This is a genomic window from Pseudomonas sp. SJZ131 (assembly GCF_007828705.1).
GTDB lineage: Bacteria > Pseudomonadota > Gammaproteobacteria > Pseudomonadales > Pseudomonadaceae > Aquipseudomonas > Aquipseudomonas prosekii.
Genome location: NZ_VIVC01000002.1, coordinates 1298763 through 1529448 on the forward strand (window position 1 = coordinate 1298763; position 230686 = coordinate 1529448).

Here is a 230686-nt window from a genome sequence, read left to right on the forward strand (position 1 = left end):
TTGACCTTCGGCGGCCCAGATGCCGAACAGGCCATCGCAAGCAGCGGGCAGCGATTTGCCGGTCAGCCAGAGTTTTTCGGCGTTGGCATAACCAGCGGTTTTCTGGTTATGGCCAATCTGATACTGCGCGTTCAGGCAGTCGAGCTCGGTGAAGTTGAGCTTGGGATCGTAATACTTGACGAAGGTCGCCCAGTCGCCGCGGTCGGCCAGCCAGCGCAACCAGCGCAGCTTCATCCAGTTGGCCTGGGGCAGGTCACCGTGCTCGGCGAGGAATTTCTCGATTTCGGCGTTGCTCGCCGATTTCAGGCGCGCCGTCAGTTCGTCATAGGCCAGATATGGCTCCAGCGGATAATCGCTGAGCGCCTGGCTGTAACGGAAATACGGGCCGTTGTCGCCTTTGGCCAAGGCGCGTTTGGCCTCATCGTAATACTGGCGTTGGGTGGATAAATCCACGGCCTGGACTGATTGGGCGGCAGTGGCGGAAAGAAGCAAACATGAAAAAAGACTGAAAAGGCGACTGCGCATGAGACATCCGGGCAGAAAAATCATGACAAGTGCCGACATCATCAGCACTGAATAATCTGTAGCTTAGCCTTTTGCCAGCAACGGGCGAAAGCTTTGCCGGCCAGTCAGCGCAAGATCGCAACATTTGTTATGCAGAGTGCTTCGAAGGTGAAATTGCCGGCCTTCTGAAGCCTCAAGTCAGGTAGAATGCGCGCCCGGTTTTTGGAGAAGCTCATGACCCTGCTCAAATTCAGCGATGTGTCCCTTGCTTTCGGCTCTACGCCGTTGTTGGACAAGGTGTCCTGGCAGATCGCCCGTGGAGAGCGGGTGTGCATCATCGGCCGTAACGGCACTGGCAAGTCCAGCATGATGAAGCTCGTCAAGGGCGACCAGAAGCCCGATGACGGCTCCGTTTGGCGCGCACCCGGCCTCAAGATTGGCGAATTGCCGCAAGAATTGCCGGTAGCCGACGAGCGGACCGTGTTCGACGTAGTGGCTGAAGGCCTGGACGGTGTTGGCGAACTGCTCGCGCAGTATCACCACCTGAGCCAGAACATCGTCACCGACGCCGACCTGGACAAATTGATGCACGTCCAGCACGACCTCGAAGCCCGTGACGGCTGGCGTTTGCAGCAATTGGTCGACAGCACTTTGAGTCGTCTGCAATTGCCTGCCGACAAGACCCTCGCCGAATTGTCCGGTGGCTGGCGTCGTCGCGTCCTGCTGGCGCAGGCGCTGGTTTCCGAACCTGACCTGCTGCTGCTCGACGAACCGACCAACCATCTCGATATCGGCGCAATCGCCTGGCTCGAAGAAGCGTTGAAGGATTTCCAGGGCGCCGTGCTGTTCATCACGCACGACCGTTCCTTCTTGCAGAACCTCGCCACGCGCATCCTCGAACTGGATCGCGGCGGCCTGATCGACTGGAACGGCGACTACGCCAGTTTCCTCGTGCACAAAGAAGCCTCGCTGGTCGCTGAAGAGACCGCCAACGCGCTCTTCGACAAAAAACTGGCCCAGGAAGAAGTCTGGATCCGCCAAGGCATCAAGGCGCGCCGCACCCGTAACGAGGGCCGCGTCCGCGCCCTGAAAGCATTGCGCAATGAGCGCAGCGAACGCCGCGAGCGTACCGGCAAAGCCAATATTCAGCTGGACACTGCCGACAAGTCCGGCAAGCAGGTGATGGTCCTCGAGAACGTCAGTTTCGCTCACCCGGGCGGCCCGTTCCTGATCAAGGATTTCTCGATGGTCCTGCAGCGCGGCGACCGTATCGGTCTGCTCGGCGCCAACGGCACCGGCAAGACCACCTTGCTGAAACTGATGCTCAACGGTCTGCAACCGACCAGCGGCACGGTGGAAGAGGGCACGCGCATCGACGTCGCTTACTTCGACCAGTTGCGTCATCAGCTCGATCTGGAAAAAACCGTGATCGACAACGTGGCTGAAGGTCGCGACTTCATCGATATCGATGGTCAGAGCCGTCACGTGTTGAGCTACCTCGGCGACTTCCTGTTCAGCCCGCAGCGTGCCCGCACGCCAGTGAAAGCCCTGTCCGGTGGTGAGCGCGCGCGTCTGTTGCTGGCCAAATTGTTCAGCAAACCGGCAAACCTGCTGGTCCTCGACGAACCGACCAACGACCTCGACGTGGAAACCCTCGAACTGCTGGAAGAGGTCTTGCTGACCTTCAACGGCACTGTGCTGATGGTGAGCCACGACCGGGCATTCCTCGACAACGTGGTTACCAGCACTCTGGTCTTCGAGGGTGAAGGCAAGGTTCGCGAGTACGTCGGTGGTTATCAGGACTGGTTGCGTCAGGGCGGCTCGCCGCGTCTGTTGGGTGTCACCGAGAGCAAATCCGGCAAGGCTGACTTGACCTCCGCAGTGGTCACGGCCGAAGCGGCGCCGGTGGCTGCAGCGGAAGCGCCAGTGGCGAAGAAGAAGCTCAGTTACAAACATCAGCGTGAGCTGGAAATGTTGCCGGCGCAGATCGAGGCGATGGAGCAGCAGATTGCGGCGGTTGAAGCGCAGATGGCTGATCCTGCTTTTTATCAGCGCCCGGCTGCCGAAACGGCGGCCGTGATTGCTCAGCTTGAGCAATTGCAGGCGGAGCTCGAAGTGATGGTCGAGCGTTGGGCCGAGCTGGATGCCTGATTGATCCCGCAATAAAAAAGCCCGGCGTTCAGAGATGAACGCCGGGCTTTTGCTATGCAATGTGATCTACAGGAAGAACATAGATCAAATGTAGGAGTGAGCCTGCTCGCGATGAGGTCTGACAGTCAAAATCGTGTTGACTTTCAAGACGCCATCGCGAGCAGGCTCACTCCTACAGGTTCAGTGTTATCAGCTTTTGACCAGGCGCACTGCGAGCACATCGCATGGCGCACCGTGCAGCACGTCGTTGGCGGTAGAGCCGAGCAGCAAGGCCAGGCCGTGTCGACCATGGCTGCCGACCACGATCAGGTCGCAGGTCTGTTCCTTGGCCAAGTGATGGATTTCCTGGCGCGGCTGGCCGTAAGTCAGGTGGCTGTATTCTTTGGACAGTTCCGGGTATTTCACGATCAACCGGTCAAGGCGTTCCTTGGCCTGATCGAACTGTTGCTGTTGCAGTTGTGACAGGTCCATCGGTACGTCGCCGCCGAAGGCCATCGCCATGGGCTCGACAATGTGCACCAGGGACAATTTTGCGCCGTTGCTCACCGAGAGCTCGCGCGCGCGGTGGATTACAGGATCGCACTCTTCGGTTAGATCTACGGCGACCAGAATATGGTGGTAGGGCATGAGGTGCTCCTCCTGAGGATGGCAATGTTGGTAAGTATGGCTGGTTTCAAGCGCAATGGTTCCAAAGTGACACATCGCGCTCATCAAGAATCGGGAGTACAGATATGACGGTCTGGATAGTGGTGTCAATCCTGCTGGTGGTACTGAGTCCGCTGGCATGGTTGCGGCCGTCCCGCCATCAGAGCGGTCGCATGGCGTTGCGCATGGAAGCGCGGCGCATCGGGCTGGCCATGCAACCGGCGCCGCAGGAGTGGCCGCACTGGCTCAGCCACGAGCCGCCGAGCCCGTGCGCGCAGTACCATCGGCCGCGTCGGGGCAACCATCCGAAGTGCTGGAGTTATTGGCAGAAAGCGCCGGGCGTGTGGGTCAATCAATGGCAGGAAGCCTGTGAAGATCCGCTGCTGCTCAATCATTTCGAAAAATTGCCGGACAACGTCTACAAGGTTGAAGCCGACAAGCAAATGATCACGCTGTACTGGGGCGAGAAGGGCGAAGCCGAGGTGTTGCAGCACATTGATGCCACGCTGAAAGCCCTCGCCTGACAAGGTCGCAATCTGTAGCAGCTGCCGAGCCTGCGAGGCTGCGTTCGGCTGCGCAGCAGTCGTCATCGTGTCCCGAGTTTACGACGACTTCGTCGCCCAACGCAGCCTCGCGGGCTCGGCAGCTGCTACAAGTTTTTGTGCATTTCGTGGGCAATAAAAAGCCCGACATCATCATCGGGCTGGGGTTGGCCAGGCAGGCCGGAAACCTTTTTGTGGCGCTGATCTTGCGCCAGGCATTCGCCATTCGCGCGCAGTTTTTGCTGAACGTTCCGCCAGCGTAGCTGCTCCCTCACCGCTTGCCGTGAATTAGGGCGACTTTTCTAACTATTGATTTTATGAATGGCTTGGCATGCGACAGCCTGTCGCAGACGCTGTGGTTGTGGAAATGACCGGAAAGTCGCGTTTCAACCCGCATTTTGGGCGATTGACAATTGCGGGAAATTCCGTGAAGGTGGCGTACCCAAATCAAACGGGCGTATGAATTGAGCGTTTGTCTTACAGGACGCTCCTACAGAATCCCGACTATCGCGTTGGCGGGTGTGCCGGGTGGATTGGCGTTAGCATCGACGAAAAGCGTCCTGCCAAGCCATTCGCCTGCGTCCGACGTGTACTGTTCAGCTTCCATATCGTGGAGATCAGTTGATGATTTACGAAGGTAAAGCCATCACGGTTAAGGCTCTTGAAAGTGGCATCGTCGAACTGAAGTTCGATCTCAAGGGTGAGTCCGTCAACAAGTTCAACCGTCTAACCCTGAATGAATTGCGTCAGGCCGTAGACACCATCAAGGCAGATGCTTCGATCAAGGGTGTGATCGTCAGCAGTGGCAAGGACGTGTTCATCGTCGGCGCCGACATCACCGAATTTGTCGAGAACTTCAAGCTGCCTGATGCAGAGCTTGTCGCTGGCAACCTCGAAGCCAACAAGATTTTCAGCGATTTCGAAGACCTCAACGTCCCGACGGTCGCCGCGATCAACGGCATCGCCCTCGGTGGCGGTCTGGAAATGTGCCTGGCGGCGGACTACCGCGTCATGTCCACCAAGGCCAAAATCGGTCTGCCGGAAGTCAAACTGGGCATCTACCCAGGCTTCGGCGGCACTGTGCGCCTGCCGCGCCTGATCGGTGCCGACAACGCCATCGAGTGGATCGCCGCCGGTAAGGAAAACCGTCCTGAAGACGCGCTGAAAGTTGGCGCCGTCGATGCCGTGGTTGCTCCTGAGAAACTGCAGGAAGCCGCTTTGGAGCTGATCAAACGCGCCATCTCCGGCGAGTTCGATTACAAAGCAAAGCGTCAGCCGAAACTTGAAAAACTCAAGTTGAACGCCATTGAGCAGATGATGGCCTTCGAAACCGCCAAAGGTTTTGTGGCGGGTCAGGCTGGCCCGAACTACCCGGCGCCGGTTGAAGCGATCAAGACGATCCAGAAAGCTGCTAACTTCGGTCGCGACAAGGCGCTGGAAGTTGAAGCCAACGGTTTTGTGAAGCTGGCCAAGACCTCTGCCGCGCAGAGCTTGATCGGCCTGTTCCTGAACGATCAGGAGCTGAAGAAGAAAGCCAAGGTCTACGACGAAATCGCCAAAGACGTGAAGCAGGCTGCCGTATTGGGCGCCGGCATCATGGGTGGCGGTATCGCTTATCAGTCGGCCTCCAAAGGTACGCCGATCCTGATGAAGGACATCAACGAGCACGGCATCGAGCAGGGTCTGGCAGAAGCCGCGAAACTGCTGGTGGGCCGCGTTGATAAAGGTCGCATGACAGCGGCGAAAATGGCCGAAGTGCTCAACGGCATTCGTCCGACCCTGTCCTACGGAGATTTCGGTCACGTGGATCTGGTTGTCGAAGCTGTCGTCGAGAACCCTAAGGTCAAGCAGGCCGTACTGGCCGAAGTTGAAGACAAGGTCAAAGAGGACACCATCCTCGCGTCCAACACCTCGACTATTTCCATCACCTTGCTGGCCAAAGCCCTCAAGCGTCCGGAAAACTTCGTCGGCATGCACTTCTTCAACCCGGTGCACATGATGCCGCTGGTTGAAGTGATTCGTGGCGAGAAGTCCAGCGAGCTGGCCGTTGCCACCACCGTTGCCTACGCGAAGAAAATGGGCAAGAACCCGATCGTCGTCAACGACTGCCCGGGCTTCCTGGTCAACCGCGTGCTGTTCCCGTACTTCGGCGGTTTCGCCAAACTGGTCAGCGCCGGTGTCGACTTCGTACGCATCGACAAGATCATGGAAAAATTCGGCTGGCCAATGGGCCCGGCCTACCTGATGGACGTGGTCGGCATCGACACCGGTCACCACGGTCGTGACGTGATGGCTGAAGGTTTCCCGGATCGCATGAAAGACGATCGCCGCTCGGCCATCGACGTGCTTTACGAAGCCAAGCGCCTGGGCCAGAAGAATGGCAAGGGTTTCTACGCTTACGAGACCGACAAGAAGGGCAAGCAGAAGAAAGTCGCCGATCCGTCGGTGCTGGAAGTGCTCAAGCCGATCATTTACGAGCAGCGCGAAGTCACTGACGAAGACATCATCAACTGGATGATGATCCCGCTGTGCCTGGAAACCGTGCGTTGCCTGGAAGACGGCATTGTCGAAACCGCCGCCGAAGCCGACATGGGTCTGGTCTACGGTATTGGTTTCCCTCCATTCCGTGGCGGCGCGCTGCGCTACATCGATTCGATCGGTGTTGCCGAGTTCGTTGCCCTGGCTGACCAGTACGCTGATTTGGGCGCGCTGTACCACCCGACCGCGAAGCTGCGTGAAATGGCCAAGACTGGCCAACGGTTCTTCGGTTAAGCGTCCCAACTTTTGAGCGAGAGTGAAATTTTATGAGCTTGAATCCAAGAGACGTCGTGATTGTCGACTTCGGTCGTACTCCGATGGGCCGCTCCAAGGGCGGCATGCACCGCAACACCCGCGCCGAAGACATGTCGGCGCACCTGATCAGCAAACTGCTGGAACGCAACGTCAAGGTTGACCCGAACGAAGTCGAAGACGTGATCTGGGGCTGCGTCAACCAGACCCTGGAGCAGGGCTGGAACATCGCGCGCATGGCGTCGTTGATGACACAGATCCCGCACACCGCTGCCGGCCAGACCGTCAGCCGCTTGTGTGGCTCCTCGATGAGCGCTTTGCACACTGCTGCGCAAGCGATCATGACCGGCAACGGTGACGTGTTCGTGGTGGGTGGCGTCGAGCATATGGGTCACGTGAGCATGATGCACGGTGTCGATCCGAACCCGCACATGTCGCTGTACGCGGCAAAAGCCTCGGGCATGATGGGCCTGACCGCAGAAATGCTTGGCAAAATGCACGGCATCACTCGCGAACAACAGGACGCTTTCGGCGTGCGCTCGCACCAGCTCGCTCACAAGGCGACCCTGGAAGGCAAGTTCAAAGACGAAATCATCCCGATGCAGGGCTATGACGAGAACGGTTTCCTGAAACTGTTCGACTACGACGAAACCATTCGTCCGGAAACCACCCTGGAAAGCCTGGCGGCTCTCAAGCCTGCTTTTAACCCTAAGGGCGGCACCGTGACAGCCGGTACTTCGTCGCAGATCACCGATGGTGCTTCGTGCATGATCGTGATGTCGGCACAGCGTGCACAAGACCTCGGCATCCAGCCGATGGCGGTGATTCGCTCGATGGCAGTGGCGGGCGTGGACCCGGCAATCATGGGTTACGGCCCAGTGCCAGCGACGCAAAAAGCGTTGAAACGTGCGGGCCTGGGGATCAACGATATCGACTTCTTCGAGCTCAATGAAGCTTTCGCCGCACAGGCTCTGCCAGTGCTGAAAGATTTGAAAGTGCTCGACAAGATGAACGAGAAGGTTAACCTGCACGGCGGCGCGATCGCCTTGGGTCACCCGTTCGGTTGCTCCGGTGCACGTATCTCCGGCACGTTGCTGAACGTGATGAAGCAGAATGGCGGCACCTTCGGGGTAGCTACCATGTGCATTGGTCTCGGCCAAGGCATCTCTACCGTCTTCGAACGCGTTTAAGCGTCTCGTTGATGGAAGCCGGGGCCAAGTGCCCCGGTTTTTGTTTTTCTGAAATTATTTTTTATTTTTATTTGAAAAGATTTGAGCGAGGGCCGAAGCATGCCGATACAACCTGGGCTCTACCAACATTACAAAGGTCCGCAATACCGTGTATTTAATGTCGCGCGGCATTCCGAGACCGAAGAAGAAGTGGTGTTTTACCAAGCCCTGTATGGCGATTACGGCTTTTGGGTGCGTCCCTTGAGCATGTTCCTGGAGTCGGTCGAGGTTGACGGCGAACAGGTCCCACGCTTTGCTTTGGTGCAAGCTGAACCGAGCCTTTTTTCCAAGCCATAAGCTGAGTGCGCGCGATACCCTGCGCTTGACCTCACCTTGTAGCCACTATATATAGCGGTGCCGCGTCAGGCGCCAACCGCCTTTCACTTCTAGAATTCAGGAATTTTCTGATCCATGGGCAAATCGCTGGTCATTGTGGAATCCCCGGCTAAGGCCAAGACCATCAACAAGTATCTGGGTAACCAATACGTGGTGAAGTCGAGTATCGGCCATATCCGAGACCTGCCCACCAGCGGTTCGGCTAGCGCCAGCAAAGAGCCAGCCGCCAAGCGCGGCAAGGCTGCCGCGGGTGAAGGTCCGGTGCTCACGCCGAAAGAGAAAGCGCGCAAGCAGCTGGTCTCGCGCATGGGCGTCGATCCCGATCAAGGCTGGAAAGCCAAGTACGAGATCCTTCCGGGCAAAGAGAAAGTCATCGAAGAGCTGCGCCGGCTCGCCAAAGATGCTGACACCATCTATCTCGCAACCGACTTGGATCGCGAGGGGGAAGCCATTGCCTGGCACCTGCGCGAAGCCATCGGTGGTGACGACAGCCGCTACAAGCGTGTGGTGTTCAACGAAATCACCAAGAAGGCGATTCAGGAAGCCTTCTCCAAACCGGGTGAGCTCGATATCGACCGTGTAAATGCCCAGCAGGCGCGTCGTTTCCTCGACCGCGTGGTGGGTTACATGGTTTCGCCACTGCTGTGGGCCAAAGTCGCTCGCGGCTTGTCGGCAGGTCGTGTGCAATCGGTTGCGGTGAAACTGGTGGTTGAGCGTGAGCGCGAAATCCGCGCGTTCAATCCGGAAGAGTACTGGGAAGTTCACGCTGATCTCGGCACCGCGAAAGGCGCCACCGTGCGCTTCGACGTGGCCCGCGAGAAGGGCGAGGCGTTCAAGCCGCTCAACGAAACCCAGGCCATGGCCGCGCTGGAGAAGCTCAAGTCTTCCAGCTACAGCATCGTCAAACGTGAAGACAAACCGACCAGCAGCAAGCCGTCGGCGCCGTTCATCACGTCCACCCTGCAACAGGCCGCGAGTAACCGCCTGGGCTTCGGGGTGAAGAAAACCATGATGATGGCTCAGCGTTTGTACGAAGCGGGCTATATCACTTACATGCGTACCGACTCCACCAACCTCTCGGTTGATGCCGTGGCTATGGCGCGTACATATATTGAAGGCGAGTTCGGCAAGAAGTACCTGCCGGAGAACCCGAACGTCTACAGCAGCAAGGAAGGCGCACAAGAGGCTCACGAAGCGATTCGTCCTTCCGACGCCAATACCGAGCCAAGCAAGCTGTCGGGCATGGAGCGTGACGCCGAGCGGCTCTACGAGTTGATCTGGCGCCAGTTCCTCGCTTGCCAGATGCTGCCAGCGCAGTACCTGTCGACCACGGTGACCGTGGGTGCCGGTGATTTCGAGCTGCGCGCCAAGGGCCGCATCCTCAAGTTCGACGGTTACACCCGCGTGATGCCGCAAATCGCCAAGCCGGGTGATGACGACGTGCTGCCAGACATGGCCCAGGGCGACGCGATGAAGCTGATCAAGCTTGATCCGACCCAGCACTTCACCAAGCCGCCGGCGCGGTACTCGGAAGCGAGCCTGGTTAAAGAAATGGAAAAACGTGGCATCGGTCGTCCTTCGACTTATGCGGCAATCATTTCGACCATCCAGGACCGCGGCTATGTCGCGCTGCACAACCGTCGTTTCTATTCGGAAAAGATGGGCGACATCGTCACGGAGCGTCTGGCCGAAAGCTTCTCCAATCTCATGGACTACGGCTTCACCGCCGGCATGGAAGAGAACCTCGATGACGTGGCCCAGGGCGAACGCGACTGGAAAAACGTGCTCGACGAGTTCTACGGCGATTTCAAAAAGAAACTCGAAGTAGCCGAAAGTGCTGAAGGCGGGATGCGCGCCAACCAGCCGGTCATGACTGATATTCCGTGCGTGGTGTGCGGCCGCCCGATGCAGATTCGTACCGCATCGACTGGCGTGTTCCTCGGCTGCTCCGGCTACAGCCTGCCGCCGAAAGAACGCTGCAAGGCCACCGTCAACCTGGTGCCGGGCGATGAAATCGCTGCGGACGATGAAGGCGAATCGGAATCGCTGGTCCTGCGCGGCAAGCACCGTTGCCCGATCTGCAGCACGGCGATGGACGCTTACTTGCTGGATGAGAAGCGCAAGCTGCACATCTGCGGTAACAACCCGGATTGCGACGGTTACGAGATCGAAGAAGGCAACTACCGGATCAAGGGCTACGAAGGTCCGAGCCTGGAATGTGACAAGTGCGGCAGCGAGATGCAGCTCAAGACTGGCCGTTTCGGCAAGTTCTTCGGTTGCACCAACCCGACGTGCAAGAACACCCGCAAACTGCTGAAGAGCGGTGACGCGGCGCCGCCGAAGATGGACCCGGTGAAGATGCCTGAGCTGAAATGCGAAAAGGTCAACGACACCTACATCCTGCGCGACGGCGCTTCCGGCCTGTTCCTGGCGGCGAGCCAGTTCCCGAAAAACCGCGAGACGCGTGCTCCGCTGGTGATCGAAATTGTGCCGCACAAGGATGAGATCGATCCGAAGTACCACTTCCTCTGCGAAGCACCGAAGAAAGATCCGGACGGCCGTCCAGCGGTTATCCGCTACAGCCGCAAGACCAAAGAGCAATACGTGCAGACCGAAGTCGACGGCAAGCCTACTGGCTGGAAAGCGTTCTACGACGGCGGCAAGTGGACTGTTGAAGACAAGCGGACCCCCGCGAAGGCGTAAACAGCCGCTGCACTGAAAAGGCCGCATGACAACCCTCGGGTTTTCATGCGGCCTTTTTGTTTTGGGCTTGCGGTCGGCAGAGCTGATCCACGACACTGTCCGACCTGCGTGAAGCAATTATTTCGTTGTGGAGGCTGCCGTCATGGCCCACGAACTCTATACCCGTACCAACCAGAAGATTTATTTCGCCGGCCTGTCGCTTGAAGCGCTGGCCAGGGCCGAAGAGGGGCGGGCGATGAACTCGCTGGCGCTGATCCAGGCTGGGCGCGAATCCGCGCTGTTTCACCTGTACGGTGCGTTGCTCGGGTTGTGCCATGAGATCGCCGGTTTCTATCGTTTACCTCAAGCCAGCGCGCCCCGGGCCGAGATGCTTTTGACCCGAGAAGTGCTGGACGCCATCGCCATTCCGGAAATGGCCGAGATGATCGAGTTGGTGGGTAATCCGGAAACCTGGCTGGCCAAATTGCTCGCAGCTCACGCTGCTCTTTTCCAGCCGCCACGGGTGCCACACAAACCCAAAGGTGATGTGACGCAGCCGCTGATCATGGCAGTCAATCTGGACGAAGAAGAGGCACCGCAAGAGCTGAGTCGCGAGGAGTTGGAGAGCTGGCGTCAGAACCTTAAAGGTCTGGCAATTCGCTTCCGTGAAGGTTTGAACGAGTGCTAAGGCACTGACGATGTAATGGAGCAGCCGTTCGGCTCTCCATTCAGGGATGAGTGCAGCAGATATTTCTTCGCAATGACTGCTGGTCAAGATACCGAGCGAAGCCTGGCCGATGCCTATATAATCCCCGCCTTTCGTGGAGAACAGACCTTTATGCCAACGTCCTTTCTAGAAATTGTCGAGTTACCAGACGGCCGAATCGAGCTGCGCAGGGCCGAGGACGAGGGTTCTCTGGTTACTTTGGATTTCTCCGAGGATGCCAAGGCGTTCCTGCAAGGTAATCATGTGGAAGTCGCCAAGGCGATGCTGAGTGTCGGCGTGCAGATGGCCGGTCGCATGGTTGATGGTGAATTCAACAAAGATGAAGAGCCGCGGATCCTGCACTGATCCCGCTCGTCGGTTACCGCAGATTCCGTCTCAAGTCGGCTTCTCTATCCCTGGAGAAGCCCGGCGCCGTTCCAGGCGCGCATGCTGGTCAATCAACCCAAGCGAATATTCAGGCTCTGAGCGTCCCCAATGCGGGCGGCGCTGATCAACTGTTGCCGTGTCGCGGTGTTCAGCGGGTTGAGCCAGCTGACTACCGTGTGGCTTCGGCCTAGTCGCAACGCTTCGCACGTCAGCTGTTGCGCGCTCTGAGCACCACGCGGTTGCAGCAGCAGAATGCGTTCGCGGTTCAGCCCGGCGTCCCGCAGCCAGGCCTGGGTCAGGCTGGCGGGCGGGGCGATCAGCGTCAGCCATCGTGCGTCCTGGTCCTGGCTCAATTCCCGGAGAATCGGCGCCAGAAGGTTCAGGCAGCTCCCTGCTGCACCACGCAGCGACAGTTCGCTGAAAACATCGGGCTCGGCGCTCCAGGGCGACTCGACCACGTCTTTCAGGATCGGCGCCAGCGGTTGGGCCATGAACGCCTCGAACAACGGCAATTGGGCTTGCTGTGGTGTATGTGGGAACTGCATAAAGCCTCCTTTAGCGGCGAATCACGCCGACACTCAAGCCTTCGATCACCAGTTCCTGATCTTTCAGGTTGACTTCAATTGGGGCGAACTCAGGGTTTTCGGCAATCAGCCAGACCTTGCTGCCATCACGCTTGAAGCGCTTGACGGTAACTTCATCGCCAATCCGCGCGACCACGATCTGGCCATTGCGGGCTTCACGAGTGGTGTGCACGGCCAACAGATCGCCGTCGAAAATGCCAACGTCTTTCATGCTCATGCCGTGGACTCGCAACAGGTAGTCGGCACGCGGATGGAAGAAGGTCGGATTGATGTTGCAGGACTCTTCGATGTGTTGCTGCGCGAGGATCGGCGCGCCGGCAGCGACACGGCCAATGATCGGCAGGGTCGATTCGTCAGCCTTGGCTTCGAAACCGGGGATACGAATACCGCGAGAGGCGCCAGGCGTCATCTCGATCGCGCCCTTGCGAGCCAGGGCCTTGAGGTGTTCTTCGGCGGCATTGGGCGACTTGAAACCCAGTTCCTGGGCGATTTCCGCACGAGTAGGCGGGTAGCCGTTATCGTCGAGGCAGCGTTTGATGAAGGCCAGAATCTCTGCTTGGCGTGGCGTCAGCTTTAGCATATTGATCGCTCTGTCTTTTTATACAGTGACTGGGATTATATACAGTGAATTGCTCTTGGCAATGCCCGTTTTTTTGCGCGCCGCTGGACGGTCATTCAGCCGGCTCGTTGAAGCGTTGCGGTTGTATGGTTAAATAGCTGACCGACCATTCCCAAAACGAACCCGCAGGCTTGACAATGCCTGGGCTGAAACGTATGTTTCAAACAAGTGTTTGTCAGGCGGAGTAGCCATGGCCCAGTCGGAAACCGTTGAACGCATTCTCGATGCTGCCGAGCAGTTGTTCGCGGAAAAAGGTTTCGCTGAAACCTCGTTGCGTTTGATTACCAGCAAGGCCGGGGTCAATCTGGCGGCGGTGAATTATCATTTCGGTTCCAAGAAGGCGCTGATCCAGGCGGTTTTCTCGCGCTTCCTTGGACCTTTCTGCCTCAGTCTCGACAAAGAGCTGGAGCGCCGGCAGGCCAAACCGGAAAACAAACCGACGCTCGAAGAGCTGCTGGAAATCCTCGTCGAGCAAGCCCTCGTCGTGCAGCCTCGCAGTGGCAATGACCTCTCTATCTTCATGCGTTTGCTCGGTCTGGCGTTCAGTCAGAGCCAGGGTCACTTGCGGCGTTATCTGGAAGACATGTACGGCAAGGTCTTCCGTCGCTACATGATGCTGGTCAACGAAGCCGCGCCACGTATTCCGCCGATCGAACTGTTCTGGCGCGTGCACTTCATGCTCGGCGCCGCTGCGTTCAGCATGTCCGGGATCAAGGCCTTGCGCGCGATTGCCGAGACTGATTTCGGCGTCAATACCTCCATCGAACAAGTGATGCGCCTGATGGTGCCGTTCCTCGCGGCTGGCATGCGCGCCGAAACCGGCGTGACCGACACGGCCATGGCCACCGCGCAGCTTCGTCCGCGAAGCAAATCGGCGCCGCTTGCCGCCAAGGTTTAACCGCACACGGGTGGGCGCGGCAGCTGACATCCGCTAAGCTAGCCGCCCATGCCGACTCTCGTTCTGAACCCGCTTTCCATTGCTGTCGCCGACCTGCCGGGCATCGCCCAAGTTGGCGCTTGCGTGCGAACCGGGTTTTTCGTTTTCAAGGAATCTCTATGACTGCTGGCCTGCAAGGCTCGTTGATGGTGGACGTCGCCGGTACCTGGCTGACGGCCGAAGATCGCCAATTGTTGCGTCAGCCCGAAGTGGGCGGCCTGATCATTTTCGCGCGCAACATCGAGCATCCACGCCAGGTCCGCGAGTTGAGTGCGGCGATCCGCGCCATTCGTCCTGACCTGTTACTCGCGGTGGACCAGGAGGGCGGTCGGGTTCAGCGCCTGCGTCAAGGCTTCGTGCGTTTGCCGGCGATGCGCGCGATTGCCGACAACCCCAATGCCGAGTACCTCGCCGAACAGTGCGGCTGGATCATGGCCACTGAGGTTCTCGCCGTCGGCCTCGACCTCAGCTTCGCGCCGGTGCTGGACCTCGATTATCAACGCAGCGCCGTGGTCGGCACTCGTTCGTTTGAAGGTGATCCCGAGCGCGCAGCGCTGCTCGCTGGAGCCTTTATTCGCGGGATGAACAGTGCCGGCATGGCCGCCACCGGCAAGCATTTTCCGGGGCACGGTTGGGCGGAAGCGGATTCCCACGTCGCCATTCCGAACGACGAACGCAGCCTCGAAGAAATCCGCGCCAACGATCTCGTGCCATTCGCGCGCCTGAGCAAACAACTGGCTGCCGTCATGCCGGCCCACGTCATTTATCCACAAGTCGACGCTCAACCGGCCGGTTTCTCCCGGCGCTGGTTGCAGGACATCCTGCGCGGCGAATTGCAGTTCGATGGCGTCATCTTTAGTGACGATCTTTCCATGGCCGGCGCCCACGTGGTCGGCGATGCTGCGAGCCGCATCGAAGCCGCGTTGAGTGCCGGTTGCGACATGGGCCTGGTGTGCAACGACCGCGCCGCCGCAGAACTGGCGTTGAGCGCGGCGCAACGGATGAAGGTCAAGCCATCGCCGCGCATCGCACGGATGCGCGGGCAATCGTTTGCCGGCACTGAATACCGCCAGGACCCGCGCTGGCTCACTGCTGTCGGTGCGCTGAAAGAAGCTCAACTGATTGAATAAGGACCGCACGCTATGACGGTTTACGCGATTATCGGTGGCACCGGCCTGACCCAGCTCGAAGGCTTGAGCATTCGTCAGTCACTGGCGGTGGACACTCCTTACGGTGCGCCTTCAGCCGAGGTGCATATCGGCGAATACGCCGGCAAGGAAGTGCTGTTTCTCGCCCGTCACGGCCACCCGCATCGTGTGCCGCCGCATCAGGTCAACTATCGCGCCAACCTCTGGGCGCTGAAGCAGGCCGGCGCCGAAGCGATTCTCGCGGTCAACGCCGTTGGCGGCATCCATGCAGCAATGGGCACCGGGCATTTCTGCGTGCCGCATCAACTGATCGACTACACCAGCGGGCGCGAACACACGTTCTTCGCCGGCGACCTCGATAACGTCACCCACATCGATTTCAGCTATCCGTACAACGAGCCACTGCGCCAGCAACTGATTGCCGCGCTGGCCGCCGAAGGCCTTGGCTACAGCAGTTTTGGCGTGTACGCCTGCACCCAGGGTCCGCGCCTGGAAACCGTGGCGGAAATCGCCCGACTGGAACGCGACGGGTGCGACATCGTCGGCATGACCGGCATGCCGGAAGCGGCATTGGCGCGTGAGCTGGACCTGGCTTACGCCTGCCTGGCGCTGGTGGTCAACCCGGCGGCGGGCAAGTCCACGGCAGTGATCACCATGGCCGAAATAGAGCAGGCATTGCACGATGGCATGGGCAAGGTCAAATCGACACTCGCTCGCGTTCTGGCAGGTTGAGTCTGCAACGGCCGGGCAATCCTCGGCCGCTCCATTTCCAGCGGCGTTGATCCCATGAGCACGTTAGTAGAGCATCTGCAATCAAGTTCCTGGACGAGGGCGTTCAGCCACAGCGCGCTGGAAAAGGCCCGCCGATACGTCGCCGAGGGGCGGGTATCCATCGATCAGGCGATTGATCGTCGGGTGTTTGCCTCCTGCGAAGGCTCGGAAACCCTGCCGTATGACCAGTGCATCCAGCTTGATTGCGATGACAATGGTACCCACCAGCTCTTGTGCGGTTGCACCTGTCCCGTTGGCAGCCATTGCAAACACTGCGCCGCCGTCATTTATTTCCTCACCGGCGATAACCTTGAGGCATCAGACGGCGGCGCTCAGGTCCAATTGAACCGTGAATTGCAGCGCTGGCTCGACGATCTTCCAGACGCCAGCAAAACCACTGATGAACCCTCGCAAAACACTGGCACGCGCCTGGTGTACAAGCTCAGGCCGACAAAAGTCGCCGGCAAATTCACCCTCCAGGTGTTCCGGGTTCGTCAGCTCAAAAGCGGTGTGATGCAAGACATCACCGCGTTGTATTCGCTATCCGATCTGTTGCTGCGTCAGCCCGGCTACTTGACCGAACTCGACCTGCGAATCGCCCGATTGGTAGTCGCCGTTCACTCCCATCACGCCCATTACGATGGTTACCCGTTGCAGGGCAGCAGTGGTGCCGAGCTGCTGGAGCTGTGCCTGCGGACCTCGCGGCTGTTCCTCGATTTCGAACAACAGCAGGTCTTGTCTTCGGGGCAGTCGCGCACTGGCCAGTTCGCCTGGGCGGAACAATCCGACGGCAGCTTCCGTGCGCAGTGGAGCAGCGAAGAAGCTCCGGCGGAAACCATTCTGGCGCTGGAGCCTTTGTATTATCTGGATCGCGAGCAGCTGCAAGTCGGGCCTCTGCGCAACGAAATGGACGAAAAACTCGCGTGCCACTTGTCGCTCGTCCCGGACATCCCGGCGCAGCAGGCGATGCAATTCAGCCACCGACTGAACGCTGTGTCGCCATTTGTTGCACCTCCGCACGCGCTCACCGAGCGCGTTATCGATGACGTATTTCCTCAGCCGCACCTGATCCTCGCCAGCGGCAAACGCTACGTGCGCTGGCAGCATGAGCCCGAACACCGCGCCGCGTTGGCGTTCACCTACAACGGCCACCCGGCGGTGGACCGGAACCCGGAAGTGCTGGTGCTCGAGGGTACGGAAACCCAGCGCATCCAGCGCAAACCTGCTGTGGAGAAAGTGCTGCGCAGCGCCTTGCAGAAATACGGTTTCAAGAAGGCTACGCGCAAAAGCAACCTGGACCGTCCCGGCGAGATGTTTGCGTTACCGGACGATTCAGCATGGCTGGCTTTCGTCCAGGACGGTTTGCCGAGGTTGCGCGCGAAGAACTGGCTGATCGATATCGAAGAGGGCTTCGACTTCAATCTGCAAGCGGTGGACGATTGGTACGCCGAGGTTGAGGAAGAGGCCGGGCATCAGTGGTTTGATCTGCAACTGGGCATCGTCGTCAACGGCGAGCGGCACAGCCTGCTACCGATTTTGCTGCAACTGATTCGTCGTCAGCCGCAGCTGCTTGACCCCGCGAGCCTGGCCAAGCGCAGCGATGACGAACAGCTATTGATTGAGCTGGGCGGTGTCGGCTTCGGCGCCAAATCGCTGAGCAAAGTAGCGTTGCCTTACGGCCGAATCAAACCGCTGATGGCCACGCTCGGCGAGTTGTATCTGGGTTCGCACCAAGGTGATTCGCTGCGTCTGGGGGCGCCGGACGCGGCGCGCCTCAGCGGGCTCGAAGGCTTGCCGCTGGTGTGGCAGGGCGGCGAGCGTTTGCGCAGTTTTGCGCAAAAACTGCGTGAGTCGGCCCATGCTCACGTGCCGGCACCCGCCGGGCTCAACGCGACGTTGCGTCCGTATCAGCTCGAAGGGCTGAACTGGATGCAAACCCTGCGTGAGCTCGAAGTCGGCGGCATTCTGGGCGACGACATGGGGCTGGGCAAAACCCTGCAAACCCTCGCGCACCTGCTCACGGAAAAGCATGCCGGTCGCCTGGATCGCCCGGCGCTGGCGGTGATGCCGACCAGCCTGATCCCTAACTGGCTCGATGAGGCGCAGCGTTTTACCCCACAGTTGAAAGTCTTGGCGCTGCACGGGGCGGCGCGGCAAAAAGACTTCGACAATCTCGCCGAATACGATCTGGTATTGACCACCTACGCGCTATTGCCGCGTGATCTGCAGATTTTGCAGGCGCAGGTCTGGAGTGTGCTGATCCTCGATGAAGCGCAGAACATCAAGAACCCGCTGAGCAAAGCTGCGCAGGCTGCCCGTGATCTGCAGGCGAGCCAGCGTTTGTGTCTGTCCGGCACGCCGCTGGAAAATCACCTCGGTGAGTTGTGGTCACAGTTCCACTTCTTGCTGCCCGGTTGGCTGGGCGACAGTAAAACCTTCACTCGCGACTACCGCACGCCGATCGAGAAACACGGCAACAGCCAGCGGATGCAGCATCTGACGGCGCGGATCAAGCCGTTTCTGTTGCGCCGCAAGAAAGACCAGGTCGCCACCGAATTGCCGCCGAAAACCGAGATTGTGCATTGGGTCGATCTCAGCGACGGCCAGCGGGATGTTTATGAAACCGTGCGCGTGGCGATGGATAAAAAGGTTCGCGACGAAATTGCCCGCAGCGGCGTCGCGCGCAGCCAGATCATCATCCTTGATGCGCTGCTGAAGTTACGTCAGGTCTGCTGTGATCTGCGTTTGATCAAGGCGCCGCTGAGCGCCAAAGCCCTGCGTTCGGGCAGCGGAAAACTCGTCAGTTTGATGGAAATGCTCGAAGAGCTGCTCAGCGAGGGTCGCAAGATTCTGCTGTTTTCGCAGTTCACTTCGATGCTCGCGTTGATTGAGGAAGAGCTGCAGCAACGTTCTATCGCATATTCAATGCTGACCGGCGATACCACGGATCGGCGCACGCCGGTCAAGGATTTCCAGAGCGGCAATGTGCCGCTTTTTCTGATCAGTCTGAAGGCGGGCGGTACCGGTTTGAACCTGACGGCGGCGGACACGGTGATCCATTTCGACCCGTGGTGGAATCCGGCGGTGGAGAATCAGGCCACCGACCGCGCCTATCGGATCGGCCAGAACAAACCAGTGTTCGTTTACAAGCTGATCGCGCGCGGCACCGTCGAAGAGAAAATTCAGGCACTGCAGCAGGAGAAAGCTGCGCTGGCCGGCGCGGTGCTCGAGGGCGGGACGACGGGTGGCTGGAAGTTGGAGCAGGGTGATATAGAGGCGTTGTTTGCGCCGTTGCCGGTTGCCAAGGGTTGATTAGGTTTCTTTAGTGATGGCCTCTTCGCGGGCAAGCCTCGCTCCTACAGGGTGTGCGCCAAATCTCCGCCGCGCCGCAAATCTCAGCGCTTCTCCAACTTGTCCGGCAACGGCGCAAACAGCGCTTCAATATCATCGCTCTGCAGTTTCCAGTCGCCCGCCGAACGGCCATCCAGCACGCCCGCCGCGAGGTCGGACTTTTCCTTTTGCAGGTGCTGAATCTTCTCTTCGACGGTGCCGCGCGCGATCAGCTTGTAAACAAACACCGGTTTTTCCTGGCCAATGCGATACGCGCGGTCAGTCGCCTGATTCTCTGTCGCCGGGTTCCACCACGGATCGTAATGAATCACCGTGTCCGCTTCGGTCAGGTTCAGCCCAACGCCACCCGCCTTCAAACTGATCAGAAAAATCTGCCGCTTGCCGCTCTGGAAGTCCTTGACCGGCGCGCGGCGGTCACGGGTTTGGCCGGTCAGAATCGCGTATTCGACACCCCGCTTTTTCAGCTCTTCTTCGATCAACGCGAGCATCGAAGTGAACTGCGAGAACAGCAGAATCCGCCGTCCTTCTGCGAACAGTTCTTCGAGCATTTCCATCAAACTGTCGAGCTTGCCTGATGTGCCACCGCGCACCGGCAGCACGGCGTCGTTGACCAGACGCAAATCGCAACACACTTGGCGCAGCTTCAGCAGCGCTTCAAGAATGATGATCTGGCTGCGCGCCACGCCTTTGCGGGTGATCTCGTCGCGGACTTTCTTGTCCATCGCCAGGCGCATGGTTTCGTACACGTCGCGCTGGGCTTCGTTGAGGTCGACCCAGTGGATGATCTCGGTTTTCGGCGGCAATTCCGTCGCGACTTGTTCTTTGGTCCTGCGCAGCAGAAACGGTTTGATCCGACCGTTGAGGTGCTGCAGCCGCACTTCGCTGCCGCGCTTTTCGATCGGCACGCGGTAATCGCGGTTGAAGCTTTTTACATCGCCGAGCCAGCCGGGCAGCAGGAAGTGGAACAGCGACCACAACTCACCCAAGTGGTTTTCCAGCGGTGTGCCGCTCAGGCACAAACGCTGCCGCGCATTCAACTCGCGAGCAGCCTGGGCAGCCTTGCTGTTGGGATTCTTGATGTACTGCGCTTCATCCAGCACCAACACGTGCAGCGGCACGGCGGCGAGGGTTTCGACGTCCTTGGGCAGCAGCGCATAGGTCGTGAGGATCAGGTCGTAATCGGCCAGATTGTCGAAATGCTTTTTGCGCGTGGCGCCGTACAACGCCAGCACTTTGAGCTGCTGCGTAAAGTGCGCCGCTTCGTCGAGCCAGTTAGGGATCAGGCTGGTCGGCATTACCACCATGCTCGGCCGATCGAGCCGTCCGGCGATTTTTTCGCTGAGAATATGCGCCAGGGTTTGTAGGGTTTTTCCCAAGCCCATGTCGTCCGCAAGAATCCCGCCGACTTCCAGTTGCCGCAGCGATTGCATCCAGCTCAAACCTTCGAGCTGATAGGGCCGCAACGTTGCGTTCAAGCCTTGCGGAGCGGTCGAGGTGAAGTCCTTGATATCGCGCAGACGCTGGGCAAAGGTGCGAATCTGTTCGCCACCTTCCCACAACAGCGGCATGCCTTCGAGCGGGTTCAGGCGTATCGCGTCGGCCTTGCTCAGGCGCAGCGTGGTTTCGCCCGGGCCTTGCAGATAGAACTCGCCGAGCGTCGCCAGCACTGGTTTCAAGCGACCGAAGGGCAGGGCGACTTGCAGCGGGCCGTACTCGGAATTCGGCCGATTGGGGATGTTCACCAAAATCAGCTCGTCGTCGCGACGCCGGGCAAGACGTTCCGGATTGAGGATTTCGGTGTGCGAGCGCATCAGGTTCAACAGGATCGGCAGCAGGCTCAGGCGCTCGCCGTTGACGATGATGCCCAGTTCCAGATCAAACCAGTCGCGCTCCGGCGCTTGTTCGACGGTGGCGTACCAGTCGTCCACCGCCGTCAGGTCGAAACCGAAGTCCTCGTCGATCTGCAGTTCCCAACCTTGGCTGCGCAGCTTCGGCAAGTCATTGAGGGTGAAGGTCAGCCAGGCACTGTCGTTGACCATCTCGAACAATTCGCCAGCGCTTTCCGGCAACGCTTTGCTTTGCCGGGTGGCGATCTTGAAGCCGAGAATGCGCAGCTGTTCCCGGTAGGCCTGTTCGACTTCCGGCTGGCGTTTTATCCGTAAGGTCTGGGTTTCCTGGCGAATCAGCACGTCGGCGTTCTTCTGCCCCGACACGTATTCATCCAGATAGCTGAACGACAGCGCCGCGCGATGCTGGATGTAACGCTGCATCTTGCCGTTGCGCGGCTCGAACGCGCTGAACTCGATGCTCGCCAGCCACAGGCGCGGCAGCGGTTGCACGTTTTCCACCAGCACTTGCGGCGGCGCTTTCGGGCTGCGGTTTTCCAGAACCGTCTGGAGTTTTTCCAGCAATTCGGCGTCTTGCGCAGCGGCGGGGTAGGCGAGGGTTTCCTGCACTTTGAGCAGCACCGCCGCGCAGTGTTTGCAGTTAGTGCGCACCGGACACGAGCACGTCGCATCGACCATCAGCAATGTGGCTTTGGCTGACTCGCGCAAGCGAATGGTCTGACGATAGACGTTGCCGCCCGAGCCCTCACACGCGGCGACGATGGTCGCGTCGCCAACCTCGACGATCCTGACGCGATTTTCCAAAGCGTAGCGGCGGCCACGCTCCAGGCTTTGCTCCTTGAATCGGCTGACCCAGGAAGGTGCCAGGGGTTTGCTCAGGGTCGGGGCCATAAAGACGTCAATCAGTCCGGAATTTCATCGGGGACTGGCCGAGGTGCCGGGGCGGTCAACGAGGTGATCTTGATCAGCAGGCCGAGGTGGCCGTTATCGAGGAAATTCAGCTGGCCGTTCTTGGTGTGGCTTTCCTGTTTCAGGCGTTCGCTGGCGGTGACCAGGCCGTTGGCGTCGATCTGATTGACCCAGAAATCGGCATCGACGTCGGTGAAGCGCCCGAGTTTCAGGCTCAGCGTGCCCTCGATCGGGAACTGCCCGAACTGTTCCGCGCCGTCGCTGAGCGCAATCTTGCTCGGCTGTTCGCCAAGCGTCTGTTGCCAGGCCTTGTGCAGCAACACCGTGTAATCACTGCTCGCGGTGAGTTTTTCCACTTCGCCGTTCAGGCTCGGCGTGCGCAAGTTGTCCGGGCTCAATCGAGGTGCGCCGCCGGACCAATCTTCCGGGGCGGCACGGCTGACAATCGCCGGCACGGCGTTTTGCCGGACCAGAATCATTTCGACTTGATACAAGTCGTCGGCAAACGCCGTGGATGTGGTGACCAGGGCAACCAACAAGGTCAGTGAGCGAAACAGGCGCATGCGGCGTCCTTCAAGCAGTTTTCGGGAGAAGGCGCTCGAACAGCGCCTCAACAGTATTAAAGCGCTCTTCCGGGCGCTCCATCGGCACCATGAACTTGAACATCGTGGCACCCTCGAACTTGTAGCGTTTCGGTTGGCTCTGGATCAGTTTGATCAGGGTCAACGGGTCGACCGGCGTCTGCGCAGCGAACTCGATCCGCCCGCCCTGCGGGCCGCCATCGACTTTCTTGATGCCCAACTGTTCAGCCTGCAGTTTCAGCAAAGTGATGCGCACCAGATTTTTGGTCGGCTCCGGCAGCAGGCCAAAGCGGTCGATCATTTCGACCTGCAAGTCCTTCAGGCCTTCCTCATCGGTGGCCGAGGCAATGCGTTTGTAGAGAATCAGTCGGGCGTGAACGTCCGGCAGATAATCCTCGGGAATCAGCGCCGGCACCCGCAAGTTGACTTCCGGACCACCGCCCAGCGGTTGATCGAGGTTGGGCTGCTCACCTTTGCGGATCGATTTCACCGCGCGTTCGAGCATCTCCATATAGAGAGTGAAACCGACCGCCTGAATCTGCCCACTTTGCCCGTCGCCGAGCAGCTCGCCAGCACCACGGATTTCCAGGTCGTTGGTCGCGAGGACAAAACCGGCGCCGAGGTCTTGGGTGTTGGCGATCGCTTCCAGACGTTTCTCGGCATCGGAAGTGATTTGCTGGCGCGGCGGCGTCAGCAGGTACGCGTAAGCCTGGTGGTGACTGCGCCCGACGCGGCCACGCAATTGGTGCAGCTGCGCGAGGCCGAATTTGTCGGCGCGTTCGATGATGATGGTATTGGCGCTCGGCACGTCGATGCCGGTCTCGATGATGGTCGAGGCGATCAGCACGTTGAAGCGCTTGTGGTAGAAGTCGCTCATCACCTGTTCGAGTTCGCGTTCGCGCATCTGTCCATGGCCGATGCCGATCCGCGCTTCCGGCACCAGTTCGGCGAGGTCGGCGGCGCATTTTTCGATGGTTTTCACATCGTTGTGCAGGTAATAAACCTGACCGCCGCGCAGCAATTCACGCAGCAGGGCCTCTTTGACCGTGCTTTTGTTTTGCTCCATGACGAAGGTGCGCACCGACAAACGCCGCGCCGGTGGCGTGGCGATAATCGACAGATCGCGCATGCCCGACACCGCCATGTTCAGCGTGCGCGGAATCGGCGTGGCGGTCAGCGTAAGAATGTCGACCTCGCTGCGCAGGGCCTTGAGCTGTTCCTTTTGACGCACACCAAATCGGTGTTCTTCGTCGATGATCACCAACCCGAGGTTCTTGATTTTTACATCGTCGGACAGCAGCTTGTGCGTGCCGATGACGATGTCGATCTTGCCTTCCGCGAGGTCGGCGATTGCCGCATTCACTTCTTTGGCCGACTTGAAACGGCTCATCACTTCCACGCTCACCGGCCAGTCGGCAAAGCGGTCGCGGAAGCTGTTGTAGTGTTGCTGGGCGAGCAGGGTGGTCGGCACCAGAATCGCCACTTGGCGACCGCCATGGACGGCGATGAACGCGGCGCGCATGGCCACTTCGGTCTTGCCGAAACCGACGTCGCCGCACACCAGCCGGTCCATCGGTTTTGGCGCGAGCATGTCGCTGCGCACGGCGTCGATGGTGGTCTGCTGGTCCGGGGTTTCCTCGAACGGGAACCCGGCGCTGAACGTCGCGTAATCGGCTTTCGGGTCGGCGAACGCATGACCTTCGCGGGCCGCGCGGCGTGCATAAATGTCGAGCAATTCGGCGGCGACGTCGCGCACCTGTTCGGCGGCTTTGCGTTTGGCTTTCTGCCAGGTCTCGGAGCCGAGCCGGTGCAGCGGCGCCAAGGCATCGTCGCTGCCGGTGTAACGCGCGATCAAATGCAGGTTGGCCACGGGCACGTAAAGTTTGGCGCCCTCGGCGTATTGCAGCATCAGGAACTCGGCGGCCTGATCGTCGATTTCCAGCGTCGCCAAGCCGAGGTAACGGCCGACACCGTGGTCGATGTGCACCACCGGTGCGCCTTCGCGCAGCTCGGTGAGGTTTTTGATCACCGCGTCATTGTTGCCGTCAGCGCGTTTTTCGCGACGCCGACGCTGCATCACCCGTTGCCCGAACAACGGGCTTTCGGCGATCAATGCCAGCGCCGGGTCGTCCAGCATCAGGCCTTCATCCAGCGGCGCAATAGTGATCGCCAGGCGATCCTTGCTGGCGACAAAGTCCGGCCAGCTGTCGACGGTTTTTGGTCGCAGCTTCAGGCGTTCGAGCAGTTCCAGCAGCACTTCGCGACGGCCCGCCGATTCGGCGGTAAACAGCACGCGACCGGGAAACTCGCTGAGGAAACCGGCCAGCGCCGCCAACGGCTGAGTTGCCTTGGCTTCGATGGCCAGGTCCGGCAACGCATGCGCCGGGAAGCGCTCGCGGCCGACGCCGGTTTCGACGTCCTGTTGACTGGCGACCACGCGCGGCCAGTTCTTCAGGCGCGCGAAGCAGTCTTCCACCGGCAGGAACAATTCCGCTGGCGGCAATAAAGGACGCGATGGATCGACGCGGCGCTCTTCGTAGCGATTGCGCACGTCATTCCAGAAGTTCTCGGCGGCTTGCTCGATGCCCGGCAGCGAAAACACTTGGGTGTCTTGCGGCAGGTAATCGAACAGCGTTGAGGTTTCATCGAAAAACAGCGGCAGGTAATACTCGATCCCGGCCGGGGTAATCCCGCTGCTCAGGTCCTGAAAGATCGGGCAGCGGCGGAAATCGACGTCAAACCGTTCGCGGAAACGTGCCTTGAAGCGGGTGACCGCGTCCTTTTGCAGCGGGAATTCCCGCGCCGGCAACAGTCGCACCGTGTCGACTTTGTCGATGGAACGCTGGTTGTCCGGGTCGAAGGTGCGCAGGGTTTCGATTTCGTCGTCGAACAGGTCGATGCGGAACGGCAGTTTGCTGCCCATCGGGAACAAATCGATCAGCGAGCCGCGCACGGTGAATTCGCCGTGCTCGTACACCGTGTCGACGTAGCGATAGCCACTGGCCTCAAGCCGCGTGCGCATCTGCTCGACATCGAGCTTCTGCCCAACGTCCAGCACCAGGCTGCTGCCGAGCAGGAACTTGGTCGGCGCCAGCCGATGCAGGGCGGTGGTGATCGGCACCACCAGCACGCCATGCGTCAGTTCGGGCAGCCGATACAGGCTGGCGATGCGCTGGGAGATGATGTCCTGGTGCGGCGAGAACAGGTCGTAGGGCAGGGTTTCCCAATCCGGGAAATGCAATACAGGCAAATCCGGGGCGAAGAAACTCAGCTCCTGTTCCAGCCGTTCGGCACTTTGGCTGTCGGCAGTCAGCAGCAGGGTAAAGCGCTTGGCAGCGCTGGCAGCCTCGGCGATGGCCAGGCTCAGGGCGGCACCGGGCAGGTTGCCCCAGTGCTGTTTACCTGCCGCAGCAGGGAGTAGCGGTAGACGCAGAACGGGCACGGAAGGTTGAGCTCCAAGCGTTGCGACAAAGTCGGTAATTGTAGCGGCCTCGGGTGCCGGCTGTCAGTTGCAGATCTGTCTATATCGCGGGTTGGACGAAATGTAGTGGTAAAGACAAAATCGAGCGCTTTTTCGTTCAAAAATGCTGATTATGTAGTGGCTAAAACAACACGTGTTACGGAAGGTTACGGACAAGGCAGCGCTGTCCCCAAAAAATTGACGACGCTGGAGGCCGCGGTTTTACTGGGCTTCAGGGCAGCGTAATTTTTTTGAAGGGGATTTTGTTACTGCTTGCGCGACAGGCGCGCATTGCTACGAGAGGCAGTCGGCGGCATAATGTAGCCCCTTTTTTCTGCCCCTACATAGTGGAAGGTTCCCGTGACTCAGAAGCCCGACCAGTGTCTTGGTGAATGGATCGACCGTGAAGCACTCGCAGAAGCGATGATTCCGCTTATCGGTCAGCTCTACCGCAATAACAACGTGGTGAGCTCGATCTATGGCCGCAGCCTGATCAACCAGTCTGTCATCGCGATTCTCAAAGCTCACCGCTTTGCGCGCCATCGCTCTACCGACGACAGCGAACTCTCCGTCCACGAAACATTCCCTCTGCTGAAAGCCATGAGCGAGCTCAAGCTCGGCGCGGCTTCGGTCGATTTGGGCAAGTTGGCGTTCAAATTCCGCAACGAAGGCAATGGCCGCAGCGCCGAGCAGTTCGTTCGTGAAGAAATGGCTGACGTTGTTGGTCAGCAAAACGCTACCGCGCGCAAAGGCACCGACGTTGTCCTGTACGGCTTCGGTCGTATCGGCCGTCTGCTGGCGCGCATCCTGATCGAGAAAACCGGTGGCGGCGACGGCCTGCGTCTGCGCGCCATCGTGGTCCGCAAGGGCGCCGAAAATGACCTGGTCAAGCGTGCCAGCCTGCTGCGTCGCGATTCGGTTCATGGTTCCTTCAACGGCACCATCACCATCGATGAAGAAAACAACACCATCACCGCCAACGGCAACCTGATCCAGGTTATCTACGCGAAAAACCCGACTGAAGTGGATTACACCCAGTACGGCATCAAAGACGCGCTGCTGGTGGATAACACCGGTGTGTGGCGTGACGCCGAGGGCCTGGGCCAACACTTGGCTTGCCCGGGGATCGACCGCGTTGTGTTGACCGCGCCTGGCAAAGGCAAGCTGAAGAACATCGTTCACGGCATCAACCACGGCGAAATCACTGCTGACGACAAGATCGTGTCTGCCGCTTCCTGCACCACCAACGCAATCGTGCCGGTGCTCAAAGCAGTCAACGACAAATTCGGCATCGTCAATGGTCACGTTGAAACGGTTCACTCGTACACCAACGACCAGAACCTGATCGACAACTTCCACAAGGGCGATCGCCGTGGCCGTAGCGCCGCGCTGAACATGGTTATCACTGAAACCGGTGCTGCCACCGCTGCTGCCAAGGCCTTGCCTGAGCTGGCCGGCAAGCTGACCGGTAACGCGATTCGTGTTCCAACGCCTAACGTGTCGATGGCCATTCTCAACCTGAACCTTGAGAAAGCCGCGACCCGCGAAGAGATGAACGATTACCTGCGTTACATGGCGTTGCATTCCGATCTGCACAAGCAAATCGACTACGTCAACTCGCAGGAAGTGGTTTCCACCGACTTCGTTGGCTCGCGCCACGCAGGCGTGGTGGACGCGGAAGCGACCATCACCCAAGACAACCGCGTTGTTCTGTACGTTTGGTACGACAACGAATTCGGTTACAGCTGCCAGGTGGTTCGCGTGATGGAAGACATGGCCGGCGTCAACCCGCCAGCCTTCCCGCGCTAAGCCTCAGCCGCACATGAAAACGCCCCGATTAGTCGGGGCGTTTTTGTTTGTGGCGTTTGTCTGGCCAGGGTGTGTCGCCTCGGCGGGCCTCTTCGCGGGCAAGCCTCGCTCCTATAGGTTATGCGCGAATATTGATGTTGCACGCAACCTGTAGGAGCGAGGCTTGCCCGCGAATACGATCTACCTGGCGCCACCAACCACCGCCGCTTGCGCAGTCCGCAATTCATGCCGATTGCCTTTAAACAGCACCAGCGTCGCAATCAAGCCCAACACCGCCGCGCCACTCAGCCAGATTCCCGGCGCAGCCTTGTTGTCCAGCACATGAATCAGATAAGTACACGCCGCCGGGGTGAAACCACCGAACGTTGCGGTCGCCAGGCTGTAGGCCAAAGAGAAACCGGTGGTACGCACTTCTACCGGCATGATCTCGGTCAGCGCCACGACCATCGCGCCGTTGTACGAGCCGTACAGGAACGATAACCACAACTCGACGATCAGCAAATGACTGAAGCTCGGGTTCGCCACCAGCCACGACAGCGCCGGATAAGCCGTGAGGATCGCCAGAATGGTCGCCGCGAGCAGTAAGGGTTTACGCCCGATCTTGTCGGACACCGCCCCCATCACCGGCAACCAGAAAAAGTTCGAAAGACCAATGCACACCGTCACCAGCAGCGCATCGAGGTCCGACAGGTGCAGCTCGGCTTTGCCGAAGGTCGGCGTGTAAGCCGTGATCAGGTAGAACGACACTGTTGTCATCACTACCAGCGCCATGCCGGCGATGACGATGCCAAAGTTCTGACCGATCGAGCGGATGATTTCCTGCAGGGTAGGGCGATGTTTGCGCGCCTCGAACTCAGGTGTTTCTTCCAGCGAGCGACGAATCACGAAGATCACCGGCACGATCATGCAGCCGATCAGGAATGGCACGCGCCAGCCCCATTCGCCCATTTGGTCGGGGCTGAGCCAGTGGTTCAAACCAACGCCAATCAAACCGGCAAACACCACCGCCGCTTGTTGGCTGGCGGACTGCCAACTGACGAAGAAACCTTTGCGCCCCGGCGTGGAAATCTCCGCCAGGTACACCGAGACACCGCCCAGTTCGACGCCCGCCGAGAAGCCTTGCAGCAAACGCCCGAACAGTACGAGCAGCGGCGCGGCCACGCCCAACGTCGCGTAACCGGGCACGCAGGCAATCAGTACGGTGCCGGCGGCCATCATCGCGAGGGTGATGATCAAACCTTTGCGGCGGCCGTGACGGTCGATGTAGGCACCGAGGAAAATCGCGCCCAGCGGACGCATCAGGAACCCGGCACCGAAGGTCGCCAGGGACAGCATCAAGGATGCAAATGCGCTGTCGGCAGGGAAGAAGGTCTTGGCAATGGCCGTGGCGTAAAAGCCGTAGACCATAAAGTCGAACATCTCAAGAAAGTTACCGCTGACAACGCGAAAGATCGCTTTGCCTTTGCCCGTTTCGCTGGACATTTGAACGCTCTCACTTTGGCTGTCTTATTGGAAATCCCTGGTCTTGACGCCTCCTGACTGCCGGGGCCAGGCACGCAGGCGCCTACCGAACAGTTTTGTAACGATATGTGTATGAAGATAGATAGGCAACCACTAGTTAGCTTGCTGCTTAAACGTTATAGCCATTACGCCACATGAATTTAGCAGTTGAGCGAATTAGCCCCTGTAGGAGCGAGGCTCGCCTGCGAAGGCGGTGTGTCAGATTGATCGCCTTCGCGGGCAAGCCTCGCTCCTACAGGACGGGCATAATGGCCGGCCTTGGCGTTGTGTCCGGGTAATGAGGGGAAGTGAGCGTGTTGAAGCGGAAGGGTCTTTTCATGGTGCTGTGCGTTGCCCTGTCCGGCTGCGGCAATGGCGATCCCATGGAAAGCCTCAGCGGCCCGACCATGGGCAGCTCCTATTCGATCAAGTACGTACGAAAAAGCGACTCGCCGACGCCGAAACAAGTCCAAGCCGAAGTGGAAAAAATCCTCGCCGAGGTTGACCGGCAGATGTCCACCTACCGCGGCGACTCGGACATCGAACGCTTCAACGCTCTGCCCGCCAACAGCTGTCAGACAATGCCCGAGCCAGTGCTCGAATTGGTCCGCGTCGCCGAACAGCTGTCACGCCAAAGCGAAGGTTCCTACGACCTGACCGTTGAACCATTGCTCAACCTCTGGGGTTTCGGCCCGCAGGCGCGTGACGAAAAAGTCCCGACCGCCGAAGCGCTCGCTGAGGTGATGCAGCGCATCGGCTACTCGCACCTGCGCATCAGCGGCGATCAGCTGTGCAAGGACGCCGCCGTAGAAGTCGATTTCAACAGCATCGCCGCCGGCTACGCGGTCGATACGATCGCGGCGAAACTGCAAAGCCTTGGCATCCACAATTACCTCGCCGAAGTCACCGGCGAGCTTAAAGCGGCCGGGAAAAAGCTCGATGGTTCAGCGTGGAAGATTGCCCTGGAAGAGCCTCGCGACGATCAGCAAGTGGCGCAACGCATCATCAATATCGACGGCTACGGCGTTTCGACTTCCGGCGATTACCGCAATTATTTCGAGCAGAACGGCCGGCGTTATTCCCACACGTTCGACGCCCGCAGCGGCGCACCGATTACGCACAGTCTGGCGTCGGTCACGGTAATAAATCCTTCAACGTTGATGGCCGACGGCCTATCGACGCTGTTGCTGATTCTCGGCCCTGAACGGGGTTGGGACTACGCGCAAAAACATCAGATTGGTGCATTCTTTGTGATTCGTGCCGATACAGGTTTTGTCACCCGGACCACCCCGGCGTTCGAACACCTCAGTGGCGGTAAAAGCGAATGATCACGGTGATTTGCGCATTGAAGACTGGCGTTGTAGCGCCGGCAAAAGTAGCCTGTGACGCGACCAAGGGTTAATGTGCGCGGCGTTGACGCTTCTATAGACTGTGTCCCGGGTTCTGCACTGGCCCAAAATTGTTCCTTCACGCCGCAGATCGGCGTGATTTAGCCGCAGGTGCCGATGGCGCCGCGGCCTGTTCTGAGGAGTACGCATGGCTGTCTACAACTACGACGTGGTGGTGCTGGGTTCCGGCCCGGCAGGAGAAGGCGCGGCAATGAACGCCGCCAAAGCAGGGCGCAAAGTGGCGATGGTCGACAGCCGTCGCCAGGTCGGCGGCAACTGCACCCACCTCGGCACCATCCCGTCCAAGGCATTGCGTCACTCGGTCCGGCAGATCATGCAGTTCAACACCAACCCGATGTTTCGGGCGATTGGTGAGCCGCGTTGGTTCTCGTTTCCGGACGTGCTGAAAAGCGCTGAAAAAGTCATTTCCAAACAAGTCGCATCGCGTACCGGCTACTACGCCCGTAACCGCGTCGACGTGTTCTTCGGCACCGGCAGTTTCGCTGATGAGCAAACCATCGAAGTGGTTTGCGCCAATGGTGTCGTTGAAAAGCTTGTCGCCAAGCACATCATCATCGCCACCGGCTCGCGCCCGTATCGCCCGGCGGACATCGATTTCCATCACCCGCGTATCTACGATAGCGACACCATCCTCAGCCTCGGTCACACCCCGCGCAAACTCATCGTTTACGGCGCTGGCGTAATCGGTTGCGAGTACGCCTCGATCTTCAGTGGTCTGGGTGTGTTGATTGAGTTGGTGGATAACCGTGGGCAGTTGCTGAGCTTCCTCGACTCGGAAATCTCCCAGGCATTGAGCTATCACTTCAGCAACAACAACATCACGGTTCGCCACAACGAAGATTACGAGCGTGTCGAAGGCGTGGACAACGGCGTAATCCTGCACCTCAAGTCCGGCAAGAAAATCAAGGCCGACGCCTTGCTCTGGTGCAACGGCCGTACCGGCAACACCGACGCGCTGGGTCTGGAAAACATTGGCGTGAAGGTCAATGGCCGTGGCCAGATCGAAGTCGATGAAGCCTATCGCACCTGCGTGCCGAACATTTACGGCGCCGGTGACGTGATCGGCTGGCCAAGCCTGGCGAGTGCCGCGCACGACCAGGGTCGTTCGGCAGCGGGCAGCATCGTTGATAACAACAGCTGGCGCTTTGTGAATGACGTGCCAACCGGGATTTACACGATTCCCGAGATCAGCTCGATCGGCAAGAGCGAGCAAGAGCTGACCCAGGCCAAAGTGCCGTACGAAGTGGGCAAGGCGTTCTTCAAAAGCATGGCGCGCGCGCAGATTGCCGGCGAGCCTCAAGGCATGCTGAAAATTCTGTTCCACCGCGAAACGCTGGAAGTGTTAGGCGTGCACTGCTTCGGTTATCAGGCGTCGGAGATTGTTCACATCGGTCAGGCGATCATGAGCCAGCCGGGCGAACTGAATACGCTGAAGTATTTTGTGAACACCACGTTCAACTACCCAACCATGGCCGAAGCCTATCGGGTAGCGGCGTACGATGGCCTCAACCGGCTTTTTTGAGCGGCTCCGGCCGGTGGCCTGAGCCGGCCGGGGAGACCGATTTCAGCAATTCTCGAGCGTGGCAGTGGCCAAACCGGGAAAGTCTGTAATCAGGCTGTCAACGCCGAAGTCGGCGAGTCTGCGCATCAGCGCGGGCTCGTTGACTGTCCACACCGACACATGCAGGCCTTGGCGCTGCGCCTTCTGCAGGCGTTCCGGCGTACACAGCGTCCAGTTCAGCGCAAGAAATTCACAGCCATAACTTTGCGCGACCTTCAACGGGTCGAGCCAGGCGTATTCGGCGACCAGACCGCGCGACACATCCGGCACCAGATCCAGCGCCGCTTTCAACACTTCGCGTGAACTGGAGGTGATGGTGACCTTGTCGAGCAAGCCATGCCGCACGGCCATTTCGCGAATTGCCAACACTGTGGTCGCGGCGCGGGTGCGTGAAGCGCTTTTTACTTCGAGCTGCCAATGCTCGAAAGCGCATTTCTCGAACAGTTCTTCCAGCGTCGGAATCGGGCACGGCTTGATCCAGCCCGGGCCGCCCTTGCGCGCGTCGTAAGTCACTAGATCCTTGGCCGAATGCTCGACCACTTTGCCGCGACGGTCAGTGGTGCGCTTGAGTGTCGGGTCGTGAATGACCATCAACTCGCCGTCCATGGACAGGTGCAGATCCAGTTCGCAACGGCGCACGCCGTGCTTGAGACATTCCTGAAAACTGGTCAGGGTGTTTTCCGGTGCTTCGCCTTTGGCGCCGCGATGGCCGTAGATGAGGGTCACGGTTCTTCCTTAATTAAATGCCGGATTCGTTTTGTTCACGGGCCAGGCGTCGTTCCTGGGCCTGCTTCTGCAAGATGTAGCGCGCGAGTAATTGGCGTTGGGCATCGGTCGGGTACTCGAATTCAGTGCCGACGTCGTAACCATCGCCCTTGCGGTCGCAATGCGTGACGCGCGCGCGCAGCAGCAAACCAAGCGCTTGTGGCATCAGCACCATTTTCACTGACAGATGCGCGCCGACCGCAATGGGCGTCGGGTGCTGAAAGTCGATGCCGCCCTCGGAGATGATCACCGGTTGCGGTTCGCCGATCTGCCCGAGCACGGTCAGGGCGACCACTTGGCTGAGCAGGTCGATGCGTTTGTTCTGGGATTTCAAGAATGCCGCAATGGCGCGGTCGCGCTCACTGATCTGGCGCAACAGGTGCTGCGACTCGAATTCACTCAGGTGTAATTCGCTGAGCAAGTTGAAGAGCGGGGACGCATCCTGCAACACTTCCTGGCCAGCGGCTTCGGGAGCGGACAGGGACCGAATTTCCAGTGCGATCGCATCTTCGATACGGTAGTATTCGCGGCGATCTTCTTCATCTAATGTCGACATGGCGAACCCATGGTAGCGGCGGTGGTCTGAGTGTAAAGCTGGTTACCGACCCCCGCCACAAGGACGTTCCTTTTCCCTCCGAACAAGCCCCGACATGTTCAGACCTCTCTTCGTATTTATTGGCACGCGTTATACCCGTGCAAAGCGTCGCAATCATTTTGTGTCGTTCATTTCCCTGACTTCAATGATCGGGCTCGCCCTCGGCGTGGTCGTGATGATTGTCGTGCTGTCGGTGATGAACGGCTTCGATCATGAGATGCGCACCCGCGTGCTGGGCATGGTGCCCCACGCGACCATCGAGTCCGGTGAACCGATCAACGACTGGCAGGCCCTGGCCACCAAGGTCAAACAGAACCCGCAGGTGACGGCCGTTGCGCCATTCACCCAGATGCAGGGGCTGCTGACCAACAACGGCAAGGTCTCCAAAGTGTTGCTCAATGCCATCGACCCGGCGCTGGAGCGTCAGGTTTCGATCATTGATAACTTCATGAAGCAGGGCAAGCTCGACGACCTCACGCCTGGCAGCTTCGGCATCGTCATCGGTGACAAAGCGGCGGCCAAGCTCGGCGCGGCCATCGGCGACAAGCTGACGTTCGTTGCGCCGGAAGTCACCGTGACCCCGGCCGGGATGTTCCCAAGGATGAAACGCTTTACCGTGGTCGGCATTTTCCATGTCGGCGCTGGCGAGCTGGACGGTTACCTCGGCGTCACCAATCTGCAGGATCTGGCCCGGCTGCATCGCTGGAAACCGGATCAGGTTCAGGGCATTCGTCTGAAGTTCGACGACCTGTTCCAGGCGCCGCGTACAGCGTGGAACATCGCCCAGCAACTCGGCGAAGACCATTACTACGCGCGTGACTGGACCCGCACCCACGGCAATCTGTATCAGGCGATCCGCATGGAAAAAGCCATGATCGGCCTGCTGTTGTTGCTGATCGTTGCGGTCGCCGCGTTCAACATCATTTCCACGCTGGTAATGGTGGTGAATGACAAGAAAAGCGACATCGCGATTCTGCGCACGCTTGGCGCCACACCCGGTTCGATCATGGCGATTTTCATGGTCCAGGGCACGGTGATCGGGGTGGTCGGAACGCTGATCGGCGCGGTGGTCGGGATCTTCGCGGCGCTGAACGTCAGCGCGGCGATCTCGGCGCTGGAAGGCTTGATCGGGCATAAATTCCTGAATGCCGACGTGTACTTTATTGATTACCTGCCGTCGCAAGTGCAGAGCCAGGACGTGTTGATGGTCTGCGCCGCCGCGTTGGTTCTGAGTTTCCTCGCCACCCTGTATCCAGCCTGGCGTGCCGCGCGCACCCAGCCTGCGGAGGCGCTACGTTATGAGTGAGTCGGGCATGAGTGAAAAAGCAATCTTGAGCTGCCGCAACCTGGGCAAATCCTACGAGGAAGGCCCGGAGTCGGTAGAAGTGTTGGCCGGTCTGCAACTGGAATTGCACCCGGGTGAGCGCGTCGCCATCGTCGGCACCTCGGGCTCGGGCAAAAGTACCTTGCTCAACCTGTTGGGCGGCCTCGATACGCCGACCAAGGGCAGCGTCTGGCTGGACGGCGAAGAGCTTTCGGCGCTGAGCGAGAAAAACCGTGGCCTGCTGCGTAACCGTTCCCTCGGGTTCGTCTACCAGTTCCACCACTTGCTGCCGGAATTCACCGCGCTGGAAAACGTCTGCATGCCGCTGCTGATCGGCAAGACCGCCATCCCGGAAGCGCGTCAACGCGCAACGGCGCTGCTGGAGCGGGTAGGGCTGGGTCATCGCTTGCAACACAAACCGTCCGAATTGTCCGGCGGCGAACGTCAGCGTGTGGCCATTGCCCGTGCCTTGGTGAACAAGCCAGGGCTGGTGATGCTCGATGAGCCGACCGGCAACCTCGACTCGCACACCGCGCAGGGCATTCAGGATTTGATGCTGGAACTCAGCACCTCGATGCGCACCGCGTTCCTGGTGGTGACTCACGACATGAACCTGGCCCGCCAGATGGATCGCGTCCTGCATTTGCAGGAAGGTTGCCTGACGCCCATCTGATTGACCGAAACCCGGCGCAGCTGAAAAGCTCGTCGGGTCTTTTATTTTTCTACGGTGCCCCAGCGAATGTTCAGACCGTTATCGATCTTCATCGGCGCGCGCTATACCCGCGCCAAGCGCCGCAATCGCTTTGTTTCCTTCATCTCGATGACCTCGATGATCGGCCTCGCCCTCGGTGTGTTGGCGATGATCGTGGTGCTCTCGGTGATGAACGGTTTCCAGCGCGAAATGAGCTCGCGGATCCTCGGCATGGTGCCGCACGCGACCATCGTCGGCGTCAACCCGATCGACGACTGGCGACCGGTTGCAGCTGCCGCGATGAAAAATCCGGAAGTCACCGCTGCCGTACCGTTCACCGAAATGGAAGGCATGCTTTCCTATAAAGGCTCGATGCAGCCGATCCAGATCAGCGGCATCGATCCGGCGCAGGAAGGCAAGGTTTCCATCGTTACGCAACATATCGTCCAAGGCCGTCTCGACGATTTGAAACCGGGCGAATTCGGCGTGGTGGTCGGTGAAATCACCGCGCGGCGTTTTCGCTTGAATGTCGGCGACAAACTGACGTTGATCGTCCCGGAAATCAGCAGCGCACCGGGCGGCATCACGCCGCGCATGCAGCGTCTGAACGTGGTTGGAGTGTTCAAGGTCGGCGCTGAACTAGATGGTTCGATGGCGCTGATCCACATGGCCGACGCAGCGCAGATGCAGCATTGGCAGCCGAATCAAGTGCAGAGCGTGCGCCTGGCGGTGAAGGACCTGTACGCTGCGCCGCAAGTGTCACACGACATTGCCACCGGCCTCGGTGCCGCTTACAAGGCTGACGACTGGACCCACACCCAGGGCAGCCTGTTCAGTGCGATGAAAATGGAAAAAACCATGATCGGCCTGTTGCTGCTGATGATCGTCGCGGTAGCGGCGTTCAACATCATCGCGACGTTGATCATGGTGGTGAACGACAAGGGCGCGGACATCGCGATCCTGCGCACCATCGGCGCGACACCACGCCAAATCATGGCGATCTTCATGGTGCAGGGCACGGTGATCGGGATTGTCGGCACGCTGATTGGCGGCGTGCTGGGCGTGATTGCGGCGCTGAATGTCAGTGAACTGGTGGGTTGGCTGGAGCGCGTGAGCGGGCAGCATATCTTCAGTTCGGACGTGTATTTCGTCAGCAATCTGCCGTCGGAATTGCAGGGCGGCGATGTGTTGTTGATCTGCTCGGCGGGGTTCATCTTGAGCTTTCTGGCGACGGTGTACCCGGCGTGGCGAGCGGCGAAAATCGAACCGGCTCACGCGTTGCGGTATTCGTAAGCCTCAACAGCGCTTTCGCGAGCAAGCTCGCTTCCACAGGTGATCGAGTAGGGCCGCAGATTCATCGCCAAGTCCTAATACTGTGGGAGCGAGCTTGCTCGCGATGAGGCCGGCCCCGCTGGCCTCAATCCTTCCTTGGCAACTCAATTACAAACCGCGTCCAGCCATTCGCCGATTCGCAACGAATCAACCCACCGTGAGCGCGAATGATCGACTGAGTAATCGCCAAACCCAACCCCGCATGCTCGCTACTGCCTTCCTGTCGCGCTGGATCCGCCCGGTAAAACCGGTCAAACAGACGCGGCAACAATGCCGGGTCAATCCCGCTTCCAGTGTTTTCGACCAGCAACGTCAAGCCTTCGGATTGCTCGACGATCCTCACTCGAACCTCGCCGCCAACCGGAGTAAACCGCAGCGCATTGTCCAGCAGATTGGACAGCGCCCGGCGCAACATGCTGCGATCCCCGAGCATTCGCGCCGAGCCTTCGCGACTCAGCCGCACCTGCGCGTCCTCGGCCAGCGGCGCAAAAAACTCCAGCAACACATCGGTTTCTTCGCCCAATTCCAATGGTTCGCGTTTGGGCATCAACAAACCGTGGTCAGCCTTGGCCAGGTACAACATATCGTTGACCAGTTGCGCCATCCATTGCAGTTCTTCGAGGTTGCTGTGCAGCGCTTCGCGGTAATCCTCGAGAGGTCGCGGGCGGGTGAGGGTGACTTGCGTGTGGGTCAGCAGGTTCGACAGCGGCGTGCGCAGTTCATGGGCGATGTCGGCCGAGAACGCCGAGAGCCGCTGAAAAGAGTCGTCGAGACGTCCGAGCATGGCGTTGAAGTTGTGGGCCATTTCCGCGAGTTCCGGTGGCATGTTCTCTTCGGGCAACCGGGCGTTTAGCGATTGCGCGGAAACCCCACTGGCAACCACGCTCATACGCCGCAACGGGCGCAAACCGCTGCGAGCCGCCCAGGCCCCAAGCAGCGCCGTGGCCAACGCCGACAGGCCGACCGTCAACCAGATCAGATTCTGCATGCGCTGCAGGAAGTGCTGGTGATGCGTGATGTCGAGCAGCAGGGTCAATCGCGGCGAATCGGCTTGGTCCGCAAACAGCGGCGCGTTAAGCACGCGGTAGTCGGTGCCGGCATCGTTGACCGTGGACAAACCAAGCTTTTGCGGGAGTTTTTGCGGCAGTTTCGACGAGCTGTCGTACCAGCGCTGGCCATCGCTGCCGGTAATGCGCAGCGACAAATCAGCCTGGCGGCTCAGCTCATCCTGCAATTTGACTTCGCTTTCGCTGGACTGGATATCGTGCAAGGCGCGGCGTAAACCAATCAATTTGCCATCGAGCAATTGCTGATCGAGTTCGACAAAATGTGCCTCGCTGGCGCGGCTGAACAGCACCCCGGCGAACAACGAAACCACCGCTGTGCACGCCGCGAACAGCAGCGCCAGACGATTGCTCAAGGACAGTCGGCGCATCAGGCGTCACGCTCTTCGAGGACGTAACCCATGCCGCGTACGGTGTGGATCAGTTTGTTCGGAAAGTCGTCGTCGATCTTCAAACGCAGGCGACGGATCGCGACTTCGATGACGTTGGTGTCGCTGTCGAAATTCATGTCCCACACTTGCGAAGCGATCAGTGACTTGGGCAGCACTTCGCCCTGGCGGCGCAGGAGCATTTCCAGCAGGGCGAATTCCTTGGCGGTCAGGTCGATGCGCTGGCCATTGCGTTCGACGCGGCGGCGGATCAGGTCGAGGCGCAAATCGGCCAGTTGCAACGAGGTTTCCTGCGGCGCGGCGCTGCCCCGGCGCAACAGACTGCGGACTCGCGCGAGTAACTCGGAGAAGGCAAACGGCTTGACCAGATAGTCGTCGGCGCCGAGCTCGAGGCCGTGGACCCTGTCCTCCACCGCGTCGCGCGCCGTCAGAAAAAGTACCGGCGTCTCCAGGCCAGCGCCGCGCACCGCTTGCAGAATCTGCCAGCCATCGCGACCGGGCAGCATTACATCGAGGATCAACAAGGCGTATTCACCGCTCAGCGCCAGTTGTTGGCCGCTGTTGCCGTCGGCCACCAGCTCGGTGGTAAAACCGGCCTCGGTCAGGCCTTGGCGCAAGTAATGGCCGGTTTTCGCTTGGTCTTCGACGATCAGCAGTTTCATTGATAGCTCTGGTTAAGTAGAACGAGCGCTTTATACCGTGGCTGGCCGAGATGCTGGCCAACCTGACAAAGTTGTAATCTGGCCGTCAGGTTGTGGGCAGGCGTGTCAGTTTAGAGTTTTCCACAGGCTGAACCTTATCTTGTTGGAGTACGACTATGTTTTTGCGCAATCCTCTGGCGTTGGGCGCGTGCTTGCTGGCGCTGAGCTTCGGGATCGAAGCGTCACCCGCGCAGACTTACGACTTCGGTCAACCGTCGCCAGCGGCCAAAGCCCAGCGCAGTGTCGAAGTGGTAATGGGCGATATGTCGTTCGATCCGAAGGCCATTGATATCAAGGCCGGTGAGACGATTCGCTTTGTTCTGGTGAATAAGGGTCAATTGCTGCACGAATTCAACCTCGGAGACGCGACGATGCATGCCGCGCACCAGCAGGAAATGTTGAAGATGCAGCAAAGCGGCATGCTGACGCCTACCGCCATGAAGGAAATGGACCACAGCGCGATGGCGGGCATGGACCACGCATCGCCAGCGCACGGCATGCAGCACGACGACCCGAACAGCGTGTTGGTGGCGCCAGGTAAGACGGCCGAGTTGACCTGGACGTTTACCAAGGCCATCAGCCTCGAATTTGCCTGCAACATCCCGGGACACTATCAGGCGGGCATGGTCGGCAAATTGACTGTCAGTCAGTAAGCACTCAAAGGCGCGCGCAAAGGCTGCTAGAATCCGCTGATTCTTCAGTCAGGTTTCCGCCATGCATCCCGCAGCCGAACACTCGCCGCTGGGCAAATCCAGCGAATACATTGCCACGTACACGCCTTCCTTGCTGTTCCCGATTCCGCGCACTGCGAAATGGGCGGAGTTGGGGCTGACCGCAGAAACCCTGCCGTATAAAGGTGTGGATTTCTGGAACTGCTTCGAACTGTCGTGGCTGCTGCCGTCGGGCAAACCGGTGGTGGCCATTGGTGAATTCACGATCCCGGCGGATTCACCAAACATCATCGAATCCAAGTCCTTCAAGCTGTACCTCAACTCGCTGAATCAGACGCCGTTTGCCGATACTGCGAACCTCGAAGCGACGCTGGTCAAAGACCTGTCGGCCGCTGCCGGCAAGCCGGTTGGCGTGCGTATTCGCAGCTTGCGCGAGGTTGAAGCGGAAGGCGTCGTGGCGTTGTCAGGCGTGTGCATCGATGACTTGGATATCAGCGTCAGCAACTACGAACAGCCGCGCCCGGAACTGCTGCGTTGCGATGCTTCGCGGATCGTCGAGGAGAGCGTGCACAGCCATTTGCTCAAATCCAATTGCCCGGTCACCAGCCAGCCAGACTGGGGCAGCGTGGCGGTGGAATACCGTGGCGCGGCGCTGGATCATGCGAGTCTGCTCGAATACATCGTCAGCTTCCGCAGGCATTCGGACTTCCATGAGCAGTGTGTGGAGCGGATTTTCCTCGATTTGCAGCGTTTGTTGAAACCGCAGAAATTGACTGTGTATGCGCGATATGTGCGTCGCGGTGGGTTGGATATCAACCCGTATCGCAGCACTGAAGACGTGCAATTGCCGAACCATCGTCTGGCCCGGCAATAACTCGCGGTAGCGCTGGGTCAGTCGGCGTCTTTGCTGACTGGACGAACGCTATCGCGAGCAGGCTCACTCCGACAAGGACTGCGTTGCGCGTTCCGCATATGAAAAAGCCCCGCTATTGCTAGCGGGGCTTTTGTTTATCTGGCGGGTTCAGATCCCGATGTTGCCCAGCGTTTGCACGATGTTGCGCAAGGTGCCGGCAAGGGTAGGGTGGTCTATTTCGAAGCGCTCTACGGCCAGGTTTACGTTGTCCGAGAGGCTTGAATTCTGCACCTGGGTTTCCAGTTCGATCTGAGCTTCAATCTGCGCCATCAATTCGTGCAGATTCTTGCGCTCATCTTCGTTGAGCGGCGGATTTTGTTCCAATTGCTCGCGCAGAGTATTGAGCTGTTCTTGCAGTTCGCGGGCAGGCATGGCGTTCTTCCTTTTATCGATAGGCACTGGCATAGACCGCAGCAGCGCGCCAAAGGTCTATGGCTGGGCCCTAGATTAATCCAGTCGCCGGCAAGCTGCATGCTTTCATCGGTATAAGCCTGAAGTCAGGGCTTTTCACCTTTGAGCCGGCGCAGGCTGATGTCCGCCAGACAGGTGTCGAGCTCGCCGAGGTGATCGATGACCGAGTGCACCCCGAGGCTGAATAATTGCACGGTCGCTTTGCCGCGCCGTTGTTCGCGATCCTTTTGGCTCAGCGCTTGCCATTCGTTCGGCGCCAGCCCGCACAGCGAACCGCAGGACGCCAGGCCAATGGTCCACAATCCGGCATTCAACCCCGCTTGGAGCAATCGCGGCTCGCCGCTGACCAGCACGCAGCCGTCCAGACGATCCACGTTCAATGCCATCAACGCTTGCCAGCAGGCATTCGGCGCGGGCCACGGATTGATTGTTGCTGGATGTTGCGACGCCTTGATCCACGGCGGCAATTGAGCCGCCAAGGAGTGGCTGAGGGCAGGGGAGAGTTCATCAAGCCAGGCACACGGAATTTGTTGGCGCTGCAAGCTGTGCAGGCTCTCCAGCGCACCAGGCGTGACCTCGGCAAACTCTTCGCCAGGCAAACCGGACTGCTGCGTGCGGGCGCCGAAATCCACCAGGCAACCACTGAGGCCAAACAGCACGGCGGTCAAGTTTGGCGCGGTGATTGGCAAAGCTTCGGCTTGCGGCATATCAGCGTCCCTGAAATAGCGACAAGCCTAGGGACGGACGGTGACAGTTGAGTGACAGTGCTCTGGATTGCAGGCCCGTCGGCGGCGACTTCTGCACGTCGACTCGCGCGGTGCTGCCTAAACCGACTTTTCCGTCTTATACTAGCCGCCTTAACGCTTGGGCCGCGCGCCCGCGCTCGTACAAATCCAAGGAGTTTTCTATGCGCTGGAGCAATCAATTCGCTCAGCTATGTGTGTGTGCCAGCGTGTTGCTGGTTCCGTTTGCTGCCCAGGCGGCTACGGAAGAGGATCCTTGGGAAAGCGTCAACCGCCCGATTTTCCAGTTCAACGATTTCGTCGATACCTACGCGCTGAAGCCTCTGGCTCAGGGTTATCAGTTCGTCACGCCGCAGTTTCTGGAAGATGGCATTCACAACATGTTCCGCAACGTCGGCGACGTGACCAACCTCGCCAACAACGTTTTGCAGGCCAAACCGGCTGCCGCTGGCGTTGACACTGCGCGTCTGATCTTCAACACCACCTTCGGCCTGCTGGGCTTCTTCGATGTCGGCACCCAGATGGGCTTGCAGCGCAGCGACGAAGATTTCGGCCAGACCCTCGGCTACTGGGGCGTCGGCAGCGGTCCTTACGTGATGCTGCCATTGATGGGCCCAAGCACGCTGCGTGATGCGCCGTCCAAGTACGTCGACAGCTACACCAGCCCGTACCGCTACATCAATGACGTGCCAGTGCGTAACTCGATTTTCGGCCTGAATATCGTTGATACCCGCGCCAGCCTGCTGTCGGCCGAGAAGCTGATGAATGGCGACAAGTACATCTTCATCCGCAATGCGTACTTGCAGAACCGCGAATTCAAAGTCAAAGACGGCCAGGTCGAAGACGATTTTTGATTCTGTGCGGTAAAACAAGGAAGGCGGCCAATTGGCCGCCTTCTTCGTTTGTGCTTCGGGCTTATTTCATCTTCAAGATTGTAAGGCCGAGTTTCTGACTGCCGCCGTCCTGCGCCTTGACCCACACCACTTCGGTGTCGGCTTCAAGGCCGGTCAGCGCCGCGTGATCAGAATCGATTCGCACGCTCAGGCGGTCGCCGACCTTGAACAGGCGCGGCGCCTCCACCTGCATACCACTGCTGGAAAGGTCGATGCAGACGGCCGGCACCTCATCGCCCTCGTGAATCAGCGACACATCGGCATCGACCCGCATGCGGATGAAATCGCGCTTTTCGCTGTAGTCCCGATCGGTTTGACTCATGAGCTCGATCCTTCCATTGGGTTACGGTTTAGCCTGTTCTTATAACTCCCGGTGATTTGAGAAGTAAAGACGTCAAGCGACCATCGGCGTGAGCTTGAAACGCCCCGCGGATGGGAGTACCGTCTGCGCCTTAGAAGGGCACCTCTGGTGGACTTGTCTGTAGGGCGAACGCTCGAAAACAGTGCGACAGAGAGGCTAGAAAGCGAATCCAGTAGTGAGAGCCGGGTCAAAACCCCTGCCTGCTACGCCAACCTAATTCTGGCGCCGTTTGCCCACATGCCAAAAACCAGTGCCACGCTGCTGATAATCGATGATGACGAAGTAGTGCGCGCGAGCCTCGCCGCCTATTTGGACGACAGTGGTTTCAGTGTCCTGCAGGCCAGCAATGGCCAACAGGGTCTTCAGGTATTCGAGCAAGACAAGCCCGACTTGGTCATCTGCGATCTGCGCATGCCGCAGATGGGCGGACTCGAACTCATTCGCCAGGTCACCGAGCTGTCGCCGCAGACGCCGGTCATCGTGGTGTCGGGTGCCGGCGTGATGAACGACGCGGTCGAGGCTCTGCGCCTGGGCGCGGCGGACTACCTGATCAAGCCTCTCGAAGATCTGGCAGTGCTGGAGCATTCTGTACGTCGAGCCCTGGATCGCGCGCGCCTGATGCTGGAAAACCAGCGCTATCGCGACAAGCTTGAACGAGCCAACCGCGAACTCGAAGCCAGCCTGAACCTGCTCCAGGAAGACCAGAACGCCGGTCGCCAGGTGCAGATGAACATGCTGCCGGTCAGTCCCTGGACCATCGACGAGTTCCAGTTTGCGCACCAGATCATTCCGTCGCTTTACCTGTCGGGTGATTTCGTCGATTACTTCCGCGTCGATGAGCGCCGAGTGGCGTTTTACCTGGCGGACGTTTCCGGTCACGGCGCCTCTTCAGCCTTCGTTACCGTGCTATTGAAGTTCATGACCACGCGCTTGCTGTTCGAATCCAAGCGCAACGGCACGTTGCCTGAGTTCAAGCCTTCAGAGGTACTTGGTCATATCAACCGAGGCCTGATCAGTTGTAAGCTGGGTAAACACGTCACAATGGTCGGTGGTGTCATCGACGAGGAGACAGGTTTGTTGACCTATAGCATCGGCGGTCATTTGCCGTTGCCTGTGTTGTACACGCCAGACAGTGTTCGTTATCTGGAAGGGCGGGGTCTGCCGGTCGGCCTCTTCAATGAAGCCACCTACGAAGATCACGTAATGGAGTTGCCGCCGACGTTCAGCCTGACGCTGATGTCCGACGGTATTCTGGACCTCTTGCCAGAACCTACGCTCAAAGAGAAAGAAGCGGCGTTGCCCCAACGGGTCAAGGCTGCGGGCGGCACCCTGGATGGGTTGCGGCAGGTTTTTGGATTGGCCACGCTAGGGGAGATGCCGGATGATATCGCCCTGTTGGTGTTGAGCAGGAATCTTTAATGAGTACCGGTAGAATCCAGTTCGCCGAGCAGGACGGCACCTTCGTCCTGAAGTTCGTCGGTGAAGTTCGCCTGACCCTGTGTTCGGCATTGGATGCGACTATTGAGCGGATCTTCACGGCGTTGAACTTCAACGCGATCGTGATCGACCTGACCGAAACCCGCAGCATCGACAGCACCACGCTGGGCCTGCTGGCCAAACTGTCGATCCTGTCGCGGCAAAAGGTCGGCTTGCTGCCGACCGTCGTCACCACCCACGAAGACATCACCCGTTTGCTGCAGTCCATGGGCTTCGAGCAAGTGTTCAACATCGTTGACCACCCTGTGCCGTGCCCTGAGTGCCTGGACGATTTGCCGGATCAGGATCAGTCCGAAGAAATCGTGCGGATCAAAGTGCTGGAAGCGCACAAGATTCTGATGGGGTTGAACGACTCCAATCGTGAGGCGTTTCATGATCTGGTGAATGCTTTAGAGCGTCACTGATTCTGAAATCGATGAGTCGTCGACCCTTTACGGTGATCGATCCAGACCTGTAGCAGCCGAGCTTGCTCGCGAAGGCGTCCTCAAGACTTCCAACCACACCGCGAACAGACAAAAAAGGGCGAACCCGTAAGGATTCGCCCTTTTTGCATTGCGCTGAACTAGATCACAGCTTGGCTTGCAGCAACGCCTCAAGCTTTTCCTGATCGCGAGCAAACTGACGAATGCCCTCGGCCAGTTTCTCGGTAGCCATCGCATCTTCGTTGGACAACCAACGGAACTGCGCTTCATTCAGGCTCAGACGCGCTTCGCCGGCATGGCCTGGCGCCAATTTACGCTCAAGCTTACCGTTGTCCGCTGCCAGTTTCTCCAGCAGGTCCGGGCTGATGGTCAAACGGTCGCAACCGGCCAACTGCTCGATCTGATTGAGGTTACGGAAGCTGGCGCCCATCACGACGGTTTTGTAGTCGTTGGCCTTGTAGTAGTTGTAGATGCGCGTCACCGACTGCACGCCCGGATCATCTGCGCCGGTGTAGTCGTTGCCGTTGGCCTTCTTGTACCAGTCGTAGATGCGACCCACGAACGGCGAAATCAGGAATACCCCGGCGTCAGCGCAAGCGGCTGCCTGAGCGAAGGAGAACAGCAGAGTAAGGTTGGTCTGGATGCCTTCCTTTTCCAGGATCTCGGCGGCGCGGATGCCTTCCCAGGTCGAAGCGATCTTGATCAGTACGCGGTCACGACCAACGCCGGCCTTGTCGTACAGTTCGATCAGCCGGTGCGCGCGCTTCAATACGGCGTCAGTGTCGAACGAAAGACGCGCGTCCACTTCGGTGGAGATGCGCCCCGGGACCACGTTGAGGATTTCTTTGCCGACAGCGACACCAAAGCGGTCGCTGGCCAGGCCGACGTCACCCTTGCAGTCGTGAACGCAAGCGTTCAGCAACTCGGCATAACCGGTGATGGCCGCAGCTTTCAACAGCAGGGAAGGGTTGGTGGTAGCGTCCACGGGTTTAACGCGAGCGATTGCTTCGAAGTCGCCAGTGTCGGCAACGACGGTAGTCATTTGTTTAAGTTGTTCCAGCTTGGAAGTCATGGGCGTGCTCTGTCCTATGGGTCTGATGACATTACCCGAGCGCTGACAGCCACTCAAGGGCGTACGTGCGTATCGAAGGGCCCAGCGGCAACAACCGGGAAACGGCTGTTTGAATGGCGAGGCGCGGTATCGGTAAATACGATGCCAAATCGGCGCACAGGTTCAAGTCAACTGACCGTTAACGCCCCTCAAGCAATTCCGCCGCTTGATCCAGCAACGCCAAAGGCTCCTTGGCCTTGTGAATATCCACCGACAACAACTGGCGAAACTTGCGCGCCCCCGGGAACCCGGTGCCCAGGCCCAACACATGACGAGTGATGTGGTGCATCGAACCGCCGGCCTCAATGTGCGCGGCAATATAAGGACGCAATTGCGCCAGCGCCTCTGCGCGCGTGATGACCGGCGCGATGCTGCCGAACAACTGCTGATCCACTTCAGCCATCACGTAAGGGTTGTGATAAGCCTCGCGGCCGAGCATCACGCCGTCGAACGTCTGCAAGTGCTCGTGACAGGCTTCCAGCGTCTTGATTCCGCCGTTGAGAATAATCTCCAGCTCCGGGAAATCCTTTTTCAACTGCGCCGCAACGTCGTAGCGCAAGGGCGGAATGTCGCGATTTTCCTTCGGGGACAGGCCTTCCAGAATCGCAATTCGCGCATGCACGGTAAAACTGCTGCAGCCAGCATCGCGAACCGTGCCAACAAAATCACACAACTGCGCGTAGCTGTCCCGGCCGTTGATGCCGATGCGGTGCTTCACCGTCACCGGAATCGACACCGCATCACGCATTGCCTTCACACAATCAGCGACCAACTGCGGATGCCCCATCAACACCGCGCCGATCATATTGTTCTGCACCCGATCACTCGGGCAGCCGACGTTCAGATTGACCTCGTCGTAGCCGTGATCCTGAGCCATGCGCGCGCAAGCGGCCAAGTCGAGCGGCACGCTGCCGCCCAGTTGCAACGCAAGTGGGTGTTCGGCTTCGTTGTGTCGCAGGAAGCGCTCGTGATCGCCGTTGAGGAGCGCGCCAGTGGTGACCATTTCGGTGTAGAGCAAGGCGTTCTTCGACAGCAGCCGTAGGAAAAAACGGCAATGCCTATCGGTCCAATCCATCATCGGCGCAACAGAAAAACGTCGAGACAGCGGGGCGGGCGTGGCGGTGATTGGGGGCATTGGGATCTGGAATTGGGGTATGGCTGAGAGGCGCGCAGTTTATCAGGATTGAGTCGCTGAAGCGGGGGCTCTGTTCAGCGACATCCTCGACACGCTTAACGAGTCGTCGATGGCCCGGACGCGTCGGCTACCGTCGAACTGCCGCAATTAACGAAGGAAGAAGTCTTCAACCAACGCTGATCCGGATAATACGAAAACAGCAATTGCCCGCCCTTCATCGAGTCAATCAACCGATGAGCAATCGCCGGTCGTACTGCCGGGCAACCCAAGCTTCGGCCGATTCGACCATTGGCGCGGGCCAGCACTGGGCTGACGTACGGGGCGCCGTGAATCACGATTGCGCGGTCGAACGCGTTGTCATTGAAGCCAGGCTCCAGGCCTTCCATGCGCAACGAGTAGCCGTTTTGTCCGACGTAACTCGATTGGGTGCGGTATAAGCCAAGGCTGGTGGCGAAACTTTCGTTCTGGTTGGAGAACTTGACTGCCATGTTTTCGCCGCTATTGCGGCCATGGGCGACGAGTTCATGAAAGAGCAACTTGCGCTTCTTTAAATCGAACACCCAGAGGCGTTGTTCGGTCGAAGGCAATGAATAGTCGATGACGGCGAGTCGCTGGACTGGCGCGGCGCCTCGGGCGATGCTGCATTGGGAGGCGCGTACGGCCAGGCCAATGACTTTTGCGTTAGCGCCAGGGGCCGCTTTGGCGAGGGCGGCGGCGAGAGAATCGGCGTAGGCTGCTGGAATTGACGTTGCCGCCAACAGCAGGACCGAGCATAGAAAGCCAAAGCGGTTTAGCGCCATAGAGATGTCTCATCAAGTTATTTCGAGTTTAGCAGTGCAAACGCCATGTGCTGAGCGCAGGAGATTAAGGATTATCCATGGGGCAACTATCAAGGTTATTCGTCATAAGCCATGCCTTTTTTATGGTCTTTCTGATCGGCGGCACTGCGCACGCGGAAACTTCGTCGATTGAGGGGCAAAATCCGCCGATCAGCCTGATCGAGGCGATACCGGACGATAACGTCGCTCAAGAAATACGCGCAACGCTGGAGCCGCTGATTTCCGCGTTCCCGCCGTTGCAAACACGGCCGAAGCATCAGCGCATCGACGTTAACCGTGTAGTGCTGGATTTCTATACGCACCGCCAGTTTCGCGCGGCGTGGACTAATGCTGACGATGTAGCGCAGTTGTTGAAGAGTCTTGAAGAAACGCAAATCGACGGTCTCGAGCCTGCAGACTTTCGAGGTAATGATCTGATCATGGCCCAGGCGTCAATGCAGAACACGGCGCCAATACCTGCGCAACAAGCCGCTTTCGATCTTGCGGCGACTCGCACTTACCTCACGGCGTTACTGCAATTACGTCGCGGCAAAGTTGACCCGGCGCGGTTGGACATGCACTGGAATTTCGACATTGCCGGTGCCGATCCTCGGGACGACGTGAATAACTTTTTCAACGCGCTGGACACTCACGATGTCGCCCGAGCGTTTGCCGAGGCGCCGCCGCAGGAAGCGGTTTATGTAGGGCTGCGTCAGGCATTGGCACAGTTGCGGCAGATTCGTGACCGCGGTGGTTGGCCGAAAGTTACTGACGGGCAATCGCTCAAACCAGGCATGGATGGCGCAGCAGTTGCGCAACTTCGAGCGCGTCTGGCAGCGGGCGGTTATCTGGACACCAGGACCAGCAAGAACAACACGTACGACGATGCAGTTATCGCCGCAGTGAAGAAGTATCAAACGGAACAATATCTGGGCGCAGATGGTGTTGCCGGGGCAGCCACTCTCGCGGCGTTGAACGTGCCGGTACAAGCGCGTATCGATCAAGTAAGAGTCAACATGGAGCGCGCGCGTTGGCTGCTGTACAAGCTGCAGGGCACTTTTGTAATCGTTGATATTGCCGGGTACAAAGTGGCGCTGTATCGCGATGGTCAACCCATCTGGCGTTCACGTGTTCAGGTAGGCAAGCCGTATCGAAGTACGCCGATCTTCCAGGCTGAAATCACTTACGTCACGTTCAACCCGACCTGGACCGTTCCGCCGACGATTCTGAAAGAAGACGTGTTGCCGAAAATTCTGAACAACCCGAACTACCTCAGTGCCAATCGGATTCGGCCGCTGGATCGGGAAGGTAACTTGCTGGACCCATCGACCATCGATTGGAGCAACCCGCGCGGCATTACTTTGCGTCAGGACGCCGGGCCGGAAAACTCGTTAGGCCAAGTGGTTATCCGCTTCCCCAATGACTACGCGATCTACTTGCACGACACCCCGCACAGGGAGCTGTTTGCGAAGAATGTTCGCGCCACCAGTTCGGGCTGCATCCGGGTGGAGAACCCTTTGCAGTTAGTCGAGTTGTTGTTCAATGACCCAGTGCGCTGGAGCAGCGCCGGTATTCAAAAGCAATTGGCCAATGGCCGGACGGAGAATATTCGGCTACCTGTGAAAGTGCCAGTGTTGTTGGCTTATTGGACGGTGGACATGGGCAGCAATGGCCGCGTCGCATTCAAACCGGATGTGTATGGCTATGACAATCCAGTGCTGAAGGCGCTGAACTTGCCAGCGAAGTTACCGCCTCTGGACTTGCAAGCAGCGGTAGGGCAGAACACCTACTGAATCTAATGGGAGCGAGCACGCTCGCTCCTGCATTGAAAAGCGTTCGGGCTTAGAGCTCCAAGCCTTCTTGCACTACTGAAAGCAAGTTCACCTCCGTCAGCGCAATCGCATCGGTTTGTTGCCCGGTTTGTTCGATCGATTGCAGCCACCAATGCGACCCGCCGTGTTCGTCAACGGTTCGCAGCAGAGGGATTTCCTTGTCCTTCAAATGAATTTCGACACGACCCTGACCGTCGGCGGTGAACCGCACAATCGGCACGAAGGTAATGTTGTGGTGATTGCCTTCAATCACCAGTTGGTCGATTGAATAAGCATAAGTTGCGCCGTTGAGATGACGTTCAAACACGTGCGTAGGATTGCGCCGCATGCTCAGGCCGGCTTCAAGCAGAGGCTTCAGCCAGGCTTCGATCTGGTGATACATTTCGTACACTTGGCCGGGCCAACTGTCGATCGCCTGATCGGTAGCGGTGGTCGCGTCCGCGTCGGTGTGCCGGGTTTCTTTCAGTTTTGCGGCGAGTTCGTCTGCCTTGCTCATGTCGATTCCCTGTCGTGATCCAAGTGTGATCATAGCGTTACCAAGGTAATCCACGTTTTGCCTTGCGTCATGCGATTGAAACACCGACATGGCAAAAACCCCTGTGGTCGATCGTCGGCCAAGGATCAAAACCATCATTATTCCCAAGGAGTGGGTCTATGAAAAAGCTGTATGCAGTTGTCGCCATGTTGGCAATCACGTTCGGGCAGATTGGCCTGAGCCAGGCGCGGACGTCGCAACATGGCAAACCTCAGGCTGAGTCGGTGGCGGGGGTGTTTGATTACTATTTGCTGACGCTGTCCTGGTCGCCAACTTTCTGCCTGACCCACAAAGACGATTCGCAGTGTTCCGGTAAAGGCTACGGTTTTGTGCTTCACGGGTTGTGGCCGCAATACGCGAATGGCGGCTGGCCCGAGTCGTGCCCGCCAAAAGTTGCATTGTCACCTGCGGAGCAAAAGCGTGGCTTGACGTTATTTCCGACACCAAAGTTGCTTGAACACGAGTGGGCCAAGCACGGAACATGCAGCGGTCTTGGAGCCACGGGTTATCTGGACGCAGCAGACAAGGCGGTTGGCGCAGTGAAAGTCCCGGAAAAACTGCAGCCGTTCAGTGGCACGGTTTACTTGCCGGCGCAGAAAATCGCCGAGCTGTTTCGCGAAAGTAATCCGGGCATTCCAGCGGACGGTATCGCGGTTATTTGCAGCGGCCCGGAGTTGTCGGAAGTGCGCGTGTGCATGGGCAAGGACCTGCAATTCGGCGCGTGTGGCAAAGGTGTGAAAACTCAATGTCGCGCGGGCGATATCCGCGTTCCGCCATCGCGGTAATCGGTTGTTCGGATGGATTGATGGGCGTTATCGGACGCCCATTTTTTGCATTCAGGTTTGAACATCTTCGCGGCATCCCTCATCCTTGCGCGCTTGTTCAATGGATTGTCAGAAAAGCCTGCAAGGAGCTTGTTCATGAGCGGAAAACCCGCCGCCCGCCTCACCGATCCCACCGCGTGTCCACTGCCGGGTCACGGCACCAATCCCATCGCCAGCGGTTCTCCCGACGTCAATTTCGACGGCCTCGCGGCTGCGCGCCTGACGGACAAATCGGCATGCGGCAGCCCGATCACCGGCGGCGTATCGGCGACGGTATTCATCAACGGCCTGAACGCCGCAACACTCGACAGCACCGGCGGCCACGGCAATGTGGTGATCGGCGGCTCGGGCACGGTAATCATTGGCGATACGGTGGTCACGGCGCCGTTTACCGGCCTGGTGCCGATGCCGGTCAATTTCACCGACAAGTTGAAACTGGTGAACGCGGTCACCGGCGCCCCGATGCCTGATCACCCGTACATGATCCTGCGCGCCGATGGGCGCCAGGAGCACGGGGTTTCCGACGCAGCCGGCTTCACCCACGCCATCAGCTCGCACCTGCCTGAAAGCGTCAAACTGTTTTTGGAGGAGTGAGGTATGTGTGCTGAAACAGTGACCTGCGCGAAGGGCAAAACTTACAAGCTGCAGGGTGAACATACGCTGACGGACAAGAAAGATGTCAGTGAGAAGACGGTGCCGATTGAGAGTACCAAGGCGATTGTTTTCTTTGTTGGCGGGGCAGGAGATAAAGAGCGTTATTATTTTTCCGGTCCCTACGAGAATATAAAATTTGCCTGGCAGGATTTTGATGTGCGTGCCCAACCGTTAGTAGCTGAAGGAAAATATACCTCTCAATGGTTGGGCTACAACGAAATAAGAGGCAAGCAGGATATTCAAAGGCATGTGTTGAGTCTTATTCCATATAAGAGCTGCCCGGTCTTTATAGTGGGGCACAGTCTAGGCGGGTGGAATAGCGGACATCTGACCAGAATAATGACTGAATGGGGATACAAGGTAAAACTGTTGATTACACTGGATCCGGTTGGCGAAGGCGCTTTGGTTTGGCTGGGTTCGGATATTTATCTGGATCGGCCGGAGCCAGTTTCTGAAGACTGGATCAACGTCAGAGCCACTCCTTCCAGACCTGATGCCTCCGATGGTGTAGCGGACTTTGGAGAAAAATGGGTGATCACCTGCGGGCCGTCGATCAATGCGAACGTTGATACTAACCATGCAAACGCTCCTGACTTATTTAGCGCCAAAATCTCTGGTGGAAAATCTGCGAGTGATCTGCTGTTCGATTCGATTATGAAAGAGTTTTCTTGATATGAAGAAGTCGATTGCGTTACTGCTCATGGTTGTTTGTTCGGGATGCGCGCGGGAGCATGTCAAACCTGAGGCTGATTTGAGTTACATGTCTATAGAGAGAGACAATCGATATCCGATTTATGATGTCAGTTATAGTTCTAATATTAATCTTCTGGATTTATTTGATCGAGGCAAGGGTGTTGGTTACGCTGCGGCTTTTCTGGTTTGCGCATTGGGAAATGATCAAGATTTTTCGATAGGTCATCATATGCAGTTTGCCGTGCTCGGCTCCATCAAGGGCGACGGGCAGAGTCAGGAAAAAGGAACATTTAACTATGTAACAAGTGCTCTGTTGAGTGAAGTCAGTAACAGTGGCGGATCGAGACGAAACCTTGCTTCAAATGAGTTAAATGAAATTCTGGCTGACAAGAGCAGCATTCCTTGCAGGGTCCGTATCACCGCATACGGCTACGAAACCTACTACTCCAACGCAATGTACATCCCGACCGCGGACCTCCTGCGAGAAATAAACAAACCCATACTCAAATAGAGAGAGTCGTCCTGCTGGTGAATAAAGACCCGCTGAAACAATTTTCCCAAGAGTTTTTTGTAAGGTTTCTACGCTCGCGGCGGATAACTGGAGGGCGAGGCCAAACTGTTTGCCCGTTGGCCTCGCTCAACACCGTAGACTACGCTTACAAAAAAAAACAAGGGCTTTGGGCCGTCGCCCATGCCGTGCCCTCCAGGAAACACTTTTGCCTATCCCCATTCACGAATCGCACCACGCACCCGGCGCACTGAAACGTTTGCCCTTGCTCAAGGCTGCGGCGTTATTTATTGCGGCGGTTTGCCTATGCCTGTGCGGCTTGCTGTACTTGCAACTGGAGCAGTCGCGGCGTCACGATCTGGCGTTGGCCGAAGTTGCTTCATCAAACCTCACCCGGGCGATGGCGCAGCAGGCCGAAGACACGTTCATGAAAGCCGATCTGGTGCTGACCAGTCTGGCCGACTGGATTCAGGCCGACGGTTACGACCGGATGCAATTATCGCGGCTGCAGAAGACCTTCTCTCGGCGCGTGCAATCGCTGCAGCAGTTGCGCGGGATTTTCCTGTTCGACCGGCAGGGCCAGTGGGTTATCACTTCGTTTGACGATTTGCCTCACGGTTCCGGTGTGGCTGATCGCGAATATTTCCAGTTTCATCAACAAAACGTCTCGTCGCTGGCACACATCGGCCCAGCCATCCGCAGTCGCGAAAACGGCGAGTGGATTATTCCTGTTTCCAAACGCGTCAATGATGATCACGGCAACTTTACCGGTGTGCTGCTGGCCGGGATCAAAATGGCCTACTTCGACGAGTTCTTCAAAAGCTTCAGCATCGATGAAAACGGCGCAATGTTCCTCGCGCGCACCGACGGCACGCTGCTGGCTCGACGGCCATTCATGGAGTCGCAAATCGGAACGTCGGTGGCCCAAGGCGCGATTTTTCAGAAGCACTTGCCGCTGGCGAACGCGGGCAACGCGATGATCAATTCGGTGGTCGATGACACGGTGCGTTTGTACGGTTATCGACAGTTGGAAGCGTATCCGCTGGTGGTGTCGGCAGCATCGTCCAGAGACGCGATTCTCAAGGACTGGTACGCCAATGCGTTTCAGGCCAGCGTCATCGTTGCGCTGGTGATTTTGGGGATCGGTTTGTTTGGCTGGGTATTCATTCATCAGGTCCGCGATGGCGGGCGGATCGAAGCCGATTTGCGCACCGCCCAGGAAGCGCTGGAGCTGATCGCCACCCACGACAGCCTCACCGGCCTGGCCAATCGGCGCCTTTTCGAGCGCGCGCTCGACATCGAGTTCGGACGCGGCGCGCGGCAGGGCAGCGCGCTGAGCCTGATCATGCTCGATATCGATTTCTTCAAAAGTTACAACGACAACTACGGCCACGTCGCCGGGGATCACTGTCTGGCAGAAGTGGCGCGTGCGCTAAAGAGTTGTTGCCAGCGCAACGCTGATCTGGCAGTGCGTTACGGCGGGGAAGAGTTTGCAGCTTTACTGCCGGATACCGACATTCACGGCGCGATGGTGATTGCCGAGCAAATTCGCCGTAGCGTCATCGACAAAAACATCTCGCACAGCGGTTCGCCGACCGGGCACGTGACCGTCAGCCTGGGATGTTATTCGTTTGTACCGAGTGGCCGCGACAGCGTGGAAGTGTTCATCCAGCGCGCGGACGCCGCCCTCTATCAAGCCAAACACTCCGGACGTAATCGCACGGCGGTGCTGTCGATGGAGGGCGGCGTCGAGGCGCTGATGCGTTCGGATCGATAGAAGGGCGAAAGGGCAGGCCTGATTTCAAATAACCAAATCAGAAACTGCCTTTTCGCGTTCAGCTACCCGTCCCGCCGCCAGCGCCACCCGTTCCACCGCCCGGCGCACCTGTGCCGCCGCCCGCGCCGGAACCGCTGCTGCCACCGTTACCGCCCGCGCCACTGTTGACGCCAGTTCCCGAACTCGATGAGCCAGAACCGCCGCCAGTGGTGCCGGAACCGTTGCCCGAACTGTTGCCGCCAGAAGGTGCGCCGGGTGTGCTGTTAGGTGGCAACGTCGAACCGCTGACCCCGCCGGATTTAGTCCCGGTGGCATCCGGCGCATCGTTGGCCGCATAAACTGCCGATGCGCTGCAAAGCAAACCTGCGAGCAGCAGCGAAGTAATTTTTTTGGTGATCATGGTACGTCTCCAGAAATGAGTCGTTACCTGATATTGGTGTTTGAGGCTGCGCGGTTGGTGCCGGTCAGGTGACGAATGGTTCACGACTACCTTGGTAAGCGTGCTTTCGCATCCACGTCCGACATATCAGGTTTCGCCTACAGTTCCGCTCCCAATCAGCTCCGCCCGCAACGCCGACGCAACCACCGCAATGGCCCGATGTCACACCCTAGACACCTCGCTGCCGGGAGCATTGGTTGATGAAAAACTTGCGAATTGCCACGTTCAACGTTAATGGACTGCGGGCGCGTTTGCCTAATTTGTTGGCGTGGCTTGAGCGGGAGAAACCGGACGTTGTTTGCCTGCAAGAGCTCAAGTCGGTCGACAGTGCATTCCCTGCTGCCGAGCTGGAGGCTGCCGGTTATGGGGCGATCTGGCAGGGCCAGTCTTCGTGGAATGGCGTGGCGATTCTGGCGCGGGATGCGCAGCCGCTGGAGAGTCGGCGCGGTTTGCCCGGTGATGAGGCGGACACGCAAAGCCGTTATATCGAAGCCGCGGTGCACGGCGTGTTGGTCGGTTGCCTGTACTTGCCCAATGGCAACCCGCAGCCGGGCCCGAAGTTCGATTACAAATTGGCGTGGTTCGAACGGCTGATCGGCTATGCGCAAGCGCTGCAAGCCAGTGATCACTCGGTGGTGCTGGCCGGCGACTACAACGTGGTGCCGACCGACATGGACATCTACAACACGCGCTCCTGGCTCAAGGATGCGTTGCTGCAACCCGAGAGTCGCGAGTGTTACCAGCGATTACTTGATCAGGGTTGGACCGATTCCCTGCGTCATCTCTATCCGGAAGATCGGCTGTACACGTTCTGGGATTATTTCCGCCAGCATTGGCAGAAAAACTCCGGTTTGCGCATTGATCACTTACTGCTTAATCCGGCCCTAAGCCCTTATCTGCATGAGGCCGGCGTCGATGCCTGGGTGCGCAACGAGCCGCATGCCAGCGACCATGCGCCAACCTGGATTCGCCTGAGTTCTCGCAAGCGGCGTTGATTGTTTGCGGGCGCCGATTGGCGAAATCAATTGTCGGCCCAAGCACTTTGTCCCTTATAAATGGCGACCATCAGCGGAGCGATCCGCGGCCCCGCGCATAAGGACTGAGCCATGAGCGAGCCACGCCTGAGCAATCTCGATCTGTATCTGCAGCGCCTGGGTTTCAGTACGCCTCCAGCGCCGACCCTGGAAACCCTGCGACAACTGCAACTGCGCCACACCGGCGCTTTCGCGTTCGAGAATATCGCGACCGTGTTGGGCGAGCCGGTGCTGATCGACTTGCCTTCCATCGAGCAAAAAATCTTCCAGCACAATCGCGGTGGTTACTGCTATGAGCTTAACGGGGTGTTCCTGGTGTTGCTGCAGACGCTGGGGTTCGACGCTCGCGGCATCACCGGCCGCGTGGTGATGGGCCAGCCTGAAGGTACGTGGACCGCGCGCACTCATCGTCTGAGTCTGGTGACCATCAACGGCGTGCGCTACATCAGCGACGTCGGCTTCGGCGGCATGGTGCCCACTGCGCCGCTGCTCCTCGATACCGAGGCCGAACAAACGACACCGCACGAGCCCTATCGTATCGAGCAACACGTCGATGGTTACACCTTGCGCGCCAAGGTCGGAGAAGAATGGCGGGCGATGTATATCTTCGATCTGCAGCGTCAGGAGGACATCGATTACACCGTCGGCAACTGGTATGTCTCGACTCATCCAGAGTCGACTTTCCGTAAACAATTGATGGCGGCTCGTACCGGCGACGGCTGGCGGCGCACGCTGAACAACGGCAGCTTTGCGATCCACCGGATCGGCGAGGAGAGCCAGCGCCGCCAAGTAGCAGACGCCGATGAATTGATCGCGCTACTGCGAGACGAGTTCGGTATTCGGCTGTCGGTGGATGCTCGGATGAAGCAGGTATTCGAGCCGTTGATCGGGCCGTAACAACCGAACTGACTAGCGCCGCCGCGTCCGGGTTTAAGGCCTGACATCCAACTCCATCACCCGCCGAATTTCGCTCAGCGCGTCGGCGAGTTTTCGCTCGAGATTGTTCAGGTCCATCGCCGTGACGCCTTTTTTCAGATGCCCAAAAGTGGTGCCGCCGTTTGCGTCAGCGCCGCTCGTGTGCCCTCTATCGGTGAGCAATGCCTGGCGCAAAGTGTTGTTGATCACCGTCTGATAACCGAACCCTTCGTTTTCTGCGACGGCACGGGCCGCTTCGATCACGGCGTCGTCGAGCATGATGGTGATGCGGGTTTTGCCCTTGCTGGAGGCTACTGGCCCACGCTTGGCGTTACTGAAGTCGTACTCATCTTTCATGGTCATGCCTCCCTGTATTGCCGACGCTCGTCTTTACTGGCGACGCGTGCGGAAATGATTCGAACGAAATTCGGGTCGCGCCACGTGTAGGCAACCACCAGTAAACGACCTTTGGCGTCCTGACCCATGGTGATCCAGCGCTGCTCATCGTGATCGCGGTCTTGCAGGGTCAGGGCTCGCTCGTCATCGAACACTGGCTCGGTTTCTGCAAGGCTGATCCCTCGATGCTTGAGTTTGTTAGCCGCGTTCTTGGCTTTGTCGAACTGTATTTCGAATGGCTTCATTATGCATACTTTATATGTATAAGAAAGGGGGCATCCGTGCCGGCGGTCGCCATGAAGACAAAAGGTTAGCGGTAGAAGGGGAATGTGCCGGAATGGATGTATTGCAAGGTTTTAGGGGCTGGGGCGGACCGCCCGTTGGCGAAAATGGCCAGATGTCCATAATCTGACCGGTCAGTTGTATACAACTCTATAGACATTTGTCCTGAGTCTTGCATACAGTGTGCGCATAACAAAAACCAGGGACTCCCCCAACCATGAAAACGCCCCATGTTTCACACCAACGGCCCGAGGACGAAAATCTTGGGATCGGCGCGAATATGGCTTACGGCCTGCAACACGTTCTGACCATGTATGGCGGCATCGTCGCGGTGCCTTTGATCATCGGTCAGGCTGCCGGGCTGTCGCCGGCGGACATCGGTTTGTTGATTGCTGCTTCATTGTTCGCGGGGGGCTTGGCAACGCTCCTGCAAACGCTGGGTTTACCGTTTTTTGGCTGTCAGTTGCCGCTGGTTCAGGGCGTGTCGTTCTCTGGCGTCGCAACCATGGTGGCGATTGTCAGCAGCGGCGGGGAGGGCGGGTTTCAGTCGATCCTCGGCGCGGTAATTGCCGCTTCATTGATCGGTTTGCTGATTACTCCGGTGTTCTCGCGGATCACCAAATTCTTCCCGCCGCTGGTAACGGGCATCGTGATTACCACGATCGGCCTGACGCTGATGCCGGTGGCGGCGCGCTGGGCCATGGGCGGCAATAGCCATTCCCCGGAGTTCGGCAGCATGTCGAACATTGGTCTGGCGGCGTTGACCCTGGTGCTGGTGTTGCTGCTGAGCAAAATCGGCAGCGCGACTATCTCGCGTCTGTCGATCCTGCTGGCCATGGTCATCGGTACGGTGGTCGCGGTCGTTCTCGGCATGGCGGACTTTTCCTCCGTCACTCAAGGCCCGATGTTCGGCTTCCCGACACCGTTCCACTTCGGCATGCCGACCTTCCACTTCGCTGCGATCCTGTCGATGTGCATCGTGGTGATGGTGACGTTGGTGGAAACCTCGGCGGACATCCTCGCCGTCGGTGAAATCATCGACACCAAGGTCGATTCCAAGCGTCTGGGCAACGGCCTGCGCGCCGACATGCTGTCGAGCATGATTGCGCCGATCTTCGGTTCCTTCACCCAAAGCGCCTTCGCCCAGAACGTCGGACTGGTCGCGGTGACGGGCATCAAGAGCCGATTTGTCGTGGCCACCGGCGGCGTGTTCCTGGTGATCCTAGGACTGTTGCCGTTCATGGGCCGGGTGATTGCCGCCGTGCCGACCTCGGTCCTCGGCGGCGCCGGCATCGTGCTGTTCGGCACCGTCGCGGCCAGCGGCATTCGCACGCTGTCCAAGGTTGATTACCGCAATAACGTCAACCTGATCATCGTCGCCACCTCGATCGGCTTCGGCATGATCCCGATCGCTGCGCCGAACTTCTACGATCACTTCCCGAGCTGGTTCGCGACCATCTTCCACTCCGGCATCAGTTCCTCGGCGATCATGGCCATCGGGCTCAACCTGGCGTTTAACCACTTCACTACCGGCAACTCGGACCAGCAGTCGGTGTTCGCGGCGGGCACCGAACGCGTGCTGCGCTACCAGGATCTGGCAGCGCTGCGTGAAGGCGATTATTTCAGCGAAGGCAAACTGCACGACTGCGACGGCAATGAAATTCCCGTGGTGGAAGTGGAGCACGGACATGCGGAACCGCGAGTGGTGCATTCGAAAAGTGGGGAGCATGTTTGATCACAATCAACGACCGATCGAGTGATTCGATTGTCAGTCAGGTTGACACTCGCTCGGTCGATGACTGAGAATCGGCGCCGAGGTCTGCAATTGCGCATCTTTGGGCTCGGCCTCCAGCATTGGCCCCCCATACTATTGGCAGCAGAGAAGCTGGCTCCCTCTGAAGTAGTGACGACTGGCATGCTGGTCGGACTCTGAACCCAAGGCCATTTGTGGCCGGAAGCTAAAGAATCGCTGCGACTACTCCTCGAAATATTCAAAAGGCGTCCTCAGGGACGCCTTTTTTATTGTCAGGATATTTGTTTGACGATGGTGCCTACCAAAGTGCCTTCTGCGCGACGTTTGGGGTACCACGTTACGACGTAGTAACCGAAGCCGCGCCGTTCATCTCGGGGTTCGAGAATGAGCGAGCCCGAAGGGCTCTTGAGTACGGCGATTCTATGATTTGAGCGTATCTCTTTAAACTCGCAATAAATCGGCGCGCCGTGCACGACCATTTTGGATACATGGAGCGCGACATCGTCTATCACGTAGCAGCCATATTTTGCCAAATCGGTTTCGTGAGCTTCCCAGATATGCCTGACTCCAAATCCTTTGTTGATTCCTTTGTGTACGCCGACCCTTAAATAAATCTCACCTCCCCGTAAATTGAATCTGGGCATGTCCGGGATGGTGCCGAAGCTTAAAGAGCCGGAAGGATGGGGGACAAGTACGTTCTCCTTCAGCTTGAGTAATTCTGACACGCGAACAATCCGGCAGGCGAAAGTCGCTATTCATAACGCACAAGTTTGCTACCTGACAGGCTGCACCTAGCCACCATTCACACTACTGCATGCTTGGAAGGCAATGTTTGCTGGGGATGGCGCGGGGTGGGAAAAAGCGGCTACGGAAACTTGGGACAGTTCCTACATAAATTAAGATGCGGCGTTGAAGCGGTGCCCATCCAATTGCCCACAAAAAAGCCCCTGAACCTTTCGATTCAGGGGCTTTTCGTTACTACAGTCTGGCTCCACGACCTGGACTCGAACCAGGGACCCAGTGATTAACAGTCACTTGCTCTACCAACTGAGCTATCGCGGAATGGCGTGTATGTTACTGATTCAAAAAGAGAAGTCAAGCATCTGTTGATGATTGGGCGGATTCGATGGTGTCAGCGGCAGTTTATCGGTGATTGGCGGTTACCAGAATCGTGCCGGAGGTCTACCATAGTCGCCCGGAAGTGGTTACACGCGCTGCCGGCCATTCGCCGAAAAGGTACGCGCCATGAATCATTCAGCACTTACATCGCACCATTACGGGGTGTTCGCATGAGCATTGCCCAGATCAGCTTGCCGAAAGGCGTCGGTCCTCACGCCGAGAAATTGCTCGACGCTATTACCCAGGCCGGCACCGCCGACGAATTGAACCGCGCTGGCGGCAAGGCTGAAGGTTTTGTCCTTGGCCTGGAAAGCGCCAAGGCGATCAAAAGCCAGATTGCCGAATCGCTTTACGTGGCTTACGACGACGCCGCCAGCCAGCGCGCCGCCGAACTGGCTTAACCGCCGAAGGTGAAGGTGCCGAGCATCAGCTTGGCATACAGCGCTGTCGCCGCCAGTTGCACGATCCACAACGCGAGGCCGCCGAGGAACACGCCGGTGGCTACTTGCATCACTAGATTGTTACCGCGTTTGGCCGGCGGGGTGCGGGGCACGAAATCGTCCAGTTCATCCCGGTCAGCGCGTAGGTCATCAATTTTCATGTGGGCTCTCGTAGAAATCCTGGAGTGTACATAAGACCCGCAGGAGTGAAGCTTGCGCGCGAAGGCGTCATTACTGACGGTGAAAGCTTCGCGGGCGAGCCTCGCTCCTGCAAGTGCATTGAGCAGTGCATCGCTGCGTGGAGTTTAGAGGGCAGGCACTGCGCTTTGACACATATCTGAGACAAATAAAAAACGGGAAGCGCATTGGCTTCCCGTTTTTTGTAGCAATTGCAGACTCAGATCACCGCAACGATGGCCTTGGTCACTGCATCAATGTTGCTCTGATTCAACGCGGCAACGCAGATGCGCCCGGTGTCCAGCGCGTAGATGCCGAACTCGCTGCGCAGGCGCGTCACTTGTTCAACGGTCAGGCCGGAGTAGGAGAACATGCCGCGCTGACGACCGACAAAACTGAAATCCCGATGCGGGGCTTCTTTCGCCAGTTGCTCAACCATCTGCACGCGCATGCCGCGAATGCGCAAACGCATTTCCGCCAGTTCTTCTTCCCACTGCGCGCGCAGTGTCGGGCTGTTCAGCACAGCGGCGACGATGCTTGCACCGTGGGTCGGCGGGTTGGAATAGTTGGTGCGGATCACGCGTTTGACTTGCGAGAGCACGCGCGCGCTTTCTTCTTTCGATTCGCTGACGATCGACAGGGCGCCGACGCGCTCGCCGTACAGCGAAAACGATTTGGAGAACGAGCTGGAAACGAAGAAGGTCAGGCCCGATTCGGCGAACAGACGTACCGCTGCGGCGTCTTCGTCGATGCCATCGCCAAAACCCTGGTAGGCCATGTCGAGGAATGGCACGTGGCCCTTGGCTTTCACCACTTCCAGCACGTTGTTCCAGTCCGTCGGGCTCAGGTCGACGCCGGTCGGGTTGTGGCAGCAGGCGTGCAGCACGACGATCGAACCAGACGGCAGTGCGTTGAGGTCTTCGAGCAGGCCGGCGCGGTTGACGTCGTGGGTCGCGGCGTCGTAGTAGCGATAGTTTTGTACCGGGAAACCAGCGGTTTCGAACAGCGCGCGGTGGTTTTCCCAGCTCGGGTCACTGATCGCGACGACGGCATTGGGCAGCAGTTGCTTGAGGAAGTCGGCGCCGATTTTCAGTGCGCCGGTGCCGCCAACGGCTTGGGTGGTGAGGACGCGGCCGGAAGCGATCAGCGGCGAATCATTGCCGAACAACAGTTTTTGCACAGCCTGGTCGTAGGCGGCGATACCGTCGATTGGCAAGTAGCCACGGGAAGCGTGTTGAGCGACGCGAATCGTCTCGGCTTCGACAACGGCGCGCAGGAGTGGAATTCGCCCCTCCTCGTTGCAGTAAACACCGACGCCCAGGTTGACCTTGTTGGTACGGGTATCGGCGTTGAATGCTTCGTTGAGGCCCAGGATTGGATCGCGTGGTGCCATTTCGACAGCGGAGAACAGGCTCATTTTTGCGGCGGCTCTGAATGGAGTGTGGAGGGACGTGTCGCGCTCCAGCCGAATGCACTAGAGCGGTGCACAAACGGGGAGCTAGTATAGAGGCCATCTGCGATCGAAGGCGACAGCCGATTCGGTTTTTCCCGCAAGTTTTTCCGATTATTTTTCGACCGTTAGTCGAATGCTGTCGTCAAAGACTTCAAGGGATGTAGGACGTTTGCCTTGAAAGCGACGGCAATCGACTCCACATTGAACGCAATCCAGTTTTTTCCTCGGGCGGCTTCAGCCGTTTGCGGTCTTTCTCGTTGCTGTGCGTTTCACCGTGCAGGCGCGACCCAGAGGTTTTTTCATGTCTGAATTCCAGCTAGTTACCCGCTTCGAGCCCGCCGGCGATCAGCCGGAAGCCATCCGCCTGATGGTCGAAGGCATCGAAGCCGGGCTGGCGCACCAGACGTTGCTCGGTGTGACCGGCTCGGGCAAGACCTTCAGCATCGCCAACGTGATCGCCCAAGTGCAGCGGCCGACGTTGGTGCTGGCGCCGAACAAAACCCTGGCCGCGCAGCTCTATGGCGAGTTCAAGGCGTTCTTCCCGAACAACGCCGTCGAATATTTCGTTTCGTATTACGACTACTACCAGCCCGAAGCGTATGTGCCGTCGTCGGACACTTTCATCGAGAAAGATGCCTCGATCAACGACCACATCGAGCAGATGCGCTTGTCCGCGACCAAAGCGTTGCTCGAGCGCAAGGACGCGATCATCGTCACCACGGTGTCGTGCATCTACGGTTTGGGCAGCCCGGAAACCTACCTGAAAATGGTTTTGCACGTGGATCGCGGCGACAAGCTCGATCAGCGCGCATTGCTCCGTCGTCTGGCGGACCTGCAATACACCCGCAACGACATGGAATTCGCCCGTGCGACGTTCCGCGTGCGCGGCGATGTGATTGACATTCACCCGGCAGAATCGGATTTCGAAGCGATCCGCATCGAGCTGTTCGACGATGAAGTCGAGAAGATTTCCGCGTTCGATCCGTTGACCGGCGAAGTCACCCGGCAGTTGCCGCGTTTCACGTTCTACCCGAAAAGTCACTACGTGACGCCACGCGAAACCCTGCTCGGCGCCATCGAAGGGATCAAGGTCGAGCTGCAGGAGCGCCTCGATTACCTGCGCACCAACAACAAACTGGTGGAAGCGCAGCGACTCGAGCAGCGCACCCGGTTTGACCTCGAGATGATTCTCGAACTGGGTTACTGCAACGGCATCGAAAACTACTCGCGCTACCTCTCCGGCCGCGATTCTGGCCAGGCGCCGCCGACCTTGTTCGACTATCTGCCGGCCGACGCCTTGCTGGTGATCGACGAATCCCACGTCAGCGTGCCGCAGGTCGGCGCCATGTATAAGGGTGACCGTTCGCGCAAGGAAACGCTGGTGGAATACGGTTTCCGCCTGCCGTCGGCGCTGGATAACCGGCCGATGCGTTTCGATGAATTTGAAGCGATCAGCCCGCAGACGATTTTTGTTTCGGCGACGCCGGGCAATTACGAAGCCGAACATGCTGGCCGTGTGGTCGAGCAACTGGTGCGTCCGACCGGTCTGGTCGACCCGCAAATCGAGATTCGTCCGGCGCTCACTCAAGTCGACGATCTGCTCTCGGAAATCGGCAAACGCGTGGCGCTGGAGGAGCGGGTGCTGGTCACCACGCTGACCAAACGCATGTCCGAAGATTTGACCGATTACCTGGCTGACCACGGCGTGCGCGTGCGTTATCTGCACTCGGACATCGATACCGTGGAGCGCGTCGAGATCATCCGCGATTTGCGCCTCGGCACGTTCGACGTGTTGGTGGGCATCAACTTGCTGCGCGAAGGCCTGGACATGCCGGAAGTGTCGCTCGTGGCGATTCTCGATGCGGACAAGGAAGGCTTCCTGCGTTCCGAGCGCTCGCTGATCCAGACCATCGGTCGGGCAGCGCGTAACCTCAATGGCCGGGCGATTTTGTATGCCGATCGGATGACCGGTTCGATGGAACGGGCGATCGGCGAAACCGAGCGGCGTCGTGACAAGCAGATTGCGTTCAACCTGGCCAACAACATCACGCCCAAAGGTGTGTTCAAGGATGTCGCCGACATCATGGAAGGCGCGACGGTGCCGGGCTCGCGCAGCAAGAAGCGCAAAGGCATGGCCAAGGCTGCCGAGGAAAGTGCCAAGTACGAAGCCGAATTGCGCTCGCCGGGCGAGATCGCCAAGCGCATCAAAGGGCTTGAAGAGAAGATGTACGCCTTGGCGCGCGATCTTGAATTCGAGGCGGCGGCGCAGATGCGTGACGAGATCGGCAAATTGCGCGAGCGCCTGATCGAGGTTTGATGCTCAAGGCTTGAGAGTCGCGGTGTCTGGGCGGGCCTCTTCGCGAGCAGGCTCGCTCCTGCAGTTGACCGAGGTGTAAAGACCGTCACGGTCCAATTGTAGGAGCGAGCCTGCTCGCGATGGCGCCCGCCAAAGCGCCGCAAAAATGGCTGCTGCCACACCGGAATAACCTCAATCCCCGTTAAATCCCCCACTCACTGGAGCCGGGCGGGCATGCCCTGTTACCATTCGCCCCTTGTCTGATCTTCGCTTTCCATTCTTTGTTGAGACTTTCCATGACCACCGTCCGCACGCGCATCGCGCCATCGCCTACCGGGGACCCCCACGTAGGTACCGCTTACATCGCATTGTTCAACTACTGCTTTGCCAAGCAGCACGGCGGTGAGTTCATCCTGCGCATCGAAGACACCGATCAATTGCGTTCGACCCGCGAGTCCGAACAGCAGATTTTCGACGCCTTGCGCTGGTTGGGCATCGACTGGAGCGAAGGCCCGGACGTCGGCGGCCCGCACGGTCCGTACCGTCAGAGCGAGCGCGGCGAGATCTATCAGAAGTACTGCCAGCAACTGGTCGAAATGGGCCACGCCTTCCCGTGCTTCTGCACCGCCGAAGAGCTGGACCAGATGCGCGCCGAGCAAATGGCCCGTGGCGAAACCCCACGTTACGACGGCCGTGCGCTGTTGCTGTCGGCGGAAGAAGTGGCCCGTCGTCTGGCCGCTGGCGAACCGCACGTGATCCGCATGAAAGTGCCGAGCGAAGGCGTTTGCGTGGTCCCGGACATGTTGCGTGGCGACGTCGAGATCCCGTGGGATCGCATGGACATGCAAGTGTTGATGAAGACCGACGGGCTGCCGACGTACTTCCTCGCCAACGTCGTCGATGACCATTTGATGGGCATTACCCACGTGTTGCGCGGCGAAGAATGGCTGCCATCGGCGCCAAAACTGATCCTGCTTTACGAATATTTCGGCTGGGAACAACCAGAGCTGTGCTACATGCCGCTGCTGCGTAACCCGGACAAGAGCAAGCTGTCGAAGCGCAAAAACCCGACCTCGGTGACGTTCTACGAGCGCATGGGTTTCATGCCCGAAGCAATGCTCAACTACCTGGGCCGCATGGGTTGGTCGATGCCGGACGAGCGCGAGAAGTTCTCGCTGCAGGAAATGGTCGATAACTTTGACCTGAAACGCGTATCCCTTGGTGGGCCGATTTTCGACATCGAGAAGCTGTCGTGGCTCAACGGCCAATGGCTGCGTGATCTGCCGGTCGAAGAGTTCGCTTCGCGCCTGCAGACTTGGGCGCTGAACCCTGACTACATGATGAAAATCGCGCCGCACGTGCAGGGCCGGGTCGAGACGTTCAGCCAGGTTGCGCCGCTGGCCGGGTTCTTCTTCGCGGGGGGAGTCAACCCGGACGCGAAGCTGTTTGAATCGAAGAAGCTCTCGGGTGATCAGGTTCGGCAGTTGATGCAATTGATCCTGTGGAAGCTCGAAAGCCTGCGTCAGTGGGAAAAGGACAGCATCACCGCGACCATTCAAGCGGTGGTTGAGTCGCTGGAGCTGAAATTGCGTGACGCGATGCCGCTGATGTTTGCCGCGATTACCGGGCAGGCGAGTTCGGTGTCGGTGCTGGATGCGATGGAAATCCTCGGCCCGGACCTGACGCGTTTCCGCCTGCGCCAGGCCATCGACTTGCTCGGTGGCGTGTCGAAGAAAGAAAACAAGGAATGGGAAAAACTGCTGGCCAATATCGCCTGACCCCGACTGTCCTCCTGTAGCAGCTGCCGAAGGCTGTGTTGGGCTGCGCAGCAGCCCTGTAAGGTCGCCACGCAATCCGCCTGAAAGGGCGAGGGCGAGCGCTTCGCACTCGAACGCAGCCTGCGGCAGCTGCTACAGGGATGGGACGGACCTCGGATTTACGGGGTTTGGCGGTAAGTGATTGTTATGTCGGCAAAAAACTTTGAAATATTTTAAAAATAAGTTTGACAGCCTTTCGATGCGCCATTAAGATTCGCCCCGTCCTCAGCGATGAGGGGCTATAGCTCAGCTGGGAGAGCGCCTGCATGGCATGCAGGAGGTCAACGGTTCGATCCCGTTTAGCTCCACCAATTTACATCTTCAAGGTCTGGCCACACCGGCCTTGAAGCGATCAACACTCAGCGTTGATCAGTTGTATAGAAGGGTTTGCGTCCCCTTCGTCTAGTGGCCTAGGACACCGCCCTTTCACGGCGGTAACAGGGGTTCGAGTCCCCTAGGGGACGCCAGTTTTACCGTAGCAATGTTTTACAGAAGCAGCGTCGCAAGATGCTGCTCCGCCGCCAGGCGATAAATCGGGGCTATAGCTCAGCTGGGAGAGCGCCTGCATGGCATGCAGGAGGTCAACGGTTCGATCCCGTTTAGCTCCACCAATTTTACATTTCAAGGTCTGGCCACACCGGCCTTGATTCGATCAGCTCTAAGCGCTGATCAGTGTATAGAAGGGTTTGTGTCCCCTTCGTCTAGTGGCCTAGGACACCGCCCTTTCACGGCGGTAACAGGGGTTCGAGTCCCCTAGGGGACGCCACGATTACCCGCTCTGCGGGATTTTATAAGGGTCATTCAATTATTGAATGGCCCTTTTGTTTGTCTGGCGTTTGGCCAATTCCTCTCTTTCTCCAAAACTGTTCTTCAGACCAGCGGTCACAGCCATGACTTGCGCAAATTTATTATGTGAATAATATTCTAGTCGTAATATTCGGAGGCAACGATGAACGATAAAAAAGCTCAAACCCGCGAACGCATACTCAAGGCTGCCAGCGCTGCGCTGATCCAGCGTGGCCCGGCTGAACCGAGCGTGGGCGAAGTGATGGGCGCGGCCGGCCTGACGGTGGGCGGCTTCTACGCACACTTCGAAAGCAAGGACGCGATGATGCTGGAAGCGTTCAAGCAGCTGCTCAGCCATCGCCGTGGCTTGATTGCCGACATGGACGCCGAGTTGACCGGCGAAGAACGTCGCGCGCTGGTGGCTGCGTTTTATCTGTCACGCAAACACCGTGACTCATCTGATTCAGCCTGCCCGATCCCGGCTTCGGTCGGTGAGTTGGGCCGTTTGCCCGATGAATTCCGGGTTGCGTTGAATGAGCATGTGGAGCTGATGGTCGCGCAGTTGGCGGCCAGCCCCGAAGACACCGATAAAGCCCTGGCCGACATGGCGTTGATGATCGGTGGTCTGGCCCTGGCGCGCGCGCTGGGCCCTGGCGAGTTGTCCGATCGAATGCTGCGCGCCGCCAAGTCGGCAGTCCTGTGAATTGAGCGTTATCAATTGAGCGTTATTAACTGAGTGTTATGTCCTGAAGGCAGCGGCCCGAGGAGTGAAGCGATGAGCACGTTGAAGTGGGTTCGTGGCGTTAATGGCACCTTGGGTTGGTTTGCGCCGAAACTGATCGCGAGCAAAATGCGTCTGGCCTTCATGACGCCGCGCGAGTTTGCCCCGCGTGACTGGGAATTGCCGCTGCTGGCGAAATCCGAGCGCATCACCTTGCGTTTCGGCCTCTCGGCGTTGCGCTGGGGCCAAGGCCCGACAGTGCTGTTGATGCACGGTTGGGAAGGTCGGCCAACGCAATTCGCCAGCCTGATCACTGCGCTGGTGGAGGCCGGTTACACCGTGGTGGCGCTCGATGGCCCGGCCCACGGTCGTTCGCCGGGCCGTGAAGCCAACGTGGTGTTGTTCGCCCGCGCCATGCTCGAAGCCGCCGCTGAACTGCCGCCCTTGCAAGCGGTGATCGGCCATTCCATGGGCGGCGCCAGTGCGATGCTCGCGGTGCAACTGGGTTTGCGCACCGAGACCTTGGTGTCGATTGCCGCGCCGGCGCGGATTCTTGGGGTGCTGCGAGGGTTCGCGCGCATGGTCAAGTTGCCGCCCAAAGCGCGTTCGGCGTTCATCCGCCAGGTCGAGCAAGACGTCGGCATGCGCGCCGCAACCCTTGATGTTGCGCACTATCAGCTCGACATGCCCGGTTTGATCGTGCATGCCGAGGACGATAAGTTTGTCTCGGTCAAAGAGTCGCAGATCATTCACGAAGCCTGGTTCGACAGCCGTTTGCTGCGGCTGGAGGAGGGCGGCCATCAGCGCGTGCTCGCCGACCCTCGGGTGATTGATGGGGTGTTATCACTGCTGTCCGGTCGCAGCCTGCAAGCGCGGCAATCGGCCTGAGCATCCGTTACACTGCCGCGGTCGAATTTATCTGACCGGGAGTGGGGCATGGGCTGGGATCGGGCAACGCCATTTATCATTGATCTGGAAGTCGGCGCCGAGGACATCGATGGCCTCGGCCACGCCAACAACGCGGTGTACGTGACCTGGCTGGAACGCTGCGCCTGGCGCCACTCGCAACGCCTGGGGCTGGATCTGGTGGAATATCGGCGGCTGGATCGGGCGATGGCCGTGGTGCGCCACGAGATCGATTACCTCGCCGCCGCCTATGAAGGCGACGCGCTGCAATTGGCGACTTGGATCGTCGATTGGGACCAGCGCCTGAAAATGACCCGCCACTTCCAGCTCAAACGCCCCAGCGACAACACCACGCTGCTACGCGCGCAAACCACGTTTGTGTGCATCGAGTTGTCGACCGGAAAGCCTAAGCGCATGCCGGCTGAATTTATTGAAGGCTACGGCCCGGCGTTGGCAATTCCTGTTTAGGTATCTGCGCGGCCTCTTCGCGGGCAAGCCTCGCTCCCGCATATTTGTGCCGTGCGCCTGATTTGCATACGCCGCAAAACTCGTAGGAGCGAGGCTTGCCCGCGAAGGCGTCAGCACAATCGCCACCGCCCCGTCTGACGAAATACCTTCTGCGCGCCGAAACCTATAAACTGCCGCACGTTTTTCGTTGAGTGTGTTTTCCATGCAAATTGCTTTGGCGCCCATGGAGGGGTTGGTCGACAACATCCTGCGGGACGTGCTGACCCGCGTCGGCGGTATCGATTGGTGCGTGACCGAGTTCATTCGGATCAACGATCAACTGCTCACGCCTGCCTACTACCACAAGTTCGGTCCGGAACTGCTGAACGGCGCGCGCACCGCGTCCGGCGTGCCGTTGCGCGTGCAATTGCTCGGCTCCGACCCGGTGTGCCTGGCGGAAAACGCCGCGCTCGCCTGTGAACTCGGCTCCGAAGTCATCGACCTCAACTTCGGCTGCCCGGCCAAAACCGTCAACAAGTCCCGTGGCGGCGCGGTCCTGCTTAAAGAACCCGAGCTGCTCAACGAAATCGTCGAAACCGTGCGCCGCGCCGTGCCTGCGCACATTCCGGTTACAGCGAAAATGCGCCTCGGCTTCGACAGCCCGGACGGCGCGCTGGTCTGCGCCACGGCGTTGGCCGAGGGCGGCGCGGCGCACATCGTGGTGCATGCGCGGACCAAAACCGACGGCTACAAACCGCCGGCGCATTGGGAATGGATTCCGCGTGTGCAAGAGGTGGTCAAAGTCCCGGTGTTCGCCAATGGCGACATCTGGAGCGTCGAAGACTGGCGCCGTTGCCGCGAAATCAGCGGCGTCGAAGACATCATGCTCGGGCGCGGCCTCGTGTCCCGACCAGACCTGGCGAGGCAGATCGCTGCCGCGCGCGCTGGCGAAGAAGTCGTCGAGATGACCTGGGCCGAGCTGCTGCCGCTGCTCCAGGACTTCTGGCTGCAGGCCAAGGCACAAATGACCCCGCGCCAATCGCCGGGTCGCTTGAAGCAATGGCTGGCGATGCTCACGCGCAATTATCCGGAGGCGGTCGAGCTGTTTACCGTCCTGCGCCGCGAGACCGAACTTGACCATGTCTCGCGTTTACTGGGTCTGAAGGTCGCCGAAGCGGCCTGAAAAAAATCTGCAAATAATCTCTTGAAATGCAATCAGCGGTCCCTATCTAAGGGTTACGCGATGCCGAATTCGGGTCGCGGAGACAAAAAAACTTGCTGATTGTTTTCAGGAGATTTGAACCATGAGTACTGCATTTTCCCTCGCACCACTGTTCCGTTCCTCGGTTGGCTTCGACCGTTTTAATGACCTGTTCGAAACCGCCCTGCGCAACGAGCCTGGCAGCAGCTACCCACCGTACAACGTCGAAAAGCACGGTGATGACCAATACCGCATCGTCGTCGCGGCGGCCGGCTTCCAGGAGGACGACCTGGACCTGCAAGTCGAGAAGGGCGTGCTGACCATCAGTGGTGGCAAACGCGACGCCAATGACAGCGTGACCTATCTGCACCAGGGCATCGCCCAGCGTGCATTCAAACTGTCGTTCCGGTTGGCCGATCACATCGAGATCAAAGCCGCCGACCTCAGCAACGGTCTGCTGAGCATTGACCTGCTGCGCATTGTTCCGGAAGAGGCGAAAGCCAAACGCATCCCGATTGGCGGGACGCAAAAGCCGGCGTTGCAACACTGATTCATTCGAAGACACACATTCGTCTGAACAGGCTATAACCCGCTGAATGAAGGCCCCGACCTGTCGGGGCCTTTTTGTATCCGGGCGAAAAAACGGCCTCGCAGGCTTTGCCGCCTGGTGACGGTTTCTCTACAATCCGCGACAGTTTTGCCGACTCCCATCCTGCCTGGTCGGCCCGGAGCTTTTTTTCATGGAAGAGATACAACAGCGTTGGCTGTGCGGTCTTTCCGCGCCAATGGTGGCCCTCAATCCTCGTGCCGAATACGACGAGCCCGCTTTCTATTCCGATCCGGAATTTATCGACCTGCAATGCAGCTGGGGCATCAATGACCGGTCGCAGTTGTTGGGCATGCTCGAAAGAATGACCGATAACGGTCACGCCACCCACCTCAAACAGGCGTATCACTCATGGCAACGCTGTTTGCCCGGCGAGTGGAGGGCATTGCTCGAGATCCTGGAACCCCGTGAGCGCATCTTGCATGAGTTTGCCAGCCGTACCTTCGAGGGCTGCGGTTCGGGCGGTATTCTGGCCTGGGATCTGGGGCGCATGGGGTTTCTGTTGCGGTGTGGCGTGCGCAACGAGTGGATAGATCTTCGCGAAAGTTTCTGGCTGCATTGGCGCCTGGCCGTCAGGGCGCAATATCACTACGACGACTGGTTTTCCTATTTCAACGGATTTCTCACCGGCCGCGCATTCTGGGGCTGCCAGAACAGCAGCGACGAAACGCTTGCTTACGAACTGGACCGGCAAGGGGAGTGTTCGAGCAGTCTGCGCATCGCTCGCGGGCTGAGCCGTAACCTACCGACATTCCTGGCCGGCATGCCTTGGCACCTTAAGCTTGATCCGCCGCAACGCCCGGCATCCTTAGGGGAGTTCGACTGGTCATGAGTTGCTGGATACGTCTGGGCATAGAGCCCACCAAAGACCAGGCACTGATTCGGGACGCCTACCGCGCGCGCCTGCCGCAGCATCATCCGGAAAGTGATCCCGAAGGCTTCCAGGCACTGCGTGAAGCCTATGAAAGCGCCAACCGTTTCGCCCGGCAGGAAGAGGACGAAGTCGACGAAGAGGATGCGGGCGTCCCGGAGATGCCGCAGACCCTGGTGGATTTCTACGCGCTGCTCGAAGACCCGGCGCGGCGTTTCAATCCGCAGGCCTGGCAAGTCTTTGTCAAAGCGCTGGACCAATTACCGCTGGACGCCCTCGATGACCTCAGTTGGGGGCTGTTCCACCCATTGGCCAACGCTGGTCCGTTGTCGTACCGCTGCGCGAATCTGCTGGCGCAACGGCTGGCCTGGGAACAGCAGTTGCTGGACCTGCAGTTCGACCAGGCGAAAGAAGTCGAAGCGTTCCTGCAACGCATCAAGGGGCCCGACCCGTTCGACACCACGCTGATGGGCGATTGGCCCGGTCCTGCGCAGATGGAAACCCTCTGGTATGCCCGCAGCCTCGACTACGTCTTCCAACATCGTCCTCTGCATGAGTTCGAAGACTTTGCCAGCCAGCACACCTGTTTGCCGCTGCCGGCGGACGACGTATTTATCCAGCGTCTGCTGGTGCAGTTCACTCAGGCGGGTATGGGTGGTCCGGGGTTGCGGCAAGTGTGCGTCGAACAACAGGCGCAAGCCCCCGACGATGTCGACTGGCTGTATTTGCTGGCGTGCCAAAACAGCTTGCTGGGCTTGGAGGATCAGGCGTTGCCTTGCTGGATCCGGCTGTGGCAGGAACATCGCCATCCGAAGGCCGAAAGCCGTTTGCTGGAACTTTGCGCAAAGCGTCAGCCGGAATTCTTGGCGCTGCTGATCCAGGCATTTGACCGTCAGGAGAATTTCCACGATTGGTCCGCCGACCTTGCCGATGTCAGCCAAACCTGTGGCAGCCCTTCACAACGTCCCGAGACGCTGGTGCGCTGGCTTGGGGCCGGGCAATTCAACCTGCAAGGCCTGGCGGCTGCGTTTGTCGATTGGCGGATGACCGGGCATGAACTGCCGCTGCTGGCCTTGCTGCTTGGGCAATCTGCGGATTGCCGTTTGCAGCAACTGTACCGGCATGCCTGGGCCTTGCACCGTGGCGATGTCGGATTGCTGCAACACATACTTGAAGAGCCGCAGCCGGTCGATGCCCTCGAAGGCCTGGTGCTGAGCGGGTTCAAGTATCAGGCTGCGCAGCAACTCCGCTGGCTGAATCAGGCGCCGATCCCCCTGGCGCTGAAGGCTTTCCTCAGCAGTCGTTCGGTGCAGCCGCAACTTGCCGAGGAGCTGAAAAAGAACGAACCACACACCATTTGCCGTCTCTGGTTGCGCAGGCTGCGGCCTTACGATCAGGCCGCGCTGGTGCGGATCGATCAGGCATTTGATCTGCAAGACACGCAAGCGGACGTGGACTTGCGCGCTGTGAGCCTGTTGGTCCAGTTGGAACAGCGCAGTGTGCTGTTGCCAGCCATGGACCAGGGCGGGACGCCGTGGCAATGGCACGCTCAAACGATGTTCCTGCTGGCATTGCTCGATCAGCCGGAACGTTGGCTATCCTTGATCGATTCGCCCTGCCTGGATCGGCTGGAGGTCAACCCGGCTCATCCGCTGAGTCGGCTTTAACCCTTGCTCCAGCGTTTGCAGCGCGAGCAAGGCAGTTGCGCCGGTTTACTGGGCTGGTTGCAAGCCAGCGATCCGGTGCATGGCTTGCTCGTGCAAAAGCTGTTCAATGTGCAGCAGGCCCTCGACAGCGCGGCGCTGCCGGGCAATGCGCAACTCTATACCTGCATTGAAAGCGATCCCGACGCCTGCGGCGAAGATGTGTTGGGGCTGATGCTGCTCTGGGGTGTGCTGTATCACGATCCGACCCTGAATGCCGAACAGCACCGCGCGCTCTTACAATCCATCGCCGCCGTCAGTTGCGAAGATGACTGGTTCGAAGCGTTTCGCAATGGCTTGATCAAAGGCGATCCGGTGTGGCCGCCCGAGAAAGTGTTGAAGGATTTCGGTGTCGAGAAACTGGTGGTTTATTCACTCCTCGATACGCTGAAAAGCCTGCTCCGTCATGGCGCGGCCGGGGTGCCGCGGAACAAGGCGCTGAGCATCTTGCAGTACGGCAAAGATAACCCCGAGAACAGCGTGGGCCTGCGTCTGGCGCTAACGGCGCTGTTGTCGTGGAACGAACGCCTGCTGCTGGCCAACGGCGACAAACGTCCTGTGCCGGCCATGGCGTTCTGGCGCTTGGGTTCCCGACTTGGGCGCAAGGCGTTTATCGGGCAAGTGCTGGGGTGTGTGCTACTCACCCCGTATCTGGCGTTGATGAGCGGCACTGCGCTCTCGGGCATTGGCGTGCTGTTGCTGGGCACCTTGTTGTTGCTCGGCGCGATCCTGCGTCGACTGCATGACATGGGCCGCGGGATTCCCATGTTTCTGATTTTTGGCTGCCTGTCGCTGGTGCTGCCGTTCATGCCTTTGCTGTTGTTCGGCTTTCCCGGCGACAAACTGCCCAACCGTTACGGCGTGCCGCCGGACAGTGGCGGTGAAGACACCTTGTCCGGCGGTTTGCAAACGGCCTTGCGGCGGCTTAACGGCTAAAAGCGCAGTTCATCCAGGGCTTTATTGAGCTGTGACCGATGGCTGGCAATCTCCACCGATTGCTGGCCACCGAGCACGGCGGTAAAGGTATCCAGCCAATCGGCAATCTGCTCGCGCTCATCATCCAGGCTTTGTGTCCAGGCCCGTTCCAGGCGCGCCAGCAAGGTGCGATTGGGCAGGGTGTCGCGGGGGTGAATCTTCAGGGCGCTGAGCCGTTCATGGCTGTTTTGCCGCGATTGCGGGTCGAGCCCGGTGGGGCTGCGATCGATGCTGTGGCTGTGGCGTTCACCGCTGGCCAGCAGGGTGACGTCGACTTCGAGCAAACCGTTGATGTCGTAGCTGAAGCGCACATCCAGCGCCTGGGTCTGCTCGCTGGGTGTCAGCGCGACGTCGAAGGCATCAATGTAAATGTTGTCGCGCACCCATGGCCGCTCGCCCTGATAAACCTCAATGCGGATCAACGTTTGCTGGGGATGACTGGTGAAAAAGCGCTTCACCCTGGACGTCGGGATCACCGTATTACGCTCGATGATCGGCGCGAAAGCACCGCTGACATCTTCACCGCGATTGGTCGAGATGCCCAGGGTGTAGGGGCAGACGTCGGTCAGGATCAGTTCTTCGATGGCGCTCTCCCGGGCCTTGCAGGCCGCTTGGGTGGCGGCGCCCAGCGCGACAATCGTATCCGGATCGAGGTGGCGATAGGGCAGGCGCCCGAACAGCGTCGCGACCATTTGCTGCACGGCCGGCATTCGCGTGGCGCCGCCGACCATCACTAGGCTGTCGAGGTCCCGGGGCTTGAGTCGCGCATCGCGCAGGGCTTGCTCGATGGGGGCGCGTAACCGCCCGAGCAACGGTTCCCAGATTTTCAACGCCCCGGCTTCATCCAGCGACCATTCACGCAACGTGCCGGCCCCGTTCCAGCTCAGGTGTTGGGTGCCTTCGCTGAGTTTGCATTTGAGTTGTTCCAGGGCATCGCCGAGGCTGGCCAGACCCTGGCCATCGATCATCTGCGAAGTGAGTTGCCAGTCTTTCAGGCAGGCTTGCAGCAGCGCGGCGGTGAAGTCTTCGCCACCGAGGAAGTTGTCGCCGGTGGAGGCATGCACTTCGATCAGTGGCAGGGCGTATTCCAGCACCGTGACGTCAAACGTGCCGCCGCCCAGGTCGAAAATCAGTGTGCGCTCGAACTTCTGTTCATGCAGCCCGTACGCCATGGCGGCGGCTGTCGGTTCGTTGATCAGCCGCGACACGCTCAGGCCAGCCAGCTCGGCGGCAAACAGTGTGCGTTTGCGTTGTTCGTCACTGAAATAGGCCGGAACCGAGATCACCGCCTCGTGCACCGGGTGGCCGAGAAAGGCTTCGGCGTCCTGTTTGAGCGAACCGATCACCAGCGCCGAAAGTTCTTCCGGGCTGAACTGGCGTCCACCCAGTTCAAATTGCTTGTCGCTGCCCATAAAGCGCTTGAACGCCGCCACCGTGCGTTGCGGGTGAGTGGTCAGGCGCGCGCGGGCGGCCTTGCCCACCAGAATGCTGTCGTCTTCATCGAGGCTGACCACGGACGGGGTGAGGACATCGCCGAGAGCGTTGGGAATCAACTGTGCCTGACCGTCCTGCCAGACGGCGATCAGGCTATTGGTGGTCCCGAGGTCGATACCCAGCAAGGCCGGGCGGGGGAAGGTTGCATCCTGCATGGTTGATCTCTTTGAGGCGGCGCAAAAAACGCGACCCTACAGGCTGAGAGAAAAACTGGCAATTACCGTAAACCTGTAGCAGCTGCCGAGCCCCAGCGAGGCTGCGTTCGGCGGCGAAGCCGTCGTAAACCCAGCGCACGCGGTTTGCCTGATCCACCGCGTCGTCTGATTTCACGACGACTTCGTCGCCGAACGCAGCCTCGCTAGGGCTCGACAGCTGCTACGGGGGGCGGTGATTTATTTGAGCAATGTCTGGAAGTCCTCCAACGGCAACGGCCGGCTGTGCAGATAACCCTGATACAAATGGCAATCCAGGCCCTGTAAAAACTCCAGTTGCTCCGGCGTCTCAACCCCTTCGGCAATCACTTCCAGCGCCAGGCTGCGGGCCATGGCGACGATGGCGCGGATGATTTCGGCGTCGTTGGGGTCGGTGGTGGCGTCGCGGATGAATGATTGGTCGATTTTCAGCGTGTCCACCGGCAGGCGCTTGAGGTAGGTCAGTGAGGAATAACCGGTGCCGAAATCGTCCATGGCGAAGCTGACGCCGAGTTTTTTCAATCGGCGCATTTTGCTGATGGTGTCCTCGAGGTTCTGGATGACGATGCCTTCGGTGATTTCCAGTTTCAGCAGCGAACAGGGCAAACCGTGGTGGCTGAGGCTGCGTTCGATGCGCTCGACGAAGTCGTTCTGGCGAAACTGCCGTGGGCTGATGTTGACGCAGAGGCTGAACATCAGCGGGTCGATCAAGCCCTTGGCGATCAGCTGTTTGAAGGCATCGCAGGCTTCATCGAGGATCCACGTGCCGACCTCCAGAATCAGCCCGCTGTCCTCCAGCACCTTGATGAACTCGGTCGGCGATTGCGCGCCGAGTTCCGGGTGGTGCCAGCGCACCAAGGCTTCAGCGCCGACAATGCAGTTGTTGCGGGCATCGACTTGCGGCTGGTAATGCACGCTGAATTCGTTGCGCGAGAGCGCCAGACGCAGGTCGGTTTCCATGCGCAAGCGTTCGCTGGCGGCCTTCTGCATGGTGTTGTGGTACATCTGCGTGGTGTTGCGCCCGGAATCCTTGGCCCGGTAAAGGGCAATGTCGGCGCGCTTGAGCAGGTCGGTCGGGGTCGAACCGTGATCCGGAATCAACGCGATGCCGATGCTCGGCGTGACTTGCAGGCGCTGGCCGTCGAGGAACATCGGTTCCGAGAGCAGCTCGCGCAAGGTGTCGGCCAACTCCCGTACCTGCTCGGTGACTTCACCGCGCGAGCCTTCCAGACCGCTGAGCAACACCACGAACTCGTCGCCACCGAGCCGCGCCACGGTGTCTTCCATGCGCACGCTGGCTTCGAGCCGCGCGGTGATGATCTTCAGCACCGTGTCGCCGACCGGGTGACCGAGCGAATCGTTGATGTGCTTGAAGTGGTCGAGGTCGAGAAACATCAGCGCGCCGCGCAAGTTATGGCGCTTGAGAAGGGCGATCTGCTGGCTCAGGCGATCCATCAGCAGCGCGCGGTTCGGCAGGTTGGTCAGCGGGTCGTGGTAGGCCAAGTGGCGAATCTGCGCCTCGGCGTTTTTCAACAGGCTGACGTCGCGCGCGGTCAGCAGCAGGCAGGCGGTTTCGTTGAGGGTGATGGGCTCGACCGAGACCTCGACGGTGAGCAAATCCCCGCGTTTGTTGCGCCCGAGCATTTCCTGATGATGCACGCGGCCCTTGATCTGCAACTCGGCGAGCAGTGCCGAGCGCTGTTTCTCTTCAGCCCAGATGCCCACCTGATACACGGTTTTGCCGACCACTTCGTCGGCGCGGAAACCGGTCAGGCGACAGAAACCATCATTGACCTCCAGATAACGTCCGGTGTCGCGTTCGGTGATGGTGATCGCGTCAGGGCTTGAGTGAAACGCCTTGGCGAATTTCTCTTCGCTGGCCTTCAGCGCCGCTTCCGAGCGCTGCTGCTGGGTGATGTCGCGCAGGGTGGTGACGATGCACGGCTGGTCGCCGACGCTGATCTGCCGACTGGAGATCACGCACGTCAAGGATTGGCCGTTCTTGTGCTGGACGATGATCGCGACGTTGTTCAAGCCTTGTTCGCGGATCACCTGTTCAATGCGTTGCAGGCTTTTCGCCGAGGCGTCCCACAAGCCGATCTGGTCGGCGCTGCGGCCAATCACGTCGGCGGCGCTCCAGCCGAAAATCTGCGTGAAACTGGAATTGATCTCGATGAACTGGCCGCTGTCCTGACGAGTGACGCAGATCGGGTCAGGGCTGACCTGAAACAGCGTGGCGAATTTCTCTTCGGAGGCGACCAAACGCTGCTCGCGCTCGACCTGATCGGTGATGTCGAGCAACGTCCCGGCCATGCGCAGCGGCAGGCCGTTGTCGTCGCGGTAGAGGCGGGCGCGGCTTTCGAGGTAACGCGAACTCCCGTCGGGCAATTGCACGCGATAGGTCAGTTGATAGTTGCCTGCCGGGCCTTCGCGCAGACTGCGGTAGGCGTTGCGCATGCTGTCGCGTTCTTCGCCAGGCACGCCTTCGAAGAACTCGTCGAACGCTTCATGGAAGGGTTTCGGTTCCAGGCCATGCAGCTGCGCGGCGCGCGCCGAGCCGTAAAGCATGCCGCTGGGAATGTGCCAGTCCCAGGTTCCGAGTTGCGCTGAATCGAGCGCCAGATCCAGACGTTCCTGACTGTCCTTGAGCGCGTGTTCGGCGGCTTTGCGCTCGGTGGTGTCGAGGAATGTGCTCAATAAATACGGCTGGCCTTCGAGCTCGACCTTCTGCGCACTGAGAATGCCGTCATGGACCTGGCCGTTGCTCGCACGAAACTGCACCTCCATGCTGATCAATTCGCCCTTGGCTTTGGTCGCCCTGACCAGCACCGCGCGTTGCTCGGGATGCACCCACAGGCCCAGTTCCAGCGTGGTCCGGCCAATTGCGCTTTGCACCGGCCAGCCGAACAGGCTTTCGAAATATTGATTGGCTTCGCTGATCAAACCGTCTTCCTGGCGGGTCAGCAACACCATGTTCGGGCACAGGTGAAACAGCGTGGCGAAACGTTTCTCCGAGCTGCTCAGCGCTTGTTCACGCTGACGCTGGTGGGTGATTTCGCGGATGACGCCGATCATCCGTGGCCGGCCGTTCTTGTCCGGCAACAGACTGCCGTTGATTTCCAGCCAATGCAGGCTGCCGTCGGGCCAGCGAATGCGGTGATGCATTGCCTGCGCCAGTGGCGCCCCGGCGATCACCTGATGGAACGCGCGAACGGTTTTCGCGCGGTCTTCGGGCGGCAGCAGGTCAAGGTATTCGAGGTCTTTGGGCAGCGGCTGACGCGGATCGAAACCGAACAATGCCTGCGTGCCCCGCGACCAACTGATCTGCCCGAGTTCTATGTCCCAATACCACGCCCCGAGACGCGCGCCGTTGAGTGCGGCGAGCAATTGCGGCGCACTTTCCCAGCTCTGCTCGGACCGCTGCGGGTCAATCGCCTGAATTCGCGGCATCGGCGGAGTACGGTCAACAGATTTGGGCATTGGCGACAGGCCTTTGGCTGAATGGGGGCGTTAGGCACAGGGGTTTGCAGCTCTATAGATGTAGCACAACTCAGCCGTGGGTCCCTGGCAGATCAATTTGTGCATCCAGCAAGGCCATAAAGGCGCGTGCCGCATTCGATAGCGTCCTTTCCGTGTGCAAGATATAGCCTAGCTGGCGAGTGAGCTGTATGCCCGGCAAAGGTATGCGCGCCACTTGTTCATCGAGCATGGTGCGCGGCAAAACGCTCCAGGCCAGGCCGATCGAGACCATCATCTTGATCGTTTCCAGATAATTCGTGCTCATCGCAATGTTCGGCGTCAGGCCCTGAGCCTCGAACAGGCGCTGAACAATGTGATGGGTAAAGGTGTTGCCGCCGGGGAAGACTGCCGGGTGCAGGGCAATGTCGGCGAGGCTGACCGGGCCGTTGCTGATCAGCGAGTGTTCGGGCGCCACCACGAAATCCAGCGGGTCGTCCCACACCGGCGTGGCTTTGACCAGCGCGTGCGGCTCCGGCGCCAGGGTGATCACCGCCAGTTCGGCGTGGCCATGGAGGATTTCCTCGTAGGCCACTTCCGAATCGAGGAACTGAATATCCAGCGCCACTTGTGGGTAACGGCGGGTGAATTCCCGCAACAGCGGCGGCAAGCGGTGCAGGCCGATGTGATGACTGGTGGCCAGCGTCAGACGGCCGGTCACTTCGCCGGTCAGGTTGGTCAGCGCGCGGCGGGTGTCGTCCAGCACATTGAGAATCTGATAAGCGCGCGGCAGCAGCGCGCGTCCGGCCTCGGTCAGGCCGACTTCACGGCCCAGGCGGTCGAACAGCCGCACCTTCAATTGCTGCTCCAGCCCGGCGATGCGTTTGCTGATGGCTGGTTGTGTCAGGTGCAAACGTTCGCCGGCGCCGGAGAAACTTCCGGTCTCGGCAATCGCGATAAAAGCGTTGAGGTTGGCCAGGTCCATGGTGGTATTCCAGTTGGTTATCCAAAGCATGAAAAATATGAATTTGAGTTATTTAATGTAACCCCCTAGGATCAGCCTCACAAGCCAAGGGGTTATTGAACCGCTGCACGACCCAAGGCATAGAAAATAGAAGCAAGCTGATGAGGACCGTCTGATGGCCGGCAAAACGCTTTACGACAAGCTCTGGGATTCGCATGAAGTGAAACGGCGCGACGATGGTTCGTCGCTGATCTATATCGACCGCCACATCATCCATGAAGTGACTTCGCCCCAAGCTTTCGAAGGCCTGCGTCTGGCCGGGCGCAAGCCTTGGCGCGTCGATTCGATCATCGCCACCCCGGACCACAACGTGCCGACCACCCCGGATCGCAAGGGCGGCATCGAAGCGATCACCGATCAGGTCTCGCGTTTGCAGGTGCAAACCCTCGATGACTATTGCGACGAATACGGCATCACCGAATTCAAGATGAACGACGTGCGTCAGGGCATCGTTCACGTGATCGGCCCGGAGCAGGGTGCGACGTTGCCGGGCATGACCGTGGTGTGCGGCGACTCGCACACCTCGACCCACGGCGCGTTCGGTGCCTTGGCCCACGGCATCGGCACCTCAGAGGTCGAGCACGTGTTCGCCACGCAGTGCCTGGTCGCGAAGAAAATGAAAAACATGCTGGTCTCGGTCGAAGGCACCTTGCCGTTCGGCGTCACCGCCAAGGACATCGTCCTCGCGGTGATCGGCAAGATCGGCACCGCCGGCGGTAACGGCCACGCCATCGAGTTCGCCGGCAGCGCGATTCGCGACTTGTCGATCGAAGGCCGCATGACCATTTGCAACATGTCGATCGAGGCCGGCGCTCGCGTAGGTCTGGTGGCCGCAGACGAAAAAACCGTCGAGTACGTCAAGGGTCGTCCATTCGCCCCGAAAGGCGCGGAATGGGACATGGCAGTCGAAGCCTGGAAAGACTTGGTGTCCGACGCGGACGCGGTGTTCGACACTGTGGTCAAGCTCGACGCGGCGCAGATCAAGCCGCAAGTCAGCTGGGGCACCTCGCCCGAGATGGTCCTGGCCGTGGATCAGAACGTGCCGGACCCGGCGAAGGAAATGGACCTGGTCAAACGCGGTTCCATCGAACGTGCCTTGAAATACATGGGTTTGAGCGCCAATCAGGCGATCACCGACATTCAGCTCGACCGCGTGTTTATCGGCTCCTGCACCAACTCGCGGATCGAAGATTTGCGTGCTGCGGCGGTGATCGCCAAGGGCCGCAAAGTCGCTTCGACGATCAAGCAAGCCATCGTCGTTCCGGGCTCGGGCCTGGTGAAGGCGCAAGCCGAGGCTGAAGGCCTGGACAAGATTTTCCTCGAAGCCGGTTTCGAGTGGCGTGAACCGGGTTGCTCGATGTGCCTGGCGATGAACCCGGACCGTTTGGAGTCGGGCGAGCATTGCGCTTCGACCTCCAACCGTAACTTCGAAGGGCGTCAGGGCGCCGGTGGCCGTACCCACCTGGTCAGCCCGGCGATGGCCGCTGCGGCTGCCGTCAACGGTCGTTTCATCGACGTTCGCGAACTGATCTGAGGAACCGCACATGAGAGCTTTTACCCAACACACCGGTTTGGTCGCGCCATTGGATCGGGCCAACGTCGACACTGACCAGATCATTCCGAAGCAGTTTTTGAAGTCGATCAAACGCACCGGTTTTGGCCCGAACCTGTTTGACGAGTGGCGTTATCTGGACGTCGGGTATGCCTATCAGGACAACTCCAAGCGTCCGTTGAACAAGGATTTCGTGCTCAACGCCGAGCGTTATCAAGGCGCCAGCGTATTGCTGGCCCGCGAGAACTTCGGTTGCGGCTCCAGCCGTGAGCACGCGCCGTGGGCGCTGGAAGAATACGGTTTCCGCAGCATCATCGCGCCGAGCTACGCCGACATCTTCTACAACAACAGCTTCAAGAACGGCTTGCTGCCGATCATCCTCACCGACGCTGAAGTGGATGAGTTGTTTGAGCAGGTTGAAGCGAATCCGGGTTATCAATTGACCGTCGATCTGCAGGCGCAGACCGTGACCCGTCCGGATGGCAAGACTTACAGCTTTGAACTGGACGAGTTTCGCAAGCATTGCCTGGTGAATGGTCTGGACGATATTGGTCTGACCTTGATGGATCACGAGGCGATTGCGTCGTTTGAAGCCAAACACCGTGCGAGCCAGCCTTGGTTGTTTCGCGACGTTTGATTTTGCATAAGGCGACATGACGCCATCGCGAGCAAGCTCGGCTCCCACAGTGGATTTGCGTCGTTCACAAAACCCCTGTAGGAGCGAGGCTTGCCCGCGAAGAGGCCCGCCAAGACACCACAAGGCTAAACCCCAAAAAGGATGTCCCATGAACAGCACCGCCCAGCACTCCCAAGTCGTGCAGAAACAATTCGGTGAGCAGGCCTCGGCCTATCTCAGCAGCGCGGTCCACGCGCAAGGCACCGAATTTGCCCTGCTACAGGCCGAACTGGCTGGGCGCGGCGCTGCGCGGGTGCTGGACCTGGGTTGCGGCGCCGGTCATGTGAGTTTTCACGTGGCGTCGCTGGTCAAGGAAGTGGTCGCCTACGACCTGTCGCAGCAAATGCTCGATGTGGTTGCCGCAGCGGCGAGCGAGCGCGGTTTCAACAACGTCACCACGGTCAACGGTGCTGCCGAGCGCTTGCCGTTTGCCGATGGCGAGTTCGACTTCGTGTTCAGTCGTTATTCGGCGCACCACTGGAGCGACCTCGGCGTCGCCCTGCGCGAAGTGCGCCGGGTGCTGAAGCCGGGCGGCGTGGCGGCGTTTGTCGATGTGTTGTCGCCGGGCAGCCCGTTGTTCGACACCTACCTGCAAAGCGTCGAAGTGCTGCGCGACACCAGTCACGTGCGCGATTACGATGCCGGGGAGTGGATGCGTCAGGTCAGCGAGGCGGGGTTGCATGTACGCAACTCCAGCCGCCAGCGCCTGCGCCTGGAATACCGCAGTTGGGTCGAGCGCATGCGCACCCCCGAAGTAATGCGCGCCGCGATCCGCCAGTTGCAGCAATCGATGGGCAACGAAGTGCGCGAATATTTTGAAATTGAGGCCGATGGTTCGTTCAGTACAGATGTGCTGGTGCTGTTTGCAGAACGCTAAGCACTGAGCGATAGCCGCCGAACGATAGAATTTTTCCGGGCGTGCCCACGGGCACGCCGACTGATGACATGAGGAAAGCATGAGCAAGCAGATTCTGATTCTCCCAGGTGACGGTATTGGCCCGGAAATCATGGCCGAAGCGGTCAAGGTATTGGAGCTGGCCAACGACAAGTACAGCTTGGGCTTCGAACTGAGCCACGATGTCATCGGCGGCGCCGCCATCGACAAGCACGGCGTGCCCCTGGCCGACGAAACCCTCGATCGCGCCCGCGCTGCCGATGCAGTGTTGCTGGGCGCCGTCGGCGGTCCGAAATGGGACACCATCGAGCGTGACATCCGCCCTGAGCGTGGTCTGCTGAAGATTCGTGCGCAACTGGGCCTGTTCGGCAACCTGCGCCCGGCGATTCTTTATCCGCAACTTGCCGAAGCTTCGAGCCTGAAACCGGAAATCGTCGCCGGCCTCGACATCCTGATCGTCCGTGAGCTGACCGGCGGCATCTACTTCGGTGCGCCGCGCGGCACCCGAACCCTGGAAAACGGCGAGCGTCAGGCGTACGACACGCTGCCGTACAGCGAAAGCGAAATCCGCCGCATCGCCCGTGTCGGTTTCGACATGGCCATGGTTCGTAACAAAAAGCTCTGCTCGGTGGACAAGGCCAACGTGCTGGCGTCCAGCCAACTGTGGCGTGAAATCGTCGAGCAAGTAGCCAAGGATTACCCGCAAGTCGAACTCAGCCACATGTACGTCGACAACGCCGCCATGCAGCTGGTACGCGCACCGAAGCAATTCGATGTGATCGTCACCGACAACCTGTTCGGCGACATCCTGTCCGATCAGGCGTCGATGCTCACCGGTTCCATCGGCATGCTGCCGTCGGCCTCGCTCGACACCAATAACAAGGGCATGTACGAGCCATGCCACGGTTCGGCGCCGGACATCGCCGGCAAGGGCATTGCCAACCCGTTGGCGACTATCCTGTCGGTGTCGATGATGCTGCGTTACAGCTTCAACCAGCAGGCTGCGGCCGATGCCATCGAGCAAGCGGTGAGTCTGGTCCTCGACCAGGGCCTGCGCACCGGCGACATCTGGTCGAACGGTTGCACCAAAGTCGGTACGCAGGAAATGGGCGACGCAGTAGTCGCCGCGCTGCGGAATCTGTAATCTCTCGGGCCCGCTGCCACTTTCACCCATGAAAGCAGCGGCCCACTTTTTCAAGAAGGTGTAGTTGCGATGAAACGTGTAGGTCTGATCGGTTGGCGCGGTATGGTCGGTTCCGTGCTCATGCAGCGGATGCTGGAAGAGCAGGATTTCGATCTTATCGAGCCGGTGTTTTTCACCACTTCCAATGTCGGTGGCCAAGGCCCGTCCGTGGGCAAGGACATTGCTCCGCTCAAGGACGCTTACAGCATTGAAGAGCTGAAAACCCTCGACGTGATTCTGACTTGCCAGGGCGGCGACTACACCAGCGAAGTGTTCCCCAAACTGCGTGAAGCCGGCTGGCAGGGTTACTGGATCGACGCCGCTTCCAGCCTGCGCATGCAGGACGACGCGGTAATCGTGCTGGACCCGGTGAACCGCAAGGTGATCGACCAGCAGCTCGACGCGGGCACCAAGAACTACATCGGCGGCAACTGCACCGTCAGCCTGATGCTGATGGGCCTGGGCGGCTTGTTCGAGGCCGGTCTGGTCGAGTGGATGAGCGCCATGACCTATCAGGCGGCCTCCGGTGCCGGCGCGCAGAACATGCGTGAACTGATCAAGCAAATGGGCGCGACCCACGCCGCTGTCGCCGATCAACTGGCAGACCCGGCCAGCGCGATCCTCGACATCGACCGCCGTGTCGCCGAGGCCATGCGCAGCGACGCGTACCCGACCGAAAACTTCGGCGTGCCGTTGGCCGGCAGCCTGATCCCGTGGATCGACAAGGAACTGCCGAACGGCCAGAGCCGCGAAGAGTGGAAAGCCCAGGCTGAGACCAACAAGATCCTCGGTCGCTTCAAGAGCCCGATCCCGGTTGACGGCATCTGTGTGCGCATCGGCGCCATGCGTTGCCACAGCCAGGCGCTGACCATCAAGCTGAACAAAGACGTGCCGATCGCTGACATCGAAGGGCTGATCAGCCAGCACAACCCTTGGGTCAAACTGGTGCCAAACCACCGTGACGCGAGCATTCAGGAACTGAGCCCGACGAAAGTCACCGGCACCCTGAACGTACCGGTTGGGCGTCTGCGCAAGCTGAACATGGGCACGCAGTACGTCGGCGCGTTCACCGTTGGCGACCAGTTGCTGTGGGGCGCGGCCGAACCGCTGCGCCGCATGCTGCGGATCCTGCTTGAGCGTTGATCGATTGAAGTTGTGAAAGAACCCGTGCCTTGAAAGAGGTGCGGGTTTTTTTATGGGTAATGTGTCGCCGGTGAGGTCCTCTTCGCGGGCAAGCCTCGCTCCTACGTGGGATCGCGCTGCACTTGTAGGAGCGAGGCTTGCCCGCGAAGAGGCCTGCACAACCACCACAAATCCCCGACCGAATTGCCTGCACGCCAGCCACCCGGTAAAGTGCCGCTCCCCCCGTTTCGCCAGAGGTAGAACCATGAGCCAGTCCTTTGATATCGCCGTGATCGGCGCCACCGGAACTGTCGGCGAAACGCTCGTGCAGATTCTCGAAGAACGCGATTTCCCGGTCGGCAACCTGCACTTGCTGGCCAGCAGCGAATCGGCCGGGCATTCGGTGCCGTTTCGCGGCAAAAACGTGCGCGTGCGTGAAGTCGACGAGTTCGATTTCAGCAAGGTGCAATTGGTGTTCTTCGCCGCCGGTCCTGCCGTCACCCTGAGTTTCGCCTCGCGCGCCACGGCCGCCGGCTGCTCGGTGATCGACCTGTCCGGCGCCTTGTCCGCCGAACAAGCGCCGCACGTGGTGCCCGAAGCCAATGCCCACGTGCTCGCCGGTCTGAAAAAACCGTTCATGGTCAGCAGCCCGAGCCCATCGGCAACCACCTTGGCCGTGGTGCTGGCGCCGTTGCTGGCAGTGATCGACTTGCAGCGCGTCAACGTCACCGCCAGCCTCGCCGTGTCCGCCCAGGGCCGTGAAGCTGTGACCGAACTGGCCCGACAGACCGCCGAACTGCTCAACGTGCGGCCGCTGGAGCCGACTTTTTTCGATCGGCAAATGGCTTTCAACCTGCTCGCCCAGGTCGGTAAACCTGACGATCAGGGCCATACCCTGCTGGAAAAACGCCTGGTGCGCGAGCTGCGTCAGGTCATTGAGCTACCTTTATTAAAGATTTCCGCGACTTGCATTCAAGCCCCGGTGTTTTTCGGCGATAGCTTTAGCGTGACCCTGCAGTCATCCGGCGCCGTCGATCTGGCCAAAGTGAATGCTGCGCTCGAAGACGCGCCGGGCATCGAGCTGGTGGAAGCGGGTGATTATCCGACGCCAGTAGGTGACGCGGTGGGGCAGGATGTGGTCTACGTGGGGCGTGTGCGCTGCGGAGTCGACGACCTGTCGGAACTTAATCTGTGGCTGACGTCAGATAACGTGCGCAAAGGCGCGGCGCTCAACGCTGTGCAGGTGGCCGAATTGTTGATAAAAGACCTGCTGTAAAAGATACTTGGCAACAATTTGTCGAATGATTCTAGTCGAGCGCTATGCTTGGCGCAGCAGCACCGAAACGATCGCGCGCGACGACCCTTCGCCGCCGCGCGCAATGCCTTACGGCAGCGACTCTCAACACCTTCTCGCTGGCCGAGGAATGTTCAAACAAAGGATGAGGCTATGGTTCAAGTTCGCAAACTGGTGTTAGCAATAGCGGCCGCCTCGGCGCTGTCCTCCGGTATGGCGCATGCCCTCGGGCTCGGGGAGCTGACCCTGAAGTCGACGGTGAACCAGCCGCTGGTAGCCGAAATCGAGCTGCTCGACGTCAAGGACCTCACCGCTGCCGAAGTGGTGCCGAGCCTGGCCTCGCCGGACGATTTCGCCAAGGCCGGGGTTGATCGCCAGGCGTTTCTCAACGACCTGACCTTCACTCCGGTGCTCAACCCCAGCGGCAAAAGCATCCTGCGCGTGACGTCGAGCCAGCCGCTCTCCGAACCTATGGTGAAATTCCTGGTTCAGGTGATGTGGCCCAACGGTCGCCTGTTGCGCGATTACAGCGTGCTGCTTGATCCTTCGAAATTCTCCCCAGAAACCGCCGAAGCCGCTGCGCAACCTGCGCCGGCGCAAACTGTGATCGCGCCATCCACCGGCGCCACGCAATCGCAGACTTACACCACGACACCGCGCGACACCCTTTGGGAAATCGCCGCGAAGGCGCGCAACGGCGGTTCGGTCCAGCAAACCATGCTGGCCATTCAGGCGCTGAACCCGCAGGCGTTTATCAACGGCAACATCAACTTGCTGAAAACCGGCCAGGTCCTGCGCATGCCGGATCCGGTGCAGAGCACTAGCCTGCCGCAGCCTAAAGCCATCGCCGAAGTCGCTGCGCAAAACGCCGCGTGGCGCGAAGGTCGCCGCTACGTGGCCAAGCCTGGCACTGGCCAGCAGCAACTTGATGCGACCAATCGCGGTCGCGGCGATGCGCCTTCGACCCAGGAAGCAAAAGACAACCTGAGCCTGGTCTCGGCCGATGCGGCGAAGAAGGGCGCCAAGGGCGCTCCTGGCGACGCGAAGAATCTCAGCAATAAACTCGCGGTCACTCAGGAAAGCCTCGACACGACCCGTCGTGACAACGCCGAACTGAAAAGCCGCATGACCGATCTGCAAAGTCAGCTGGACAAGCTGCAACGCCTGATCGAGCTGAAAAACAATCAACTGGCGAAGTTGCAGGCTGAAGGTGCGGCGGGTGGCGTAGCTGCTGCGGGTGCGGCAGGTGCGGCAGGTGCGGCAGGTGCGGCAGGTGCGGCAGGTGCGCCGATTGATCCGGCGATCCCGGTCACGCCGGAAGTGGCGACCGCTCCGGCGATTTCCGCTGAGCTGACGCCGGCGCCCGGCAGTGCCCCTGCTGACGCCTCGACGACTGAAACGCTGCCGACTGAAGCGGCACCGGGAACGCCGGCGCCGGTAGTGACCGCGCCTGAAGCAGCGCCGGAAGCTTCACCGGTGGCGGCCACTGGCGAGACGCCGGTCGTGCCGACGCCTGCGGTGGACGATGAGCGCACATTCAACGACCTGCTGACCAACCCGATTCTGCTGGGGCTGCTCGGCGGCGGCGCGATTGTGCTGCTGTTGTTGCTGTTGCTTCTGGCCCGTCGCCGCAAAGCCCAGCAAGAAGCTGAAAAGCATGTGCGCATGGCCCGCGCGCTGGCGGAAGAGCAGGAATTTTCCCCTGAGCAAGACCTGCCGGAAAGCAGCTTCGAAGGCTTGGAAGTTCCGCCGCCAGCGGTGAAGCTGGCCAAGGCGCCATCGCCGATTCCAGCGCCAATTACCCAACCTGTGCCGGCACCGGCGCCCGTCATCGCCCCGGTCATCGTTACGCCACCGATCGCTGCGCCGCTGGTCGCGCCTGCCGGTGAACGCAATGACGACGTGCTGGCCCACGCGCAATCGCACATCAATGCCGGTCGCTTCAATCAGGCCGCCGCGTTGCTCGAAGACGGTATCAAGCAAGAACCACAACGCAGCGACCTGCGCCTGAAACTGATGGAGGTTTATGGTCAGCAGGGTGATCGCGATGCGTTTGTCGCGCAGGAGCGTCAACTGGTGGCCACGGGCGATAACTTTGCTCAGGTCGAGCAGTTGAAAAGCCGTTTCCCGGCCATGGCCCTTGCTGCCGCCGGTGGCATCGCGGCCGCCGCCATCGCCGCCGAACTGGACGCCCAGTACGTCAAGGAACTGCTGCTGGATGAGCCAGAAGCGCCGGCCCCGGCTGAGGATGATCTGGACAGCGCGTTCGATCTGAGCCTGGATGATCTGGAAAACGCTTCGCCAGCCGTGGTTGCGCCGATCCCGGAACCGACGCCTGCGGCTGAGCTGGACGAATTCCCGCTGGACGACGATTTAAGCTTTGAGTCGGTGCTGCAACAGCAGACTGAAATCAAGGACAACCTCGACGACCTGTCGGACTTCGATCTGGATCTGGACCTCGGCGCCGAAGCGTCGCCAGCCACTTTGGCCGAAGATGACTTCCTGCTCGACCTCGACGACGGCTTGAAAGACTTGCCGCCCGTCGAAACACCAACGCCGAACGAAGCGGCCCTCGACGATCTGGAATTGCCAGCGGATTTCGACTTGTCGCTGGCCGATGAAATGGACGTCGCTGAGCCGAAAGACGCGTTTACTACTGAGCTGGATGACGTCAACGCCGAGCTGGATCGTCTGTCCCAGAGCATCGGCGAACCGAGCTTCACCGAAGCCGACGCCGCCGCGTCGATGGATGACGAGCCGGAGTTCGACTTCCTCTCCGGCACCGACGAAGTCGCCACCAAACTTGACCTGGCCCAAGCCTACATCGACATGGGCGACAGCGACGGCGCCCGCGACATCCTCAACGAAGTCGTCACCGAGGGCGACGCCGGGCAAAAGACAGAAGCGCAGGAAATGCTCTCGCGCCTGATCTGATGCAGCGGTGAGGTGGAAAAAAACGGCAGCCCATAGAGGCTGCCGTTTTTGTTTGCTGCGCAGGTCGCCACCACAAATCCCCTGTAGGAGTGAGCCTGCTCGCGATGGCGGTCTACCAGCCACTAAATTCGCTGAATGTGCCGGCCCCATCGCGAGCAAGCTCAGCTCCCACAGCTCGGCTCCCACAATTCATCTCCCACAGGTTTTGCTTTGCCTCGACAATCGCCATCAACACCAGCGCAATCCCACTCGCCTCTGGCGTCGCGAACCGGCGGCCTTATAATGCCCGCCTTTGCGTTTATCAGCAGGCTGTCACCCCTTGGCAAATATAGATAATCCGGCTGCCGAAATGGCGGCTGACGGTTTTTACCGCATCGCGTTGGGCGTCGAGTACAAAGGCTCGCGTTATCGCGGCTGGCAGCGGCAGGCGTCCGGCGTGCTGACCGTACAGGAAACCCTGGAAAACGCCTTGTCCAAAGTCGCCGATTCGCCGGTGTCGTTGCATTGCGCCGGGCGGACCGATGCGGGCGTGCACGCCTGCGGGCAGGTGGTGCATTTCGACACCCAGGTCGAGCGCTCGCTGAAAGCCTGGGTCATGGGCGCCAACATCAATTTGCCGCACGACGTCAGCGTCAGTTGGGCCAAGGTCATGCCGGCGCATTTCCACGCGCGGTTCAAAGCCATCGCCCGGCGCTATCGCTACGTGATCTACAACGATCAGATCCGCCCGGCGCACCTCAACGAAGAAATCACTTGGAATCACCGTCCGCTCGATGTCGAGCGCATGGCCGAAGCTGCGCAATATCTGGTCGGCACCCACGACTTCAGCGCCTTCCGCGCCGGGCAATGCCAGGCCAAATCGCCAATCAAGGAATTGCACCACTTGCGCGTGAGTCGTCACGGCAAAATGATCGTGCTCGACATCCGCGCCAGCGCGTTCCTGCATCATATGGTGCGCAACATTGCCGGCGTGCTGATGACCATCGGGTCCGGCGAGCGCCCGGTGGAGTGGATGAAAGAAGTATTGGAGAGCCGCATTCGGCGCTCCGGCGGCGTCACCGCTCACCCGTACGGCCTGTATCTGGTGCAGGTCGAATACCGTGACGAGTTCCCGTTGCCCGAGCGCTACATCGGCCCGCACTTCCTGACGGGCTTCAGCGAACTTGACGGCTGACGCCCTCGAACGCATTTGTTACCATCCGGGACTTTCTCGGATTTGCCCTGAGGTTTTATCGACATGTCAGCCGTTCGCAGCAAGATTTGCGGGATTACCCGCATCGAAGACGCGTTGGCGGCAGTCGAGGCCGGGGCCGATGCCATCGGATTTGTGTTCTACGCCAAGAGCCCACGAGCAGTGACGTTCCGGCAGGCGAGGGCGATCATCAAAGCCTTGCCGCCATTCGTCACCACCGTGGGTTTGTTCGTCAATGCCAGCCGCTGCGAGTTGGGTGAAATCCTCGACGCCGTGCCGCTGGACCTGTTGCAGTTTCACGGGGACGAACCGGCCGAGGACTGCGAAGGCTGGAACCGCCCGTACATCAAGGCGTTGCGGGTCAAGGCTGGAGACGACATTCGCGCGGCGTGCGAGGCCTTTCCGGGCGCCAGCGGCATTCTGCTCGACGCCTATGTAGAAGGCGTGCCGGGCGGAACCGGCGAAGCGTTCGACTGGGCTTTGATACCGCAAGGTCTGAGCAAACCGCTCATCCTCGCCGGCGGCCTCAACCCCGACAACGTCGCCGCCGCCATTGTCCGTGTGCGGCCGTATGCCGTCGACGTCAGCGGCGGGGTAGAGGCGAGCAAGGGCATCAAGGATCATGCAAAGATTCAGGCATTTATCAAAGCAGTACGTGATGTGACGGCTGGCTAACTGCCGCCGTCCCAAAATGCACTGCGCTGCACAAAGCAGGCACGGCTGAGGGTTTTTGAGCGGTACGCAGGTCAGTCTCGCTGACCCGGCAACTCAACGATCATCGCCACACACATGAATTTAGCTCAAGGGCATACGCGGGGCTGCGAACCAAAGCGTTCGGGCCGCCGGTACTGGAGAAAGAAAGCATGAGCAACTGGTTAGTAGACAAACTGATCCCTTCGATCATGCGTTCCGAGGTCAAGAAGAGCTCGGTGCCTGAAGGTCTGTGGCACAAATGCCCGTCGTGCGAGGCGGTGCTGTATCGTCCGGAGCTGGAAAAGACCCTGGACGTCTGCCCCAAGTGCAACCACCACATGCGTATCGGCGCGCGTGCGCGTATCGACATTTTCCTCGACGCTGAAGGCCGTGCCGAACTGGGCGCGGACCTGGAGCCGGTTGACCGTCTGAAATTCCGCGACGGCAAGAAGTACAAGGATCGCCTGACCGCCGCGCAGAAGGCCACCGGCGAGAAAGACGCGCTGATCTCCATGAGCGGCACCCTGCTGGGCATGCCAGTGGTGGTTTCAGCGTTCGAATTCTCCTTCATGGGCGGCTCGATGGGCGCCATCGTCGGTGAGCGTTTTGTTCGCGCCGCCAACTACGCGCTGGAAAACAAATGCCCGATGATCTGCTTCGCCGCCTCCGGTGGTGCGCGGATGCAGGAAGCGCTGATCTCGTTGATGCAAATGGCCAAGACCTCGGCGGTACTGGCGCGTCTGCGCGAAGAAGGCATTCCATTCATCTCGGTCCTGACCGACCCGGTCTACGGCGGCGTTTCCGCCAGCCTGGCGATGCTCGGCGACGTTATCGTTGGTGAGCCGAAAGCCCTGATCGGCTTCGCCGGTCCACGCGTGATCGAGCAAACCGTGCGCGAAAAACTGCCGGAAGGCTTCCAGCGCAGCGAATTCCTCCTCGAACACGGCGCGATCGACATGATCGTGCACCGTCAGGAACTGCGCCCACGCCTGGGCAACCTGCTGGCACAAATGATGGGCCTGCCGACGCCGAAGTTCGTCGCCGCGCCGATCGAGCCGATCGAGATTCCACCGGTACCTGCCAACATATGACCCAACGTACCCTTGGCGAATGGCTCGCCTACCTTGAGCAATTGCACCCTTCGGCCATCGACATGGGCCTGGCGCGCTCGCAAGAGGTAGCGTCCCGCATGGGACTGGGCAAACCGGCGCCTCGGGTAATCACGGTCACGGGCACCAACGGCAAGGGTTCCACGTGCGCATTCGTCGCTGCATTGCTGCGTGCGCAAGGCCTCAACGTCGGTGTCTACAGTTCGCCGCACCTGCTGCGTTACAACGAGCGGGTGCAGGTCAACGGCGTCGAAGCCACTGACGCCGAACTGTGCGAAGCGTTTGCGGCAGTCGAAGCCGGTCGTGGCGCAACGACTCTGACCTACTTTGAAATGGGCACGCTCGCGGCGTTCTGGCTGTTTCAGCAGGCCAACCTCGATGCCGTGGTGCTGGAAGTCGGCCTCGGCGGACGTCTGGATACGGTCAACGTAGTGGATGCCGACATCGCGCTGGTCACCAGCATTGGCGTCGATCACGTCGATTATCTGGGCGATACCCGCGAGTCCGTCGCCTATGAGAAGGCCGGCATTTTCCGCCAAGGCGCGCCGGCGCTGTGTGGCGATCTCAATCCCCCGCAACCTCTGCTGGACAAGGCGCGCGAGCTGGCTTGCCCGTTGTTTCTGCGTGGCCGCGATTTCGACCTCGGCATCACCGATTACCACTGGCAATGGCGCGGCGTTGACGCTCAGGGCCAAGTGGTCGAGTTGCGTGATCTGCCGTTGCTCGATTTGCCGATGGAAAACGCGGCGCTGGCGTTGCAGGCCTATTTGTTGCTCGGTTTGCCGTGGCAGCACGCGCAGATTGTTCAAGCGCTGCAAGCGACGCGCATCGTCGGCCGACTCGATCGCCGGCAGTTCAACTGGCACGGCAAGTCGCTGAATGTGTTGCTGGATGTTGGGCACAACCCGCACGCAGCGGAGTACCTGGCGCGGCGTCTGGCCAGTCGTCCGCCGAAGGGTAAACGCCTGGCGGTGTTCGGTTTGCTTGCCGACAAAGACCTTGAGGGTGTTGTCAGCGAACTGAATGCCAGTGTCCAATCGTGGGCCGTGGCGCCGCTGGATTCCCCGCGCGCGCGACCGGTCGAGGATTTACACGCGGCGTTGCAGAACCTTGGCGCGTCGGTAACGTCCTATGGCAGTGTGGCGGCCGCCCTGGAAGGGCAGTGCGCACTGGCGACGAGCGACGACGAGATTCTGTTGTTCGGATCATTTTATTGTGTTGCCGAGGCCCTTGAATGGCTGGCCCGGCGCTCCACGGAGGAAGCGGCAAATGGCTTTGCTGGATAAGTCGTACAAACAGCGCATGGTCGGAGCCCTGGTTCTGGTGGCGCTGGCAGTGATTTTCTTGCCGATGCTGTTCACGCGTCAGGATGAACAGCGTCAGGTCACGGTCGAGGCGCCATCCGCGCCGCAGGCCCCGGCGATGCCGCAAGTGCAGGTCGAACCGGTCGTTGTTCCCGAGCCGCAAGCCTTGCCGCAAGAACCAGTGCCGAGCGACGACGAGATTGCCGATCAGCAAGCCCCGTCGATGCCGATCACGCCTGCGGCACCTGCCGCACCTGCTGCACCCGTGGCTGCGGCCCCGGCACCAGCGGCCAAACCGGTGACGCCACCACCGGCACCTGTTGCCAAACCGGCGCCAGCCCAGCCGATTGCTGCAGCTCCGGCAAAACCCGACACCACGCAAAGCCGCGTCGATGCCAATGGCCTGTCGGTCAGCTGGTCGGTGCAACTGGCCAGCCTGACCAGTCGTGCCAGCGCCGAAAGTCTGCAGAAATCCCTGCGCAGTCAGGGTTACAACGCCTACATCCGCACGGCTGATGGCAAGAATCGGGTGTTTGTCGGTCCGCTGATCGAGCGTGCCGAGGCTGATCGCCTGCGTGATCTGCTCGGCCGCCAGCAAAACCTCAAGGGTTTTGTGGTGCGCTTCCAGCCCGAACGCGGCTAAACCCCGCCCCAAAAGGTTGTGGCTATCACGCCGATTTGAAATGCACTGACAATCGCAGCTTACCGATAAGCATGGGCTCTGCTAAAATGCGCCGCCTTATCCGTCTGTAGGCTGCACTGTGCCATTTACCTGGGTTGACTGGGCGATCGTTGCAATCGTCGCCATCTCCGCATTGATCAGTCTGAGCCGCGGCTTCGTCAAAGAAGCATTATCGCTGGTGACCTGGATCATCGCAGGAGTGGTTGCCTGGATGTTCGGTGGTTCATTGTCCGAGTACCTCGCCGGATACATCGAAACGCCTTCGGCCCGTGTGATCACGGGCTGCGCCATCATGTTTGTCGCCACGCTGATCGTAGGCGCAATGATCAATTATCTTATCGGCGAATTGGTTCGCGTCACCGGGCTCTCCGGGACTGATCGATTTCTCGGCATGGCCTTCGGCGCCGCGCGTGGCGTGTTGCTGGTGGTCGTGGCGGTCGGGCTGTTGAGCCTGGGGCCGGTACAGCAGGACAGCTGGTGGAAAGAATCACAGCTAGTGCCAAAATTTTTATTGGTCGCAGATTGGTCCAAAAACCTGATTCTGGGGTGGAGCAGTCAGTGGCTTGCCAGCGGTATCAGCGTACCCGCTGAGATACCGTTCAAGGAGCAACTCTTGCCGTCGGCGAAAACGCCACAGTGAGTGTTGTTCAGTTCAGATCCATTAAGTAGGGGTTGCGTCGCATGTGTGGCATCGTCGGTATCGTCGGTAAGTCGAACGTCAATCAGGCGCTGTATGACGCGCTAACCGTGCTCCAGCACCGCGGCCAGGACGCTGCCGGTATCGTCACAAGCCATGATGGCCGCTTATTCCTGCGCAAGGACAACGGTCTGGTGCGTGACGTGTTCCATCAGCGTCACATGCAGCGCCTCGTCGGCCACATGGGCATTGGCCATGTGCGCTATCCGACCGCAGGCAGCTCGACGTCGGCCGAAGCTCAGCCGTTTTACGTCAACTCGCCTTACGGCATCACCCTGGCGCACAACGGTAACCTGACCAACGTTGAACAGTTGGCTAAGGAGATTTACGAATCTGACCTGCGCCACGTCAACACCAACTCCGACTCCGAAGTGTTGCTCAACGTGTTCGCGCACGAACTGGCCCAGCGCGGCAAGTTGCAGCCGACTGAAGAAGACGTGTTCGCCGCCGTGACTGACGTGCACAACCGTTGTGTTGGTGGTTACGCCGTCGTCGCGATGATCACCGGTTACGGCATCGTCGGTTTCCGCGACCCGCACGGTATCCGCCCGATCGTGTTCGGCCAGCGTCACACCGACGAAGGCGTCGAGTACATGATCGCTTCCGAAAGCGTCTCGCTGGACGTGCTCGGTTTCACCCTGATCCGCGACCTGGCACCGGGCGAGGCGGTCTACATCACTGAAGACGGCAAGCTGCACACCCGTCAGTGTGCGAACAATCCTTCGCTGACCCCGTGCATTTTCGAACACGTCTACCTGGCGCGTCCGGACTCGATCATCGACGGAGTGTCGGTCTACAAGGCTCGTCTGCGCATGGGCGAAAAACTCGCCGAGAAGATCCTGCGCGAGCGTCCTGAGCACGACATCGACGTGGTCATCCCGATTCCGGACACCAGCCGCACCGCGGCACTGGAATTGGCCAACCACTTGGGCGTGAAGTTCCGCGAAGGCTTCGTGAAGAACCGTTACATCGGCCGCACGTTCATCATGCCGGGCCAGGCTGCACGGAAAAAATCCGTACGCCAGAAGCTCAACGCCATCGAACTGGAATTCCGCGGCAAGAACGTGATGCTGGTGGACGACTCGATCGTGCGCGGCACCACTTGCAAGCAGATCATCCAGATGGCCCGTGAAGCCGGCGCGAAAAACGTCTACTTCTGCTCCGCGGCCCCGGCGGTTCGTTACCCGAACGTCTACGGCATCGACATGCCGAGCGCCCACGAGCTGATCGCCCACAACCGTTCGACCCAGGACGTGGCTGACTTGATCGGCGCCGATTGGCTGATCTATCAGGACTTGCCTGACTTGATCGAAGCGGTCGGCGGCGGCAAGATCAAAATCGAAAACTTCGATTGCGCGGTGTTCGACGGCAAGTACGTCACCGGCGACGTCGACGAGGCCTACCTGAACAAGATCGAGCAGGCTCGCAACGACGCCTCCAAGGTCAAGACCCAGGCAGTCAGCGCGATCATTGATCTGTATAACAACTGAGTAACCACCGGCCTGTAACTGTGGGAGCGAGGCTTGCCCGCGAAGGCGGTGTCACAGGCAACAGTGATGTTGAATGTGGCGACCCCTTCGCGGGCAAGCCTCGCTCCTACAATAACGGGTGTTCCCTCCAGGCCGGTTTTGTATCTATCAAGAGCAAGGCAAGGAGTGACAGCATGAGTCAGGATTGGGATGCCGGTCGGCTGGACAGCGACCTCGATGGCGTAGCGTTCGATACCCTGGCCGTACGCGCCGGTCAGCACCGCACGCCGGAAGGCGAACACGGTGATCCGATGTTCTTCACTTCCAGCTACGTATTCCGCACCGCCGCTGATGCGGCGGCGCGCTTCTCCGGTGAAGTGCCGGGCAACGTCTACTCGCGTTACACCAACCCGACCGTGCGTGCGTTCGAGGAGCGCATCGCCGCGCTGGAAAGCGCCGAGCAAGCGGTCGCGACGGCCACTGGCATGGCCGCGATCATGGCAGTGGTGATGAGCCTGTGCAGCGCCGGCGACCACGTGCTGGTGTCGCGCAGTGTGTTCGGTTCGACCATCAGCCTGTTCGAAAAGTACTTCAAACGCTTCGGCGTCGAAGTCGATTACGTGCCGTTGGCCGACCTGTCCGGCTGGGATGCGGCGATCAAATCCAACACCAAATTGCTCTTCGTCGAATCGCCGTCGAACCCGCTCGCCGAACTGGTCGATATCGCCGAACTGTCGAAAATCGCTCACGCCAAAGGCGCGATGCTGGTGGTCGACAACTGCTTCTGCACCCCGGCGTTGCAGCAACCGCTGAAGCTCGGCGCAGACATCGTTGTGCACTCGGCGACCAAGTTCATCGACGGCCAGGGCCGTTGCATGGGCGGGGTTGTGGCCGGTCGCAGTGAGCAGATGAAAGAAATCGTCGGTTTCCTGCGCACTGCCGGGCCGACCCTCAGCCCGTTCAACGCGTGGATCTTCCTCAAAGGTCTGGAAACCCTGAACCTGCGGATGAAGGCGCATTGCGCCAACGCCCAGCAACTGGCCGAGTGGCTGGAGCAGCAGGACGGCATCGAGAAAGTCCATTACGCCGGCCTCAAGAGCCATCCGCAGCACGAACTGGCGCAGCGCCAGCAGAAGGGCTTCGGCGCGGTGGTGAGCTTCGAGGTCAAGGGTGGCAAGGAGGGCGCGTGGCGCTTTATCGATGCGACGCGGCTGATTTCGATCACTGCCAACCTGGGCGACACCAAAACCACCATCACGCACCCGAGCACCACCTCCCACGGCCGTCTGGCGCCGCAGGAACGTGAAGCGGCGGGCATTCGTGACAGCCTGATCCGCATCGCGGTCGGTCTCGAAGACGCAGCCGACCTGCAAGCCGATCTGGCACGCGGCTTGGCTGCCTTGTGATCGAGTTGGCCACGCCAAGCACCGGCAGCCATGGCCGCGTCGCGCTGGTTACCGGGGCTGCGCGCGGCATCGGGCTGGGCATCGCGGCATGGCTGATCAGCGAAGGCTGGCAAGTGGTGCTGACAGATCTGGACCGCACGCGCGGCTCGAAAGTGGCGAAGGTGCTAGGCGACAACGCCTGGTTTATCGCCATGGACGTGTCCAGCGAAAGTCAGGTGGCGCTGGGCGTCGCCGAGGTTTTGGGGCAGTTCGGGCGTCTGGATGCGCTGGTGTGCAACGCGGCAATTGCCGATCCGCACAACATCACGCTGGAAAGTCTGGATCTGGCGTATTGGAATCGCGTGTTGGCGGTCAACCTCAGCGGCCCGATGTTGCTGGCCAAGCACTGCGCGCCGTACCTGCGCGCGCACAACGGTTCGATCGTCAATCTGGCCTCGACCCGCGCCGGGCAGTCGGAGCCGGACACTGAGGCTTATGCGGCGAGCAAGGGCGGCTTGTTGGCGCTGACGCACGCGCTGGCGATCAGCCTGGGCCCGGAGATTCGCGTCAACGCGGTCAGCCCCGGCTGGATCGATGCGCGCGACCCGAGCGAGCGACGTGCCGAGCCACTGACCGAAGCGGATCACGCGCAGCACCCGGCGGGCAGGGTAGGGACGGTCGAAGATGTGGCGGCGATGGTGGCGTGGTTGCTGTCGAGGAATGCCGGGTTTGTCACCGGCCAAGAGTTCGTAGTCGACGGCGGCATGACCAAAAAAATGATTTACACCGAGTGATTCGCATAGGCGCATACATGTATTGAATGCGCCACCGCCTTCGCGAGCAAGCTCGCTCCCACATTGAAACGCAATCCACTGTGGGAGCGAGCTTGCTCGCGAAGGCGGTCCCACTGTTGCTGATGCTGTTGCGAATGACACGATTTTGTCTTTTTCAGAAAAACTTCAATCCTGCTATTGACTTAGGTTCGCTACCTGCGTAAATTTCGCGGCCTCGGAGATGCAAACGGGTGATTAGCTCAGCTGGGAGAGCGTCTGCCTTACAAGCAGAATGTCGGCGGTTCGATCCCGTCATCACCCACCACTTCCGAGAGTCTTGCGCAAGCAAGATGGAAGCCTTTAAAAGCCTCCACCGACGCGCAGCGGTAGTTCAGTCGGTTAGAATACCGGCCTGTCACGCCGGGGGTCGCGGGTTCGAGTCCCGTCCGCTGCGCCATATTTTCCGAGTCAGAGTTTTTTCTGGTTCGAGATTGAAAGCCTCGAAGCTTCCAGTCAGACGAGTTACTTGGACGCAAGTCCAAAGCGATACGCAGCGGTAGTTCAGTCGGTTAGAATACCGGCCTGTCACGCCGGGGGTCGCGGGTTCGAGTCCCGTCCGCTGCGCCATATCTGCCTCAAGGCCCACTGAACGCCTTGGAGCTACGAAAAAAAGCAGTTGCTAATACCAGCGCTTGATTCGCGTCGATAGCAAAGACCCTGGTCGAAAGACCGGGGTTTTTTGTGTCTGCGATTTGGCTTTTCCCTCCTTCAATTTCCCTCTGCTCAATCTTTCTGCCCCACCAACGCATAAAGCGCTTCCTTCGCTGCGTCGACATTAATTAGAATCACTCTCATTTGCGCTAACTCCTTGGCACAGGGCTTCTTGAAATGAGTGATGCAGCGATGCCGACGGGACACACTTTCCACGACCTGTACCGCGACCATCGTGGCTGGCTCGAAAGCTGGTTGAGACGCCGCATGGGCAATGGCCATGACGCGGCGGACTTGAGCCAGGACACTTTCCTGCGCCTGCTCGCCAGCTCGCAAAGCATTGCCGACCTGCAAGAACCCCGCGCCTATCTGGCCACCGTCGGCAAGCGCTTGCTGAGCAACTTCTACAAACGCCGCAGCCTCGAACAAGCCTATCTGAATGCCCTGGCGCTGCTGCCCGAAGACTGCGTGCCGTCCCCGGAACAGCGCTGGATGCTGCTGGAAACCCTGCAAGCGCTCGACGAATTGCTCGACGGTCTGCCCCGCCCGGTCCGCCGTGCATTTCTCTGGAGCCAACTCGAAGGCCTCGGGTATCAGGAAATCGCCGAACGCCTGCAAGTCTCCGAACGCACGATCAAACGCTACATGGCCCAAGCCTACGAACATTGCTTGCTGGTGGAATTGTGATTGGTTCTGCACCCTCGGCCGAAACCCGCCAAATCATGCGGGCGGCTGCACGCTGGTTGGCGCTGATCGAATCCGGTTCCGCGAGTGATCAGGATCGCGCCGAGTTGCAGCGCTGGCGCGACAGCCACAGCACCCACGAACAGGCTTGGCAGAAAGCGCAAATGCTCCGCCAGCGCTTCGCCGACCTGCCGTCAGCCCTCGCCTTGGCCAGCCTCGACCGACCGCAGCCAAGTCGACGCACGGTGATCAAACGCGCGGTCGGTGCGGTGGCGCTGGTGCCGGCAGCGTGGCTGATCAGCCGCCAGTTGCCGCTGGATGTCTGGAGCGCCGACCTGCGCACGGCGACCGGGGAGGGCAAAAAAGTCCAATTGACCGATGGCAGTTCGCTGCAACTGAACACCGCGAGCGCCGTAGATATCGATCTAAGCAAACGTCTGCTGAAACTCGTCGAGGGCGAAATCGCGCTGAATGTGCCGGGGACTAAGCCGCTGACGATCCAGACGCACTTCGGGCAGATTGTCGTCAGCCAAAGCGAAGTGTGCGTGCGCCAGGTGGCAAGCGGTTGCAAGGTTTCGGTGCTCAAGGGTGCGGTGCAATTGCAGCCTCTGCGCGGTCCGGTGTTCTCGCTGCGCGGTGGCCAGCAGGTCAGCCTGCGGGCGGCCGGTGCCGGCAACGTCGAGCCGTTTGATGCGCTGGCTCCCGGCTGGCGCGACGGTGTGCTGATGGCGCAGAACCAGCCGTTGGGCGATTTTCTGCGCGAACTCAGCAGCTATCGACCGGGCGTGCTGCGCTGGGAGCCGGAGCTGGAATCGCTGCGGGTCACTGGCAGTTTTCGTCTCGACGACACCGACCGCATCCTCGCGCTGCTGGCGGCGAGCCTGCCGATCGAGGTGCACTCGCGCACGCGTTATTGGGTAACGCTGCTGCCGCGCAAAAATAGTGTTTAAGGCGTGTCCCTTTTTTTCGCGTCGCTGGTCATTCAAGGCAAGTGAAACGAAATCAGAGAGACTTTCAATGCCCGCAGTGATGCCCTGCAGTACACGTTCGGCTCTATTCCGCCTGCGCCCGTTGGTGCACTTGAGTCTGTTGCTGAGCCTGAGTGCCAGTCCATTCTTCATCACCACCGCGTGGGCCGACGACGGTTCCAAACGCAGTTATCAAGTTCCGGCGGGTAGCCTCAGCGCGGCGTTGACGCGGTTTGCCGGGTTGGCCGGGGTCAACTTGTCGGTGGACCCGGCGCTGGTTGGCAGCCGCACCAGTGCGGGACTGTCCGGTGATTTCGCGGTTGAAGAGGGTTTCGCCCGATTGTTGCAGGGCTCGGGCCTGCAATTGCAGGCAGTCGGCGATCAGGCTTACATCCTCACCCCGGCGCCCGAGGGCAGCAGCCTGCAATTGGCGCCGACCTCGATTCTCGGCGCGACTGGCGGCGTCGAGGGCGAGCCTTACGCCGGCGGCCAGGTGGCGCGGCGCGGTTCGCAGGGTTTACTCGGCTCGAAAGATTTCATGGAAACCCCGTTCAGCATCACCACTTACACCGCTGAGGCGGTGAAGAATCTGCAGGCTCGGACCTTGGGCGATCTGGTGGCCAGCGATCCGTCAGTTCGGGCGACCAACCCGGCGGGCGGGCGCTATGAACAGTTCACCATTCGCGGGCTCAGCCTGTTCAATAGCGATGTTTCCTACAACGGTCTGTACGGCGTCCTGCCGACTTATACCATCGACATGGAAATGGCTGACCGCGTCGACATCCTCAAAGGCCCGAGCCAGTTGATCAACGGCATCTCGCCGCGTGGCAGCGTCGGTGGCGGCATCAACGTGGTGCCGAAACGCGCGACCGATGCGCCGATCACCTCGTTTACCGGCAGCTATGCGTCGAACAATCAGCTCGGCGGCGCCGTGGATATCGGCCGGCGCTTTGGCGAGGATGACAAGTTCGGCATTCGTTTCAACGGCGTCAAACAGTCCGGCGACACCGAGTGGGATCACCAGAGCGTCGACCGCGACATGGCTGTGTTGGGCCTGGATTTTCGCGGTGAACGGCTGCGCCTCTCGACGGATGTCGGGCACACCGAACGCGACACCGACGCCCCGCAGGAGCGGGTGATTGTCGGCGCCAACGCCCAGGTGCCGCACGCCAGCGACGTGCGCCGCAACTATGCGCAGGCCTGGAGCCAGGCGCGGACCAAGGACACGTTCGGCACGGTCAACGGTGAGTTCGACGTCAGCGATTCGGTGATGCTCTACGGCGGCGTCGGCGCACGCAAAAGTAACCACGATTTTCTTCGGCATGCGGTTTCGATCACCAATGATCGCGGCGATTTCAGCGTGCAGCCGCGTGATTTCACCCGTGACGAAAACGTGCGCACCGCCAACGCCGGCGTGCGCAACTGGTTTCACACCGGCCCGGTCAGCCATGAGGTGAATCTGGCGGCCAGTTATTTTTATATGGATTTCGAGAATGGCGGCGCCCGTTACGCCGCATCTCCGAGCAATCTCTACAACCCGGTGGCCACGCCGACGCCGAACAATCCGACGCGTCAGGACGCGAAGGTCTACACCGAAAACCGCTTCAGCGGCGTGGCGTTGTCCGACACTCTCGGCTTTTTTGATGACCGCGTGTTGCTGACCCTCGGCGCGCGCTGGCAGCGGGTGAAGGTCGACGACTGGTCGGACAACATCAAGGGCGACACCGCTTATGACGAGGAAAAGGTCTCGCCATCGGGCGGCATTCTGTTCAAGGCCACCGATAAGCTGTCGCTGTACGCCAACTACATGGAAGGTTTGAGCCAGGGCAAAATCGCGCCATCGACTTCGGTGAACGAGGACGAAATCTTTCCGCCATTTATCAGTCGTCAGGTCGAAGTCGGCGCCAAGTATGACGCCGGGCCGTTCGCGGTGACCGCGGCGGTGTTCCGCATCAAGCAACCGGCTTACGAGACCAACGCCAACACCCGCGTATTCGGCCCGAACGGCAAACGCGAAAACACCGGCGCGGAAATCAGCATGTTTGGCGAACCGCTCAAAGGTGTGCGCCTGCTCGGCGGCGTGATGTACATCGACAGCGAACTGAAGCAGACCACCAACGGCACCTTCGACGGCAACCGCGCGCCGGCCACGCCGAAATACAACGTCAACCTGGGGGCCGAATACGATATTCCGAACGTGGAGGGCCTGACGCTGACCAGTCGCGCGATTTATTCGAGTTCGCAATATCTGGACCAATCCAACGTCAAGGAAATCGACGCCTGGACACGCCTGGATGTCGGCGCGCGGTATGCGTTCAAGGTCGACGATAAACGCATCACCTTGCGCGGCAATATCGAGAACGTGGCGAACAAGCGCTATTGGAGTTCTGCGGGCGCGTCGGATGACAGCGAGCCAGGGTTGACGCTGTCGACACCGCGCACGTATTTGCTGTCGGCGACTGTCGATTTCTGAGTTGTTTGATTTTTTTGGGGGAGGTTTAGCTGGCGGAAGTGGCGGGTCAGGTAGCAGCTCACACGCAATCTCTGTGGGAGCCGAGCTTGCTCGCGATGAGGCCGTCAGCCCTTACATCGTAATCACCTGACACACCGCCTTCGCGAGCAAGCTCAGCTCCTACAGTTTCAGCGGCGCTTCTCAGGCAGCACGCAGTCCCTGTGGGAGCAGAGCTTGCTCGCGATGAGGCCGTCAGCCGCTAAATCTTCATCACCTGACACACCGCTTTCGCGAGCAAGCTCAGCGCCTACAGTTTCAGCGGCGCTTCTCAGGCAGCACGCAATCCCTGTGGGAGCCGAGCTTGCTCGCGATGACGCCATCTGCCGCTACCCCGTAATCACCTGACACGCCGCCTTCGCGTGCAAGCTCAGCTCCCACAGGATCCAAGGTGTTCACCCGATTGGCGCAACGCCGCAACCCCTGTAGGAGTGAGCCTGCTCGCGATGGTTTCACCTCGGTTTTCTGATTCTTTGGTCAGATATTTGTAACGAGTTGTTTTCTAAAACGGCGCAAACCTTTAAAGTTAACCTTTCGGTCAGCTTTGCACTGTCAATTCAGCCCTTTGCTTCGTCAAGAAGGGCTTCTGCAAGACTCGAGATCCCCAGAAAATAACCAGAAGGGCGGACCTATAACCGTCCAGAGGATGATCCATGTCCAACCGTGATATCTCCCGGCGCTCGTTCCTTCAGGGCGGGTTGGTGGCAGGTGTGAGCGTGACGCTTGCGCCGCTCAGCTCCCAGGCGCTAGGTGCCTTGATGGAAAACAGCGTGACCGTGCCGTCCGAGCAATGGCTCGGCAACAACGGCAAGGCGCGCCAGCGCAACGATGCCTTGTCCAAAGTCTGCGGCAGCAAAGTGTTTGCCCGCGACATCCGCGCCAAGGACATGCCGGGCTGGCCGCAGCAGCAGGGCCACGCCATGTTGCTGAAAATCACCAAGGCTGACCGCATCTACGCCGGCTACGACCTGAGCTGGCTCGGCGCCGATTTGCAGCCCGACCGCATCGTCACCGCCGCTGACCTGGACAACGACGGCATCGTCTTTCCGGAAGAGCACGCGCCTGATCCGCTGCTGCCCGAAGGCAAAGTGCCGATGTTCATCGGTCACCCGGTGGCGATCCTGATCTGGAACGATTTCGAGCGATTCCGCCAGGCCAAGGCCAAACTCAAATTCAATGACAAAGCCATCCGCTACGGCGCCCAAGTGCCGTTTTACGAGGGCGATCCCTACGGCAGTTTCCGCTACGTGCGCGTCGGCGGCGCGACCTCGGCGGACGAAGACGAGTTCGCCAGCCTCAAGGATTCGATCCTCTTTCCGATGCTGAAAAACCGGCGCCCGGTGTGGAACTCCCAACCCGACCTGCACGGCAACCTGACCGAGCGCGGATTGTTCTACGCCGACCGCATGAAGCAGCAAATCGACACGCCGCCGGACAACTGGCTGGTGTTCGACGAGCGCTACAAAACGCCGTCGATCGAACCCGCCGCAATGGAACCGGACAACGGCAACGGCTGGTACGACCCGGCCACCAAAACCCTGCACTTTGTCGTCGCCACCCAATGCCCGCTGGAAACCGCAACCGACACCGCGAAGATGATCGCGCCGTCGCGTTTCGGCCTCGCCAACCTCAACCTGCACCCGGGCTACACCGTGGGTTACGGCTCCAAGGACCACAACATTTTCGTCTACTACGCTGCGTTGGCCGCGTTGTACGGCGCGGGTGTGCCGGTGCGTCTGGCGAATGATCGCTACGAGCAATTCCAGAGCGGCATCAAGCGTCACCCGTTCGACATCCGCTACCAATTGGCCGTGGACAAGACCGATCACAGCTTCAAGATTTTCCGCGCCGAAATGAGCGTCGACGGCGGCGGGCGGATCAACTACAGCCCTTCGGTTGCAGCGGTTGGCGCCACAGCGGCGCAGTCGATCTACTACATGCCGCAGAACGATTTGCAGGTCACGGCCTACCATTCGCGCGCCGTGGAAGCGGGCTCGATGCGCGGTTACGGCACCCTGCAAAGCATGGCGTCGACGGAAATGATGGTCGATGAAATCGCCGGTCGCCTCGGCATCGACGCGATTGATCTGCGCAAGAAAAACGCCATGCTCTCGGGCATGAAAAACACCCAGGGCGCGATCCCTGCCGGTGCTTTGCGGCTGCACGAAATTCTCGACAAGGCTGCGGTCCACGAAGTCTGGAAAAACCGCGACGCGATCAAAAAGCAACGTGAGGCGGCTGACCCGGATCACTGGTATGGCGTCGGTTTCGCGATCTGCCAGAAAGACTTCGGCACCGGTTCCGAAGCACCGATGGCGAGCATCGAATACACCGCTGACGGGCACGTGACGCTGCGCCATATCGGCATCGAAATCGGCACCGGCATGTCCACCTCGCAAGCCTTGGTGGTGGCTGATTTCATCGGCATCCCGGCGACCGAAGTGAAGACCGGCGAAACCGAGTGGAAAGAGTTGCAGCTGTTCACCGGCGGCAACCCGTACACCATGAGCCAGGCTGAACAGGATGGTTACCTGCGCAACCCGCGCTGGGTCGGCAAACTGGCGTCGGCCTCGTCGGCAACCAACTCGGCTTACTACTTCAGCCACGCCACCCGTGAAGCGGCGCGCGTGCTGTTCAACCACGGCTTGTGGCCGGCAGCGTTGCAGATCTGGGGTCAAGGCCCTTACGGCGGCCAGGCCAACCCGTACGTGGTGCGCCGCGAAGACGCGCATTGGGTCGACGGCAAACTCACCGCCAACGGCATGCAACCGCTGAGCTTCGAACAACTGGCCAAACACGCGCACGAAAAAGGTTTGGTGACCGGCGCGACCGTGCACGGTTTCAACCGCTGGAGCTGGGCCGAGGCCGAGTTCAGCATCGACGGTGTGCGCGAGCGCTTGCCGCTCGATGGACTCGCCGTGAAGTACGGCGACGGCGCGCCGAACGCGAAAAAAGCACAGATGACCAGCGCTGGTTTCCATCTGCTCGATCGCCAGAACGCGCATTACCCGGACATCCAGTTGAACAACGCGGCGGTGACTTACTACAGCCCGGTCGCGACGCTGGTGGAATTGAAAGTCAACAAAGGTTCGGCCGAAGTGCAGGTGCTCAACCATCACTCGTGGGTCGAGTGCGGTCGGGTGCTGGTGGAAGAATTGGTCAGGGGCCAGCTCGAAGGCGGGATCGCCATGGGCATCGGCCATGCGCTGCTCGAAGAAATGCCGCTGTACGAAGGCGGGCCGGGGGAGGGTGACTGGAACTTCAACCGTTACCGTTTGCCGATGGCGCGGCACGTGGCGGTGTGGACGCAAACGGCGGAAATTCTGCCGCCGCTGTCGCCAAGCGACCCGTCCAAGGGCATTGCCGAAGTGGTGATGATCCCGGTGGTCGGCGCCATCGGTAACGCCGTGGCCCACGCCATCGGCAAACGCGTTCGCGACCTGCCTATCACTTCTGCGCGCATCAAGGAGGCCCTCAATGGCTAACCGTCCGCTTCAACTGACCCTCAATGGTCAATCCGTCGGCCCGGTGGACATCCCTGATGATCTGCCGATGATCGACTACCTGCACGAATACAAAAACCTCACCGGCTCACGCCTCGGCTGCGGTCAGGGCATTTGCCATGCCTGCGTGGTGATCGTCGACAACCCCGACGGCACCAGCGAAGAAGTGCGCACCTGCATCACCGGCGCGCACTATTTCGAAGGCAAGAAAGTGCGGACTATCGAAGGTCACGCGACCCGCGATGAGCAGGGCAAAGTCACCGAACTGAACCCGATCCAACAGCGCTTCGTCGATGAATTCGCCTTCCAGTGCAGCTACTGCGCGCCAGGTTTCGTCAACGCCGCGACCGTGCTCGTCGAGAAGCTGCAACGTCAGCCAATCGTCAAAAGTCAGCTGGAAAAAGTCATCGAGGATAGCCTCGGTCACCACATTTGCCGCTGCACCGGCTACGTGCGTTATTACAGCGCGACGCGCAACGTGCTGACCGATCTCGGCCTGGTCAAGGAGGGTTAAAAATGAAGCATTTACTCTCCCGCCTGACCTTGGCGGTCGGCTTGGCTGCGCCGGTGTTGCTGGCGCACGCGGATGATCAGGTCAAGCGTGGCGAATACCTCGCCCGCGCCGCCGATTGCGTGGCGTGCCACACCGCACCGGGCGGCGCGCCGTACGCGGGCGGTCTGCCGATCGTTTCGCCGTTCGGCACGATCTACGGCACCAACATCACCCCGAGCAAAGAACACGGCATCGGTTTGTACAGCGACGAAGAATTCTTCGCCGCGCTGACCGAAGGCAAGCGCCGCGATGGCGCAAATTTGTACCCGGCGATGCCTTACACCTCGTATCACTTGATGCCGCGCGCCGATTCCGACGCGATTCACGCGTACCTGAAAACCGTCGAACCGATCGAGCGTGCAGCGCCGGTGACCAGCCTGAGCTTTCCGTTCAACGTGCGTTTGGGTCTGATGGGCTGGAACATGCTCTACGGCAAAGACCTGAAACTGGCGCCGACCGACGGCAAAAGCGACGAGTTCAAGCGCGGCGAATACATGGTCGAAGTGCTCGGCCATTGCGGCGAATGCCATACCCCGCGCGGTTTGCCGGGCGCCATGCAGCAAGACAAACGCTTGACCGGCGGCGTGCTCAACGGCTATCTGGCGCCGAGCCTGTTGGCCACGGACCTGGCCGCGCGCGGCTGGAATCATCAGGACTTGAGCACCTTCCTCAAGCACGGCATGAGCGCGCAAGGGACGATGTTCAACGAGATGTTCCCGGTGTTCCACAACAGCACCCAACGCCTCAGCGACCCGGACCTGGCGGCGATGGCCACGTATCTGCTCGGCGATCCGGCGCCCGCCGCGAAAGTGTTGACCGAAGTGCCGCTGGCGCAGATGAGCCCGAGCGCCCAGCGCGGTCGTCAGGCTTACCTCAACGTCTGTGCCGGTTGTCACGCGCCGGACGGCGAGGGCAAACCGCACATCGCCGTGGCCATGCGCGGCAACACCACGCTGCGCCTGGAAGACCCGCGCAACCTGTTGCGAGTGATCGAGGACGGCATCGGCGAACAGCAATTCGCCGGGTTCGAACGCATGCAACCGATGCCCGGTTTTGCCGACAAACTCAGCCACGAGCAACTGACCGATCTGCTGAATTATCTGCGTCAGGGTTGGGGTGGTCAGCCGGGTGAACTGGCGGTCGGCGATGTGCAGAAGCTGCAGGCTGACGCGCCGCCGGCCGAGCACAAGGCTCACTGACATGCAGCATCTCGATCTGCAAGTGGTGCGCCGCGCGCTCGAATGGTCGTGCGCCGGTCAGCGCGTTTGGTTGTGCACGGTGCTCGCGACTTACGGCTCGGCGCCGCGTGCGCCGGGTTCGTTGCTCGCGGTGAACGTTGACGGGCAATGGATCGGCTCGCTGTCCGGCGGTTGCGTCGAGGAGGATTTTCTCGAACGCGTTGCCGAAGGTGGGTTCGATCAAGCCGTCAGCGTCGTGCGATACGGCGAGGGCGACGATCCGCGTTCGCGGGTCAGCCTGCCGTGTGGCGGCGTGCTTGATGTGCTGGTGGAGAAGCTTGAGGCGGATTGCGAGGTTCAGGCGCACCTGCGCGAATTGCAATCGGCGTTGCTCGGCCAGCGTCGATTGATCCGCGAGGTCGATCTGGCCAGCGGTGCGCGCGGCGTGTTTGCCGACAGCGAGCAGGGCGCGCGCATCGAACGTGAGATCGATCGAGTGCGCGTGCGCATCGGCGCGGCTCAGCGTTTGCTGCTGGCCGGTTATTCCAGCGTCGCCCAGGCGTGCGCGGAGTTTGCCGTGGGGCTGGGGTTCGAGGTGGTTTTGTGTGATCCGCGCGACGAAGTGCTGGAAGGCGTGGAGTTGCCGGGCGTCGAGATTCGGCGGCAACTGCCATCGGTGTTCATCGCCGACGGCGGCTGCCACAGCGACACCGCCGTGGTGGCGCTGACGCACGACCCACGGATTGACGACCTGGCGATGATGGAAGCGGTGCGCACCGACGCGTTCTACATCGGCGTAATGGGCTCTATGCAAACCTCGCAGAAACGCTTTGAGCGGTTGCGCCGGATTGGTGGATTGAGTGATGCCGAACTGGCGCGGATACACGCGCCAATCGGCCTGAACCTGGGCAGCAAAACCCCGGCGGAAATCGCCCTCGCAGTCCTGGCCGACATCCTGCGAATCCGCAGCGGCATCCCCCGCGATCGCCTCTGATCCTTGTAGGAGCGAGGCTTGCCCGCGAAGAGGCCATCAGCCGCGACATCTCCATCACCCGACAGACCGCCATCGCGAGCAAGCTCGGCTCCCACAGGACAGCGGCGCATCTGACGCAACACCCAACCCCTGTAGGAGTGAGCCTGCTCGCGATGAGGCCATCAGTCGCTAAATCTCCATCACCAGACACACCGCCATCGCGAGCAAGCTCAGCTCCCACAGGACAGCGGCGCATCTGACGCAACACCCAACCCCTGTAGGAGTGAGCCTGCTCGCGATGAGGCCATCAGCGTCTACATTTCCATCACCAGACACACCGCTTTCGCGAGCAAGCTCAGCCCCTACAGGGCCAAACCCACCATCAACACCACCAGCCTCAATACCCCAACCTGTCCCGCAACCCGTAATACCAAGCCCCCAACGCCGCAAACGGCGTGCGCAACAACTGCCCGCCCGGGAAGGGGTAGTGCGGCAAATCCGCAAATGCATCAAAACGCTCAGCCTGCCCGCGCAACGCTTCGGCCAGCACCTTGCCCGCCAAATGCGTATACGTCACGCCATGGCCGCTACAGCCCTGCGAATAATAAATGTTGTCCCCCAGCCGTCCGACCTGCGGAAGACGCGATAACGTCAGCAGGAAATTTCCGGTCCAGGCGTAATCAATCTTCACGTCCTTCAACTGCGGAAACGCCTTGAGCATCTTCGGCCGAATAATCGCCTCAATGTTCGCCGGATCCCGCGCGCCATACACCACGCCACCGCCGAACACCAAACGCTTGTCGCCAGTCAGTCGGTAATAGTCGAGCAAATAATTGCAGTCCTCGACGCAGTAATCTTGCGGCAACAAACTCTTCGCCAGCGCCTCGCTCAGCGGCTCAGTCGTAATCACCTGAGTGCCGCACGGCATCGACTTCGCCGCCAACTCCGGCACCAGATTGCCCAGATAAGCATTGCCCGCCACGATGATGAACTTGGCCCGGACCTTACCCTGCGGCGTATGCACCACCGGATTCGCGCCGCGCTCGATGCGCACCGCTGGCGACTGCTCATAAATAGTGCCGCCCAACGATTCCACGGCCGCCGCTTCACCGAGCGCCAGGTTCAGCGGATGAATGTGCCCGCCGCTCATGTCGAGCAAGCCGCCGACATAATGCTCGCACGCCACCACTTCACGAATGCGCGTCTGATCCAGCAACTCAAGTTGCGTATGCCCGAAGCGCTCCCACAAGCGCTTCTGCGATTCCAGATGCCCAAGCTGCTTGGCCGTAATCGCAGCGAACACGCCGCCGTCCTTCAAGTCGCACTGGATATTATATTTGGCGACCCGCTCACGAATAATCCGCCCGCCCTCGAACGCCATCTGCCCGAGCAACTGCGCCTGCCTGGGCCCGACACTGCGCTCGATCACATCAATGTCGCGGCTATAACTGTTAACGATCTGCCCGCCATTACGCCCCGACGCGCCGAACCCGACCTTCGCCGCCTCCAGCACCGTGACCTTGAAGCCGTTCTCCAGCAGAAACAGGGCAGAGGACAGCCCGGTGTAACCGGCGCCGATCACGCAGACATCAGTCTCCACGTCATCCTGCAACGCCGGGCGCGGCGGCACCGCATTGGCCGATGCGGCGTAATAGGACTCTGGGTAAGGGGTGTTCGCCATCCTGCTGCCTCTGTTTAATATATTTTACGAGTGCCCCGATCCTACCCGACTTGAAAAACCGCCGCCAGCCACCGGAAAATCCTGGTCGCGGCAGCAAAATTAAATATTTTGCATATTCATAGGGTTAGCTCGAAAAAAGGTGTTGACACCCCTCCGGAATTCCGTAGAATGCCGCCACACAGCAGGCACGTAGCTCAGTTGGTTAGAGCACCACCTTGACATGGTGGGGGTCGTTGGTTCGAGTCCAATCGCGCCTACCAAACAAAATCCGCTCTGCTGGGCGGTCTAGAAGGGCCCGCCGAAAGGTGGGCCCTTTTTTGTTGTCTGCGATTTGGGAAATAAAGGGAACGGTTCTATTTGCTTTTTGGCGGAATTGGCAAACCTTGACGCACTCCCTCGTGGTCCCCGCTCATTCCGTGCGTTGAAAAGGGACTGAATGAGCAGTTCGGATAACGCGAGATCAACGCCACGTTTGCCGCGATCAGCTAGCAAAACCAATGGAAGCCTTTCTGCGCGTTTAACCATTGCCAGATCCGCGTTTAACGACACCACCTGTTACGTCCCAATGCCTACAAAACCTTGTGCCTTTGCCTACGGGTAAGACAGAATCCGCCGGCTTGTTCGCTGAAGGCCCCACCGGTAACTTTGTCCCATCACTGCACATCAGTGATCGGGTTTAGTAGCTCGGCAGTCATCTTCGGTTGTACAAGTCTCCTTCGGTCAGGTTTGCCTGTGCTTGATGGTGGTTGTGTACAGGGCGCCCTCGGGCGCGCCGGGGTTTTAGGTGACTTTGCCGGTCTACTAACCTGTGCACAGCCGCCACCCTCTCGTTTAGTAGCGAGTCGGTTGCAGCTCAACCGGAGAAAGTCCCTATGTTCAAAGTAACCCCGAATCCGCCGCACACCGATCCAGTACCGTACGACGCCTCTTTCGATCTCGACCCCGAAAAGATCAAAGCAGCCGCCGACCGCGCGCTCAAAATCTACTTGAACCCCGGGGCGACGAAAGCGCAGATAGCGCCCCGCAAACCCAGCAGCATCTTCGCCATCGACCCGTCGGCGGATGACGAGACCTTACTCGTCGATGCGTGCGATGCGTTTGCGTCCGCAAGCATCATCGTCAACAACCTGGTCGGCCTGACGGAGAATCCGCGACGCCAAACGCTGCTGGTGCTGCAACGAGTGATCACGATGGGCGAGTTAGCGGTCAATCGCGTACTGGATAATCACAAGCCCGGCTAGTCACCAGGCGATTAACGAGGGGATTGCCCCCTCGTTATTTCGATCAATCAACTATCCCTCCGATACCCGCGCCGGAAAAAACAACTCAAAACACGTCACCCCATCCGCGCTGGTCACGCCATACCTTCCGCTGTGCAATTGCATGATCGTCGCCACAATCGACAAGCCCAATCCGTTCGATTGCGCCGATCGTTCCCGCGACTCGTCCACCCGATAAAACCGGTCAAACAATTTCGGCAGATGCTCCGGTGCAATGGTCGCGCCGCGGTTGCTCACGCGCAGAAAGATGCCGTCGGAGGAGGGCGTCGCGCTGACGACCAATTGCGAATCCGGCGCGCCGTACTTAATGGCGTTCGAACACAGGTTTGCCAACGCCCGGCGCAGCAACATCGGCTCGGCCCAGATCATGCCGCTGCCACGCGCGCTGATACTGATGCCGACGTCCGCCGCCAAGCCTTCAAAATAATCCGCCATGCGTTCCATTTCGTCGGCCGCGTCCAGTTCCTGGCGTTGGCGCAGGGCGCTGGCGGGGTCGGTGCGGGCGAGGAACAGCATGTTGTCGAGCATGCGCGCCAGGCGTTCGAGTTCTTCGACGTTGGAGGCGAGCAGTTGTTGGTAGGCTTCGACGCTGCGGTTTTGCTGGAGGGCGACTTGGGTTTCGCCGAGCAAATTGTTGATCGGCGTGCGCAGTTCGTGGGCCATGTCGGTGGAGACCTGGCCAAGTTGCACGAAGCCGGTGGCGAGGCGGTCGAGCACGCCGTTGAAGGCATCGATCATCGGCACGATTTCCAGCGGTGCGCCTTCGTTGCCAAGGCGTTCGCCGAGGTTGCCGACGCCGATGCCTTGCGCGTGCACGGCGAGCCGTCGCAGTGGGCGCAGTCCGTGATAAAGCAGCCAGTAACCGCAGAGCGCGAGCAGCAACGCGGCGACGCTGGCGAGGATGTACACGCGCAATCGGTAGTTGGCGAGCACGCTGGTGCGCTCGGTCATCAGCCGCCCGGTCAGTATTTGCAGGCTGCCGACGTCGCCGGAATCGATGATCGCCGACACTGCGGCAAACGGCACGCCATCGACGCTGGGGAAATGCTGCACATCGCTCAGCGCCAGCGGACGGTCCATCGCCACCGGCGACAACGTCGGTATCTGCAGGTTGCCGGGGTTAACCACCAGCAGCGGCTTTTGCCCTGGCTCGCCAATGGTCAGCACCGATTCGCGGTTGCCGAGCATGTTCTGGAACAGCGCCGGTTTGGTCTTGATCAGGTCCAGCGTATTGCTGTCATTGAGCAGCGTGCGCATCTGATCGACGCGAGTGATCAGCGCCGCATCATCGCGGCGCACCAACTCGCGTTCGAGTTCGCGGTACAACGCCACGCCCAATGTCGCCAACGAGGCGAAGGCAAGCAGGGCAAATAACAGCGCCAGACGCAGCGTCAGGGAGTGCGCTCGGCGGGTCATGGCTGTGTATCAAAGCGGTAGCCGATACCGCGCACGCTGTGGATCAGTTTCAGTTGAAACGGGTCATCGACTTTCATGCGCAAACGCCGCACCGCGACATCGACGACATTGGTGTCGCTGTCGAAATTCATGTCCCACACCCGCGAGGCAATCAGCGAGCGCGACAGCACCTGGCCCTGATGCGTGGCAAACAAATGCAGCAAGGCGAATTCTTTATTGGTCAGGGTAATGCGCACGCCCGCGCGGGTGATGCGGCGCTTTAGCACGTCAATCTGCAGGTCGGCAACTTGCAGTTGTTCCTCTTCGCGCGACGGGCCGCGACGGGTCAACGTGCGCAGGCGTGCCACCAGTTCGGCAAAGGAAAACGGTTTGATCAGGTAGTCGTCGGCGCCCAGTTCGAGGCCTTTTATGCGGTCGGCAATGTCATCGCGAGCGCTGAGAAACAACACTGGCGTGTCGGCCTCTTTACGCAAGCGCCGCAACACTTCCCAGCCGTCCATTTTCGGCATCATCACGTCGAGCACGATGACGTCGAACGAGGTTTCCAGTGCCAGGTGCAAGCCGTCGACGCCATTGCGCGCCAGGCTCACCGAGTAACCGAGTTCCTGCAGGCCGTTGAGCAAGTAATTGCCTGCCTTCGGCTCGTCTTCAACGACAAGGATGTTCATGATCGATTTCCGTAAAAAGTCATTGCGCCGTGGCGCGCGTGAGCCAGTGTAGCCCGATCATCTGCGCGTGACGCGGGCCGCACATCGTAGCCCGCCCACTCAATTGTCATTGATGCAACCAGCGCCTTCGACTTGGTAATCGAGCACATGCTCCAAGCCTTTGTGGTCCAGGTAGTCGAGCCGCGCAGGAATAACCCCGCACGCTTGTGAGATGTCGGTGCTGGACAGCACTTTGTCGACATCCAGATGAACGAAGAAACCGGGTTTGTCATGAATCACCGAACGCTGTGATTGGTCGTCGGCAAACGCCGAACCGGTGGCGAGGAGGGCGGCGAAACCGAGAATTAACATTTTCATGATGAGTCTCTCTTTAAGATTTCTGCGGGCAACTGCGCGGCAGTGAATTCAGGTTACCGAGGCGGTGCGGACAGCCGACCAACAGTTGAATGACAAAGTTGTAATGCAATCGAACGCGGCGTTACGGCTGGCGGCCGGAGGCTTCGAGGATCAGGTCGGCGATTTCCTTCGAATGGGAAACCAGTGACAAATGGCTCGATGGCAACTCGATAGTGGTCGCGCCCATGCGTTTAGCGAGGAAGCGCTCCAGGTCCGGATTGATCGTCTGGTCGAGGCTCGACACCGCGTACCACGACGGTTTGCTGCGCCAGGCTGCGGCAGTGGTGCGTTCGCCGAACAGGGTTTTGGCGATCGGTTGCTGCACGGCGAACAGCGTCATGGCTTTGTCGCGCGGCACGTCACCGGCGAAATATTTGAGGAACGCGTCCTGCTTCAACGTGACGTAACCGTCGTGTTCTTCGGTGCCGGCGCGCACTGGCATGGTTGGATACTTGGCGGACAGTGCGACGAAATCTTCACCAGCGTCCGGTGCGCGCGCGGCGACGTAGACCAACGAGCTGACCTTCGGATCGACCCCGGCTTCGCTGACCACGGTGCCAGCGTAGGAATGACCGACCAACACCGTCGGGCCGTCCTGTTGATTGAGTACGCGTTGGGTGGCGGCGACATCGTCGGCCACTGAGGTCAACGGGTTTTGCACCGCGGTCACGTGGAAACCGGCAGCCTGCAACCGAGTGATCACCTCGGACCAACTCGAGCCGTCGGCCCACGAGCCGTGCACCAGCACGACGTTATTGGCTTTCACTGGCCCGATCACCGGCGCTACTTCGGCGGCCATCGCGGCTCCGGTGCCGAGCATCAACAGGCTGGCGGCAATCAGGCAAAGCTTGTTCAGTGGTTTCATGCTGGCGACCCTTATCTTCATCAGTGGGAGGTGAGTTGCCCAGGCTTGGGTAACTGACGAATCCACTCTACAAATCGAGGGCGCGAACTACGCTGACATCTCCATGACAAAGTTGTAATCCGTTACGGCGGCAGCGAGTCGTCGAATTTTGAACTACTACTGACGGGCCATTTTCCATTTTTCTGTCAGGAGATCCCTATGTTGTCTCACTGGTTTCTTGCGGCGATCCATTTGCTGGCGTTTGCCTTGGGGGTGTGGGGCGTCCTCGTCCGGGGCTCCGCGTTCAGTCGTTTGGCCGCGGGTACGGCGCAGGTGCGCAATGTGCTGGTGGCGGATAACGTCTGGGGGATTTCGGCGATTGTTCTGCTGATCACGGGGCTGATGCGCGCTTTCGGTGGGTTCGAGAAGGGCACTGACTACTATCTGCAGCAGCCGCTGTTCCATCTGAAAATGACCCTGTTCGTGATTATTCTGCTGCTGGAGCTGATGCCGATGATTACGTTGATCAAGTGGCGGATCGCATTGGGGCGGGGTGCTTCGATTGATCTGGGACGGGCAAAGCTGTTCGCGCGGATCAGTCATATGGAAGCGCTGCTGATGATGCTGATGGTGATTGCGGCCACCGGAATGGCGCGCGGCGTGACCTTCGGGTCGTGACGGACGATTCCTCGGGATTAAAGCGAATGGTCTGACAGCCAAGGCGTCGCCGAAGCCGTTAGTATCGGCTTCAGGTCACGAGGGGGGAAACGCGATGAAGCAGGGAGAGCGAAGCGGGGTGTTTGAATCTTTAGCCAGCCATTGCGCTGAGGCGAACGGGCTGGCTACTGACTGCAGCAGGATTCAGGGGGTTTGTGGCTTGTCTGGAGCGGTCAGGCCAGCCTGAATGCGCTGATAGATTTCTTCACGGTGTACGGCAACGTTTTTCGGAGCATTGATGCCGATGCGTACTTGTTGGCCGCTAACGCCCAGGATGGTGATAGTGATGTCATCACCGATGTTTATGCTTTCACCGACTTTGCGGGTGAGTATCAGCATGGTCTTCTCCTTGATTGCTTGTAGGGCACCTGATTCAGACAGTGCAGAGGTCGGTGTAGTTATAGATTAGTGCGAAGTCTCACGATTTGGGTGCCTCTTTCTGACGCGCAGATGCTGCATTAATTCCCAAGGCGTAACTATACAGAGGCGGCAACCATGATTCTCGTTGTTTTAAGCCCATTTTGCGGCACTCGGGAAGTATTCATGAATGTTAAAATCCGCGCTTTCAGCCTTCAGAGGGAAACGTTGTGCGCAAATTGGCCTTGGTAATCGCAGTATTGGCGTTGGCGGGATGTGGTGAGGGCCGAGATGCAGGTGCTCAAAAGACGTCGTCCGCGAACGTTTCCGCCCCAGTCGTTGCAGCAGGTCCGCAATGGGAAATTGAGGTCCGTGGTGAGACAACCCAGGCAGTCAGCGACTTGAGCGGCTGGTTGATCGAGCACAGTTTTGTTTCCAATGTCGTCCGGGAAAACGGCAAGGACCGGATCCTGCTCGGGCCGTTCGCCTCCAAAGCCGAGGCCGAGGCGCGGCAGGCGCAGGTGAGCGCTGCGCTGGTTAAAGCGAAAAAGCAGAACATTGAAACGCTGATCATCGAGCGTCCGGCCGCTCAGTAATCGCGCATCGTTTCAGGCACCGTTTAGCAGGGAAGCTAAAGGGCATCCACGGCGGCTCGTATTCATACGTAGTCACTGTCGATTCCCGCAAGGAGCCCCCCGATGGCCAACGCCAATCCTTACAAAATGTTCGACGCCGTGTTGCAGCGTAAACAAACCCTGAGCCCGCACATGATGCGGGTCACTCTGGCCGGGCCGATGGTTAGCGAAATGGCCACATGGGCGCCGGATCAGCGGGTGAAACTGTTTTTCCCGGCGGCCGACGGCTCGCCTGCCAAGCTGGCCCATAGTGACGATTGGCTCGCCCGATATCGTTCAATGCCAGTCGCTGAACGTCCGGCAATGCGCACTTACACCATTCGGCATCTGCGCGCCGAGCAGGGTGAAGTGGATATCGACTTTGTGTTGCACGGCGAAACTGGTCCAGCCTCTCGATGGGCTATTAATGCGATGCCGGGCGAGTCAATTCAGATTCGCGCGCCGGATCGACGCTTCTCGGCGCAGGACGCAGGCGGTTTCGAATGGAAGCCGCCACAGGCGCTCAAGCAATTGCTGCTGGTCGCTGATGGAACGGCGTTACCCGCAGCATTGGGGATTCTTGATGAGTTGGCGACCATGGCCCAGCCACCGGTCACCCAGGCATTTTTTGAAATCGACAGTCGCGAAGACGCATTGCCAGTGCCTGACTGGCCCGGGCTTTCGGTTGAATGGTTGATTCGCGATCACGGTGATGCAGGATTATTGATGGTCGAAGCTATCCAGCGGGCCGACCTGCCGACGTCGGCGTCAAAGTCTTGCGAAGTGCTGGAGCTGGAGGAGGTCAATGTTGACGAGGAAATCCTCTGGGAAACCTCCGAATCGGCCAATGACGGCTTCTACGGCTGGATCGCCGGCGAGACAGTGGCCGTCATGAGCTTGCGCAAATACCTGATCCAGGAGCGCGGCATTCCCCGCGAGTCGCTGAACCTGATGGGTTATTGGCGCTACAACAAGGTCGGCGGCTGATGCAAAAAGGCCTCGGGTTTTAAATGCCCGAGGCCTTTCTGCGTTAAGCATTTGCTCAGCCGCAGGCTTTCATGTCCACCGGGCCGACAAACTCGTTGCCGCGCCCCATTACACACGCCACGCTCTGATTGCGCTGGCGTTCCCAGGTTTGCACGGGATAGGTCTTGTTCCAGGCTTCGTACAATTGGCGATCCTGTTTCGACAGACGCAAGCCGTACTGCTTGCTCATGTAGAAATAAGTCCGGGCGATCATCCCGCGAATCGAAGGGCGGGGCATAACCTTCTTCGCTTTGAAGTCGACTTGAGTCAGACACGAACCGTATTGGCCTGTTTGCACCGGCAGCCAGCCAAAACTGAAATTGCTCCGATCGCCATTCACCTCACCAATGCTCGGCACCAGGTTGTGCAAGTCAGCCTCGGCTTTCTTGTAAACCGGATCGTAGCGCGTGCAGTTCTTGCGCCCGCCCGACTGCCAGCATTGACGCTGATGGCCAATCTGCCACGCCGGAACAATGTGTTCCCACTCGATGCGCGCGGCACGCTTGGCATTTTTACGCGGCACGTAGCCGCAGGCTGCTAGGTCGACCCTGTTACCGGTGTATTTGCAGCCGCAGTAAAACTCTGTGGATTGTGGTGCGTAGAGCTTCCAGGCGACTTTCTTCGCTTCACTGAAAGTACGCGGCGCAGCAGCCTGGGCGCCCAGGGCGATGAACATAAACAGAAACGCAAAACAACGGACACTCATTGACTCAATCTTCCTTCGGCACAACCCAGAAAATCTGTACGCCGCCATCGTCGCGGTAGGCGAGGGTAACGTTATCGTTCTCGTCGATTTCTTCGAGCAGGCGTTCCCACTCGTCCACCGGTTCGTCCGGCAAACGGAAGATCAGCGCGGCTTTGGATTTTTGCGCGGTGGGGGAATTGATAATTTTCTGAACGCGCAAACCCATGCGTTCAAAGGAGTCAGGAGAGGCGGAAGGGGTGGCCACGGAATTATCCTTATTAAGCTGTACGTGCATACAGTATTTAACTGTAAGCATTTTCGCAACCGCTTAAATTTCAAGAAAATCCTCTGACAGCCGTTTTCCCCGTTTGGTGTAGGACGGCTCGAATTTATTTGTAGGGAGGCGCCGCTTGCCAGAGTAGGCAAACGGCGTAAGCAGTGCCCGACCGGATCCGGTCGGGCGAGGGTCGATCAGTATTCCCAGAACATCCGTTGCAGCTCTTTGCTATCCTTGGTCTTGGTCAGCGCGACCATGGCCAGAATGCGTGCCTTCTGCGGGTTCAGGTCATGTGCCACAACCCAGTCGTTTTTGTCGTCAGGCTGTTCAGCGTTACGCAGAACAAAACCGCCAGCATTGACGTGGGACGAACGAATGATTTGCACGCCGTCCTTGCGCAGGGCTTGCAGGGTCGGGACCACGCGGGAAGAAACCGAGCCGTTGCCGGTACCGGCGTGGATGATCGCTTTGGCACCCGATTGCGCCAACGCTTTGTAGGCCGTGTCGCTAACGTTGCCGTAGGAATAAGCGATTTCTACGTCAGGCAGGCTCTTGATGGTTTTGATGTCGAATTCCGAATCCATGGTGTGACGCTTGGCTGGCAAACGGAACCAGTAGGATTTGCCTTCAACGACCATGCCCAGTGGGCCCCAGGCACTTTTAAACGCCTCGGTCTTGATGTTGATCATTTTGCTGACGTCACGACCGGACTGGATTTCGTCGTTCATGGTCACCAGTACGCCTTTGCCGCGCGCTTCTTTGCTGCTGGCCACGGCCACGGCGTTGTACAGGTTGAGCATGCCGTCGGCGGACATCGCGGTGCCCGGACGCATGGAGCCGACCACGACGATCGGCTTGTCGGTTTTTTCCACCAGGTTCAGGAAGTAAGCGGTTTCTTCCAGGGTGTCAGTGCCGTGAGTGATGACGATGCCGTCAACGTCTGCGCTGTCAGCCAGTTCCGCAACGCGGCGGCCGAGCTGCAGCAGGTTGTCGTTGGTGATGCTTTCAGAGGCGATCTGCATGACCTGTTCGCCACGCACGTTGGCCAATTGGCTGAGTTCAGGCACGCCGGCGATCAATTGTTCGATACCGACCTTGGCCGCCTGGTAGGTCGCACTGTTCGCCGCGCTGGCGCCAGCACCGGCGATGGTGCCGCCGGTGGCCAGGACCACGACGTTTGCCAGTTTCTGTTGGGTTTGAGCTTCTTTCGCCTGAACGGCGGTCGGCAGGAGCAGCAGGAGGGCCAAAGCGCCCGGAATAAAAGTGTTGAAAGCAGATTTCATTATTTTCTCTCTAGTAGTGACGGTGCTGATGCAGTTCATCTAGATACGCCCGGCAGATCTGAACGCCTGGGTATGCGAAATGGAGCAGGATCTGTACCAGCCTGACTTTGAACGAGAAAAACTTTTAACCTGATGATTTATATCAATATTAATTTAGAGAGCAGGATTGTTTAAACGCCCCGTTGTCCGGGTTTCCGAACATGTTGAGCGTTTTTGTTCGGCTCACCGAAAAGCCCTACGGATTCGGTCGAATCAGTCCGCTTGCCGGATTGCAAAGCTGTGCTAAAGAAACTCGCGCGCAGGTCGATGACCCTTCAAAGGATCTTTCTCTCTGGAGCTCGCATGTCGTTATCAGTAGGTCTTCCCAACGCCGCAGGCGTCACCATTGGTGGCAAATCAGCCGCGACGATCCGCGCGTTGAATGACGCCACGACCGAAGCCGCGGCCGCTGCGCTGGGCACCAAGGAAGACGATGGCAAACAGGTCAAGACCGGCGCTTTGGGCCTGGATAAAAGTGCCGGCGCCGAAGCTGGGACCGAGGCCAAAAGCAATCAAAGTGCGGCAGTGAAGATTCTGCTCAAGCGCCTGCAAGAGTTGCAGCAGCAGTTGCGCGAACAGCAGCAACAATTGGCTGCCGCCCAGGCAGCGCCGTATCCGACACCAGAGGCCAAAGCCACGGCAGTCATGGCGATTCAAGGTCAGATTGCCGAAACCAACGGCGCAATGCTCGAAGTGGCGGGCGCGCTGGTCAAGGAAATTGCCAAAGGCGCGAGCACAGGGTCAGTGGTCGACACCACGGCGTAAGTGACCAACCCGGCTTTGCTCACGGGTTACATAATGGCCGTTTCTGGTCGTTGACAAATCTCTGCAGGGTTCGCATAGTTCGATCTCGCAAACGTTTGCGCGGCATCCACAGTGGCTCGATCCATTGCCGGACGCGAAGTAGCCTACGCTAGCGCAAGCGTTGCTCACAAATAATCATAAGATCGGAGTGAATCCATGAAGCTGCCATTCGCTGGACGTCTTCTCGCTGTCGCTATGCTGGCTGCCGCCTCTGCCGCTTTACCCCTCTCTTCGGCGTTCGCCGACACTGAAAAACCTAAAGTCGCGCTGGTCATGAAATCCCTGGCCAACGAATTCTTCCTGACCATGGAAGACGGCGCCAAGGCCTATCAGAAAGACCATTCCGACGATTTCGACCTGATCTCCAACGGCATCAAGGATGAAACCGACACCGCAGGCCAAACTCGCATCGTCGAGCAAATGATTCTGGCCAAGGTCAACGCGCTGGTGATTGCGCCGGCCGATTCCAAAGCCATGGTTCCGGTGATCAAGAAAGCGGTCGATGCCGGCATTACCGTGATCAACATCGACAACCAACTCGACCCGACTGTCGTCAAAAGCAAGAAAATCACCGTACCGTTTGTTGGCCCGGACAACCGCAAAGGCGCGCGTCTGGTCGGTGAATACCTGGCCAAGCAACTGAAGGCCGGTGACGAAGTCGGCATCATCGAAGGCGTGTCCACCACCACCAACGCCCAGCAGCGCACCGCCGGTTTCAAGGATGCGATGGAAGCGGCGCAGATCAAGGTTGTTTCCTTGCAATCCGGTGATTGGGAAATCGACAAAGGCAACAAGGTTGCCGCGTCGATCCTCAGCGAATACCCGGACGTCAAAGCGTTGCTGGCCGGTAACGACAGCATGGCCGTCGGCGCCGTTTCCGCCGTTCGCGCAGCAGGCAAGGCTGGCAAGGTGCAAGTCGTCGGTTACGACAACATCAATGCCATCAAGCCGATGCTCAAGGATGGTCGTGTGCTGGCCACTGCTGACCAGTTTGCAGCCAAGCAAGCCGTGTTCGGTATCGAGACTGCGCTGAAAATCATCAAAGGCGAGAAAGTCGACAGCGGCACCAACGGCGTGATCGAAACTCCCGTGGAGCTGGTTACCAAGTAATCCTTCTGGCGACACAATGGCACTCGCCCGTCCGGGCGGGTGCATGGAGAGTTTTCTATGTCAGTTTCCGCCCCGAACGCTGTCCTCTCGGTCAGCGGCATCGGTAAGACCTACGCGCAACCTGTCCTGACCGGCATCGACCTGACGCTGATGCGCGGTGAAGTGCTGGCGCTGACCGGTGAGAATGGCGCCGGCAAAAGTACCTTGTCGAAAATCATCGGCGGCCTGGTCACACCGACTACTGGCCAGATGCAATTCCAGGGTCAGGACTACCGCCCCGGCAGCCGCACCCAGGCTGAAGACCTGGGCATCCGCATGGTCATGCAAGAACTCAATCTGCTGCCGACATTGTCAGTGGCGGAGAACCTGTTTCTCGATAACTTGCCGAGCAACGGTGGCTGGATCAGCCGCAAGCAGTTGCGCAAAGCGGCGATCGAGGCGATGGCGCAAGTCGGCCTCGACGCGATTGACCCGGACACACTGGTCGGCGAGTTGGGCATCGGTCACCAGCAAATGGTCGAGATTGCCCGCAACCTGATCGGCGACTGTCATGTGCTGATCCTCGACGAGCCGACCGCGATGCTCACGGCGCGCGAAGTCGAGATGCTTTTCGAGCAGATCACGCGCCTGCAAGCGCGTGGCGTGTCGATCATCTACATCTCCCATCGCCTCGAAGAACTCGCCCGAGTGGCGCAGCGCATTGCGGTGCTGCGCGACGGCAATCTGGTGTGCGTCGAGCCGATGGCCAATTACAACAGCGAGCAGCTGGTGACCTTGATGGTCGGTCGCGAGTTGGGCGAACACATGGACATGGGCGAGCGCAAGATCGGCGCGCCAGCCTTGACGGTCAAAGGGCTGACCCGTTCCGACAAGGTTCGCGACGTTTCCTTTGAAGTGCGTGCAGGCGAGATCTTCGGTATTTCCGGATTGATCGGGGCAGGGCGCACTGAACTGCTGCGGCTGATCTTCGGCGCTGATACGCCCGACAGCGGCACCGTCGCGCTGGGTTCGCCGGCCAAGGTCGTGAGCATTCGTTCACCCGCCGATGCGGTCGGCCACCGCATCGCGCTGATCACCGAGGACCGCAAGGGCGAAGGCCTGCTGCTGACTCAATCGATCAGCGCCAACATTGCTCTGGGCAATATGCCGGTGATTTCCAATGCGGGCGTGGTCAATAACGGCGACGAGATCGCGCTGGCTCAGCGGCAGATCAGCGCCATGCGCATCCGCAGCTCCAGCCCGACGCAACTAGTGTCGGAGCTGTCCGGCGGCAACCAGCAGAAAGTCGTGATCGGCCGCTGGCTGGAGCGCGATTGTTCGGTGATGTTGTTCGACGAGCCGACACGCGGCATCGACGTTGGCGCCAAGTTCGACATCTATGCCTTGCTCGGCGAATTGACGCGCCAGGGCAAAGCGCTGGTGGTGGTGTCCAGTGACCTGCGTGAACTGATGCTGATTTGCGACCGCATCGGCGTTTTGTCGGCAGGGCGTCTGATCGACACATTCGAGCGCGACAGCTGGACCCAGGATGATTTGCTTGCCGCCGCATTTGCCGGCTACCAAAAACGTGATGCGTTGCTCAACGAAGCAGCGCCTAGGGATCTCCCATGAAAACTGCAACGTCCGCCGGTAAACGTGGTGGCAATTTCTACGGCCTCGGTACATACCTGGGGCTGGCCGGCGCCTTGCTGGCGATGATCGCGCTGTTCTCGGTCCTGAGCAGCCATTTCCTCTCGTATGACACCTTCAGTACCTTGGCCAACCAGATCCCGGATTTGATGGTGCTGGCGGTCGGCATGACCTTCGTGCTGATCATCGGTGGCATCGATTTGTCGGTCGGTTCGGTGCTCGCACTCGCGGCGTCGGCGGTCAGCGTGGCAATTCTCGGCTGGGGCTGGAGCGTTTTGCCCGCCGCTTTGCTCGGCATGGGCGTCGCCGCATTGGCCGGCACGGTGACCGGTTCGATCACTGTGGCGTGGCGGATTCCGTCGTTCATCGTCTCGCTCGGCGTGCTGGAAATGGCCCGAGGCCTGGCGTATCAGATGACCGGTTCGCGCACGGCTTACATCGGTGATTCCTTTGCCTGGCTTTCGAACCCGATCGCTTTCGGCATTTCGCCGTCGTTCATCATTGCGTTTGTGATTATCATCGTCGCTCAGGCCGTGCTGACCCGCACCGTGTTCGGTCGCTACTTGATCGGCATCGGCACTAACGAAGAAGCCGTGCGTCTGGCGGGGATCAATCCGAAACCTTACAAGATTCTGGTGTTCAGCCTGATGGGCCTGCTGGCCGGGATTGCCGCACTGTTTCAGATTTCGCGTCTGGAAGCGGCCGATCCCAACGCCGGTTCGGGTCTGGAGCTGCAAGTGATCGCGGCTGTGGTCATCGGCGGCACCAGCCTGATGGGCGGCCGTGGCTCGGTGATCAGTACGTTTTTCGGGGTGTTGATCATCTCGGTACTGGCCGCTGGCCTGGCGCAGATCGGCGCGACCGAACCGACCAAACGTATCATCACCGGCGCCGTAATTGTGGTCGCGGTGGTGCTCGATACTTATCGCAGTCAGCGCGCAAGCCGGCGGACCTGATTCATGGCAACGATCAAGGATGTGGCGGCGCTTGCGGGCATTTCCTACACCACCGTGTCTCATGTGGTGAACAAGACGCGGCCGGTCAGCGAAGAAGTGCGAGTCAAAGTCGAAGCCGCGATCAAGACGCTCGACTACGTGCCCAGCGCCGTCGCGCGGTCGTTGAAAGCCAAAACCACGGCGACTATCGGTTTGCTGGTGCCCAACAGCCTCAACCCGTACTTCGCCGAATTGGCCCGTGGCATCGAGGATTACTGCGAGCGTAACGGCTATTGCGTGATCCTCTGCAACTCCGACGATAACCCGGACAAGCAGCGCAGCTATTTAAGGGTGTTGCTGGAAAAACGCATCGACGGCTTGATCGTCGCCTCGGCCGGTGGCGACGCCGGACTCGCCGAGGGCCTCGCGGCGGTGCGCACGCCGATGGTGATCGTCGACCGTGGGTTGCAAGGAGTGAATGCCGATCTGGTGCGGATTGACCACGAATACGGCGCCTATCTGGCGACCCGGCATCTGCTCGAATTGGGCCATCGTGACATCGCCACCATCGGCGGGCCGGCGGATACCAGCGTGGCGCAAATGCGTCTGGCGGGTTATTGCCGGGCGCTGAAAGAGGCGGGCGTCGATGTGCCGCGCGAGCGCATGCTGGAAAGTGATTTCACCAGCACCGGTGGTTACAACGCCGCTGCGACTCTGCTGGAGAACAACCCACCGAGCGCAATTTTTGCCGGTAACGACATGATTGGTATCGGCGTGTTGCGCGCGGCCGCCGAGCGCAATATTCGCGTACCCAGCGAGCTGTCGGTGATCGGCTTCGACGACATTCAAATGAGTCGTTATGTGTACCCGGCACTGACCACCGTCGGCCAGTCGATCCTGCAACTCGGCGAAATGGCCGCCGAAGTCTTGTTGCGAAGGATTGCCACGCCGTCCCTGGCCACCGATCAACGGATCGTGACCCCGAGTATTGTTTTGCGAGAATCGACTGCGCCGCTGGCCGGCGTGTTCGCCCAGCTTCGCTAATAAGCAGCGCTGAAACCGAATTGATGAGTAGTGACGTATGCCCGCAAAAGTAGTGGTAATAGGCAGCTTGAACATGGACCTGGTCACCCGCGCGCCGCGCCTGCCGCGTGGCGGTGAAACGCTGATCGGCCAGTCGTTTTCAACCGTCTCCGGCGGCAAAGGCGCGAATCAGGCTGTAGCGGCGGCTCGACTGGGCGCCGAGGTTTCGATGGTTGGCTGCATCGGCTCCGACGCCTACGGGCAGCAGTTGCGCAACGCGTTGTTGGCCGAGCAGATTGATTGTGACGCCATCAGCATCGTCGACGGCGCCAGCGGTGTCGCGTTGATCGTTGTGGATGACAACAGCCAGAACGCGATCGTGATTGTCGCAGGCGCCAATGGTGCGTTGACGCCGGGCGTAATCGATCGTTTTGACTCAGTGTTGCAAGCGGCGGACGTGATCATCTGCCAACTGGAAGTGCCAGACGCCACCGTCGGTCATGCGTTGAAGCGCGGGCGTGAACTGGGCAAAACCGTGATCCTCAATCCCGCACCGGCCAGCCGCCCATTGCCTGCGGATTGGTACGCCGCCATCGACTACCTGATCCCTAACGAAAGCGAAGCGGCGGCGCTGAGCGGTTTGCCGGTGGACTCCCTGGAAACCGCCGAGACGGCCGCGACGCGATTGATCGGCATGGGCGCCGGTAAAGTCATCATCACCCTTGGCGCCCAAGGCTCGCTGTTTGCCGACGGACTAGGGTTCCAGCATTTCCCCGCGCCACAAGTGCACGCGGTCGACACCACGGCGGCTGGCGATACATTTGTAGGCGGTTTTGCTGCGGCGTTGGCGTCCGGTCAATCCGAAGCCGAAGCGATCCGTTTCGGCCAGGTCGCGGCGGCGTTGTCGGTGACCCGAGCCGGTGCGCAACCTTCTATTCCTACCTTGTCCGACGTACAGGCATTTAAAGCACCATGAAAAAGACCCCTCTGCTCAACGTCGCGCTGTCGCGGCTGATCGCGTCTCTGGGCCATGGCGACATAGTCGTGATCGGCGATGCCGGCCTGCCGGTGCCGCCAGGCGTCGAACTGATTGATCTGGCGCTGACCCACGGCATTCCGGATTTCGTCAGCACTTTGAAAGTTGTGCTCAGCGAAATGCAGGTCGAAAGCCACGTCCTCGCCCAAGAGATTCTTGATAAAAAGCCAACGGCTTTGGCGACTCTGGATCAGCTGAATGCCGACGGTGAACTGGGCCGGCGCGAGCTGCTCAGCCACGACCAATTCAAAGTCCTTAGCCGACAAGCACGGGCGATTATTCGTACAGGCGAATGTCAGCCGTACTGCAACATCGTGTTGGTGTCCGGGGTAACGTTCTAACTCGCTGTTTCCTTCTATGCTTTCCCACGCACAAGGAGTGCGCTATGCACCGCTATGCTCAGAAACTGCATCATCTGCTTCGGAGTCTGCTGCTCTTGTCTTTCATCACCGCAACAAGCGCCCAAGCGGCGGAAAAGATCGACCTGATCATCGACACCGACCCGGGTGCCGACGACGTCGTTGCCTTGCTGTTTGCCCTGGCTTCGCCGGAAGAACTGAACATCCGCGCACTGACCACCGTCGCCGGCAACGTACGTCTCGACAAGACTTCGCGTAATGCGCGTCTGGCCCGCGAGTGGGCAGGGCGCGAAGACGTGCCGGTCTACGCTGGCGCGCCGAAACCGCTGATGCGCACGCCGATCTACGCCGAGAATATCCATGGCAAGGAAGGCCTGTCGGGTGTCACGGTTCACGAACCGAAGAAGGGTTTGGCTGAAGGCAACGCGGTCAATTACCTGATCGATACCTTGAAAAACGCCAAGCCGCACAGCATCACCATTGCCATGCTCGGTCCACAGACCAACCTGGCCCTGGCGCTGATCCAGGAACCCGAGATCGTGCAGGGCATCAAGGAAGTGGTGATCATGGGGGGCGCGCACTTCAACGGCGGCAACATTACCCCAGTGGCCGAATTCAACCTGTTCGCTGATCCGCAGGCTGCGGAAGTGGTGCTCAAAAGTGGCGTGAAGTTGACTTATCTGCCGCTGGACGTGACCCACAAGATCCTCACCAGCGACGCGCGCCTGAAGCAGATCGCCGCGCTGAACAACAATGCGGGCAAGATCGTCGGCGATATTCTCAACGAATACGTCAAGGGCGACATGGAGCACTACGGTATTCCGGGCGGCCCGGTGCATGACGCGACCGTCGTTGCTTACCTGCTGAAGCCGGAGCTGTTCACCGGGCGTGCGGTGAATGTCGTTGTTGATAGCCGCGAAGGTCCGACCTTTGGCCAAACCATCGTCGATTGGTACGACGGCCTGAAAGCGCCGAAAAACGCCTTCTGGGTCGAGAATGGCGATGCTCAAGGCTTCTTCGACCTGCTGACCCAACGTTTGGCTCGTCTGAAGTAAGCTGCATGCCCGCAGGTGCCAGCCTGCGGGTTTTACTCCCTGCCTGAACCCACCAAGCCAAGATAATTGGCCGGGTATTTCTCGAATACCTGGGCGATGAACGACTGCGCGGCTTGCGTTCCCAACTCCTTGACCAGCAGGTCGATGCCAATGATTGCCAATTCTTCCGGGCTGCCGGGGCTATAAGAACTGTGACCCTGAGGCCACTTGGCTTTGATGTCGGCGTCGATGCTTACGGTGGTCATGATGGCGCTCGTGAAGTCGGGAATGTCTGAGTGTCGAGTTAACCATTTTTGTCTGGCGTTTGGCACTCCGACTTAGGCATGAGAGGAGGGCTATGCGACACTTGGTTCTTTGATGGATTTTCAAGGACCGCGCTGTGCAGATCGATTTGAATAAACCTGACGCCTTGACCCTTGAAGCCGTGCGCCAATTGCTGGCCTCCGCCAGCGATGACGAGCACACCCAATTGCGTGTGACCAAAGAAGGCATCGCTTACATTTCGTCAGGCGTAGTGGGCGGCACCGACATTGGTGGGTTGCTGTTTCGTCTGGAGACGTGGGCCAAAGGCTCGGGTTACGTAGGATTGGTCGCGGCCAGCGATGAAGTCTGGGTCATGCAGATTTTCAACGCCTTGAAAGAAAACTGGCCTAACCCGCCATTCGACTACATCGACGTCTATTGAGCGCCGTTCATATTCAGTCACGATTGAGTGCTGAACGGCTCGGCGCTGCTCAGGCAAACTCGCTGATTGTCCAGTCCTGCGGCGCTCTGATAGCGCTGTCCCGTGAAACCAAACGCAGGATCGGCGGTCGCACGAACTCAGCTTATCTATTGAATAAAGGAGGCTTCATGCCTTGGAAGCTCGCGTCATTGGGTACTTTGTTGGCCGTCGCCATGCTGGCCGGTTGCAGCACACCCTCCACCGAGTCGACAGCAACTGATGCTGTAACGACCGAAACCGGTCATAGCCGCTGTGATTCGAATGCTGCGCAATTCACCATCGGCAAAAAAGCTTCGCCAGAATTGCTGGAGCAGGCGCGTACTCGGGCGGGCGCGCAGAATGCGCGGATCCTCAAGCCTAGCGACATGGTGACCCTGGAGTACCGCTCCGATCGCCTGAATCTGAATACCGACGACAACCTGGTGATCACGCGCATCAACTGCGGCTGATCTTTTCAGGTTTTTGTTACGTGCATAAAAAACCCCGTCACATGGACGGGGTTTTTTTAGTGCGCCAGAAACTTACTCTGGGCGGACTTGTGCAGCTTGCATACCCTTTTGGCCTTTCTCAGCCACGAAGGAAACGGTTTGGCCTTCTTTCAGGCTTTTGAAACCGTCGCTTTCGATAGCTTTGAAGTGTACGAACAGGTCGTCACCGCCACCTTGAGGAGTGATGAAGCCGAAGCCTTTTTCATCGTTGAACCATTTAACGGTGCCGGTTTGGCGATTAGACATGGTGTATCTCCAAGAAACATATATTTTCAGTAGTACTGTGCTGCTCAGGCCAACTGGGCACACGGGACTATCATAGTCGAAATGTACGATTTGGGAGCCCCCCGCGGGTGCTGTTTACCCCATAACCGCACATTCTTTGTTGCTCGATCTGGCTGAGAGCCCCGATTTAAAAGGCTTTCAGCCGAAAGTAAAGACGATAAAAAAACCTGTAAAACCTGCAAAATTTGTCGGAAAAGACGCTTTTTGCATGCATTTCATCGTCTGTCAGAGCCCTCAAAGCGCATTTTGGCGCTTACTTTTTTGGCGCGGTATCGGCTTTGCACGCGGCAATTTGGCCCAATGCCTTCTGTTGCAGGTCAAGCGGTGCCTTGTTGTCCATCAATGCCTGGATGTCCTTGGCCGGATACGACTTGATTGCGTCGGCGCCACAGGCGCAGTGCGCCTTGGCGGCTGCGGCGCCAATCTGTGGAGTGGCGGCCTGAGTGCACTGAGCCATGTATTTGGCGCGCTCACCTTTTGGCCAGTCTGCGTGGGCAGCCAGTGGCAGCAACAGGGCAATGGGTGCGACGACTGCGAACAAACGATTCAGACGCATGCTGGGATGCTCCTTGTGGGTCAATGTCTTGTTATATGAGGGGTAAAGCGCCGTTCTAGTTCAGCACTCTGGCATAAAACGGCTGATTTGCCGTAGTGCAAAAGCTCGTTGCCGCGATGACCGTTCATCTGTGCTAGCATGCCCCGCTCGGGCTTTTGCAGGCTCCGGCTGACTTTTCGTCCCGGCAGCGGCAACGACCGAATAACCCTGATTTGAATCCCAGTCACTCTGGTTCGGTTTTCCGGTTGGCCGCAAGGCTCCTGCCGCTGTAAGGCAGGCGTTCGTCATTGAATGGCCTGGATCGGATCTTGTACTGGCTCATCCCAACCCACGTGACCTTTGGTAGGGGTCACCACTAGGAGAGGAGGCGCCATGCCAACTATTACTCTTCCCGACGGCAGTCAACGTTCATTCGATCACCCGGTTTCCGTAGCCGAGGTCGCCGCATCCATTGGTGCAGGCTTGGCCAAAGCCACCGTGGCCGGCAAGGTCAATGGCAAGCTGGTTGACGCCAGCGACATCATCGACAGCGATTCCACGCTGCAAATCATTACGCCAAAGGATGAAGAGGGGCTGGAGATCATTCGCCACTCTTGCGCCCACCTGGTTGGCCATGCGGTCAAGCAGTTGTACCCGACCGCCAAGATGGTCATCGGTCCGGTCATCGACGAAGGCTTCTATTACGACATCGCCTTCGAGCGTCCTTTCACTCCGGACGACTTGGCCGCGATCGAACAGCGCATGCAGCAGCTGATCGAAAAAGATTACGACGTGATCAAGAAAGTCACTCCGCGCGCCGAAGTGATCGAAGTGTTCAAGGCCCGTGGCGAAGATTACAAGTTGCGCCTGGTCGAGGACATGCCGAACGAGCAGGCCATGGGCCTGTACTATCACGAAGAATACGTCGACATGTGCCGCGGCCCGCACGTGCCGAACACGCGTTTCCTGAAATCCTTCAAGCTGACCAAGTTGTCCGGCGCCTACTGGCGCGGCGATGCCAAAAACGAGCAATTGCAGCGCGTTTACGGCACTGCCTGGGCTGACAAGAAGCAGCTGGCGGCTTACATCCAGCGCATAGAAGAAGCTGAAAAGCGCGATCACCGCAAGATCGGCAAGCGTCTGGGCCTGTTTCACACCCAGGAAGAAGCGCCGGGCATGGTTTTCTGGCACCCGAACGGCTGGACTTTGTACCAAGTGCTCGAGCAGTACATGCGCAAGGTTCAGCGCGACAACGGCTATCTGGAGATCAAGACTCCGCAAGTCGTTGACCGCAGCCTGTGGGAGAAATCCGGGCACTGGGCCAACTACGCCGACAACATGTTCACCACGCAGTCGGAAAACCGCGACTACGCGATCAAGCCAATGAACTGCCCTTGCCACGTGCAGGTGTTCAACCAAGGCTTGAAGAGCTACCGCGAACTGCCGATGCGTCTGGCCGAATTCGGTGCCTGCCACCGGAACGAGCCGTCGGGTGCGCTGCACGGCATCATGCGTGTACGTGCTTTCACTCAGGACGACGCGCACATCTTCTGTACTGAAGAGCAGATGCAGGCCGAATCCGCTGCATTCATCAAGCTGACCATGGACGTTTACGCCGACTTCGGCTTTAAAGACGTCGAAATGAAACTTTCCACTCGTCCGGAAAAACGCGTAGGTTCCGACGAGCTGTGGGATCGCGCTGAAGCGGCATTGGCTGCAGCCCTTGATAGCGCTGGTCTGCCGTACGATCTGCAGCCGGGGGAGGGCGCGTTCTACGGTCCGAAGATCGAATTTTCGCTGAAAGATTGCCTTGGCCGTGTCTGGCAGTGTGGTACCCTTCAGCTCGATTTTAATCTGCCTGTCCGTCTGGGAGCCGAATACGTCTCCGAAGACAACAGTCGCAAGCACCCGGTAATGTTGCACCGGGCGATCCTTGGATCCTTCGAACGTTTTGTCGGAATCCTGATCGAGCACTACGAGGGCGCGTTCCCTGCGTGGCTTGCTCCGACCCAGGCAGTGATCATGAACATCACTGACAAACAGGCCGATTTCGCCGCCGAGGTTGAAAAAACTCTCAACGAAAGCGGATTTCGTGCCAAGTCTGACTTGAGAAATGAAAAGATCGGCTTTAAAATCCGCGAGCATACTTTGCTCAAGGTTCCCTATCTCTTGGTTATCGGAGATCGGGAAGTCGAGATGCAGACTGTCGCTGTGCGTACTCGTGAAGGTGCTGACCTGGGCTCGATGCCCGTCGCCCAGTTCGCTGAGTTTCTCGCGCAAGCGGTTTCCCGGCGTGGTCGCCCAGATTCGGAGTAATTACTATTAAGCGTGAAATGAGACAAGATAAACGAGCTGCACCGAAAGCCCCGATCAACGAGAATATCTCGGCACGCGAGGTTCGGTTAATTGGGGCTGAGGGCGAGCAGCTTGGGATTGTGTCAATTGAAGACGCGCTTCTTAAGGCTGAAGAAGCCAAGCTCGATTTGGTGGAAATTTCCGCCGATGCTGTACCTCCTGTCTGCAAGCTGATGGACTACGGCAAATCGATCTTCGAAAAGAAGAAGCAGGTTGCCGCAGCCAAGAAGAACCAGAAGCAGATTCAGGTTAAAGAAATCAAGTTTCGTCCAGGGACGGAGGAAGGGGATTACCAGGTAAAACTGCGCAACCTGGTACGTTTCCTGAGTGATGGGGACAGGGCCAAGGTATCCTTGCGATTCCGCGGCCGTGAGATGGCCCACCAGGAGCTGGGGATGGAACTCCTCAAGCGAGTTGAAGGTGACTTGCTCGAGTACGGTTCGGTCGAACAGCATCCTAAGATGGAAGGACGCCAGCTGATCATGGTCATCGCCCCGAAAAAGAAGAAGTAATCATTTGGGCACGGCAGGCCTACTGATTATGTTTATCAACTGAATGCGGAGTATCCGAACATGCCAAAAATGAAAACTAAAAGTGGTGCTGCTAAGCGGTTTCTGAAAACTGCTAACGGTATCAAGCACAAGCACGCTTTCAAGAGCCACATCCTGACTAAAATGTCGACCAAGCGTAAGCGTCAACTGCGCGGTAGCAGCTTGCTGGCACCGTGTGACGTGGCAAAAGTCGAGCGCATGCTGCGCCTTCGTTAATTTAGTCAAGAATAGAGGAAGTAACTCATGGCTCGTGTAAAGCGTGGCGTCATTGCCCGTAAACGTCACAAAAAAATTCTGAAACTTGCTAAAGGCTACTACGGCGCTCGCTCGCGCGTATTCCGTGTTGCCAAGCAAGCGGTAATCAAGGCAGGCCAATACGCCTACCGTGACCGTCGTCAGAAAAAACGTCAGTTCCGCGCTCTGTGGATCGCTCGTATCAACGCTGGTGCACGTATCAACGGTCTGTCCTACAGCCGTTTCATCGCCGGCCTGAAAAAAGCGTCCATCGAGATCGACCGTAAGGTTCTGGCTGATCTGGCAGTGAACGAAAAAGCGGCGTTTGCTGCGATTGTCGAGAAAGCTAAAGCCACCTTGGCTTAAGTACCCCCGACAGTCACCCGGCCTCATCTTTGTGGGGCCAGGTGTTAAACGTCATAAATAGGGGAAGAGCCTTCAAGCTCTTCCCCTATTTTGTATCTGGAGTCTGTACATGGAAAACCTGGATGCGCTGGTCTCTCAAGCACTAGAGGCTGTGCAAAGCGCTGAAGATATCAATGCCCTGGAGCAAATCCGGGTTCACTACCTTGGCAAAAAGGGTGAATTGACTCAGGTGATGAAGACCCTGGGGAATTTGCCGGCAGAAGAGCGTCCGCAAGTCGGCGCCCTGATCAACGTTGCCAAGGAGCGCGTCACAGAGGTTCTCAATGCGCGCAAAGCACTGTTTGAAGAGGCCGATCTGGCTGCCAAACTGTCCGCCGAGTCGATTGACGTGACCCTGCCTGGCCGCGGCCAGACCTCGGGTGGTCTGCATCCGGTTACCCGCACTCTGGAACGTATCGAACAGTTCTTCACCCACATTGGCTACGGCATTGCCGAAGGCCCTGAGGTCGAAGACGACTATCACAACTTTGAAGCGCTCAACATCCCAGGCCATCACCCGGCCCGGTCGATGCATGACACCTTCTATTTCAATGCCAACATGTTGCTGCGCACCCATACCTCGCCGGTACAGGTCCGCACCATGGAATCGAAACAGCCGCCGATCCGCATCGTCTGCCCAGGCCGTGTGTATCGTAGCGACTCGGATATCACCCACTCCCCGATGTTCCACCAGGTCGAAGGCCTGCTGGTCGACCGCGATATCAACTTCGCCGACCTGAAAGGCACCATCGAGGAATTCCTGCGCGTGTTCTTCGAAAAAGAACTGGCCGTGCGTTTCCGTCCTTCGTATTTCCCGTTCACCGAGCCATCCGCCGAAGTCGACATGGAATGCGTGATGTGCAGCGGTAAAGGCTGCCGTGTCTGCAAACAGACTGGCTGGCTGGAAGTCATGGGTTGCGGCATGGTTCACCCGAACGTGCTGCGCATGTCCGGGATCGACCCGGAAGAGTTCTCGGGCTTTGCCTTCGGCATGGGCGTTGAGCGTCTGGCCATGCTGCGTTACGGCGTGAACGACTTGCGTCTGTTCTTCGACAACGACTTGCGGTTCCTCGCGCAATTTCGCTAGTCGTAACGAATTCTTAGGAGAGCAGGATGAAATTCAGTGAACAATGGCTGCGCGGCTGGGTAAGCCCGCAGGTTAGTCGTGACGAGCTGGTTGCTCGTCTGTCGATGGCCGGTCTTGAGGTCGATAGCGTTACGCCGGCCGCCGGCGAATTCACCGGTGTGGTGGTGGGCGAGGTGCTGAGCACCGAGCAGCATCCGGACGCCGACAAGTTGCGCGTGTGCCAGGTCAGCAATGGCTCGGAGACTTTCCAGGTCGTTTGCGGAGCGCCGAACGTGCGTCCGGGCCTGAAGATTCCATTCGCCATGATCGGTGCCGAACTGCCGGGCGACTTCAAAATCAAGAAAGCCAAGCTGCGTGGCGTTGAGTCCAACGGCATGCTGTGCTCGCAAGCCGAGCTGCAAGTTGGCGAAGGCAACGATGGCCTGATGGAATTGCCGGTCGATGCACCGGTTGGTCAGGACATTCGTGAATATTTGGGCCTGGACGATGCCAGCATCGAGGTCGATCTGACCCCGAACCGCGGCGATTGCCTGTCCCTGGCCGGTCTGGCCCGTGAAGTCGGCGCGCTGTACAACGCCGAAGTCACCCGTCCGGTAGTTGCTGTCGTGCCGGCCGTGCACGACGAAGTGCGTTCGGTCGAAGTGCTGGCGCCCGCCGCTTGCCCGCGTTATCTGGGTCGGGTAATCCGTAACGTCGATCTGTCCAAGCCAACACCGCTGTGGATGGTCGAGCGTTTGCGTCGTGGCGACGTGCGCAGCATCGACGCCGCCGTCGACATCACCAACTATGTGATGCTCGAATTGGGTCAACCGCTGCACGCGTTCGATCTCGCCGAAATCAATGGCGGCATTCGCGTGCGCATGGCCGAAGAAGGCGAGAAGCTGGTTTTGCTTGACGGTCAGGAAGTCAGCCTGCGCAGCGATACGCTGGTAATTGCCGACCACACCCGCGCCTTGGCAATCGCCGGCGTCATGGGTGGCGAGCACAGCGGCGTCAACACTGCGACCACGCGTGATGTATTCCTCGAAAGCGCATTTTTCGACCAGATTGCTGTCGCTGGCAAGGCCCGTTCCTACGGCCTGCACACCGACGCTTCGCATCGTTATGAGCGTGGCGTGGACTGGCAATTGGCCCGCGAAGCCATGGAGCGCGCCACTGGCCTGCTGCTGGAAATCACTGGCGGCGAAGCTGGCCCGATCATCGAAACCGTCAGCGAACAGCATCTGCCGTCGATCGCCCCGGTCACGTTGCGAGCGCAGCGCATCACGCAGATGCTGGGCATGGAGATGGACCCGGTCGAAGTCGAGCGTCTGCTTAATGGTCTGGGCCTGAAGGTTAGCGCCGATGGAGCAGGGCAGTGGCGCGTAGAAGTGCCAAGCCATCGCTTCGATATCAGCCTGGAAGTTGATCTGATCGAAGAGCTGGCCCGTCTGTACGGCTACAACCGTCTGCCGGTTCGTTATCCGCAAGCCCGCCTCGCGCCGCAAGCCAAGGCTGAAGCCCGCAGCGACTTGCCTGAACTGCGTCGCCTGCTGGTGGCGCGTGGTTATCAGGAAGCGATCACTTACAGCTTCATCGATCCGAAACAGTTCGAACTGTTTAATCCGGGTGTTGAACCACTGCTGTTGGCCAATCCGATTTCCAATGACATGGCAGCCATGCGTTCGTCGCTGTGGCCAGGCTTGGTCAAATCGCTGCAGCACAACCTGAATCGTCAGCAGGATCGGGTTCGCTTGTTCGAAAGCGGGCTGCGTTTTGTCGGTCAACTGGATGGTCTGAAGCAAGAGCCGATGCTCGCCGGTGTTGTTTGTGGCAGCCGTCTGCCGGAAGGCTGGGCGCAAGGGCGTGATGTCATCGACTTCTTCGACATCAAGGCTGATGTTGAAGCGGTGTTGGGCTTTGCCGGTGCACTGAATTCGTTCACGTTTGTACCGGGCAAGCACCCGGCGCTGCACCCGGGTCAAACCGCGCGCATCGAGCGTGAAGGGCGCCTTGTAGGTTTTGTCGGCGCAATTCATCCTGAGCTGTCGAAAAACCTCGGTCTCGACCGTCCGGTGTTTGTTTTCGAGCTGGTTCTGGCTGAAGTGGCTTTGGGTAAAATGCCTAAATTCCAGGAGTTGTCGCGTTTTCCTGAAGTGCGACGTGACCTTGCGCTGATTGCTGAAAAAGACGTCGCCGCCAGCGCCGTGCTGGACGTAATCCGTGAAAATGCAGGGGAATGGCTGACGGACCTCAGGCTATTTGACGTATATCAGGGTAAAGGCATTGATCCTGATAGAAAAAGCCTAGCAGTCGGCTTGACCTGGCAGCATCCATCGCGCACTCTTAACGACGATGAGGTGAATACTACGACGCAAAATATCCTCACCTCGCTCGAACAAAGGTTGAACGCCACGTTAAGGAAGTGACGTATGGGGGCTCTGACGAAAGCTGAGATGGCGGAACGTCTGTATGAGGAGCTGGGCCTGAATAAACGGGAGGCCAAGGAATTGGTCGAACTGTTTTTTGAAGAAATCAGGCACGCTCTGGAAGACAACGAACAAGTCAAGTTGTCCGGTTTCGGCAATTTCGACCTTCGGGACAAACGCCAGCGGCCTGGCCGCAATCCGAAAACGGGTGAAGAAATCCCGATCACGGCTCGCCGTGTGGTCACCTTTCGTCCAGGGCAGAAGTTGAAGGCCCGAGTTGAGGCTTATGCTGGAACCAAGTCATAACGACGAGCTACCCGTCATCCCAGGCAAACGCTACTTCACCATTGGTGAAGTCAGCGAGCTGTGTGCGGTAAAACCGCACGTGCTGCGCTATTGGGAGCAGGAGTTTCCTCAACTCAACCCCGTCAAACGCCGCGGAAACCGCCGGTATTATCAGCGCCAGGACGTGCTGATGATCCGGCAGATCCGCGCGCTTCTTTACGATCAAGGGTTCACCATCGGCGGCGCGCGTTTGCGGTTGTCCGGCGATGAAGCCAAAGACGACACCACTCAGTACAAGCAGATGATCCGGCAGATGATTGCCGAATTGGAAGACGTGCTGGTTGTGCTCAAGAAGTAAAATCCAGCGTTTGAATACTTCCAGTTTTCAAAAGCTTGCGATATATTCTTGAGCGTTCTTCGAGGAGAAGAACAGGTTAAACGCCTAGTCGGGGCGTAGCGCAGTCCGGTAGCGCACTTGCATGGGGTGCAAGGGGTCGAGTGTTCGAATCACTCCGTCCCGACCATATTTTTCAGTGACTTAGCCCAACTTTCGCGAGTTGGGCTTTTTCATGTCTGTGACTTTTGCGGACGGCTCGATTTTTCACGTCTGCCTCCTTCGCCCTTCCTGACCCGATTACCCACCTTGACGCTCAGCCTACTAGAAGGTAGCGTCCGGCCATGACTAATCACTCGAACACTTTTAACGAAATCCTCAACTGCGCACGCTCGCTCATCATCGCCGGCGGGTACAACGGTTTCAGCTATGCGGATATCGCGGAATTCGTAGGCATTCGCAAGGCCAGTATCCACCACCACTTTCCTACCAAGCTCGATCTCGTCGTCACGCTGGTCAGACGGTACCGGGAGGAAGCGGAAGTTGGAATTGGCGAAATAGAGCGCCATTGTCCGTCGCCGGAAGATCAACTCCGCGCCTATATGGGTTACTGGCAATCGTGCATTGCCGACGCTGCAAAGGGCTACTGCGTCTGTGCATTACTGGCGACGCAGATTCCGGTATTACCGCAGGACGTGGTGGTAGAGGTGCGCACGCACTTTCTGGCACTGTCCACTTGGCTCACTTCTGTTCTGCAGCGCGGATCGGAGCAGGGTAATTTCATCTTGACCGGTGAGGCACGGGCCGAGGCGGAGGCTTTCATGGCGACCGTTCATGGCGCCATGCTCTCGGCTCGTGCCTATGGCGATCCGGCGATGTTTGGCGTAATTACCCTCCCGCTTATCGACAAGTTGGTTAACAAGTAATAACGCTGACGTTGATGTCAGATGCGCATGGACGTAACACTAACGTCTCGCCGAAGTACTTAAACATCCTCTGTCGAATCGTCAGCCGCGGGTAAATGGCCAGTCGAAAATCTGCGCGCTGCGATGAGAACCGGAAGAAGCTGGCGGCCTGTTTCTGATAGTTGATATTCGACTCGCAGAGGCTTTTCACCTAAGTCGACTCGCTCGATCAAACCATCTCTGGCCATCTCCCGAAGGTGGGCCGTCAGCATCTTCTGGGAAACGCCGGGCAGATCTCGCTTCAACTGCAATGTGCGGATCGATGGGTCGGCGTAGAGCCTGAATGTAATCGGCACGCAAATGGCACGTACCGGACCGGCTTCGCAGTTGCCCTGAGTATCCCTACGGTTTAGGCTGCGCCGGAGCTCAGGGAACCCGCGCACATGGTCATTGAAAAAAAGATAAATTCAGCATCAGTCAGCATGAAGTCGCTGCATCCACTCGATCATGCGCTTGAGTTGCTGCATTTCGGCTTTCGCGGGCTGACCGTCAAGGCCGATCAGTTTCTGGCGACGCTCGACCTGTCGCGCGTGCATCACCGCGTTCTCTACATCATCGCCCGGGCGGATGAGATCAATGTCGGTGATCTGGCGATGACGTTAGGCATCAGCAAACAAGCGTTACACCGACCTCTCAAGCATTTGATCGATCAGGATCTGGTGTGTTTCAGCCGCGCCCCGGAGCGCCATCGTTTCAAGCTGCTGGCGCTCACGGAAGCGGGCAGGGTGGTGGAACAGACCGCTACTGAATCGGAGCGGCAGACGCTGGATCAAGCGTTTCGCAGTGCTGGTGTCGAAGGGCAAGCGGCCTGGACCTCGATCATGGCGTCACTGGCCGACAATCTGAACTGAACTCAGGTGATGCGCTCGCGCACCATGATGCACTTGGCTAGCGGGTCGAGCAGCGCTTCGGTTGCCTCGTCGGGCGAGACCACAGTCGGGCTTACCATCAGCGGATCACAGCGTCCGCTGCTGACTAGGTCGAACACCTTGGGGATGTGGGGGCGCACATTGCACAGCCCTACCGAAAGGGTGACGTCGCGCAAATACATGCCAAACAGAGGGATCTTCGGATCGTCGAAGATGATGCCGATGCATGAGCAATGTCCGCCCGGCGCCAGTGCCAGCAACCCGCGGTGCAGTGACTGGTGATCGCGGGTCGCGGACACGACAACGTCGTAACGCTCGTCGAGTATCGTCGGCAGATCGACGTTGCCACCGCTGCGCACCGCGAGGTCGCGACGATAGTCATTGTCGTCCAGGTAATCGACGCTCCCTGCGCCTGCGGCCACGGCCATCTGAACCGCGAGCACGCCGAGACTTTCTGTGCCTCCCACCACTAGAACGCGGGCGTTCTCCCGCGTGCTGATCGGGCGGCTGGTGGCGACCCACGCGTCCGTGAGGTTGTCACTGGCACTTGCCACCGCCAGCGGATTGAGCCCCGGTGGCAACGGCACCAGCATCGCGTCGGCAAATGGCACATCGACGACTTCCGAAAACAGCCCGCCCCAATGGCCGCCTGCGGGGACACCGTAAGCGGCGTGACGCGGCACCGTTGTGCACGCGGTGGCTCGCCCGGCAAGGCACTGAGGGCAGTTTCCACAGGCGATCTTCCACGGCACCGAAACCAGGTCGCCGCGTCGGACGGTCAGCACTGCCTCACCGACTTGCAACACTTCCGCCACACATTCGTGGCCTAGTGCAAAGGGCGGTTTAAAGGGTGTAGTGCCGGCAATCAGGCGCCGGTCGAGGTCACAGGAAGCGCTGGCTATCGGGCGGACCAGCGCACCGTGGGCGCTGGAAAGCGGCGGTGATGGCGCTTCGATCCAGGCCAATCGCCCGGCACTCTGGACGTTCAATACTTTCATTGGCTCAGGCTCCCGCGACGGCAAACGTGGTGGTCGCCTTGGCGAAAAGCTTGCCCGCGTCATCGACCACGTGCGCATCGCAAATCGCCAGGCTACGCGTACGCTCCACCAGCCATCCTTCGACACGATAGATCTGGCCGACGCGCAGCGGTCGCACGAATTTGACGTTGAGGTCGATCGTTGAATGCGGCGTCGACGTTTCCAATGTAGAAAACAACGCCAACGCCGCAGCGCCATCCAGGCAAGTCGCGGCGAAACCACCGTGTACGGCACCTGCCGGGTTCAGATGTCGATCATCGGGCCGAGCCTCCAAGGTAATTCTCCCTGGGCTGACCATGACGGCAGTCAGGCCCATCGTCTGACCGATGGAAGAGGCGGGGATCTCCCCGCGAATCAACGCACGCAGCGCTTGCAACCCGGATATCTCGTTTTCGCTCATGTGATTTCCCGTGTGGCCCGGCCCGGTAGCGTGGTCGCGGTGCGCAGTGGAGAGCGCACATCAGCGGCCAACCTAAACGCTGCGAGGACCTTATGTCAACAATGTTGATGTGAGGTTGTAGCTCGCTTGACAGGTCAGCCTACCTACTAGTAGATTCAACTCCGTTCGAGGTCACATGCAAACAGAGCCGGCGGATGAGCGGGAGCATGTTCAGGGAGTTTTATTCAGGCACAGGGTCGTCGGCATCGATCAGTTCAACGCGGCATCGGAAGCTCTCGATGCCTGACTCCTCATCGCCGCAACAGTGGCGCCGAGCTTAATTTCCCTGAGAGATTCCCATGCCCCATCCACTGTCGTTTGTCGGAATAGTCCATACAGTCATCAGCCTGGTTCCCGTCTTCGCGGGGCTCTACAGCTTCGCCCGCTACAGCAAGATCGACACCACCACACGCTCCGGCAAAACGTATTTGCTGGGGTTGGTGCTAGCGGTCATCACCTCATTTGGAGTTTCAAGTACTGGCGGTTTAAACGCAGGGCATGTGTTTGGCATTGTCGTTCTGCTGGCAGCCTTCGGCGGTGTGTTGGTGCCGCGATTGACCTTTTTCGGCAAGCTTCGCCCTTATCTGTCGGTCTTCGGGCTGTCGTTCAGTTTCTTCTTGTCACTGGTGCCCGCGATCAACGAAACACTCACTCGACTGCCAGCCGACCAGCCGTTGGCCGCCGGTCCTGGCGCGGGCGCGGTGAAGATCACCTTATTGGTAGTGTTTTGTTTGTTTGTCGTGGGATTTGCCGTGCAATGCCGGCTGGTGCGTGGACAGCAGCGTGGACTGGTCCGAACCTGAAACCGGTCTGCGCATGAGACCGGCTTGATGGCCGCCATTGCGGCGGCCACTGCTTCGAAGCCTACGTTCCGATCATTTCACCCGCCAGATCCGCGAGGGCCCGCAGCCGGTCCATATGTCGCATGTCGTGGTGATAGCCCATCCAGATATCGCGGCCGGGCGGTGCACTGCCAACGTCTATCCGCTTCAGACCGGTCAACTGGTCGCCTAACGCGCGGGGCAAAACCGCTGCACCCAAACCGCGTGCGCACATCTGCGCCTGCACGGTGCGGCTGCTGCTGGTGAAAACCGTTTTGGCGTGGGGAAACAGCTCTTTCAGCCAAAGCACATCGGGGTAATGAGCCTGCGCCGTGCTCATCAGGATCAGCCCGAAAGTCTGCTCATTTTGCTCAAGTGGGAAAGGCAAATCCGCCGCGAAGTAAAGTCCGTAAGGCAAAGTCGTCAGTCGACGTTGAACGATATCCGGCTCGGTAAACGGCACGATTCGAAACGCGATATCTGCATCACGCCGTGCCAGATCGAACAGGCGATGCCCCGCGATCACCTCTGGAACAATTAACGGGTAGCGTCGCGACATTTCGCTGAAGACCGGCGCCAGCACATAACTGGCAAACCAGTCAGCCGAAGAGATCCGCAACAGTCCCTCAGGTTGATCACTGTCGCCCGCCAAATGCCGTTCGATGGAAAGGGCGCTGCGCTCCATTTCCTCGGCCAGGCGCAGAATTTTTTCTCCACTGTCCGTCAACACCAGACCTTGCCCGGTGCGGCGGAAAAACACCTGGCCGCTGTGCTGTTCCAGAACGTGAAGACGACGGCCGACGGTGGGATGGCTGACGCCCAGTTGCTTCGCGGCGGCGCCCAGCGAGCCGGTCCGGACGATCGCCAGAAAGACGCGCAAGTCATTCCAGTCCATGGCCCACCCCCTAACAAAAATGAACGGCGAAGATGCAGCAATGGCAGTCCCCTTGCAACCCTGTGCGCTACACAATTGCTTCATCGACGTTTACTCGGCAAGCAAGCAAGAGGGCTCCAGATGAATATCGGTTTTGTGGGTGTCGGGAGCATGGGACGAGCGATCATTCCTTTGCTCATTCAAGCAGGCCATCGCGTCAGTGCGTGGAATCGCACTGCCGATGCGCTGGCTGGGCTGAATAATATCGACGTGCTCGCGTCTGCGGCGCTGGCGTTTGAGCAGCCGGTGGTCATCAGCCTGCTCGCTGACGACGCAGCGGTGAACGAGGTATTGCTGGACTCGGCGGCGTTGAAAACCGCCTGTGACGCCTGCATTCATATCGTCATGTCGACACTGTCGCCGGCGTTGATGGCGCAATTGCAGGAAGCACACGACGAGGCGGGCGTGCTGCTCATCGCTGCGCCGGTTTTCGGTATTCCTGCTGTCGCCGCCAAGGGTGAACTGAACATTCTGGCGGCCGGACCTGACGCCGCGATAGTTCGCGTTCAGCCACTGTTTGATGTTCTCGGCAAAAAGACCTGGAGGCTGGGCGAGCAACCGGTGCAGGCCTGCATCGCCAAAGTCGCCGGCAACCTGATGATCGCCCAAGCCATCCAATCACTGGCCGAAGCGAGCGTGCTTACCGAGCAATATGGCTTGAGCGCGTCGGCGTTCATCGACCTCATTACCCAGACCCTGTTCGCGTGCCCCAGCTATCAGCGCTACGGGCAAAACATCGTCAACGAGCATTTCGAACCCGGTTTCAAACTGTCGCTGGGTTTGAAGGACGTCAATCTTGCCCTACGGGCTGCGCAGGGCCGTGGGCTCGATCTACCCGCCGCGCGCGTGGTGCGTTCGAGAATGGACGCGGCCGTGACGAACGGACTCGGTCACAAGGATTGGTCGGCGTTTTCGCTCATGGCCAAGGGTGAACAGGCGACTGCACAGACGCCAGCGGATCTTGCGCGCAGGGCACAGTCATGAATATCAAAGCACTCGCCGCACGCCTCGACCATCTGGAGAGCCGTTCGGCGATTGAAGCGCTTATCTCCGCTTATGCAAACGCGTTCGACCGTTTGGATGCCGACCTCTTGCAGCAGATCTGGCATCAGGACTCGACGCTCGACCTGCCCGGATTCGGCAGCGCGCAGAGCCGGGACGAAATCCTCAGCATGGCCGAGCAGAGCTGGCAGCAGATGCCGCACATGCATCACTGGATGGCCAACGCGCTGATTCAAATCGACGGCGACAGCGCGGCTGGCACCGTTGCCGCCAATTGCCTGTTTCACGACATCGAGCAAGGTCCGGTACAAGTCAGCGGCCTCTACCACGACCGGTTTGAGCGCCGTGACGGCGAGTGGCGGTTCGTCTCCCGGCGTTTCGAGTTGCACTTCCTGACGCCGCTCAAAGACTGGGCGCCCGTCGCAGGAAGCGAGCTTTTCAAGTCGGCTTCCATCCCTGATTAAAGCGGCTGCATACCTGTCGCCAGCTATGTTTTCTGGAGTTGCTCAATGACATTCAAACTGGATTGCGAGGCGCGCCGCTGGTGGGCTTTCGCTGTTCTTCTGGTCGGCGCTTTTCTGCCACCGCTGGACTTTTTCATCGTCAATGTCGCCTTGCCGTCAATCCGTGGCGGTCTGGCGATCACACCTGCGCAGGTGCAATGGGTGATCTCCGGTTACGCGGCCAGCTACGCGGTTTTACTGATTACCGGCGGGCGGCTGGGAGACCTGTTTGGCCGCCGTCGGGTGTTCATGGCGGGCATGGCCGGTTTCGGCGTTGCTTCATTGATCTGCGGCTTGGCCAACTCGCCGGCAATGTTGATCGGCGGACGGGTGTTGCAAGGGTTGAGCGCTGCGGCAATGGCCCCGCAATGTCTGGCGTCGATCCATAGCTTGTTTGCGCAGCATCAGCGTTCGCGGGCGTTGGCGGTGTATGGCGCAACGATTGGCTTCGCCGCAGTGGTCGCGCAGGCATTGGGCGGCTGGCTGATATCGATGAACCTCTGGGGTCTGCAATGGCGTGCAGTGTTCCTGATCAACCTGCCGATCGTCATCGTTGTGCTGATTGGCGGGACGCGCTTGCTTGCCGACACCCGGAGCCAGACGCCGGCGCCGCTGGATCGCATTGGCGTGCTGCTGTGTGCACTGACGGTCGGGTTGCTGGTAATCCCGTTGGTTGAGGGCCGGGAAGCCGGTTGGCCATGGTGGCTTTGTCTGCTGCTGTTGGGCTCGCCGCTCGCCGCTGTGACCTTTTGGCGCCACGAAATCGCGTTCGAGCGCAGGGGCGGAACACCCTTGGTCAGTGCGCAACTCAGTCGCGCGCCGGGCCTCGTCGCCGGGCTGACGGGCGTGCTGTTTTTCTACGTGATATCGGCCTTCTTCCTGACGTTTTCGATTTATCTGCAGGACGCTTTGGGGGCGACACCGTTGGCCTCGGGGATGATGTTCGTGCCGTTTGGCCTCGGTTTTCTGATCGGCCCGCTGACCACACCTTTCGCCATTCGCTGGTTCGGCCGTTTTGTCCCGGCCATAGGCATGCTGCTTGAGGTGCTGGGATGTTTGATCCTCAGCGCGGCGGTTGCAACCGCACCGACAGGGCAGAGCCCGCCAATCACCCTGGTGATTCTGGCCGTGGCGTTGCTCGGTTTTGGCCAGGGGTGGGCGCTGCCGACGCTGATTCGCACGGTGATTGATCGTGCGCCGCCAAGTGGCTCGGGAATGCTCTCCGGGGTGGTCAATTCGGCGTTGCAAATCAGCGCCGCGCTGGGTGTCGCGGTGCTCGGTGGGGTGTTTTACGCGCTGGCCGCTCCTGCGCAAAACGCTTCCTCAATTGCCAGCGGATTCATCGCCACGCTGCTCGGCATTGCTGCTTGCCTGGTCGTTTCAGCGCTGCTGTCGGTTTACGCCTCGATGCCCCGTAAAGCACAAGTGGCTGCCTCTTTCCCTTCACCCTAAATGCGTTACTCAGGAGTCAAAAAATGTCTGGCAAATTTATCAATCAAGTAGCCGTCGTTACGGGCGGTTCCACTGGCATCGGCTTCGCGATTGCCCAAGGTCTGTTGGCCGAGGGCGCCAAGCGCGTTTACATCACCGGACGCTCGGCGGCGACCTTGGACGCTGCGGTTACCGCACTGGGCGAAAATGCCGTGGCGGTGGTCTCTGATGTGTCTCGGCAGGCCGATCTCGACGCACTCAAAACGTTGGTTGAAATACAGGATGGTCAGCTCGACGCGGTGTTTGCCAATGCCGGCATATGCGAAAAAAACCCGCTGGGCGAAACAACCGAAGCCGCTTACTACTCCATGTTCGACATCAACGTGAAGGGCGTATTTTTCACCGTGCAGACGCTGTTACCGTTGCTGAAGGATGGCGCGTCAATCGTTCTGACCGCCTCCATTTGTTCCAGCAACGGGATGGAAGGCTTGAGCTTGTACAACGCCTCGAAAGCCGCAGTGCGATCATTTGCCCGGACCTGGGCCAATGAGTTGAAGGGCCGGAAAATCCGCGCGAACGTGCTCAGCCCGGGCTTTACCAGAACTCCGTTGATGGACAACGGACTGAAGATGGACGAGAGCCAGATCGACGCACTCAGAAGTCACGTCAGCCAGATCGTGCCGCTGGGCTACATGGCCCAACCGCAACAGATCGCCGCGTCCGCGCTGTTTCTTGCCAGCGCTGACGCCAGTTACGTCAACGGCGTGGAACTGATGGTCGACGGTGGCCTCTCGCAAATCTGAGCCTGCCTGTCTGGGCCATAAATGGTCGTCAAATCAGCCATGACTGTTGTCGGCATTCGCGTCTGACGGCTGCGGCGCAGGACCTTCTGTTGAAGGAGGCTTGCGCCGGCGCCAGATCTTAATGCGCGGCGATTGCAATGGTGCTCGAGCGATCTCGAACGGGAGCCAGATGACGATGCTTCCGGACAGCGCCACGGCAATTGCCGCGGCGTTGAGTCCGCCCTCGCAAGAAGCGCCGGCGCTGAAATCGCCGCCACAGGATTCCTCGCCCCACCAGCGCTGATCTTCCACAAGCTCCGGGCACACGCCTGCAAACGTCGTTCGCCCGATCTTGTTGGGTGAATGGGGTGTGATCTTGCGACACGCCAACATTTGCAGCATCGCTTCCACGTCCAGTCGGCGCGGCTCATCTGCGTTGGCCCCCAACAAAACTTGCGTGCTCGCCGGCGCGGGCGGCACCACAGCGGACCGCGCCTGAGCCTTCAGTTGCGCCTGAAAATCTGCGCCATTAGCCATCGCTCGGGTATTTCTTCCCGCCCCCGCAGCATTCGAAAACAGTGCAGGGCTGGGCGGCAGGGCGGAGATGCGGGTCATAAGAACCCCTCAAGATGTGCCGGGAATTGGGCGTGGGTCTGCAGGACAGGCTTGACCGATTTCACACCTGACGCAACCCCACTGTGGCGAGCGAGCTTGCTCGCGCTGGGCTGCGCAGCGGCCGCAAGATCCTGTGAGCGCTGCGCACTCAAACGCGAGCAAGCTCGCTCGCCGCAGGTTCGGTGTTTGGCGGAAAGGTGGTTATGCAGGAGCGGTTCCATCGTTCTCTCCCGTGCGGGGAGGGCACGTGTGAAAGATCCGAAGATAGTCGTTAGATGGGAGGTTGTCTACCAACTGGTAGGTTTGTTTCGGCGGATGTTCCCTCCCCAATCATCCAAATTCTTTGAATTTTTTCGAACACCAGATATCTGACAGCCACAAGCTCCATTCTCCTTTGCGTTAGAATTCCCGCCCACATGCTTTTCCCCCCGTTCGCCCATGGCCGTGATGAGGCCCGACCGCTAGAGCTTATACATGCAATCAAATGACCGCAGCGTCGGTGTTTCCTTACTCCTGCAGGACCTGCGAGCGGGTACCGCGCAGTTGCACGTTGCTTTAGAGAAACGCCTGCCGTTCTTTTCCCCCGCGCTGGATCACGCTCATTACCAGCGTCTTGTTCAGGCCTATTACGGTTTTTACCAGCCATTGGAACAGCGCCTGAGAGACAGTGGCCAGACCCCCGACGACTTTGATTTGGCCGTGCGCCTGAAGACGCCCACGCTGCACAGCGACTTGCTGGCGCTGGGGCTGAGTGATCAGGCTATCGACCAATTGCCGCTTTGCGACACATTGCCCGCGATCCATTCTGCACCGGCCTGTCTCGGCGTTTTGTACGTGCTCGAAGGCGCGACCCTCGGTGGGCAAATCCTGCGTCGCGAAATCGCCGCGCGACTGAATCTGGATGCCGCGAATGGCGGCGCTTTTCTGGATATCTACGGTGCCGCCACCGGTCGCCGCTGGCGCGATTTCACTGATTACCTGGCCACCCGCCCATTTGACGCGTCCAGTCGGCAAGCTGTCGTCGACGCCGCCCAGCAAACATTTGCCTGCTTTGAACGCTGGCTCGATCGTACAGAGGTGCTTCTATGAATCCGTTGGACAAAGACGCTTTTGAAGAATTGCTCAACAATTGTGGCGACGAGCCGATTCGCACGCCCGGCGCGATCCAGCCACACGGCGTGCTGCTGACCTTGTCCGAGCCGGATTTGCGCATCGTGCAGATCAGCGCCAACGTCCAGGAGTTGTTGGGCTGCGCAGCGCAAGACATGGTCGGCGAGCCATTGCAGCGGCTGGTCGGCGCTGACTATGCGCAAGCGATCGAACAAGCGGCGCAGCAAGACAATTCGCTGGATGGCGCCGAGCTGTTTTTTACCCTCAACGGCGCCACGTTCGAAGGTTTTGTGCACCGCCATCAAGGTGTTCTGGTGCTGGAACTGGAGGTCAAGGATCCGGCGTTTCAGCCGCGCATGGTCGATGGCAAACCGAATAACCTCGGCCGGATGTTGCAGCGTCTGCAGCGCGCGAAAACGCTGCAGGCGCTGTATGAGGTCAGCGTCCAGGAGATTCAGCAGATCACCGGTTACGACCGGGTGCTGATCTATCGTTTTGAAGAAGAAGGTCACGGTCAGGTAATCGCCGAAGCGACGTCGCCGGATATGGAAGTGTTCCAGGGGCTGTTTTTCCCAGCCTCGGACATTCCCGAACAGGCGCGCGAGTTGTACCGCACCAATTGGTTGCGGATTATCCCCAACGCCGATTATCAACCGGTGCCGCTGGTGCCCAAGCTGCGCCCCGACACCGGGCAGCCGCTGGATTTGAGCTTCGCCAGCCTGCGCAGTGTTTCGCCGATTCACTGCCAGTACATGAAGAACATGGGCGTGCTGTCCTCCATGAGCATTTCGCTGCTCAAGGGCGACAAGCTCTGGGGCCTGATCAGCTGTGGCAATCGTCAGCCGTTGCACGTACCGCACGAATTGCGCAGCGCCTGCCAGACCATCGGCCAAGTGTTGTCGCTGCAGATCAGCGCGATGGAAGCGCTGGAAGTCAGCCGTCAGCGCGACGAAAAAATCGAGACCTTGGCGTTGCTCAATCAAGCGATGATCGACTCGACGGAAAACGTTTTCGACGGCCTCGCGCAGCAGCCCCAGTTGTTAATGGCGCTGGCCAACGCCGGGGGTGTGGCGATCATCGAAGACAAGCAATTGCATCGCTACGGCAACTGCCCCGAACCCGAAGAAATTCGTGCGCTGCACAAGTGGTTGCAGACTTCCTCGCAGAAGGTTTTTTCCAGTCATCAACTGTCGCTGGTGTATCCGCCGGCCGCCGCGTTCACCCAAGTCGCCAGCGGCGTGCTCGCCATGAGCCTGCCGAAACCGGTGGACAACGGCGTGTTGTGGTTTCGCCCCGAAGTGAAGGAAAACATCAATTGGAGTGGCGACCCGAACAAGCCGCTCAACCTCGAAGATTCCGACGGCGGTCTGCGTTTGCGTCCACGCACTTCGTTCGAGATCTGGAAAGTCGAGATGGCCGGGATTTCCACCAAATGGAGCCACGGCGATTTGTTCGCCGCCAACGATCTGCGGCGTTCGGCACTGGAAAGTGACCTGGCGCGGCAAGTGCTGCGCGAGCAGCGTGCAGTGCAGGCGCGCGATGATTTGGTGGCCGTGGTATCGCACGATTTGCGCAATCCGATGACGGTCATTTCGATGCTCTGCGGGATGATGCAGAAGGCTTTCAGCTCCGACGGCCAGCACACCTCGCGGCGCATCGCCACGGCCATCGACACCATGCAGCAAGCGACCAGCCGGATGAACACGCTGCTGGAAGATTTGCTCGACACTTCGAAGATCGATGCCGGGCGCTACACCATCACCCCGCAGCCGCTGGCGGTGGCGGAAATGTTCGAAGAAGCGAATGCCTTGCTGTCGCCGCTGGCGCTGGACAAGGACATAGAAATTTCCTTCCACGCCGAGCCGCAATTGAAGATCAACGCCGACCCGGAAAGGCTGTTCCAGGTGCTGTCGAATCTGGTCGGCAATGCGATCAAGTTCACCCCGCGCAGTGGCAAGATCGGCGTGGTGGCGATGGCCTCGGGCGATGAAATTGTCTTCAGCGTGCGTGATACCGGCGAGGGGATCCCGCCAGAGCAACTGCCGTATGTGTTTGATCGGTACTGGACGGTCAAGGAGGGCAATCCTTCCGGAACGGGCCTGGGACTTTACATCACCCAAGGCATCGTCGAGGCCCACGGTGGGCGCATCGAAGCGCAGAGTGAAGTGGGTCGCGGCACCGAGTTTCGGTTTACCGTGCCGAAGGTTTGAGTCCTCAGGAAAGAGCCGATTGATCGCCGGCACGCGGCCGGCGATTGACCTTGGCAAGTGCGGATAACCCGAGGTTCTCCGTCACCTGAAAGCATGCTGAAAGCTTGCCAGTGCACTCTCTGGCGAATTGCTCTGCTATTGTTTTGAAGACCTCTTTTCATCCATTCGGATGATCTACCGTAAGCAGCTTTACGGCACCGTCATTACGGGCAGGTTCGCGAGTTCACGAGAAACGCATCATGCCCACACCGCCAATAGATCGTCCGCCAGCCGAGCCCCAGTCCCGGGCCGAAAAAATCGTCGAATTTCGTCGGCAGAAAACCCTGCTCAAGACCGGCGCGTTGCAGGACGCGATCTTCAACAGCGCCTACTTTTCCAGCATCGCCACTGACGAAAAAGGCGTGATCCAGATCTTCAATGTCGGCGCCGAGCGCATGCTCGGTTACAAGTCCGAGGACGTGGTCGACAAGATCACCCCGGCGGACATCTCCGATCCTAATGAGCTGATCACCCGCGCCGCCGCCCTCAGCCTGGAACTCAATACGCCGATCACGCCGGGGTTCGAAGCGCTGGTGTTCAAGGCGTCCCGGGGCATCGAAGACATTTATGAACTGACCTACATCCGCAAGGACGGCAGCCGTCTCTCGGCCATGGTCTCGGTGACGTCGCTGCGTGACAGCGCCGAAACCATCATCGGTTATCTGCTGATCGGCACCGATAACACCGCGCGCAAACAGGAAGAGGCGACCCAGGCGTTGCTTGACCAGCGTTTGCGCGATCAGCAGTTTTATACCCGCTCGCTGATCGAATCGAACATCGATGCGCTGATGATGACTGACCCGCAAGGCATCATTTCCGACGTCAACATGCAGATGATGGCGTTGACCGGGCGCACCCGCGATGAGCTGATCGGCGCGCCGTGCAAGAACTTTTTCACTGACCCGGCGCGCGCCGAAGCGGCGATCAAGCGTGTGCTCAGCGAACACAAGGTCAGCGACTACGAACTCACCGTGCGCGCCTACAACGGCACTGAAACCGTGGTTTCGTACAACGCGGCGACCTTTCATGACCGCGACCGCAAGTTGCAAGGCGTGTTCGCCGCTGCCCGCGATGTCACCGAACGCAAACGCTTCGAACGCACGCTGGAAGAGAAGAACATCGAGCTCGAACATGCCAGCCACATGAAGTCCGAATTCCTCGCCACCATGTCCCACGAACTGCGCACGCCGCTGAACGCGATTATCGGTTTTTCCGAAGCGCTCAAGGACGGCATGGTCGGCGACATGAGCGAAACCCAGCGCGAGTACATCGGCGACATTTTCAACAGTGGCCAACATTTGCTGTCACTGATCAATGACATCCTCGACCTGTCCAAGGTCGAAGCCGGGATGATGGAGCTGGAGCTCGAACCGGTCGAACTGCAAAGCCTGTTGAGCAACAGTTTGCTGATCGTGCGCGAGAAAGCCGCACTGCAACGCATCCAGCTGAAACTGCAGTCGGACCGCGACATCGGCACCTTCGAACTCGACCTGCGCAAGACCAAACAGATCGTCTACAACCTGCTGGCCAACGCGGTGAAGTTCAGCGCGCCGGGCGGTCTCGTCACGTTGGCGGTGCGCCGGGTCGGGCGTGAGAAAGTGGGCACGCTTGAAGGTGACTGGCCGGTGCACGGCTTTCAGATTCCCGACAGCGATTACCCAGAGTTTCTCGAGTTGAGTGTCAGCGACACCGGCATTGGCATCGCGCGAGGCAACATGAACAAATTGTTCAAGGCGTTCAGCCAGATCGACAGTAGCCTGGCGCGCAAATTCGAGGGCACCGGCCTGGGCCTGGCGATGGTCAAGCAATTGACCGAGCTGCACGGCGGCAGCGTCGCCGTCGCCAGCCTCGAAGGGGCGGGCGCGCGATTCGTGGCGTGGCTGCCGATCCGACATTCAACCACTGTGGAGGCGCCATGGCCGAGATCCTGATCGTCGAAGACAACGCCGCCAACATGCGCCTCGCCCGGTTGCTGCTGACCAGCGCCGGCCACAGCGTGGTGTGCGCCGCGGATGCGGAGACGGGCTTGAAGCTGGCCCGCGAGCGTCAACCCGCGCTGATCCTGATGGACATCCAGTTGCCGGGAATGGATGGCCTCAAAGCCACTTCACTGCTCAAGCAAGACGCGCTGACTGCCGCGATCCCGGTGATCGCGCTCACCGCCATGGCCATGAAAGAAGACGAGGAGAAAACCCGTCTGGCCGGTTGCAACGCCTACATCATCAAACCCCTGCGCTACAAGGAGCTCTACCGGGTCATCGACCGTTTGCTGCAAGACACTTTGCCTCAACAGCCCTCTATCTGAGCTCTCTACATGCCCGACACTGCCGCTACCCTGTTGATCGTCGACGACGAAACCCACGTGCGCAAACTGCTGCAAATCCTCTTGCAGAATCAGGGTTATCAAACCTTGACCGCCAGCTCCGGCGAGGAAGCCCTCGCGCTGGTCGCGCAGCAACCGCCCGACTTGATCCTGCTCGACATCATGATGCCGGGCATGGACGGCTACGAAGTGGCGCGTGAGCTCAAGTCCGACAAGGTCACGGCCAACATCCCGATCATCATGCTTTCCGCCCTCGGCGAACACAGCGCGCGGATTTCCGGGCTGGAGGCGGGCGCCGAAGACTTCCTCAGCAAACCGGTGGAAAGCGCCGAGTTGTGGCTGCGCGTGCGTAATCTGCTGCGGCTCAAGGCGTTCGGCGATTACCTGAAAAGCCACAGCCTGATGCTGGAAGAACAATTGCAACAGCGCACCATCGACCTCGAGCGGTTTCGTTCGGCGATGGACGCTTCGGGCGATGCGATTTTCCTCGTCAACCGCAGCTCCATGCGCCTGATCGAATTCAATCGGCGCGCCTGCCAGGTCTTGGGCTACAGCCCCGAAGAACTGCTGCAGAAAACCCCCGCCGACCTCAGCGATGACTCGCTCGAACAGCTCGAGCGCCTGTATGACCAGATCATCGCCGGCAATGGCCCCAGCGAACCCACCGAAGCGCACATCCACTGCAAGGACGGCCGACAGATCCCGGTGGAAATCCATCGCCAGGCCTACAAGACCGGCGACGACTGGATCATTGTCGGGATTGCCCGCGACATCACCGAACGCAAGGAAGCCGATCAGCGCATGCTGAAAATGGCTAATTACGACACGTTGACCGGCTTGCCCAACCGCAACCTGTTTTTCACCACGTTGCAGATGGGCCTTACCCAAGCGGCGCTCAGTGGCTGGCAACTGGCAGTGGTTACCGTCGACCTCGATGACTTCAGAAGCGTCAACGAAACCTGGGGCCATCTGCTGGGTGATCAGATGCTCACCGAGCTCAGTCAGCGCCTGACCCGTTGCCTCAATGTCAGTGACACCTTAGGGCGCATGGACGGTGACGAATTCGCGCTGATCCTGATGATTCGCGAGGGCCAGGCCGATCCGCTGCACACCGTCGAACGCATCCGCGAGTCGTTGCGCGTACCGTTTCAGCTGGCTGAGCACGCCACCGCGATGACCGCCAGCATCGGCATCGCGCTGTACCCCGATGACGGCGATGAAGCCCACCGATTGATCAAACACGCCAACACCGCCATGAACCGCGCGAAGAAAATCGGCCGGGACACTTACCGTTTTTACACCGCGCAAATGAACGTCGACGCGTCGGCGCGGCAAGAGCTGGAAACGGCCTTGCGCGAGGCGGTAGAACAGCAGGCATTCGAGCTGTTCTATCAGCCCAAGATCAGTCTGGCGGATGGCTGCGTTTGCGGGTTGGAAGCTCTGTTGCGCTGGTCGCGCCCGGGTCTGGGGCCTGTTTCGCCGGCGGTGTTTGTGCCGATTCTGGAAACCCTCGGGCTGATTTCCGAGGTGGGCAGATGGGTGATCCGCCGCGTCTGTCAGCAAATGGCCGAATGGCAAACTGCCGGGTTGGGACCTTTCCAGGTGGCGGTCAACGTCTCGGGCCAGCAGATCATCGAGGGCGACTTGATCGACAGCATCCGCCAAGCGTTGATCGATCATCGGATTGATCCGCAGTGGCTGGAAATCGAGCTGACAGAAAGCTCGTTGATGGAAAACACCTCGCACACCATCGCCAGTTTGCAGACGCTGCAGGCGCTGGGGATCAAGGTGTCGATCGACGATTTCGGCACGGGTTATTCCAGCCTCGCGTATTTGCGACGGTTCCCGATCGACAAGCTGAAAATCGATATCGCCTTCATCCGCGAAGTCACCAGCAACCCGCAGGACGCGGCGATTGCCCGGACGATTATCGAACTTGCGCACAGCCTGCATTTGCAAGTGATCGCCGAAGGGGTCGAGACCGCCGAGCAACTGGCATTTCTGACTGCAAACGGCTGCGATCAGGTGCAGGGCTACTTGTTCAGCCGACCGCTGCCGATTGGCGAACTGGAAGTGTTTTTGCGCGGTCGGCGGGGTTTCGAGGTCTAGCTGCCCCAGCCCTCACTGACCGCCCGGCGTATCCCTTCGAGCAACATCGCAAACGCCGGGTTGTCATTGTTTTCGCGCCAGATCAGGTGCAGTTCGCTTTGCACCCCTTCGCCCAGATCGATATCGCGAAACTGCACATTCCTGAACACCACACTGGTCGCGCAACGCGGCACCAGCGCCAGGCCCATTCCGGCGTTGACCAGCGCCAGAATGGTCAGCGACGAACCCAGCCATTGCACGTATTCCGGCGCCACCCGGGCCGAGCGCAGCATGCCGGTCAGCAGTTCGTTGAACGGTGGGTAAGCGGCGTGGGAGTACATCAGGAACGGCTGGGCGTCGAGGTCTTGCACGGACACACTTTCAGCGCTGGCCAGTCGATGGTTGCTCGGCACCGCGAGCACAAACGGCTCACGCACCGGGCATTCGGTGGCGTAACCCGGTTCCAGCAGCGGCGCGCGGACGATGCCGAGGTCGATCCGTCGCGCGCGCAGGGCTTCGTGCTGCTGGTAGGTGTTCATCTCGGTCAGGTCGATTTTCACGTGCGGCTGTTTCAGCCGTGCTTCGGCGATGACTTTGGGCAGGAATTCATACACCGCGCTGCCGACGAAGCTGATATTGACCGAGCCGATATCCCCTTCGGCGAACCGTCGCGCGGTGACGGCGGCTTGTTGCGCGCGTTCGAGCAAGTTCTGCGCTTCGATGAAAAACGCCCGGCCGGCGGCGGTCAACGCGACGCTGCGGGTGGTGCGGGTGAACAGCTCGACGCCGAGGTGGTGCTCAAGCAATTGAATCTGCCGACTCAGCGGCGGCTGGGTCATGTTCAGGCGTTCGGCGGCGCGACGAAAGTTGAGTTCGGTGGCGACCGTGGTAAAGCAGCGCAGTTGGGTAAGCTCGAACATTGATCTAATCCAGGTATCAATCGAATGCCAAGTTAGATTAGACGGGATCAATTGTCGCGTCCATGATCGGCTCGTCCCTACAAAAACAAGATTGGGAGTTGCCTCTTGAAAACCCTGCAGAGTTCACCGCAGCCCACGGTACTCGCCCGTGCCGCGTCCAAAGTGAAACGCCATGTGCTGCCGTTGTTCGTGGTGATGTTTATCGTCAACTACATCGACCGGGTCAATATCGGTTTCGTGCGCAGCCATCTGGAAACCGACCTCGGCATCGGCGCGGCGGCGTATGGCTTGGGCGCCGGGCTGTTTTTCGTCGGTTACGCGCTGTTTGAAGTGCCGTCCAACATGCTGCTGCAGCGCTACGGCGCGCGCGTCTGGCTGACCCGCATCATGTTCACCTGGGGCGCCGCCGCGATGGCGATGGCCTTCGTTCAGGGCGAAACCAGTTTCTACGTGCTGCGCTTTATCCTCGGCGCCGCCGAAGCCGGATTTTTTCCCGGCATCATTTATTACTTCACCCAGTGGCTGCCGGCGTCTGAACGCGGCAAGACCATGGCGGTATTCCTCAGCGGCTCGGCGATTGCCTCTGTGATCTCCGGCCCGGTCTCCGGTGCGCTGCTGAACATCAACGGTTTGAGCCTGCATGGCTGGCAGTGGATGTTCCTGATCGAGGGCTTCGCGTCCATCGTCTTGTGCGGGTTTGTCTGGTTCTGGCTGCAATCGCATCCGCGTGAGGCGAAATGGCTGAGCGACGAGGAGCGGGGCGCGTTGATCGCGGCGATTGCCGAAGAACAGCAGGCGCGCGAAGCGGTAAAAGGCGTCAAGCCGTCGATGTTCAAACTGTTGGCCGACCGGCAGATTGCGCTGTTCTGCTTCATCTACTTTTCCATTGCCCTGACCATTTATGGCGCGACGTTCTGGCTGCCGAGCATGATCAAGAAGATGGGCAATCTGGGCGACTTCCAGGTTGGCTTGTTCAACTCGGTGCCGTGGATCATCTCGATCGTGGCGATGTACGGCTTCGCGGCGCTGGCCGGCAAATGGAAATTCCAGCAGGCGTGGGTCGCGCTTACATTGGTGATCGCCGCGTTCGGCATGTTCATGTCCACCACCGGCGGGCCGGTCTTCGCATTTGTCGCGATCTGTTTTGCCGCGATCGGTTTCAAAGCTGCCTCGGCGCTGTTCTGGCCGATTCCGCAAGCCTATCTGGACGCACGGATCGCGGCGGCGGTGATTGCGCTGGTCAATTCCATCGGCAACCTCGGCGGCTTCGTCGCCCCGACCGCGTTCGGCTTTCTTGAGCAAACCACCGGCTCGATCGAGGGCGGCATGTACGGCCTCGCGGCGACATCGCTGGTGGCTGCCGTGGTGATCTTTTTCGCCCGCACCACGCCAAAAGCCACCTCGCCAACGCCGCGCAAACGCAACGGCAATTCGCCCGACGTCGTGGTGCCGAGCCACGCCGCATCGCATTAAGCCCTGGATATTGATCAATCGGAGCCTGACCTTTGAAAATCAAACGAGTGACCGTGACCCCCATCGCTTTCCGCGATCCGCCACTGCTTAACGCCAGCGGCATTCACGAACCTTTTGCTTTGCGTTCGATCATCGAAATCGAAAGCGACAACGGCTACATCGGCCTCGGCGAGAGCTACGGCGATGCCCCGGCGCTGGCGATTCAGCAACAATTGCAAACGCAACTGATTGGCCTCGACCCGTTCAACCTTAATCATTTGCGCGCGATCGTCCAGGCCACCGTGGCGGCGAACAAATCCACGAGCGTTGCCGGCGCTGAACTGGCGCCCGGTTCGCATGCGAGCAAAGCGGTGAGCAATGCGTATTCGGCATTTGAAGTGGCGTTTCTCGACCTGCAGGCGCACGCGCTGAACGTGCCGCTGGTGGATCTGTTGGGCGGGGCGATCCGTGACGAAATCCCGTTCAGCGCCTACCTGTTTTTCAAGTACGCGCAGCACATCGATTCGCCGTATAAACCCGACAGTTGGGGCGAAGCGCTGAACGAAGAGCAGATCGTCGCCCAGGCACGCCGGATGATCGAAACCTATGGTTTCAAGAGCATCAAGCTCAAGGCCGGCGCCCTCGAGCCGGAGCATGAAGTGGCGTGCATCAAGGCGTTGAAAAAGGCTTTTCCGGGGTATCCGCTGCGCATTGATCCGAACGCCAATTGGTCGCTGGAGACTTCGATTCGCATGGCTGAATTGCTCGGCGACGACCTGCAATATTACGAAGACCCGACGCCGGGCCTCGAAGGCATGTCCGAGTTGCACAAACGTACCGGGCTGCCGCTGGCGACCAACATGGTGGTCACCGATTTTGATGAGTTTCGCCGCAGCGTCGCGTTGAACAGCGTGCAGATTGTGCTCGCCGATCACCATTATTGGGGCGGCCTGCGCGACACTCAGGCGCTGGCGAAAATGTGCCAGACGTTCGGCGTCGGTGTGTCGATGCATTCCAATTCGCACCTGGGCATCAGCCTGATGGCGATGGCGCACGTGGCGGCGTCGGTGCCGAATCTGGATTACGCCTGTGACACGCATTACCCGTGGCAGGAACCGGACGAGGAAGTGATCAAGGGCGGTAAACTGCCGATTGTCGACGGCTGCGTGAAGATCACCCGCGCACCTGGATTGGGCCTGGAACTGGACCACGATCAGCTCGGCAAACTGCACGATCAATACCTGACCTGCGGGATTCGCCAACGCAATGATGTGAAGCAGATGCAGCGTTATAAACCGGAGTGGAAAACCCTGAAGCCCCGGTTCTGAATCACCGACGATCCTGTAGCAGCTGCCGAGGTACGAGGCTGCGTTTGATGTGTAGCAGCTGCCGAGGTACGAGGCTGCGTTCGGCTGCGCAGCAGTCGTGAATTCAGTTGACGCGGTGTTTCAGGAAAACCGCATACACAGGTTTCACGACTGCTGCGCAGCCGAACGCAGCCTCGTCCCTCGGCAGCTGCTACAAAGGCGAGCGCAGCAGCTTCCCGGTTCGGCGCAGTTGCTCAGTTGATATCCGAATCACAGCCATCCGGGTCAGGCTCTCGCGCCTTCACGGCACGCTGCAACCGCGCTGCGATCAAAGTGTTCTTCAGCAAATAAGCAATCGTCATCGGCCCGACGCCGCCCGGCACTGGCGTGATTGCGCTGGCGACGGTGCGGGCGCTGGCGTAATCGACATCGCCGACCAGACGGCTACCGGATTCGTCAGTAATTCGGTTGATCCCGACATCAATTACCACCGCCCCAGGCTTGAGCCAACTGGCATCGATCAACCCCGGACGCCCGACTGCCGCCACCACGATGTCGGCCAATCGGCACAGTGCCGGCGCATCGACGCTGCGCGAATGCACGACGCTGACCGAGCAGTGAGCTTGCAGCAACAAGGTCGCCATCGGTTTGCCGACAATGTTCGAACGGCCGATCACTACCGCGTGCAAACCGCTGATGTCACCACAGGTTTCCTGCAACAGGCGCATGCAGCCGCTCGGCGTGCACGGGGTCAGCACGTCCATGCCTTGCACCAGACCACCGACGTTTTCACGATGAAAACCGTCGACGTCCTTGATTGGATCGATGGCGTGAATTACCGCCGCTTCATCGATATGCGCCGGCAACGGCAGTTGCACCAGAATGCCGTTCACCGTGACATCGGCGTTCAATTGCGCGATCAGCTCCAGCACCTGCGCCTGGCTGGCTATGTCCGGCAGGCGATGTTCAAGCGAGCGGATCCCGACTTCCTTGGCGCGCAGCAATTTGTTGCGCACGTAAACGTGGCTGGCCGGGTCATCACCGACCAGCACCACCGCCAGTGCCGGGAAAGTCTGCTGCTCGGCGAGGCCCGCGACCTCTGCGCGAACTTCTTCCAGCACCAGGGCGGCAATGGCTTTGCCGTCGATATTGCGGGCCAGCGTGGGGGTACTGCTGATCAACTGCGTCACCGTCATCATTAAAAGAGCAGGCCGCAGATTACCAGCCGAGGGTCGCGGTGTACTACCGGCAGCAGATGGACAGGATGTCGCGGGGGACTGTGGCGAGGGGGCTTGCCCCCGTTGGGCTGCGCAGCGGCCCCAGAATCTTGTGAGCGCTGCGCACTCAAACGCGAGCAAGCTCGCTCGCCACAGGTTATTCGGTGTGCTTGGGATTTGGGTGAGGGCTGCTCTTGCTTATTGAACATCTGATCAACAGTGCGCAACACCACCAACCCTGTGGCGAGCGAGCTTGCTCGCGCTGGGCTGCGTAGCGGCCCTAAAATCTTGTGAGCGCTGCGCACTCAAACGCGGGCAAGCCCGCTCGCCACAGGTTATTCGGTGTGCTTGGGATTTAGGTTTGGGCTGCTCTTGCTTGTTGGACATCTGATCAACAGTGCGCAACACCACCAACCCTGTGGCGAGCGAGCTTGCTCGCGCTGGGCTGCGCAGCGGCCCCAAAATCTTGTGAGCGCTGCGCACTCAAACGCGAGCAAGCTCGCTCGCTCGCCACAGGGGATCGGGTGTTTTGTAGGATCACTGTTCCTTTTCGCAGTTGACCATCCACGAGACCCCGAAGCGGTCCACGAGCATGCCGAATCGTGCCGCCCAGAAGGTTTGCTCCAGCGGCATTTGCACGCGGCCGCCGTCCGCCAGTGCGCCGAAGACGCGTTCGGCTTCGGCGATGCTGTCGACGTTGAGCGAGATCGAGCAGCCGGCCATGTCGTCGGTCGGGCGGTCGGGGGTGGTGTCCGAGCCCATGATCGACTGGTCGCCAACCGACAGGCTGGTATGGATGATCAGGTTGTAATAGTCCGCCTGCACATGTTCGCGCGCCGGGCTTTCGCCGAAGGTCATCATCATGTCGATCTGGCCGGGCAGGGCCTGGGCGTAGAAAGTGAACGCGGCTTTGCAGTCGCCGTTGAATATCAGATAGGGATTGATTTTCATGGTGTGCTCCCGGTGTCCGAGTGAGCTGAAGGCCAGGGCGGCCTTCAACTTCAATGGGGTTCGACCTCAATTAGCAAAGCCTTAGAGGTCAGATCCTGCCGGGTTTATTCAGACGTTTTTTCTATAGCAGCGCGGCGGCTTATTGCCCGCGCGATCAGTCGACGATCACGCGTTCGTTGTCATCATCGCCCAGACAAACCGTCAGTTGCTGACCCTCTTTGCTGAACGCGCAATGGGGCATTGTTTGCTTCTTGTAAATCGACATCGGCACGCCAATAAAAAAACCGGCCAGCAGCAGTGCGGCGATGAATTGCACGGGCATGTGCTCGGGGTCCGGGGCGCGGGGTTTGCGGCGTGCGCGAACGTACAATCCGCTCGCCAGCAATAAAACGCCGATCAACATGAAGCTGCCGATCTCGTGCTGACTGACGCTGTAGATCACCTGTTCAGCGTTGTCCGGATAATTCACTTGCCACCAGACTCCGAATCCCAAAGGCACAACACCGGCGCCGATCCAGCCCCACATCGCGCCCGGTAAACGCAATAACACCGCAACGATGATGCCCAGCGTGGCGACGATCCAGCCGAACAAATACAGCTGAATCGCCATGCCGCCGCCCATGAACGTGCCGCCGACGTCGATGGGTTCCATCAACAACCAGTCGTAAAAGGCGTGGTGCAAGATCAGCACGAGAACGACGAGCCAGCTCATCGCGTAATACAGGCATGTCCAGAGGGTATTGAGGCGCGATAACACACGAAATCCTTTTGGTGTTTTGAGGGGCCGCCATTATGCCCTCGGGCTCAACCCTTTGCAGGCTTCAAACCACTGCTCAATGGCGCGACGGCCGCAGCAATCGCCGCCGTCGCCGTCAGCTGAAGTACCATGGCGCCTTCGCCCAGATCGCCGCCGTCCTCGCAGAGCCCGCCGCCCTATGCCAACCCTCACACGCTTCACCTCGTTGCTCGACCAGTCCAAACGCGCTTTGCTCCTGGTGTGGGGCACTTCGCGCGGACTGTTTCTCGGGCTGGTCCTCGCGACGTTGATCGCCGGTGTACTGCCCGCGCTGGCGGCGTGGCTCGGCCAGCGGATTGTCGATGCGGTGGTGGCGGCGATGCAGTTGCATGCGCAGCAGGGCAGTGCGCCGTTGTGGCCGGTGGTGCGTTTTGTGTTGATGGAGGCGGGTGTGCTCGCTTTGTTGAGCGCGACGCAGCGGGCGTTGTCGGTGCAGCAGTCGTTGTTGCGGGTGCAGTTGGGGCAGAAGGTCAACACGATGATTCTGGAGAAGGCCCAGACGTTGTCGCTGGTGCAATTCGAGAATTCGGAGTTTTACGACAAATTGGTGCGGGTGCGGCGCGAGGCGTCGACCCGGCCGCTGGCGCTGGTGATGAAGTCGCTGGGGCTGATCCAGAACCTGATTGTGCTGATCAGCTTCGGCGTATTGCTGGTGCATTTTTCGCCGTGGGCGCTGGTGCTGCTGGTGGTCGGTGCGTTGCCGGTGTTCTTTGCCGAGGCGCATTTTTCCGGGGATGCGTTTCGCCTGTTTACCCGTCGTGCGCCGGAGAGTCGGCAGCAGAGTTACATCGAGACGTTGCTGTCCCACGAAGGCTTCATCAAGGAGGTCAAGCTGTTCGGCTTCGCGCCGTTGTTGTTGAAGCGTTATCGCGACACTTTCGCGCGGCTGTACGCCGAGGATCGCCGACTGACCCTGCGCCGCGATGGCTGGGGATTTCTCCTCGGTTTGCTCGGCACCGGGGCGTTCTACCTCGCGTACGCGTGGGTGGTAGTCGACACCGTGCACGGCCAGATCAGCCTTGGGCAGATGACCATGTACCTGGTGCTGTTCAAACAGGGACAAACCGCCGTCAGCAGCAGCCTCAGCGCGATCAGCGGTCTGTACGAGGATGGGCTTTACCTGTCGAGCCTTTACGAATACCTCGCCGAACCGGTGGTCAGCGACACCGGCCACCTCACCGTCGGCGCGCTGCCGGGTGACGGGCTGCGTTTCGAGAATGTCGGTTTTCGTTATCCGGGGGCGAGTCGGGCGGCGCTCGAAGGCATCGACTTGCATCTGGTGCCGGGTCGCAGCATGGCGCTAGTCGGAGAGAACGGTTCGGGCAAAACCACGCTGATCAAACTGCTCACGCGGCTGTATCGCCCGGATCAGGGCCGCATCCTGCTCGACGGCAGCGATCTGCAAACCTGGGAAGAGGACGCGCTGCGGCGGCGTATCGGCGTGATTTTTCAGGACTACATTCGGTATCAGTTCACCGTCGGCGAGAACATCGGGGTCGGCGACACCCTGGCATTCGACGATGAGCAACGCTGGAAACAAGCCGCCGCCGAGGGCATGGCCGCGCCGTTTATCGAAGGCCTTGATCGCGGTTATGCGACGCAACTGGGTCGCTGGTTCGCCGGTGGTCAGGAGTTGTCGGGCGGGCAATGGCAGAAGATTGCCTTGTCCCGCGCCTACATGCGCCGCGACGCCGACATCCTGATCCTCGACGAACCGACCTCAGCCCTCGACCCGGCTGCGGAAGCGGCGGTGTTCGAACATTTCAGCCAGCACACTCAGGGCCGCATGACGTTGCTGATTTCCCACCGTTTCTCCAGCGTGCGCAACGCCGATCACATCATCGTGCTTGATCAAGGCGCGATTCTGGAGCGCGGCGACCACGACACTCTGGTCGCGGCGGGCGGGCGTTATGCGCAGCTGTTTGATTTGCAGGCGCGCGGGTATCGCTAGTGTTCAGGTTTCAGGCGAGCTGCGATGCACCGCAGCAACCTGCGCCGGTTTGGCTTTCATCAGGTTTTCGATGGCTTGACGATACTGGCTGCCGCCCAGGCTCATGCTGTTGTTGTGCGTGCCGCCGGGCACCAGCAGCAGGCGTTTGGGCTCGTTGGCGGCGTTGAACAATTGCTCGCTGAAGCGCGACGGCATGAACGCATCCGCCAAGCCGTGAACCACCAGCAGCGGCATGTCGATGTCGGCGATCTTGTCGATGGAATCGAATTTCTGCGACAGCAACCAGCGCACCGGCAGCGATTTGACCGGCAGATTGTTGTCGGCGACTTGCGCGACCGCGTCGCCCAACGTGGTGAAGGTCGATTCGATGACCAAGCCGCGCACCGGCACCGCGACGTGATCCTTTTTCGCTTGCTCGGAGAGGTCCGCCGCAAGGTCAATTGCCACCGCGCCGCCCAGCGAATGGCCGTAGATCAGGCGTTTTTTCGCATCTGGCTGCATCTCTTTGAAGCGATCCCACGCCACTCGGGCGTCTTCGTAAACACTGGCCTCCGACGGCAGATCGCCCTTGCTTTGGCCGAAGCCACGGTAATCGATGGCCAGCACCGAATAGCCCATCGCGCGTAACTGCTCGATGCGGAACGCCTGGCCGGTGAGGTTCCAGCGCACGCCGTGCAGATACAGGATCGACGGCGCGTCGCGACGGGCGGCGGGCCACCACCAGGCGTGCAGGTTCTGGCCGCCCTTGAAACTGGCCGGTTTGATGTCGAATTCCTGCACATCTTTCGGCAAGCCGCGATACCAGCCCGCCGTGCCCGGCTCGATGCGAAACAGCAATTCGCGCTCTTTGTACTTGAGCACCCCGCAACCCGCCGGCAGGCCGACGATCAGCAGCGCCATGCACAACGTCGCAAACCAGCGTTTGCGCAAGCGGCTCATGAGGGAAGAAAACATGCAGCGGTCCAGTCGAAAGGGGGAAACACGGGTTTTAACAGATGCGTACCGAGGTCGGGAATTATTTCGACAACCGTGTGTGTTGCAGGGTCTTGCGCAAAGCCGCTGGTCTTTGCGTGCTAGGCGGCCTTAGAAAAAGATTGAATTATCACAATAAATGTTATTTAAATAACAAAACAACAACGCCAGACATCAGTCCGGCAAGCCGTAACAAGGTGGGATAGCAATGAGCAAGATCGCAGTCATCGGCAGCAATATGGTGGATCTGATCACCTACATCGACCGCATGCCGGCACAGGGCGAAACGCTCGAAGCGCCGGGATTTGCCCTCGGTTGCGGCGGCAAAGGCGCGAATCAAGCGGTGGCAGCGGCCAAGCTCGGCGCGGATGTGCTGATGCTGACCAAGGTTGGCGACGACATGTTTGCCGACAACACTCTGGCCAATTTCCAGCGCTTCGGCATCGACACGCGTTACGTGCAGCGCGTACCGGGCGTGTCCAGCGGCGTCGCGCCGATCTTCGTCCAGGCCGATTCGCACAACAGCATCCTCATCGTCAAAGGTGCCAACGCGCATCTTTCACCAGCAGACATCGACGCCGCCGCCGCTGCTTTGCGCGAGTGCGCGCTGATCGTCTTGCAGCTCGAAATCAACGTCGAAACCGTCTATCACGCCATCGCTTTCGGCCGCGAATACAACATCCCGGTGTTACTGAACCCGGCGCCTGCCTTGGCCGGCCTCAGCCGTGAACACCTCGCGCAGCTGGACTTCCTGGTGCCCAACGAGTCCGAGCTGGCGCTGATCAGCGGCCAGACCGTCAACTCGCCCGAGTCCGCGCTCAACGCCGCGCGAGCGTTGGTCGCCAGCGGCATCCGCCACGTCATCGTCACCCTCGGCCAGCAAGGCGCGTTGTACGTCGGCGCTGAGGGCGAGTTTCAGGTCCCTGGCCTGCGCGTGGATGCCCGCGACACCACCGGCGCCGGTGATGCGTTTATCGGTTGCTTCATCCAGCACTGGACCCGCTCGCGCGACATTCGCGCGGCAATGGTGCAGGCGGTTGCCTATTCCGCGTGCTCGGTTACCGGCCTCGGCACCCAGACTTCCTACCCGAACGCCGACGCCTTCGCTGAATTCCAGCGCGCGTTCGACGCCTGAATTTGCGCCGCTTCACCCCGACAACTCACCGGAGAACAACAATGACAAAGCCTCCGCTCCAACAGACGCCCGACGGTTTTTACCTGAACCGCACGCCATGGTTCGCCTTCATTCTGCTGTGCAGCATTTTTGCCCTGTGGGCGGCAGCGGCGAGCATGAACGACGTACTGATCGCGCACTTCAAGAAAGCCTTCCTGCTCAGCGATTTCCAGACCGCGTTCGTGCAATCGGCGTTTTACCTCGGCTATTTTTTCGTGGCGATTCCGGCAGCGCTGGTGGTTCGGCGTTTCAGCTACAAGACCACCATCCTCATCGGTTTGATGCTCTACATGTTCGGTTGCCTGTTGTTCTTCCCGGCGGCATCCACGGCCAAATACGGCATGTTCTTGCTGGCACTGTTTGTGATTGCGTCAGGGCTGGCGTTCCTCGAAACCGCGTGCAACACCTATTCGACGCTGATGGGCCCACGCGAAACCGGCACTCGGCGACTGAACATTTCGCAGACCTTCCACCCGTTCGGCGCGATGGCCGGCGTCTACGTCGGCAGCTTCGTGATGTTCAAGGACACCGACGCGACCCACGAACAACTCACGCAAATGAGCGCTTCGGACGCGGCGGTGCAGCAACTGCAAATGATCCAGTCCACGTTGCTCCCCTACAAATGGATGATCGCGGTGCTGGTGCTGATGTTCATCCTGATCGCCATCACGCGTTTTCCTTCGTGCAAAGGCGTGCAAACCGCAACCAGGAAAACCTCCAGCCTCGGCCAGAGTCTGTCGCGGCTGTGGGCCAATGAACGCTTCGCTTTTGGTGTGCTTGCGCAGTTCCTTTACGTGGGCGCGCAGGTCGGCGTCTGGAGTTTCACCATTCGTCTGGCCATGCAATTGGGCGGGATGAATGAGCGCAGCGCGTCGTGGTTTTTGCTGACGACATTTGCTGCGTATTTCGTCGGCAAACTGATCGCCAACGTGCTGATGCGCAAACTGCACCCGGCCAAGGTCCTGGCGATCTACGGCGTGCTGTGCATCGTGCTGCTCGCCTACACGATTCTGGTGCCGAACATCACTGCGGTGTATGCGGCCGTCGGCGTCAGCGTGTTCCTCGGTCCGTGCTGGCCGACCATTTATGGCCTGACCATCGATGGCCTCGGTGAAGACACCGGCGTCGGCGGTTCGCTGCTGGTGATGAGCATTGTCGGCGGCGGCGTGATTCCGATCTTCCAGGGCCTGCTGTCGGATTACAGCGGCGGCAACATGCAACTGGCCTACAGCGTGCCGTTGCTGTGCTTCATCGTGATCGTCGCTTACGCGGTGCGCTGCCTGCGCAACTCGGCCAGTGAACGTGCGCCCGTCGGCGCGGCGGTGACCTCATGAGCACCCGGATCAATCTCTATCCGGCACTGTTTGGCGAGGCGCCAAAAACCTTGCTTGAATCGGCGGATTTCACGGTCAGCGCCAGTCTGTTTCCCAGCGGTGTGCTGGCGCTGGAAATGCGCAACAGCCGTGGTCATTTGCTGGTTCTGCCGTATCAGGGCCAGATGATCTGGGACGCGGTGTTCGACGGTTGCGACTTGACCATGAGCAACCTGTTCAGTCAGCCAAAACCGAGCCCGACGGTGATCGGCACCTACGGCTGTTTCATGTTTCACAGCGGCCTGCTGCGCAACGGCTGTCCGACGCCCGATGACGACCATCCGCTGCACGGCGAAATGCCCTGCGCAGCGATGGATCGCGCCTGGCTGGAGGTCGGTGAAGACAGCGCCGGGGCGTACCTGCGCCTCGGCGGCGAGTACGAATACGCGCAAGGTTTCGGCGACCGCTATCTGGCCAGTCCGAGCGTGACCTTGCGCGCCGATTCCGGCCTGTTCGATATCGCGATGAACGTGACCAACCGCGCCGGCAAACCGATGGACCTGATGTACATGGTCCACATGAATTACGCCTACGTCGAGGGCGCGCGGTTTGTCGAACCGTTGGGATTTGACCGCGTGCGGTTGCGCAGCAGCGTGCCGGCGCACGTCAAACCGACGCCGGCCTGGAGCCGTTACATGGAGCAGTTGGCCGCAGAACCGCAACAGTTTCGCTGCCTCGACCAACCGGAGCTTTATGACCCGGAGATTGTGTTTTTCTTCGACGGCGTGCGCGCCGATGCCCATGGCGACGCGCATTTTCTGCTGAGCCATCCCGACGGCGCAGCGTTCTACACGCGCTATCGCCCGGAGCAATTCGAACACGCGGCGCGCTGGATCCTGCACAACGCCGATCAGCAAGTCGCGGCGTTCATTTTGCCCGCGACGTGCGAGCCGGAAGGCTATCGGGCCGAGTTCGCCAAGGGCAATGTGCGTTCATTGGCAGCGGGGGAGACCGCTGCGTTCAAGCTCACCACCGGTTACCTGAACAAGGACGAGCAACAAGCCTTGATCAGATGATCAACTGCGCACCGCTGGCGGTAATCGCGTCGCGGTAAGCCTTGGGGATTTTCTTGTCACTGACCACGTAGTGGAAATCCTCAAGCGCCGCGAAATGCGCGGTGCGCACGGTGTCGAACTTGCTGTGATCGGCCAACAACAAACGTTGCTGCGCCTGGCGCAAGACCTTCTGCTTGACCTCCACTTCATTGAAATTGAAGCAGGTCACGCCGAAGTCCTGGCTGACCCCAGCCGCTGAAACGAACGCCCAGGTCAGGCGCACGTGGTCGAGAATGCCGCTTTCGCTGGTGTTTTCGAACACCTGATTCTTGCGGTGGAACGTGCCGCCGCAGATGACGATGTGGCAATTGGGTTTTTGCGAGAGTTTCAGCAGCACGTTGAGGGAGTTGCACACTGCGGTGAATTCGAGCTCGTCGGGGATGAAATCGATAACAAACGGCGTGGTGGTGCCGCAGTCGAAAAACACGGTGTCGCCGGGCTGGATAAACCGCGCAGCGAGTTTGCCGATGCGGCGCTTTTCTTCGACGTGGCGGGTGTCCTGTTCGGCCACCCGGTAATCGCCGGGCTCGTTGCCGTCGTGGATTCGCGTGATGTAACCGCCCAGCAGACGCAGGTGCTCGGTGTACTTGCTCAAGTCGCGGCGCAGGGTCATTTCCGAGACGTCGAGCAATGCCGCCATTTCGCGCAGGTGAATGGCGCTCTGGTCTTGCAGGGCTTGTTGAATCAGCTTGAGACGCTCGGCTTTTTTACTGTCCACAGGCATTCCGGGGTTGATTGTTGATGTTGTTTAAGTAACATTAATTGTGAGTTTTGTAACGTTTTTGCGCAAATGATCCTCGATTGTGGCGCAGGGGCATTTGAATACACAAACAGGAGTTATTGCGATGGCCCATCTCCCACCTCAGGCACTGGCGCAGTTTATCGATCACACGTTGCTGGCGCCGGACGCCAGCCGCGAACAAATCGCCACCCTGTGCCGCGAAGCTGCGCAGCATGGCTTCTATTCAGTCTGCGTGAACTCCGCGCAAGTGCCGTATGCCGCGCAGCGCTTGGCACAGCATCAAACACAACATCAGGCGGCGCACAGCGTAAAAGTCTGCGCGGTGGTCGGTTTCCCGTTGGGCGCCGGTTTGAGCGAGAGCAAAGCCTTCGAAGCCGAGCGCGCGATTGCTGCGGGCGCAGGCGAGATCGACATGGTGTTGAACATCGGTTGGCTGAAGGACGGTTTGCTCGCCGAGGTGCAGGACGACATCGCTCAGGTGAAAAAAGCCTGCGGCGAAGTGCCGTTGAAAGTCATCCTCGAAACCTGCCTGCTCAGCGACGCGCAAAAAGTCCAGGCCTGTGAAATCTGCCGTGAGCTCAACGTCGCGTTCGTCAAGACCTCCACCGGTTTCAGCCGCAGCGGGGCCACCGTCGAAGACGTCGCGCTGATGCGCCGCACCGTCGGCCCGGACATCGGCGTCAAGGCGTCGGGCGGCGTGCGCGATTACCCGACTGCACTGGCGATGATCGAGGCCGGCGCGACCCGTTTGGGCAGCAGTTCCGGAATCGCCATCGTCGGCGGCGCCGAGACGGCGGGCGAGGGTTACTGAGTCAACTGGCGACCAATTGCCGTGGCGGCAAATGGTCGTGTAATTGCGCAAGTGCGCCGGGTAGCGCCGGCCGCGAGAGGAAATAACCCTGCGCTTCGTGGCAACCGTATTGGGTCACCAGCGCCAGGCATTGATAGTCTTCGATGCCCTCGGCGACAGTGCGGTAACCCAAGTCGCGAGCCAATTGCAGGATCGAGCGGGCGATGATCTGGTTGCGCGGGCTGCCGGGCAAATCGGTGACGATCGAGCGATCCAGCTTGATCACATTCGCCGGGATTTCGTGCAGGTAGGCGAAATTGCTGTAGCCGCTGCCGAAGTCGTCGATTGCCACGTCCATGCCGAGCTCGCGCAAACCCTTGAGCTGACGGATCACTTGCGGGTTGGCGCGGATCCATTCGCCCTCAGTGATTTCGATTTCCAGCCGATGCGGCGCAATGTCGAACCGCTGACAGGCGAGCCGTAGAATTTCACCGATGTCCTGATCGTCGAAGTCCTTCGGCGACAGGTTCAGCGACACCCGGCAATCAAGATCCTGCCATTGCGCCATGGTGCTCATGACTTGATCGATCACCCAATGCGTCACGCGCTGAATCAAGCCGTTGCGTTCCATTACCGGAATGAACTCGGCGGGCGATACCGCGCCAAGTTCCGGGTGATTCCAGCGCAGCAGCGCTTCGGCGCTGACGCGACGGCCATCGAGCAAACTGAAACGCGGCTGAAACACCAGATACATCTGGTCGCTGGCGAGTGCGCGGTCGACATCCCGGGCCAGGGTAAACGCACGGCGCCAGGCGCAGTCGCGGGCAATGTCGTACAGCGCCCAGTGCGTGTTGGCCTGGTGCGCCGATTCCACCGCGTGCATCGCTTTGCGCAACAGGTCGGCGTGGGACAGTGGATCGTGCTGGAAAATCACCATGCCGGCGCGCGGCGACGGGCTGGTCAGGGCGCTGTCGGAACGGGTCATCGCGCGTAGCCGGTCGATCAAGCGATGCACGAAAAGTTCGTAGTCGGGCATGCTCGTCTGCAACATGAAGCAGAACTGCCGGTCGTTGACGTGATAGGCGCAACTGATGCCGCTGAGGCTCTGTTTCAGGTGTTGGGCAATCTCGAGGATGATCGATTGCGTGGCGCCGGTGCCCACCGCCAGGGTCATTTCATGGCCACGGTGCGAGTCGAGCGCGTCGATCAGCACCAGCACCCGATGTTCGGCCTGCGGTTGCAGACCGAGGTCGTTGAGGTCGGCGAAAAACTGCCGCTGATTCGGCAGGCCGCTGACCGGGTCATGGCAATCGCTGAGCTGACGTTGCTCGATCTGCGCCATGACCATTTCCGCCAGATCCTGCAGCACCAGGCGCTCGGCGTCGTTCAGTTGCTTGGGTTCCTTGTCGATGATGCACAGGCTGCCGATGGCGTGCCCCGAACGCGTGCGCAGCGGTGCGCCGGCGTAAAACCGAATGCCGTTGCGCGCGGTCACCAGCGGGTTGAAACGAAAACGCCGATCTCGCGACGCATCTTCGACCTGCAGCACGCCGTTCTCGCGAATGGTGTAGGCGCAGAACGACTGATCGATGGGCGTTTGATCGCGGTCGAAACCAATGCGCGCCTTGAACCATTGCCGATCCTTCTCGACCAGCGAAATGAGCACGGTGGGCACGTTGAAGTACGCGGCGGCGAGGCGACAGATGCGGTCGAAGTTTTCTGATTCTGCTGTTTTCAGCCACTCCAGGGCTCGTACCGCGTCCAGGCGATATGTTTCTGAATGATGATCGTGCATGGTGACTCCTGGAACGGACGCTGACCGATTCTGAATTCGATGGTGGCCTGATGATGTCATTGTAGTGTCACGCATTATGACTTTTCTTGTACACGAAAAGTTTTACGTATAAGAAAATAAAATCTCGGCGGGTGCGCTTTTCGGTGTTGAGAGCCACTAGCGCTGTCAGCGCCAGGCACAAAAAAGCCCGGCTCTGCAGGTCAGCAGCCGGGCAGGGGGTTGTGCTTGAAGGTCAGTCCATGTGCAAGACGATTTTGCCGATGTGGTCGCCTGCTTCCATCCGCGCGTGGGCCTGCGCGGCATCGGTGAATGGGTAAACCTTGTCGATGATCGGCAAGCAACGCCCAGCGGACAGCACTGGCCAGACATATTCGTACAAGCCTTGGGCAATTGCGGCTTTCTCTTCTCTGGTGCGTGAACGCAACAGTGATCCGGTGATCGACGCGCGTTTGCTCATGATCGCCAGCAAGTCGACGTCATTGGCGCGGGCGCCGCCGAGGAAGCCCAGCATCACCAGCCGACCTTCCATGCCGAGCGCGCTGACGTTGCTGTTGAAATACGAGCCACCCATGATGTCGAGGATCACGTTGACGCCTTTACCAGCGGTTTTCTCCTCGATGACTTTGGCGAAATCCTGTTCTCGGTAGTTGATCGGTTTGCCGCCGAGCTTGCGAATCGCCTCGCATTTTTCCTCGCTACCGGCGGTGGCATACGCCTCGACGCCGAACTCGCGGCAGAGCATCAGCGCGGTGGTGCCGATGCCGCTGGTGCCGCCATGGATCAACGCGCGCTGGCCTTTGCTGGCGCCGCCGATATCAAACAGATTGGCCCACACGGTGAAGAAGGTTTCCGGAATCGCCGCGGCTTTGATCCAGTCCAGGTCATCGGGGATCGGCAAGGTCTGGCTGGCCGGCGCGATGCAATATTGCGCGTAACCGCCGCCATTGGTCAGCGCACACACCCGGTCGCCCACCGTGAACTCACTGACGCCTTTGCCGATCGCGACCACTTCGCCGGCCACTTCGAGGCCGGGGATCGGGCTCATGCCGGGTTTCATCGGGTATTTGCCGGAGCGCTGGATCACATCCGGACGATTGACCCCGGCGGCGTGCACACGAATCAGCACCTCGCCGGCAGCCACCGTCGGCATCGGCACGTCACGCGGCTGCAACACCTCAGGGCCGCCGGGTTCAGTGATTTCGATCAGGGTCATGGTTTGGGGCAGGGTCATTTTGAATTCCTGTGGTGGAAGGGGATATGTAGATGGGATAGCCGGTACGGCCAAAAAATTCAGTCCACCCCCGCAGATCCCTGTGGGAGCTGAGCTTGCTCGCGAAAGCGGTCTGTCAGTCGATGCAGGTGTTCGCTGTTACGACGCCTTCGCGAGCAAGCTTTGCTCCTACGGATTTGTGGTGGATGCGATGTTGTGCCCGGCACTGATGTAGGAGCTGAGCTTGCTCGCGAAAGCGCTGGGTCAGTTGATGCAGGTGTTGGCTGTTACGACGCCATCGCGAGCAAGCTTTGCTCCTACGGATTTGTGGTGGATGTGGATGTTGTGCCCGGCACTGATGCCCTGTGGGAGCTGAGCTTGCTCGCGAAAGCGCTGGGTCAGTTGATGCAGGTATTGGCTGTTACGACGCCTTCGCGAGCAAGCTTTGTTCCTACGGATTTGCGGTGGATGGATGTTGTGACCGGCACTGATCCCCTGTAGGAGCTGAGCTTGCTCGCGAAAGCGTTGGGTCAGTCGCTGCAGGTATTGGCTGTTACGACGCCTTCGCGAGCAAGCTTTGCTCCTACGGATTTGCGGTGGATGTGGGTTTTGTGCCCGGCACTGATCTCCTGTAGGAGCTGAGCTTGCTCGCGAAAGCGCTGGGTCAGTCGATGCAGGTGTGGGCTGTTACGACGCCTTCGCGAGCAGGGTTTTGGTTTTGCTTGAGCAAGCGCATGGCCAGTTCCAGCAGCAGGGCCACGAGGATTGCGCCGCAGGCAATCATGAACAACAGCGCATGCTGGCCGCCGCTGGCGTTGAAGATCGCCGAATAGGCAAAACCGGTGAGTGCCTGGAACGTGGCAAACGAGACGGTCGCGCGGCTCCAGGCGATTTGTTGCTGGTGATGATTGGGCACCAGCTCATGCACGCGGGCCAGGGCGAGCGGAACGATGCCGGGCGGGAACGAGCCGAGGATCACCGCCAGCAGCGCCAATGCGAGGAACGAGCTGGAAACCGCCAGCAAACCCAAGGTAATCGCCTGCACCGCCAGCACAATGCGAATGCTCAACCGCGCGCCAAACTTGTCGGCGAGGAAACCATAACTCACTGGCCCGATGATCGCGCCCAAACCATACATGACCCAGATCAGCGCGCCGACATGCGCCCCGGCGCCGAGGCCGCGAGCGACGAAGTCGACCAGAAATACCATCGCCGGCACTAATCCCGCTGCCATGAATGCATACTGCGCAAACAACAGATACAGGCCCGCTGGCGTCGGCGAATTTGAAGTGTCGCCGCTCACCGGCGCAGCATGTTGCGCGGTCGCGGTCGGCCAGCCAAACCAGCTCGCGGCGGTCAACACCAGCGCGATCAAACCCAAACCAAACCAGGTGTTCTGCAAACCCAGGCTCAGCAGCGGCGGAACAATCGTCCCCGAACCGGCAATGCCCAAACCTATGCCGAGGAAAATCGCGCCGCTGGCCAGGCCTCGGCGCGACACCGGCACGTGCGGCAACACCGTCGCGGCGACCAACACCATGATCGCGCCACCGGCCACGCCCGACAGCAACCGCCAGCCGAAAAACCAGCTCACCGACAACGGAAAACCACAGGCAAAAAACGCCAGCGTCACCGCCAGCATCATCAGCCGCAACGCCGTGCTGTTGCCGACGCTGCGAGCCAGTGGATGACCGATCAGCGCGCCGATCAGGTAACCGACCAGATTGGCCGCGCCGAGGTACACCACGTCGTTGGCGGAAAACCATTGCGCCTGGATCAGCGATGGAATCAGCGGCGTATAGGCGAATCGCGCCAAACCGATGCTGACCAGGCTGGCGCAGAGGCCGGCGAAGATCGGCAGCCAGATCGCGCTGCGCGGGTGGGTAGATGAGCTGTGCATGAGGAATTGTCCTGTGGGGGGTGAACTCATGCGCCCAGCTTATCCAGATAAATTGATGCATTCGCGCAGCGAATTCACGCTAGAGTGATGCGAATTTGCATCATCGATTGCAACCTGTGAGTAATGCCAAATGAACTGGGACGATGCTCGTGTGTTTCTCGCGGTTTGCCGCGAATCGACCTTGCGTGGCGCCGCGCGGGTGCTTGGTGTCGATCAGGCGACCGTTGGCCGGCGTGTCACGGCGCTGGAGAAGTCCTTGAGCGCAACGCTGTTTTTGCGCACCTCCGAAGGTTATGCGCTGACGGCGCTGGGTGAGGCGGCGCTGCACGCGGTGGAGAAAATGGAGCTGTCAGCGCTAGAGCTTGAGCGGAAAATTCAGGGCCTCGATGATCGGCTGACCGGCATCGTCCGGGTCAGCACCACCGACTCGCTGGCGATCGATTTCCTGATCCCGGTGATTGCCCGATTGCACGGCAAACACCCGGATGTGCGCGTGCAACTCGATGCGTCCACGCTAATGATCAGCCTGGCTAAGCGCGAGGCCGACATCGCCGTGCGCAACGCGCGGCCGGACAACCCGGACCTGATCGCCCGACGCATCGCGCGCTGGCCGGTGGGGCTGTTTGCTTCGCAGGAATACCTCGATGCCCACGGCGTGCCGGCGCCGGGTTCGGCGTTTGAGGGGCATGATCTAGTGGTGTATCAACCGTATCTGGCGGGCAACAAGGAACTGACGCTGGTCTCGGAACCGCTGACGCGCGGGCGGATTGTGTCGAGTCTGGGGTCGGGGCTGTTGGTCCGTCGCGCGATTGCGGCGGGGATCGGCATCGGCGAAATCCCGGTGTACATGGGCGAGCGCGATGGCTTGGTGCGGCTGTGGCCGGAACGCACGCGCCCGGTGCCTTACGACGTGTGGCTGGTAACCCACGCCGACCTGCGACACACCGCGCGGGTGCGAGTGGTGATCGATGAAATCGTCGCCGGATTCAACGGCACCGGCGAATAGCACTGCCCAAGTACCATTCCCGACGCACGACAACCGATGACCACAAACTATGTAGCAGCTGTCGAGCCCGCGAGGCTGCGTTCGGCGGCGAAGCCGTCATAAAACCATCCACCTCGGTGTATCAGATAAACCGCAGTGGATGAATTGGCGACGGCTGCGCCGCCGAACGCAGCCTCGCAGGCTCGGCAGCTGCTACATAGGCTGCGTTGGCAGCGGGATTTATGGCATTTCCGGCAGTTCTTGCGGCCGCAGGTCAAACACCAGCACTTCGGCATCGACACCGTTGTTCAGCGTCAACACTTGCTCCTGGCGCACCCGCACGCCGTCACCTTCCTGCAACTGCACGCCGTTGAGTTCAACACTGCCGCGAGCCACATGCACGTAAGCGTAGCGGTCGGCGGCGAGTTCCAGCGTGGCGCTCTCCTTGCCGTCGAACAGCCCGGCATACACCCGCGCATCCTGGCGCACCGACAGCGAACCATTGGCGCCGTCCGGGGAAATGATCAACTGCAAGCGACCGCGTTTTTTCTGCGTGCTGAAGTGCTCTTGCTGATAACGCGGTTTGGCGCCGCTGACGTCCGGCACGATCCAGATTTGCAGGAAGTGCACACCCCGCGTCGCCGAGTGGTTGTACTCGCTGTGCGCGACGCCACTGCCGGCGCTCATCAATTGCACGTCGCCGGGGCGGATCACCGAACCGGTGCCCAGCGTGTCCTTGTGTTCCAGTGCGCCTTCGAGCACATAGGAGAAAATCTCCATGTCCCGGTGCGGGTGCTGGCCAAAACCTTTGCCGGCCGCCACGCGGTCATCGTTGATCACCAACAGATCGGAAAAACCCTGCTCTTTCGGGTTGCGATAGTTGGCGAAGGAAAAGGTGTGGAACGACTTCAACCAACCGTGATTGGCCGCGCCGCGATCCGAAGCTTTGCGAAGGGTCAGCATAATGAAATCTCCTGTCAGGACGTGAATTCGTCCGAGTGAGGAGAAGGTTAATGGTTGCCGGTGGGTGCAATAAGTAGATGAAAATTGAAATACTGTCTCATACAGGTTGACAGTAAAAAATTGGCCGATGCATTAAACGGCCATATCCCCAAGATTTGGCCATAATGCAAAACCCCTGTAGGAGTGAGCCTGCTCGCGATGGCGTCATGTCAGTCAATCAATATTGAATGTCCGACCGTCATCGCGAGCAGGCTCACTCCTACAGGGGATGTGTTGGCAGTTAGTATCCTTCTTTTGACCTCAACGAATCCGATCCCATGAAAACCGTGGCAATGGTGCTGTTCCCCGACTTCCTCCTGCTCGACATGGCCGGGCCGATGGAGGTGTTTTCCATCGCCAACCGTTACCTGGCCCCGAGCGACCATTACCTGTTGTCGACCGTCGGCACCGAGCTTGAGCCGTTGCGCGCCTCCAACGGCGTCCACGTCCAGGCCGACGTGCATATCGATCAGGCCAACGACGCCTATGACCTGCTGCTGGTGCCCGGCGGCCCCGGCGCCTACAACGAAAAACCGCAACCGTTGCTCAACTGGATTCGCCACGCCGTGCCGCGCGCCGAACGCTTTGGCTCGATCTGCACGGGCGCGTTTGTGCTCGGGCATGCCGGCCTGCTCGACGGCTATCGCGTGACCACCCACTGGCACTACACCGAACGCCTGATCAAAGGCTTCCCGAACGCCAAAGTCGAAACCGATCAGATCTTCGTCGAGGACCGCAACCTGATCACCTCCGGTGGCGTCACCGCCGGCATCGATCTGGCGTTGGCCGTGGTCGCTCAGGACCACGGCAAAAAAGTCGCCCAGGATGTCGCCAAAGTGCTGCTGGTGGTGATGAAACGCCAAGGCGGGCAGGCGCAGTTCAGTCCGTTGCTGGCGGCGGTCGGTGCGCCTGAAACGCCGATCACCCGCGTGCAGAATCACGTGCTCGAACACCTCGACGAAGCGTTCAGCATCGAGCGCATGGCCAGTTTGGCGAACATGAGTTCGCGGCACTTCGCGCGGCTTTTCGCCCGCGAGGTGAACATGACGCCGATGGAGTTTCTGCAAAATGCGCGCATCGACCATGCCCGACAGTTGCTCGAAAGCAGCGACCTGCCGCTGAAAACCGTGGCCTATAAAAGCGGCTTCGGCAGCGTGCGGCACATGCGTTTGCTGTTCAGTGAAAAACTCGGTCTGACCCCTGCGCAGTACCGCGAACAGTTCAGTTAGAGCGGTTGTGTCCGTGTGGGGCACCGACATGTCCGAATTGCGCACATTGGCGTAGTTGTGCCGTCATCGATGCCTGCCAAGATGTCGGTGAACGTTTTGCAATGGAGGTGCGGGAGTCTGGATGGAGCGGTGCCAGCACGGTTTCGGGCACTTGATCGACCAGGTTTTCAGCACGTGAACGTGCATGAACAGCCCCACAGAATTTACCGGCGAGACGCTGCTGCGGTTCGGCCCGTACGTCTTCCACCCCAGTCAACGGCTGATCCTCGACGGCGATCGACCGTTGCGCATGGGCGGGCGCGCGTTGGACATCTTGCAGGTCTTGCTCGAACACGCCGGCGAGGTGGTCAGCAAGGACGACTTGATCGCCCGCGTCTGGCCGACTTCAGTGGTCGAAGAGATCAACCTGCGCGTACACATCGCCGCGCTGCGCCGCGCCCTCGGTGATGGCGAAAACGGCCAGCGCTACATCGTCAATATTCCGCAACGCGGCTACAGCATTATCGCCCCGGTGCAGCGCGTGCTCGACGCAACGCCGCTGCACCTCGACAGCACGCAACCGCCGCAGCACAACTTGCCGGCGCGGCTGAGCCCCGTTACTGGGCGCGACTCCATGGTCGGCGGCGTGGTGCGCCAATTACCACTGCGACGCTTCATGACCTTGGTCGGCCCGGCCGGCATCGGTAAAACCACCGTGGCGATGCGCGTCGCCGAACTGCTCTTGCAGCATTACCGCGACGGCGTCTGGCTGGTGGATCTGGCGAGCGTCGACGCGCCAGCGCAACTGCACCAGCACCTGCGCCACGCGCTGCCATTCGCCGCTGACCTGAGTTGCCGACATGCCTTGCTGGTGCTGGATAATTGCGAACACCTGCGCGCAGGTTGCCGCACGTTTATCGAGCAACTGCTCGCCAGCGCGCCACGCTTGTCGATCCTCGCCACCAGCCGCGAGCCGTTGCAGGCGCGTGACGAAACCGTACAGCGCGTGCCACCGCTGGAAGTGCCGCCGGTTTCGGCGTTGCACAGCGTCGCGCAAGCGATGGGTTATTCGGCGGTGCAATTGCTGGTCAGCCGCGCACGCACGCGGCAGCAGGGGTTCGTTTTGCGCGAACAAGATCTGCGCGCGGTGCGCGATATCTGCCGTCGGCTTGACGGTTTGCCGCTGACCATCGAACTGGCCGCCGCGCAGATTGGCGCGTTGGGCTTGGTCGGGTTGCAGGCGCAGCTCGACAATTGCCTGCAATTGCTGACTCAGGGCCGGCGCACGGCAGTGGCACGCCACCAAAGCCTGCGAGCCGCGCTGGACTGGAGTTACCAGTCATTGAGCGCGCAGGAGCAGAAGGTTTTGTGTCATCTGGCCACGTTCAAATCCGCGTTCACTGTCGAGGCGGCAAGTGGCGTGATCTGTGCCTCGGTGCTGGCGCCGATCCAGTTGTCATCGATGCTGGAAAAACTGGCGCGCACGTCGCTGCTGTCGGTCGAACTGGTCAACGGCGTTTCACGTTATCGCTGGCTCAACACCACGCGCGCGTATGCGCTGGAGAAACTCGCCGACAGCGGCCAGCAGCGCGCGATCGAACTGAGCCACGCGCAATACCTCAGCCGCGCACGGATGATTTCAGGCGTGCAATTGAGCGCCGAGCTCGTCGAGTAAACCCCGGACCTTCATCAGGTCCGGCGTCGCATAACCTTCAGTGAAACGCGCGTAAATCGGCGCCAGCAGTTCACGCGCCTGTTGCGCCTGACCCTGACGCTGCCAAAGCTGCGCCAGTGACGTCGCGCTGCGCAGTTCCCACGCCAGCGCGCCTTGTGCTTGCGCCACCGCCAATGCCCGCAGCAGCACCGCTTCGCCGCTGTGAGAGAGCGCTTCGCCGCTGTGAGAAAGGTTTGCGCCCGGCGCATCCGCTTCGGCCAGCAGCGCCTCGCCGCGCACGCGGAAAATCTCTGCGGTGCACCAACCCGCCGCGCCGCTTTCGGCGCGCGCGAGCAAACCTTCGTCGACCACGCCACCGTGCAGCGTCAGCATGATTTCCTTGACCAGACCGACCCCCGGTTGCGCCGGGCCGTTGGCACCGTCGATCACCTGCGCGTAATGCCGCGCCCAGTTGTAAAACAGCAGCACCGAATGCTTCTGTGCTTGTTCCAGCAACAGCCGCAGCAGTTCGCGCGCGCTGGCGTTGTCGCCGTTGTAATGCGCGATCAGACAACCAGCCAGCGCCAAGGTGTAGCAAATCGAGGTGCCGTGGTTGATCTGCAGCGCGATGTCCAGCGCCTGCCGCGCCGTGCGCCAGGCTTGTTCGGGCTGACCTTGCAGCCAGAGGATGCGCGCCAGAATCGTCAGCGCCGCGACGCTCTGGTCGTATTGCACGCCGAAACCGTGGGTGAAACGGTTGAGATGGCCGCTCTGCGCCAGGCGCTGGATGACCTCTTCGGCGTGGGTCCGCGCCTGTTGCTGATCGCCGCAGAAGTGCAGCGCCAACACTTTCAAGCGGTGGGTGCTGAGCGACAACACGGCGTCGCCGTTCAGGCCCAATTGGTCGAATTCGCGGCTCTGCTCCAGGGCCATTTGGTAATTGCCGCAACTGAGATTGACCGCCATGTGCCCGGACACCGCGCGCAACTGGCCGACGATGTCCCGGCTCGCTACGGCCAGGGTTCTGGCGCTGACAAACGCGTCGATGGTTTCAGCGCTACCGCCCTGCGCGTGATAACAGGAACTGCCGAGGGCCAGTTTCAGCGACAGCGTCACTTGCGGGCACGGCGCGGTGGCGCTTTCCAGCAGCGCCAGGGCCCGACGCACATACACGCCGTGCTCCTTGAGCAGCGAAAGTTCCTGCCACAGTGGCATCGATGTCGCCGTCAGACGGATCGCCAGTTCCTGCGGACCGCCCGCGTTCAATCCCCATTCCAGCGCGGCGCGGATGTCTTCCAGACCACGCGCGTATCGCTCGATCCACAGGTGCGTGGGGGTTTGCTCCCAGTCGACGTGCGCCTGTTGCATCAGCGCCAGGCAACGTTCGGCATGCCGCTGCCGGGTGTCCGACAACTCGGCCGCCAGGTGCAGTTTTTCCAGGGCATAACTGCGCGTGGTGTCGAGCAATCGATAGAAGACCTCTTCGTCGCCGACATCGACGTTGAGCAAGGACTTGGCGACCAACTGAGTGATCGAGGCGAACACTTCGTTGGGTTCAATCTGCTGGCCAACAATCACGGCGGCGGCCGAGGCGAGGGTGAAGCCGTCGCGAAAGATTCCCAGTCGGCGCAGGCAGGTTTGCTCGCAGGCACTGAGCAAATCGAAGCTCCAGTCCAGCGTCGCGCGCAAGGTCTGGTGCCGCGCCAGCGTGGTTTGGCAGCCTTGGGTCAGCAGGCGAAAACTGCCTTGCAGTTGCGTGTGCAAACCGCTGACGCCGAGGTCGGCCACTTGCGCCGCCGCCAGCTCGATGGCCAGTGGAATGCCGTCCAGGCGTTGGCAGATTTCGATCGCCAGCGGCAGTTCTTCATCGCTTAATTCGAAGCTGTCGTGGTTGGCCATCGCCCGTTCGACGAACAGTTGCAGCGCGGAAAAACTCAGGGCCTGGGCGCGGTCGAGCACGGCAATCGGCGGCGGGCAATCCAGCGACTCCAGGCGTTGCACGTATTCGCCCTCGGCGCGCAGGCTCTCGCGGCTAGTGGCGAGGATATGCACCTGCGGCGCGCCGCGCAGAATGCTTTCGCAGAGCAGCGCAATCGCATCGAGCAAGTGTTCGCAGTTGTCGATCACCAGCAGCATCTGCCGCTCGCGCAGCACGCTCGCCACGTCGCTCATCGGCTCGGCGTCGTGCAGGGCCAGGCCCAGCAGCGACGCCAGATGCGCGTCGATCATTTGCGGGTCGTTGATCGGGGCGAGGTCGAGCAGACGAATGCCGTCGCGGTAATGGCCTATCAACAGTTCTGCGACTCGTAGCACCACGGTGGTTTTGCCGATGCCGCCGGGGCCGACCAGCGTGATGAAGCGCTGACGCGCGAGTTGCGTGACCAGGCTGTCGACCAGTGGCTGGCGCCCGATCATCCGCGTGCGGCGCACCGGCAGGTTATGCCGGCGGGGCGGTTGCACCAGTGGCTCGCAGCGTTGTGCAGCGGATTCGAGCGAAAACGGCGCGACAAAACTGTAACCGCGCTGAGCAACCGTGACGATGTAGCGCTGGCCGGCCTGACCGTCGCCGAGGGCTTTGCGCAACGCCGCCATGTGCACGCGCAAATTGATGTCTTCGACTACGCTTTTCGGCCACAACTGTGCCATCAGATGCTGTTTGCTGACCACATTCCCGGCGTGCTCCAACAGGATCAACAGGATGTCCATCGCGCGCCGCCCCAAACGAACGGGCTGCTCGCCTTCAAGCAACAACCGGGTGCCGGGGAAGATCCGGTAAGGGCCGAAATGGATGGCCTGATCGGGGGGAAGGGTCAACGTGGCGCTCCTGCTTGCATCCGTCTAATACGCGGTTTGTGGGCATATTCCCAAGGGTTGCGCGGCAGTGCAATCAGGGCGCGCCTGACTGTCAGGTGTTCATCGCGACTGCTGCGTTCGGCGTGCGCGGGGTCAGCGTGTATTTATTGGGCATCTGTGTGACAAACGGAGCGTAGTTGAGGCGGGCGGCGTTTTGAAAATTAACAACGTTTAACTCGTCGAATGTCTGGTCTACGCCCAAAACTCTGCGGCTTCAAGTCCAACGAAGACTCTGGTCTTCGCAGTGTTAAGGGAATGGACACTTTTGGAGTTCGCTGCAATGAGCAACGTGGTGGTGGTCTATCACAGTGGCTACGGGCACACCCGCGTCATGGCTGAAGCCGTCGCCCAAGGCGTCGAACGGCATCCGGGCAGTACCTGCCGGCTGATTTCGGTGGAGGACGTGGACGCGCAATGGGCGCATTTGCACTCGGCCGACGCGATCATTTTCGGCGCCCCGACTTACATGGGCAGCGCGTCGGCTTCGTTCAAGGGTTTCATGGAAGCCACGGCGGCGTTTTACCTGGCCCAGCCGTGGCGCGACAAACTCGCTGCCGGGTTCACCAATTCCGGTTCGCTGTGCGGCGACAAACTCAATACCTTGCTGCAAATGGCGGTGTTCGCCGCGCAGCATTCGATGATCTGGGTTGGCCTCGACCTGTTGCCGGCGCGCAGCAGCAGCGGGGTGTTCGACGGCCAACTGAATCGCCTCGGCAGCTCGCTGGGGGCGATGGCCCAATCGAACGTCGAGCAAGCGCCCGGCGACGCACCACCGCCGGAGGATCGCTGCACCGCCGCGCACTTGGGCGAGCGGGTGGCGCGGCTGGCCGAACGCATGAATAGCTGATCTGCCTGATTTTTTTTATCTACCGTTTACATCCCACCGAAATGGAGCACGCCACATGAGCACCTTCACCACGCGCGACGGCACCGAGATTTATTACAAGGATTGGGGCACTGGGCAGCCGATTGTCTTCAGCCACGGCTGGCCGCTGAACGCCGACAGTTGGGAATCGCAGATGATTTTCCTCGCGTCCAAAGGCTATCGGGTCATCGCCCACGACCGCCGTGGCCATGGCCGCTCCAGCCAGCCTTGGGACGGCAACGATATGGACACCTACGCCGACGACCTCGCGCAGTTGATCGAACTGCTCGACCTGAAGGATGCGGTGTTGTTCGGTTTCTCCACCGGCGGCGGCGAAGTGGCGCGCTACATCGGCCGTCACGGCACTGGCCGGGTGGCCAAGGCCGGGCTGATTTCATCGGTGCCGCCGCTGATGCTCAAGACCGAAGCCAATCCGGGCGGCTTGCCGCTGGAAGTGTTTGATGGCATTCGCCAGGCTTCGTTGGTCGACCGTTCGCAGCTTTACAAGGACCTCGCCGCTGGCCCGTTTTTCGGTTTCAACAAGCCTGACGCCAAACCGTCGCAAGGCATGATCGACTGGTTCTGGCTGCAAGGCATGAGCTCCGGCCACAAGAACGCTTACGACTGCATCAAGGCGTTTTCGGAAACGGATTTCACCGAAGATTTGCAGAAGTTCGACGTGCCGACCTTGGTCGTGCATGGCGACGCGGACCAAGTTGTACCGATTGAAGCGGCGGGGATTGCCTCGGCAAAACTGGTCAAGGGCTCGACGCTGAAAGTCTACCCAGGCGCGCCGCACGGTTTGACCGATACCCATAAAGACCAGCTCAACGAAGACCTGCTGGCCTTCCTCAAGGCCTGATCAAATACCAAACCTGTAGGAGCGAGCCTGCTCGCGATGGCGGCTTGTCAGCCAGCATTCAGGTTGAATGACACACCGCTATCGCGAGCAGGCTCACTCCTACAATGGTTTGCGGCGGGTCGCACAATCTCAGTGGGAGATAGGCTTGCCCGCGATGGCGTTCTCGAAATCGCCATCGCGAGCAAGCTTTGCTCCCACAGGGTTTTTGGGGTGGGGCGGCAATAATGTGCAGTCACTGAACCTGTGGCGAGCGAGCTTGCTCGCGTTTGAGTGCGCAGCGCTCACAAAATCTGCGTCGTAACCGAGAGGTCGGGGCTGCTGCGCAACCCAGCGCGAGCAAGCTCGCTCGCCACAGGTTTTCTGTTCGGCCCACGTGTGCAAGAGATCGCGCGCACCACTTTGCAACGCCACGCAAACGGGTTGATCCCTTCGCTGCGGGTGAAGATATGGCAGAAATGTGCCTGGTCGCAGAAGCCGCATTCGAGGCTGATTTGCGTCAGTGTCAGGTCGGTGTCGCGGATCAGTTGCTTGGCTTTGTTGATGCGCTGGCAACGAATCCAGTCCTGCGGCGAAACCCCAGTGCTGCACTTGAATGCGCGGGAGAAATGGCTGCGTGACAGCGCGCAGGCGCGGGCCAGTTCGGTGACTTCCAGGGTATCGCTGAGACCATCCAGAATCAGTTGCTTGACCAGATTTTCCCGCCAGGGCGCGAGGCCGCCGGTGCTGGGTTTTTGCATCGGCGTGGCGGACGCCCGGACGGCGTTGGACTGAACGTGGGCCATGACAAATTTCCGTGTCGGTGGGAATGCGCGGGCGCACTGCACGGTGGATCAGCACCTTCCCTTTGGAGAAAAAACAGGTCTGCGCAGAGGGCTTCATTCTTGGGCGCGGGCGGCCGACAGGCGAGTTAAACGTTGTTAATTTCGCGCGGTTTACACGCAGCCACTGCGCCAACTCAGCACATCGCTGCAAGTCGGCCGCTGCCTGAGCAGTGCAACATGGGCGACTTGTGGCGTGCCTCGCTGGCCGCTCTTTTCAGGTACATCAAAGGTGAACGCATGCGGCATTTTCTGATTGGCACACTGGGCCTCGCGATCGCGCTGGCATCCGCGTCTTCGATGGCGGCAGCGCCAGCGCAGGTCGGCACTCAAGTGCCGGGTTACTTTCGTTTGGCGGTAGGCGATTACGAAGTCACGGCGCTGTTTGACGGCTACAACGACTTGTCGCCAAAATTGCTCAAGGGCCTGAGCCAGAGCCAGATCCGCGCATTGCTGGCGCGGCGTTCGATTGAAACGCCGGGCGTGCAAACGGCGTTCAATGCGTTTTTGATCAACACCGGCAAGCAACTGATCCTGGTCGACACCGGGGCAGGGCAGTGCATCGGCGCCACCGCCGGGATGCTTTCGCAGAACATGCAAGCCGCCGGTTATCAGCCGGATCAGGTCGACACCGTGCTGCTCACCCACTTGCACCTGGACCACGTCTGCGGACTGGTCGACGCCGAGCAAAAACCGATCTTCGCCAACGCCACGGTCTACGCCGCCAAGCCTGAAGCGGATTATTGGCTCGACCCGCAAGCGCTGGCCAAAGCACCGGAAGCGGCCAAGGCCTATTTCAAAATCGCCCAGGATTCGACCGCGCCTTATGTCGCAGCGGGGCGTTTCAAAACCTTCGCCACCGGGCAATCGCCGGTGCCGGGTGTCGAGGCAACGCTGGAGGCCGGGCACACGCCGGGCAGCACGACGTATCGCTTCACCTCTGAGGGCCAGAGCATTTTGTTCATGGGCGACCTGGTGCATAACCTCGCCGTGCAGTTCCTGCATCCAGAGGTATCGATCGGGTTCGACACCGACGGCCAGCAGGCGATCAAGAGCCGCAATCAGGTGTTCAGCGCTGCGGCGACCAGCAAAACCTGGGTGACCGCTGCGCATCTGCCGTTTCCCGGTATTGGTCATATCGCTGCCGAGGGCAAACATTTCCAATGGGTGCCAGTGGAATACGGCCCTTACAAACGAGCGGCGAAAGTGCCGTTGATCGAGTAAAGTTCCGGCACTGCTGCCTCCCGGTTTTTGCGCTGACCGCCAGGCCGACTCAACACACAAAGGACCCTGCTGATGAACCGTAACGATCTGCGCCGCGTCGACATGAACCTGCTGGTGATTTTCGAAGCCTTGATGTTCGAAAAGAACCTCACCCGTGTCGCTGAAAAGCTGTTTATGGGGCAACCGGCGGTGAGTGCGGCGCTGGGGCGTTTGCGCGATCTGTTCGACGATCCGTTGCTGCTGCGCAACGGTCGCGGCATGGAACCGACAGCACGCGCGCTGGCGATTCTCAAGGAGCTGCAACCGGCGATGGACGTGATTTCCGGCGCGGTCAGCCGCGCCAAGGAATTCGAGCCGGCCAGCAGCTGCGACGTGTTCCGTATCGGTTTGTCGGACGATGCCGAATTTGGTCTGTTTCCGCCATTGCTCAGCCATCTGCGCGAGGAAGCGCCGGGGATCATCGTCGTGGTGCGCCGCGCCAATTACCTGCTGATGCCGGCTCTGCTGGCCTCCGGGGAAATCTCTGTCGGGGTCAGCTACACGACGGATCTGCCGGCCAACGCCAAACGCAAAAAATTGCGCGATATCCCCTGCAAGGTATTGCGCGGGGACAAACGGCCGGGGCCGCTGACGCTGGACGAATACTGCGAGCGGCCGCACGCAATGGTCTCGTTTTCCGGGGATTTGAGCGGCAACATCGATCTCGATCTGGCGAAGATCGGCCGCAGTCGGCGGGTGGTGCTCGGCGTGCCGCAATTCAGTGGCTTGCGCGCTTTGCTCGCGGGCACCGAGATGATCGCCACGGTGCCGGATTACGCAGCGTGCGCGCTGGTCGAAGGCTGTGCGCTGCGCGCCGAAGATCCGCCGTTCCCGATCGAAGCCGCGCAATTATCGATGGCCTGGAGCGGCGTCCACGACAACGACCCGGCCGAACGCTGGCTGCGCGCGCAGATCAGCCAATTCATGTCCGAACCGCTGAACATCCCAACCGCGTGACCTGTGGGAGCTGAGTTTGCTCGCGATGGCGATTTCAAGGACGCCATCGCGGGCAAGCCTTGCTCCCACGGGAGCGGTGATCTCAAGCCTTGCGCAATCCCCTGTTGTGGGAAAGATCCTGCTCTCAAGCCTTGCGCAATCCCTGTGGGAGCTGAGCTTGCTCGCGATGGCGATTTCAAGAAAGCCATCGCGGGCAAGCCTTGCTCCCACGGGAGCGGTGATCCCAAGCTTTGCGCAAATCCCAGTGGGAGCTGAGCTTGCTCGCGATGGCGATTTCAAGGACGCCATCGCGGGCAAGCCTTGCTCCCTCAGAGAGCGGTGATCCCAAGCCTTCCGCAAATCCCTGTGGGAGCTGAGCTTGCTCGCGATGGCGATTCCAAGGACGCCATCGCGGGCAAGCCTTGCTCCCACAGGGCACGGTGATCTCAAGCTTTGCGCAATCCCCTGTGGGAGCTGAGCTTGCTCGCGATGGCGATTCCAAGGACGCCATCGCGGGCAAGCCTTGCTCCCACGGGAGCGGTGATATCGAGCTTTGCGCCAATCCCTGTGGGAGCTGAGCTTGCTCGCGATGGCGATTCCAAGGACGCCATCGCGGGCAAGCCTTGCTCCCACAGGGAGCGGTGATCTCAAGCTTTGGGCAAATCCCTGTGGGAGCTGAGCTTGCTCGCGATGGCGATTCCAAGGACGCCATCGCAGGCAAGCCTTGCTCCCACAGAGAGCGGTGATCCCAAGCCTTGCTCCCACAGGGAGCCCCGCAAAAAGAGCACGTACATTCAATTTTCCCTAGCCCCGACCCGGCACTATCGATGCAAGTGCCGGCGAAGCCATGCCGGTGATTTTTTCACAGGGGCGCGCAGGCGATGAACGCATCGGAATGGGATGAACGGAGTCGGGATCTCGGGCTGCTGTTTCTGCGGGTCAGCGGCGCAGTGTTTCTGCTGTGGGTGCACGGTTTGCCCAAGCAGCTGGACTACACCGCGCAACTGCAACTGATCGAAGACCCATTCCACCTCGGCGCCAACCTCACGTTGATTCTGGCGATATTCGCCGAAGTGCTGTGCCCGCTGCTGATCATCGCCGGGGTGCTGGTGCGCCTGGCGTGCCTGCCCATTCTGTTTGTGCTGCTGGTGGCGCTGTTGATCGTGCATCCGCAATGGAGCCTTTTCGAAGGCCAGTTCGGCTGGCTGCTGCTGATCCTCTTCACCAGCATTTTCATCGCCGGGCCGGGACGGCTGGCGCTCAACGATCGTTTCGCCGGAGTGTTCCGTTATGCCTGATGCCATCCAGCCCGCCGACGCAAAACCGGGCTTCGAAGAAGTCGTGACCTTGATCATCAAACACCGGATCAAGGCCGGTTTCGAGACACCGTACGAAGCCTGGTTGCGCAACATTGTGAGCATCGCCGGGCAGCAGGACGGGCATTTGGGCGTGGACGTGATGCGCGGCAAGAATGCCGGCCTCGACATGTACACCTGCGTGCTGCGCTTCTGTTCCACCGAAGCGATGCAGCGCTGGCTCGATTCGCCGCAACGCTTGCAGCTGGTCAGCCAAGCGGCGCCGATGCTGGCCGACGGCGACCAGACCGAGGTCAATCCGCTCAACGAATTCTGGTTCGCGCCCACCGCCGACACTGCGTCGCCACCGCCACCGCGCTGGAAGCAGGCCGTGGTGACTTTGCTGGTGATTCTGCCGCACACCTTGCTGGTGCCGATCATCTGGGGGCCGCTGCTGCGGCTCAACGCGTTGCTGTCCAACTACGTGGTCGCCACGTTTCTGATCACTTTGACCATCGTCGTATCGGTGGTGTACCTGTTCATGCCCATGGCGACGCGGCTGTTCGCGCCGTGGCTGTCCCATTCCACTCAGCCTGAGGAAACGCGATGAACGCCGATCTGATTCTGTTCAATGGCCAATTTCATACCGTTGACCGTGAAAACCCATTCGCCACCGCCGTGGCGATCAGTGCCGGGCGTTTCGTTGCCGTCGGCTCCGACGCCGAAGCCATGGCGCTGCGCGGTTCCGGCACGCAAGTCATCGACCTCAAAGGCCGCTGCGTGATTCCCGGCCTCAACGACTCGCACTTGCACCTGATCCGTGGCGGCCTCAATTACAACCTCGAATTGCGCTGGGAAGGCGTGCCGTCACTGGCCGATGCCTTGCGCATGCTCAAGGATCAGGCCGACCGCACGCCGACCCCGCAATGGGTGCGCGTGGTCGGTGGCTGGAACGAATTCCAGTTCGCCGAAAAACGCATGCCGACCCTCGAAGAACTCAACCAGGCAGCCCCGGACACGCCGGTATTCGTCCTGCATTTGTACGACCGCGCCTTGCTCAACCGCGCGGCGCTGCGGGTGGCCGGTTACACGCGCAACACGCCGAACCCGCCGGGCGGCGAGATCGTTCGCGATTCCAACGGCGAGCCAACCGGCATGCTGGTGGCGCGGCCGAACGCGATGATTTTGTATTCGACGCTGGCCAAAGGGCCGACGTTGCCACTGGAATATCAGGTCAACTCGACCCGCCAATTCATGCGCGAACTCAATCGCCTCGGTCTGACCAGCGCCATCGATGCCGGCGGCGGTTTCCAGAATTATCCGGACGATTACCAAGTCATCGAACAGTTGGCAAAAGATGACCAATTGACCGTGCGCATCGCTTACAACCTGTTCACCCAGAAGCCCAAGGAAGAACTCACCGACTTCAAAAACTGGACGTCGAGCGTGACCCTGCACCAGGGCGACGACTACCTGCGGCACAACGGCGCCGGGGAAATGCTGGTGTTCTCCGCAGCCGATTTCGAGGACTTCCTCGAACCCCGCCCTGACCTGCCGCAAACCATGGAAGAGGAACTGGAACCGGTGGTTCGGCACTTGGTGGAACAGCGCTGGCCGTTCCGTTTGCACGCCACGTACAACGAATCCATCAGCCGCATGCTCGACGTGTTCGAGAAGGTCAATCGCGACATTCCGTTCAACGGTTTGCCGTGGTTCTTCGACCACGCCGAAACCATCACGCCGCAGAACATCGAGCGGGTGCGGGCGCTGGGTGGCGGCATTGCGATTCAGGACCGGATGGCGTTCCAGGGCGAATATTTCGTCGAGCGTTACGGCGCCAAAGCCGCCGAAGCGACGCCGCCGATCAAGCGCATGTTGGCCGAAGGGGTACCGGTCGGCGCCGGCACCGACGCCACGCGGGTGTCCAGCTACAATCCTTGGACCTCGCTGTACTGGATGGTCAGCGGCCGCACCGTCGGCGGTCTCGAGCTGCACGCCGAAGGTTTGCCACGGTTGACCGCGCTGGAATTGTTCACGCACGGCAGCGCCTGGTTCTCGTCCGAGCAGGGCAAAAAAGGCCAGATCAAGGTCGGGCAACTGGCGGACATTGCGGCACTCAGCGCCGATTTTTTCAGCGTCGATGAAGAAGCGATCAAGTGGATCGAGTCGGTGTTGACCGTGGTTGGCGGCAAAGTGGTGTACGCCGCCGGCGACTTCGAAAAACTCGGCCCGGCCAGTGTGCCGGTGCTGCCGGACTGGTCGCCGGTGGTGAAAGTCCCCGGCCACTGGCGCCCGACATCGCCGATGCAGGCACAGGTTCACCATTGCAGCGGGCCGTGTGGCGTGCACTCCCACAGCCACGAAAAGGCGCGTCTGTCGAATGCGCCGGTCAGCGATTTCGCCGGTTTCTGGGGCGCTTTCGGCTGCTCGTGCTTTGCTTTCTGATGATCAAACAAAGCGCCGGCCAGGTGCCGGCGCCTTAAGCACCATCCACTAACGAGGGGTTTCACATGAGCAACGTTCCTTACAAACGTCTGAACAAAGATGACGCGGTTGTATTGCTGGTCGACCACCAGACTGGCCTGATTTCGCTGGTTCAGGATTTCTCGCCGAACGAGTTCAAGAACAACGTGCTGGCCCTCGCGGACCTGGCCAAGTTCTTCAAACTGCCGACCATCCTCACCACCAGTTTCGAAAGCGGCCCGAACGGCCCGATGGTGCCGGAGCTCAAGGAACTGTTCCCGGACGCGCCGTACATCCCGCGTCCAGGCCAGATCAATGCCTGGGACAACGAAGATTTCGTCAAAGCGGTAAAAGCCACTGGCCGCAAGCAACTGATCATCGCCGGTGTGGTGACGGACGTCTGCGTGGCGTTCCCGACGCTGTCGGCGCTGGCGGAAGGTTTTGAAGTGTTCGTGGTGACTGACGCTTCGGGCACTTTCAACGAAACCGTGCAGCAAGCCGCCTGGGCGCGCATGACTGCCGCCGGCGCACAACTGGTGAACTGGTTCTCGGTGGCTTGCGAGCTGCAAGTTGACTGGCGCAACGACATGGAAGGCCTGGCCAACCTGCTGTCGCCGCGCATCCCGAACTATCGCAACCTGATGAACAGCTACTCGGCGCTGACCGCAAAATAAGCCTCGCCGCGGAAAAAAATACCCGCCTATGTGCGGGTATTTTTTTGTTTTGGTGTGTGGGGGTTTAGATCGCGGACGCAGCCTCGCGGTGCTCGGCAGCTGCTACAGGGATTTGGGGCGGGCAATGAAAAATACCCGCCGATGTGTGGGTATTTTTTTGTTTTGATGTGTGGGGTTTGAGATCGCGGACGCAGCCTCGCGGTGCTCGGCAGCTGCTACAGGGGTTTGTGCGACGCCGGAATACCTTGTAGCAGCTGCCGAGCTCCGCGAGGCTGCGTTCGGCGGCAAAGCCGTCGCCAATCCTTCAACGTCTTTGCAACCATCCCAAAAAACCACCCTTGCGCGCCGGCACCGGCGCCGTCATCAACGCCAATCGGCTGTTCTGCTGGCGCACGGCTTGCAACTTGTTCAACGCGCGTCCGACTTCGTTGCGTTGCGCCATGCAATCGCGGGTCAGGGATTTGTCGATGCGGTAAATGATGCACGACGTCAGCGCGGTAAAGCAGGCCTGGGACGGCGTGTCGGTGAGGATGCTCTGTTCGCCCATCACCTCGCTCGGGCCCATGCGCCCAGCCTCGGTCTGGCCGACGCCATCGGGCACGGTCGCGCTGACCACGCCGGTGGCGATGACGAACAGACTGTCCGGCACCTCATCAAGCTCCAGCACCACCTGGCCAGCGCTGTACTGCTGCGCGACCATCGACTGCGCCAAGCGGTCGCGTTCATCCTCGCTGAGCGAACGGAAGATTTTCACCTCATCAAGCAATGCCCGAGCGCGCGTCGACGGTTCGATCACGCCGTCCAGTTGCCGGGAAATACCCGCCGCTTCCAGATGCCGATGCGCCAGATCGAACAGTTGATTGCGCACTTCGGATTTTTTTCCCAGCTCGGCAATAAAACCGCTGGCGACGTACTCCGACATGGTTTCGCCGGCCTCTTTCAGCACCGCTTTCGGTGCCGGATTGAGCAACAACGTGCTGCTGCCCTGCAGCGTGCGATCCAGCGCATCGAGCACGCGGCGCGGACGAATATGGTTGGGCACGTGAATGCTGATCGACACGCCGTGCATGTTGTTCGGTCGGCTCAGATTGACGATCTTGGCTTTCGCCGCCACCGAGTTCGGCACCACCGCCATGGTCCCGGCGCTGGTCAGCAAATGAGTGGCGCGCCAGTCGATGTCGAGCACCTTGCCTTCGACGCCGTCGATTGCGACAAAGTCGTCCACCTGATACGGCTTGGTGGTGTTGAGCACGATCCCGGAAAACACGTCGCTCAAAGTGCTTTGCAGCGCCAGACCGACCACGATGGCGACCACGCCGGAAGTCGCCAGCAAACCTTTGACTGGCAGCTCCAGCACATACCCGGCGGCCGCGACGATGGCGATCAGAAACACCAGCGCGCCGATGACATCCTGCAGCAACCGGCCGCTGTGGCCGATGCGGCGCATCAGCAGCAGACCGATGACTTCGGTGAGCACCCGCGCGGCGTACAACCACCAAACGATCCCCAATGCCGTGGCGCCGAGTTGCGCCACGCGGTCGTCAGCGAACAGCGGTGACTGCAAGGGGCTGACGCCGGCGTTGATGATCACCGCGCTGAAGAGCACAAACAGCGCCAGGCGCAGGCCGATGCGCGTGACGCGATGCTTGAACGGCGCGAGCTGCCAGAGCAGGGCGTCGATCACCAGCAACAGGGCACTCCAGGACAGCGGATGGTCGTAGACGAGGGACATGGCGGGAACTCCGGAAGGCGGCTTGATGCGGTTTTGTGCCAAGTGATAACTGTGGCGAGGGGGCTCGCCACAAATCAATCGGATCAGTTCAGATGCGTTTTCAATTCCAACGCCGCTTGCCGCACCGCTGCCTTCACTTCCGGGATCTGACTCAGCGGGTTAAGCAAACCGAAGTCGTGAATCATCCCGTTGTAGCGCACCGCCGTCACCGGCACACCGGCCGCGTCGAGGTGACGGGCATAGGCTTCGCCTTCATCACGCAGCACGTCGAACTCGGCGGTTTGCACCAGCGCCGCCGGCAAGCCTTTGAGCTGTTCGGTACTCGCTTGCAGCGGCGAGGCATGGATCTGCGCACGCTGGGCAGGGTCTTTGGTGTAGCTGTCCCAGAACCAATTCATCATGCCCTTGGTGAGGAAATGACCCTCGGCGAATTGCTGGTACGAGGCGCTATCGAACTGCGCGTTGGTGACCGGCCACATCAGCAACTGGAAGCGCAGTGCCGGGGTTTTCTGCTCCTTGGCCATCAACGCCACGACCGCTGCCATGTTGCCGCCGACGCTGTTGCCGGCCACCGCGAGGCGTTGGCCATCGACGCCAAGTTCTTTGCCATGCTCGGCAACCCAACGGGTGGCGGCATAAGCTTGGTTGATCGCGGTCGGGTACTGCGCTTCCGGCGACGGCGTGTAATCGACGTACACCGCGACGGCACCAGAGCCCACCACCAAGTCACGAATCAAGCGTTGGTGAGTCGGGTAGTCGCCCAGCACCCAGCCGCCACCGTGGAAGAACATGAACACCGGCAGCTGACCTTTGACGTTGGCCGGACGGACGATGGTCAGGCCGACGTTTTGCTCGCCGACCTTGATCGAACGCTGGCTGACTTCAACGCCCGACAGATCGACTTTCACCGAGTTCTGCGCACCGCTCAGCACGGCGCGGGCATCTTTCGGGCTCAGTTGCTCCAGCGGTTTGCCACCGCCCGCCGCGAGGGCTTCGAGGAAGGCCTGGGTGTTGTGCTCGACACCCGGGCTACCAGCGGCGAAGGCGTTGCCGATGGAGAGGGCGAGAAAGGAGGCGGCGAGGGTCTTTTTGACGAGGTCCATGGGTAAATCCTTTTTTAGTCGTTTGAGATTGTCTACCTGAGGGTCAGGTTGCCGCTGGCGCTGGCTTTCAGGCCTCAGCAACACCGTGGACACAGATTAAGCTGGTGCCAGAAAGGGAAAAAGCAGCTATAAAGTGTTTGACTGTCAACCAAGGCGTGACAATGAACCCGTTCGAAGATATGCGTATTTTTTGCCAAGTCATGGATTCCGGCAGTTTCACTGCGGCGGCGGACCAACTGGGCTTGTCCAAGCAATTCGTCAGCCGCCGGTTGATGCAACTCGAAGAACGCCTCGGCGTGCGCTTGCTCAATCGCTCGACCCGACGTCTCGACGTCACTCCGCTGGGCCAGAGCTACTACGAATCGGCGTTGCGCCTGCTCGGTGAAGTCGAGCAGGTGGAGCAGGGCATCGCCGGGCAAACCACCGAGCCAAGGGGCACGATTCGCCTCAGCGCGCCGCTATCGTTTGCACTGGCGCATTTGGGGTGTTTGCTGCCGGTGTTTCTGCAGCGTTATCGCGACGTCAGCGTCGAAGTCGACCTCAGCGACCGCCCGGTGGATTTGCTCGGCGAAGGCTACGATTTGGCGTTGCGCATCGGCGTGCTGGAAGACTCGACCCTGATCGCCCGGCGCATCGCCTCGATCAAGCGCGTGTACTGCGCCAGCCCTGACTACCTCGCCGAACGCGGCACGCCGAGCAAACCTGAGGACCTGCTCAACCACGACTGCCTGCCCTACGGCCACGGTCGTCAGGTGCAATGGCGTTTCGATGGACCGGGCAAACCGCTGACCGTCAACGTCACCGGACGGATGCGGGTTAACAATGGCGACGTGCTGAGGGATGCGGCGGTGGCCGGAATGGGCGTCACGTACCTGCCAACATTCATCGTCGGCGCGGCATTGAAGGAAGGGCGGCTGGTGCCAGTGCTGGAAGACTTCAGCCCCGAACCGCTGACGTTATCAGCGGTGTATCCGCAACACCGCCAGGGCTCGCGGCCGGTGCAGGCGTTTATCGAGTTTTTGCGGGAGCGGCTGGATCAGACTCAGGGCGTGCTCTAGAGCCAGGCACATTCCCCTGTGGGAGCTGAGCTTGCTCGCGAGGCGGTGGGTCAGTTGATGCAGATGTGACTGATACACCGCCATCGCGAGCAAGCTCGCTCCCACGGGGATTTGCTGTGAACGCGAGGTTTGTGTCGGGCGCAAAACCTGTAGGAGCTGAGCTTGCTCGCGAAGCGGTGGGTCAGTTGATGCAGATGTGACTGATATACCGCCATCGCGAGCAGGCTCACTCCTACAGAGATTTGCTGTGAACGCGAGGTTTGTGTCGGGCGCAAAACCTGTGGGAGCTGAGCTTGCTCGCGAAGCGGTGGGTCAGGCGATGCAGATGTGACTGATACAACGCCATCGCGAGCAGGCTCACTCCCACAGGGATTTGTTGTGAATGCGAGGTTTGTGTCGGGCGCAAAACCTGTGGGAGCTGAGCTTGCTCGCGAAGCGGTGGGTCAGGTGATGCAGTTGGTGACTGATACACCGCCATCGCGAGCAAGCTCGCTCCCACAGGGATTTGCTGTGAACGCGAGGCTTGTGCCAGACGCAAAACCTGTGGGAGCTGAGCTTGCTCGCGAAGCGGTGGGTCAGGCGATGCAGATGTGACTGACACACCGCCATCGCGAGCAGCCTCACTCCCACAGGGATTTGTTGTGAACGCGAGGCTCGTGCCAGACGCAAAACCTGTAGGAGCTGAGCTTGCTCGCTCCCACAGGGATTTGCTGTGAACGCGAGGTTTGTGCCGGGCGCAAAACCTGTGGGAGCTGAGCTTACTCGCGATGGCGGTGGGTCAGTTGATGCAGATGTGACTGATACACCGCCATCGCGAGCAGGCTCACTCCCACAGGGATTTGTTGTGAACGCGAGGTTTGTGTCGGGCGCAAAACCTGTAGGAGCTGAGCTTGCTCGCGAGGCGGTGGGTCAGGTGATGCAGATGCTGACTGACCCACCGCCATCGCGAGCAAGCTCGCTCCCACAGGGATTTGTTGTGAACGCGAGGTTTGTGCCAGACGCAGAACCTGTGGGAGGTGAATCAGGGCATCGTGGTGGTCAATGGATGCTGGAGGCCAGTTCGAAGATCGGGATGTACATCAGGATGACGATGACGCCGATCAGCAGGCCGATGAAGGTCATCAGCAGCGGCTCGAACAAGCGCACGAACCACTCGATCCAGCGGCTGATTTCTTCGTCGTAGAAGTCGGCGCTGCGTTCCATCATTTGTCCGAGGTTGCCGGACTGTTCGCCGGCGCGCAGCAGGCGCAGGGACACCGGCGTCACCAGGTGATTGAGTTCCAGCGCCGCCGACAATGACTGCCCCTCGCGCACCCGCTCGCAAGCCTGATCCAGCCGAGCGCGCGAGGCGACGGTGAGCAAACCGCGAACCATGCCCATCGCCGTCACCAGCGGAATCCCGCCCTGCAGCAGAATGCCCAGCGAACGGTAAAACCGCGCCAGTTCATACATGAAGATGCGTTGATGCACCGCCGGGAGCTTTTCGATCAGCCGGTCTACGCCGCGGCGGAACGCCGGTTGGCGCTGGAGCAAGGCGAGGGCGACGACGATAGCCGCCAAGCCGCCAAAAAATTGCGCCTGATGCGCGTGCAGAAACATGCCGCTGCTCATGAGAATCTGCGACAGCCACGGCAGGTTCGACCCCAAACCTTCGAACACCAGGCTGAAGCGCGGCACCACGTAACCCATCAAAAACAGCACCACGCCGCTGCCGACGATCAGCAGCAACATCGGGTAAATCGAGGCACTGACGATCTTCTGCCGAACCTCGTCCATGCGTTGCCGATAGCTGACGTAACGGCCCAGCGCATCGCCGACCGCGCCGGTCTTTTCGCTCGATTGCACCAGCGCCACGTAGAGCGGCGGGAACACCGCCGACAACTGGCCGAGCGCCTGCGAAAACGATTTGCCTTCGTACAGCAAACGCACCAGTTCGCTGAGGGTTTTGCGCGCCTGGGGCGCGGTTTCTTTTTCCGCGAGGCTTTCCAGCGCGTCAATCAACGGCAGTCCGGCGTTCAGCAGAGTGGTCAGTTCCTGGCTGAACAGCACCAGGTTAAAGGTCTCGCGCTTACGCAAACGCAACGCTCGCCAATGGCGTTCGGCGTGCAGGCTGAGTACGCGCAAACCCTGATCCTCGGCGATGCGTCGGGCTTCGCTGTGGCCCGGGGCTTCGACCGACATCGAGACCACACCGGCCTTGCCGACGGCTTTGAGATGAAAACGCATGGGCGTCGCTCCGGTCATTGCCAGTTAGTGACTTCAGCGTTTTCGCCTTCACCGCCGGGCTGGCCGTCCTTGCCCATCGACAGTAAATCGTACTCGCCGTTTTCGCCGGGGTAGCGGTAGGCGTAATTGCGTCCCCACGGGTCTTGCGGCAGTTTTTTCTGCAAGTACGGGCCGGTCCAGCGGGTTTCGTCGCTCGGCGCAATCACCAGCGCCTGCAAACCTTGCTCGGTGGACGGGTAATGGCCGACCTCCAGTCGATACAGATCGAGCGCTTTGCTCAGGCCTTCGATTTGCGCCTTGGCGACCTTCACTTCCGAGCGCCCGAGTTGGGCGAAATACTTCGGCGCGACGATGCCGGCCAACAGCCCGAGCACCACCAGCACCACCAATAATTCGAGCAGGGTAAACCCGCGTTGCGAGCGCGGGGCGGAGCACGGACGCTGATTCATGATGACCTCATCCAGTGGGCAGCAGGGTCGCTGCCAAGCCCTATGCAATTGCCATGCTCAGGCTCGGTGATTGCGCGCCAGCCCCCCGTAATTCGCGGCTTGGCGGCGACGGCACAGTGCTTGCGTATGGCTGATCGACTACCGGCCATTGGGGCATAAGCCCCGTTTTTCGGGGCCGGCCAGGGGAGGCATGAAAGATGAAAGCACTCACTGCAGGATTGCTCGGCTCGCTGCTGCTGACCGGCGTCGCCGAGGCCGATGTGTTTGTTTCGGTGGACGCCAAGGGCAGCTACGTCTTGTCCAATGTCCACCGCCCCGGACGCCACTATGAACGGGTGATTCAGGAACCCGACGCGCCCCGGCTGAGCATGGATCAGCAACCACAAATGATCGCCCGCCAGCCCTATGCCGAACTGGTGTCGGCGGCGGCCACGGCCAATCAATTGCCGGCGGCGCTGTTGCACGCGGTGATTCAGGCCGAGTCCAGTTACAACGCCGACGCGACCTCGGCCAAAGGTGCCGGCGGCTTGATGCAATTGATGCCCGACACCGCGCGCGAGCTGGGCGTCACCGACGTCTACGACCCCAAGGCCAACATCCAGGGCGGCGCGCGTTATCTCAAGCGCTTGCTGACCCTGTTCGACAACGACATCAGCCTCGCCGTGGCCGCCTACAACGCCGGACCGCAAGCGGTGCTCAGCCGTGGCGGGGTGATCCCGCCGTTCGCCGAAACCCAGCGTTATGTGCCCAGCGTCCTGCGCCAATACCGGCGCTTGCAGGGCTTGGCGATGGACGCACCGCTGTAACCGCCGCATTACCCCAACACTGGGGAAAACCGCCCCCACCGCTGCGCCGCCGGACGCAGCCTCGCTGAAGCTCGGCAGCTGCTACAGGCATTGCGACAAGTCCACCTACAGCGCCAAACCCCGTGTAGCAGCTGCCAAGCCCCGGTGAGGCTGCGTTCGGCGGCGCAGCCGTCGTGAGTTCGGCCAACGCGGTGTACCTGGAAGATTGCGTGCACAGCATTTGCGACGGCTGCGCCGCCGGACGCAGCCTCGCTGAAGCTCGGCAGCTGCTACAGGTCGTGTGGCATGCCCAGCGGCATGCCGGGCGACAACGCCAAAAGTGGCGGCGAAATGGGGAATGGGGGTGGGTTATTTGCCCCGAATGATTAACTGAATGTTTCAACGCCTTGAAAAATATAACAATTATTTATGGCATGCGGATTGCTCCAGCGCTTTCGTCGAGAATTATTCCTGCGAGAACCCTCAGCGAGGCCCGTGATCATGAGCGGCACATTCCAAGCTTCGTCCTTGTTCAAAATGCTGCTGTTGCTGGGAGCGATGCTCGGCATCGAACTGGCCGAGGCGGCGGCGCGTTGCGAGCGCAATCTGGTGGCCAACGTCGTGGCATTCGATCAGCCGCTGATGTTCAACCGCCTCGGCGCGCAGAACGCCAACGGCATGATGTTCGCCCTGCGCCGCGACGTGGTCGATGATCATGATCGTTCGCTGGCACAAGGCGGTTCGGCGGTGCCGGGCAAAGTGTCGCTGCGTCCCGACAAGCGCCCCCGGCCACTGGTACTGCGTGTCGCCGCCGGTGACTGCCTGACCATCAACCTGCAGAACCTGCTGGCGTATCAGGCCAACCCGAACAAACACTTCGACGATGACGACGAGGGTGAAGAAGAGGGTGAAGAAGAGGGTGAAGTCGAGAACGAAAACGAGGGCGGCGGCAACGGCAACGCCGAGGATTTCAAGGTCGATGAGCAAGTGGCCGACCGTCACGTCGGTTTCCAAGTCAACGGTCTGCAAGCGGTCAACAGCATCGATGACATTGCCTCCTACACCGGGCGCAACGCCAACAGCCTGATCGCCCCCGGCGCGACTCGCTCGTACACTTTGTACGCCGAGCGCGAAGGCGCGTTCGATGTCAGCAGTCGCGGCGCTACATTCGGCGGTGAAGGCGCGGCGGGCAACAACGCCAATGGCCTGTTTGCCCAAGTGGTGGTGGTGCCGAAGGGCGGCCGCACCTACCGCAACACCCTGACTGAAGAAGAAATGCGCCTGGCCAGCAGCGGCCGCACGCCGACCGGCCAACCAATCGTCGATTACCAGGCGCGTTACCCGCAGCGCGAGCCGTGGGTGCGTGAAGGCAAGGCCGGCACACCGATCATCAACATGGTCGATGGCAACGAAATCATCTCCAGCGAAAGCGACGCGATTGTCATGGGCAGCAACGCCGACGGCAGTTTCCCGGCCTCGACCTATTCCCTGGAATCGCTGGGCAAACGCAACCCGGCGCTGCCCAATCGGCTGGAACCGTTCCGCGATTTCGCCGCGCAATTCCAGGACGAAACTGCCGTGACCCAGGCCTTTCCGGCGTACTTCGCCGACCCGGTGATGGCCCACGTGCTGGAGCCGACGCGCGACTCGTTCATGATCAACTACGGCGCTGGCGGCATGGGCGCTGAGGTGTTGGCTAACCGCTTGGGCGTCGGGCCGATGCACGATTGCCTGTCGTGTGCCTACGAAGAATTCTTCCTCAGCTCGCACACCGTCGGCGACGTCGCGATGCTGGTCGACGTGCCGGCCAATGCCGGCCTGGAAAACATTCGCCCCGGCGAAACCCCGCGTGCCGATCAGATCGGGGTCAAAGCGACCATGGCGCTGTACCCGTCGGAGCCGTCCAACGTCAACCACAGCTACATCGGCGACTTCGTCAAATTCCGCAACACCCACAACGGTTACGAACACCACATCTTCCACTTGCACGGCCACCAATGGCTGTTCAACCCCAACGACGACAACACCGATTACCTCGACGCGCAGGGCATCGGTCCGGGCGCCGGCTACACCTATGAAATCGCCAACGGCGGTTCGGGCAACCGCAACCGCGTGGCCGGCGACGCGATCTACCACTGCCACTTCTACCCGCACTTTGCCCAAGGCATGTGGGCCATGTGGCGGGTGCACGACGTGTTTGAAGAAGGCACCAAACTTGAGGTTTCGCAGCAAGGCGCCGACGGTTTCCACAGCGAACCGTTTGCCCTGCGCAGCGGTAAACCGGCTGCCGGTGCACGCGCCTTGCCGGACGGTGAAATCGTCGCCGGTACGCCGATTCCGGCCATTGTGCCGCTGCCGGGCAAAGCCATGGCGCCAATGCCGGGCAAAGTCGCAATCGTGCCGAAAATCGGCGAAACCCTGGTCGCCGAAAATGACGACGATGACGATGATGACGACAGCGAGCATCAGGGCGGCGCTGCGCAAGCCATCGGTTCGCTGGCGTTGGTGGACCGCAGCGAAGCCAACCGCAACGCCGACGGCAGCCTGAAAAACCCCGGTTATCCATTCTGGATCGGCGGCATGGAAATCTCGGTCGGCCAACGCCCGCCAACCCCGCCACTGGACATGCTCGACGCCGCCACGGCGCAAGCGCTTAAAACCAGCGGCAACGCCTTGTGGGCCAACCTCGACCCGGCGCAATCCGGTGGCTGGAACGGCGGACTGGGCCGGCATTCGCTCGACGGCGTTTCGGCCGGTGGCGAGGCGCACACCGTCACCACGTCGCTGGATTTCTCCAAGGAAGTGACCCGCGCCAAACCGCTGTATCTGCCGGAAGAAGGCACTGAAGTCGAACAAGCGGCGATGGCGTTCCATGCGAAAAAAGACCATCCGAGCTATGCCTTGCTGCCCGGTAACCAGATCGTCGCCAAGGCCTTCCGCACCAACGGCGCCTTGCCGATTGCCGGCGCGCCGTTCTACGAACCGTGCATGGACGATCGGCAAAAACGCCTGACCGCCAGCGCCGGCATCGGTGAGTTCAACAGCGGTGAGCGAGTGGATGGCATGTCCTTCACCGGATCCTCGACGTTCACCGCCGACCGTCCGCGCGTGTATAAAGCGGCGAATATCCAGTTTGACGCGGTGTACAACAAGGTCGGTTACCACTTCCCGCAGGCGCGCATTCTGGCGTTGTGGGAAGACGCCTGGCCGGTGATCAACAAACAGCGTCCGCCAGAACCGCTGGTGATGCGCATGAACACCTTCGACTGCGTGCAATACCAGCAAACCAACCTGGTGCCGGCCACCTATGAGATGGACGATTACCAGGTGCGCACGCCGACTGACGTGATCGGCCAGCACATTCACCTGCCGAAGTGGGACCTGGTGTCCGCTGATGGTTCGTCCAACGGCTGGAACTATGAAGACGGCGTGCTTTCCCCCGGCGCCGTGGTCGAGCGTATCCATGCGATTCGCGAGTTCAACCAGTGCGCAGGCAGCGATCCGCGCGACGGCACGCCGGCCTGTCCGAAAGCCAAGGCGCATCCGTTCTTCGGCCAATACGGCCGCGCCGACTGGCTCGGTGCGCGCACGGCGATGCAGCGCTGGTTTGTCGACCCAGTGGTCAACGCCAAAGGTGTCGACCGTGGTTTGGGGACCATTTTTACTCACGACCACTTAGGCCCATCGACCCATCAGCAGATTGGTCTGTACGCCACCGTGCTGGCTGAACCGGCCGGTTCGACCTGGTTCCACGCCGAAACCGGCGAGCCGTTGTACAGCGGCGCGCGGCAGGACGGCGGGCCGACTTCGTGGCAAGCGGTGATATCCACCGGCGACCTTGATGGCGACGGCAAGAACGACAGCTTCCGTGAGTTCTTCCTCGAATACAGCGACTTCCAGCACGCCTATGAAGCGGGTGTGTACGTCGGTGCCGGGCCGAATGGCGTGCCCAATCCGCAAGCGTTCCCAGCGACTGCCGACAGCTTTCGCTACGCGATCAACCCGCCGGTGCGTGACAACACCAGCACCTTGCTCGAGGCGGTGGTCGAAGTGCGCGGCGGGATCATGCCGGGCTGCCCGACCCGGCCATGCCCACAGGCGATCTCGGTCGATGACCCGGGCATGTTCGTGGTCAATTACCGCAACGAACCGCTGGCCCTGCGCGTGTACGACCCGAACAAGGTCGGCCCGGACGGCAAACGCGGCATGCAGGCTGACGGCCTCGGCGGCGACCTCGCATATGCCATGCAAAGCCGCACTGACCGGGCAATGCCGGCGATGAACCTGGCGCCGAACCTGATCACCGCAGCCACCGGCCCGACTGGCGGCACCACGCTGTTCCCGCCGCACATCAACCGTGGCGGTGCCGAAGCGGGCGATCCGTTCACGCCGATGCTGCGCACGTATACCGGCGACAACGTGCGGCTGCGGGTGCATGCCGGTGGTCACGAAGAAGAGCACAACGTGACCTTGCACGGAGTGAAATGGCTGCAGAGCGGCTCCGGCTACGGCAACAGCTCCAACTCCGGCTGGCGCGCCTCGCAAATGGTTGGGATCTCCGAGCAGATGGGCTTCATCGCCCCGGTTTCGATGCTCTCCAGTTCGGCGGCGACCACGGGTGATTATCTGTACTCGATGGACGCTTCAATCGAGGGTTACTGGAACGGAATCTGGGGCGTGATGCGCAACTACACCGCGCAACGCGCCGACCTGTTCGCGCTGCCGAACAACCCGAAACCGGCCGGCATGCGCAACACCGTGGCGTTCGATGGCAGTTGCCCACGGGTCAGCGCCAACCCTAACGGCATCGGCACGCGGCCCACTGTGCAACGCAACTACGAGGTGGTGGCGGCGCTGGCCAACGACATCCTGAGCAATCCTCTGGGGCTGTCGATCGGTGACTCGGCGGGCATCGGCCAACATGTCGGCGGGCCGCTGAATCCGGCGGGCGGCACGCTGGTGTTCAACTCGCGGACGGTGAGTATTCCGCAGGTCACAGTGACTGATCCGGAGGACGGCGAAACTTTCACCATCGGTGGTCAAAGCGGGCCGCTGCATGACCCGACTGCGATCATGTACGTGCGCAAATCCGACCTCGACACGGTCACCGGCAAGCTCAAACCCGGCGTTCCGGTAGAGCCGCTGGTGCTGCGTGCGGCGGCGGGTGACTGCATCAACATCACCCTGGAAAACCGCCTGCCGAGCGTGATGCCGGACCTGGCGCAGACCGCGATCATGCAAGGCCTGGCCAAACGTGATCGCAACGATGGCCAAGGCTCGACCACCTTCAACAACAACCTGCTGCGCCCGTCCAGCCATGTCGGTCTGCACGCGCAATTGCTGGCGTACGACATCACCAAATCCGACGGCACCAACGTCGGCGCCAACCCGATCCAGACTGTGCCGCCAAGAGTCGGCAGCACTGGCGCGTACCCGACCCGTACTTATCAGTACTACGCCGGGCACCTGGAGCGCGAAGGCAAACCGATCACCCAACTGGGCCGCAGCGTCGACAACATCAACGCCACGGCGGTGGAGTTCGGCGGGTTGAATTTCACTCCGGCCGACGTGATCAAGCAGCCGCAGAAAGGCCTCGGTGGGGCGATGAGCATCCTGCCGATCGGCGCGACCTGGGTCGATGACATCCGCAAAGTCTCCGCGACGGTGACGGCGGCGGGGCAGACCAGCTACCGCGACTTTGCGCTGGTCTGGCAGAAAGCCCTGAACATGCGCTGGGCCAACGGCCGGCCGGTGGAAGGCATCGCCTCGGAAGGCAACGGCGTGCCGAACGATCCGAAGGACAACGCGAGCATGGCCATCAACTACAAGGCCGAACCTATGTGGTTCCGCTTCGGCCTGGCGCCGGACGCTCCGTTCGGTCGCGCCGACGGCCATGGTTACGGCGATGTGCCGAACGCGCACATGGCTTACAGCAATGCGCTGGTCGGGGGCGATCCGCAGACGCCGGTGCTCTACGCCAAACCGGGGCAACCGTTCCGCCTGCACACGCTGATGCCGTCCGGTGGCAGTCGTGGTTCGACCTTTCAGCTCGACGGTCACCTTTGGTCGGTCAACCCGTACCTGTCGGAGAAGAGCGACACCGGTGGTTACCCGATGGGCACGCCGGGGGTGGGTTCGGTGCGGTTCGGCTACAACCCGATGTCGATGTACATCGGTGCCCGCGAAAGCCTGTTGCCAGCGGCGCATTTCAGCTCGATGCACCCGAGCGCCGGGGGCATCAATGCGATACCGGGTGATTACCTGTTCCGCGACAACGCCTCGTTCGGCAACACCGCCGGGCTCTGGGGTTTGCTGCGGGTGACCAACGAACCCGAACCGGCGCCTGCGCCTGCGCCGTAGGCAATGGCACACCGCTGTTGTAGGAGCGAGGCTTGCCCGCGAAGGGCACGACGCGGTTTTTGAGGGTGTCGCGGCTGACGCCTTCGCGGGCGAGCCTCGCTCCTGCAGGGTCAGCGCAAGGCACACATCTGAAGGGGAGACGCGGGATGAACAGGACTATCAAATTGGCCGGGTGTGCGTTGGTGGTCGGGGTGGCGCTGGTGTGGCTGGGTGTCTGGCGCACGGCGCCGGCGACGTTGCTCAGCGAGGTCGCGGTGCCCGACGCCTGGAGCAATCAAACGCTGCAGCGCGACGGCGTGGCGGTGCAATTCAAGGTGCAAGCGCTGGCCGAGGATGGCGTGCTGCGTGAAGGCGCGTTTGCCGACGTGCAGTTCCGCGTCACCGACAGCAATTCCGGACAGCCGCTGGCGGGGGTCAACCCCGGCGCCTGGGTCGACCCGGAAACCGTCGCCGCCGATCAGGCCCAGGGCCGTGAGCAAAGCTGCAAATCGCGGGTCGGGGTGTTCCTCAAATCGAGCATCGGCGCGCGGCCCTTGCTCGACCTCAACAGCTATTACCTGCTGGTGATGAACCGCGACGCCAGCGTCTCAGTGGTCGACCCGTCGGTCTCGGTCGGCGGCATCACCAGCACCATGGCGCGCATCGAACTCAAGCAACCGCCGATGGATTGGGTCACGCCCAGGGACAACAAACGCGTGTTTGTCTCAATGCCGCTGGCCGGCGAAGTGGCGGTGATCGACAGCGAGCAATTCAAACTGCTCGACTCGGTCGCCGCCGGCAGCAACCCGGTGCGCCTCGCCTTGCAACCCGACGAGCGCCTGCTGTGGGTCGGCAACAACGCGAAAACCGCTGAAGAATCCGGCGTCAGCGTGATCGACAGCCGCAGCCTGAAAACCCTCAAACACATCGCCACCGGCGCCGGTCATCACGAAATCGCCTTCAGCAAGGACAGCCGCCACGCCTTCGTCACCAATCGCGACGACGGCACCCTGAGCATCATCGACATCGCCAGCCTGACCATCAGCCAACAACTGAAAACCGGCTCGCACCCGTTGTCCGTCGCCTACTCAGCGCTTTCGCAAGCGGTGTACGTCGCCGACGGCAAGGACGGCAGCGTCACCGTGGTCGACACCAACAGCCTCGCGGTGCGCCGGGTGATCAAACTGAGCCAGGGCCTGGGCCCGATGGGTTTCAGCGCCGACGGCCGTTTCGGCGTGGTGCTCAATACGTTGGAGAACCGCGCCGAAGTGATCGACGCGGCGAACAACGCGCTGATCCACAGCATCGATGTCTCGGCCGAACCCTACCAAGTGGTGTTCACCAAGGCCTACGCCTACGTGCGCGGCCTGGCGTCAGCGAAAGTGACAATGATCAATCTGGCGTCGCTCGGCGAAGGTCGCGCGCCGATCAGCCAGGCGTTCGAAGCCGGGCCGCAAGCGCCACGGCTGGCCGGCGATCTGCCGCTGGCGTCGAGCCTGGCGGTGTCGCGTGACGACAACGCGGTGTTCGTGGTCAACCCGGTGGACAACACGACCTATTTCTACGCCGAAGGCATGAACGCGCCGATGTCCGGTTACCCCAATCGCGGACAAGTGGCGCGCGCGGCCATGGTCATCGACCGCAGCCTGCGCGAAGTCGAGCCGGGCCTCTACAGCGCGCGGATCAAACTGCCGGCGGCGGGGCGTTTCGATGTCGCTTTTCTGCTCAATCAGCCGAACATCATTCACTGTTTCAGCACTTTGGTGGAGCCGGACAAAAACCTCGCTCAGTTGCCCGGTGTGCCGAAAGTCGAATTCATGCTCGACACTTCTACGGCGAAGTTGGGCAACCCTTACGTGGTGCGCTTTCGCATCGTCCAGGGCAAACAGAATGCGCAACGCAGCGGCGTCAAGGACGTGCACGTGCGCTACTTCCGCGCGCCGAGTTCGCGCGCTCGCGAAGTGGCGGCGCTGGACGTCGGCAACGGCGTGTACGAAGCCCCGGTGACCCTCGGCCAGAGCGGCGCCTGGTACCTGCATGTGCGCGCGGCGTCGCTGGGCGCGAGTTTCGATGACAAGACCTTTGCCAGCGTTCGGGTATTGCCCGGCGATGCTCACTGAAGAGGAAACCGCCATGAATCGATTTGCCCATTACGGACTGTTGACGCGATCGCTGGTAACTCTATGCCTGCTGGCCGTCGGCAGCGGCCAGGCGCAGGCGCACTCGGCGGACGAACACGCCGGGCATAACGCAGCGGCAGCGGTGAAGAGTCAGGAAAGCGCCCAGGTCAAATTCGCCGACGTCGCGCTGGTCGACCAGCACGGCCAATCGGTACGTCTGGAAAAGGACTTGGTCAGCGACAAAATCGTCGTCATGAGTTTCATCTACACCAGTTGCACCACGGTGTGCCCGGTGGTCTCGTCGATCATGGGCAAGGTGCAAAAACAGCTCGGCGCACGGGTCGGCAAAGAGGTGCAACTGGTGTCGATCAGCATCGACCCGCAGCGCGACGACGCCAAACGCCTGAACGAGTACGCGCGCAGCTTCCAGAACGGTCCGGGCTGGAGCTGGCTGACCGGCACGCCGCAATCGGTCAACGCCACGCTCAAGGGCCTCGGCACTTTCAGTGGCGACTTCAAAAGCCATGCGCCACTGATCATGGTCGGCGATGGCAACAGCCGTCACTGGACGCGTTATTACGGTTTCACCGACCCGAGCGTGCTGACCCGTGAAGTGGAAAAACTCAGCGGCGAGCGCAACGCCCACGCCAAACACACCGCCATTGCCATGGAGCATCAGCCATGAAAGCGCTGGTTTTGATCTTCCTGACGATGTGCTTTTGCGTGGTCAGCTTTCTCGCGTTTTCCCACGAAGGGCACCAGCCACCAGCGCCGGCAGCGATGGCTGATGCCCCCGCAGCCCCCGCAACCACCGTCGCAGCCGAAGCACCGGCAACCGGCACCCGTGATGCGAAAACCTGGTTCACCGACACGCCGTTGCTCGACCAGAACGGCAACTCCCTGCGCTTCTACAGCGATGCCTTGCAGAACCGCATCGTGCTGCTGAACGTGATTTTCACCAGTTGCAACGATGCCTGCCCGCTGATCACCCGCAAGCTCAAGGAAGTGCGCGAAGTGCTGGGCGACAAGGCCGATGGCATCACCTTTATCTCCCTTACCAGTGATCCGCTGCGGGACACCCCGGCGGTGCTCAAGGCTTACACCTTGAAGCAGGGCGTCGATGGGCCCCACTGGCTTTTTCTCACCGGCGACAAGGCGCAGATGGATCTGGTATTGAGCCGCATCGGCCAGATCGTGCCGACGCCCGAACAGCATTCCACGCAACTGATCGTCGGTGACGTGGCCAACAAGCGCTGGAGCAAAATCCGCCCCGACGCGCCCGCCGCCGCGATTGCCCAGCGCTTGCAGTTGCTGAGCATGCCCGTGGTCGGGCGCTGAGTCCGGGCCATGAAAATCGCCCTGTTGTGCCTGCTCGCCAGCCTCGGCGTCAGCACCAGCCTGACTGTTAGCGCGATGCCGCTGACGCCGAGCGAAAGCGCCGGCAAGCGGTTGTACCGCGAAGGGCATTCGAGCAGCGGCGAACCGCTGATGGCGCGGGTCGGCGCGGCGGATATTTTGCTGCCGGCCAGCAGCCTGCCGTGCGCCAATTGTCATGGCGTCGATGGTCAGGGGCGCGCGGAGGGCGGGGTGCGGCCGCCGGATCTGAACTGGTCGCGACTGAGCAGCCGTTATGGTCAGCAGCAGGTCAACGGGCGCGATTACCCGGCCTATACCGAGGCCAGCCTGAGCCGCGCAGTGCAGGAAGGACGCGACCCCGGCAACAATCGGCTAGACCCGGCGATGCCGCGGTTCATCCTGTCGATGAAGGACCAGCGCGACCTCAGCGCCTACCTCAAACGCCTGGGCGATGAACGCGATCCGGGCCTGCAGGCCGACAGTCTGCACTTGGGCACGTTGTTGCCCGGCGACGGCCCGTTGCGCGAGGAGGGCGCGACGGTGGCGGCGGTGCTCAAGGGCAGCGTCGCGCGGATCAATCAGGCCGGCGGGATTCACGGGCGCACGCTGCGCCTGACCATTCTCGACCCCGGCCCGGACCGCGCGAGTGCCGAAGCGGCACTTGATCAATTGATCGAGCAGCAACAGGTGTTCGCGCTGATCGCGCCGCTGGTGCCGGCCCTCGACAGTGAACTGGCCGCACGCCTGGAACGCGCTGGCGTACCGCTGATCGGGCCACTGTCGCTGCGCGGCACGGCGCCCGGCAGTCGGCAGATTTTCGAACCGTTGCCCGGTTTGCGCGAACAACTGCTCGCCTTGGCCGACTACGCCACGCACAGCCTGCCGGTGCTCGACGGGCCGACGTTGATTGCCTATCCGGACGATCCCGGCCAACGCCTGGCAGCGCAGAATCTGGGTGATTACCTGCAGAAAAATGCCTGGCAAGACGTGCGGCTGCAGCCTTACGACCCGACGCACGATGAACTGCCGCTGGGCGCGCGCTCGCTGTTTTACCTCGGTGACAGCGTTGGTTTCAGTCGCTTGGCCAAACGTTTGCAGAACACTGGCCAGGCGCCTTATCTGTTCGCCGCTTCGAATCAGGTCGCGGGCGATTTGCTGCAAGTGCCCAGCGAGTTTTCGCGGCGGGTGTTTCTCGCTTATCCGTTCGTGCCCAGCGACTGGACGCCAGCCGGGCGCACGGCGCTGGCGCAGTTGCGCGAGCATCAGGGCCTTGGCGGCGAATACGCGGTGCTGCAAGTCGGCGCGTTCAGTTCGATGCTGTTGTTCAGCGAAGGCATGAAGCAGGCCGGGCGCGACGCCAGCCGCGAAAAGCTCATCAGCGCCCTCGAAGGCTTGCACGACTTCGCCACCGGCCTGACCCCGCTGATCAGCTTCGGTCCCGGCCGGCGCCTCGGCCTCAACGGCGCGCATATCGTCACCGTGGACTTGCCCGACCAGCGCTTTTATCTGATCGCGCCCTACAAACCCATTGCTGCCACGCCCTGATCGGAGGCCTCCATCATGAAGCTCAAGACCTTAACGCTGCTGCTGATGCTGTGGGTGCCCGTGGCGCTGAGCAATAACGAACCGGCTGCCGCGCGGGTCAATGGCGAAGTGATTACCGAGCTGCGTCTGGAACGTTATTTCGCCGAATACCTGGAAGATCAGGGCCGAGCGGTGGGCAATATCCGCAACCCCAAGGCCTACAAACAGCTGCGGCGCGCCGCGCTGGATGCGTTGATCGACAAAGAGCTGTTGTGGCAGGAATCGCGCAAGCGCGGCGTGCAGATCAGCGACGCCAGCGTGCGCAGCCAGGTCGAACAGACGCGTCAGGCCATTGGTGGCGCCGAGGTGTTTGCGCGCCGGTTGCAGGACGCCGGTTTTGACGAGGCCACTTTCACCGAATACACCCGCCGCGAATTGGCCGCGCAACAGATGTTCGCCGAACTGAGCAAAGTCGCGGAACCGGATGAACAACAGGTGCGCGCGTTCTTTGCCGAGCACCGCGCCGAGATGGCTCGACCCGAGGAGGTTCAGGCGCGGCACATCCTGCTCAAAGTCGCGCCGGGCGCCGACTTCGCGACAGTCGAAGCGGTGCGGCTACGCTTGTTGGAGATCCGCGCGCAAATTGCCCAAGGCGCAGATTTCGCCGCCGTCGCCCGCAGCGTCTCCGAAGACGATTCGGCCAGCAGTGGCGGGGACTTGGGCTATTTCGCTCGTGGCCGCATGATGGCCGAATTCGAAGCGGCGGCTTTCGCTTTGCAACCGGGAGAGGTCAGCGATCCGGTGCGCACGGCGGTGGGCTGGCATTTGATCTATTTACAGAACCACCAGGAGGCGGCAGATGTCACAGAGGAGCAGGGGCTTGAAACAGTCCGGGCATACCTCGCCCGACAACAAAAGGCCCAGGCTCGTCGAGACGTATTGGCGCACCTGCGATCGACTAATCGCATCGAGCGGATTGACGATGATTGAAGGTTCCCCCCCAATAGTGGGGAAAAGCTTCAATGCCCATCCGTGCGCTTCCCCGCCTTTGGGGGGGAGGGGGTTCTGGACGACGTGGCATTGTCTTCAAATTCAAGGACATGAAGAGATAAGAATACCGGCGCCAGGCCTGGCATGAAGTGTGCGTTAGCCCTTGTAAGGCACGCACTCCACCAGGCCCGGAACTCGGACCTGCTGTTTCAAGGAGTCGACCTTGTTAAACAAAGTACTGGTTGTCGAAGACGAAAAGCTCCTTGCCGAAAACCTCAAGGATTACCTTCAGGCGCAGGGACTGGAAGTCCGGATAGCTCACGACGGTGGCGCAGCAATCGCTGAAGCCGAGCGCTTCGCCCCGGATGTGATGGTGTTCGATTACCGCTTGCCGGATATGGAAGGCTTCGAAGTGCTCGATGCCGTCCGCCTGAACAGGAAGTGTCATTTTGTGCTGATTACCGGGCACCCGACCGCTGAAGTCTGTGAGCGGGCCCGCCAACTGGGCGTCAGCCATATCCTGTTCAAACCGTTTCCGTTGGCGGAATTGGCCCGTGCAGTCTGCGACCTTCTGGGGATGGAACGCGGGGCCAAGACGGGCGCGAACACCGCCGAAGGTTTTGTCGAACGACGCCAGAGCAGGACCGAGAGTTTCCCGCTGCAGTTGTACGACGGCAGTTGGGTGCTGGCGGATCGCCGACGAACATCGGCCTCCATGGCACCGGACGACGAACAATTGCTCACCGGGGAATAGTGGCGCGACACGACGTTCCGGCTCCCGCCGCAATGGCCTGCCGCGCCGACAGGGCCGCAAGCCCCGGGCGTTGGAGAGCAAGCCATGGAACGTCTATCACTGGCCGTGGAAGCGGCACCGCTGGACTGTGTACCTTCACGCTTTAGCAGCGAGCAACTGGCCCAGGCACGTTCGCGGGCCAGCACATCCGGGGAGCGGATGCTCGAAGCACTCGGCGTGTTATCCGATCTGCCGTCGATGTCGTTTATCCAGTGCCTCGGCGCCACCCTGCATTACCCGGTGCTCGACACCGACACGCTGTTCCAGGCCACCCCGGTATTTGACCGGGTCACGCTGGCCCAATGCATCAAACGCGAATTCATCCTGCTGCGCCACGACGACGCGGTGATCGGCGTTTTTGCCGACCCGTTCGACACCGCGCGCCTGGCCTGGATCGACGATTGCCTGCACGGCGCGCCGCTGTATCTGGTGCACGCCGATGACCTCAAGGCCTACCTGGCGCGGCACGAAGAAAGCTTCCACGCGGTGGAATCGCTCAATGCCCAGGCCGACGCCAATGTCGAAATCGACAACTTGCAAAGCCTGTCCCTGACCAGCATCAGCGAAGACGCCAGCGTGGTGGTCAAACTGGTCAACTCGACGCTGTACGACGCGCTGAAAATGCACGCCAGTGACATCCATCTCGGCACCACCGGCAGCGGCCTGGTGATCAAGTACCGGATCGACGGCGTGCTCAACAACATCAGCAAAATCCAGGGCAGCGAGTTCGCCGAGCAAGTGATTTCCCGGGTCAAAGTCATGGCCGAACTGGACATCGGCGAGAAACGCGTGCCGCAGGACGGTCGCTTCAAAATCGGCATCAGCGGCCGGCAGATCGATTTCCGGGTGTCGATCATGCCGAGCATTTTTGGCGAAGACGCGGTGCTGCGGGTGCTCGACAAACAGGACCTCGCCGACAAGGTCAGCGGTGTGCAATTGCAGGCGCTGGGCTTTGCGGACGAAACCCTCAAGCAACTGCGCCGCCTCGCCGCCGAACCCTACGGCATGGTGCTGGTGACCGGCCCCACCGGCAGCGGCAAAACCACCACGCTGTACGCGATGATCACCGAGATCAACCACGGCGTGGACAAGATCATCACCATCGAAGATCCGGTGGAATATCAATTGCCGGGCGTGCTGCAAATCCCCGTGAACGAAAAGAAAGGCCTGACCTTTGCCCGTGGTTTGCGCTCGATCCTGCGCCACGACCCGGACAAGATCATGGTCGGTGAAATCCGTGACCCCGACACCGCGCAAATCGCCGTGCAATCGGCGCTCACCGGCCACCTGGTGTTCACCACCATTCACGCCAACAACGTGTTCGACGTGATTGGCCGTTTCACCCAAATGGAAATCGACCCGTACAGCCTGGTTTCGGCGCTCAACGCGGTGTTGGCGCAACGGCTGATTCGCCTGGTCTGCGCCAGTTGCAGCGCACCGAGCACTCCCAGCGACGATGAACTGCAAGCCTCCGGCCTCGACCCGCAACAGGTCGCGCATTACCAGTTCGTCCACGGCAAGGGTTGCGGTCATTGCCGCGGCACCGGGTATCGCGGGCGCACGGCGATTGCCGAGCTGCTGCACCTGGACGACGAACTGCGGCAAATGATCGTCGAGCGCCAACCGATTTCGAAGATCAAGGCCCACGCCTGCAAACGTGGCTTGCGGCTGTTGCGCGAGTCGGCGCTGGAACTGGTGCAAGCAGGGCGGACCACGCTCGAGGAGATCAATCGTGTCACTTTTGTCTCGTGATCGTTATGTCGCCGTGCTCGGCGCCAGTGGTGTCGGCCTCGGTCATCGGCAGGGCAGCGAAACCCGCTGGCTCGGCAGCGTCGGGTTTATCGACGAAGGTTTTCACGCCTGGGCCGTCGCCCTGGAAACCCTCGAGCGCTTGCTCGCTGAACACGCGCGTGTCGGCGCTGAAGTGAGCGTGGTGGTGTCCGGGCATTTCAGCCGGTTTTGTCTGGTGCCGTGGAGCGACCAGATCAGCAGCCCCGACGAACTGCGCGGCTTCGCCCAACTGTGTTTCGAAGACCTCTACGGCGTGCCCAACCAGCCGTGGAATCTGGTGTTGTCAGCCGAACCGGCCGGCCACGACCGCGTTGCCGCCGCGCTGCCGCAAGACTTGCTCGACCGCCTGCGCACCCTCGCCAGCGGTCGCGGCTTGCGCCTGCGCTCGGTGCAACCGTACCTGATGGCGGCGTTCAATCACTTCGACAAAAGCCTGGATGCCGGGGACTTTCTGTTCATCGTCGCCGAACCGGTGCGCAGCGTATTGTTGCTGGCCCGCGAAGGTCGCTGGGCTTCGGTGCGCTCGGTCGGCAGCGGCGACAGCGATGTTGCGCTGACGGCGCTGATCGGTCGCGAACACCAGTTGCAAGCCTCGACCAGCGAACGCCCGTTGAGCGTTTACCTGCATGCCCCGGCGCGCCTGGATACGCCGCCAGAAGTGCCCGGCGTGCAGTTGAGAAACCTTGCCGAGGACCGCAGCACCGTACGCGATTGCCTGTACGTGATGTCGCGGGCGGTGGCCTGAGATGCGCGCCCTGACGCTCGACTTTCAGCCGCGCCGCCGCTCCGGTCCTTTGGGCTGGAGCCTGTTGGTCGCTGGCGTGGTGCTAGCGGTGGCGTGCTTCGTCGCCCAGCAACACCTCGACGACCAGGCCTCGCAACAACAGGGGCACTTGCAGCACGCGCAACGCGAACTCACCGGTGATAGCGGCAGCAAGGCTGGCCTGAGCCCGGCCGAAACACGCGAACAAGCGCAAAACCTCGCGGAAATGCGCAAGGTCTCGCAGCAACTGCGCCGCCCGTGGGAACGCCTGTTCGCCATGCTCGAAGGCCTGCCGCGTGAAGATATTGCCTTGCTGACCCTGACCCCGGATGCACGCAAGGGCCAGGTGCGGATCAGCGCCGAAGCGCGGGATCTGGAAGCCATGCTCGCCTTTCACCAACGTCTGGAAGCCAGCGACGAGCTGTCCGACGTGTCGCTGCTGAGCCACGAAATCGTCGCCAACGTTGCGGAACACCCGGTGCAATTCAACCTGTCGGCGACTTGGGAGATTGGCGATGCGAATCCCTAGACTGATCGTTCACGAATACCTGCAAGGCCTCGGTGTGCCGGGCCTGGCGGGGTTGGCGCTGCTGCTGTTGGCGCTGCTGTTTGCGCTGGCCGGTTTGCTGCCGGACTGGCAGTCGCTGCAAACCCTCAACCAGCAGACCCGCGAGGCCGGCGAGTACCTGGCCAAAGTCGAGGACGGCAGCGTCGCGCCGCCGGTCGCGCCGCAACGGCAACTGGATGATTTCCGCAGCAAGTTGCCGTCGCAGCCGCAAGCCACGGTGGCCATCGACAAAATCTACGCGTTGGCCGCGCAGGAGCACATCACCCTGGCGCGCGGCGAATACTCCCTCGGCGTCGATCCGAAAACTCATCTGGCGCGTTATCAGATTCTGCTGCCGGTGCGCGGCAGCTATCCGCAATTGCGGCGCTTCCTGCACGCCTTGCTCGGCCAGTTGCCAGCGGTGGTGGTGGAAGACGTCGAGTTTCAACGCAAGAAGATCGCCGACACCGACCTGACCGGGCGGATCCGCATGACCCTTTACCTGTCGAGGTCGTGATGAACAGCAAACGTGTAGCAGGCTGGGTCGGGTTCTTCGCGGTGGCGGCGGGGTTGACCTGGCTGCCGGAATATTTTCAGGAAAACACCGCCGACGAGAACGCCGTTGCGACGCTGGCCACACCGGCCAAACGCAAGATTGCGCCCACACCGGCCAACCTCAAAGCGGCGCCGATCAAGGACCTCAGCCCCGCTGGCGACCTGTTTGCCACCCGTAGCTGGCGCGCCGCGCCGACCCTCGCGGTGGTCACCGAGCAACCTGTCACCGTCGCTGCGGTGGTGCAAACCCCAGTCGTGCCACCGATGCCGTTCCAGTTCGTCGGCAAGCTCGCCGACCGCGCCGACCTGCAAGTGTTTTTGCAGAACGGCGAAAAAATCTACGTCGTGCGCAAAGGGGATGTGATCGACGACACGTGGCGGATCGAGGGCATTTCCGATGTGGAATTGAGCCTGGTCTACCTGCCTCTGCACTTGGCCCAGACTTTGTCTGTGGGGAGCACGCAATGAACCGATCCCGTTTGCTGATGAGTCTGTGCCTGAGCACAGCGCTGGCCGCGTGCAGCTCGGCGCAAGTTGCCAACAAAGAGGCCTCCGACCTGATCGAACAAGGCCAGTACGAAGCCGGGCTGGCGCGTATCGAAGAAGGCCTGCGCGAAGACCCGCGTGATACCGAGCTGCACTTGCTGCTCAACAGCGGCCGCGCCAAAGCCGTTACCGCGTTGCTGACCGCCGGTGACACCGACCGCTCACGCCGCGATTTTGTCTCGGCGCGCCAGGCGTACGGGCGGGTGCTGACCATCGAACCGAACAACCGCCGCGCGCAGGATGCCTTGCGCCAACTCGACTACCTGCGCAGCCAGGATGAAAAACTCGAACTGGCCCGCGGTGACCTGCGCCGGGGCGACATTTACGGCGCCGACCGTCAGGTCAAACAGATCCTCGAACTAGATCCGAAAAACGACGGTGCGCTGGAGCTGCAAGGCAATATTCGTCTGGTGCAGAGCCGCAACGTGATTGCCTACCCACAACTGCGCACACGCCTTGATCGGCCGGTGACACTTGAATTTCGCGACGCCAACCTGAAGACCATTTTCGAAGTGCTGTCGCAAGTCGCCGGGTTGAATTTCATCTTCGACAAAGACCTGCGCCCGGACATGAAAGCGACGATTTTCGTGCGTGACGTGCGCATCGAAGACGCCGTGGAATTGCTCCTGCAACAAAACCAGTTGCACCAGAAAGTGGTGAACGAAAACACCTTGCTGATCTACCCGGACTCGCCGCAGAAGCTCAAGGATTACCAAGAGTTGGTGATGCGCACGTTTTACCTGACCAGCATCGACGCCAACACCGCGCTGAACATGATCAAAACCATGCTCAAGACCCGCGATGTGTTTGTCGATGAACGCCTGAATACCTTGACCATGCGCGACTCCGAAGACGCGATCCGCATGGCCGAAAAACTCCTGCAATCGCAAGATCAGTCCAACCCCGAAGTGGTGCTGGAAGTGGAAGTGATGGAAGTCGCCACCCAGCGCATTCTCGACCTCGGGCTGCAATGGCCGAACACTTTTGGGGTGGTCAACAGCGACGGTTCGGCGGTGACCCTGCTCGACCAATTGAAGGGCATCAACTCCAGCCGGATCTCCATTTCGCCGTCGCCGCAAGCCAAGATCAACGCGCAGGACAACGACATCAACACCCTGGCCAGCCCGGTGATTCGTGTCAGCAACCGCGAGCAGGCGCGCATCCACATTGGCCAGCGCGTGCCGATCATCAGCGCGACGTCGGTGCCATCCACCCAAGGCCCGGTGATCACTGAAAGCGTTACCTACCTCGACGTCGGTCTGAAGCTCGAAGTGCAGCCGACCGTGCATTTGAACAACGAAGTGGCGATCAAGATTGCCTTGGAAGTGAGCAACGCGACACCGCTGGAGCCGACCCGCCAAGGTACGATTCCGGTGCAAGTCGACACCCGCAACGCGCAAACCACCTTGCGCCTGCACGACGGTGAAACGCAGATTCTCGCGGGGTTGATGCGCAATGACCACGGCGCCACCGGCAACAAGATTCCGGGGCTGGGCGACATTCCGGGGCTGGGCCGCTTGTTTGGCAGCAACAAGGACACCGTCGGCAAATCCGAGCTGGTGCTGTCGATCACCCCGCGCATCGTGCGCAACCTGCCGTATCAAAGCCCGTCGGACATGGAATTCCCCACCGGCACCGAAACCAGCATGCACATCCAGGCGCCTGACCGTGGCACGCCATCGACGGTGAATAACAACGTCATGGCCACGCCTGTGGCGTCGACCGTCAACGTTGTCGTCGAGAAGAATTGATCATGAACGCCTCCCAGCGCGGTTTTACCTTGATCGAAGTCGTGGTGACGCTGGCCCTGATCGGCCTGTTGGCCGGCATGGCCGCACCGCTGACCGAAACCGTGGTGCGCCGTGGCAAAGAGCAGGACATGCGTGCGGCGCTGTACCAGATTCGCGACGCCATCGACGCCTACAAACGTGCGTTCGATGCCGGTTATATCGAGAAGTCGCTGAACAGCAGCGGCTACCCGCCGAACCTGCAAGTGCTGGTCGAGGGCGTGCGCGATGTGCGCAGCGCCAAGGGTGCCAAGTTTTACTTTTTGCGCCGTGTGCCGCACGACCCGCTGACCCCGGCCAAACGTGACGATGAAGGTGGCTGGGGCCTGCGCTCCTACGACAGTTCGGCGCAGAACCCGCGCGAAGGCGAGGACGTCTTCGACGTCTATTCCAAAGCACGGGGCAAGGGTCTCAACGGCGTTGCCTACCGCGAGTGGTGAACCTATGAACAAGCGCTGCGAGAAGGGTTTTACCTTGCTGGAATTGATGGTGGTCATGGCGATTATCGCCACGCTGATGACCATTGCCTTGCCCCGCTATTTCACCAGCCTGGAAGCCTCGAAGGAGACCACGCTGCGCCAGAGTCTGTCGGCGATGCGCGAGGCGCTGGATCACTATTACGGCGACACCGGGCGCTATCCCGATTCCATCGAGCAGTTGGTGGAAAAGCGCTATCTGCGCAACCCGCCGACCGACCCGATTGCCGAGCGAAAAGACTTGTGGGTGCTGGTCGCGCCACCGGACGGCGTGCCGGGCGCGGTAGCCGATATCAAAAGCGGCGCGAGCGGGAGGGCGAGTGATGGCAGCCTTTATTCCGAGTGGTAAGCCTGCTGGCGAAGGCGGTTTCACTTACCTGGGCGTGCTGTTTCTGGTGGCGCTGATGGGCATGGGCCTGGCCAGTGCCGGGCAGGTGTGGTCGACCGCGTCCAAACGTGATCGCGAGCGTCAGTTGCTCTGGGTCGGCACGCAATACGCGCAGGCATTGCGCAGCTATTACCGCAGTTCGCCGGGCGTGGCGCAGTACCCCAAAGAACTCGCCGATCTGCTGCAGGATGAGCGTTTTCCCTCGGCCAAACACCATCTGCGGCAGTTGTACCCGGACCCGATGGGCGGCGGCGAATGGTCGCTGATGCGCGGGTTTGATGGGCGCATCACCGGTCTGTACAGCGCTGCCACGGACACGCCGCTCAAGCAGACGGATTTTCCCACGCAATGGTCGGATTTCGTCGGCATGGCCAGTTACAAGGATTGGCAATTCGTCGCCGAGAAGGCGTTTCTGGAAGGCGCTTCCGGCCCGACAAAAGCGCAGTCGGCGAAATCCCCGGGGGTGGCGCCATGAACAGATATTGCCTGACGCTGCTGCTGATATTGATGGCTCCGCCGGCCTCGGCCGGCGCAGAGGACGAAATGATGGGCTTCGTCGTCGACGACACCATCTCGCACATCGGCCACGACTTTTATTACTCGTTCACCGAACGCCTGCGCGCCACCAGCCCGATGGATTTCAACCTGGTGGTGCGCGAACGACCCTCGGCGCGCTGGGGCAGCCTGGTGACCGTGGAATATCAGCAACGCCTGGTTTACCGGCGCTTCCTGCCGCCGAACACCGTCGAGCTCAAAGAGGAAGCGTACAACGCCGCCGACTGGGTTCGCCGGCAGATCGTGCAGCGCAAGCTCGAAGCGTTATTGCAGGACACCACCGACCTGGAGAAGGACGAATTATGAACAAGAAAACGTTCTCACAGCGCACCGGCATCTGGCTTGTCGGGCTCGGCAGCTGCGGCTTGGTCAGCGCCACTGAACTGGTCTATACGCCGATCAATCCGTCGTTCGGCGGCAACCCGTTGAACGGCACTTGGCTGCTCAACAATGCCCAGGCGCAAAACGATTACGACGACCCCGACCTGAAAAACCGCTCGGCAATTGCCGGTACTTCGGCGCTGGAGCGGTTCACCAGTCAGTTGCAATCGCGGTTGCTCGGGCAACTGTTGGACAACATCTCCACCGGCAACACGGGGAGCCTGTCCACAGACAGTTTTATCGTCAACGTCATCGACGACTCCGGCGCACTAAGCATTGAAGTGACCGATCGAGTGACCGGTGAAATTTCGGAAATCCAGGTCAATGGCCTCAACCCTTGATCGGGTTCGGGCTGCCGGGGAGCGAAGGACATGAAAAGAATAATTGCGTTGGGGCTGATGTTGGCGGCACTCCAGGGTTGCAGTTTGCGCGACACGATGCCGGCCGAGCAGGACACCGAGTCGCCGACCCTGACACCGCGGGCGTCGACTTATTACGACTTGTTGAAGATGCCACGGCCCAAGGGGCGCTTGATGGCGGTGGTGTATGGCTTTCGGGATCAGACCGGGCAGTACAAACCGACGCCGGCGAGTTCGTTTTCGACCAGCGTCACCCAGGGTGCGGCGAGCATGTTGATGGATGCGTTGCAGGCCAGTGGCTGGTTTGTGGTGCTGGAGCGTGAGGGGCTGCAGAACTTGTTGACCGAACGCAAGATTATTCGCGCCTCGCAGAAGAAGGAAAATACCCCGGTGAATATCCAGGGTGAGTTGCCGCCGTTGCAGGCTGCGAATCTGATGTTGGAGGGCGGGATTATTGCCTATGACACCAATGTGCGCAGTGGCGGGGAGGGTGCGCGGTATTTGGGGATTGATATTTCGCGTGAGTATCGGGTGGATCAGGTGTCGGTGAATTTGCGTGCGGTGGATGTGCGCAGTGGGCAGGTGTTGGCGAATGTGATGACGAGCAAGACGATTTATTCGGTGGGGCGTAGTGCCGGGGTGTTCAAGTTTATTGAGTTCAAGAAGTTGCTTGAGGCTGAGGTGGGTTATACGACGAATGAGCCGGCGCAGTTGTGTGTGTTGTCGGCGATTGAGGCGGCGGTGGGGCATCTTTTGGCGCAGGGGATTGAGCGGCGTTTGTGGCAGGTGGCGGGGGATAATTCGGTGCCTGCGCGGGATGAGGTTCTGGAGCGGTATTTGTCTCAGAACAAGGTGGTTGAGGAGGGTGAGGGGGAGTGAGCCGAGGCGGCCTTCGGGCCGACCTGGCTGGGGGTGGTTTGTGGGTATATCCGTTATTTTGGGTGGGGCGGCTGGCGGTTTCGCTTTTACAGCGAGTGACTTTTTCAGACGCCAAAAAGTAACCAAAAGGCTTTGCCCCGGCGTTCGGCCCCTCGCTTGGGCTCGGGGTTCCTTCGCTCCGGGGTCGATCTGGGGGCATCGCCTACGGTCTGCTTCGCTACGACCTCCTCTCGATGCGTTCGACTCCGTCGAACGGCGCTTCGCGCCCACCCCCAGATCAACCCCTCCACTCAGCCTGCCGAAGGGGCAGCACGGCAAGATCAAGAGCTGCAGGCGAGCTAACGCTCGGCCTGTTGAGTGGTGAGAAGCACAGCGGATCTGCGTTTGATTTTGCCTTTGTAGGAGCGAGGCTTGCCCGCGAAGGCGTCCTGACAGACGACCTGTTTCCCCCAAACACACCCAAATCCCTGTAGGAGTGAGCCTGCTCGCGATGGCCATCTCACAGCCAATCAATCTCCCCCGAATACACCCAAATCCCCTGTGGGAGCGAGCTTGCTCGCGATGACTCCCTCACCACCAACCCAACTCCCCCGAATGTACCCAACCCAACTGCAGAAGCGAGCCTGCCCGCAATACCTCCCTCCCAGCCACCACCAACCCCCACCCACAAAAAAACCGTGCCCCTTTCCAGCGGCACGGTTTTTTTATCCAACAATTTACTGCTGCAAAACGCTCGCCTGGTTGGCCGATCCAAACTGTTGCACGGTGGCCATTTGTGTCACGCCGCTTTGGTCTACGGTGGCCATGTTGCCGGCGCCGCCCTGGGTGACGTAGGCGACGTTCAGTGTGTCGGCCTGCTTGACGGTGATTTGGTTGTCACTGCCGTACAGTTGCGCGGTGAATGCCTGGTTGCCGGTGCCGGACTGGTCGAATTCGGCGCTGTTGCCGCTGCCGGCGGAGGTGCCCTGGATCAGGTTTGTGGTGCCGCGCTGGTCGGCGATGAGGATGTTGTCGCTGCCATTCTGGTCGAAGTACAGCTCGTTGTAGCTGTCGGCCTGGCTGACGGTGGTTTTGTTGCCGGAGCCGGTCTGGTGGGTGGTCATGATCTGGCCGACGCCGTCCTGTTTGAAGCTTGCAACGTTGGCGGTGCCGTTCTGGTTGATGGTGGCGCGCTGGTTGCTGCCGAATTGGCCGCCCAGTTGCGGGCCTTGCCAGTTGCTGGCGTGGACTTTGTTGCCGTTGCCCACCGAGGTCGCGTTGAGCACGTGGCTGTCGCCGCTTTGGTAGGTGAAGTGGACGTTGCCGGTGCCTTGCTGATACAGCGCGACGGTTGAGCCGATCGATTCGAACTGGTCGGCATAGATCGCGTTCAGATCGCCGACCTGCAACACCTGCGCGACGTTGTTTTCGCCGAAGCTCTGGTCGACCACGGTTTCGTTGGTTTGCCCGTATTGGTTGACGGTGGCCTGGCTGGCGACTTGGCTGTCTTGCCAGACTTCGGTGCCGTTGAAGTCGCCGAACTGGTTGATGGTCAGCGTGCCGCCGTCGCCGTTGCGCTGGTCGCCGTAGGCGTAGTTGCCTTCGCCGGCCTGGTTGATGCCGATCTGCCCGCCGAGGTGGTTGATGTGTTCGGCGGTGCCGTAGTTGGTAGTGCCGTACTGGATGACCGTCGCGTTGTTGGCGATGCCCATCTGGATCTGTTCGATGTTGGCTTCGTTGCCGTCACCGAACTGCAAGGTCTGCGCGGTGTTGGCTTCCTGCGATTCCTGATAGATGAACGAGAAGTTGCCACTGCCTTGCTGTTGCTGCAGCGCCTGATTTTCGCCGAGGCCGATCGACTGGCTGGCGTGGCTGGTGTTGAACGCGCCGATTTGCTGCTGGACGATGCTGCTGCCGTTTTCGAACAACTGCTCGGCGTAACCGGCGTTGAAATCGCCGGCCTGGTCCTGGGTGATGGTGCCGGTGGCGGTGTCCTGATTGGCGGCGGCGTCGTTGCCTTCGCCGAGTTGTTGTTGGGTGGCGGTGCTGAACGGCGCAGCGGTTTGTTTGACGTCGGCGATGTTGGCGGTGCCGAGCTGGTTTTGCGTGGACAGGCTGTCATCGGCCATGGCCTGGGCACTGATCATGACCAGGATGGCGGCGGTGAGGGGCGTCAATTTGAACATGATGAAACCTCCAGGTTGTTGCAGTGCTTAGCGATATTGTTTGACCGAAACGCTCATGCCGTTCCCCGCTTGGGTCACGGCGCTGGACAGCCCGGTGCCGGCCTGGTCGATGCTGGCGTCGTTGTTATTGCCGTTCTGCGAAATCTGCGCGCGGTTGTGGCTGCCGGTCTGGGTGATCGATGCGTCGTTGCCATAACCTTGCTGGGTGATCTGCGCCATCAGGTCGCTGCCCTGTTGCAGGATGTATGCTTCCTGATTGCTCCCCGACTGAACGATCCGCCCGAGCAGCGACTGGCCGTTCTGTTGCAACAACGCGACGTTGGCCTGGCCGTTCTGATCGATCAGCGCGTGCTGGCCGATTGGCGCTGGCAACTCACCGAGGTCGGCGCTGGGTGCCAGGTCGTCGTTTTCCATCAAATCGTCGGCGCGCACGCCTGTACCGCTGCAAAGCACAAGCAGGCAGAGCAGGGCGGCGGTCGGCGTTTTCATGGCGTTGTCCTGTGGGAAGTGGCCGGCCCCACTGACCACAATGGCCAGTGGGGCGAAGGCTTATTGCACGGTCACGGCGACCGTGCGTTGCGTGCCTTGGGACGAGCGGATGGTCGCCGTCGGGTTGGCCGACGGGATCACCGTGGTGCTGTTGCTCACCGTCAGCCGCCAGCGACCGGTCACCGGCACCGTGGTGGTGCCCAATGTCACCAGCCCGGTCGGCGTGGTCACTTGAACGGTGATGGTGTTGCCGGTGGTCACCGAGGAGGTGCCGGTGAAGTCCCAATTGAAGCGGTTGTTGGAACGGGCCTGGACCGTCGCCGCGGTGACGGCGAAGTTTTCCGCAGCAGGGCGTGGCGAGACTTGCACCGTGACCGTCGCCGGTGTCGACAGTGCGCCGAAAGCGTCCCTGGCGATGTAGCTGAAGGTCGTGGTGAACGCCGTGGTGACCGTGGCTGGCGGCGTGTACGTAATCACGCTGCCGTCAGTGCTGACGGTGCCGCGACCGGCCGCTGGTTGGGTCAGGCTGGCGACGGCCAGCGGTACGTTGCCTTCCGGATCGGTGTCGTTGGCCAACACGTTGATCGGGATCGCCACGCCGAGCGTCGCGATGCTGTCGGCGACGGCCACCGGCGACTGGTTCGGCGCCACAGTGATGGTCACGGTCGCCGCAGCGCTCGAGGCCAGGCCTTTGACGTCTTGAGCCTTGTAAGTGAAGGTCGTGGTCAGCGGGGCATTGACCACGGCTGGCGGGGTGTAAACCACCGCGGTGCTGCCGCTTAATGCCACGGTGCCCTGGCCGGCGGCCGGTTGGGTCAGCGCGGTAATGCTCAGCGGCGTGTTGCCGTCCGGGTCGCTGTCGTTGGCCAGCAGGTTGAGGGTGATCGGCACGCCGAAACTGGTGCTGCCGCTATCGGCGACCGCCAGCGGCGCTTCGTTCTCGCCAGTATTCGGCGCCGCGCCGACCACCACCACAGGCTCGGTGTCACTGCCGCCCGCCGCAGATTTGATCGTCACGGTGGCCGGTGGCTGCAGCAGATCGGCAACCGTCAAGCGTTGCAGCGTGCCGGACTTCGACAGCCGCCCGTAACCCTGCGCGACCATGTCCGGGACCACCACTTCGTCACTCGACGAGGCTTCGATCAGCAGGCTGTGGTTGGCCCAGTTGTAGCGCGCGGTCTGCACTTTCACCACATCGGTGACTTTGCTCGATACTGCGGTGGGCCGGGTGGTGCCGGTCGGATTGGTGGCGGTCACGACCACCACCGGAGGCACCGGACCGTTGAACAGCCGCTGGGCGAAGAACAGGCCGTTGTTGTCGCCGGTCATGTTGATCAGGCAGGGTGACGGCGGCGGTCCGACCACCAGCGCCACGGTTTCGCGGAAGCACAGGCTGGAGCTGTTGGCCGATTTGCCAAAGACTTCGACGCGCGTGCTGTTGCCCGTGCCCGAGGACGTGCGGCGATAGGTCGCGCGGTCGATCTCGACGTCGGTTTGCGCGCGGTTGTCGAGGACTTTGCCGGACACCGTGAACAGGTTGGTCTGGATCGTCCCGGCCGGGCCCTGGATGCGCACGAAGTTGGTGTTGTTGGGGCTGCCGGTCACCGGCTCGTTGAGGTTCGGGTCGCCGACGAAAGTTTCCACAGCGCCGGTGTCCGGGTTCACTTCGGTGTAGGGGCCGTTGACGCTGCGCAGGAACGGCCCGATGTTGCCATTCAGCGCGCCGCTGAAATTGCCCGGTGCGCCAATGCCGATGTCACGCGTGATGTTGATCGCGCGGCGGCCCGGCGTGGTGACGTTGACCGTTTCCACGCCGTACGGGTGGGTGACGGTGTAAACCCCGGCGGTCGGCACCGAGATGCGCAGGCGAATCCGCGCGAAGGACACTTGGTCGCCATCGACCACGGCTTCGCCACCGAACGCCGCTTCGATGGCGGCGACGTACACTTCGAGTTCATAACCGCTGTTGCCGACTTGCGGGATGGCCGTTTCGGCGACGAACCAGAAGGCTTCGCCTGGCCAGTTGTCCGGGAACACCATCGGCTGGGCGTCGTCATAAACGCCCGGCTCCGCGCCGAGCAGACACATGTATGACGGCGGCGTGGTGGCCGGCACTCGCGAGCTCGCGGCGCGCGACTGGCACAGTTCCATCGACAGTTGATTGTTGTCCTGATACCACATGGGGAATTTCCCCGTGGCAAAGGTATAAGGGCCGGGATCGACAGCGGCAAGTTGGGCGAAAGCGCTGCCGGACAGCGATAAAGTCAGTCCCAGGGCGTTGAGCGCCAGGCGTGGCCAATTGTTCATGATGCCTCCTGATGAGGATCTGCGCGTGTGAGCGTTCATTGCACGATGACCACTTCTTCGGTATCGCTGCCGCCATTGGATGACGTCACCCGAACCCTGGACGGTGGAATCGGCGAGATCCCGGTGGCCAGGGTTTTCACCGCACCTTCGCCACTCAGCGCGCCGATCGCGGCACCGCCGGCGGAGGTCGCGGTGAGTACCGGCGGCGAGGTTTCATCGCTGGTCGAAGCCACGAGCGTCAGTTGCCCGGAGCTCAGGCTGTACTCGGCGCGCTGGATCACCACCAGGTCGGTCAGCGCCATCGACAAGGTGGTCGGCGTGCTAGTCGGGATCGCCAGCGAGTTGTCGGCGGTCACCTGCACGCTGCTCGGCAAGCTCGGGTTGAGCGCCGATTGCGCGTACCAGTTGCCGGTGGTGTCGGCTTCGCTCATGTTCAGCACCGGGCTGCTGCTGGACACCACGGCGGTGGCGGGCGGCGGTGGCGCCATGACGAAGATGTCCTGCTGCGCCACGGGGGCGCTTTCACCGGCCTTGCGTGAGTAAGTGCTGCGCTGGGTGATCATTGGCGTTGGCCGCACCACCGTCGACAACTTGCCGGAAATCGCAAACAGCGTGGTCCGCAGGTCGAGGCCGTTCGGCCCTTCGATGCGCACGAAGTTGGTGTTGAACGGGCTGCCGGTGACGGCTTCCTCGATGTTTGGATCACCGATGAATTGCTCGGCCGCGCCGGTCACCGGATTCGTTTCGGTGTACGGGCCGTTGGCGCTGCGCAAGAACGGTCCGACGTCGCCCCGCAGCGCGCCGTCGTAGGTTTTCGGTGCGCCGATGCCGATGTCGCGCGTCATGTTGATCGCCCGCCGCCCCGGCACCGGAACGTCAAACACGTCGACGCCGTAAGGGTGGGTGACGACATAGGTGCCGGCGGTAGGCACGTCGATGCGAATGCGCACACGGGCGAAACTGATCTGGTCCCCTTCGACCGGTTCTTCCGCGGCGAACGCCGCTTCGATGGCCGTGCCGAACGACAGGTCAATGCCGCGCGCAGCATCGACGATGGTCGCATCGGCGGTGAACCAGAAGGCTTCGTCGGGGAAGTTGGTCGGGAAGACCACCGGTTGCGCGTCATCAAACACGCCAGGCGCCGGCAGCAGGTTGCACATGTAAGTCGGCGCGCCCGGCGCACCGGGCACCCGCGAACTGACGGCTTTGGACAGGCACAGGTCGAGCGTTCGGCCGTGGGTGTCCTGATACCAGGCGGCAAACGAGCCGTTGGCTGGCAGATAAGGGCCTGGATCAACAGCGAACAGCGCCGCTTCGGCAACGCCCAGGGCTTGAGCGGTAACCACCAGCGCAATCGCGGTTTTGGACAGTAAAGGGTGCATGAGTAATCCCTCTATCGGAGTGCCTGCCCCTTGGAGACGGGTCAGTTGAGGGGGCTAGCGCAAATTGCATACCAAACACGCGCAATCGCCCCGAAAGCCCCGAGGTACAAGGCTGCGCGTGGACGAAGAGGTTTGACGGCGGGGCGATTGCAGCGGGCGAGTGTCCCCAGGATTGGGGGCGGTGGGGTTGTGGGGAATGGGGGAAGTCCGGTGGGGGTTGGCCGACCGGAGATTTCATTGTTACTTGATCAGTCGGGTGTCCAGTGCGAACCGTTCCTGGGACACAAGCTTGAACTGCTCGGCGGCCAGATCGCAGCTCACCAGCAGGTTCCACGAGTGGCGGGTCACGGCTGAAGGGATCAGCACGAAGGGATGTTCGGTCAAAAAATTATCGGCAAACCGCTGCTGATTGAGCGAGGGCAGGGAGGGGATGAGCCAGTTTGGATTTGGCACCTCGTCGGGCTGGATGACTTTGATGGTGGAGGGGTCGAGTACCTGGAAGCAGGTCAGCACGTGCGGGACCCTGTCCAGCGTATCGAAGCCGACATGCACCGCCACTTCCAGAATGGCGGTTGAGGGGTCCGCCGACGCGTAGATGACCCGGCG

Annotated in this window: 206 protein-coding genes and 10 tRNA genes (2 of these 216 only partly in view); 149 read left to right on the top strand and 67 right to left on the bottom strand. The window is 60.1% G+C overall.

Annotation, left to right across the window (positions count from 1 at the left end; genetic code table 11):
• Positions 1–525, bottom strand: the start of a protein-coding gene (locus FBY12_RS12960; RefSeq protein ID WP_145253075.1) for a transglycosylase SLT domain-containing protein. Its footprint begins 1404 nt before the window's first position; only the first 525 of its 1929 coding nucleotides appear in the window; the start codon lies at positions 523–525; its stop codon lies off the left edge, out of view.
• Positions 526–738: 213 nt separating this feature from the next.
• Here FBY12_RS12960 and FBY12_RS12965 point away from each other — a divergent pair, with 213 nt between their 5' ends.
• Positions 739–2655, top strand: coding sequence for an ATP-binding cassette domain-containing protein (locus FBY12_RS12965; protein ID WP_145253076.1), 1917 nt, complete (start codon positions 739–741; stop codon positions 2653–2655).
• 189 nt (positions 2656–2844) lie between these two features.
• Here the strand turns inward: FBY12_RS12965 and FBY12_RS12970 are convergent, their stop codons facing one another.
• Positions 2845–3282 (bottom strand): universal stress protein, encoded by a 438-nt coding sequence (locus tag FBY12_RS12970; protein WP_092270773.1) that lies wholly within the window; start codon positions 3280–3282, stop codon positions 2845–2847.
• Between the two features lie 104 nt (positions 3283–3386).
• Here FBY12_RS12970 and FBY12_RS12975 point away from each other — a divergent pair, with 104 nt between their 5' ends.
• From FBY12_RS12975 to FBY12_RS13010, 7 genes are all read left to right on the top strand, one after another.
• On the top strand, positions 3387–3824 hold the full coding sequence (locus tag FBY12_RS12975; protein WP_145253077.1) for a hypothetical protein: 438 nt from the start codon (positions 3387–3389) through the stop codon (positions 3822–3824).
• A 642-nt stretch (positions 3825–4466) separates the two neighbouring features.
• Entirely contained in the window at positions 4467–6614 is a 2148-nt protein-coding gene (gene fadB / locus FBY12_RS12985) for a fatty acid oxidation complex subunit alpha FadB (RefSeq protein ID WP_145253078.1), read from the top strand.
• A 32-nt stretch (positions 6615–6646) separates the two neighbouring features.
• Positions 6647–7822: an acetyl-CoA C-acyltransferase FadA gene (gene fadA, locus FBY12_RS12990; RefSeq protein WP_007944141.1), complete on the top strand. Its 1176-nt coding sequence runs from the start codon at positions 6647–6649 to the stop codon at positions 7820–7822.
• 99 nt (positions 7823–7921) lie between these two features.
• On the top strand, positions 7922–8158 hold the full coding sequence (locus FBY12_RS12995) for a DUF1653 domain-containing protein (RefSeq protein WP_092270764.1): 237 nt from the start codon (positions 7922–7924) through the stop codon (positions 8156–8158).
• Between the two features lie 114 nt (positions 8159–8272).
• The gene (gene topA, locus FBY12_RS13000) at positions 8273–10900 is read left to right on the top strand and encodes a type I DNA topoisomerase (RefSeq protein WP_092270761.1); all 2628 of its coding nucleotides are present in this window, start codon (positions 8273–8275) and stop codon (positions 10898–10900) included.
• A gap of 142 nt (positions 10901–11042) precedes the next feature.
• Entirely contained in the window at positions 11043–11567 is a 525-nt protein-coding gene (locus FBY12_RS13005) for a DUF6586 family protein (protein ID WP_145253079.1), read from the top strand.
• Between the two features lie 150 nt (positions 11568–11717).
• Positions 11718–11951 carry a hypothetical protein gene (locus tag FBY12_RS13010; RefSeq protein WP_092281450.1) on the top strand — a complete coding sequence of 78 codons (234 nt, stop codon included), beginning with the start codon at positions 11718–11720 and terminating at the stop codon, positions 11949–11951.
• Between the two features lie 92 nt (positions 11952–12043).
• Here FBY12_RS13010 and sulA read toward each other — a convergent pair whose 3' ends face one another.
• The gene (gene sulA, locus FBY12_RS13015) at positions 12044–12517 is read right to left on the bottom strand and encodes an SOS-induced cell division inhibitor SulA (protein ID WP_092270755.1); all 474 of its coding nucleotides are present in this window, start codon (positions 12515–12517) and stop codon (positions 12044–12046) included.
• A gap of 10 nt (positions 12518–12527) precedes the next feature.
• Positions 12528–13136 (bottom strand): transcriptional repressor LexA, encoded by a 609-nt coding sequence (gene lexA / locus FBY12_RS13020; RefSeq protein WP_092270751.1) that lies wholly within the window; start codon positions 13134–13136, stop codon positions 12528–12530.
• A 229-nt stretch (positions 13137–13365) separates the two neighbouring features.
• Between lexA and FBY12_RS13025 the strand changes: the two genes are divergently transcribed.
• The 4 genes from FBY12_RS13025 to FBY12_RS13040 all read left to right on the top strand — a co-directional run bounded on the left by FBY12_RS13025 (position 13366) and on the right by FBY12_RS13040 (position 19343).
• On the top strand, positions 13366–14073 hold the full coding sequence (locus FBY12_RS13025; RefSeq protein WP_092270749.1) for a TetR/AcrR family transcriptional regulator: 708 nt from the start codon (positions 13366–13368) through the stop codon (positions 14071–14073).
• A 158-nt stretch (positions 14074–14231) separates the two neighbouring features.
• Entirely contained in the window at positions 14232–15242 is a 1011-nt protein-coding gene (gene nagZ, locus FBY12_RS13030; RefSeq protein ID WP_145253080.1) for a beta-N-acetylhexosaminidase, read from the top strand.
• Positions 15243–15254: 12 nt separating this feature from the next.
• A complete protein-coding gene (locus tag FBY12_RS13035; protein ID WP_145253081.1) occupies positions 15255–15992 on the top strand; it encodes an S-methyl-5'-thioinosine phosphorylase in 738 nt (245 codons plus the stop codon).
• Between the two features lie 54 nt (positions 15993–16046).
• Complete coding sequence (locus tag FBY12_RS13040) at positions 16047–19343, top strand: DEAD/DEAH box helicase (protein ID WP_145253082.1); 3297 nt, start codon at positions 16047–16049, stop codon at positions 19341–19343.
• Between the two features lie 83 nt (positions 19344–19426).
• Here FBY12_RS13040 and FBY12_RS13045 read toward each other — a convergent pair whose 3' ends face one another.
• Genes FBY12_RS13045 through mfd form a run of 3 tightly spaced genes read right to left on the bottom strand, consistent with a single transcriptional unit; the run spans position 19427 to position 26161 of the window.
• Positions 19427–22120 carry a DEAD/DEAH box helicase gene (locus FBY12_RS13045; RefSeq protein WP_145253083.1) on the bottom strand — a complete coding sequence of 898 codons (2694 nt, stop codon included), beginning with the start codon at positions 22118–22120 and terminating at the stop codon, positions 19427–19429.
• An 11-nt stretch (positions 22121–22131) separates the two neighbouring features.
• Positions 22132–22701 (bottom strand): CsiV family protein, encoded by a 570-nt coding sequence (locus FBY12_RS13050; protein WP_145253084.1) that lies wholly within the window; start codon positions 22699–22701, stop codon positions 22132–22134.
• 10 nt (positions 22702–22711) lie between these two features.
• A complete protein-coding gene (gene mfd, locus FBY12_RS13055) occupies positions 22712–26161 on the bottom strand; it encodes a transcription-repair coupling factor (protein WP_145253085.1) in 3450 nt (1149 codons plus the stop codon).
• Positions 26162–26539: 378 nt separating this feature from the next.
• Between mfd and FBY12_RS13060 the strand changes: the two genes are divergently transcribed.
• On the top strand, positions 26540–27988 hold the full coding sequence (locus tag FBY12_RS13060) for a glyceraldehyde-3-phosphate dehydrogenase (RefSeq protein WP_121732086.1): 1449 nt from the start codon (positions 26540–26542) through the stop codon (positions 27986–27988).
• 180 nt (positions 27989–28168) lie between these two features.
• On the opposite strand, the gene FBY12_RS13065 is transcribed toward FBY12_RS13060, so the two are convergent.
• Positions 28169–29470: an MFS transporter gene (locus FBY12_RS13065; protein WP_101207143.1), complete on the bottom strand. Its 1302-nt coding sequence runs from the start codon at positions 29468–29470 to the stop codon at positions 28169–28171.
• A 356-nt stretch (positions 29471–29826) separates the two neighbouring features.
• Here FBY12_RS13065 and FBY12_RS13070 point away from each other — a divergent pair, with 356 nt between their 5' ends.
• The gene (locus FBY12_RS13070; protein ID WP_145253086.1) at positions 29827–30816 is read left to right on the top strand and encodes an FAD:protein FMN transferase; all 990 of its coding nucleotides are present in this window, start codon (positions 29827–29829) and stop codon (positions 30814–30816) included.
• Between the two features lie 208 nt (positions 30817–31024).
• On the top strand, positions 31025–32419 hold the full coding sequence (gene sthA, locus FBY12_RS13075) for a Si-specific NAD(P)(+) transhydrogenase (protein ID WP_145253087.1): 1395 nt from the start codon (positions 31025–31027) through the stop codon (positions 32417–32419).
• A 42-nt stretch (positions 32420–32461) separates the two neighbouring features.
• Here the strand turns inward: sthA and FBY12_RS13080 are convergent, their stop codons facing one another.
• Together FBY12_RS13080 and FBY12_RS13085 are read right to left on the bottom strand one after the other, a co-directional pair.
• Entirely contained in the window at positions 32462–33184 is a 723-nt protein-coding gene (locus FBY12_RS13080; RefSeq protein WP_092270717.1) for a glycerophosphodiester phosphodiesterase family protein, read from the bottom strand.
• 13 nt (positions 33185–33197) lie between these two features.
• Positions 33198–33779: a PilZ domain-containing protein gene (locus tag FBY12_RS13085; protein ID WP_109520524.1), complete on the bottom strand. Its 582-nt coding sequence runs from the start codon at positions 33777–33779 to the stop codon at positions 33198–33200.
• 94 nt (positions 33780–33873) lie between these two features.
• Between FBY12_RS13085 and FBY12_RS13090 the strand changes: the two genes are divergently transcribed.
• The 3 genes from FBY12_RS13090 to FBY12_RS13100 all read left to right on the top strand — a co-directional run bounded on the left by FBY12_RS13090 (position 33874) and on the right by FBY12_RS13100 (position 37126).
• On the top strand, positions 33874–35124 hold the full coding sequence (locus FBY12_RS13090) for a lipoprotein-releasing ABC transporter permease subunit (protein WP_145253088.1): 1251 nt from the start codon (positions 33874–33876) through the stop codon (positions 35122–35124).
• 7 nt (positions 35125–35131) lie between these two features.
• Positions 35132–35815, top strand: a complete 684-nt coding sequence (gene lolD, locus FBY12_RS13095; protein WP_178111751.1) for a lipoprotein-releasing ABC transporter ATP-binding protein LolD — start codon at positions 35132–35134, stop codon at positions 35813–35815.
• Between the two features lie 66 nt (positions 35816–35881).
• Positions 35882–37126, top strand: a complete 1245-nt coding sequence (locus FBY12_RS13100) for a lipoprotein-releasing ABC transporter permease subunit (RefSeq protein WP_121732089.1) — start codon at positions 35882–35884, stop codon at positions 37124–37126.
• Between the two features lie 124 nt (positions 37127–37250).
• Here the strand turns inward: FBY12_RS13100 and FBY12_RS13105 are convergent, their stop codons facing one another.
• Complete coding sequence (locus FBY12_RS13105; protein ID WP_145253089.1) at positions 37251–38600, bottom strand: heavy metal sensor histidine kinase; 1350 nt, start codon at positions 38598–38600, stop codon at positions 37251–37253.
• The gene (locus tag FBY12_RS13110) at positions 38600–39280 is read right to left on the bottom strand and encodes a heavy metal response regulator transcription factor (RefSeq protein WP_145253090.1); all 681 of its coding nucleotides are present in this window, start codon (positions 39278–39280) and stop codon (positions 38600–38602) included. Before FBY12_RS13110 ends, FBY12_RS13105 begins: the two co-directional genes overlap by 1 nt.
• A gap of 155 nt (positions 39281–39435) precedes the next feature.
• Between FBY12_RS13110 and FBY12_RS13115 the strand changes: the two genes are divergently transcribed.
• Both FBY12_RS13115 and queF read left to right on the top strand, forming a co-directional pair.
• Positions 39436–39972, top strand: coding sequence for a plastocyanin/azurin family copper-binding protein (locus FBY12_RS13115; RefSeq protein WP_145253091.1), 537 nt, complete (start codon positions 39436–39438; stop codon positions 39970–39972).
• A gap of 61 nt (positions 39973–40033) precedes the next feature.
• Positions 40034–40864: an NADPH-dependent 7-cyano-7-deazaguanine reductase QueF gene (queF, locus tag FBY12_RS13120; protein WP_145253092.1), complete on the top strand. Its 831-nt coding sequence runs from the start codon at positions 40034–40036 to the stop codon at positions 40862–40864.
• Between the two features lie 147 nt (positions 40865–41011).
• Here queF and FBY12_RS13125 read toward each other — a convergent pair whose 3' ends face one another.
• Positions 41012–41275: a DUF4404 family protein gene (locus FBY12_RS13125; protein ID WP_145253093.1), complete on the bottom strand. Its 264-nt coding sequence runs from the start codon at positions 41273–41275 to the stop codon at positions 41012–41014.
• Positions 41276–41400: 125 nt separating this feature from the next.
• On the bottom strand, positions 41401–42021 hold the full coding sequence (locus FBY12_RS13130; RefSeq protein ID WP_145253094.1) for an HAD family phosphatase: 621 nt from the start codon (positions 42019–42021) through the stop codon (positions 41401–41403).
• Positions 42022–42221: 200 nt separating this feature from the next.
• On the opposite strand from FBY12_RS13130, the gene FBY12_RS13135 reads away from it, so the two are divergent.
• Positions 42222–42911 carry a VacJ family lipoprotein gene (locus FBY12_RS13135; RefSeq protein WP_092270685.1) on the top strand — a complete coding sequence of 230 codons (690 nt, stop codon included), beginning with the start codon at positions 42222–42224 and terminating at the stop codon, positions 42909–42911.
• A gap of 61 nt (positions 42912–42972) precedes the next feature.
• Here FBY12_RS13135 and FBY12_RS13140 read toward each other — a convergent pair whose 3' ends face one another.
• Positions 42973–43272: a PilZ domain-containing protein gene (locus tag FBY12_RS13140; RefSeq protein ID WP_101207150.1), complete on the bottom strand. Its 300-nt coding sequence runs from the start codon at positions 43270–43272 to the stop codon at positions 42973–42975.
• Between the two features lie 276 nt (positions 43273–43548).
• Here FBY12_RS13140 and rssB point away from each other — a divergent pair, with 276 nt between their 5' ends.
• Together rssB and rssC are read left to right on the top strand one after the other, a co-directional pair.
• The gene (rssB, locus tag FBY12_RS13145) at positions 43549–44730 is read left to right on the top strand and encodes a two-component system response regulator RssB (protein WP_092270679.1); all 1182 of its coding nucleotides are present in this window, start codon (positions 43549–43551) and stop codon (positions 44728–44730) included.
• On the top strand, positions 44730–45212 hold the full coding sequence (gene rssC / locus FBY12_RS13150; protein WP_092270676.1) for an anti-sigma factor antagonist RssC: 483 nt from the start codon (positions 44730–44732) through the stop codon (positions 45210–45212). The genes rssB and rssC overlap by 1 nt, the downstream gene beginning before the upstream one ends.
• 163 nt (positions 45213–45375) lie before the next feature.
• Here the strand turns inward: rssC and tal are convergent, their stop codons facing one another.
• The 3 genes from tal to FBY12_RS13165 form a co-directional block, all read right to left on the bottom strand.
• The gene (tal, locus tag FBY12_RS13155) at positions 45376–46302 is read right to left on the bottom strand and encodes a transaldolase (RefSeq protein WP_092270673.1); all 927 of its coding nucleotides are present in this window, start codon (positions 46300–46302) and stop codon (positions 45376–45378) included.
• Positions 46303–46480: 178 nt separating this feature from the next.
• A complete protein-coding gene (dusA, locus tag FBY12_RS13160) occupies positions 46481–47476 on the bottom strand; it encodes a tRNA dihydrouridine(20/20a) synthase DusA (protein WP_145253095.1) in 996 nt (331 codons plus the stop codon).
• Between the two features lie 95 nt (positions 47477–47571).
• The gene (locus FBY12_RS13165; protein WP_092270667.1) at positions 47572–48276 is read right to left on the bottom strand and encodes a murein L,D-transpeptidase catalytic domain family protein; all 705 of its coding nucleotides are present in this window, start codon (positions 48274–48276) and stop codon (positions 47572–47574) included.
• A 77-nt stretch (positions 48277–48353) separates the two neighbouring features.
• Here FBY12_RS13165 and FBY12_RS13170 point away from each other — a divergent pair, with 77 nt between their 5' ends.
• Positions 48354–50087, top strand: coding sequence for a murein L,D-transpeptidase (locus tag FBY12_RS13170; protein ID WP_145253096.1), 1734 nt, complete (start codon positions 48354–48356; stop codon positions 50085–50087).
• A 49-nt stretch (positions 50088–50136) separates the two neighbouring features.
• Here FBY12_RS13170 and FBY12_RS13175 read toward each other — a convergent pair whose 3' ends face one another.
• Positions 50137–50622, bottom strand: coding sequence for a hypothetical protein (locus FBY12_RS13175; protein WP_145253097.1), 486 nt, complete (start codon positions 50620–50622; stop codon positions 50137–50139).
• Between the two features lie 158 nt (positions 50623–50780).
• Between FBY12_RS13175 and FBY12_RS13180 the strand changes: the two genes are divergently transcribed.
• The 5 genes from FBY12_RS13180 to FBY12_RS13200 all read left to right on the top strand — a co-directional run bounded on the left by FBY12_RS13180 (position 50781) and on the right by FBY12_RS13200 (position 55117).
• Positions 50781–51446, top strand: coding sequence for a ribonuclease T2 (locus tag FBY12_RS13180; protein WP_145253098.1), 666 nt, complete (start codon positions 50781–50783; stop codon positions 51444–51446).
• 135 nt (positions 51447–51581) lie between these two features.
• A complete protein-coding gene (locus FBY12_RS13185; RefSeq protein WP_109520471.1) occupies positions 51582–52079 on the top strand; it encodes a PAAR domain-containing protein in 498 nt (165 codons plus the stop codon).
• A gap of 3 nt (positions 52080–52082) precedes the next feature.
• Positions 52083–52811 (top strand): alpha/beta hydrolase, encoded by a 729-nt coding sequence (locus FBY12_RS13190; RefSeq protein WP_145253099.1) that lies wholly within the window; start codon positions 52083–52085, stop codon positions 52809–52811.
• A 1-nt stretch (position 52812) separates the two neighbouring features.
• Positions 52813–53343 (top strand): hypothetical protein, encoded by a 531-nt coding sequence (locus FBY12_RS13195; RefSeq protein WP_145253100.1) that lies wholly within the window; start codon positions 52813–52815, stop codon positions 53341–53343.
• 205 nt (positions 53344–53548) lie between these two features.
• Positions 53549–55117, top strand: a complete 1569-nt coding sequence (locus tag FBY12_RS13200) for a GGDEF domain-containing protein (protein WP_145253101.1) — start codon at positions 53549–53551, stop codon at positions 55115–55117.
• Positions 55118–55175: 58 nt separating this feature from the next.
• On the opposite strand, the gene FBY12_RS13205 is transcribed toward FBY12_RS13200, so the two are convergent.
• On the bottom strand, positions 55176–55517 hold the full coding sequence (locus FBY12_RS13205; protein WP_092270644.1) for a hypothetical protein: 342 nt from the start codon (positions 55515–55517) through the stop codon (positions 55176–55178).
• A gap of 239 nt (positions 55518–55756) precedes the next feature.
• Here FBY12_RS13205 and xth point away from each other — a divergent pair, with 239 nt between their 5' ends.
• Positions 55757–56551, top strand: a complete 795-nt coding sequence (gene xth, locus FBY12_RS13210) for an exodeoxyribonuclease III (RefSeq protein ID WP_145253102.1) — start codon at positions 55757–55759, stop codon at positions 56549–56551.
• A gap of 111 nt (positions 56552–56662) precedes the next feature.
• On the top strand, positions 56663–57487 hold the full coding sequence (locus FBY12_RS13215; protein ID WP_145253103.1) for an arylamine N-acetyltransferase: 825 nt from the start codon (positions 56663–56665) through the stop codon (positions 57485–57487).
• A 33-nt stretch (positions 57488–57520) separates the two neighbouring features.
• Here FBY12_RS13215 and FBY12_RS13220 read toward each other — a convergent pair whose 3' ends face one another.
• Complete coding sequence (locus FBY12_RS13220; protein ID WP_145253104.1) at positions 57521–57862, bottom strand: BrnA antitoxin family protein; 342 nt, start codon at positions 57860–57862, stop codon at positions 57521–57523.
• A gap of 2 nt (positions 57863–57864) precedes the next feature.
• Positions 57865–58146: a BrnT family toxin gene (locus tag FBY12_RS13225; protein ID WP_109501730.1), complete on the bottom strand. Its 282-nt coding sequence runs from the start codon at positions 58144–58146 to the stop codon at positions 57865–57867.
• Between the two features lie 254 nt (positions 58147–58400).
• Between FBY12_RS13225 and FBY12_RS13230 the strand changes: the two genes are divergently transcribed.
• The gene (locus tag FBY12_RS13230) at positions 58401–59918 is read left to right on the top strand and encodes a nucleobase:cation symporter-2 family protein (protein WP_145253105.1); all 1518 of its coding nucleotides are present in this window, start codon (positions 58401–58403) and stop codon (positions 59916–59918) included.
• A gap of 290 nt (positions 59919–60208) precedes the next feature.
• Here the strand turns inward: FBY12_RS13230 and FBY12_RS13235 are convergent, their stop codons facing one another.
• Together FBY12_RS13235 and FBY12_RS13240 are read right to left on the bottom strand one after the other, a co-directional pair.
• Positions 60209–60661 (bottom strand): hypothetical protein, encoded by a 453-nt coding sequence (locus tag FBY12_RS13235; protein WP_145253106.1) that lies wholly within the window; start codon positions 60659–60661, stop codon positions 60209–60211.
• Between the two features lie 261 nt (positions 60662–60922).
• Positions 60923–60998 (bottom strand) — tRNA-Asn (locus FBY12_RS13240).
• Positions 60999–61225: 227 nt separating this feature from the next.
• Between FBY12_RS13240 and FBY12_RS13245 the strand changes: the two genes are divergently transcribed.
• A complete protein-coding gene (locus tag FBY12_RS13245) occupies positions 61226–61456 on the top strand; it encodes a hypothetical protein (RefSeq protein ID WP_145253107.1) in 231 nt (76 codons plus the stop codon).
• On the opposite strand, the gene FBY12_RS13250 is transcribed toward FBY12_RS13245, so the two are convergent.
• Together FBY12_RS13250 and FBY12_RS13255 are read right to left on the bottom strand one after the other, a co-directional pair.
• Complete coding sequence (locus FBY12_RS13250; RefSeq protein WP_121732110.1) at positions 61453–61656, bottom strand: hypothetical protein; 204 nt, start codon at positions 61654–61656, stop codon at positions 61453–61455. The genes FBY12_RS13245 and FBY12_RS13250 overlap by 4 nt on opposite strands.
• A 236-nt stretch (positions 61657–61892) precedes the next feature.
• Positions 61893–63089: an amino acid aminotransferase gene (locus FBY12_RS13255; RefSeq protein WP_145253108.1), complete on the bottom strand. Its 1197-nt coding sequence runs from the start codon at positions 63087–63089 to the stop codon at positions 61893–61895.
• A 337-nt stretch (positions 63090–63426) separates the two neighbouring features.
• Between FBY12_RS13255 and uvrB the strand changes: the two genes are divergently transcribed.
• From uvrB to FBY12_RS27900, 14 genes are all read left to right on the top strand, one after another.
• Entirely contained in the window at positions 63427–65442 is a 2016-nt protein-coding gene (gene uvrB / locus FBY12_RS13260) for an excinuclease ABC subunit UvrB (RefSeq protein ID WP_092281448.1), read from the top strand.
• A gap of 275 nt (positions 65443–65717) precedes the next feature.
• Positions 65718–67199: a glutamate--tRNA ligase gene (gene gltX / locus FBY12_RS13265; protein WP_121732112.1), complete on the top strand. Its 1482-nt coding sequence runs from the start codon at positions 65718–65720 to the stop codon at positions 67197–67199.
• Between the two features lie 274 nt (positions 67200–67473).
• Positions 67474–67549, top strand: a tRNA-Ala gene (locus FBY12_RS13270).
• Positions 67550–67629: 80 nt separating this feature from the next.
• Positions 67630–67705, top strand: a tRNA-Glu gene (locus tag FBY12_RS13275).
• 68 nt (positions 67706–67773) lie between these two features.
• A tRNA-Ala gene (locus FBY12_RS13280) sits at positions 67774–67849 on the top strand.
• A gap of 79 nt (positions 67850–67928) precedes the next feature.
• A tRNA-Glu gene (locus FBY12_RS13285) sits at positions 67929–68004 on the top strand.
• A gap of 183 nt (positions 68005–68187) precedes the next feature.
• Positions 68188–68727, top strand: coding sequence for a TetR/AcrR family transcriptional regulator (locus tag FBY12_RS13290; protein ID WP_121732113.1), 540 nt, complete (start codon positions 68188–68190; stop codon positions 68725–68727).
• Positions 68728–68799: 72 nt separating this feature from the next.
• Positions 68800–69633, top strand: a complete 834-nt coding sequence (locus FBY12_RS13295; protein WP_121732114.1) for an alpha/beta fold hydrolase — start codon at positions 68800–68802, stop codon at positions 69631–69633.
• A gap of 48 nt (positions 69634–69681) precedes the next feature.
• Entirely contained in the window at positions 69682–70119 is a 438-nt protein-coding gene (locus FBY12_RS13300; protein ID WP_121732115.1) for a thioesterase family protein, read from the top strand.
• A 202-nt stretch (positions 70120–70321) separates the two neighbouring features.
• The gene (locus tag FBY12_RS13305) at positions 70322–71281 is read left to right on the top strand and encodes a tRNA-dihydrouridine synthase (protein ID WP_092270606.1); all 960 of its coding nucleotides are present in this window, start codon (positions 70322–70324) and stop codon (positions 71279–71281) included.
• A 121-nt stretch (positions 71282–71402) separates the two neighbouring features.
• A complete protein-coding gene (locus FBY12_RS13310; protein ID WP_145253109.1) occupies positions 71403–71849 on the top strand; it encodes an Hsp20 family protein in 447 nt (148 codons plus the stop codon).
• 190 nt (positions 71850–72039) lie between these two features.
• The gene (locus tag FBY12_RS13315) at positions 72040–72738 is read left to right on the top strand and encodes a DUF1266 domain-containing protein (RefSeq protein WP_145253110.1); all 699 of its coding nucleotides are present in this window, start codon (positions 72040–72042) and stop codon (positions 72736–72738) included.
• A complete protein-coding gene (locus tag FBY12_RS27895) occupies positions 72735–74444 on the top strand; it encodes a J domain-containing protein (RefSeq protein ID WP_256663303.1) in 1710 nt (569 codons plus the stop codon). The genes FBY12_RS13315 and FBY12_RS27895 overlap by 4 nt, the downstream gene beginning before the upstream one ends.
• A 3-nt stretch (positions 74445–74447) precedes the next feature.
• Positions 74448–75416, top strand: a complete 969-nt coding sequence (locus tag FBY12_RS27900; RefSeq protein ID WP_256663304.1) for a DUF805 domain-containing protein — start codon at positions 74448–74450, stop codon at positions 75414–75416.
• Here FBY12_RS27900 and FBY12_RS13325 read toward each other — a convergent pair.
• The 3 genes from FBY12_RS13325 to FBY12_RS13335 all read right to left on the bottom strand — a co-directional run bounded on the left by FBY12_RS13325 (position 75413) and on the right by FBY12_RS13335 (position 81581).
• Positions 75413–77104: a molecular chaperone HscC gene (locus tag FBY12_RS13325; protein ID WP_145253111.1), complete on the bottom strand. Its 1692-nt coding sequence runs from the start codon at positions 77102–77104 to the stop codon at positions 75413–75415. The two genes, FBY12_RS27900 and FBY12_RS13325, sit on opposite strands and share 4 nt — an antisense overlap.
• A 237-nt stretch (positions 77105–77341) precedes the next feature.
• Complete coding sequence (locus tag FBY12_RS13330; protein ID WP_145253112.1) at positions 77342–80620, bottom strand: PAS domain S-box protein; 3279 nt, start codon at positions 80618–80620, stop codon at positions 77342–77344.
• Between the two features lie 70 nt (positions 80621–80690).
• Positions 80691–81581 carry a LysR family transcriptional regulator gene (locus FBY12_RS13335; protein WP_145253113.1) on the bottom strand — a complete coding sequence of 297 codons (891 nt, stop codon included), beginning with the start codon at positions 81579–81581 and terminating at the stop codon, positions 80691–80693.
• 154 nt (positions 81582–81735) lie between these two features.
• On the opposite strand from FBY12_RS13335, the gene leuC reads away from it, so the two are divergent.
• From leuC to FBY12_RS13465, 26 genes are all read left to right on the top strand, one after another.
• Entirely contained in the window at positions 81736–83154 is a 1419-nt protein-coding gene (leuC, locus tag FBY12_RS13340) for a 3-isopropylmalate dehydratase large subunit (protein ID WP_092270585.1), read from the top strand.
• 10 nt (positions 83155–83164) lie between these two features.
• The gene (leuD, locus tag FBY12_RS13345; protein ID WP_145253114.1) at positions 83165–83809 is read left to right on the top strand and encodes a 3-isopropylmalate dehydratase small subunit; all 645 of its coding nucleotides are present in this window, start codon (positions 83165–83167) and stop codon (positions 83807–83809) included.
• Positions 83810–83957: 148 nt separating this feature from the next.
• A complete protein-coding gene (locus FBY12_RS13350; RefSeq protein ID WP_145253115.1) occupies positions 83958–84725 on the top strand; it encodes a class I SAM-dependent methyltransferase in 768 nt (255 codons plus the stop codon).
• A gap of 79 nt (positions 84726–84804) precedes the next feature.
• Complete coding sequence (gene leuB / locus FBY12_RS13355; RefSeq protein WP_121732122.1) at positions 84805–85887, top strand: 3-isopropylmalate dehydrogenase; 1083 nt, start codon at positions 84805–84807, stop codon at positions 85885–85887.
• 69 nt (positions 85888–85956) lie between these two features.
• Entirely contained in the window at positions 85957–87069 is a 1113-nt protein-coding gene (gene asd / locus FBY12_RS13360) for an aspartate-semialdehyde dehydrogenase (RefSeq protein ID WP_092270573.1), read from the top strand.
• Between the two features lie 244 nt (positions 87070–87313).
• The gene (locus FBY12_RS13365) at positions 87314–88324 is read left to right on the top strand and encodes an aspartate-semialdehyde dehydrogenase (RefSeq protein WP_145253116.1); all 1011 of its coding nucleotides are present in this window, start codon (positions 87314–87316) and stop codon (positions 88322–88324) included.
• A 171-nt stretch (positions 88325–88495) separates the two neighbouring features.
• Positions 88496–91276 (top strand): FimV/HubP family polar landmark protein, encoded by a 2781-nt coding sequence (locus FBY12_RS13370; RefSeq protein ID WP_145253117.1) that lies wholly within the window; start codon positions 88496–88498, stop codon positions 91274–91276.
• A 349-nt stretch (positions 91277–91625) separates the two neighbouring features.
• Positions 91626–92450, top strand: a complete 825-nt coding sequence (gene truA / locus FBY12_RS13375) for a tRNA pseudouridine(38-40) synthase TruA (protein WP_121732125.1) — start codon at positions 91626–91628, stop codon at positions 92448–92450.
• A 63-nt stretch (positions 92451–92513) separates the two neighbouring features.
• Positions 92514–93143 carry a phosphoribosylanthranilate isomerase gene (locus tag FBY12_RS13380; RefSeq protein WP_145253118.1) on the top strand — a complete coding sequence of 210 codons (630 nt, stop codon included), beginning with the start codon at positions 92514–92516 and terminating at the stop codon, positions 93141–93143.
• Between the two features lie 188 nt (positions 93144–93331).
• A complete protein-coding gene (accD, locus tag FBY12_RS13385) occupies positions 93332–94252 on the top strand; it encodes an acetyl-CoA carboxylase, carboxyltransferase subunit beta (RefSeq protein ID WP_092270558.1) in 921 nt (306 codons plus the stop codon).
• Complete coding sequence (gene folC, locus FBY12_RS13390) at positions 94249–95556, top strand: bifunctional tetrahydrofolate synthase/dihydrofolate synthase (RefSeq protein ID WP_145253119.1); 1308 nt, start codon at positions 94249–94251, stop codon at positions 95554–95556. Before accD ends, folC begins: the two co-directional genes overlap by 4 nt.
• Positions 95540–96217: an SPOR domain-containing protein gene (locus FBY12_RS13395; protein WP_145253120.1), complete on the top strand. Its 678-nt coding sequence runs from the start codon at positions 95540–95542 to the stop codon at positions 96215–96217. The genes folC and FBY12_RS13395 overlap by 17 nt, the downstream gene beginning before the upstream one ends.
• Before the next feature lie 118 nt (positions 96218–96335).
• On the top strand, positions 96336–96896 hold the full coding sequence (locus tag FBY12_RS13400) for a CvpA family protein (protein WP_092270549.1): 561 nt from the start codon (positions 96336–96338) through the stop codon (positions 96894–96896).
• 41 nt (positions 96897–96937) lie between these two features.
• A complete protein-coding gene (gene purF, locus FBY12_RS13405) occupies positions 96938–98443 on the top strand; it encodes an amidophosphoribosyltransferase (protein WP_092270546.1) in 1506 nt (501 codons plus the stop codon).
• A 173-nt stretch (positions 98444–98616) separates the two neighbouring features.
• Entirely contained in the window at positions 98617–99828 is a 1212-nt protein-coding gene (locus FBY12_RS13410; protein WP_101207052.1) for an O-succinylhomoserine sulfhydrylase, read from the top strand.
• Positions 99825–100601, top strand: coding sequence for an SDR family oxidoreductase (locus tag FBY12_RS13415; protein ID WP_145253121.1), 777 nt, complete (start codon positions 99825–99827; stop codon positions 100599–100601). The genes FBY12_RS13410 and FBY12_RS13415 overlap by 4 nt, the downstream gene beginning before the upstream one ends.
• A gap of 228 nt (positions 100602–100829) precedes the next feature.
• A tRNA-Val gene (locus tag FBY12_RS13420) sits at positions 100830–100905 on the top strand.
• A gap of 55 nt (positions 100906–100960) precedes the next feature.
• A tRNA-Asp gene (locus tag FBY12_RS13425) sits at positions 100961–101037 on the top strand.
• Positions 101038–101130: 93 nt separating this feature from the next.
• Positions 101131–101207 (top strand) — tRNA-Asp (locus FBY12_RS13430).
• 261 nt (positions 101208–101468) lie between these two features.
• Positions 101469–101978 (top strand): sigma-70 family RNA polymerase sigma factor, encoded by a 510-nt coding sequence (locus tag FBY12_RS13435; RefSeq protein ID WP_145253122.1) that lies wholly within the window; start codon positions 101469–101471, stop codon positions 101976–101978.
• 35 nt (positions 101979–102013) lie between these two features.
• Entirely contained in the window at positions 102014–102925 is a 912-nt protein-coding gene (locus FBY12_RS13440; RefSeq protein ID WP_145253316.1) for a FecR domain-containing protein, read from the top strand.
• A gap of 67 nt (positions 102926–102992) precedes the next feature.
• Positions 102993–105416, top strand: a complete 2424-nt coding sequence (locus tag FBY12_RS13445; protein WP_145253123.1) for a TonB-dependent receptor — start codon at positions 102993–102995, stop codon at positions 105414–105416.
• A gap of 689 nt (positions 105417–106105) precedes the next feature.
• A complete protein-coding gene (locus FBY12_RS13450) occupies positions 106106–108937 on the top strand; it encodes a xanthine dehydrogenase family protein molybdopterin-binding subunit (protein WP_121757332.1) in 2832 nt (943 codons plus the stop codon).
• Positions 108930–109469 carry a (2Fe-2S)-binding protein gene (locus FBY12_RS13455; protein WP_007982256.1) on the top strand — a complete coding sequence of 180 codons (540 nt, stop codon included), beginning with the start codon at positions 108930–108932 and terminating at the stop codon, positions 109467–109469. The genes FBY12_RS13450 and FBY12_RS13455 overlap by 8 nt, the downstream gene beginning before the upstream one ends.
• 2 nt (positions 109470–109471) lie before the next feature.
• Positions 109472–110707 carry a cytochrome c gene (locus tag FBY12_RS13460; protein ID WP_145253124.1) on the top strand — a complete coding sequence of 412 codons (1236 nt, stop codon included), beginning with the start codon at positions 109472–109474 and terminating at the stop codon, positions 110705–110707.
• A 1-nt stretch (position 110708) separates the two neighbouring features.
• Positions 110709–111680, top strand: a complete 972-nt coding sequence (locus FBY12_RS13465; RefSeq protein ID WP_145253125.1) for an XdhC family protein — start codon at positions 110709–110711, stop codon at positions 111678–111680.
• A 376-nt stretch (positions 111681–112056) separates the two neighbouring features.
• Here the strand turns inward: FBY12_RS13465 and FBY12_RS13470 are convergent, their stop codons facing one another.
• Complete coding sequence (locus FBY12_RS13470) at positions 112057–113340, bottom strand: FAD-binding oxidoreductase (protein ID WP_145253126.1); 1284 nt, start codon at positions 113338–113340, stop codon at positions 112057–112059.
• Positions 113341–113523: 183 nt separating this feature from the next.
• Between FBY12_RS13470 and FBY12_RS13475 the strand changes: the two genes are divergently transcribed.
• Both FBY12_RS13475 and FBY12_RS13480 read left to right on the top strand, forming a co-directional pair.
• A tRNA-Val gene (locus FBY12_RS13475) sits at positions 113524–113600 on the top strand.
• Between the two features lie 612 nt (positions 113601–114212).
• Complete coding sequence (locus tag FBY12_RS13480; protein WP_145253127.1) at positions 114213–114581, top strand: DUF6124 family protein; 369 nt, start codon at positions 114213–114215, stop codon at positions 114579–114581.
• 51 nt (positions 114582–114632) lie between these two features.
• Here the strand turns inward: FBY12_RS13480 and FBY12_RS13485 are convergent, their stop codons facing one another.
• From FBY12_RS13485 to FBY12_RS13500, 4 genes are all read right to left on the bottom strand, one after another.
• Positions 114633–116036 (bottom strand): heavy metal sensor histidine kinase, encoded by a 1404-nt coding sequence (locus FBY12_RS13485; protein WP_145253128.1) that lies wholly within the window; start codon positions 116034–116036, stop codon positions 114633–114635.
• A complete protein-coding gene (locus tag FBY12_RS13490; protein WP_101208649.1) occupies positions 116033–116704 on the bottom strand; it encodes a heavy metal response regulator transcription factor in 672 nt (223 codons plus the stop codon). The genes FBY12_RS13485 and FBY12_RS13490 overlap by 4 nt, the downstream gene beginning before the upstream one ends.
• A 99-nt stretch (positions 116705–116803) precedes the next feature.
• The gene (locus tag FBY12_RS13495; protein WP_145253129.1) at positions 116804–117061 is read right to left on the bottom strand and encodes a DUF2790 domain-containing protein; all 258 of its coding nucleotides are present in this window, start codon (positions 117059–117061) and stop codon (positions 116804–116806) included.
• A gap of 121 nt (positions 117062–117182) precedes the next feature.
• Complete coding sequence (locus tag FBY12_RS13500) at positions 117183–117965, bottom strand: alpha/beta hydrolase (protein ID WP_145253130.1); 783 nt, start codon at positions 117963–117965, stop codon at positions 117183–117185.
• A 198-nt stretch (positions 117966–118163) separates the two neighbouring features.
• On the opposite strand from FBY12_RS13500, the gene FBY12_RS13505 reads away from it, so the two are divergent.
• Positions 118164–118622 (top strand): DUF2214 family protein, encoded by a 459-nt coding sequence (locus FBY12_RS13505; protein ID WP_145253131.1) that lies wholly within the window; start codon positions 118164–118166, stop codon positions 118620–118622.
• Positions 118623–118805: 183 nt separating this feature from the next.
• On the opposite strand, the gene csrA is transcribed toward FBY12_RS13505, so the two are convergent.
• Positions 118806–119000, bottom strand: coding sequence for a carbon storage regulator CsrA (gene csrA / locus FBY12_RS13510; RefSeq protein WP_003179932.1), 195 nt, complete (start codon positions 118998–119000; stop codon positions 118806–118808).
• A gap of 248 nt (positions 119001–119248) precedes the next feature.
• Between csrA and FBY12_RS13515 the strand changes: the two genes are divergently transcribed.
• Both FBY12_RS13515 and FBY12_RS13520 read left to right on the top strand, forming a co-directional pair.
• Complete coding sequence (locus tag FBY12_RS13515) at positions 119249–119614, top strand: SPOR domain-containing protein (protein ID WP_145253132.1); 366 nt, start codon at positions 119249–119251, stop codon at positions 119612–119614.
• Positions 119615–119716: 102 nt separating this feature from the next.
• Entirely contained in the window at positions 119717–120619 is a 903-nt protein-coding gene (locus FBY12_RS13520; RefSeq protein ID WP_145253133.1) for a siderophore-interacting protein, read from the top strand.
• A 55-nt stretch (positions 120620–120674) separates the two neighbouring features.
• On the opposite strand, the gene FBY12_RS13525 is transcribed toward FBY12_RS13520, so the two are convergent.
• From FBY12_RS13525 to FBY12_RS13535, 3 genes are all read right to left on the bottom strand, one after another.
• Positions 120675–121364, bottom strand: a complete 690-nt coding sequence (locus tag FBY12_RS13525) for an endonuclease (RefSeq protein ID WP_145253134.1) — start codon at positions 121362–121364, stop codon at positions 120675–120677.
• A 4-nt stretch (positions 121365–121368) separates the two neighbouring features.
• Positions 121369–121659 (bottom strand): DUF1654 domain-containing protein, encoded by a 291-nt coding sequence (locus tag FBY12_RS13530; RefSeq protein WP_092279938.1) that lies wholly within the window; start codon positions 121657–121659, stop codon positions 121369–121371.
• Positions 121660–121814: 155 nt separating this feature from the next.
• On the bottom strand, positions 121815–122903 hold the full coding sequence (locus FBY12_RS13535; RefSeq protein ID WP_145253135.1) for an asparaginase: 1089 nt from the start codon (positions 122901–122903) through the stop codon (positions 121815–121817).
• 342 nt (positions 122904–123245) lie between these two features.
• Between FBY12_RS13535 and FBY12_RS13540 the strand changes: the two genes are divergently transcribed.
• From FBY12_RS13540 to FBY12_RS13575, 8 genes are all read left to right on the top strand, one after another.
• On the top strand, positions 123246–123707 hold the full coding sequence (locus tag FBY12_RS13540; RefSeq protein WP_121732152.1) for a hypothetical protein: 462 nt from the start codon (positions 123246–123248) through the stop codon (positions 123705–123707).
• Between the two features lie 195 nt (positions 123708–123902).
• Entirely contained in the window at positions 123903–124856 is a 954-nt protein-coding gene (locus FBY12_RS13545; RefSeq protein ID WP_145253136.1) for a sugar ABC transporter substrate-binding protein, read from the top strand.
• A gap of 57 nt (positions 124857–124913) precedes the next feature.
• Positions 124914–126467, top strand: coding sequence for a sugar ABC transporter ATP-binding protein (locus tag FBY12_RS13550; RefSeq protein ID WP_145253137.1), 1554 nt, complete (start codon positions 124914–124916; stop codon positions 126465–126467).
• On the top strand, positions 126464–127441 hold the full coding sequence (locus tag FBY12_RS13555; protein WP_145253138.1) for an ABC transporter permease: 978 nt from the start codon (positions 126464–126466) through the stop codon (positions 127439–127441). Before FBY12_RS13550 ends, FBY12_RS13555 begins: the two co-directional genes overlap by 4 nt.
• Positions 127442–127444: 3 nt before the next feature.
• Positions 127445–128464, top strand: a complete 1020-nt coding sequence (locus FBY12_RS13560) for a LacI family DNA-binding transcriptional regulator (RefSeq protein ID WP_121732155.1) — start codon at positions 127445–127447, stop codon at positions 128462–128464.
• 37 nt (positions 128465–128501) lie between these two features.
• Positions 128502–129419: a ribokinase gene (gene rbsK, locus FBY12_RS13565; RefSeq protein WP_101208640.1), complete on the top strand. Its 918-nt coding sequence runs from the start codon at positions 128502–128504 to the stop codon at positions 129417–129419.
• Positions 129416–129820 (top strand): D-ribose pyranase, encoded by a 405-nt coding sequence (rbsD, locus tag FBY12_RS13570; RefSeq protein WP_145253139.1) that lies wholly within the window; start codon positions 129416–129418, stop codon positions 129818–129820. Before rbsK (FBY12_RS13565) ends, rbsD begins: the two co-directional genes overlap by 4 nt.
• A gap of 44 nt (positions 129821–129864) precedes the next feature.
• A complete protein-coding gene (locus FBY12_RS13575) occupies positions 129865–130893 on the top strand; it encodes a nucleoside hydrolase (protein WP_121732158.1) in 1029 nt (342 codons plus the stop codon).
• Positions 130894–130925: 32 nt separating this feature from the next.
• Here the strand turns inward: FBY12_RS13575 and FBY12_RS13580 are convergent, their stop codons facing one another.
• Positions 130926–131138, bottom strand: coding sequence for a hypothetical protein (locus FBY12_RS13580; RefSeq protein ID WP_092279958.1), 213 nt, complete (start codon positions 131136–131138; stop codon positions 130926–130928).
• Between the two features lie 134 nt (positions 131139–131272).
• Between FBY12_RS13580 and FBY12_RS13585 the strand changes: the two genes are divergently transcribed.
• Together FBY12_RS13585 and FBY12_RS13590 are read left to right on the top strand one after the other, a co-directional pair.
• Positions 131273–131578, top strand: a complete 306-nt coding sequence (locus FBY12_RS13585) for a hypothetical protein (RefSeq protein ID WP_101208637.1) — start codon at positions 131273–131275, stop codon at positions 131576–131578.
• 167 nt (positions 131579–131745) lie between these two features.
• A complete protein-coding gene (locus tag FBY12_RS13590) occupies positions 131746–132066 on the top strand; it encodes an I78 family peptidase inhibitor (protein ID WP_121732159.1) in 321 nt (106 codons plus the stop codon).
• A 72-nt stretch (positions 132067–132138) separates the two neighbouring features.
• Here the strand turns inward: FBY12_RS13590 and FBY12_RS13595 are convergent, their stop codons facing one another.
• Together FBY12_RS13595 and FBY12_RS13600 are read right to left on the bottom strand one after the other, a co-directional pair.
• The gene (locus tag FBY12_RS13595) at positions 132139–132351 is read right to left on the bottom strand and encodes a cold-shock protein (RefSeq protein WP_003179963.1); all 213 of its coding nucleotides are present in this window, start codon (positions 132349–132351) and stop codon (positions 132139–132141) included.
• Positions 132352–132643: 292 nt separating this feature from the next.
• Positions 132644–132946 (bottom strand): hypothetical protein, encoded by a 303-nt coding sequence (locus tag FBY12_RS13600; RefSeq protein ID WP_121732160.1) that lies wholly within the window; start codon positions 132944–132946, stop codon positions 132644–132646.
• Positions 132947–133318: 372 nt separating this feature from the next.
• Between FBY12_RS13600 and thrS the strand changes: the two genes are divergently transcribed.
• The 10 genes from thrS (at position 133319) to FBY12_RS13650 (ending at position 141510) form a co-directional block, all read left to right on the top strand.
• A complete protein-coding gene (gene thrS, locus FBY12_RS13605) occupies positions 133319–135241 on the top strand; it encodes a threonine--tRNA ligase (RefSeq protein WP_092279966.1) in 1923 nt (640 codons plus the stop codon).
• A complete protein-coding gene (infC, locus tag FBY12_RS13610; RefSeq protein ID WP_176469887.1) occupies positions 135241–135792 on the top strand; it encodes a translation initiation factor IF-3 in 552 nt (183 codons plus the stop codon). The genes thrS and infC overlap by 1 nt, the downstream gene beginning before the upstream one ends.
• A gap of 60 nt (positions 135793–135852) precedes the next feature.
• A complete protein-coding gene (rpmI, locus tag FBY12_RS13615; RefSeq protein WP_008145659.1) occupies positions 135853–136047 on the top strand; it encodes a 50S ribosomal protein L35 in 195 nt (64 codons plus the stop codon).
• A gap of 27 nt (positions 136048–136074) precedes the next feature.
• Positions 136075–136431, top strand: a complete 357-nt coding sequence (gene rplT, locus FBY12_RS13620) for a 50S ribosomal protein L20 (RefSeq protein WP_007905879.1) — start codon at positions 136075–136077, stop codon at positions 136429–136431.
• 109 nt (positions 136432–136540) lie between these two features.
• Complete coding sequence (gene pheS / locus FBY12_RS13625) at positions 136541–137557, top strand: phenylalanine--tRNA ligase subunit alpha (protein WP_007905876.1); 1017 nt, start codon at positions 136541–136543, stop codon at positions 137555–137557.
• 26 nt (positions 137558–137583) lie between these two features.
• Positions 137584–139965: a phenylalanine--tRNA ligase subunit beta gene (pheT, locus tag FBY12_RS13630; protein WP_145253140.1), complete on the top strand. Its 2382-nt coding sequence runs from the start codon at positions 137584–137586 to the stop codon at positions 139963–139965.
• A gap of 3 nt (positions 139966–139968) precedes the next feature.
• Positions 139969–140271, top strand: a complete 303-nt coding sequence (gene ihfA, locus FBY12_RS13635; RefSeq protein ID WP_002553164.1) for an integration host factor subunit alpha — start codon at positions 139969–139971, stop codon at positions 140269–140271.
• Positions 140252–140608 carry a MerR family transcriptional regulator gene (locus FBY12_RS13640; RefSeq protein ID WP_003179985.1) on the top strand — a complete coding sequence of 119 codons (357 nt, stop codon included), beginning with the start codon at positions 140252–140254 and terminating at the stop codon, positions 140606–140608. The genes ihfA and FBY12_RS13640 overlap by 20 nt, the downstream gene beginning before the upstream one ends.
• Before the next feature lie 89 nt (positions 140609–140697).
• Positions 140698–140774: transfer RNA gene (locus tag FBY12_RS13645), tRNA-Pro, on the top strand.
• 154 nt (positions 140775–140928) lie between these two features.
• Complete coding sequence (locus FBY12_RS13650) at positions 140929–141510, top strand: TetR/AcrR family transcriptional regulator (protein WP_145253141.1); 582 nt, start codon at positions 140929–140931, stop codon at positions 141508–141510.
• A 59-nt stretch (positions 141511–141569) separates the two neighbouring features.
• On the opposite strand, the gene FBY12_RS13655 is transcribed toward FBY12_RS13650, so the two are convergent.
• Positions 141570–141932, bottom strand: a complete 363-nt coding sequence (locus FBY12_RS13655; RefSeq protein ID WP_306092823.1) for a helix-turn-helix domain-containing protein — start codon at positions 141930–141932, stop codon at positions 141570–141572.
• A 39-nt stretch (positions 141933–141971) separates the two neighbouring features.
• Between FBY12_RS13655 and FBY12_RS13660 the strand changes: the two genes are divergently transcribed.
• Complete coding sequence (locus FBY12_RS13660) at positions 141972–142400, top strand: MarR family transcriptional regulator (RefSeq protein WP_256663307.1); 429 nt, start codon at positions 141972–141974, stop codon at positions 142398–142400.
• A 2-nt stretch (positions 142401–142402) separates the two neighbouring features.
• Here the strand turns inward: FBY12_RS13660 and FBY12_RS13665 are convergent, their stop codons facing one another.
• Together FBY12_RS13665 and FBY12_RS13670 are read right to left on the bottom strand one after the other, a co-directional pair.
• The gene (locus FBY12_RS13665) at positions 142403–143416 is read right to left on the bottom strand and encodes a zinc-binding dehydrogenase (RefSeq protein WP_145253142.1); all 1014 of its coding nucleotides are present in this window, start codon (positions 143414–143416) and stop codon (positions 142403–142405) included.
• A gap of 4 nt (positions 143417–143420) precedes the next feature.
• Positions 143421–143855: a PaaI family thioesterase gene (locus tag FBY12_RS13670; RefSeq protein WP_145253143.1), complete on the bottom strand. Its 435-nt coding sequence runs from the start codon at positions 143853–143855 to the stop codon at positions 143421–143423.
• 338 nt (positions 143856–144193) lie between these two features.
• On the opposite strand from FBY12_RS13670, the gene FBY12_RS13675 reads away from it, so the two are divergent.
• Positions 144194–144697 (top strand): hypothetical protein, encoded by a 504-nt coding sequence (locus FBY12_RS13675; protein ID WP_145253144.1) that lies wholly within the window; start codon positions 144194–144196, stop codon positions 144695–144697.
• A 61-nt stretch (positions 144698–144758) separates the two neighbouring features.
• On the opposite strand, the gene FBY12_RS13680 is transcribed toward FBY12_RS13675, so the two are convergent.
• The gene (locus FBY12_RS13680) at positions 144759–145610 is read right to left on the bottom strand and encodes a LysR family transcriptional regulator (RefSeq protein ID WP_145253145.1); all 852 of its coding nucleotides are present in this window, start codon (positions 145608–145610) and stop codon (positions 144759–144761) included.
• A gap of 120 nt (positions 145611–145730) precedes the next feature.
• Here FBY12_RS13680 and FBY12_RS13685 point away from each other — a divergent pair, with 120 nt between their 5' ends.
• From FBY12_RS13685 to FBY12_RS13700, 4 genes are read left to right on the top strand one after another with little or no spacing between them, the layout of a single operon-like run.
• Positions 145731–146633 (top strand): NAD(P)-dependent oxidoreductase, encoded by a 903-nt coding sequence (locus tag FBY12_RS13685; RefSeq protein ID WP_145253146.1) that lies wholly within the window; start codon positions 145731–145733, stop codon positions 146631–146633.
• Positions 146630–147115 (top strand): nuclear transport factor 2 family protein, encoded by a 486-nt coding sequence (locus FBY12_RS13690; RefSeq protein ID WP_145253147.1) that lies wholly within the window; start codon positions 146630–146632, stop codon positions 147113–147115. Before FBY12_RS13685 ends, FBY12_RS13690 begins: the two co-directional genes overlap by 4 nt.
• A gap of 45 nt (positions 147116–147160) precedes the next feature.
• Entirely contained in the window at positions 147161–148606 is a 1446-nt protein-coding gene (locus FBY12_RS13695; protein WP_145253148.1) for an MFS transporter, read from the top strand.
• A 23-nt stretch (positions 148607–148629) separates the two neighbouring features.
• Entirely contained in the window at positions 148630–149388 is a 759-nt protein-coding gene (locus FBY12_RS13700) for an SDR family oxidoreductase (protein ID WP_145253149.1), read from the top strand.
• A 33-nt stretch (positions 149389–149421) separates the two neighbouring features.
• Here the strand turns inward: FBY12_RS13700 and FBY12_RS13705 are convergent, their stop codons facing one another.
• The gene (locus FBY12_RS13705) at positions 149422–149982 is read right to left on the bottom strand and encodes a hypothetical protein (RefSeq protein ID WP_145253150.1); all 561 of its coding nucleotides are present in this window, start codon (positions 149980–149982) and stop codon (positions 149422–149424) included.
• Between the two features lie 474 nt (positions 149983–150456).
• Here FBY12_RS13705 and FBY12_RS13710 point away from each other — a divergent pair, with 474 nt between their 5' ends.
• The 5 genes from FBY12_RS13710 (at position 150457) to FBY12_RS13730 (ending at position 157773) form a co-directional block, all read left to right on the top strand.
• On the top strand, positions 150457–151071 hold the full coding sequence (locus tag FBY12_RS13710) for a biliverdin-producing heme oxygenase (protein WP_145253151.1): 615 nt from the start codon (positions 150457–150459) through the stop codon (positions 151069–151071).
• Positions 151068–153302 (top strand): ATP-binding protein, encoded by a 2235-nt coding sequence (locus FBY12_RS13715; RefSeq protein ID WP_145253152.1) that lies wholly within the window; start codon positions 151068–151070, stop codon positions 153300–153302. Before FBY12_RS13710 ends, FBY12_RS13715 begins: the two co-directional genes overlap by 4 nt.
• Before the next feature lie 239 nt (positions 153303–153541).
• Entirely contained in the window at positions 153542–155272 is a 1731-nt protein-coding gene (locus FBY12_RS13720; RefSeq protein WP_145253153.1) for a PAS domain S-box protein, read from the top strand.
• On the top strand, positions 155257–155646 hold the full coding sequence (locus FBY12_RS13725; protein ID WP_101208631.1) for a response regulator: 390 nt from the start codon (positions 155257–155259) through the stop codon (positions 155644–155646). The genes FBY12_RS13720 and FBY12_RS13725 overlap by 16 nt, the downstream gene beginning before the upstream one ends.
• Positions 155647–155655: 9 nt before the next feature.
• Positions 155656–157773, top strand: a complete 2118-nt coding sequence (locus FBY12_RS13730) for a bifunctional diguanylate cyclase/phosphodiesterase (protein ID WP_145253154.1) — start codon at positions 155656–155658, stop codon at positions 157771–157773.
• On the opposite strand, the gene FBY12_RS13735 is transcribed toward FBY12_RS13730, so the two are convergent.
• Positions 157770–158672 (bottom strand): LysR substrate-binding domain-containing protein, encoded by a 903-nt coding sequence (locus tag FBY12_RS13735; protein WP_145253155.1) that lies wholly within the window; start codon positions 158670–158672, stop codon positions 157770–157772. The two genes, FBY12_RS13730 and FBY12_RS13735, sit on opposite strands and share 4 nt — an antisense overlap.
• A 105-nt stretch (positions 158673–158777) precedes the next feature.
• Here FBY12_RS13735 and FBY12_RS13740 point away from each other — a divergent pair, with 105 nt between their 5' ends.
• On the top strand, positions 158778–160145 hold the full coding sequence (locus FBY12_RS13740; protein WP_306092824.1) for an MFS transporter: 1368 nt from the start codon (positions 158778–158780) through the stop codon (positions 160143–160145).
• Between the two features lie 32 nt (positions 160146–160177).
• The gene (locus FBY12_RS13745) at positions 160178–161452 is read left to right on the top strand and encodes a glucarate dehydratase family protein (protein ID WP_145253156.1); all 1275 of its coding nucleotides are present in this window, start codon (positions 160178–160180) and stop codon (positions 161450–161452) included.
• A gap of 233 nt (positions 161453–161685) precedes the next feature.
• Here the strand turns inward: FBY12_RS13745 and FBY12_RS13750 are convergent, their stop codons facing one another.
• From FBY12_RS13750 to FBY12_RS13760, 3 genes are all read right to left on the bottom strand, one after another.
• On the bottom strand, positions 161686–162627 hold the full coding sequence (locus FBY12_RS13750) for a bifunctional methylenetetrahydrofolate dehydrogenase/methenyltetrahydrofolate cyclohydrolase FolD (RefSeq protein WP_145253320.1): 942 nt from the start codon (positions 162625–162627) through the stop codon (positions 161686–161688).
• Positions 162628–163185: 558 nt separating this feature from the next.
• Positions 163186–163599 (bottom strand): VOC family protein, encoded by a 414-nt coding sequence (locus tag FBY12_RS13755; RefSeq protein WP_145253157.1) that lies wholly within the window; start codon positions 163597–163599, stop codon positions 163186–163188.
• Positions 163600–163753: 154 nt separating this feature from the next.
• Positions 163754–164311 (bottom strand): hypothetical protein, encoded by a 558-nt coding sequence (locus tag FBY12_RS13760; protein WP_256663309.1) that lies wholly within the window; start codon positions 164309–164311, stop codon positions 163754–163756.
• Between the two features lie 223 nt (positions 164312–164534).
• On the opposite strand from FBY12_RS13760, the gene FBY12_RS13765 reads away from it, so the two are divergent.
• The gene (locus FBY12_RS13765; RefSeq protein ID WP_092280117.1) at positions 164535–166346 is read left to right on the top strand and encodes an ABC transporter ATP-binding protein; all 1812 of its coding nucleotides are present in this window, start codon (positions 164535–164537) and stop codon (positions 166344–166346) included.
• A gap of 3 nt (positions 166347–166349) precedes the next feature.
• On the opposite strand, the gene FBY12_RS13770 is transcribed toward FBY12_RS13765, so the two are convergent.
• Complete coding sequence (locus FBY12_RS13770) at positions 166350–167300, bottom strand: alpha/beta hydrolase (protein ID WP_145253158.1); 951 nt, start codon at positions 167298–167300, stop codon at positions 166350–166352.
• Positions 167301–167526: 226 nt separating this feature from the next.
• On the opposite strand from FBY12_RS13770, the gene rbsK (FBY12_RS13775) reads away from it, so the two are divergent.
• The 3 genes from rbsK (FBY12_RS13775) to FBY12_RS13785 are packed head-to-tail and all read left to right on the top strand — an operon-like array spanning position 167527 to position 170881.
• Positions 167527–168453, top strand: a complete 927-nt coding sequence (gene rbsK, locus FBY12_RS13775; RefSeq protein ID WP_145253159.1) for a ribokinase — start codon at positions 167527–167529, stop codon at positions 168451–168453.
• Positions 168454–168494: 41 nt separating this feature from the next.
• Positions 168495–169826, top strand: a complete 1332-nt coding sequence (gene fucP / locus FBY12_RS13780) for an L-fucose:H+ symporter permease (protein ID WP_145253160.1) — start codon at positions 168495–168497, stop codon at positions 169824–169826.
• Positions 169823–170881 (top strand): aldose 1-epimerase family protein, encoded by a 1059-nt coding sequence (locus FBY12_RS13785; protein ID WP_145253161.1) that lies wholly within the window; start codon positions 169823–169825, stop codon positions 170879–170881. Before fucP ends, FBY12_RS13785 begins: the two co-directional genes overlap by 4 nt.
• Here the strand turns inward: FBY12_RS13785 and deoR are convergent.
• Positions 170874–171644, bottom strand: a complete 771-nt coding sequence (gene deoR / locus FBY12_RS13790) for a DNA-binding transcriptional repressor DeoR (protein ID WP_178111752.1) — start codon at positions 171642–171644, stop codon at positions 170874–170876. The genes FBY12_RS13785 and deoR overlap by 8 nt on opposite strands.
• Before the next feature lie 121 nt (positions 171645–171765).
• Between deoR and deoC the strand changes: the two genes are divergently transcribed.
• Complete coding sequence (gene deoC / locus FBY12_RS13795; protein ID WP_145253162.1) at positions 171766–172473, top strand: deoxyribose-phosphate aldolase; 708 nt, start codon at positions 171766–171768, stop codon at positions 172471–172473.
• A 1-nt stretch (position 172474) separates the two neighbouring features.
• On the opposite strand, the gene FBY12_RS13800 is transcribed toward deoC, so the two are convergent.
• Positions 172475–174247, bottom strand: a complete 1773-nt coding sequence (locus FBY12_RS13800; RefSeq protein ID WP_121732188.1) for a bifunctional diguanylate cyclase/phosphodiesterase — start codon at positions 174245–174247, stop codon at positions 172475–172477.
• 232 nt (positions 174248–174479) lie between these two features.
• Positions 174480–175478 (bottom strand): NAD(P)H-quinone oxidoreductase, encoded by a 999-nt coding sequence (locus FBY12_RS13805; protein WP_145253163.1) that lies wholly within the window; start codon positions 175476–175478, stop codon positions 174480–174482.
• Positions 175479–175673: 195 nt separating this feature from the next.
• Here FBY12_RS13805 and FBY12_RS13810 point away from each other — a divergent pair, with 195 nt between their 5' ends.
• Positions 175674–175958 carry a hypothetical protein gene (locus FBY12_RS13810; protein ID WP_145253164.1) on the top strand — a complete coding sequence of 95 codons (285 nt, stop codon included), beginning with the start codon at positions 175674–175676 and terminating at the stop codon, positions 175956–175958.
• A gap of 163 nt (positions 175959–176121) precedes the next feature.
• Here the strand turns inward: FBY12_RS13810 and FBY12_RS13815 are convergent, their stop codons facing one another.
• Entirely contained in the window at positions 176122–177357 is a 1236-nt protein-coding gene (locus FBY12_RS13815) for a YbfB/YjiJ family MFS transporter (protein WP_145253165.1), read from the bottom strand.
• Between the two features lie 130 nt (positions 177358–177487).
• Here FBY12_RS13815 and FBY12_RS13820 point away from each other — a divergent pair, with 130 nt between their 5' ends.
• Positions 177488–178363 carry a LysR family transcriptional regulator gene (locus FBY12_RS13820; protein ID WP_145253166.1) on the top strand — a complete coding sequence of 292 codons (876 nt, stop codon included), beginning with the start codon at positions 177488–177490 and terminating at the stop codon, positions 178361–178363.
• Positions 178364–178582: 219 nt separating this feature from the next.
• Here the strand turns inward: FBY12_RS13820 and FBY12_RS13830 are convergent, their stop codons facing one another.
• On the bottom strand, positions 178583–179305 hold the full coding sequence (locus tag FBY12_RS13830) for a pirin family protein (protein WP_109501785.1): 723 nt from the start codon (positions 179303–179305) through the stop codon (positions 178583–178585).
• Positions 179306–179622: 317 nt separating this feature from the next.
• On the opposite strand from FBY12_RS13830, the gene FBY12_RS13835 reads away from it, so the two are divergent.
• Both FBY12_RS13835 and FBY12_RS13840 read left to right on the top strand, forming a co-directional pair.
• The gene (locus FBY12_RS13835; protein ID WP_121757444.1) at positions 179623–180573 is read left to right on the top strand and encodes a GlxA family transcriptional regulator; all 951 of its coding nucleotides are present in this window, start codon (positions 179623–179625) and stop codon (positions 180571–180573) included.
• 184 nt (positions 180574–180757) lie between these two features.
• A complete protein-coding gene (locus tag FBY12_RS13840; protein ID WP_145253170.1) occupies positions 180758–182227 on the top strand; it encodes a winged helix-turn-helix domain-containing protein in 1470 nt (489 codons plus the stop codon).
• Here FBY12_RS13840 and FBY12_RS13845 read toward each other — a convergent pair.
• On the bottom strand, positions 182192–185020 hold the full coding sequence (locus FBY12_RS13845; protein ID WP_145253172.1) for a winged helix-turn-helix domain-containing protein: 2829 nt from the start codon (positions 185018–185020) through the stop codon (positions 182192–182194). The genes FBY12_RS13840 and FBY12_RS13845 overlap by 36 nt on opposite strands.
• A gap of 319 nt (positions 185021–185339) precedes the next feature.
• Between FBY12_RS13845 and FBY12_RS13850 the strand changes: the two genes are divergently transcribed.
• Positions 185340–185906 (top strand): flavodoxin family protein, encoded by a 567-nt coding sequence (locus tag FBY12_RS13850; RefSeq protein ID WP_145253174.1) that lies wholly within the window; start codon positions 185340–185342, stop codon positions 185904–185906.
• Positions 185907–185961: 55 nt separating this feature from the next.
• A complete protein-coding gene (locus tag FBY12_RS13855; RefSeq protein ID WP_109501790.1) occupies positions 185962–186786 on the top strand; it encodes an alpha/beta fold hydrolase in 825 nt (274 codons plus the stop codon).
• A 281-nt stretch (positions 186787–187067) separates the two neighbouring features.
• On the opposite strand, the gene FBY12_RS13865 is transcribed toward FBY12_RS13855, so the two are convergent.
• Complete coding sequence (locus FBY12_RS13865) at positions 187068–187568, bottom strand: AraC family transcriptional regulator (RefSeq protein ID WP_145253178.1); 501 nt, start codon at positions 187566–187568, stop codon at positions 187068–187070.
• A 276-nt stretch (positions 187569–187844) separates the two neighbouring features.
• On the opposite strand from FBY12_RS13865, the gene FBY12_RS13870 reads away from it, so the two are divergent.
• The 6 genes from FBY12_RS13870 (at position 187845) to ycaC (ending at position 194235) form a co-directional block, all read left to right on the top strand.
• Entirely contained in the window at positions 187845–188828 is a 984-nt protein-coding gene (locus FBY12_RS13870) for an MBL fold metallo-hydrolase (protein WP_145253180.1), read from the top strand.
• Between the two features lie 72 nt (positions 188829–188900).
• Entirely contained in the window at positions 188901–189824 is a 924-nt protein-coding gene (locus FBY12_RS13875; protein WP_121732194.1) for a LysR family transcriptional regulator, read from the top strand.
• An 860-nt stretch (positions 189825–190684) separates the two neighbouring features.
• Entirely contained in the window at positions 190685–191101 is a 417-nt protein-coding gene (locus FBY12_RS13890) for a DoxX family protein (RefSeq protein ID WP_145253184.1), read from the top strand.
• Positions 191094–191708 (top strand): antibiotic biosynthesis monooxygenase, encoded by a 615-nt coding sequence (locus tag FBY12_RS13895; RefSeq protein ID WP_145253186.1) that lies wholly within the window; start codon positions 191094–191096, stop codon positions 191706–191708. Before FBY12_RS13890 ends, FBY12_RS13895 begins: the two co-directional genes overlap by 8 nt.
• Complete coding sequence (locus FBY12_RS13900; protein ID WP_145253188.1) at positions 191705–193543, top strand: amidohydrolase; 1839 nt, start codon at positions 191705–191707, stop codon at positions 193541–193543. Before FBY12_RS13895 ends, FBY12_RS13900 begins: the two co-directional genes overlap by 4 nt.
• A gap of 65 nt (positions 193544–193608) precedes the next feature.
• Positions 193609–194235 (top strand): isochorismate family cysteine hydrolase YcaC, encoded by a 627-nt coding sequence (ycaC, locus tag FBY12_RS13905; RefSeq protein ID WP_145253190.1) that lies wholly within the window; start codon positions 193609–193611, stop codon positions 194233–194235.
• Positions 194236–194539: 304 nt separating this feature from the next.
• Here the strand turns inward: ycaC and FBY12_RS13910 are convergent, their stop codons facing one another.
• The gene (locus FBY12_RS13910) at positions 194540–195967 is read right to left on the bottom strand and encodes a mechanosensitive ion channel family protein (protein ID WP_145253192.1); all 1428 of its coding nucleotides are present in this window, start codon (positions 195965–195967) and stop codon (positions 194540–194542) included.
• Between the two features lie 83 nt (positions 195968–196050).
• Complete coding sequence (locus FBY12_RS13915) at positions 196051–197070, bottom strand: alpha/beta hydrolase (protein WP_145253194.1); 1020 nt, start codon at positions 197068–197070, stop codon at positions 196051–196053.
• 161 nt (positions 197071–197231) lie between these two features.
• Between FBY12_RS13915 and FBY12_RS13920 the strand changes: the two genes are divergently transcribed.
• Positions 197232–198128: a LysR family transcriptional regulator gene (locus FBY12_RS13920; protein ID WP_145253196.1), complete on the top strand. Its 897-nt coding sequence runs from the start codon at positions 197232–197234 to the stop codon at positions 198126–198128.
• Between the two features lie 1038 nt (positions 198129–199166).
• Here FBY12_RS13920 and FBY12_RS13930 read toward each other — a convergent pair.
• Together FBY12_RS13930 and gspG are read right to left on the bottom strand one after the other, a co-directional pair.
• Positions 199167–200354, bottom strand: coding sequence for a type II secretion system F family protein (locus FBY12_RS13930; RefSeq protein WP_121732202.1), 1188 nt, complete (start codon positions 200352–200354; stop codon positions 199167–199169).
• 14 nt (positions 200355–200368) lie between these two features.
• Positions 200369–200803 (bottom strand): type II secretion system major pseudopilin GspG, encoded by a 435-nt coding sequence (gene gspG, locus FBY12_RS13935; RefSeq protein WP_121732203.1) that lies wholly within the window; start codon positions 200801–200803, stop codon positions 200369–200371.
• A 197-nt stretch (positions 200804–201000) separates the two neighbouring features.
• Here gspG and FBY12_RS13940 point away from each other — a divergent pair, with 197 nt between their 5' ends.
• From FBY12_RS13940 to FBY12_RS14035, 20 genes are all read left to right on the top strand, one after another.
• On the top strand, positions 201001–201609 hold the full coding sequence (locus FBY12_RS13940; RefSeq protein WP_145253200.1) for a lytic transglycosylase domain-containing protein: 609 nt from the start codon (positions 201001–201003) through the stop codon (positions 201607–201609).
• 480 nt (positions 201610–202089) lie between these two features.
• The gene (mnxG, locus tag FBY12_RS13945; RefSeq protein WP_145253202.1) at positions 202090–207948 is read left to right on the top strand and encodes a manganese-oxidizing multicopper oxidase MnxG; all 5859 of its coding nucleotides are present in this window, start codon (positions 202090–202092) and stop codon (positions 207946–207948) included.
• A gap of 146 nt (positions 207949–208094) precedes the next feature.
• Positions 208095–210047, top strand: a complete 1953-nt coding sequence (locus FBY12_RS13950) for a YncE family protein (RefSeq protein WP_145253204.1) — start codon at positions 208095–208097, stop codon at positions 210045–210047.
• A 13-nt stretch (positions 210048–210060) separates the two neighbouring features.
• Positions 210061–210732, top strand: a complete 672-nt coding sequence (locus tag FBY12_RS13955) for an SCO family protein (RefSeq protein ID WP_145253206.1) — start codon at positions 210061–210063, stop codon at positions 210730–210732.
• Positions 210729–211385, top strand: a complete 657-nt coding sequence (locus FBY12_RS13960) for an SCO family protein (protein ID WP_145253208.1) — start codon at positions 210729–210731, stop codon at positions 211383–211385. Before FBY12_RS13955 ends, FBY12_RS13960 begins: the two co-directional genes overlap by 4 nt.
• A gap of 9 nt (positions 211386–211394) precedes the next feature.
• Positions 211395–212948, top strand: coding sequence for an ABC transporter substrate-binding protein (locus FBY12_RS13965; RefSeq protein WP_145253210.1), 1554 nt, complete (start codon positions 211395–211397; stop codon positions 212946–212948).
• Between the two features lie 15 nt (positions 212949–212963).
• Positions 212964–213917 carry a peptidylprolyl isomerase gene (locus FBY12_RS13970; RefSeq protein ID WP_145253212.1) on the top strand — a complete coding sequence of 318 codons (954 nt, stop codon included), beginning with the start codon at positions 212964–212966 and terminating at the stop codon, positions 213915–213917.
• Between the two features lie 223 nt (positions 213918–214140).
• Positions 214141–214671 (top strand): response regulator, encoded by a 531-nt coding sequence (locus FBY12_RS13975; protein WP_145253214.1) that lies wholly within the window; start codon positions 214141–214143, stop codon positions 214669–214671.
• Between the two features lie 84 nt (positions 214672–214755).
• Positions 214756–216462 (top strand): GspE/PulE family protein, encoded by a 1707-nt coding sequence (locus tag FBY12_RS13980; RefSeq protein WP_145253216.1) that lies wholly within the window; start codon positions 214756–214758, stop codon positions 216460–216462.
• Positions 216443–217246, top strand: coding sequence for a hypothetical protein (locus tag FBY12_RS13985; RefSeq protein ID WP_145253218.1), 804 nt, complete (start codon positions 216443–216445; stop codon positions 217244–217246). The genes FBY12_RS13980 and FBY12_RS13985 overlap by 20 nt, the downstream gene beginning before the upstream one ends.
• A gap of 1 nt (position 217247) precedes the next feature.
• The gene (locus FBY12_RS13990; RefSeq protein WP_101210030.1) at positions 217248–217793 is read left to right on the top strand and encodes a PilN domain-containing protein; all 546 of its coding nucleotides are present in this window, start codon (positions 217248–217250) and stop codon (positions 217791–217793) included.
• Positions 217780–218328 (top strand): GspMb/PilO family protein, encoded by a 549-nt coding sequence (locus FBY12_RS13995; RefSeq protein ID WP_092280197.1) that lies wholly within the window; start codon positions 217780–217782, stop codon positions 218326–218328. Before FBY12_RS13990 ends, FBY12_RS13995 begins: the two co-directional genes overlap by 14 nt.
• The gene (locus FBY12_RS14000; RefSeq protein ID WP_145253220.1) at positions 218328–218834 is read left to right on the top strand and encodes a hypothetical protein; all 507 of its coding nucleotides are present in this window, start codon (positions 218328–218330) and stop codon (positions 218832–218834) included. The genes FBY12_RS13995 and FBY12_RS14000 overlap by 1 nt, the downstream gene beginning before the upstream one ends.
• Positions 218831–220663, top strand: coding sequence for a secretin N-terminal domain-containing protein (locus FBY12_RS14005; protein ID WP_101210027.1), 1833 nt, complete (start codon positions 218831–218833; stop codon positions 220661–220663). Before FBY12_RS14000 ends, FBY12_RS14005 begins: the two co-directional genes overlap by 4 nt.
• 2 nt (positions 220664–220665) lie before the next feature.
• A complete protein-coding gene (locus tag FBY12_RS14010) occupies positions 220666–221139 on the top strand; it encodes a type II secretion system protein (protein WP_145253222.1) in 474 nt (157 codons plus the stop codon).
• A 4-nt stretch (positions 221140–221143) separates the two neighbouring features.
• Positions 221144–221524: a type II secretion system protein gene (locus FBY12_RS14015; RefSeq protein ID WP_092280205.1), complete on the top strand. Its 381-nt coding sequence runs from the start codon at positions 221144–221146 to the stop codon at positions 221522–221524.
• Positions 221499–222038 carry a type II secretion system protein gene (locus tag FBY12_RS14020; protein WP_121732214.1) on the top strand — a complete coding sequence of 180 codons (540 nt, stop codon included), beginning with the start codon at positions 221499–221501 and terminating at the stop codon, positions 222036–222038. The genes FBY12_RS14015 and FBY12_RS14020 overlap by 26 nt, the downstream gene beginning before the upstream one ends.
• The gene (gene csgE, locus FBY12_RS14025) at positions 222035–222424 is read left to right on the top strand and encodes a curli production assembly/transport protein CsgE (RefSeq protein WP_121732215.1); all 390 of its coding nucleotides are present in this window, start codon (positions 222035–222037) and stop codon (positions 222422–222424) included. Before FBY12_RS14020 ends, csgE begins: the two co-directional genes overlap by 4 nt.
• Positions 222421–222840: a curli assembly protein CsgF gene (locus FBY12_RS14030; protein WP_109504333.1), complete on the top strand. Its 420-nt coding sequence runs from the start codon at positions 222421–222423 to the stop codon at positions 222838–222840. The genes csgE and FBY12_RS14030 overlap by 4 nt, the downstream gene beginning before the upstream one ends.
• 30 nt (positions 222841–222870) lie before the next feature.
• Entirely contained in the window at positions 222871–223737 is an 867-nt protein-coding gene (locus FBY12_RS14035; RefSeq protein ID WP_092280211.1) for a CsgG/HfaB family protein, read from the top strand.
• Positions 223738–224453: 716 nt separating this feature from the next.
• On the opposite strand, the gene FBY12_RS14040 is transcribed toward FBY12_RS14035, so the two are convergent.
• The 5 genes from FBY12_RS14040 to FBY12_RS14060 form a co-directional block, all read right to left on the bottom strand.
• The gene (locus FBY12_RS14040) at positions 224454–225902 is read right to left on the bottom strand and encodes a curlin (protein ID WP_145253224.1); all 1449 of its coding nucleotides are present in this window, start codon (positions 225900–225902) and stop codon (positions 224454–224456) included.
• 27 nt (positions 225903–225929) lie between these two features.
• Positions 225930–226391, bottom strand: a complete 462-nt coding sequence (locus FBY12_RS14045; protein WP_145253226.1) for a curlin — start codon at positions 226389–226391, stop codon at positions 225930–225932.
• A 60-nt stretch (positions 226392–226451) separates the two neighbouring features.
• The gene (locus tag FBY12_RS14050) at positions 226452–228698 is read right to left on the bottom strand and encodes an Ig-like domain-containing protein (protein WP_145253228.1); all 2247 of its coding nucleotides are present in this window, start codon (positions 228696–228698) and stop codon (positions 226452–226454) included.
• A 35-nt stretch (positions 228699–228733) separates the two neighbouring features.
• Complete coding sequence (locus tag FBY12_RS14055; protein WP_121731368.1) at positions 228734–230080, bottom strand: hypothetical protein; 1347 nt, start codon at positions 230078–230080, stop codon at positions 228734–228736.
• Between the two features lie 240 nt (positions 230081–230320).
• Positions 230321–230686, bottom strand: the 3' portion of a protein-coding gene (locus FBY12_RS14060; protein ID WP_145253230.1) for an RES family NAD+ phosphorylase. It continues 123 nt past the right edge of the window; only the last 366 of its 489 coding nucleotides appear in the window; its start codon lies off the right edge, out of view; it ends in the stop codon at positions 230321–230323.

Bases quoted from the DNA above. Each gene is read 5' to 3' on its own strand.
- FBY12_RS13230 (WP_145253105.1), top strand. From the start codon at position 58,401: ATGAAAACGCCCCATGTTTCACACCAACGGCCCGAGGACGAAAATCTT.
- FBY12_RS13045 (WP_145253083.1), bottom strand. From the start codon at position 22,120: ATGGCCCCGACCCTGAGCAAACCCCTGGCACCTTCCTGGGTCAGCCGA.
- FBY12_RS13590 (WP_121732159.1), top strand. From the start codon at position 131,746: ATGCCTTGGAAGCTCGCGTCATTGGGTACTTTGTTGGCCGTCGCCATG.
- accD (WP_092270558.1), top strand. From the start codon at position 93,332: ATGAGCAACTGGTTAGTAGACAAACTGATCCCTTCGATCATGCGTTCC.
- FBY12_RS13670 (WP_145253143.1), bottom strand. From the start codon at position 143,855: ATGAGCGAAAACGAGATATCCGGGTTGCAAGCGCTGCGTGCGTTGATT.
- FBY12_RS13115 (WP_145253091.1), top strand. From the start codon at position 39,436: ATGTTTTTGCGCAATCCTCTGGCGTTGGGCGCGTGCTTGCTGGCGCTG.
- FBY12_RS13185 (WP_109520471.1), top strand. From the start codon at position 51,582: ATGAGCGGAAAACCCGCCGCCCGCCTCACCGATCCCACCGCGTGTCCA.
- purF (WP_092270546.1), top strand. From the start codon at position 96,938: ATGTGTGGCATCGTCGGTATCGTCGGTAAGTCGAACGTCAATCAGGCG.
- mnxG (WP_145253202.1), top strand. From the start codon at position 202,090: ATGAGCGGCACATTCCAAGCTTCGTCCTTGTTCAAAATGCTGCTGTTG.
- FBY12_RS13310 (WP_145253109.1), top strand. From the start codon at position 71,403: ATGAGTACTGCATTTTCCCTCGCACCACTGTTCCGTTCCTCGGTTGGC.
- FBY12_RS13695 (WP_145253148.1), top strand. From the start codon at position 147,161: ATGACATTCAAACTGGATTGCGAGGCGCGCCGCTGGTGGGCTTTCGCT.
- rbsK (WP_101208640.1), top strand. From the start codon at position 128,502: ATGCCCGCAAAAGTAGTGGTAATAGGCAGCTTGAACATGGACCTGGTC.
- FBY12_RS13815 (WP_145253165.1), bottom strand. From the start codon at position 177,357: ATGCACAGCTCATCTACCCACCCGCGCAGCGCGATCTGGCTGCCGATC.
- FBY12_RS14000 (WP_145253220.1), top strand. From the start codon at position 218,328: ATGAACAGCAAACGTGTAGCAGGCTGGGTCGGGTTCTTCGCGGTGGCG.
- ihfA (WP_002553164.1), top strand. From the start codon at position 139,969: ATGGGGGCTCTGACGAAAGCTGAGATGGCGGAACGTCTGTATGAGGAG.
- FBY12_RS13750 (WP_145253320.1), bottom strand. From the start codon at position 162,627: ATGACGGTGACGCAGTTGATCAGCAGTACCCCCACGCTGGCCCGCAAT.
- FBY12_RS13535 (WP_145253135.1), bottom strand. From the start codon at position 122,903: ATGAAATCTGCTTTCAACACTTTTATTCCGGGCGCTTTGGCCCTCCTG.
- FBY12_RS13980 (WP_145253216.1), top strand. From the start codon at position 214,756: ATGGAACGTCTATCACTGGCCGTGGAAGCGGCACCGCTGGACTGTGTA.
- FBY12_RS13915 (WP_145253194.1), bottom strand. From the start codon at position 197,070: ATGGACCTCGTCAAAAAGACCCTCGCCGCCTCCTTTCTCGCCCTCTCC.
- FBY12_RS13410 (WP_101207052.1), top strand. From the start codon at position 98,617: ATGAGTCAGGATTGGGATGCCGGTCGGCTGGACAGCGACCTCGATGGC.
- fadA (WP_007944141.1), top strand. From the start codon at position 6,647: ATGAGCTTGAATCCAAGAGACGTCGTGATTGTCGACTTCGGTCGTACT.
- FBY12_RS13315 (WP_145253110.1), top strand. From the start codon at position 72,040: ATGGAAGAGATACAACAGCGTTGGCTGTGCGGTCTTTCCGCGCCAATG.
- FBY12_RS13140 (WP_101207150.1), bottom strand. From the start codon at position 43,272: ATGAGTCAAACCGATCGGGACTACAGCGAAAAGCGCGATTTCATCCGC.
- FBY12_RS27895 (WP_256663303.1), top strand. From the start codon at position 72,735: ATGAGTTGCTGGATACGTCTGGGCATAGAGCCCACCAAAGACCAGGCA.
- FBY12_RS13480 (WP_145253127.1), top strand. From the start codon at position 114,213: ATGTTCAAAGTAACCCCGAATCCGCCGCACACCGATCCAGTACCGTAC.
- FBY12_RS13675 (WP_145253144.1), top strand. From the start codon at position 144,194: ATGCCCCATCCACTGTCGTTTGTCGGAATAGTCCATACAGTCATCAGC.
- FBY12_RS13960 (WP_145253208.1), top strand. From the start codon at position 210,729: ATGAAAGCGCTGGTTTTGATCTTCCTGACGATGTGCTTTTGCGTGGTC.
- rplT (WP_007905879.1), top strand. From the start codon at position 136,075: ATGGCTCGTGTAAAGCGTGGCGTCATTGCCCGTAAACGTCACAAAAAA.
- FBY12_RS13455 (WP_007982256.1), top strand. From the start codon at position 108,930: ATGGCTAACCGTCCGCTTCAACTGACCCTCAATGGTCAATCCGTCGGC.
- FBY12_RS13855 (WP_109501790.1), top strand. From the start codon at position 185,962: ATGAGCACCTTCACCACGCGCGACGGCACCGAGATTTATTACAAGGAT.
- FBY12_RS12965 (WP_145253076.1), top strand. From the start codon at position 739: ATGACCCTGCTCAAATTCAGCGATGTGTCCCTTGCTTTCGGCTCTACG.
- pheS (WP_007905876.1), top strand. From the start codon at position 136,541: ATGGAAAACCTGGATGCGCTGGTCTCTCAAGCACTAGAGGCTGTGCAA.
- FBY12_RS14020 (WP_121732214.1), top strand. From the start codon at position 221,499: ATGGCAGCCTTTATTCCGAGTGGTAAGCCTGCTGGCGAAGGCGGTTTC.
- fucP (WP_145253160.1), top strand. From the start codon at position 168,495: ATGACAAAGCCTCCGCTCCAACAGACGCCCGACGGTTTTTACCTGAAC.
- FBY12_RS13445 (WP_145253123.1), top strand. From the start codon at position 102,993: ATGCCCGCAGTGATGCCCTGCAGTACACGTTCGGCTCTATTCCGCCTG.
- FBY12_RS13690 (WP_145253147.1), top strand. From the start codon at position 146,630: ATGAATATCAAAGCACTCGCCGCACGCCTCGACCATCTGGAGAGCCGT.
- FBY12_RS13295 (WP_121732114.1), top strand. From the start codon at position 68,800: ATGAGCACGTTGAAGTGGGTTCGTGGCGTTAATGGCACCTTGGGTTGG.
- FBY12_RS13600 (WP_121732160.1), bottom strand. From the start codon at position 132,946: ATGCGTCTGAATCGTTTGTTCGCAGTCGTCGCACCCATTGCCCTGTTG.
- FBY12_RS13395 (WP_145253120.1), top strand. From the start codon at position 95,540: ATGGCTTTGCTGGATAAGTCGTACAAACAGCGCATGGTCGGAGCCCTG.
- FBY12_RS13930 (WP_121732202.1), bottom strand. From the start codon at position 200,354: ATGCGTTTTCATCTCAAAGCCGTCGGCAAGGCCGGTGTGGTCTCGATG.
- nagZ (WP_145253080.1), top strand. From the start codon at position 14,232: ATGACTGCTGGCCTGCAAGGCTCGTTGATGGTGGACGTCGCCGGTACC.
- FBY12_RS13755 (WP_145253157.1), bottom strand. From the start codon at position 163,599: ATGAAAATCAATCCCTATCTGATATTCAACGGCGACTGCAAAGCCGCG.
- FBY12_RS13325 (WP_145253111.1), bottom strand. From the start codon at position 77,104: ATGCAGGATGCAACCTTCCCCCGCCCGGCCTTGCTGGGTATCGACCTC.
- FBY12_RS14050 (WP_145253228.1), bottom strand. From the start codon at position 228,698: ATGAACAATTGGCCACGCCTGGCGCTCAACGCCCTGGGACTGACTTTA.
- FBY12_RS13365 (WP_145253116.1), top strand. From the start codon at position 87,314: ATGAGCCAGTCCTTTGATATCGCCGTGATCGGCGCCACCGGAACTGTC.
- FBY12_RS13580 (WP_092279958.1), bottom strand. From the start codon at position 131,138: ATGACCACCGTAAGCATCGACGCCGACATCAAAGCCAAGTGGCCTCAG.
- FBY12_RS13500 (WP_145253130.1), bottom strand. From the start codon at position 117,965: ATGAAACCACTGAACAAGCTTTGCCTGATTGCCGCCAGCCTGTTGATG.
- FBY12_RS13965 (WP_145253210.1), top strand. From the start codon at position 211,395: ATGAAAATCGCCCTGTTGTGCCTGCTCGCCAGCCTCGGCGTCAGCACC.
- FBY12_RS13545 (WP_145253136.1), top strand. From the start codon at position 123,903: ATGAAGCTGCCATTCGCTGGACGTCTTCTCGCTGTCGCTATGCTGGCT.
- FBY12_RS13785 (WP_145253161.1), top strand. From the start codon at position 169,823: ATGAGCACCCGGATCAATCTCTATCCGGCACTGTTTGGCGAGGCGCCA.
- FBY12_RS13555 (WP_145253138.1), top strand. From the start codon at position 126,464: ATGAAAACTGCAACGTCCGCCGGTAAACGTGGTGGCAATTTCTACGGC.
- FBY12_RS14035 (WP_092280211.1), top strand. From the start codon at position 222,871: ATGAAAAGAATAATTGCGTTGGGGCTGATGTTGGCGGCACTCCAGGGT.
- FBY12_RS13165 (WP_092270667.1), bottom strand. From the start codon at position 48,276: ATGGCGCTAAACCGCTTTGGCTTTCTATGCTCGGTCCTGCTGTTGGCG.
- FBY12_RS13180 (WP_145253098.1), top strand. From the start codon at position 50,781: ATGAAAAAGCTGTATGCAGTTGTCGCCATGTTGGCAATCACGTTCGGG.
- FBY12_RS13665 (WP_145253142.1), bottom strand. From the start codon at position 143,416: ATGAAAGTATTGAACGTCCAGAGTGCCGGGCGATTGGCCTGGATCGAA.
- FBY12_RS13370 (WP_145253117.1), top strand. From the start codon at position 88,496: ATGGTTCAAGTTCGCAAACTGGTGTTAGCAATAGCGGCCGCCTCGGCG.
- FBY12_RS13255 (WP_145253108.1), bottom strand. From the start codon at position 63,089: ATGAGCCTGTTCTCCGCTGTCGAAATGGCACCACGCGATCCAATCCTG.
- FBY12_RS13195 (WP_145253100.1), top strand. From the start codon at position 52,813: ATGAAGAAGTCGATTGCGTTACTGCTCATGGTTGTTTGTTCGGGATGC.
- FBY12_RS13955 (WP_145253206.1), top strand. From the start codon at position 210,061: ATGAATCGATTTGCCCATTACGGACTGTTGACGCGATCGCTGGTAACT.
- FBY12_RS13540 (WP_121732152.1), top strand. From the start codon at position 123,246: ATGTCGTTATCAGTAGGTCTTCCCAACGCCGCAGGCGTCACCATTGGT.
- FBY12_RS13050 (WP_145253084.1), bottom strand. From the start codon at position 22,701: ATGCGCCTGTTTCGCTCACTGACCTTGTTGGTTGCCCTGGTCACCACA.
- FBY12_RS13940 (WP_145253200.1), top strand. From the start codon at position 201,001: ATGAAAGCACTCACTGCAGGATTGCTCGGCTCGCTGCTGCTGACCGGC.
- FBY12_RS13865 (WP_145253178.1), bottom strand. From the start codon at position 187,568: ATGGCCCACGTTCAGTCCAACGCCGTCCGGGCGTCCGCCACGCCGATG.
- FBY12_RS13085 (WP_109520524.1), bottom strand. From the start codon at position 33,779: ATGTCGACATTAGATGAAGAAGATCGCCGCGAATACTACCGTATCGAA.
- FBY12_RS13350 (WP_145253115.1), top strand. From the start codon at position 83,958: ATGAACAGCACCGCCCAGCACTCCCAAGTCGTGCAGAAACAATTCGGT.
- asd (WP_092270573.1), top strand. From the start codon at position 85,957: ATGAAACGTGTAGGTCTGATCGGTTGGCGCGGTATGGTCGGTTCCGTG.
- FBY12_RS13005 (WP_145253079.1), top strand. From the start codon at position 11,043: ATGGCCCACGAACTCTATACCCGTACCAACCAGAAGATTTATTTCGCC.
- FBY12_RS13065 (WP_101207143.1), bottom strand. From the start codon at position 29,470: ATGTCCAGCGAAACGGGCAAAGGCAAAGCGATCTTTCGCGTTGTCAGC.
- FBY12_RS13525 (WP_145253134.1), bottom strand. From the start codon at position 121,364: ATGAGTGTCCGTTGTTTTGCGTTTCTGTTTATGTTCATCGCCCTGGGC.
- rbsK (WP_145253159.1), top strand. From the start codon at position 167,527: ATGAGCAAGATCGCAGTCATCGGCAGCAATATGGTGGATCTGATCACC.
- FBY12_RS13830 (WP_109501785.1), bottom strand. From the start codon at position 179,305: ATGCTGACCCTTCGCAAAGCTTCGGATCGCGGCGCGGCCAATCACGGT.
- FBY12_RS12970 (WP_092270773.1), bottom strand. From the start codon at position 3,282: ATGCCCTACCACCATATTCTGGTCGCCGTAGATCTAACCGAAGAGTGC.
- FBY12_RS13250 (WP_121732110.1), bottom strand. From the start codon at position 61,656: ATGAAAATTGATGACCTACGCGCTGACCGGGATGAACTGGACGATTTC.
- FBY12_RS13485 (WP_145253128.1), bottom strand. From the start codon at position 116,036: ATGACCCGCCGAGCGCACTCCCTGACGCTGCGTCTGGCGCTGTTATTT.
- FBY12_RS13910 (WP_145253192.1), bottom strand. From the start codon at position 195,967: ATGTCCCTCGTCTACGACCATCCGCTGTCCTGGAGTGCCCTGTTGCTG.
- FBY12_RS13170 (WP_145253096.1), top strand. From the start codon at position 48,354: ATGGGGCAACTATCAAGGTTATTCGTCATAAGCCATGCCTTTTTTATG.
- FBY12_RS14010 (WP_145253222.1), top strand. From the start codon at position 220,666: ATGAACGCCTCCCAGCGCGGTTTTACCTTGATCGAAGTCGTGGTGACG.
- FBY12_RS13135 (WP_092270685.1), top strand. From the start codon at position 42,222: ATGCGCTGGAGCAATCAATTCGCTCAGCTATGTGTGTGTGCCAGCGTG.
- FBY12_RS13715 (WP_145253152.1), top strand. From the start codon at position 151,068: ATGAATCCGTTGGACAAAGACGCTTTTGAAGAATTGCTCAACAATTGT.
- csrA (WP_003179932.1), bottom strand. From the start codon at position 119,000: ATGCTGATACTCACCCGCAAAGTCGGTGAAAGCATAAACATCGGTGAT.
- FBY12_RS13685 (WP_145253146.1), top strand. From the start codon at position 145,731: ATGAATATCGGTTTTGTGGGTGTCGGGAGCATGGGACGAGCGATCATT.
- FBY12_RS13175 (WP_145253097.1), bottom strand. From the start codon at position 50,622: ATGAGCAAGGCAGACGAACTCGCCGCAAAACTGAAAGAAACCCGGCAC.
- FBY12_RS13680 (WP_145253145.1), bottom strand. From the start codon at position 145,610: ATGGACTGGAATGACTTGCGCGTCTTTCTGGCGATCGTCCGGACCGGC.
- FBY12_RS13035 (WP_145253081.1), top strand. From the start codon at position 15,255: ATGACGGTTTACGCGATTATCGGTGGCACCGGCCTGACCCAGCTCGAA.
- FBY12_RS13835 (WP_121757444.1), top strand. From the start codon at position 179,623: ATGAAAACCGTGGCAATGGTGCTGTTCCCCGACTTCCTCCTGCTCGAC.
- FBY12_RS13995 (WP_092280197.1), top strand. From the start codon at position 217,780: ATGCGAATCCCTAGACTGATCGTTCACGAATACCTGCAAGGCCTCGGT.
- FBY12_RS13465 (WP_145253125.1), top strand. From the start codon at position 110,709: ATGCAGCATCTCGATCTGCAAGTGGTGCGCCGCGCGCTCGAATGGTCG.
- FBY12_RS13490 (WP_101208649.1), bottom strand. From the start codon at position 116,704: ATGAACATCCTTGTCGTTGAAGACGAGCCGAAGGCAGGCAATTACTTG.
- FBY12_RS13650 (WP_145253141.1), top strand. From the start codon at position 140,929: ATGACTAATCACTCGAACACTTTTAACGAAATCCTCAACTGCGCACGC.
- FBY12_RS13225 (WP_109501730.1), bottom strand. From the start codon at position 58,146: ATGAAGCCATTCGAAATACAGTTCGACAAAGCCAAGAACGCGGCTAAC.
- FBY12_RS13840 (WP_145253170.1), top strand. From the start codon at position 180,758: ATGAACAGCCCCACAGAATTTACCGGCGAGACGCTGCTGCGGTTCGGC.
- sulA (WP_092270755.1), bottom strand. From the start codon at position 12,517: ATGCAGTTCCCACATACACCACAGCAAGCCCAATTGCCGTTGTTCGAG.
- thrS (WP_092279966.1), top strand. From the start codon at position 133,319: ATGCCAACTATTACTCTTCCCGACGGCAGTCAACGTTCATTCGATCAC.
- FBY12_RS13850 (WP_145253174.1), top strand. From the start codon at position 185,340: ATGAGCAACGTGGTGGTGGTCTATCACAGTGGCTACGGGCACACCCGC.
- leuB (WP_121732122.1), top strand. From the start codon at position 84,805: ATGAGCAAGCAGATTCTGATTCTCCCAGGTGACGGTATTGGCCCGGAA.
- FBY12_RS13895 (WP_145253186.1), top strand. From the start codon at position 191,094: ATGCCTGATGCCATCCAGCCCGCCGACGCAAAACCGGGCTTCGAAGAA.
- FBY12_RS13130 (WP_145253094.1), bottom strand. From the start codon at position 42,021: ATGCCGCAAGCCGAAGCTTTGCCAATCACCGCGCCAAACTTGACCGCC.
- FBY12_RS13010 (WP_092281450.1), top strand. From the start codon at position 11,718: ATGCCAACGTCCTTTCTAGAAATTGTCGAGTTACCAGACGGCCGAATC.
- FBY12_RS13900 (WP_145253188.1), top strand. From the start codon at position 191,705: ATGAACGCCGATCTGATTCTGTTCAATGGCCAATTTCATACCGTTGAC.
- FBY12_RS13560 (WP_121732155.1), top strand. From the start codon at position 127,445: ATGGCAACGATCAAGGATGTGGCGGCGCTTGCGGGCATTTCCTACACC.
- FBY12_RS13890 (WP_145253184.1), top strand. From the start codon at position 190,685: ATGAACGCATCGGAATGGGATGAACGGAGTCGGGATCTCGGGCTGCTG.
- leuC (WP_092270585.1), top strand. From the start codon at position 81,736: ATGGCCGGCAAAACGCTTTACGACAAGCTCTGGGATTCGCATGAAGTG.
- FBY12_RS13435 (WP_145253122.1), top strand. From the start codon at position 101,469: ATGAGTGATGCAGCGATGCCGACGGGACACACTTTCCACGACCTGTAC.
- FBY12_RS13700 (WP_145253149.1), top strand. From the start codon at position 148,630: ATGTCTGGCAAATTTATCAATCAAGTAGCCGTCGTTACGGGCGGTTCC.
- FBY12_RS13725 (WP_101208631.1), top strand. From the start codon at position 155,257: ATGGCCGAGATCCTGATCGTCGAAGACAACGCCGCCAACATGCGCCTC.
- ycaC (WP_145253190.1), top strand. From the start codon at position 193,609: ATGAGCAACGTTCCTTACAAACGTCTGAACAAAGATGACGCGGTTGTA.
- leuD (WP_145253114.1), top strand. From the start codon at position 83,165: ATGAGAGCTTTTACCCAACACACCGGTTTGGTCGCGCCATTGGATCGG.
- FBY12_RS13970 (WP_145253212.1), top strand. From the start codon at position 212,964: ATGAAGCTCAAGACCTTAACGCTGCTGCTGATGCTGTGGGTGCCCGTG.
- FBY12_RS14005 (WP_101210027.1), top strand. From the start codon at position 218,831: ATGAACCGATCCCGTTTGCTGATGAGTCTGTGCCTGAGCACAGCGCTG.
- FBY12_RS13470 (WP_145253126.1), bottom strand. From the start codon at position 113,340: ATGGCGAACACCCCTTACCCAGAGTCCTATTACGCCGCATCGGCCAAT.
- FBY12_RS13950 (WP_145253204.1), top strand. From the start codon at position 208,095: ATGAACAGGACTATCAAATTGGCCGGGTGTGCGTTGGTGGTCGGGGTG.
- FBY12_RS13460 (WP_145253124.1), top strand. From the start codon at position 109,472: ATGAAGCATTTACTCTCCCGCCTGACCTTGGCGGTCGGCTTGGCTGCG.
- folC (WP_145253119.1), top strand. From the start codon at position 94,249: ATGACCCAACGTACCCTTGGCGAATGGCTCGCCTACCTTGAGCAATTG.
- FBY12_RS13495 (WP_145253129.1), bottom strand. From the start codon at position 117,061: ATGAAAATGTTAATTCTCGGTTTCGCCGCCCTCCTCGCCACCGGTTCG.
- FBY12_RS14030 (WP_109504333.1), top strand. From the start codon at position 222,421: ATGAACAAGAAAACGTTCTCACAGCGCACCGGCATCTGGCTTGTCGGG.
- FBY12_RS13990 (WP_101210030.1), top strand. From the start codon at position 217,248: ATGCGCGCCCTGACGCTCGACTTTCAGCCGCGCCGCCGCTCCGGTCCT.
- rpmI (WP_008145659.1), top strand. From the start codon at position 135,853: ATGCCAAAAATGAAAACTAAAAGTGGTGCTGCTAAGCGGTTTCTGAAA.
- FBY12_RS14045 (WP_145253226.1), bottom strand. From the start codon at position 226,391: ATGAAAACGCCGACCGCCGCCCTGCTCTGCCTGCTTGTGCTTTGCAGC.
- csgE (WP_121732215.1), top strand. From the start codon at position 222,035: ATGAACAGATATTGCCTGACGCTGCTGCTGATATTGATGGCTCCGCCG.
- FBY12_RS13530 (WP_092279938.1), bottom strand. From the start codon at position 121,659: ATGCTTACAGTTAAATACTGTATGCACGTACAGCTTAATAAGGATAAT.
- FBY12_RS13215 (WP_145253103.1), top strand. From the start codon at position 56,663: ATGAGCGAGCCACGCCTGAGCAATCTCGATCTGTATCTGCAGCGCCTG.
- gspG (WP_121732203.1), bottom strand. From the start codon at position 200,803: ATGAATCAGCGTCCGTGCTCCGCCCCGCGCTCGCAACGCGGGTTTACC.
- FBY12_RS13640 (WP_003179985.1), top strand. From the start codon at position 140,252: ATGCTGGAACCAAGTCATAACGACGAGCTACCCGTCATCCCAGGCAAA.
- FBY12_RS13760 (WP_256663309.1), bottom strand. From the start codon at position 164,311: ATGAGCTGGCTCGTCGTTCTCGTGCTGATCTTGCACCACGCCTTTTAC.
- FBY12_RS12995 (WP_092270764.1), top strand. From the start codon at position 7,922: ATGCCGATACAACCTGGGCTCTACCAACATTACAAAGGTCCGCAATAC.
- deoC (WP_145253162.1), top strand. From the start codon at position 171,766: ATGGCCCATCTCCCACCTCAGGCACTGGCGCAGTTTATCGATCACACG.
- FBY12_RS13380 (WP_145253118.1), top strand. From the start codon at position 92,514: ATGTCAGCCGTTCGCAGCAAGATTTGCGGGATTACCCGCATCGAAGAC.
- FBY12_RS13440 (WP_145253316.1), top strand. From the start codon at position 102,014: ATGCGGGCGGCTGCACGCTGGTTGGCGCTGATCGAATCCGGTTCCGCG.
- FBY12_RS13090 (WP_145253088.1), top strand. From the start codon at position 33,874: ATGTTCAGACCTCTCTTCGTATTTATTGGCACGCGTTATACCCGTGCA.
- FBY12_RS13820 (WP_145253166.1), top strand. From the start codon at position 177,488: ATGAACTGGGACGATGCTCGTGTGTTTCTCGCGGTTTGCCGCGAATCG.
- queF (WP_145253092.1), top strand. From the start codon at position 40,034: ATGCATCCCGCAGCCGAACACTCGCCGCTGGGCAAATCCAGCGAATAC.
- FBY12_RS13550 (WP_145253137.1), top strand. From the start codon at position 124,914: ATGTCAGTTTCCGCCCCGAACGCTGTCCTCTCGGTCAGCGGCATCGGT.
- FBY12_RS13290 (WP_121732113.1), top strand. From the start codon at position 68,188: ATGAACGATAAAAAAGCTCAAACCCGCGAACGCATACTCAAGGCTGCC.
- pheT (WP_145253140.1), top strand. From the start codon at position 137,584: ATGAAATTCAGTGAACAATGGCTGCGCGGCTGGGTAAGCCCGCAGGTT.
- FBY12_RS13765 (WP_092280117.1), top strand. From the start codon at position 164,535: ATGCCAACCCTCACACGCTTCACCTCGTTGCTCGACCAGTCCAAACGC.
- deoR (WP_178111752.1), bottom strand. From the start codon at position 171,644: ATGCCTGTGGACAGTAAAAAAGCCGAGCGTCTCAAGCTGATTCAACAA.
- FBY12_RS13705 (WP_145253150.1), bottom strand. From the start codon at position 149,982: ATGACCCGCATCTCCGCCCTGCCGCCCAGCCCTGCACTGTTTTCGAAT.
- FBY12_RS13870 (WP_145253180.1), top strand. From the start codon at position 187,845: ATGCGGCATTTTCTGATTGGCACACTGGGCCTCGCGATCGCGCTGGCA.
- topA (WP_092270761.1), top strand. From the start codon at position 8,273: ATGGGCAAATCGCTGGTCATTGTGGAATCCCCGGCTAAGGCCAAGACC.
- FBY12_RS13660 (WP_256663307.1), top strand. From the start codon at position 141,972: ATGAAGTCGCTGCATCCACTCGATCATGCGCTTGAGTTGCTGCATTTC.
- FBY12_RS13875 (WP_121732194.1), top strand. From the start codon at position 188,901: ATGAACCGTAACGATCTGCGCCGCGTCGACATGAACCTGCTGGTGATT.
- lolD (WP_178111751.1), top strand. From the start codon at position 35,132: ATGAGTGAAAAAGCAATCTTGAGCTGCCGCAACCTGGGCAAATCCTAC.
- tal (WP_092270673.1), bottom strand. From the start codon at position 46,302: ATGACTTCCAAGCTGGAACAACTTAAACAAATGACTACCGTCGTTGCC.
- FBY12_RS13800 (WP_121732188.1), bottom strand. From the start codon at position 174,247: ATGCACGATCATCATTCAGAAACATATCGCCTGGACGCGGTACGAGCC.
- uvrB (WP_092281448.1), top strand. From the start codon at position 63,427: ATGTCTGAATTCCAGCTAGTTACCCGCTTCGAGCCCGCCGGCGATCAG.
- gltX (WP_121732112.1), top strand. From the start codon at position 65,718: ATGACCACCGTCCGCACGCGCATCGCGCCATCGCCTACCGGGGACCCC.
- FBY12_RS14040 (WP_145253224.1), bottom strand. From the start codon at position 225,902: ATGTTCAAATTGACGCCCCTCACCGCCGCCATCCTGGTCATGATCAGT.
- FBY12_RS13305 (WP_092270606.1), top strand. From the start codon at position 70,322: ATGCAAATTGCTTTGGCGCCCATGGAGGGGTTGGTCGACAACATCCTG.
- xth (WP_145253102.1), top strand. From the start codon at position 55,757: ATGAAAAACTTGCGAATTGCCACGTTCAACGTTAATGGACTGCGGGCG.
- FBY12_RS13245 (WP_145253107.1), top strand. From the start codon at position 61,226: ATGAGCATTGCCCAGATCAGCTTGCCGAAAGGCGTCGGTCCTCACGCC.
- FBY12_RS13025 (WP_092270749.1), top strand. From the start codon at position 13,366: ATGGCCCAGTCGGAAACCGTTGAACGCATTCTCGATGCTGCCGAGCAG.
- dusA (WP_145253095.1), bottom strand. From the start codon at position 47,476: ATGCCCCCAATCACCGCCACGCCCGCCCCGCTGTCTCGACGTTTTTCT.
- FBY12_RS13595 (WP_003179963.1), bottom strand. From the start codon at position 132,351: ATGTCTAATCGCCAAACCGGCACCGTTAAATGGTTCAACGATGAAAAA.
- truA (WP_121732125.1), top strand. From the start codon at position 91,626: ATGGCGGCTGACGGTTTTTACCGCATCGCGTTGGGCGTCGAGTACAAA.
- FBY12_RS14015 (WP_092280205.1), top strand. From the start codon at position 221,144: ATGAACAAGCGCTGCGAGAAGGGTTTTACCTTGCTGGAATTGATGGTG.
- FBY12_RS13520 (WP_145253133.1), top strand. From the start codon at position 119,717: ATGGCCAACGCCAATCCTTACAAAATGTTCGACGCCGTGTTGCAGCGT.
- FBY12_RS13330 (WP_145253112.1), bottom strand. From the start codon at position 80,620: ATGCCCAAATCTGTTGACCGTACTCCGCCGATGCCGCGAATTCAGGCG.
- FBY12_RS13735 (WP_145253155.1), bottom strand. From the start codon at position 158,672: ATGTTCGAGCTTACCCAACTGCGCTGCTTTACCACGGTCGCCACCGAA.
- FBY12_RS13505 (WP_145253131.1), top strand. From the start codon at position 118,164: ATGTTGTCTCACTGGTTTCTTGCGGCGATCCATTTGCTGGCGTTTGCC.
- FBY12_RS13720 (WP_145253153.1), top strand. From the start codon at position 153,542: ATGCCCACACCGCCAATAGATCGTCCGCCAGCCGAGCCCCAGTCCCGG.
- FBY12_RS13205 (WP_092270644.1), bottom strand. From the start codon at position 55,517: ATGATCACCAAAAAAATTACTTCGCTGCTGCTCGCAGGTTTGCTTTGC.
- FBY12_RS13105 (WP_145253089.1), bottom strand. From the start codon at position 38,600: ATGCGCCGACTGTCCTTGAGCAATCGTCTGGCGCTGCTGTTCGCGGCG.
- lexA (WP_092270751.1), bottom strand. From the start codon at position 13,136: ATGCTAAAGCTGACGCCACGCCAAGCAGAGATTCTGGCCTTCATCAAA.
- FBY12_RS13450 (WP_121757332.1), top strand. From the start codon at position 106,106: ATGTCCAACCGTGATATCTCCCGGCGCTCGTTCCTTCAGGGCGGGTTG.
- rssC (WP_092270676.1), top strand. From the start codon at position 44,730: ATGAGTACCGGTAGAATCCAGTTCGCCGAGCAGGACGGCACCTTCGTC.
- FBY12_RS13190 (WP_145253099.1), top strand. From the start codon at position 52,083: ATGTGTGCTGAAACAGTGACCTGCGCGAAGGGCAAAACTTACAAGCTG.
- FBY12_RS13110 (WP_145253090.1), bottom strand. From the start codon at position 39,280: ATGAAACTGCTGATCGTCGAAGACCAAGCGAAAACCGGCCATTACTTG.
- FBY12_RS13730 (WP_145253154.1), top strand. From the start codon at position 155,656: ATGCCCGACACTGCCGCTACCCTGTTGATCGTCGACGACGAAACCCAC.
- FBY12_RS13125 (WP_145253093.1), bottom strand. From the start codon at position 41,275: ATGCCTGCCCGCGAACTGCAAGAACAGCTCAATACTCTGCGCGAGCAA.
- fadB (WP_145253078.1), top strand. From the start codon at position 4,467: ATGATTTACGAAGGTAAAGCCATCACGGTTAAGGCTCTTGAAAGTGGC.
- FBY12_RS13805 (WP_145253163.1), bottom strand. From the start codon at position 175,478: ATGACCCTGCCCCAAACCATGACCCTGATCGAAATCACTGAACCCGGC.
- FBY12_RS13220 (WP_145253104.1), bottom strand. From the start codon at position 57,862: ATGAAAGATGAGTACGACTTCAGTAACGCCAAGCGTGGGCCAGTAGCC.
- FBY12_RS13710 (WP_145253151.1), top strand. From the start codon at position 150,457: ATGCAATCAAATGACCGCAGCGTCGGTGTTTCCTTACTCCTGCAGGAC.
- FBY12_RS13335 (WP_145253113.1), bottom strand. From the start codon at position 81,581: ATGGACCTGGCCAACCTCAACGCTTTTATCGCGATTGCCGAGACCGGA.
- FBY12_RS13920 (WP_145253196.1), top strand. From the start codon at position 197,232: ATGAACCCGTTCGAAGATATGCGTATTTTTTGCCAAGTCATGGATTCC.
- FBY12_RS13300 (WP_121732115.1), top strand. From the start codon at position 69,682: ATGGGCTGGGATCGGGCAACGCCATTTATCATTGATCTGGAAGTCGGC.
- rbsD (WP_145253139.1), top strand. From the start codon at position 129,416: ATGAAAAAGACCCCTCTGCTCAACGTCGCGCTGTCGCGGCTGATCGCG.
- FBY12_RS13070 (WP_145253086.1), top strand. From the start codon at position 29,827: ATGGTGCTGTGCGTTGCCCTGTCCGGCTGCGGCAATGGCGATCCCATG.
- FBY12_RS13575 (WP_121732158.1), top strand. From the start codon at position 129,865: ATGCACCGCTATGCTCAGAAACTGCATCATCTGCTTCGGAGTCTGCTG.
- FBY12_RS13040 (WP_145253082.1), top strand. From the start codon at position 16,047: ATGAGCACGTTAGTAGAGCATCTGCAATCAAGTTCCTGGACGAGGGCG.
- sthA (WP_145253087.1), top strand. From the start codon at position 31,025: ATGGCTGTCTACAACTACGACGTGGTGGTGCTGGGTTCCGGCCCGGCA.
- rssB (WP_092270679.1), top strand. From the start codon at position 43,549: ATGCCAAAAACCAGTGCCACGCTGCTGATAATCGATGATGACGAAGTA.
- FBY12_RS13770 (WP_145253158.1), bottom strand. From the start codon at position 167,300: ATGTTTTCTTCCCTCATGAGCCGCTTGCGCAAACGCTGGTTTGCGACG.
- FBY12_RS14055 (WP_121731368.1), bottom strand. From the start codon at position 230,080: ATGCACCCTTTACTGTCCAAAACCGCGATTGCGCTGGTGGTTACCGCT.
- FBY12_RS12975 (WP_145253077.1), top strand. From the start codon at position 3,387: ATGACGGTCTGGATAGTGGTGTCAATCCTGCTGGTGGTACTGAGTCCG.
- FBY12_RS13100 (WP_121732089.1), top strand. From the start codon at position 35,882: ATGTTCAGACCGTTATCGATCTTCATCGGCGCGCGCTATACCCGCGCC.